Source organism: Carboxylicivirga taeanensis (genome assembly GCF_051851475.1).
GTDB lineage: Bacteria > Bacteroidota > Bacteroidia > Bacteroidales > Marinilabiliaceae > Carboxylicivirga > Carboxylicivirga taeanensis.
The window spans coordinates 57,672-288,357 of the sequence record NZ_JBPUSJ010000003.1 but is presented as its reverse complement, the minus strand read 5'-3'; the positions used below and the strand labels follow the sequence as shown (position 1 = coordinate 288,357).

The 230,686-nt window shown below is 41.9% G+C and carries 190 protein-coding genes and 8 tRNA genes (1 of these 198 running past the window's edge); 87 read left to right on the top strand and 111 right to left on the bottom strand.

The features are described 5' to 3' along the window. Positions 1-48: 48 nt before the first annotated feature. Entirely contained in the window at positions 49-1,446 is a 1,398-nt protein-coding gene (locus ACSX1H_RS06585; protein WP_439183044.1) for an aminopeptidase P family protein, read from the bottom strand. A 255-nt stretch (positions 1,447-1,701) separates the two neighbouring features. On the opposite strand from ACSX1H_RS06585, the gene hutU reads away from it, so the two are divergent. Then, positions 1,702-3,708, top strand: coding sequence for a urocanate hydratase (gene hutU, locus ACSX1H_RS06580; RefSeq protein ID WP_439183043.1), 2,007 nt, complete (start codon positions 1,702-1,704; stop codon positions 3,706-3,708). 58 nt (positions 3,709-3,766) lie between these two features. Here the strand turns inward: hutU and ACSX1H_RS06575 are convergent, their stop codons facing one another. From ACSX1H_RS06575 to ACSX1H_RS06560, 4 genes are all read right to left on the bottom strand, one after another. Beyond that, positions 3,767-5,218, bottom strand: a complete 1,452-nt coding sequence (locus ACSX1H_RS06575) for a hypothetical protein (protein ID WP_439183042.1) — start codon at positions 5,216-5,218, stop codon at positions 3,767-3,769. Between the two features lie 88 nt (positions 5,219-5,306). After that, a complete protein-coding gene (locus ACSX1H_RS06570) occupies positions 5,307-6,071 on the bottom strand; it encodes a zinc ribbon domain-containing protein (RefSeq protein ID WP_439183041.1) in 765 nt (254 codons plus the stop codon). A 4-nt stretch (positions 6,072-6,075) separates the two neighbouring features. After that, a complete protein-coding gene (locus ACSX1H_RS06565; protein WP_439183040.1) occupies positions 6,076-7,170 on the bottom strand; it encodes a Nif3-like dinuclear metal center hexameric protein in 1,095 nt (364 codons plus the stop codon). Between the two features lie 10 nt (positions 7,171-7,180). After that, positions 7,181-7,519, bottom strand: coding sequence for a MerR family transcriptional regulator (locus ACSX1H_RS06560; protein WP_439183039.1), 339 nt, complete (start codon positions 7,517-7,519; stop codon positions 7,181-7,183). Between the two features lie 127 nt (positions 7,520-7,646). Here ACSX1H_RS06560 and ACSX1H_RS06555 point away from each other — a divergent pair, with 127 nt between their 5' ends. After that, positions 7,647-8,792 carry a CapA family protein gene (locus tag ACSX1H_RS06555; protein ID WP_439183038.1) on the top strand — a complete coding sequence of 382 codons (1,146 nt, stop codon included), beginning with the start codon at positions 7,647-7,649 and terminating at the stop codon, positions 8,790-8,792. Here the strand turns inward: ACSX1H_RS06555 and ACSX1H_RS06550 are convergent. The 7 genes from ACSX1H_RS06550 to ACSX1H_RS06520 all read right to left on the bottom strand — a co-directional run bounded on the left by ACSX1H_RS06550 (position 8,763) and on the right by ACSX1H_RS06520 (position 14,608). Next, a complete protein-coding gene (locus ACSX1H_RS06550; protein WP_439183037.1) occupies positions 8,763-10,193 on the bottom strand; it encodes a sodium:solute symporter in 1,431 nt (476 codons plus the stop codon). The genes ACSX1H_RS06555 and ACSX1H_RS06550 overlap by 30 nt on opposite strands. 143 nt (positions 10,194-10,336) lie before the next feature. After that, the gene (locus ACSX1H_RS06545) at positions 10,337-10,717 is read right to left on the bottom strand and encodes a hypothetical protein (protein ID WP_439183036.1); all 381 of its coding nucleotides are present in this window, start codon (positions 10,715-10,717) and stop codon (positions 10,337-10,339) included. A 95-nt stretch (positions 10,718-10,812) separates the two neighbouring features. Continuing rightward, complete coding sequence (gene arsB / locus ACSX1H_RS06540; RefSeq protein WP_439183035.1) at positions 10,813-11,844, bottom strand: ACR3 family arsenite efflux transporter; 1,032 nt, start codon at positions 11,842-11,844, stop codon at positions 10,813-10,815. A 2-nt stretch (positions 11,845-11,846) separates the two neighbouring features. Next, positions 11,847-12,269 carry an arsenate reductase ArsC gene (locus ACSX1H_RS06535; RefSeq protein ID WP_439183034.1) on the bottom strand — a complete coding sequence of 141 codons (423 nt, stop codon included), beginning with the start codon at positions 12,267-12,269 and terminating at the stop codon, positions 11,847-11,849. Positions 12,270-12,288: 19 nt separating this feature from the next. Then, positions 12,289-12,627 (bottom strand): ArsR/SmtB family transcription factor, encoded by a 339-nt coding sequence (locus ACSX1H_RS06530; RefSeq protein ID WP_439183033.1) that lies wholly within the window; start codon positions 12,625-12,627, stop codon positions 12,289-12,291. Between the two features lie 196 nt (positions 12,628-12,823). Further along, positions 12,824-13,909, bottom strand: coding sequence for a tryptophan--tRNA ligase (trpS, locus tag ACSX1H_RS06525; RefSeq protein ID WP_439183032.1), 1,086 nt, complete (start codon positions 13,907-13,909; stop codon positions 12,824-12,826). 252 nt (positions 13,910-14,161) lie between these two features. Continuing rightward, positions 14,162-14,608, bottom strand: coding sequence for a YqaA family protein (locus ACSX1H_RS06520; RefSeq protein WP_439183031.1), 447 nt, complete (start codon positions 14,606-14,608; stop codon positions 14,162-14,164). Positions 14,609-14,811: 203 nt separating this feature from the next. On the opposite strand from ACSX1H_RS06520, the gene ACSX1H_RS06515 reads away from it, so the two are divergent. The 5 genes from ACSX1H_RS06515 to ACSX1H_RS06495 are packed head-to-tail and all read left to right on the top strand — an operon-like array spanning position 14,812 to position 18,487. Beyond that, positions 14,812-15,087 (top strand): hypothetical protein, encoded by a 276-nt coding sequence (locus tag ACSX1H_RS06515; protein WP_439183030.1) that lies wholly within the window; start codon positions 14,812-14,814, stop codon positions 15,085-15,087. A gap of 24 nt (positions 15,088-15,111) precedes the next feature. Next, positions 15,112-15,456: a PadR family transcriptional regulator gene (locus ACSX1H_RS06510; protein WP_439183029.1), complete on the top strand. Its 345-nt coding sequence runs from the start codon at positions 15,112-15,114 to the stop codon at positions 15,454-15,456. Further along, positions 15,453-16,427: a PspC domain-containing protein gene (locus ACSX1H_RS06505; protein WP_439183028.1), complete on the top strand. Its 975-nt coding sequence runs from the start codon at positions 15,453-15,455 to the stop codon at positions 16,425-16,427. Before ACSX1H_RS06510 ends, ACSX1H_RS06505 begins: the two co-directional genes overlap by 4 nt. A gap of 44 nt (positions 16,428-16,471) precedes the next feature. Further along, the gene (locus tag ACSX1H_RS06500; protein WP_439183027.1) at positions 16,472-17,965 is read left to right on the top strand and encodes a PspC domain-containing protein; all 1,494 of its coding nucleotides are present in this window, start codon (positions 16,472-16,474) and stop codon (positions 17,963-17,965) included. 33 nt (positions 17,966-17,998) lie between these two features. Next, entirely contained in the window at positions 17,999-18,487 is a 489-nt protein-coding gene (locus ACSX1H_RS06495; RefSeq protein ID WP_439183026.1) for a DUF4252 domain-containing protein, read from the top strand. A 74-nt stretch (positions 18,488-18,561) separates the two neighbouring features. Here ACSX1H_RS06495 and ACSX1H_RS06490 read toward each other — a convergent pair whose 3' ends face one another. The 6 genes from ACSX1H_RS06490 to rsgA all read right to left on the bottom strand — a co-directional run bounded on the left by ACSX1H_RS06490 (position 18,562) and on the right by rsgA (position 25,710). Beyond that, positions 18,562-19,560, bottom strand: a complete 999-nt coding sequence (locus ACSX1H_RS06490; RefSeq protein WP_439183025.1) for a beta-ketoacyl-ACP synthase III — start codon at positions 19,558-19,560, stop codon at positions 18,562-18,564. 325 nt (positions 19,561-19,885) lie between these two features. Then, on the bottom strand, positions 19,886-20,071 hold the full coding sequence (gene rpmF / locus ACSX1H_RS06485; RefSeq protein ID WP_212188993.1) for a 50S ribosomal protein L32: 186 nt from the start codon (positions 20,069-20,071) through the stop codon (positions 19,886-19,888). Positions 20,072-20,079: 8 nt separating this feature from the next. Further along, the gene (locus tag ACSX1H_RS06480; RefSeq protein ID WP_439183024.1) at positions 20,080-20,631 is read right to left on the bottom strand and encodes a YceD family protein; all 552 of its coding nucleotides are present in this window, start codon (positions 20,629-20,631) and stop codon (positions 20,080-20,082) included. Positions 20,632-20,731: 100 nt separating this feature from the next. Next, positions 20,732-21,886, bottom strand: coding sequence for a sensor histidine kinase (locus ACSX1H_RS06475; RefSeq protein ID WP_439183023.1), 1,155 nt, complete (start codon positions 21,884-21,886; stop codon positions 20,732-20,734). Positions 21,887-21,951: 65 nt separating this feature from the next. After that, the gene (locus ACSX1H_RS06470) at positions 21,952-24,756 is read right to left on the bottom strand and encodes a response regulator (protein WP_439183022.1); all 2,805 of its coding nucleotides are present in this window, start codon (positions 24,754-24,756) and stop codon (positions 21,952-21,954) included. A gap of 24 nt (positions 24,757-24,780) precedes the next feature. Further along, a complete protein-coding gene (gene rsgA, locus ACSX1H_RS06465) occupies positions 24,781-25,710 on the bottom strand; it encodes a ribosome small subunit-dependent GTPase A (RefSeq protein ID WP_439183021.1) in 930 nt (309 codons plus the stop codon). Positions 25,711-25,972: 262 nt separating this feature from the next. Here rsgA and ACSX1H_RS06460 point away from each other — a divergent pair, with 262 nt between their 5' ends. Further along, a complete protein-coding gene (locus tag ACSX1H_RS06460; RefSeq protein WP_439183020.1) occupies positions 25,973-28,954 on the top strand; it encodes a PAS domain S-box protein in 2,982 nt (993 codons plus the stop codon). Between the two features lie 14 nt (positions 28,955-28,968). Here the strand turns inward: ACSX1H_RS06460 and ACSX1H_RS06455 are convergent, their stop codons facing one another. From ACSX1H_RS06455 to recO, 4 genes are all read right to left on the bottom strand, one after another. Continuing rightward, complete coding sequence (locus tag ACSX1H_RS06455; protein ID WP_439183019.1) at positions 28,969-29,490, bottom strand: CvpA family protein; 522 nt, start codon at positions 29,488-29,490, stop codon at positions 28,969-28,971. 167 nt (positions 29,491-29,657) lie between these two features. Further along, a tRNA-Arg gene (locus tag ACSX1H_RS06450) sits at positions 29,658-29,729 on the bottom strand. A 42-nt stretch (positions 29,730-29,771) separates the two neighbouring features. Further along, on the bottom strand, positions 29,772-30,914 hold the full coding sequence (locus ACSX1H_RS06445; RefSeq protein ID WP_439183018.1) for a methionine aminotransferase: 1,143 nt from the start codon (positions 30,912-30,914) through the stop codon (positions 29,772-29,774). A 166-nt stretch (positions 30,915-31,080) separates the two neighbouring features. Continuing rightward, on the bottom strand, positions 31,081-31,809 hold the full coding sequence (gene recO / locus ACSX1H_RS06440) for a DNA repair protein RecO (RefSeq protein ID WP_439183017.1): 729 nt from the start codon (positions 31,807-31,809) through the stop codon (positions 31,081-31,083). Positions 31,810-32,033: 224 nt separating this feature from the next. On the opposite strand from recO, the gene ACSX1H_RS06435 reads away from it, so the two are divergent. The 4 genes from ACSX1H_RS06435 to ACSX1H_RS06420 all read left to right on the top strand — a co-directional run bounded on the left by ACSX1H_RS06435 (position 32,034) and on the right by ACSX1H_RS06420 (position 36,673). Next, complete coding sequence (locus tag ACSX1H_RS06435) at positions 32,034-33,431, top strand: MFS transporter (protein WP_439183016.1); 1,398 nt, start codon at positions 32,034-32,036, stop codon at positions 33,429-33,431. Between the two features lie 88 nt (positions 33,432-33,519). Beyond that, a tRNA-Leu gene (locus ACSX1H_RS06430) sits at positions 33,520-33,606 on the top strand. Positions 33,607-34,504: 898 nt separating this feature from the next. Beyond that, positions 34,505-36,016, top strand: a complete 1,512-nt coding sequence (locus ACSX1H_RS06425) for a BCCT family transporter (protein ID WP_439183015.1) — start codon at positions 34,505-34,507, stop codon at positions 36,014-36,016. 303 nt (positions 36,017-36,319) lie between these two features. After that, positions 36,320-36,673 (top strand): 4a-hydroxytetrahydrobiopterin dehydratase, encoded by a 354-nt coding sequence (locus ACSX1H_RS06420; protein WP_439183014.1) that lies wholly within the window; start codon positions 36,320-36,322, stop codon positions 36,671-36,673. A 14-nt stretch (positions 36,674-36,687) separates the two neighbouring features. Here the strand turns inward: ACSX1H_RS06420 and ACSX1H_RS06415 are convergent, their stop codons facing one another. Beyond that, positions 36,688-38,067 (bottom strand): MFS transporter, encoded by a 1,380-nt coding sequence (locus ACSX1H_RS06415; RefSeq protein ID WP_439183013.1) that lies wholly within the window; start codon positions 38,065-38,067, stop codon positions 36,688-36,690. Positions 38,068-38,284: 217 nt separating this feature from the next. Here ACSX1H_RS06415 and ACSX1H_RS06410 point away from each other — a divergent pair, with 217 nt between their 5' ends. Next, complete coding sequence (locus ACSX1H_RS06410; protein ID WP_439183012.1) at positions 38,285-38,557, top strand: HU family DNA-binding protein; 273 nt, start codon at positions 38,285-38,287, stop codon at positions 38,555-38,557. A 252-nt stretch (positions 38,558-38,809) separates the two neighbouring features. Here ACSX1H_RS06410 and frr read toward each other — a convergent pair whose 3' ends face one another. Further along, positions 38,810-39,373, bottom strand: a complete 564-nt coding sequence (frr, locus tag ACSX1H_RS06405; protein WP_439183011.1) for a ribosome recycling factor — start codon at positions 39,371-39,373, stop codon at positions 38,810-38,812. 421 nt (positions 39,374-39,794) lie between these two features. Here frr and ACSX1H_RS06400 point away from each other — a divergent pair, with 421 nt between their 5' ends. The 4 genes from ACSX1H_RS06400 (at position 39,795) to ACSX1H_RS06385 (ending at position 44,171) form a co-directional block, all read left to right on the top strand. Beyond that, positions 39,795-40,475 carry a succinate dehydrogenase cytochrome b subunit gene (locus tag ACSX1H_RS06400; protein WP_439183010.1) on the top strand — a complete coding sequence of 227 codons (681 nt, stop codon included), beginning with the start codon at positions 39,795-39,797 and terminating at the stop codon, positions 40,473-40,475. 22 nt (positions 40,476-40,497) lie between these two features. Then, on the top strand, positions 40,498-42,435 hold the full coding sequence (locus ACSX1H_RS06395) for a fumarate reductase/succinate dehydrogenase flavoprotein subunit (RefSeq protein WP_439183009.1): 1,938 nt from the start codon (positions 40,498-40,500) through the stop codon (positions 42,433-42,435). A 36-nt stretch (positions 42,436-42,471) separates the two neighbouring features. Continuing rightward, positions 42,472-43,227, top strand: a complete 756-nt coding sequence (locus ACSX1H_RS06390) for a succinate dehydrogenase/fumarate reductase iron-sulfur subunit (RefSeq protein ID WP_439183008.1) — start codon at positions 42,472-42,474, stop codon at positions 43,225-43,227. A 242-nt stretch (positions 43,228-43,469) separates the two neighbouring features. Continuing rightward, positions 43,470-44,171 carry a hypothetical protein gene (locus ACSX1H_RS06385; RefSeq protein ID WP_439183007.1) on the top strand — a complete coding sequence of 234 codons (702 nt, stop codon included), beginning with the start codon at positions 43,470-43,472 and terminating at the stop codon, positions 44,169-44,171. Here ACSX1H_RS06385 and ACSX1H_RS06380 read toward each other — a convergent pair. Together ACSX1H_RS06380 and ACSX1H_RS06375 are read right to left on the bottom strand one after the other, a co-directional pair. After that, positions 44,168-45,079, bottom strand: coding sequence for a CPBP family intramembrane glutamic endopeptidase (locus ACSX1H_RS06380; RefSeq protein WP_439183006.1), 912 nt, complete (start codon positions 45,077-45,079; stop codon positions 44,168-44,170). The genes ACSX1H_RS06385 and ACSX1H_RS06380 overlap by 4 nt on opposite strands. 38 nt (positions 45,080-45,117) lie before the next feature. Then, a complete protein-coding gene (locus ACSX1H_RS06375; protein WP_439183005.1) occupies positions 45,118-46,266 on the bottom strand; it encodes a glycosyltransferase in 1,149 nt (382 codons plus the stop codon). Between the two features lie 60 nt (positions 46,267-46,326). On the opposite strand from ACSX1H_RS06375, the gene ACSX1H_RS06370 reads away from it, so the two are divergent. From ACSX1H_RS06370 to upp, 4 genes are read left to right on the top strand one after another with little or no spacing between them, the layout of a single operon-like run. Continuing rightward, positions 46,327-47,283: a hypothetical protein gene (locus ACSX1H_RS06370; protein WP_439183004.1), complete on the top strand. Its 957-nt coding sequence runs from the start codon at positions 46,327-46,329 to the stop codon at positions 47,281-47,283. Beyond that, complete coding sequence (locus ACSX1H_RS06365) at positions 47,280-48,542, top strand: lipopolysaccharide biosynthesis protein (RefSeq protein WP_439183003.1); 1,263 nt, start codon at positions 47,280-47,282, stop codon at positions 48,540-48,542. The genes ACSX1H_RS06370 and ACSX1H_RS06365 overlap by 4 nt, the downstream gene beginning before the upstream one ends. Then, a complete protein-coding gene (locus tag ACSX1H_RS06360) occupies positions 48,514-49,389 on the top strand; it encodes a class I SAM-dependent methyltransferase (protein ID WP_439183002.1) in 876 nt (291 codons plus the stop codon). Before ACSX1H_RS06365 ends, ACSX1H_RS06360 begins: the two co-directional genes overlap by 29 nt. Before the next feature lie 47 nt (positions 49,390-49,436). Then, a complete protein-coding gene (gene upp / locus ACSX1H_RS06355; RefSeq protein ID WP_439183001.1) occupies positions 49,437-50,090 on the top strand; it encodes a uracil phosphoribosyltransferase in 654 nt (217 codons plus the stop codon). On the opposite strand, the gene folK is transcribed toward upp, so the two are convergent. Next, positions 50,091-50,576, bottom strand: a complete 486-nt coding sequence (folK, locus tag ACSX1H_RS06350) for a 2-amino-4-hydroxy-6-hydroxymethyldihydropteridine diphosphokinase (RefSeq protein WP_439183000.1) — start codon at positions 50,574-50,576, stop codon at positions 50,091-50,093. It lies immediately after the preceding gene. Positions 50,577-50,727: 151 nt separating this feature from the next. On the opposite strand from folK, the gene sppA reads away from it, so the two are divergent. The 3 genes from sppA to ACSX1H_RS06335 all read left to right on the top strand — a co-directional run bounded on the left by sppA (position 50,728) and on the right by ACSX1H_RS06335 (position 54,383). Next, the gene (sppA, locus tag ACSX1H_RS06345; protein ID WP_439182999.1) at positions 50,728-52,488 is read left to right on the top strand and encodes a signal peptide peptidase SppA; all 1,761 of its coding nucleotides are present in this window, start codon (positions 50,728-50,730) and stop codon (positions 52,486-52,488) included. A gap of 73 nt (positions 52,489-52,561) precedes the next feature. Beyond that, positions 52,562-53,599: a tetraacyldisaccharide 4'-kinase gene (gene lpxK, locus ACSX1H_RS06340; RefSeq protein ID WP_439182998.1), complete on the top strand. Its 1,038-nt coding sequence runs from the start codon at positions 52,562-52,564 to the stop codon at positions 53,597-53,599. Next, positions 53,571-54,383, top strand: a complete 813-nt coding sequence (locus tag ACSX1H_RS06335; RefSeq protein ID WP_439182997.1) for a purine-nucleoside phosphorylase — start codon at positions 53,571-53,573, stop codon at positions 54,381-54,383. The genes lpxK and ACSX1H_RS06335 overlap by 29 nt, the downstream gene beginning before the upstream one ends. 59 nt (positions 54,384-54,442) lie before the next feature. Here ACSX1H_RS06335 and ACSX1H_RS06330 read toward each other — a convergent pair whose 3' ends face one another. Continuing rightward, positions 54,443-55,432: an NAD-dependent epimerase/dehydratase family protein gene (locus ACSX1H_RS06330; protein ID WP_439182996.1), complete on the bottom strand. Its 990-nt coding sequence runs from the start codon at positions 55,430-55,432 to the stop codon at positions 54,443-54,445. Positions 55,433-55,441: 9 nt separating this feature from the next. Further along, the gene (locus ACSX1H_RS06325; protein ID WP_439182995.1) at positions 55,442-55,846 is read right to left on the bottom strand and encodes an OsmC family protein; all 405 of its coding nucleotides are present in this window, start codon (positions 55,844-55,846) and stop codon (positions 55,442-55,444) included. Between the two features lie 130 nt (positions 55,847-55,976). On the opposite strand from ACSX1H_RS06325, the gene ACSX1H_RS06320 reads away from it, so the two are divergent. After that, positions 55,977-56,585: a riboflavin synthase gene (locus tag ACSX1H_RS06320; protein WP_439182994.1), complete on the top strand. Its 609-nt coding sequence runs from the start codon at positions 55,977-55,979 to the stop codon at positions 56,583-56,585. A 116-nt stretch (positions 56,586-56,701) separates the two neighbouring features. Here the strand turns inward: ACSX1H_RS06320 and ACSX1H_RS06315 are convergent, their stop codons facing one another. Together ACSX1H_RS06315 and ACSX1H_RS06310 are read right to left on the bottom strand one after the other, a co-directional pair. Then, positions 56,702-57,523 carry a purine-nucleoside phosphorylase gene (locus tag ACSX1H_RS06315; protein WP_439182993.1) on the bottom strand — a complete coding sequence of 274 codons (822 nt, stop codon included), beginning with the start codon at positions 57,521-57,523 and terminating at the stop codon, positions 56,702-56,704. Between the two features lie 69 nt (positions 57,524-57,592). Further along, a complete protein-coding gene (locus ACSX1H_RS06310; protein WP_439182992.1) occupies positions 57,593-58,279 on the bottom strand; it encodes a hypothetical protein in 687 nt (228 codons plus the stop codon). Between the two features lie 148 nt (positions 58,280-58,427). Here ACSX1H_RS06310 and ACSX1H_RS06305 point away from each other — a divergent pair, with 148 nt between their 5' ends. Beyond that, positions 58,428-59,819, top strand: coding sequence for a S41 family peptidase (locus ACSX1H_RS06305; protein ID WP_439182991.1), 1,392 nt, complete (start codon positions 58,428-58,430; stop codon positions 59,817-59,819). 13 nt (positions 59,820-59,832) lie between these two features. Here ACSX1H_RS06305 and ACSX1H_RS06300 read toward each other — a convergent pair whose 3' ends face one another. Together ACSX1H_RS06300 and ACSX1H_RS06295 are read right to left on the bottom strand one after the other, a co-directional pair. Then, complete coding sequence (locus ACSX1H_RS06300) at positions 59,833-60,588, bottom strand: ABC transporter ATP-binding protein (protein ID WP_439182990.1); 756 nt, start codon at positions 60,586-60,588, stop codon at positions 59,833-59,835. Beyond that, complete coding sequence (locus ACSX1H_RS06295; RefSeq protein WP_439182989.1) at positions 60,585-61,325, bottom strand: MlaE family ABC transporter permease; 741 nt, start codon at positions 61,323-61,325, stop codon at positions 60,585-60,587. The genes ACSX1H_RS06300 and ACSX1H_RS06295 overlap by 4 nt, the downstream gene beginning before the upstream one ends. Before the next feature lie 100 nt (positions 61,326-61,425). On the opposite strand from ACSX1H_RS06295, the gene ACSX1H_RS06290 reads away from it, so the two are divergent. After that, positions 61,426-62,508, top strand: coding sequence for a mannose-1-phosphate guanylyltransferase (locus tag ACSX1H_RS06290; protein WP_439182988.1), 1,083 nt, complete (start codon positions 61,426-61,428; stop codon positions 62,506-62,508). 56 nt (positions 62,509-62,564) lie between these two features. Here ACSX1H_RS06290 and ACSX1H_RS06285 read toward each other — a convergent pair whose 3' ends face one another. Together ACSX1H_RS06285 and ACSX1H_RS06280 are read right to left on the bottom strand one after the other, a co-directional pair. After that, entirely contained in the window at positions 62,565-64,970 is a 2,406-nt protein-coding gene (locus ACSX1H_RS06285; protein ID WP_439182987.1) for a penicillin-binding protein 1A, read from the bottom strand. A 90-nt stretch (positions 64,971-65,060) separates the two neighbouring features. Beyond that, on the bottom strand, positions 65,061-65,708 hold the full coding sequence (locus ACSX1H_RS06280; RefSeq protein WP_439182986.1) for an HD domain-containing protein: 648 nt from the start codon (positions 65,706-65,708) through the stop codon (positions 65,061-65,063). A 752-nt stretch (positions 65,709-66,460) separates the two neighbouring features. Here ACSX1H_RS06280 and ACSX1H_RS06275 point away from each other — a divergent pair. Continuing rightward, positions 66,461-67,069 (top strand): T9SS type A sorting domain-containing protein, encoded by a 609-nt coding sequence (locus ACSX1H_RS06275; protein ID WP_439182985.1) that lies wholly within the window; start codon positions 66,461-66,463, stop codon positions 67,067-67,069. Positions 67,070-67,174: 105 nt separating this feature from the next. Here ACSX1H_RS06275 and ACSX1H_RS06270 read toward each other — a convergent pair whose 3' ends face one another. The 7 genes from ACSX1H_RS06270 to ACSX1H_RS06240 all read right to left on the bottom strand — a co-directional run bounded on the left by ACSX1H_RS06270 (position 67,175) and on the right by ACSX1H_RS06240 (position 73,972). Next, the gene (locus ACSX1H_RS06270; RefSeq protein ID WP_439182984.1) at positions 67,175-68,464 is read right to left on the bottom strand and encodes a nucleotide sugar dehydrogenase; all 1,290 of its coding nucleotides are present in this window, start codon (positions 68,462-68,464) and stop codon (positions 67,175-67,177) included. Between the two features lie 11 nt (positions 68,465-68,475). Beyond that, positions 68,476-69,501, bottom strand: a complete 1,026-nt coding sequence (locus ACSX1H_RS06265) for a Gfo/Idh/MocA family protein (protein WP_439182983.1) — start codon at positions 69,499-69,501, stop codon at positions 68,476-68,478. After that, positions 69,502-70,086, bottom strand: a complete 585-nt coding sequence (locus ACSX1H_RS06260; protein ID WP_439182982.1) for an acyltransferase — start codon at positions 70,084-70,086, stop codon at positions 69,502-69,504. It abuts the gene before it with no gap. Between the two features lie 4 nt (positions 70,087-70,090). After that, entirely contained in the window at positions 70,091-71,215 is a 1,125-nt protein-coding gene (locus tag ACSX1H_RS06255; protein WP_439182981.1) for a DegT/DnrJ/EryC1/StrS family aminotransferase, read from the bottom strand. A 35-nt stretch (positions 71,216-71,250) separates the two neighbouring features. Next, positions 71,251-72,897, bottom strand: a complete 1,647-nt coding sequence (locus tag ACSX1H_RS06250; protein ID WP_439182980.1) for a hypothetical protein — start codon at positions 72,895-72,897, stop codon at positions 71,251-71,253. Between the two features lie 152 nt (positions 72,898-73,049). Beyond that, positions 73,050-73,505 carry a CoA-binding protein gene (locus ACSX1H_RS06245; protein WP_439182979.1) on the bottom strand — a complete coding sequence of 152 codons (456 nt, stop codon included), beginning with the start codon at positions 73,503-73,505 and terminating at the stop codon, positions 73,050-73,052. A gap of 83 nt (positions 73,506-73,588) precedes the next feature. Further along, positions 73,589-73,972, bottom strand: a complete 384-nt coding sequence (locus ACSX1H_RS06240) for a TFIIB-type zinc ribbon-containing protein (protein ID WP_439182978.1) — start codon at positions 73,970-73,972, stop codon at positions 73,589-73,591. A gap of 118 nt (positions 73,973-74,090) precedes the next feature. Here ACSX1H_RS06240 and ACSX1H_RS06235 point away from each other — a divergent pair, with 118 nt between their 5' ends. Further along, positions 74,091-74,549, top strand: coding sequence for a hypothetical protein (locus ACSX1H_RS06235; RefSeq protein ID WP_439182976.1), 459 nt, complete (start codon positions 74,091-74,093; stop codon positions 74,547-74,549). A gap of 76 nt (positions 74,550-74,625) precedes the next feature. On the opposite strand, the gene ACSX1H_RS06230 is transcribed toward ACSX1H_RS06235, so the two are convergent. The 5 genes from ACSX1H_RS06230 to ACSX1H_RS06210 all read right to left on the bottom strand — a co-directional run bounded on the left by ACSX1H_RS06230 (position 74,626) and on the right by ACSX1H_RS06210 (position 78,543). After that, positions 74,626-74,712, bottom strand: a tRNA-Ser gene (locus tag ACSX1H_RS06230). A gap of 86 nt (positions 74,713-74,798) precedes the next feature. Next, a tRNA-Trp gene (locus tag ACSX1H_RS06225) sits at positions 74,799-74,871 on the bottom strand. Positions 74,872-75,108: 237 nt separating this feature from the next. Then, positions 75,109-76,443 carry a sensor histidine kinase gene (locus tag ACSX1H_RS06220; protein ID WP_439182975.1) on the bottom strand — a complete coding sequence of 445 codons (1,335 nt, stop codon included), beginning with the start codon at positions 76,441-76,443 and terminating at the stop codon, positions 75,109-75,111. Further along, complete coding sequence (locus ACSX1H_RS06215; protein ID WP_439182974.1) at positions 76,433-77,800, bottom strand: sigma-54-dependent transcriptional regulator; 1,368 nt, start codon at positions 77,798-77,800, stop codon at positions 76,433-76,435. The genes ACSX1H_RS06220 and ACSX1H_RS06215 overlap by 11 nt, the downstream gene beginning before the upstream one ends. A 362-nt stretch (positions 77,801-78,162) precedes the next feature. Next, positions 78,163-78,543, bottom strand: coding sequence for an endonuclease domain-containing protein (locus ACSX1H_RS06210; protein ID WP_439182973.1), 381 nt, complete (start codon positions 78,541-78,543; stop codon positions 78,163-78,165). A 376-nt stretch (positions 78,544-78,919) separates the two neighbouring features. Here ACSX1H_RS06210 and ACSX1H_RS06205 point away from each other — a divergent pair, with 376 nt between their 5' ends. The 11 genes from ACSX1H_RS06205 to ACSX1H_RS06155 all read left to right on the top strand — a co-directional run bounded on the left by ACSX1H_RS06205 (position 78,920) and on the right by ACSX1H_RS06155 (position 99,622). After that, positions 78,920-80,170 carry an efflux RND transporter periplasmic adaptor subunit gene (locus ACSX1H_RS06205; RefSeq protein WP_439182972.1) on the top strand — a complete coding sequence of 417 codons (1,251 nt, stop codon included), beginning with the start codon at positions 78,920-78,922 and terminating at the stop codon, positions 80,168-80,170. 6 nt (positions 80,171-80,176) lie between these two features. Further along, entirely contained in the window at positions 80,177-82,471 is a 2,295-nt protein-coding gene (locus ACSX1H_RS06200; RefSeq protein WP_439182971.1) for an ABC transporter permease, read from the top strand. A gap of 178 nt (positions 82,472-82,649) precedes the next feature. Next, a complete protein-coding gene (locus tag ACSX1H_RS06195; protein WP_439182970.1) occupies positions 82,650-84,923 on the top strand; it encodes an ABC transporter permease in 2,274 nt (757 codons plus the stop codon). A gap of 75 nt (positions 84,924-84,998) precedes the next feature. After that, positions 84,999-85,703 (top strand): ABC transporter ATP-binding protein, encoded by a 705-nt coding sequence (locus ACSX1H_RS06190; protein ID WP_439182969.1) that lies wholly within the window; start codon positions 84,999-85,001, stop codon positions 85,701-85,703. Positions 85,704-85,740: 37 nt separating this feature from the next. Beyond that, positions 85,741-88,080 carry an ABC transporter permease gene (locus tag ACSX1H_RS06185; protein ID WP_439182968.1) on the top strand — a complete coding sequence of 780 codons (2,340 nt, stop codon included), beginning with the start codon at positions 85,741-85,743 and terminating at the stop codon, positions 88,078-88,080. A 34-nt stretch (positions 88,081-88,114) separates the two neighbouring features. Further along, a complete protein-coding gene (locus ACSX1H_RS06180) occupies positions 88,115-90,520 on the top strand; it encodes an ABC transporter permease (RefSeq protein ID WP_439182967.1) in 2,406 nt (801 codons plus the stop codon). Between the two features lie 55 nt (positions 90,521-90,575). Then, positions 90,576-92,957: an ABC transporter permease gene (locus tag ACSX1H_RS06175; RefSeq protein WP_439182966.1), complete on the top strand. Its 2,382-nt coding sequence runs from the start codon at positions 90,576-90,578 to the stop codon at positions 92,955-92,957. A 15-nt stretch (positions 92,958-92,972) separates the two neighbouring features. Then, positions 92,973-95,360: an ABC transporter permease gene (locus tag ACSX1H_RS06170; protein ID WP_439182965.1), complete on the top strand. Its 2,388-nt coding sequence runs from the start codon at positions 92,973-92,975 to the stop codon at positions 95,358-95,360. Between the two features lie 51 nt (positions 95,361-95,411). Next, positions 95,412-97,745: an ABC transporter permease gene (locus ACSX1H_RS06165; RefSeq protein ID WP_439182964.1), complete on the top strand. Its 2,334-nt coding sequence runs from the start codon at positions 95,412-95,414 to the stop codon at positions 97,743-97,745. 47 nt (positions 97,746-97,792) lie between these two features. After that, entirely contained in the window at positions 97,793-98,458 is a 666-nt protein-coding gene (locus tag ACSX1H_RS06160; RefSeq protein ID WP_439182963.1) for an ABC transporter ATP-binding protein, read from the top strand. Positions 98,459-98,659: 201 nt separating this feature from the next. Then, positions 98,660-99,622, top strand: a complete 963-nt coding sequence (locus ACSX1H_RS06155) for a DUF4412 domain-containing protein (protein ID WP_439182962.1) — start codon at positions 98,660-98,662, stop codon at positions 99,620-99,622. A 55-nt stretch (positions 99,623-99,677) separates the two neighbouring features. Here ACSX1H_RS06155 and ACSX1H_RS06150 read toward each other — a convergent pair whose 3' ends face one another. The 3 genes from ACSX1H_RS06150 to ACSX1H_RS06140 all read right to left on the bottom strand — a co-directional run bounded on the left by ACSX1H_RS06150 (position 99,678) and on the right by ACSX1H_RS06140 (position 106,025). Further along, positions 99,678-101,888 (bottom strand): DUF748 domain-containing protein, encoded by a 2,211-nt coding sequence (locus tag ACSX1H_RS06150; RefSeq protein WP_439182961.1) that lies wholly within the window; start codon positions 101,886-101,888, stop codon positions 99,678-99,680. Positions 101,889-102,300: 412 nt separating this feature from the next. Next, positions 102,301-103,737 carry a glycoside hydrolase family 125 protein gene (locus ACSX1H_RS06145; protein WP_439182960.1) on the bottom strand — a complete coding sequence of 479 codons (1,437 nt, stop codon included), beginning with the start codon at positions 103,735-103,737 and terminating at the stop codon, positions 102,301-102,303. A gap of 47 nt (positions 103,738-103,784) precedes the next feature. Continuing rightward, entirely contained in the window at positions 103,785-106,025 is a 2,241-nt protein-coding gene (locus ACSX1H_RS06140) for a GH92 family glycosyl hydrolase (RefSeq protein WP_439182959.1), read from the bottom strand. Positions 106,026-106,457: 432 nt separating this feature from the next. Here ACSX1H_RS06140 and ACSX1H_RS06135 point away from each other — a divergent pair, with 432 nt between their 5' ends. Next, positions 106,458-107,024 (top strand): YceI family protein, encoded by a 567-nt coding sequence (locus tag ACSX1H_RS06135; protein WP_439182958.1) that lies wholly within the window; start codon positions 106,458-106,460, stop codon positions 107,022-107,024. Positions 107,025-107,190: 166 nt separating this feature from the next. Next, on the top strand, positions 107,191-109,095 hold the full coding sequence (locus ACSX1H_RS06130; protein WP_439182957.1) for a methyl-accepting chemotaxis protein: 1,905 nt from the start codon (positions 107,191-107,193) through the stop codon (positions 109,093-109,095). A 77-nt stretch (positions 109,096-109,172) separates the two neighbouring features. Here the strand turns inward: ACSX1H_RS06130 and metK are convergent, their stop codons facing one another. Beyond that, positions 109,173-110,426 (bottom strand): methionine adenosyltransferase, encoded by a 1,254-nt coding sequence (metK, locus tag ACSX1H_RS06125; protein ID WP_439182956.1) that lies wholly within the window; start codon positions 110,424-110,426, stop codon positions 109,173-109,175. 380 nt (positions 110,427-110,806) lie between these two features. Between metK and ACSX1H_RS06120 the strand changes: the two genes are divergently transcribed. The 6 genes from ACSX1H_RS06120 (at position 110,807) to ACSX1H_RS06095 (ending at position 113,023) form a co-directional block, all read left to right on the top strand. Further along, positions 110,807-110,878 (top strand) — tRNA-Glu (locus ACSX1H_RS06120). A gap of 38 nt (positions 110,879-110,916) precedes the next feature. Continuing rightward, entirely contained in the window at positions 110,917-111,168 is a 252-nt protein-coding gene (gene rpsT / locus ACSX1H_RS06115) for a 30S ribosomal protein S20 (protein ID WP_439182955.1), read from the top strand. Positions 111,169-111,181: 13 nt separating this feature from the next. Beyond that, a tRNA-Glu gene (locus ACSX1H_RS06110) sits at positions 111,182-111,253 on the top strand. A 31-nt stretch (positions 111,254-111,284) separates the two neighbouring features. After that, positions 111,285-111,356: transfer RNA gene (locus tag ACSX1H_RS06105), tRNA-Glu, on the top strand. 88 nt (positions 111,357-111,444) lie between these two features. Next, positions 111,445-112,143, top strand: coding sequence for a RadC family protein (gene radC / locus ACSX1H_RS06100; RefSeq protein WP_439182954.1), 699 nt, complete (start codon positions 111,445-111,447; stop codon positions 112,141-112,143). Positions 112,144-112,153: 10 nt separating this feature from the next. Continuing rightward, entirely contained in the window at positions 112,154-113,023 is an 870-nt protein-coding gene (locus ACSX1H_RS06095) for a hypothetical protein (RefSeq protein ID WP_439182953.1), read from the top strand. A gap of 19 nt (positions 113,024-113,042) precedes the next feature. Here ACSX1H_RS06095 and ACSX1H_RS06090 read toward each other — a convergent pair whose 3' ends face one another. The 4 genes from ACSX1H_RS06090 to ACSX1H_RS06075 all read right to left on the bottom strand — a co-directional run bounded on the left by ACSX1H_RS06090 (position 113,043) and on the right by ACSX1H_RS06075 (position 116,597). Further along, entirely contained in the window at positions 113,043-113,513 is a 471-nt protein-coding gene (locus ACSX1H_RS06090; protein ID WP_439182952.1) for a DUF4268 domain-containing protein, read from the bottom strand. Between the two features lie 11 nt (positions 113,514-113,524). Next, on the bottom strand, positions 113,525-113,704 hold the full coding sequence (locus ACSX1H_RS06085) for a hypothetical protein (RefSeq protein ID WP_439182950.1): 180 nt from the start codon (positions 113,702-113,704) through the stop codon (positions 113,525-113,527). A 12-nt stretch (positions 113,705-113,716) separates the two neighbouring features. Next, positions 113,717-114,937, bottom strand: coding sequence for a DcaP family trimeric outer membrane transporter (locus ACSX1H_RS06080; protein WP_439182948.1), 1,221 nt, complete (start codon positions 114,935-114,937; stop codon positions 113,717-113,719). A gap of 106 nt (positions 114,938-115,043) precedes the next feature. Further along, positions 115,044-116,597 (bottom strand): methyl-accepting chemotaxis protein, encoded by a 1,554-nt coding sequence (locus ACSX1H_RS06075; RefSeq protein ID WP_439182946.1) that lies wholly within the window; start codon positions 116,595-116,597, stop codon positions 115,044-115,046. A gap of 220 nt (positions 116,598-116,817) precedes the next feature. Between ACSX1H_RS06075 and ACSX1H_RS06070 the strand changes: the two genes are divergently transcribed. Then, complete coding sequence (locus ACSX1H_RS06070; RefSeq protein WP_439182944.1) at positions 116,818-119,910, top strand: cytochrome c biogenesis protein; 3,093 nt, start codon at positions 116,818-116,820, stop codon at positions 119,908-119,910. 135 nt (positions 119,911-120,045) lie between these two features. Continuing rightward, complete coding sequence (gene tpx / locus ACSX1H_RS06065) at positions 120,046-120,543, top strand: thiol peroxidase (RefSeq protein ID WP_439182942.1); 498 nt, start codon at positions 120,046-120,048, stop codon at positions 120,541-120,543. 62 nt (positions 120,544-120,605) lie between these two features. Here the strand turns inward: tpx and ACSX1H_RS06060 are convergent, their stop codons facing one another. From ACSX1H_RS06060 to ACSX1H_RS06045, 4 genes are all read right to left on the bottom strand, one after another. Continuing rightward, complete coding sequence (locus ACSX1H_RS06060) at positions 120,606-121,895, bottom strand: tetratricopeptide repeat protein (RefSeq protein WP_439182940.1); 1,290 nt, start codon at positions 121,893-121,895, stop codon at positions 120,606-120,608. A gap of 172 nt (positions 121,896-122,067) precedes the next feature. Then, entirely contained in the window at positions 122,068-123,390 is a 1,323-nt protein-coding gene (locus tag ACSX1H_RS06055) for a deoxyguanosinetriphosphate triphosphohydrolase (protein ID WP_439182939.1), read from the bottom strand. A gap of 1 nt (position 123,391) precedes the next feature. After that, positions 123,392-124,117, bottom strand: a complete 726-nt coding sequence (locus ACSX1H_RS06050) for a M48 family metallopeptidase (protein WP_439182936.1) — start codon at positions 124,115-124,117, stop codon at positions 123,392-123,394. Positions 124,118-124,325: 208 nt separating this feature from the next. Beyond that, the gene (locus ACSX1H_RS06045) at positions 124,326-125,978 is read right to left on the bottom strand and encodes an AMP-binding protein (RefSeq protein WP_439182934.1); all 1,653 of its coding nucleotides are present in this window, start codon (positions 125,976-125,978) and stop codon (positions 124,326-124,328) included. Positions 125,979-126,332: 354 nt separating this feature from the next. On the opposite strand from ACSX1H_RS06045, the gene ACSX1H_RS06040 reads away from it, so the two are divergent. The 4 genes from ACSX1H_RS06040 (at position 126,333) to ACSX1H_RS06025 (ending at position 130,888) form a co-directional block, all read left to right on the top strand. Further along, positions 126,333-127,484: a TlpA family protein disulfide reductase gene (locus ACSX1H_RS06040; protein WP_439182932.1), complete on the top strand. Its 1,152-nt coding sequence runs from the start codon at positions 126,333-126,335 to the stop codon at positions 127,482-127,484. A gap of 155 nt (positions 127,485-127,639) precedes the next feature. Further along, positions 127,640-128,803 carry a redoxin domain-containing protein gene (locus tag ACSX1H_RS06035; RefSeq protein WP_439182930.1) on the top strand — a complete coding sequence of 388 codons (1,164 nt, stop codon included), beginning with the start codon at positions 127,640-127,642 and terminating at the stop codon, positions 128,801-128,803. Positions 128,804-129,015: 212 nt separating this feature from the next. Next, the gene (locus ACSX1H_RS06030) at positions 129,016-129,774 is read left to right on the top strand and encodes a UDP-2,3-diacylglucosamine diphosphatase (RefSeq protein ID WP_439182929.1); all 759 of its coding nucleotides are present in this window, start codon (positions 129,016-129,018) and stop codon (positions 129,772-129,774) included. A 25-nt stretch (positions 129,775-129,799) separates the two neighbouring features. Beyond that, complete coding sequence (locus ACSX1H_RS06025) at positions 129,800-130,888, top strand: 3-oxoacyl-ACP synthase III family protein (protein WP_439182927.1); 1,089 nt, start codon at positions 129,800-129,802, stop codon at positions 130,886-130,888. Positions 130,889-131,017: 129 nt separating this feature from the next. Here ACSX1H_RS06025 and ACSX1H_RS06020 read toward each other — a convergent pair whose 3' ends face one another. Then, entirely contained in the window at positions 131,018-133,375 is a 2,358-nt protein-coding gene (locus ACSX1H_RS06020) for a transglycosylase domain-containing protein (protein ID WP_439182925.1), read from the bottom strand. A gap of 307 nt (positions 133,376-133,682) precedes the next feature. On the opposite strand from ACSX1H_RS06020, the gene topA reads away from it, so the two are divergent. The 7 genes from topA (at position 133,683) to porN (ending at position 143,166) form a co-directional block, all read left to right on the top strand. Continuing rightward, positions 133,683-136,118, top strand: coding sequence for a type I DNA topoisomerase (gene topA / locus ACSX1H_RS06015; RefSeq protein ID WP_439182924.1), 2,436 nt, complete (start codon positions 133,683-133,685; stop codon positions 136,116-136,118). A gap of 7 nt (positions 136,119-136,125) precedes the next feature. Continuing rightward, entirely contained in the window at positions 136,126-137,286 is a 1,161-nt protein-coding gene (locus tag ACSX1H_RS06010; protein WP_439182922.1) for an arginase family protein, read from the top strand. A 186-nt stretch (positions 137,287-137,472) separates the two neighbouring features. Next, positions 137,473-138,447, top strand: a complete 975-nt coding sequence (locus tag ACSX1H_RS06005) for a PorP/SprF family type IX secretion system membrane protein (RefSeq protein WP_439182921.1) — start codon at positions 137,473-137,475, stop codon at positions 138,445-138,447. A gap of 46 nt (positions 138,448-138,493) precedes the next feature. Further along, positions 138,494-139,822, top strand: a complete 1,329-nt coding sequence (porK, locus tag ACSX1H_RS06000) for a T9SS ring complex lipoprotein PorK/GldK (protein WP_439182920.1) — start codon at positions 138,494-138,496, stop codon at positions 139,820-139,822. Positions 139,823-139,862: 40 nt separating this feature from the next. Beyond that, positions 139,863-140,699 (top strand): type IX secretion system motor protein PorL/GldL, encoded by an 837-nt coding sequence (gene porL / locus ACSX1H_RS05995; RefSeq protein WP_439182919.1) that lies wholly within the window; start codon positions 139,863-139,865, stop codon positions 140,697-140,699. 38 nt (positions 140,700-140,737) lie between these two features. Continuing rightward, a complete protein-coding gene (gene porM / locus ACSX1H_RS05990) occupies positions 140,738-142,300 on the top strand; it encodes a type IX secretion system motor protein PorM/GldM (RefSeq protein WP_439182918.1) in 1,563 nt (520 codons plus the stop codon). Between the two features lie 17 nt (positions 142,301-142,317). Further along, entirely contained in the window at positions 142,318-143,166 is an 849-nt protein-coding gene (gene porN / locus ACSX1H_RS05985) for a type IX secretion system ring subunit PorN/GldN (protein WP_439182917.1), read from the top strand. Between the two features lie 85 nt (positions 143,167-143,251). Here porN and pyrH read toward each other — a convergent pair whose 3' ends face one another. The 4 genes from pyrH to ACSX1H_RS05965 all read right to left on the bottom strand — a co-directional run bounded on the left by pyrH (position 143,252) and on the right by ACSX1H_RS05965 (position 145,914). Continuing rightward, entirely contained in the window at positions 143,252-143,959 is a 708-nt protein-coding gene (gene pyrH, locus ACSX1H_RS05980; protein WP_439182915.1) for a UMP kinase, read from the bottom strand. A 254-nt stretch (positions 143,960-144,213) separates the two neighbouring features. After that, entirely contained in the window at positions 144,214-144,816 is a 603-nt protein-coding gene (locus ACSX1H_RS05975) for a TlpA family protein disulfide reductase (protein WP_439182913.1), read from the bottom strand. Positions 144,817-144,859: 43 nt separating this feature from the next. Continuing rightward, positions 144,860-145,519: a hypothetical protein gene (locus ACSX1H_RS05970; protein WP_439182912.1), complete on the bottom strand. Its 660-nt coding sequence runs from the start codon at positions 145,517-145,519 to the stop codon at positions 144,860-144,862. 11 nt (positions 145,520-145,530) lie between these two features. Then, positions 145,531-145,914 carry a DUF8840 domain-containing protein gene (locus tag ACSX1H_RS05965; protein ID WP_439182910.1) on the bottom strand — a complete coding sequence of 128 codons (384 nt, stop codon included), beginning with the start codon at positions 145,912-145,914 and terminating at the stop codon, positions 145,531-145,533. 202 nt (positions 145,915-146,116) lie between these two features. Here ACSX1H_RS05965 and ACSX1H_RS05960 point away from each other — a divergent pair, with 202 nt between their 5' ends. Both ACSX1H_RS05960 and ACSX1H_RS05955 read left to right on the top strand, forming a co-directional pair. After that, the gene (locus ACSX1H_RS05960; RefSeq protein ID WP_439182908.1) at positions 146,117-146,596 is read left to right on the top strand and encodes an aminoacyl-tRNA deacylase; all 480 of its coding nucleotides are present in this window, start codon (positions 146,117-146,119) and stop codon (positions 146,594-146,596) included. 345 nt (positions 146,597-146,941) lie between these two features. Next, positions 146,942-147,733 (top strand): hypothetical protein, encoded by a 792-nt coding sequence (locus ACSX1H_RS05955; protein WP_439182906.1) that lies wholly within the window; start codon positions 146,942-146,944, stop codon positions 147,731-147,733. A 43-nt stretch (positions 147,734-147,776) separates the two neighbouring features. Here the strand turns inward: ACSX1H_RS05955 and ACSX1H_RS05950 are convergent, their stop codons facing one another. Both ACSX1H_RS05950 and ACSX1H_RS05945 read right to left on the bottom strand, forming a co-directional pair. Further along, positions 147,777-148,349 carry a YceI family protein gene (locus ACSX1H_RS05950; RefSeq protein WP_439182904.1) on the bottom strand — a complete coding sequence of 191 codons (573 nt, stop codon included), beginning with the start codon at positions 148,347-148,349 and terminating at the stop codon, positions 147,777-147,779. Between the two features lie 24 nt (positions 148,350-148,373). Beyond that, positions 148,374-149,087, bottom strand: coding sequence for a pirin family protein (locus ACSX1H_RS05945; protein WP_439182902.1), 714 nt, complete (start codon positions 149,085-149,087; stop codon positions 148,374-148,376). Between the two features lie 179 nt (positions 149,088-149,266). Here ACSX1H_RS05945 and ACSX1H_RS05940 point away from each other — a divergent pair, with 179 nt between their 5' ends. Continuing rightward, positions 149,267-149,551 carry a GNAT family N-acetyltransferase gene (locus ACSX1H_RS05940; protein ID WP_439182900.1) on the top strand — a complete coding sequence of 95 codons (285 nt, stop codon included), beginning with the start codon at positions 149,267-149,269 and terminating at the stop codon, positions 149,549-149,551. A 40-nt stretch (positions 149,552-149,591) separates the two neighbouring features. Here ACSX1H_RS05940 and ACSX1H_RS05935 read toward each other — a convergent pair whose 3' ends face one another. Genes ACSX1H_RS05935 through ACSX1H_RS05925 form a run of 3 tightly spaced genes read right to left on the bottom strand, consistent with a single transcriptional unit; the run spans position 149,592 to position 152,420 of the window. Further along, entirely contained in the window at positions 149,592-150,479 is an 888-nt protein-coding gene (locus ACSX1H_RS05935; RefSeq protein WP_439182898.1) for a helix-turn-helix domain-containing protein, read from the bottom strand. A 34-nt stretch (positions 150,480-150,513) separates the two neighbouring features. Further along, positions 150,514-151,200, bottom strand: a complete 687-nt coding sequence (locus ACSX1H_RS05930; RefSeq protein ID WP_439182896.1) for a response regulator transcription factor — start codon at positions 151,198-151,200, stop codon at positions 150,514-150,516. After that, positions 151,200-152,420, bottom strand: a complete 1,221-nt coding sequence (locus ACSX1H_RS05925) for a sensor histidine kinase (RefSeq protein WP_439182894.1) — start codon at positions 152,418-152,420, stop codon at positions 151,200-151,202. The genes ACSX1H_RS05930 and ACSX1H_RS05925 overlap by 1 nt, the downstream gene beginning before the upstream one ends. 172 nt (positions 152,421-152,592) lie before the next feature. Between ACSX1H_RS05925 and ACSX1H_RS05920 the strand changes: the two genes are divergently transcribed. The 7 genes from ACSX1H_RS05920 (at position 152,593) to ACSX1H_RS05890 (ending at position 158,174) form a co-directional block, all read left to right on the top strand. Next, positions 152,593-152,811: a hypothetical protein gene (locus tag ACSX1H_RS05920; RefSeq protein WP_439182891.1), complete on the top strand. Its 219-nt coding sequence runs from the start codon at positions 152,593-152,595 to the stop codon at positions 152,809-152,811. A gap of 215 nt (positions 152,812-153,026) precedes the next feature. Further along, on the top strand, positions 153,027-154,499 hold the full coding sequence (crtID, locus tag ACSX1H_RS05915) for a bifunctional phytoene desaturase/3,4-desaturase (RefSeq protein ID WP_439182889.1): 1,473 nt from the start codon (positions 153,027-153,029) through the stop codon (positions 154,497-154,499). After that, positions 154,496-155,332, top strand: a complete 837-nt coding sequence (locus ACSX1H_RS05910) for a phytoene/squalene synthase family protein (protein ID WP_439182887.1) — start codon at positions 154,496-154,498, stop codon at positions 155,330-155,332. The genes crtID and ACSX1H_RS05910 overlap by 4 nt, the downstream gene beginning before the upstream one ends. Then, a complete protein-coding gene (locus tag ACSX1H_RS05905; protein WP_439182886.1) occupies positions 155,332-155,799 on the top strand; it encodes a hypothetical protein in 468 nt (155 codons plus the stop codon). The genes ACSX1H_RS05910 and ACSX1H_RS05905 overlap by 1 nt, the downstream gene beginning before the upstream one ends. Continuing rightward, positions 155,796-156,254: a sterol desaturase family protein gene (locus ACSX1H_RS05900; RefSeq protein ID WP_439182885.1), complete on the top strand. Its 459-nt coding sequence runs from the start codon at positions 155,796-155,798 to the stop codon at positions 156,252-156,254. Before ACSX1H_RS05905 ends, ACSX1H_RS05900 begins: the two co-directional genes overlap by 4 nt. A 7-nt stretch (positions 156,255-156,261) precedes the next feature. Then, the gene (locus ACSX1H_RS05895; RefSeq protein WP_439182884.1) at positions 156,262-156,957 is read left to right on the top strand and encodes a lycopene cyclase domain-containing protein; all 696 of its coding nucleotides are present in this window, start codon (positions 156,262-156,264) and stop codon (positions 156,955-156,957) included. A 164-nt stretch (positions 156,958-157,121) separates the two neighbouring features. Beyond that, positions 157,122-158,174 (top strand): glycosyltransferase, encoded by a 1,053-nt coding sequence (locus ACSX1H_RS05890; protein WP_439182883.1) that lies wholly within the window; start codon positions 157,122-157,124, stop codon positions 158,172-158,174. A gap of 198 nt (positions 158,175-158,372) precedes the next feature. Here ACSX1H_RS05890 and ACSX1H_RS05885 read toward each other — a convergent pair whose 3' ends face one another. The 4 genes from ACSX1H_RS05885 to ACSX1H_RS05870 all read right to left on the bottom strand — a co-directional run bounded on the left by ACSX1H_RS05885 (position 158,373) and on the right by ACSX1H_RS05870 (position 162,225). Beyond that, on the bottom strand, positions 158,373-159,308 hold the full coding sequence (locus ACSX1H_RS05885; protein WP_439182881.1) for a glycosyltransferase family protein: 936 nt from the start codon (positions 159,306-159,308) through the stop codon (positions 158,373-158,375). Between the two features lie 40 nt (positions 159,309-159,348). Further along, on the bottom strand, positions 159,349-160,107 hold the full coding sequence (locus ACSX1H_RS05880; protein WP_439182879.1) for a glycosyltransferase family 25 protein: 759 nt from the start codon (positions 160,105-160,107) through the stop codon (positions 159,349-159,351). 169 nt (positions 160,108-160,276) lie between these two features. Next, complete coding sequence (gene rfaD, locus ACSX1H_RS05875; RefSeq protein ID WP_439182877.1) at positions 160,277-161,212, bottom strand: ADP-glyceromanno-heptose 6-epimerase; 936 nt, start codon at positions 161,210-161,212, stop codon at positions 160,277-160,279. Positions 161,213-161,223: 11 nt separating this feature from the next. Next, positions 161,224-162,225 carry a bifunctional heptose 7-phosphate kinase/heptose 1-phosphate adenyltransferase gene (locus ACSX1H_RS05870; protein WP_439182876.1) on the bottom strand — a complete coding sequence of 334 codons (1,002 nt, stop codon included), beginning with the start codon at positions 162,223-162,225 and terminating at the stop codon, positions 161,224-161,226. A gap of 234 nt (positions 162,226-162,459) precedes the next feature. On the opposite strand from ACSX1H_RS05870, the gene ACSX1H_RS05865 reads away from it, so the two are divergent. From ACSX1H_RS05865 to ACSX1H_RS05845, 5 genes are all read left to right on the top strand, one after another. Continuing rightward, entirely contained in the window at positions 162,460-163,479 is a 1,020-nt protein-coding gene (locus tag ACSX1H_RS05865; protein WP_439182874.1) for a glycosyltransferase family 9 protein, read from the top strand. Between the two features lie 109 nt (positions 163,480-163,588). Further along, complete coding sequence (locus ACSX1H_RS05860) at positions 163,589-164,686, top strand: glycosyltransferase (RefSeq protein ID WP_439182873.1); 1,098 nt, start codon at positions 163,589-163,591, stop codon at positions 164,684-164,686. A 102-nt stretch (positions 164,687-164,788) separates the two neighbouring features. After that, a complete protein-coding gene (locus tag ACSX1H_RS05855; RefSeq protein WP_439182872.1) occupies positions 164,789-166,630 on the top strand; it encodes an LTA synthase family protein in 1,842 nt (613 codons plus the stop codon). A 4-nt stretch (positions 166,631-166,634) separates the two neighbouring features. Further along, positions 166,635-167,894: a peptidase U32 family protein gene (locus ACSX1H_RS05850; RefSeq protein WP_439182871.1), complete on the top strand. Its 1,260-nt coding sequence runs from the start codon at positions 166,635-166,637 to the stop codon at positions 167,892-167,894. Between the two features lie 24 nt (positions 167,895-167,918). Then, a complete protein-coding gene (locus tag ACSX1H_RS05845) occupies positions 167,919-168,722 on the top strand; it encodes a DUF2797 domain-containing protein (protein WP_439182870.1) in 804 nt (267 codons plus the stop codon). Between the two features lie 71 nt (positions 168,723-168,793). On the opposite strand, the gene ACSX1H_RS05840 is transcribed toward ACSX1H_RS05845, so the two are convergent. From ACSX1H_RS05840 to ACSX1H_RS05775, 14 genes are all read right to left on the bottom strand, one after another. Continuing rightward, entirely contained in the window at positions 168,794-170,422 is a 1,629-nt protein-coding gene (locus ACSX1H_RS05840; RefSeq protein ID WP_439182869.1) for an endonuclease/exonuclease/phosphatase family protein, read from the bottom strand. 5 nt (positions 170,423-170,427) lie between these two features. After that, a complete protein-coding gene (locus ACSX1H_RS05835; RefSeq protein ID WP_439182868.1) occupies positions 170,428-172,677 on the bottom strand; it encodes a GH92 family glycosyl hydrolase in 2,250 nt (749 codons plus the stop codon). A 209-nt stretch (positions 172,678-172,886) separates the two neighbouring features. Next, positions 172,887-173,621 carry a nickel pincer cofactor biosynthesis protein LarB gene (gene larB, locus ACSX1H_RS05830; protein WP_439182867.1) on the bottom strand — a complete coding sequence of 245 codons (735 nt, stop codon included), beginning with the start codon at positions 173,619-173,621 and terminating at the stop codon, positions 172,887-172,889. A 76-nt stretch (positions 173,622-173,697) separates the two neighbouring features. Beyond that, positions 173,698-174,492: an adenine nucleotide alpha-hydrolase family protein gene (locus ACSX1H_RS05825; RefSeq protein WP_439182866.1), complete on the bottom strand. Its 795-nt coding sequence runs from the start codon at positions 174,490-174,492 to the stop codon at positions 173,698-173,700. A gap of 129 nt (positions 174,493-174,621) precedes the next feature. Next, positions 174,622-175,899 carry a DUF4302 domain-containing protein gene (locus ACSX1H_RS05820; protein ID WP_439182865.1) on the bottom strand — a complete coding sequence of 426 codons (1,278 nt, stop codon included), beginning with the start codon at positions 175,897-175,899 and terminating at the stop codon, positions 174,622-174,624. Continuing rightward, positions 175,896-176,843 (bottom strand): substrate import-associated zinc metallohydrolase lipoprotein, encoded by a 948-nt coding sequence (locus ACSX1H_RS05815; protein ID WP_439182863.1) that lies wholly within the window; start codon positions 176,841-176,843, stop codon positions 175,896-175,898. Before ACSX1H_RS05815 ends, ACSX1H_RS05820 begins: the two co-directional genes overlap by 4 nt. Before the next feature lie 20 nt (positions 176,844-176,863). Further along, positions 176,864-178,306 (bottom strand): RagB/SusD family nutrient uptake outer membrane protein, encoded by a 1,443-nt coding sequence (locus ACSX1H_RS05810; RefSeq protein WP_439182861.1) that lies wholly within the window; start codon positions 178,304-178,306, stop codon positions 176,864-176,866. 3 nt (positions 178,307-178,309) lie between these two features. Beyond that, the gene (locus tag ACSX1H_RS05805; RefSeq protein WP_439182859.1) at positions 178,310-181,948 is read right to left on the bottom strand and encodes a SusC/RagA family TonB-linked outer membrane protein; all 3,639 of its coding nucleotides are present in this window, start codon (positions 181,946-181,948) and stop codon (positions 178,310-178,312) included. Between the two features lie 25 nt (positions 181,949-181,973). Beyond that, entirely contained in the window at positions 181,974-183,137 is a 1,164-nt protein-coding gene (locus ACSX1H_RS05800; protein ID WP_439182857.1) for a FecR family protein, read from the bottom strand. A 99-nt stretch (positions 183,138-183,236) separates the two neighbouring features. Beyond that, the gene (locus ACSX1H_RS05795) at positions 183,237-183,866 is read right to left on the bottom strand and encodes an RNA polymerase sigma factor (protein ID WP_439182855.1); all 630 of its coding nucleotides are present in this window, start codon (positions 183,864-183,866) and stop codon (positions 183,237-183,239) included. Between the two features lie 236 nt (positions 183,867-184,102). Further along, positions 184,103-187,525: an efflux RND transporter permease subunit gene (locus ACSX1H_RS05790; protein WP_439182854.1), complete on the bottom strand. Its 3,423-nt coding sequence runs from the start codon at positions 187,523-187,525 to the stop codon at positions 184,103-184,105. A gap of 22 nt (positions 187,526-187,547) precedes the next feature. After that, on the bottom strand, positions 187,548-188,666 hold the full coding sequence (locus ACSX1H_RS05785; protein WP_439182852.1) for an efflux RND transporter periplasmic adaptor subunit: 1,119 nt from the start codon (positions 188,664-188,666) through the stop codon (positions 187,548-187,550). Between the two features lie 38 nt (positions 188,667-188,704). Then, the gene (locus ACSX1H_RS05780; RefSeq protein WP_439182851.1) at positions 188,705-190,042 is read right to left on the bottom strand and encodes a TolC family protein; all 1,338 of its coding nucleotides are present in this window, start codon (positions 190,040-190,042) and stop codon (positions 188,705-188,707) included. 28 nt (positions 190,043-190,070) lie between these two features. Then, on the bottom strand, positions 190,071-190,682 hold the full coding sequence (locus ACSX1H_RS05775) for a TetR/AcrR family transcriptional regulator (protein ID WP_439182849.1): 612 nt from the start codon (positions 190,680-190,682) through the stop codon (positions 190,071-190,073). Between the two features lie 191 nt (positions 190,683-190,873). Between ACSX1H_RS05775 and ACSX1H_RS05770 the strand changes: the two genes are divergently transcribed. The 5 genes from ACSX1H_RS05770 to ACSX1H_RS05750 all read left to right on the top strand — a co-directional run bounded on the left by ACSX1H_RS05770 (position 190,874) and on the right by ACSX1H_RS05750 (position 198,069). Beyond that, entirely contained in the window at positions 190,874-191,854 is a 981-nt protein-coding gene (locus tag ACSX1H_RS05770) for a hypothetical protein (RefSeq protein WP_439182848.1), read from the top strand. A 314-nt stretch (positions 191,855-192,168) separates the two neighbouring features. Beyond that, positions 192,169-193,143: an ROK family protein gene (locus ACSX1H_RS05765; RefSeq protein ID WP_439182847.1), complete on the top strand. Its 975-nt coding sequence runs from the start codon at positions 192,169-192,171 to the stop codon at positions 193,141-193,143. A gap of 85 nt (positions 193,144-193,228) precedes the next feature. Continuing rightward, positions 193,229-195,487, top strand: a complete 2,259-nt coding sequence (locus ACSX1H_RS05760) for a GH92 family glycosyl hydrolase (RefSeq protein WP_439182846.1) — start codon at positions 193,229-193,231, stop codon at positions 195,485-195,487. Between the two features lie 153 nt (positions 195,488-195,640). Beyond that, entirely contained in the window at positions 195,641-196,795 is a 1,155-nt protein-coding gene (locus tag ACSX1H_RS05755; RefSeq protein ID WP_439182845.1) for a 4Fe-4S binding protein, read from the top strand. Positions 196,796-196,800: 5 nt separating this feature from the next. Further along, positions 196,801-198,069, top strand: a complete 1,269-nt coding sequence (locus tag ACSX1H_RS05750; protein ID WP_439182843.1) for a flavin reductase — start codon at positions 196,801-196,803, stop codon at positions 198,067-198,069. Between the two features lie 186 nt (positions 198,070-198,255). Here the strand turns inward: ACSX1H_RS05750 and ACSX1H_RS05745 are convergent, their stop codons facing one another. The 3 genes from ACSX1H_RS05745 to ACSX1H_RS05735 form a co-directional block, all read right to left on the bottom strand. Further along, complete coding sequence (locus ACSX1H_RS05745; RefSeq protein ID WP_439182842.1) at positions 198,256-198,573, bottom strand: DMT family transporter; 318 nt, start codon at positions 198,571-198,573, stop codon at positions 198,256-198,258. Between the two features lie 77 nt (positions 198,574-198,650). Beyond that, the gene (locus tag ACSX1H_RS05740; RefSeq protein ID WP_439182840.1) at positions 198,651-199,241 is read right to left on the bottom strand and encodes an RDD family protein; all 591 of its coding nucleotides are present in this window, start codon (positions 199,239-199,241) and stop codon (positions 198,651-198,653) included. Positions 199,242-199,315: 74 nt separating this feature from the next. Then, complete coding sequence (locus tag ACSX1H_RS05735) at positions 199,316-202,159, bottom strand: lamin tail domain-containing protein (protein WP_439182839.1); 2,844 nt, start codon at positions 202,157-202,159, stop codon at positions 199,316-199,318. A 181-nt stretch (positions 202,160-202,340) separates the two neighbouring features. Here ACSX1H_RS05735 and ACSX1H_RS05730 point away from each other — a divergent pair, with 181 nt between their 5' ends. Beyond that, complete coding sequence (locus tag ACSX1H_RS05730) at positions 202,341-203,351, top strand: aspartate-semialdehyde dehydrogenase (RefSeq protein ID WP_439182837.1); 1,011 nt, start codon at positions 202,341-202,343, stop codon at positions 203,349-203,351. 57 nt (positions 203,352-203,408) lie between these two features. Here the strand turns inward: ACSX1H_RS05730 and ACSX1H_RS05725 are convergent, their stop codons facing one another. The 3 genes from ACSX1H_RS05725 to ACSX1H_RS05715 form a co-directional block, all read right to left on the bottom strand. Next, entirely contained in the window at positions 203,409-204,509 is a 1,101-nt protein-coding gene (locus ACSX1H_RS05725) for an adenylate/guanylate cyclase domain-containing protein (protein WP_439182835.1), read from the bottom strand. Between the two features lie 180 nt (positions 204,510-204,689). Beyond that, on the bottom strand, positions 204,690-205,910 hold the full coding sequence (gene hflX / locus ACSX1H_RS05720; RefSeq protein ID WP_439182834.1) for a GTPase HflX: 1,221 nt from the start codon (positions 205,908-205,910) through the stop codon (positions 204,690-204,692). A 106-nt stretch (positions 205,911-206,016) separates the two neighbouring features. Next, positions 206,017-206,646, bottom strand: coding sequence for an energy transducer TonB (locus ACSX1H_RS05715; RefSeq protein WP_439182833.1), 630 nt, complete (start codon positions 206,644-206,646; stop codon positions 206,017-206,019). Positions 206,647-206,995: 349 nt separating this feature from the next. Here ACSX1H_RS05715 and ACSX1H_RS05710 point away from each other — a divergent pair. Both ACSX1H_RS05710 and ACSX1H_RS05705 read left to right on the top strand, forming a co-directional pair. After that, positions 206,996-207,069: transfer RNA gene (locus ACSX1H_RS05710), tRNA-Ala, on the top strand. 1,056 nt (positions 207,070-208,125) lie between these two features. Continuing rightward, positions 208,126-209,421, top strand: coding sequence for an MSCRAMM family protein (locus ACSX1H_RS05705; protein ID WP_439182832.1), 1,296 nt, complete (start codon positions 208,126-208,128; stop codon positions 209,419-209,421). A gap of 200 nt (positions 209,422-209,621) precedes the next feature. Here the strand turns inward: ACSX1H_RS05705 and ACSX1H_RS05700 are convergent, their stop codons facing one another. The 18 genes from ACSX1H_RS05700 to ACSX1H_RS05615 all read right to left on the bottom strand — a co-directional run bounded on the left by ACSX1H_RS05700 (position 209,622) and on the right by ACSX1H_RS05615 (position 227,282). Beyond that, a complete protein-coding gene (locus ACSX1H_RS05700) occupies positions 209,622-210,476 on the bottom strand; it encodes a glycine betaine ABC transporter substrate-binding protein (RefSeq protein ID WP_439182831.1) in 855 nt (284 codons plus the stop codon). Between the two features lie 55 nt (positions 210,477-210,531). Next, complete coding sequence (locus ACSX1H_RS05695) at positions 210,532-211,356, bottom strand: ABC transporter permease (protein ID WP_439182830.1); 825 nt, start codon at positions 211,354-211,356, stop codon at positions 210,532-210,534. A 1-nt stretch (position 211,357) separates the two neighbouring features. Beyond that, a complete protein-coding gene (locus ACSX1H_RS05690; protein WP_439182829.1) occupies positions 211,358-212,599 on the bottom strand; it encodes a quaternary amine ABC transporter ATP-binding protein in 1,242 nt (413 codons plus the stop codon). Between the two features lie 2 nt (positions 212,600-212,601). Further along, a complete protein-coding gene (locus ACSX1H_RS05685) occupies positions 212,602-213,786 on the bottom strand; it encodes a porin (RefSeq protein ID WP_439182828.1) in 1,185 nt (394 codons plus the stop codon). 717 nt (positions 213,787-214,503) lie between these two features. Beyond that, on the bottom strand, positions 214,504-216,066 hold the full coding sequence (locus tag ACSX1H_RS05680) for a BCCT family transporter (RefSeq protein WP_439182827.1): 1,563 nt from the start codon (positions 216,064-216,066) through the stop codon (positions 214,504-214,506). Positions 216,067-216,652: 586 nt separating this feature from the next. Beyond that, positions 216,653-217,264: a MarC family protein gene (locus tag ACSX1H_RS05675; protein ID WP_439182826.1), complete on the bottom strand. Its 612-nt coding sequence runs from the start codon at positions 217,262-217,264 to the stop codon at positions 216,653-216,655. A 7-nt stretch (positions 217,265-217,271) separates the two neighbouring features. Next, a complete protein-coding gene (locus ACSX1H_RS05670; RefSeq protein ID WP_439182825.1) occupies positions 217,272-218,345 on the bottom strand; it encodes an alanine racemase in 1,074 nt (357 codons plus the stop codon). 1 nt (position 218,346) lies between these two features. Continuing rightward, on the bottom strand, positions 218,347-218,805 hold the full coding sequence (locus tag ACSX1H_RS05665) for a GNAT family N-acetyltransferase (protein WP_439182824.1): 459 nt from the start codon (positions 218,803-218,805) through the stop codon (positions 218,347-218,349). A gap of 211 nt (positions 218,806-219,016) precedes the next feature. Next, the gene (locus tag ACSX1H_RS05660) at positions 219,017-220,450 is read right to left on the bottom strand and encodes a sodium:solute symporter family protein (RefSeq protein ID WP_439182823.1); all 1,434 of its coding nucleotides are present in this window, start codon (positions 220,448-220,450) and stop codon (positions 219,017-219,019) included. Between the two features lie 232 nt (positions 220,451-220,682). Next, positions 220,683-220,910, bottom strand: a complete 228-nt coding sequence (locus ACSX1H_RS05655; protein ID WP_439182822.1) for a hypothetical protein — start codon at positions 220,908-220,910, stop codon at positions 220,683-220,685. Between the two features lie 12 nt (positions 220,911-220,922). Beyond that, complete coding sequence (locus ACSX1H_RS05650; protein ID WP_439182820.1) at positions 220,923-221,093, bottom strand: hypothetical protein; 171 nt, start codon at positions 221,091-221,093, stop codon at positions 220,923-220,925. 10 nt (positions 221,094-221,103) lie between these two features. Beyond that, a complete protein-coding gene (gene ablB, locus ACSX1H_RS05645; protein ID WP_439182819.1) occupies positions 221,104-221,961 on the bottom strand; it encodes a putative beta-lysine N-acetyltransferase in 858 nt (285 codons plus the stop codon). After that, the gene (gene kamA / locus ACSX1H_RS05640; protein ID WP_439182818.1) at positions 221,927-223,240 is read right to left on the bottom strand and encodes a lysine 2,3-aminomutase; all 1,314 of its coding nucleotides are present in this window, start codon (positions 223,238-223,240) and stop codon (positions 221,927-221,929) included. The genes ablB and kamA overlap by 35 nt, the downstream gene beginning before the upstream one ends. A gap of 112 nt (positions 223,241-223,352) precedes the next feature. Next, positions 223,353-223,856 carry a MarR family winged helix-turn-helix transcriptional regulator gene (locus ACSX1H_RS05635; protein ID WP_439182817.1) on the bottom strand — a complete coding sequence of 168 codons (504 nt, stop codon included), beginning with the start codon at positions 223,854-223,856 and terminating at the stop codon, positions 223,353-223,355. Between the two features lie 168 nt (positions 223,857-224,024). Then, entirely contained in the window at positions 224,025-225,692 is a 1,668-nt protein-coding gene (locus tag ACSX1H_RS05630) for a L,D-transpeptidase family protein (RefSeq protein ID WP_439182815.1), read from the bottom strand. A gap of 39 nt (positions 225,693-225,731) precedes the next feature. Beyond that, the gene (locus ACSX1H_RS05625) at positions 225,732-226,400 is read right to left on the bottom strand and encodes a murein L,D-transpeptidase catalytic domain family protein (protein WP_439182813.1); all 669 of its coding nucleotides are present in this window, start codon (positions 226,398-226,400) and stop codon (positions 225,732-225,734) included. Positions 226,401-226,590: 190 nt separating this feature from the next. Continuing rightward, complete coding sequence (locus ACSX1H_RS05620; RefSeq protein WP_439182811.1) at positions 226,591-227,076, bottom strand: DUF7004 family protein; 486 nt, start codon at positions 227,074-227,076, stop codon at positions 226,591-226,593. Between the two features lie 11 nt (positions 227,077-227,087). Further along, complete coding sequence (locus tag ACSX1H_RS05615; RefSeq protein ID WP_439182810.1) at positions 227,088-227,282, bottom strand: DUF1289 domain-containing protein; 195 nt, start codon at positions 227,280-227,282, stop codon at positions 227,088-227,090. Between the two features lie 154 nt (positions 227,283-227,436). Here ACSX1H_RS05615 and ACSX1H_RS05610 point away from each other — a divergent pair, with 154 nt between their 5' ends. From ACSX1H_RS05610 to ACSX1H_RS05600, 3 genes are all read left to right on the top strand, one after another. After that, the gene (locus ACSX1H_RS05610) at positions 227,437-228,507 is read left to right on the top strand and encodes a lysylphosphatidylglycerol synthase transmembrane domain-containing protein (RefSeq protein ID WP_439182809.1); all 1,071 of its coding nucleotides are present in this window, start codon (positions 227,437-227,439) and stop codon (positions 228,505-228,507) included. 90 nt (positions 228,508-228,597) lie between these two features. Beyond that, a complete protein-coding gene (locus ACSX1H_RS05605) occupies positions 228,598-229,419 on the top strand; it encodes a substrate-binding domain-containing protein (protein ID WP_439182808.1) in 822 nt (273 codons plus the stop codon). 39 nt (positions 229,420-229,458) lie between these two features. Beyond that, a protein-coding gene (locus ACSX1H_RS05600; RefSeq protein ID WP_439182807.1) for a PAS domain-containing hybrid sensor histidine kinase/response regulator crosses the window boundary here: on the top strand, positions 229,459-230,686 show its start. Its footprint extends 1,877 nt past the window's final position; 1,228 of the gene's 3,105 nt are visible here — the first part of the coding sequence; its start codon is at positions 229,459-229,461; its stop codon lies off the right edge, out of view.

The following is a 230,686-nucleotide window of genomic DNA, read 5'->3' as shown; positions in this document are numbered from 1 at the left end:
AGAGGTCAGTAGTCCATTATACTACTGACCTCCGACTAATTCTATAAACTATTTCTTTCCTTCACGAACGGTGGCTTCAACCTCTTCCACAGTAATAGGAATGCGTTCGCCTAAGATACGGCAGCCATCTTCTGTTACCAGGATGTCATCTTCTAAGCGCACACCACCAAAGTCTTTGTAAGATTCTACTTTATCGTAGTTGATAAACTCAGTGTGTTTTTTCTCCGCTTTCCACGTGTCGATTAATGCCGGAATAAAGTAGATGCCTGGCTCATTGGTAACACAGAAGCCGGGCTGCAGCGTGCGGCCTAAGCGAAGTGCGGATAAGCCAAACTGAGAGCTTCGTTCCATCTCGTCCATGTAACCAACCAAGGTATCGTTGTAATCTTCCATATCGTGCACATCCAAACCAATCATATGGCCCAATCCATGTGGGAAGAACATGGCGTGTGCACCTGCTGCCACTGCTTCATCTACGTCACCTTTCATCAGGCCAAGGTCTTTGAGTCCTGAGGCAATAACGCGTGCAGCTACCAGGTGAGCTTCTTTATAGGTTACACCCGGCTTGGTGGCCTCGCGGCTAATGTTGTTGGCATCGACCACGATTTGGTAAATCTCCTTCTGGCGTTGTGTGAATCGGCCACCCACAGGAGAGGTACGTGTATGATCGGTGGCATAGTGCAGAGGTGATTCGCTACCGCCATCCACCAATAATAGATCGCCAGTTCGCAGGGTATTACTGTGGTCGTGGTTATGCAGGGTTTCACCTCGTTTACTGCAAATAATAGGGAACGATACCATACCGCCTCCACTCATGGAGATGCCTTCCATCGCCCCGGTAATAGCCTGTTCAGTAACGCCGTCCTGTGCCATGCGCATTGCAGTGGTATGCATCTGGTAGGCCACGGCCATATGGCGTTCCATTTCTTCAATTTCGCAAGGTTCTTTAATTGAGCGAATCTCAATACAGGCCTTGGTGAGCTCCAGCGATGTTTTGCTTTGTACTTCGTTATGGCGACAGCCTAACAGATCTGCGAGCCACATGATATTTTCACCTCGGTAAGGCGGATTGAAATGCACCGGACGACCTGCTTTCAGCGCATCAGCAATCATAGTTGCCAAATCAGCCATGGGGCGCGTATTTTCAACACCAACCGAAGCAGCTTTCTCTGCCATAGTTGGTTGTGGACCCATCCAGATGATGTGACCCAATGAAATATCATCACCAAATAAATACTCTTTATTATTATCAATATCTATAACGGCTGCGTGGTCTTGCAGGTCAATGCCAAAGAAATACAAGAAAGTACTATCCTGACGGAAATGATAAACATTGTCCTTGTAGTTCATGGGAACATCGGTATTTCCCAACATCAAAATTAATCCCGACTGCACTTTTTGTTGCAGCCTTTTTCGTCTATTGATGTACGTCTCTTTTGAAAACATATTAGTTGGTTTTTTGAAATTGGATTTCAATATACAGTTTTTAAAAATAAACAGAAACGATAATTGTCACCTTGGTATTCTGGTGTTAACCCTTCGTTGTGAGTATATTGTTTATTTGAAGCTTAATGGTGTATAGTTTTGAAAAAGCTGTCAGCTTTTTCAAAACCTGATTTTACTCAATTTGCCTTTTGTCATGTATATAAGCTCAATATGGTTGTAATTTCGCTCTAAATCGAAAAATAAAACTTACTACCTATGGATATACAAGCTTTTCAGGCAGCTATTTTAGAAGGAATTCCTGAAGTGTTGCCAGCTCCTAAGGCTTATGACCCTAATATTAACCATGCGCCTAAGCGGAAGGAGATTTTATCAGCAGACGAGAAAAAACTGGCGCTTAAGAATGCGTTACGATATTTTCCGGAGACCCACCATGCTGAGCTGGCACCTGAGTTTTTACAGGAGCTCAATACTTATGGTCGGATTTATATGTATCGCTTGCGCCCCGATTATGAGATGAAGGCCCGCCACCTCGATCAGTTTCCTCATCAATCGAAGCAGGCGGCTGCTATCATGCTAATGATTCAAAATAACCTGGATTATGCAGTGGCGCAGCACCCGCACGAACTGATTACCTACGGAGGTAACGGAGCCGTTTTCCAAAACTGGGCGCAATACCGCTTGTGCATGCAGTATCTGGCAACCATGACTGATGAGCAAACTTTAGTGATGTATTCGGGTCATCCTATGGGTTTGTACCCATCGCACAAGGATGCACCTCGCGTGGTGGTAACCAACGGAATGATGATTCCTAACTATTCCAAGCCGGACGACTGGGAGCGTTTCAATGCCTTAGGTGTTACACAATATGGTCAGATGACGGCCGGATCGTTTATGTACATTGGTCCGCAGGGAATTGTACACGGAACCACGATTACGGTGTTAAATGCCGGACGTAAGATTTCGGGAGGTAAATCTGATTTAGCCGGTAAGCTGTTTGTGACAGCCGGACTGGGCGGAATGTCAGGGGCTCAGCCCAAAGCGGGCAACATTGCCGGATGCATCAGCATCACCGCCGAAGTGAATCCAAAGGCCACACATACCCGTCATTCGCAAGGTTGGGTCGATGAGGTAATTGAAGATTTAGATGAACTGGTAGCTCGCGTTGAAAAGGCAAAAGCAGGCAAGGAAGTGGTGTCCATCGCTTATCAGGGTAATGTAGTGGATGTTTGGGAAAAGTTTGCCGAAGAAGGTATAAAAGTGGACTTGGGGTCCGACCAGACTTCATTGCACAACCCATGGGCAGGCGGATATTATCCGGTAGGCTTGTCGTTCGAAGAGTCGAATAGACTGATGGCTGAAGATCCGGACTTATTTAAAGAGAAAGTACAGGAAAGTTTGCGTCGTCATGTGGCGGCGGTTAATAAGTGCACCGATAACGGCATGTACTTTTTTGATTATGGCAATGCTTTCCTATTGGAGTCGAGCCGCGCAGGAGCCGATATTCTGGATCAGAAAGGCGATTTTAAATACCCGTCTTACGTTCAGGATATTATGGGGCCAATGTGTTTCGATTATGGGTTTGGTCCTTTCCGTTGGGTATGTGCCAGCAACGACCCAAAAGATCTGGAAACGACCGATCAGATTGCTACCGAAGTGTTGGAAGAGTTGAAGAAGGAATCACCTGTTGAGATTCAGCAGCAAATGGCGGATAACATCCACTGGATTAAAGAAGCAGGCAAAAATAAAATGGTAGTTGGGTCTCAGGCACGCATCTTGTACGCCGATGGCGAAGGGCGTATGCGCATTGCGGCAGCCTTTAACAAAGCCATTGCCGAAGGACGTATCTCAGCACCTGTTGTATTGGGCCGTGACCACCACGATGTGTCGGGGACCGATAGTCCTTACCGCGAAACATCGAACATTTATGACGGTTCGCGTTTTACAGCCGATATGGCAGTTCAAAATGTGATTGGGGATTCGTTCCGCGGTGCTACCTGGGTGTCAATTCACAATGGTGGCGGCGTAGGATGGGGCGAAGTAATCAACGGCGGTTTTGGCATGGTGCTCGATGGCTCTGATGATGCACACCGTCGACTGACCAACATGCTTTTCTGGGATGTGAACAACGGAATTTCCCGTCGCAGCTGGGCCCGTAACGAAGGAGCCATTTTTGCCATTCAACGGGCGATGGAGGCTAATCCTCAGTTAAAGGTTACTATACCTAATCTGACGGACGATAAGTTCATCGACAGCTTATTCTAGGATTCGTTTAGCTTACTATAATTGTGTTGGGCTTGCCGTGGGGCAGGCCCTTTTTTTGCTACTGTGGATCAATTAATAGCGAGAGGGCAGAAATTTTGTTTTTGATATCACTCTTGTACTGACCATTGTTTAGCTCTGAAGCTTGGCGAAGGTAGTTTTTGGCCGCTTGCACTTGCTGCAATTCAATGGTAATGGAGGCTGCCTCTAAAGCCGCATAGGGGCCAATATAGCGCTTATCCGATTGGCACAGCTCAATCACAGTGCGGTAATTGTTTAAGGCCATTTGGGGCTTATTTAGCGCGTGACTGATGCGTCCGAGCCGGTAGTGGTATTCGGGATGATAATAGGTGCTTAATGAATGAATATCGATGGCTAGCATGAGTTGGTGGGCTTGCTCAAAGTCACCACCGTCAAATAGCAGGCGTGCTTTCAGCAAACCAGCCGGCTCTGTTTTTAATGCAGGGGCCTCTTTTACTGCTTGCTTGTCATTGGAGGTTGGCAGACGTTTTTGTTGCAGTATTTGATTTGTTATACTGTCGCGTTGCTGGGTATTCTGATGGATATGATGCCACCACGCCCTTCGCAATAAAGCATCAGTTTGGAAGGATTGGCCGCTGAAGGATGTTCGGAATGCTTGCAGGCTCTCCAAGGACTTTTTATTCAACTGGTTGAGCTGAAGGCGGCCTTTATTGTAATAGAGTAATGGAAATTTAGGATAGATGCTGTCTGGTAAAGCATGAAGGTACTTAATGCCACTGCTTGCCATCTGCTGCTGAACAGCCAGCGAGCTTACTGTAAATGCCAGAATGGGAGAAGGATTGCCTTTTGAAGTGTCCATCAACTCCATAACCTCTTTATGTGTGGGATTACCGAATTTAAGAAGGCAATAGCTATAAAGAACGAGCGCTTCCTCCAATTCGCCTTTTCGGAGGTGGCAGTTATTAATATGCTTCTTTAGCAGTGTAAGACCATCGCTGGCATCGCAATTTAAACCGAATAAGGAGGTCCAGAACTGATATTGTTCGGGTATCTGTTTGAAAAACACTCTGAAAATACCCTTAAGTTTTTGATGGTTATCTGTAAAATCGGTACTGTCGGTTTTGGTAAAGAGGCGATGAGCCTTATAGAACGAGACTAACCCATCGCTAAAAGCTTCATTATTCCAGTTAATAAGACTTTGCTGAATCAACAGGGTAGTGAGCATCAGCTTGAAACGATCATCTGTTTCAAAGGCTTTTTCAAATTGATCTAAGCCGTTGAAGAATTGGTCGGCCAGGATTTTTTCTTCAGAGGCCTGATAGGCGATAAATAAGCTGTATAATCGCAGGTATTCCTGTTCAATGGAAGATATTTGAGAGGAAAAATTAGATTGTTTTGCAGCTAACGGTGTCTGATATATCTGCCATAATTGCTGCTGGCCTTGAGCGGATAAAAAAGCCTTTTCCTGTGCAGGAGCCTGCAATGTTAACAGGGCTAGCAAGAAGGCGCTCAGGATCAGGTTTCGTTTCATGCTATAGTTTTGTTTAAAAATAGCAAAAGCTCCCAACAAAAACAGCCGGAACGTGTCCGGCTGTCTATTATTTTTTATCAGAAAGTGCTTACTCTTCGCTATCGCCCATGGCACCGTCAACCAAAATGCGGCCACAGTACTCACATACAATAATTTTTTTGCGCGAAGCGATGTCCATCTGACGCTGAGGTGGGATTTTGTTAAAACATCCACCACAGGCATCACGCTCAACCGTTACAACGGCCAGGCCATTGCGTGCATTTTTACGGATGCGTTTGAAGGCCACCTGCAGGCGCTCAGGAATTGTGTTGATGATTTGAGCCGACTTTTCAATCAGGCGCTCTTCTTCAACCTGTGTTTCACCAACAATCTCTTCCAACTCTTTCTTTTTGGCATCCAGGTCGGCTTTACGCTCTTCTAGAAGCGATCTTGATGATTCGCCAATCTCCTTCTTATTTTTAAGTTCGACTGTAAACTCTTTAATACGCTTCTCGCAAAGTTCAATCTCCAACTTTTGGAATTCTATCTCTTTTGATAGCGAATCAAATTCACGGTTGTTGCGGACATTCCCTTGCTGGGCCTCGTATTTCTTAATTAAAAGGTCAGCTTCTTTAATCTCGTTTTTCTTACTCAGGATGGCGTCATTTAATTTCTTAACCTCCCCATCAAGGTTGGCCATACGGGTTTCAAGCCCTTCGATCTCATCCTCCAAATCCTGCACTTCCAAAGGAAGTTCTCCTCTTAGCGTACGAATCTTGTCGATTGACGACTCCACTGTCTGAAGGTCATAAAGAGCTTTTAATCTTTCCTCTACCGTCATTTCTGGTGCATTTGCTTTTGAATCTGTTGCCATGCTGTTATAAATAATTTACGGGATTGGTATTCACGTTTGATAAATGGATTGCAAAATTAGAGAATTTTTTTGTAAGTAACTCAAAAAAAACTTCTTTAGTGTATTGTTCGCTCTCAAAATGTCCGATATCAGCAATTAAAATTTGCTCTTCGGCATCGGCAAACTGGTGGTACTTAAAATCACCTGTGATGAAAACATCGGCTTGTTCGGCAATGGCTTTGCCTAACAAAAAGCTGCCCGAACCGCCACACACGGCGACACGTTTCACAGGTTTTCTCAATAGAGTGGTGTACCGCACACATTTGGCTTTAAATGTGTTTTTGACCCGGTTAAGAAATGTGGCTTCATCCAGCTCATTAGGCAGGTCGCCCACCATACCAATTCCGGTCGTATGCCATTCATTAGCCAGCGGGTAGAGATCATAGGCTACTTCCTCATAGGGATGGGCTTTTAGTAAAGCACGCACTACTTTTCCCTTCAAAAAGTCGGGTAAAATAGTTTCGATTCTGACCTCGGCTTCACAGTGTATTTCACCTATTTCACCAATAAATGGGTTGGTGTTATCACCCGCTCTAAACGTTCCTTCGCCTGTCAGGTTATAACTGCAGGCATCGTAGTTGCCTATTTGTCCGGCTCCTGCTTCAAAAAGAGCTGCACGTACTTTATCGGCCTGCTCGAGGGGCACAAAAGTGACCAGCTTAAGCAAGCTTGCTTTTTTGGGAGCTAATATCTTACAATTTTCAAGGCCTAGTTTTTCGCACATACGGCCGCTCACGCCATTCTGCACCGAGTCGGCATTGGTGTGAGAGGCATAGAGTGCAATGTTGTGCTGAATAGCCTTAATAACAATTCGTTCGGTGGCGTTGCGTCCGTTTATCTTTTTTAGTCCCGACAGCATGATCGGATGGTGTGCGACCACCAGGTTGCAGCCCTTTTCAATGGCCTCATCTACTACTTTTTCGGTAATATCGAGTGTTATCAGCACGCCCCTTGCTTCAGTGGAGGCATTACCAACCAATAAGCCAACATTATCAAAGTCTTCCTTTAATGCGGCTGGGGCGAACTTTTCCAGTTCATTTATAATTTCCTGAATCTGCACGTTAAATTTCTTAATCTATGTTATCCCGTATTTCCACCAATAATGCTCTTATATCCTTGAGTTTGGATACTACTTCAAAGTTATTGACGGTATCATCATGATTTTCTTTGAGCTTTTTTTGAGCTCCCTTTAAAGTCATGCCTTTCTCTTTCACCAAATGAAAAATCAAGTGGAAGTTTTCCACATCCTTAGGTGTAAACAGGCGGTTGCCTTTTTTGTTTTTATGTGGCTTGATGATGTCAAACTCCTTTTCCCAGAAGCGAATGAGCGATGTGTTCACATTAAACATCTCGGCCACCTCACCTATGGAATAGAACAACCTCTCAATTTTTTGCTCTTTGTAAGGCATGATAAATAATTTACGACGTAGTTTGAAATGAGCTCACACAATATTAGCTGTATTTTCGCGAAAAGCCAAATGTCTGCAGGGAGGCTTTAATGCAAAATAGTATCTTTAGCATCCAAATTGAAAGGTTATGCGAAAAAGTATCTTACTCTTGATTACAGCGTTTGGCATCTTTAGTTCTGCCTTCTCACAATCGGCTAATAGTGGATTATCGTTTGTAGGGGTAGGGGACATGATGTTCGGTACTCACTTTCCAACCGTGCAGTATTTGCCACCCAACAACAACCCCTGGCCTTTAGTGCGGGAGGTAGCTCCTGTTTTTGCCGGTGCCGATGTGGTGTTTGGTAATCTGGAGGGGGCTTTTTTAGACGAAGGGAAGGTATTCAAAAGTTGCAGAGATACGACTAAATGTTATGCTTTTAAAACGCCCACAAGCTACGCACCGGTTTTAAAAAAGGCCGGGTTCGATTTTGTTAGTATCGCCAATAACCATATTCGCGATTTTGGACCGCCCGGGTTGATCTCTACCCGCCGCTTGTTGGATAGTCTGGACATTGCTTTTGCCGGTTTGGTCGACAAACCTTCTGTCATCAAAGAAATAGATGGTCAGCTGGTGGGGTTATGTGCCTTTGCGCCAAATACCGGAACCGCCAAAATTGGAGATATTGAGGGGGCGGTGAAGATTGTGAAGGAGTTGGATGCAACGTGTGATTACGTCATCGTATCGTTTCATGGAGGCGCCGAAGGACGTGACCATATGCATGTGACCCGTGAAACCGAAATGTTTTATGGCGAAAACCGGGGAAATGTTTATGCCTTTGCCCATGCGGTGATTGATGCCGGTGCCGATGTTGTTTTTGGCCATGGCCCGCATGTGCCTCGTTCCATCGAAATCTACAAGAATCGCTTTATTGCCTATAGCCTTGGTAATTTCTGCACCTATAGCCGCTTTAACTTATCCGGGCCCAATCGTCTGGCACCTGTTGTTCAGGTTTGGACCAATCGGGATGGAGCATTCGTCAGAGGTAAGATACATGCTTTCCATCAGATTAAGGGAAAGGGAACCTTACGCGATCATGGAAACGCAGTGGTTTACAAAATGCGCGACCTCACCAGAATGGACTTTCCGGAGCTGAATCACCGTTTGGTAATTGATGATGACGGGGATTTCTACATGCCGTTTGAAGAAGCAATGCGCAGTCGAGGGTTATCTATTCCTGGCTATGATATAAAGGTTCCTGAGCAATTACCATTTCCTGTATCTGGCAATAAGTAACAAGCCAATAAACGCAATGGCACCATTGTAAATCAACTTTTCAAAACCGATGGTAAAGTTGTAATCCAGCAGACCAATAATAACCGGCGATAGAATGGCGATGAAAGGTACCAAATAGTCCCTGACTTGCAGCTTGGTAAATAATCCAAACGCATACAGTCCGAGCAGTGGGCCATAAGTGTATCCCGCCAGGTTAAATACGGTGCTGATAACGCTGTCGTTATTAAAGGCTCTGAATAGCAGGATGACAACGGCAAGCAGAATACTGAAGCCAATGTGTACTTTAAAACGAAGTTTTTTGGCGACCGCCTGATTCTTTTTTTCAACACCCAAAATATCAACCGAGAACGAGGTGGTTAAAGAGGTTAAGGCCGAGTCTGCACTCGAATAGGCAGCTGCCACTAATCCCAGCATAAAGAAGATACCTACAATTTTAGGCAGGTAGCCGCCCGTTGCTATAATGGGAAACAGGTCATCAGAGCGTTCGGGAATGGCAATGCCCTGGCTGGCAGCAAACATAAACAGTAATACCCCCAGGCTAAGGAACAGTAGGTTAACCGGTACAAACGAGAATCCATACCAGAACATGTTTTTTTGAGCATCTTTAAGGTTGCGACAGGTCAGGTTTTTCTGCATCATGTCCTGGTCCAACCCGGTCATCACAATGGTGATAAATGCCCCTGAAAAGAACTGCTTGATAAAATGTTGTTTTGATGACAGATCGCTGAATTCAAATATTTGTGAAAACTGGCTATCGCTCACGGCACTGATAAGACCGCTAAAAGAAAGGTTCATGGTTTTGGCAATCACCACTACAGTAATCCCAACACTTAGCAGCATAAATAAGGTTTGTAGCGTATCTGTCCAGATGATGGTTTTGATACCCCCGCGGAAAGTGTATAGCCAAATTAGCAGGATGGTTACCAGTACAGTTACTTCAAAGGAAATGTTGAAGGCATCAAATACCGTTATTTGCAGTACATTGGCCATTAAATAGAGGCGGGCTGAAGCACCTATTGTGCGGGATAATATAAATAAGTAGGCCCCTGATTTATACGACCAGAAGCCAAAGCGTTTTTCGAGATAGGTGTAGATAGAAGTGAGGTTGAGCCGGTAATAGAGTGGTAAAAGGATGTGGGCAATTACCAGATAACCCAGAAAGTAACCAAATACCATCTGCATATAGGTTAGATTGGTGGAGGCCACCCACCCCGGAACAGAGATGAATGTTACGCCTGACAGGGACGCACCAATCATACCAATGGATACAATGTACCAGGGCGATTGCTTGTTACCTCTGAAAAAGGTATCGTTGTCAGCTTTTTTGCTGGTTAAAAATGAAATAAGAATTAAAAGGCCAAAATAACCGGATATGATAAACGCTGTTAATACTGGATTCATTGCTTCTGTATTTTGACAGCTAATATATAAGATTCTGCAGTAATTTTGTATGACAATTTACTACTGAATGACTAGTAATATTATTATATTACTGATAGTAAATAAATTAAAATAAGATTAAAAATCAAAAATATGTCATACAGCTATAGGCCTCGCCGGTCAGCTACAATCATTAATGCTTCTTCGCGGATGATTTCGGGCGGATTAATACCCCGTAGTTGCAGGGATTTGAGCCAGGCGGCTACTTCGCGTTCCTTCAGAGTGAAAAGCACTTCTCTAAACTGTTCAATTTCATCGTCAGAGTAGCTGTTGGCAGCTTTGTTTTTATAAGTATCCAGCTCCTCGTCTTCAAAATACTCTGCCTTATCGCTACTACTCAACAGGCTGTCAGCCTCACATACCTCATGGGCGCCGCAGCAATCGTCTGCAACAATCTTCGGTTCTTCTGTTTCCTGATTTGTTTTGCGGGAAAAGAAATAGGCCACCACCAGGGCCACCACAATACCAGCTACTAAGTAAATCATGCTGCAAAAATAAGAATAAGTCAGAAGTTATTAGTCAGTAGTCAATAGTTTAACATTCTTTACTACTGACTACTGACTTTTAACTATCTGTATTTTTAGTATTTCCATTTGTTTGCCAATGCTACCAACGACAGCATCACCGGCACTTCAACCAATACACCTACAACAGTCACCAAGGCTGCGGGCGAATGAAGGCCAAACAAAGCAATTGCCACGGCTACGGCCAGTTCGAAAAAGTTGCTGGCTCCAATCATGGAAGCCGGAGAGCAGATGGCGTGTGGTAGTTTAAGTTTGCGTCCGCCAAACCAGGCAATGAAAAAGATAAAATAGGTTTGTATGATGAGCGGAATGGCCACCAACAAAATAATCAATGGATTTTGTGTGATGTTATGTCCCTGAAAAGCAAATAACAATACCAGCGTCGCCAATAAGGCAAAGATGCTTACCGGCTTAAATTTAGGTAAAAATGTTTGCGTAAACCATTGTTCACCATAACGTTTAATCAGGTAGCGGTTGGTGATAGTCCCTGCCAGCAGCGGCACAACCACAAACACAACCACACTTGTTACCAAAGTGTCGTAAGGAATGCTTACATTGGTAATGCCCAGCAAAAAGCCAACAATGGGCACAAAAGCAACCAATATAATCAAATCATTCACCGATACCTGTACCAGGGTGTAATTGGGGTCGCCATCGGTTAGGTACGACCATACAAATACCATGGCTGTGCAAGGAGCAGCCCCCAGTAAAATGGCACCTGCAATGTATTCGCCGGCCAGTTCTGGTTCAATAAACGCACCATAGAGTTTGCTGAAAAACATCCAGGCAAAGAAGGCCATGGTAAAGGGCTTAATAAGCCAGTTGATAACTAAGGTTAAGATTAACCCTTTGGGCCGCTTTCCTACATTTTTGATGCTGGTGAAATCCACCTGAAGCATCATGGGGTAAATCATAAGCCATACCAATACAGCCACCAGTATGTTTACACCCGACACTTCCAGCTGGCTTAAAACTGCTACACTATCTCCCCAAAAGTGCCCAATCAGAATTCCTCCTCCGATACAAAGTGCCACCCAAAGCGTGAGGTACTTTTCGAAGAAGCCTATTTGCTTTTTATTATCAGACATCGCTAGGCTTGTTTGATGTTTTCAAGATAAAATTTGTAGAACCCTTCTTTAATCTCATCGCGTACACGGTGGAATTCACTCATAATAAATTCATCACTTCCTTCGGCATGCGATGGATCATCAAAACCAATGTGCAGTCGATGCTTAACTTTGCCGCTAAAGGCCGGACACGATTCGTTAGCTCCTCCGCAAACGGTGATGACAAAGTCCCATTCGTCATTCAGGTATTTCTGAACCGAGTCGCTGGTATGGCCACTGATATCGATACCAATCTCCTGCATGACTTGTACAGCTTTTGCATTCAGCTTTCCTGAAGCTTGTGTTCCGGCTGAATATACCTGAATATCCTTATCGAACGACTGCAGAAAGCCGTGGGCCATCTGGCTGCGGCAGCTATTGCCTGTGCATAAAATCAATACTCTCATTATCTGTTTTTTTAGTTAATTAACATGTTGTGTTTGCATCAATATTGGTCTGAAGCTCCTTGCAAAAAGTTAGTCCACAGTTGGCAAGCAGGTTAATGCCTTCCGGGTGGAGGCAGTAATTGGTTTTGGAGCCACAGGTGGTTCCTTTTATCAGGCCGGCTTTTTTCAGTTCGGCCAAATGCTGATTGACTGTTGTTCGCCCAAGCGGTATCACTTCCGATAAATCGCCTGAGAAACAGCTGTTGCGGGTGCCTAAGAACTTAAGTATTTGCAATCGGGCCGGATGACCCAACGCTTTAAACAGCACCGCCAAATCCTGTAAGGGTTTTTCGAATAAATCGTTTTTTGCTTGTGACATAATTTTACTTGGTCAATCTGATGCAAAAATACGTCAACTTGGCGACGTAAAAATACGTTTGGTGCAGATTTAATATTTTTTTAACAATGAGGAGGATGAGAACTAAGCGGGATTCGATTTATAGCAAGGAGTGCTTAGGGCTTAAAAAAGAAAAAGGGAAGCACTGGCCTCCCTTTTTACACTGTTCGATATTTTTTTAGATATCCATGTTCATGGCTACCCGCACTTCTTCTAGTGTTTTTTGCGCAACGCTGCGTGCTTCGCCAATTCCTTCGCGAAGAATGCTTTTTACGAAATCCAGATCGTTCTCCAATTGTGATCGTCTCTGACGAATTTCTCTAAAATGCTCGTTGATTGATTCTGTTACAACTTGCTTGAGCTTACCGGCGCCCTGCTCACCTATTTCGGCAGCAATTTGTTCGGGCTTGGTGCCTGATGCCAGTGCCGCAATACGCAGCAGGTTGGCAACTTCTGGGCGATTGTCCGGATCGTAGGTAATCAGTCGTTCCGAGTCGGTTTTAGCTGATTTTACTGCCTTCATGGTCTCGTCCTCGGTGGCTTTAATCATGATGGTATTGTTACGGCTCTTACTCATCTTCTGGCCGCCGTCCAGGCCAAGAATCATCGGTGTTTCACTTAATAAACCTGTAGGTTCTCTAAATACACGTGCCTTAAACTTCTTGTTAAAGCGTTTGGCAATGTTTCTGGTGAGTTCAATATGCGGCAACTGGTCTTTTCCTACTGGCACCACATCACTTTTGCAGAATAAGATGTCAGCTGCCTGGTGAACGGGGTAGGTGTACATTCCTGCGTTAATCACATTTTGACCGGATGCCTGAATCTCTTCTTTGATGGTTGGGTTCTTACTTAATTCAGAGTTAGATACCAAGGATAGAAAAGGTACCAGCAACTGGTTCAATTCTGGTATATGGCTATGCGGAAAGATGTGTGTGTTAAATTTATGCGGATCAAGTCCACATGCCAGGTAGTCGATGGTCAGCTCCAGTACATACTTCGAAATATCTTTAAATACATCGCGGTCAGTTAATACCTGATAGTCGGCAATAACGATAAACGTTTCGACTCCCAGGTTTTGCAAGCGTACCCTGTTTTGCAATGAACCAAAATAATGTCCAATATGCAGGTTGCCTGTAGGACGGTCGCCTGTTAATACACGGTGCTTGCCTGGGTTAACCTGTAAATCGGCTTCTAAGGCGTTACTTTTTTCAATTGCTCTCTCAAATGAGGCGTTGATTGCTTCACTTATATTTTCTTCTGCCATCTGGAACTTATTTAAACAACGATAATAATCACAATAAGAGACTGATAGCTGGTAGATTTATGGACTGCAATATTCAAATGTGCCTTCATTTGTATCGAGGCATCTGGCTAAGCAGACTTTTTCTGGTATCTATCGTCTATCAATCTAATCTATTAATAAAGAGCTGCAAAAATGGGCAAAATTACGATGATTTGAAAATTATTTAAATTCCAAGGGTGAATGTAGAGCCTGATAACTAGGATTCCTAATCATTTAGTTGACCCAATTAATAATTTCGAGAGAAATAAAAGCCCAAATCACATAGCGAAGCATTTTTCCTATCAACATACCAATGCCTGCCAGAACTACATTAACTTTTAGCAAGCCCAGGATAACCGCTATTACATCACCAATGCCGGGTAGCCAGCAGAAAAAGGCTATCCATAGCTCTTTGCCTTTTACCATCTTTTTCGTCTTCTCAATTTGGTAATGTTTAATTTTCAGGTATTTCTCTATCCATTCTGTTTTGCCCAGCCAGCCCAATCCGTATGAGCTCATGCCGCCCAGCCAGTTGCCTAATGTCGCCAGGGCGAGGCACCAGTATAGGTTATAATCGGCAGCCAGCATGCCCGATAGCAAGGCTTCCGAGCTGAAAGGCACTACTGTGGCAGCTAAAAATGAGGCCAGAAATAAGGCAAAGTATCCCGAATCGAATAGCATTATGGATGTTTTGCCCACAAAAGTAAGAAAATTAGGTCCCTGTGCTTATTTTTTTTTTAATCGTTCAGGCCAATGTTTTCGCGTGTTTTGGAAAAATATTCAAATGGTCTGAAAAAAAATATGGTACTATGTATTGCAAAGTACCATACAATGACTGTATATTTGTTATACCTAATTCATTGTTAAAACTAGTATTATTTGTCATGAAGTTTCTCAAAGCACATAACTCGTATCGTTTTCAAATGGTGTTGTTTATCGGTTTTTGCTTTTTGCCGCTGGTGATGGGACAAACACAAAAGCCCGATACTTGCCAGGTGGCAGAGCAACGTAAAGCACCTCAAAAGAATGTTCTAAGTGAAGCCGAGAAGAGAGAGGCGCAGAAACATGAAGCAATGAGGGATAGTAATAAGAAGCAGAATAAGGACATTGATTTGGAGCGTATCTTATTATTTAAACCTCAAATCATTAATAAAATTTAAAATTAACTCTATAAAACCAGGGGAATGAATGTAGAAAATGCAAAAGCGCAAATGCGGAAGGGAGTTTTAGAGTATTGTATCCTACTCATCTTGTCTAACAACGATGCCTACGCTTCAGATATCATCAATCAGTTAAAGGAAGCGCGGATGATTGTTGTGGAAGGGACATTATATCCGCTATTGACGCGCCTGAAAAATGCTAAGCTTCTTAGCTATCGCTGGGAAGAGTCGACACAAGGACCGCCGCGTAAGTACTATGCCCTCACCGAGGAAGGAAAAACATTTTTGGGTGAAATGGATGCTTCCTGGAAGGAACTGGTCAGCGCCGTTGAATTAATACACCAAACCAATAATGTAACAGAGCAATGAAGAAAACTGTAACTATTAATATCAGTGGGCACATGTTCTATATTGACGAAGATGCCTACACACGCTTACGCAACTATCTGGATAAAATTGAGTCTACTTTTCGCTCGCAGGAGAGTGGTGATGAAATTATTTCTGATATCGAAAGTCGAATTGCAGAAATTTTCAATGAGCGGATTAACCGGGAAACCGGGGTGGTAACAATAACGATGGTTGAGGAGGTGATTGCGACCATGGGCGAGCCTGAGCAGTTTGAAGGTGTTGAAGGTGAGGAAAAGAAAACTACAACTTCATCATCGCTGATACATGTAAAGCCAAGCCGACGGTTTTACCGTGATATTGATAACCGCGTATTTGGCGGTGTTTGTGCCGGTATTGCCGCCTACTTTGGTATTGACGTGGTTATAGTGCGTGTTCTGTTTGTTATACTCACTTTATTAACCTGGGGTGGTTTGCCGCTCATCTATATTATTTTATGGATTGCCCTGCCTCCTGCGCTTACAACCGCGCAAAAGCTGCAAATGCGAGGGGAGCGCATTACCATTGAAAACATCGAACGCAGCATTCGTGACGAATACGACGAGGTGAAGAAGCAGTTCGGAAATTTTAAGGAGTCATCAACCTATAAAAAGGGGAAGAGTTTCTTTAGCCGTTTCTCACGGGGCGAAAAAACAACTTTTCTGATTATTTTGGCCGTTATTGGAGCTGCCATGTTCATTAATATGCCACACCTGCATGGTGTGTTTCATGGACCGGCTGCCGTTTTTACCGGATTTACCTACCATGTGGCACCAACGTTTAACCACATCTTTTTCCCAGGCGCCTTAACCTTTGTATTGGTGCTATTGGTGCTGGGTCTCATCTTTAAAACCATTCTCAAGGTCGTGCTGTATCTTATTGCATTTCTGTTGCTTGGCTCACTGGCTTTAAAGGTAATTTTTTGGCTCTTTGGCGGTTTTATGCTAATTTGTTAAGTCAATCTGTTTTCTAATCTGCAGTAAATTGTTGAACCGATATTATGAATAAAACGATAAATATAAATATTGATGGCTTTGCCTTTAAAATAGAAGAGGAGGCCTACGAACGACTGAATAATTATTTAGAAACAATAAAACAGCGATTGGGCCATGATGAGGAGGCCAATGAAGTGATTGCTGATATTGAAGCTCGTATTGCCGAGCTATTTCATTACAAGTGTCAGGGAGGCACTGTTTCCTTGTCGGATGTTGAAGAAATCATTCACACTATTGGCGAACCAACCGAGATTGTGGATGAGGAAGATGCTGAATTCGATTCCTCTGAGAGCAAAGACACCAGTAGCTCGTCATCGACTTATGTTGGAAAAAAATCATTGTTCCGCGATCCTGATGACCGATTTCTTGGAGGCGTTTGTGCCGGTCTAGCGGCCTATTTTGATGTAGATCCTTTAGTGTTTCGCATCATAGCGGTGGTTACTGCACTGATGTCGTTTGGGGTTGTTGCTTTTATCTACCTGGTACTTTGGATTGCCATGCCCAAAGCCAAAACTCTGGGGCAACGCATTGAAATGCGCGGTGGCATGACGTTTAAAAAGATGGGTGATAATATTAAAGACGAGTACCAGGCGGTGTCTTCAAAATTTAAGGAGTATAAAAACAAACCTAATTATCAACGTATGCAAAATCGAGCAAATAAAACAGGAGATGCCATGGCCAGTGGTCTGCATCAGGTGCTGAATATTTTTGGAATAATACTTGGCGTAGGTATCGTTATCTGGAGTGTTCTCTCCATTATGGGATTGGTGGGTTTCTTTGCGTTTAAAGATACACTTTTAGGGCTGGCAGTAACCGATGGTAATCACTTCATAGCTTCCGTTCCCGACCGTTTTCTGTCTCATTTGGATCAGAGTTTTTTAATGGTGGCTGCACTTCTGGTAGTGGGTATCCCGTTTTTAGTGATCTTGTATTTGGGTCTTAAGCTCATCTTTCGCTTTAGAGGGCATGGTAAGATGGTGGGGTTTGCAGCGTTAATACTTTGGTTAGCGGGCATTGTAATGGTGTTTTTTACTGGAGTGCGTATTGCCAAAAGTTTTGAAGAAACTGGCGGCCTAACCGAACGCCACACCTTAAAAGAAACCGCATCGGAAGCCATTTATTTACAGCCCACTAAAGCTGATGTAGGGCATACCAAACGCGATTACCTCATGGATATTAATCATCTGGAGTTATTTACACAAGATGGCGATCTGCAGGTAGAAGGGGCTCCGATCATTAACATTGCGCATGGCGATTCTTTTTCCATGGTTATTGAAAAACGGGCGCGAGGGCTGAATGATGAAGACGCTGAATTCAATGCCAAAACAACCATGTATCACTGGTCACAAAATGATTCAATCTTGTACCTCGACCGCAAATTTGTTGTAGCAGAAGAAGCCTTGGTGCGTAACCAAAAGGTGATTGTTACGATACAAATCCCTTACGGGAAGCAACTTGAGGTAAGCCCTTACCTGGATAGGTTTATTGATGAGTACTGATTAACTAATGATTTGAAATCTAAATTCTAAACTATGAAACAGTTATTCGCATTTGTATTAATTGCCGCACTGGGCCTGGCCACGCATGCACAAGACCGCTATTCCGATAAGTTGTTTGAAAAGATGGCACTCGAGCCAGGCATCACAATCATGACCTTCTCAAAGGAAATGCTGGATGCTGTTAATTTAAGCTTTGATGATGAGGAAGGGAATGAAGAAAGTACTGTCAATGGGGATTTGCACGAGGTGAAATTGATCATTTATAAGGCGCCCGATAAGGACGAACCAATGGCGTTTAAAGATGTTGCATTGCGTTATTTGCCTTTGAGAAAGTATGAAAAGGTGGAAGATGATGAGGCCGATGAGGATGTGGACATTCGGATTCTTCGCAAGGGAAAGAAAGTATCGGAGTGTCATGTGCTGTTTCAGGGCGAAACCAATGGCATTTTGCTTTCCTTCTTTGGTAACTTTAAAATTGATGAAGTGGGCGAGCTGGCCGAAAAATTAGATGACTATAAATAAAAACGGTTCATTATTTACAGAAAAAGGCTGCTTCAAACGTGAGGCAGCCTTTTGTATAATTGTAGTTTCGTGAATTATTTTGAGTCGTAGCCCCATTTCAGGTAGATCGACCCCCAGGTAAAACCGGCACCAAAAGCAGCCAGGATAATATTGTCACCTTTCTTCAGTTGCTTTTCCCACTCCCATAAACACAACGGAATAGTTGCCGAAGTGGTGTTGCCATAGCGCTCAATATTAATCATTACCTTTTCTTTATCAAGGTTCATGCGCTCAGCAGTGGCTCCAATAATTCGCAGGTTAGCCTGGTGAGGCACCAGCCACGAAAGTTCATCAGCACTTAAATTATTACGTTCCATAATCTCAACAGAAACATCAGCCATTTTAGATACAGCATGTTTGAATACGTGCTGTCCTTCCTGATAGATGTAATGCATTTTGTTGTCCACCGTTTCGTGAGAGGCCGGATAAACAGAACCGCCTCCCTTCATATGTAGGTGAACACGCCCGAAGCCATCGCTGCGCAGGATGCGGTCGCGAATTCCAATTTCTTCTTCTGTAGGTTCTAACAATACAGCAGTGCCTGCATCGCCAAACAATACACAAGTGGTGCGATCGGTATAGTCTACAATTGATGACATTTTCTCTGCTCCAACCACAAGTACTTTTTTGGCAGCTCCTGATTCGATAAAGCGCGATGCTGTATCAAGGCCATATATAAAACCTGAACAGCCACCATTGATATCAAAGCCATGTCCATTTTTAATGCCACACTTATCTGCTATGATGTTGGCCGTTGCCGGGAAAGGATGATCCGGTGTGACGGTCGTACAAATAACCAAATCAATTTCCTCCGGTTTAATGCCGGTTTTTGCAAAGATTTCCTTAACTGCTTCAGCACCCATGTCCGAAGCACCAAGGCCTTCGCCTTTCTGGATGTGACGCTCTTTGATTCCCACGCGGGTCATGATCCACTCATCGGTGGTATCTACCATTTTGCTTAGCTCGTGATTATTGAGGATATAATCAGGAACATATGCTCCAACAGCTGTAATTACTGCACTGGTCTTTTTCATTTGACTTTCATTTTTTGCTTTTTGCGCTCAGGCGCGCAAGCAGATGGAAACTTCCAAAAATTAATTATTCCACTCCTGAACTAAGTTTTTCTTGGTTTCCTTATTTCAATAACTTTTAGGCAAGTAACACCACACATGTTACTTACTTAAATCCTTAAAATTATAATAATTGTAAACGAAGCGTATTCAATAACACTCAGTTAGGGCGACTACAAAAGTAAGAAAACAGTTATAGTATACAAACGATTTAAAACAAATGCCCTAAAACAAAATTTGCCCTCAATAATTGTTGAGGGCAAATTTTATTGAATGCGGATTCAATAAACTATGCTGTCACTTCTTTTTCTACAGCTAATTTTCCACGGTAGTAACCGCACTCACCACACACTGTGTGTAACTTTACAGTAGCACCACAGTTTGAACATACTCCCAATGCAGGTGCAACTGCTTTGTAGTGCGTTCTTCTCTTGTCTCTTCTCGTTTTCGAGATTTTTCGCTTAGGATGTGCCATTTTTCAACCTATTTACTTGATTTATCTAATAAATTTTTCAGAGCCGCCCAACGCGGATCCATATCATCGTCCTGTTCTTCATCACTGTCTTCTTCAACCAGATAGTTATCCAGCTGATCCAACATATCCGCATCACAGGTTACGTTGCCATTTTCATCTTCGGGATGTACATGCCTTATGGGCAGTGCTACACAGATAAACTCATAAATCAACTGAGCTACGTTGATTTCATGCTCATCGTGAGGTAATACAATAATCTCCTCAGTGGGTTCATTATACTCCTCGCCAAATTTAATATACATCAGCGATTCATTTTCCACCGGAAGAGTCAAAGCTTCCAGGCAATTATCACAGCTGGTTTCCACATTACCTCCAATTTTAAAGGTTAAGGTTAGCAGGGCTGAACTTTTGTTGAGCTCAACTTCTGCGTTAATATCCCCTTTTTCAATTAAAGGTTGTTCAAATAATTCAAAGAATCCTTCGCCTATTTCGTAGTTAAACAGGTGTTTGCCTTCTTTTAAACCCTTGAACGGGATGCTGTAATTTTTCAGTCTGTCCACTTTTCCCTCGCTAAAAACTGTGCAAAAGTATAAAATTAACTAACGCAAGAAAAGAAAAGTGAATCTTTTTAGCATCCAAAGTCAAATAAGTTAAAATGCGTCAGGCTTTTGGCAGTTCTATTCTGAAGGTTGTTCCTTTACCGAGTTCCGAATCTTTAACAAATAACTTACCGCCATGATATCCTTGAACAATGCGTTTTGCCAGTGATAAGCCTAAACCCCAGCCTCTTAATTTAGTTGTGTATCCGGGTTTGAAAACAGTTTTAAAATATTTACGACTCAATCCTTTCCCGTTATCTGTAACATCCATGAGCAGGCGTTCGTTGTTTTGCTGGATATGAATTTTGATATGCCCGCTGCCGCTCATGGCGTCGATGGCATTTTTACACAAGTTTTCAATTACCCACTGGAAAAGAACTTTGTTTATTCTAGCCATTGAATAGGGCGGCACATCAGTTGCTATATCAATGTTGATGTTTGAAGAAGTACGTCGTTTTAAATAGCCCACAACTTCTTCGATGGCCAATAGTATGGGTTGTTCGGTTAGCTCAGGCTTAGAGCCAATTTTTGAAAAGCGATCGGTAATAACCTGCAGGCGTTCCACATCTTTTTCCAGCTCACAGGCAATTGCGCTGTTTTCTTCTTTTAGCTTTAGCAGGTCGACCCAGCCTAACAGGGACGAGGTGGGCGTGCCCAGCTGATGAGCCGTTTCTTTCGACATGCCTACCCAAACCTGGTCTTGTTCTGCTTTACGGGCGCCATTAAAGGCCAGGTAGGCGATAAAGATAAACAGGGTAACGATGGAGAGTTGGATGATCGGGAACCACTCCAGTTTTTTTATCAGTACAGAGTCATCGTAATACAAATATTGCAATTCATTATCGCCAAGGTCAATCACCAAAGGGGTGCCATGCGACATGAGGTGGTGCAGCTCTTTTTGAAGGGCCTGCTCTTGGTTTTCATCCGGTAAGTCAATGTTGCGGTAGGAGTTGATTGTTGAATCGGCTTCAATAATGATGATGGGGATGGTGGTGTTTTGACTGATGACCTCTAGGGTTAGTGCCAGTTCATCCTCGCCAGTTTCACTTTGTGTGATTTGTTTGATGGCCTGTATCCATATTTCAACACTTTTGCGCTCTTCTTCTTTCAGCTGGTTTGTCAACTTATCCGTATAAACTAAGGTAAAGATACCGATAGCAATAGCGCTTAGTAGTAAAAAGAGTTTCCAGGCCCGCCTATGTGTATAAAAGCTCATTAGTCAATATATTACTGTATTAACATCACTAACGCAGGAAGCAGTGTTTTATTTTAAACTGACCATTAAACCACACACCACTTGGCAATCATTCTGGAGAGGTCTTCCACTTTTGTGGGTTTGGTTATGAAATCATCCATGCCGGCGCTCATTAAATACTCGCGCTCCGACTCAGCAACACTGGCTGTCATGGCTATTACCGGGCAGGTATTGCCTTTTGAGCGCATTTTTTGAAGGGCCTCAATACCATTCATTTGTGGCATGAGAATATCCATAAATACAATGTCGTAGCTGTGGTGCTGCATCTTTTGTACGGCTTCCATACCATTGCTTACAATGTCTACAGGGTGGCCGATTTGACCAAACAGGCTTTTGGCTACCCGCTGATTCAACACATTGTCTTCCGCCACAAGAATTCTCAGTCCCTGGACCGCAGGCGATTCCCCAGCGAAGACTTTACGTTTGGGAATGTTCTGAAAAAAGCGGGCGATGCACTCTTCCAACGGCTCCAGGTCAACTGGCTTACGCAGGTACACATCAACCCCCAGTTTTTTGGCCAGTGACGTATTGGAGGGTTCAAAATCGGAACTTTGCATAATGATTGGCATGCGCTTATGCAGGCGGTGGTTGTACAGCGTTTGAAGGAATTCCAGGCCGTTAAAATCAGGTCGGTGATCAACGAACAGGATATGGTGTTTATTATCTGTGCGGATAATATCAATCGACTCATTGGAAGGAGGAATAACCTTGTAGTCGATATGCAGTGAAGCCAGGTTTTTTATTAAGACATGCACCTGCAGCGGTTCATCGGAGATGATAAATGCGCGCACTTTTTTTAAGGAGGTAATGTGGCTGTAGTTATACCGTTTTTGGTGCGTTTTAGACTTAAGGGGAATGGTAAAAGCAAATTCGGCGCCCGGATTAGTCGGATCGGTAGAGATGCCTGAAGGGCTGTTGACCCATATTTCTCCTCCCATCATGTTAACGAGTTGCTTAGAGATAGTAATGCCCAACCCGCTGCCACCGTATTTGCGCGTTGTGCTTTCGTCCTCTTGTGCAAACGACTTAAATATAGACTCCAGTTTAGAAGCTTTTATGCCAATGCCGGTGTCTTTTAAGGAGAATAGGATGGCTGGTGAGCCGTTTATGTTTTGTGTTTCTTTTATCGACAGGTGGATGCGCCCTTTGTTGGTAAATTTAATCGCATTGCTCAGGAGGTTGTTTAATATTTGCCTGATTCTTATCTGATCGCCGAGGTAATTTGTGGGTAAATTGAGACTTGCCGACCAGGTGAGTGAAAGTGATTTTTCCTGGGCTTTTGGTACAAATGATTCGATGGTGTTTTCTACTTCTTCGTGCAGATTAAAGGGGATAGACTCAATTTCGAATCTGCCGGCTTCCATTTTTGAAAAGTCAAGGATGTCGTTGATTAAAACCAATAAGGTATCAGCAGAGCGCTTAACCACCCCTAGTAAATTCTTATCCTGTTCGTCTTTTTCAGAGGATATCAATATATCTGTCATGCCGATAATTCCATTTAAGGGTGTGCGCAATTCATGACTGATATTGGCAATAAACGTTGATTTGGCTTTGTTAGCCATCTCTTCACTTTTTCTTTCATTTTCAAGCAGCGAAACTTCAACAAACACCTGCAGCGAATATTTTTCTCGGAGCAGGTAGAATGGGATCTGTTCATTAAGGATGACCGACTCTTCATTTGTTTTGCTCTTAAGGATGTACTTGTTGGATTGTGCAGAATAAGTTGTTTTGTCGAGTCTGGTTTTGTTTTCAAACAGAACTTCATCGCTGGCAATGCGCCCTATTAGCTGGTCTTCATCATCAAAGGCAAAAAGTTTCAGTGCCGCCCGGTTAACTTGCCTGATTCTGTTGCGGCTGTCAATGAGTACAACGCCAACTGGCATGTAATAGACCATTTTTTGCAGTGCCTCCTCCGACTTTTTCAGGCTCTGCTGATCTTCTATATGTCTTTTCTGGTAGATGCTAAATGTGAGAATGATGAGGCAAATAATGAATAGGGAAATGCCGCCAACCAGGAATGAATAACGTGCAATGGAAGCCGTAATTATTTTTTGTGGCATGGAAAAAGCCAGGTAATACCCGATGCCATCAAAATACAACTTGCTAAACACGGTCAGCACCTTTGTTTTTTCGTGGGCAAGGGTAATGTGGTGGACCTTGGAAAACCAATCGTGCTTTGTAATCTGGCTATCAATGTTGTCCAGGATAGGGGTGAACTTATCCTGATGCAAGGTATTATAAACAACTTCACCATTAGGTTTCATCACCCATTGAAAATTAACATTTTCAACGTTAAAGCTCTGAAATACCGATGAAAAAAACTGGTTTAAATCCATGTTAAACTTAACGTAGCCGATGATTTCATCCATGCTCATTAAGGGTTGGTGATAGATGATGCGGGTGCCTTGCGGATTAATTAATATTTTGGGGGTGTTGATGCCGATGTCTTCGACATGGCTATAGGCCGATATGAAGGATCCGTTTTTGTTGCGGCGCAGTTCAAAGGCATCGCCTTTGGTGTTGTATACAGTTAGCTCATTAAGGTGCTCACTAAAGCCATTGTATAGCAACTCAAGGCGTTTTTGTATTTCAAAAGAATGCTGTCTGGCAAGAAATAAACTATCGAGTTCATTCTGGGAGATGAAGATGGAAAGGCCAGTTTTGGTTTTATGAGCAAACTGGCTCAGTTTATCGCGCACCATCAACGATTGTTTATGCAGAATGTCTTTTTGGGTGTTGATTTGCCACTGATAGGTGTCGAGGTAGTAGTAGATGTTTGAGACAATTAAAAATACAATACTTACAAATGCTATAGTAAAGGCTCTTCTCATGGTTTTTGCTGTTACATCAGCCTTTTATCTGTATTTATCATTCTTGTCGAGAAGTATACTTAAATAGCTTTCATAACGTGAATAGGCAATTAAACCATCTTCAACAGCTTTTTTGACAGTACAACCGGGTTCACTGTAATGGGAGCAGTTGTTAAAGCGGCAATTCTTGGCATGTTCAAATATTTCTTTGAAGTAATGATACAGCTCCTCCTTTTCAATATCGATTAGGCCAAAGCCTCTGATTCCCGGCGTATCAATAATGAAGCCACCAAAGCTCAGAGCATGCATCTCCGCAAAAGTGGTGGTGTGTTTTCCTGATTGGTGAATGGCTGATATTTCAGCTGTTTTCAGATTTAGCGTTGGCTCAACCCGGTTAATCAGAGTCGATTTGCCTACGCCCGAATGACCACTTAAAACCGTAATCTTATCTTTAAGCAGTGTTTCAATTTCACTTAAATCCTCTTGCTTTTTGGCTGATACAGCCAGAGTTTGGTAGCCGATGCTTTCATACAGGTTGCGCCACTCTTCAAGAATTTGCTGATGTTGATGATCGTAGCGGTCAGTTTTGTTAAACACCAGCGTAACCGGAATTCCATAGGCTTCGGAGGCAGCGATGAACCGGTCAACAAATACCTTAGAGGTCATCGGGTAATTGATGGTGACAATCAGTACTGCCTGGTCAACGTTAGCAGCAATAATATGCGACTCTTTGGATAGGTTGGTGGCTTTTCGGATAATGTAATTTTTACGCTCCTTAATTTCGGAGATGACCCCTTCGCCACTTCCATCGTCGTCATATACAATGCGGTCGCCAACAGAAACCGGATTAGTGCTTTTAATGCCCTTTAATCTTATTTTGCCTCTTATTCGGCAAATAATCATAGTTCCATCATCTGACAGTACGGTGTATCTGCTGCCTGTAGACTTAATTACTAATCCATTCTTTTGCTCCATCCAAGTTTCATTTTCTTCAAAAATAGTCGATTGGTTTTAAAAATACTCACTCTTGGGCTATTCTTTTTTAATCGGACAAGGATGAAGTGCCTAAGTATTCAAATAATTACGCGGCTATCAAGTGCCATGGTATTAAATGTTTAATATTTTACACGAAACGCATGAATTCGTTTAGGAACAGATATGTTTATGGCATTGAATTCTCTATTTTTGTATAGTAAGATTAGAGTAATAATTTATTGATTCATATTAACTTTGGTGAGTGGATAGGATAGATACAAACGTGTTATTGGCCGAGAATGCTAAGCTCCGGCGAATGATGGAAAGAGTGTATACCGGTGCCTGGGGCGTGCCTCACTTTCCGGACGACGCTGATGAGGCTGTGCCTTCGGGGTATTTGCCATTGTACCTGTCCACCATATTGTCTTCTGAAGAGAGTTTAGAGCAGCGCATTTCAAAGTCTCTAAGCGTCATAGGTCAGTTTTCTGATGTCAGCCGCATCTATATTTTCGAGAATCATATCGATGGGGAGTTGTTTTCTAACACCTACGAATGGTGCAATGAAGGGGTGCGCTCAGTGATAGGCAAGTTAAAAAATTTATCGTACCGCGACTTTAGTCAGTGGCGCCAAATGCTGCTTGACGATGGAGGCATTAAAGCGTCTAATGTTAATAGTTTGCCCGATAAAGTAAGGGATGTGCTCTGTGAGCAGGATGTGATGTCAGTTTTAGTTTATCCCATATGGGTAAAAGGGAGTTATTATGGGTTCATAGGGTTTGATGAGTGTAGTTTTTATCGTGAATGGTTGCCGCACGAAACGGTTCTCTTGCAAATGTCCGCCAGGCTTATTGCCAATACGCTTGAGCGTGAGTTGGTGGCTGAGGAGATTCGTAAAAGCCACGCCGAAATTCTGAAAGTTAACCGGGAGCTGTACAATAAAGAACGGTTTTTGCAGAATATTTTAAGCTCTGCTCCTGTGGGAATTATGCTCGTACGCAACCGCCGGATCGAGTTCATTAACGAGGCAACTCTGGTTCACTCCGGTTATACCAAAGAGGAGCTAATTGGAAAATCACTGGCTGATTTGTATTACCAGGGAAAATACGATCCTGAGCAGATAGAGGTGTTTTATGAATCGATAAAAATGCATGGTTGTGGCACCATGGAAGCGCACATGTTAGGCAAGCATGGCAACGAGGTTATTATGAAGGTGATGGGTACGCTGGCTAATCAGGAAATAGGAGAGGCGTCGTACTTGCTTATTGGTGAAGATATTACTCATGTAAAGAATACGGAAAATCATTTGCGGGAAAGTGAAGAGCGGAACCGTAAATTAATTGAAGCAACCATTGATGGCATCTTTATTATCGATGAAAAGATGCAGTTTGTTTATGCCAACGCCTCGGCTTGCGATATGCTGATGTACTCACAAGAGGAAATTTTTGCACTTGCGATCGATGAAATGTTCGCCTCTGAAGAATTCCTCAAAGGCTTTCTGAAGGCCATCAATAGTGTAAAACATGGTCAGGATTATAAGGGCGATACTCAACTGCTTGGAAAAAACCATCAACTGGTGCATGCCGAGATATACGTAACTTCCATTCATTTGAATGGAGAGGTTCGTTATTATGTATCTATCCATAATATCTCGAAGCGAAAGGAGAATGAAGCTTCCTTAAAAAAGAGTGAAGAAAAATTCAGGGCGCTGACAGAAAATTCGCGCGATCATATTTTGCGAATTGATAGTGAAGGTGAGTTGTCGTATTGTAATTCCGCCTTTTTATCTGATTTTAATCTAGACAGAAGTGCATGCGTTGGGCAAAAGCTGAACCAGATTACAGAATTGCCGAAAGAACTGGTTAGCGGACTTATGAATTGTATCACCGAAGTGCTTGGTGCAGCTTCCTCAAAGAATGTTGAAATAGAGTATCGTTTTTTAGATGCTATCAGGTCGTTTGACTGGACGATTACTCCTGAAACCAATAATGCACATATTTCTTCAGTACTCATTGTAGGAAGGGATTATACACAGAAAAAGAAAGCCGAACAAGAACTGGTTGTTGCAAAAGAAAAAGCTATTGGGGCGGATAAGCTAAAGTCCGCGTTTTTGGCTAATATGAGTCATGAAATCAGAACACCTCTAAATGCGATTGTAGGGTTCACTAATTTGCTGAAGGAAGAAAATATCTCAGAAAGTGAAAAGGTTGAATACATAGATATTGTTAATAAAAGTTCCGAAAATTTAATGGATCTGATTAATGATATTGTCGATCTGGCTAAGATTGAGAGTGGCGAACTGGACCTCAGTATGGAGCGATGCCAGGTGAGCAAAATTCTCCGGGACGTTTATCAGCTGTTTGAAAAACGCATGGGCATTGATCAAAAGTCCCATTTAAAATTCTATTTGAATCTGCCTGATAATTTATCGTCCCTTGAAATACTTTGCGATCCGCGGCGTCTGAAGCAAATTTTTATTAACCTACTTGGTAATGCCTTTAAGTTTACCCAAAAAGGCTTTATTGAATTTGGGTTCTCCCAAGAGGAGGCATGTTTACGCTTTTATGTGCGCGACACCGGAATTGGCATAGCTGCTGATAAGCAATTGTTTATTTTCGAACCCTTCCGTCAGGCCGATGAGAGCACCTCAAAAAATTACGGAGGTACAGGCTTGGGTTTGTCAATTTGTAAGCGCTTGGTGGCAGCCCATGGTGGCAGTATCGGTCTTATATCTGAGCCTTCAACCGGCTCCGAATTTTATTTTACCATGCCTTTCGAGCAAGATCAGGAAAAGCCGAAGGGCAATGGAACTCAAAATTATAATGGCGAAAGGGCTAATGTAAAGGTTTCAGCAAACTACTCGTGGCCCAATAAAATAATGCTATTGATTGATGCCACCAGTGCGGCGCAGTTGCAAATGCGCAAAGTACTTGAGCGAACAAAAATAACGCTAATTTCTGCCCGAACACAAAAATCAGCAAGAGAGCTGCTTCTAAAACGAAACGATATCCATGTTGTTCTGATGGATATTGATGCGCAAGGGCTCAATCTCGAGGGGTTTATTTCTGAGATCAGACAGATGGGAATCTACGTGCCTTTTATCGGGCAAACATCCAGGCGTTTAACCGAAGCAGAAAAAAGAGATTACATGGTGCTTGGGTTTAGTCATGTGCTCGAAAAACCTCTTGATAATGATGAATTACTGCGGGCTTTTAATCACTCTCTTATGGGAAGTGAAGTTCTCTAAAAACAATTCACCTGTTATACATCAATTCCTTTTGTGGTGTTTTCAAACTGCTCCCTGACTTCGTTAAATTGCAGGTAAGGGAAAATAGATGGGGCTATGGAACGCAGCGGCTCATACAAGTGGGAAGTGCTTTTTTGCTTTTCGGGAATGATGCTGTAGCTTTTTTCAAAACTTCCTAATATGGCAATGATCACACTAATGATAAACGCATATTTAAGCAGGCTGAAGATAGCTCCCAGCACGCGGTTAACCATGCCTAAGGCGATGGCTGAAACAAGGGTGTCAACCACCTTGGCCACTAAATGAACCCCAATTACAATCGCTATAAAGGTGGCGATAAAGGCAATGATACCAATGTATGATGAACTGATGTGATTGATTAAGAACTGCTCTGTGATGTTACTAAACTTAATGGCTCCAAAAAGTCCCAGGACGAGAGCGGCCAATGACGCTAATTCAATCACTAACCCGTTTTTAAAGCCTTTAACTATGGCTAAGATTAATAGTATTCCTGCTACAATATCAAAATAGTTCATGACAAAATGGTTACAGCCGCAACGCTGATTGGTTTTGTATAATTGGTCCTAAAATAGGAAAAGAATTGGGATTATTAAGGGTGAATGAATACAACTGTTGAATTGTTGGTTTAGGGATATGGCACTAAAATGATAAAAGTCTGCAAGCTAGTGCCAGCAGACTTTTGTAGCCCCAACAGGACTCGAACCTGTATCTAGAGTTTAGGAAACTCTTGTTCTATCCCTTGAACTATGGGGCCAAATGCGGTGCAAATGTAATAGTTTCGTTCAAAAGAAAAAAATCAGAAATTCTTTAGTCTTAATGCTGCTTCTTCAAGCAACTCATCGGGCTTAGCGAAATTAATACGGATATGTGGTCGGTGTTGCCGCTCTTTCATAAAGGCACTGATGGGCATGGCAGCCACTCCGACTTCTTTGATTAAACGCATAACAAACTCACGATCTTTATCTTCCGACAGCTGGCTGTAGTCGAATAGCTGAAAATAGGTGCCCGAACAGGGCAGGGGCTTAAAACCTGACCCGGTCATCATCTTCAAGAAAGTGTCGCGTTTAGCCTGATAAAAAGGGCCAAGCTTTTTATACTCTTCTTTGTTTCCAATAAAGTCTGCCATCGCCATTTGCAGTGGGGAGTTGACGCTGTGAATCATGGTTTCTTGTACCCGTCTGAATTCCTTCATAATTTCGGATGGGGCGGCGCAGTAGCCTATCTGCCAGCCTGTAACATGAAATGTTTCGCCCAACGAATTAATGATTATGCTGCGTTCAGCCAGTTTGGGAAAACAAGCCACGCTTTGGTGATGATGGCCGTCAAAAATGATGTGTTCAAATGTTTCTTCGCTAAGAATTAAAATATTAGAACCGTTAATGATTTTTTGGAGCCGTATTAAATCAATTTCATCCATCACCCAGCCTGTTGGCGCATGCGGTGAGTTAATAATAATCATCCGGGTTTTGTTGGATATCATTTGATGAACCATCTCCCATTCAATATGGTATTGTTCGCCACTCATGGGAATGGTGCGTACCAATCCGCCATTCATTTCTATGGCAGCCGCATAATACTCATTAGCTGGCTCAAAAATTATGACTTCGTCGCCTTCTTTAATAAATGCGGCAATAGCGGTATAAACGCCTTGTGATGCTCCAGCTGTAATGGTTATTTCTGTTTCGGGATGGTATTGTCTGTCGCAAAGGTTGGCTATTTTGGTGGCCACTTTTTCCCTCAGTCTTATTTCTCCAGCTGTTTCGGCGTACCTGTTCAGGCCTTCACGTAAATGCTTTTCGGCTAGCTCAATCAGTTTTGGGGAGCAGTGAAAGTCAGTATAGCCCGAAGCCATGTCGATGGCGTTGTGTTCTTTTATCAGCGAGTTGACTTTAGTAAGGAAGCTGGAATCCAGATTGTGAAATTTTGAGTCTATTTTCATGATTTAGCAATAGGTTATCGGCGAATACGGATAGCCTACTCAATTTAATGATTAAGTTTTTTAAAAAGTAATTTGTTTTGTGGAATGGTATGTTTTGGTAAGCTAATGTGTTTAAATATTTGACAAAAGGGCTTAAGGCCTTAAGTGTGAGTGCTGTTTTTGGATGTTAGGCCTCGTGGAAAAGCTGATGAACAATGCTGAGAGATTTGATTTCGCCTAAGGTATCGATATGAAGCCTGAAGTAGTCCAGTATGGCCTCAAGCAGGGCGTAGCGCTCTTCGCCTTTTAGCTGAAGTTGATGCAGTTGATCGGCCTCGAGGCTGAATAGCCTTTTCCAGTTGTTATTAACCTGTTCGGTTAGAAAAAAGCCGTGTGATGGTTCAGTGTTGGTAAAATGGCCGTTGAGTAAATCAAAGTAGGATTGGTTACTCGTATCTCCTTCAGGGCCAAACCCCAAAAATCGACTTAGCTGGAAGAGAAAAAACAGGTGGAAATTTGCCGTTCCTCTTGTTCCGGTGTCAAAAACTTCTATCCCATGAAAAATAAAGTTGAACAAATCGGTGTTTCGCTCTTCTTCGCGCAGTACTTTCGACATTAGTTCGGTTAAGAAAAAGGCCATGGCACGCTTCTCCTGTTTAAAAGGGATGCTTTCCAGCGGATGGGCTACTTTAAAGTCTTTTATCCTTTGAATGTCTGCTTTTGGACGGTGATAAACTTGTAAGTCAAGTAAGGTCATGGGTTGTAAAAAAACGCTATAGCCTTTATTACGCTTTGATCGCACGTTGTTTATCAGGTAGTTTTGCCTACCAAATGCTTCGGTGTAAACAGTTACAATAATACTGGTCTCCTTGTATTTAATATGATTAAGTACGATGCCTTTTGTGGTATGTATCATTGTAGTTGTTTTTTGCAAAGGTAATACCAGTTATTATAAGATGGATGCAGGTGAGGGACCAAAAATATCTGCTTCAAGAGGGTTAGTTTTTCTTATAAATGTTCAGAGTATGATAAAAGTATAATAAATGTGAGATAAAAGTAACTATTTTTGAGCCTTGTAGTAATACTATTATTTTGAGATAGCAGATATATTATTGGGAATAAACTTTAAATGAATCATTTATGACAGGGATGGTCAATTTTTTTAAGCAGTTCAGCCGGGGATTCTGGGTGGCTAACTTTGCAGAGTTGCTGGAGCGCGCTGCATACTATGGTGTTTTCATTGTGATAACGCTTTATTTATCACGTATTTTGGCTTTTACAGATGTTGAGGCCGCTCTTATTTCGGGTACATTTAGTGCTTTGCTTTATTTCTTGCCAACTTTTACTGGCGCTTATGCTGATAAGATTGGGTTTAAGAAGTCGTTAGTTGTGGCTTTTGGTTTTCTAACGCTTGGTTATGCCGGATTAGGTGTGTTTCCTGCATTTCTGGAAGCAGCAGGTTTGGCTGAATATGGTTTTACAACCGAATTTACCGGACTGAAAGAATCCAGTGAAAAGTATATTATTATCCCCATAATGGCACTGATTATTATTGGAGGTAGTTTTATAAAATCGGTTATTACGGGTACAGTTGCCAAGGAAACTTCTACCGATAATCGTGCAACGGGATTTTCAATCTTCTACACAATTGTAAACATTGGGGCATTTTCGGGGAAAACGATTGTAAAGCCCTTGCGTGAAGCGATGGGGAACGTTGGGTTAATAAATATTAGCTATTTCTCAGCTGGTATGACCTTGCTGGCTTTAGTTGCTATCATCTTCTTTTTCCGTCCGAGTGTAACGCATGGTGAAGGTAAATCAATTAAAGAAATATGGCGTGCATTAGTCAGAGTTGTGTTAAACTTCCGTCTGCTTATTCTTATTATCATCATCACCGGTTTCTGGATGGTTCAGCATCAGTTGTATGCAACCATGCCAAAGTATGTGTTGCGGATGGCTGGAGAAGGCGCCTCGCCATCGTGGTATGCCAACGTTAACCCATTGGTCGTTTTCACTACGGTAGGTCTGATAACTTCGTTCCTTAAAAAGAAGAGTGCCCTTTTTTCCATGACAATTGGTATGTTCATCATGCCGATTTCTGCATTTGCCATGGCTGCAGGAAATATGATAGGAGGGGATACAATGGGATTTATTGATATGCATCCGGTAGCATTTATGATGATTGTGGGAATTGGTTTCCAGGGGCTTGCCGAGTCCTTTATCTCGCCCCGCTTCCTCGAATACTTCTCTCTGCAGGCGCCGAAAGGAGAAGAAGGGCTCTATTTAGGTTTCAGTCATTTGCATTCCTTTTTGTCTTCTTTGCTCGGGTTTGGTTTATCGGGTGTGCTGCTGGAGAAATACTGTCCGGATCCTCTATTATTAACGGAAGCTGAAAAACTGACGGCTTATGATCATGCACACTATATCTGGTTTGTATTTGTTGGGATAGCGTCTGTTTCGGCTATTTCACTGATAGTTTATGGATATGTGACGAAATATATTGATGCTAGAAAACAAGAACTTAGCATTAATGGCTAAATTAATTTAAAACATTTTATTGATTTTTCTTGCAGAACAAAGGATTTGACTTATCTTTGCAACCGCAAAAAAGCTCAATAGAGTGTTTGCCCAGATGGCGGAATTGGTAGACGCGCTGGTCTCAAACACCAGTGATAGCAATATCGTGCCGGTTCGATCCCGGCTCTGGGTACCAAAAAAAACCTGATACGTTATGTGTCAGGTTTTTTTTTGTTTCACACAACAGCAGATTAACCCGAAAGATTCGGAACCGGAGACGGACAGTTCTAATTTCTGGGTTTACGTATGAATTTTGCATTACCTGGTTAGGAACATTTCATATTTTTTTCATCTCTAAAACGGCCTTCTGAATACTTTCATCTTGGCATCAAAGGGCTTTTTCGCTGCATTAGTAGTTCTGCCGGTAAAGTAATTAATAATTGGTTTGTGATGCGTTTTAAAAGCATGGCGTACTGAAGAAAATGCCCTCAAAGCCGGGCTGTACAAATTCGTTAATCTGATTTATGAATCTGGTAGTGCTTCGTTTATTGTAATTAAGCGCATGTGAATTCCGGAATGTGTATTGGTAAGATTGAAGGTCTTTTTAGACTGAAATGTAAATGGCGAATGTTAAAAAATCTTAAACGCCAAAAAGAGGCCGCAAGCTATTTATTATTAACTAGTTGGGGTTTTAACTTTTTGATGTGTAATTGATTCTTTATCAGCTATTTTAAAAAGTTTAACTGATATTTTTTGTAAAAGCATGAATGTATTTTGTTATTTCGCACCCTTAAAATTTTTAAGCTATCGGTTTTTACAAAAGATTTACGAATCAAATTGCTGCATGGGCCTGTCTTCAGCCCAGCATTGTAAATGATATTACCTCAAACAGGGCAGAAAGCAGTGAGTTGGAGGTCCCGCCCTAGGGAAGAACACACCAATGCAATTAATTCTTATTCCAAATTCTTAGTGCCAATTGAGGATAAAGTCAATCTGGCACCTGCTACCATTTTGAAGCATTTCATCTGAGAAACTTTTAGATGAAGACAATCAAAAAATACTCGTGGTGGCTCTAAATCTATTAAATAGTCGTAATGAAGAATTTCAAAAACAAGTATTTTGATATCTCAAAACCGGTTTTCATACCGGCAGCAATAATTACTTTTTTATTTGTAAGTTTTACCATCATTTTTAGTAATAAAGCCGAGGCTGGATTTTCCAGCTTTCAGAACTATATGTCTGAGAATTATGGATGGTTTATTTCACTATGTATTAATTACTTTTTAATATTTGTACTCTACCTGGCATTTAGCAAATATGGCAATATTAAAATAGGGGGAAAAGATGCCAAGCCCAGCTTTAACAAGTTTACCTGGGTGGCGATGTTGTTTTCGGCCGGAATGGGAATAGGTTTGGTTTATTTTAGTGTAGCGGAGCCTATGCTGCATTTTAACCATCCCGTTATTGATGGTGCCTCAGATGTCGAAAAAGCACGTTTGGCCATCCGCAACACCTATTTTCATTATGGCTTCCATGTTTGGGGTATTTACATGTTACTCGGTATTGCACTAGCCTATTTTACTTTTAATAAAAAAGCACCATTATCATTAAAATCGACACTGATTCCGCTATTTGGCAATCGGATGAATGGATGGGCCGGTTATGTAATCGATGTGATTGCAGTTTTGGCAACACTATTTGGACTTGCCACTTCATTAGGTTTTGGAGCACTGCAGTTCAGTACCGGCTTGTCTGAATATTTTGGCTTTGAAAACTCCACCAGTCTACAGGTATGCTCCATCATCGGAATAACTCTAATTGCTACGGTTTCTGTTGTAACAGGTTTAAATAAAGGACTGAAATATTTAAGTAATGCCAATATTATCATCGCACTCATTGTTTTCGTATTTGTGCTTATCTTGGGCAGTACGCTTCGCCTAATTGATGGTTTTGTGGAAAGCTTAGGAAATTACCTTTCGAGCTTTGTTGAGTTAAGCTTGTTTCGAAATCAATATGGTACTCCGGGAGACTGGTTTAAAGGCTGGTCCATGTTCTATTGGGTATGGTGGATTTCCTGGTCGCCCTTTGTTGGGACTTTTGTTGCCAGAATTTCAAACGGAAGAACGATTAGAGAGATTGGGATTTTTGGGCTGGTAATACCGTCTGTTTTTTCCTTTTTGTGGATGTCTGTTCTTGGAGGAACTGCTATTAATCTGCAATTAGATGGCAGCTTGGATATTGCATCCATTGTAGCAGAAAACAGCTCCATTGGGCTCTTTAAAATGTTGGAAACCCTTCCATTTTATGAGATTACCGCATTTATCTGTATTGTTTTGGTTGGTACATTTTTCATTACTTCATCAGACAGTGGGTCTTTGGTTGTAGATATGATGACGGCAGGCGGAAAATTGAATGCGCCAAGCGGACAAAAGGTTTTTTGGGCTTTTATGGAAGGCGCCATTGCTATTGCGTTATTAGTAGGAGGTGGTTTAACTGCCCTTCAATCTGCTTCTATTTCAACAGGCTTTCCCTTTGCAATTATTTTAGTGCTGGTAAGTTTTTCTTTAGTCAAAAGTTTAAAGAATGATGAGCAGATGAAGCACTAATCATTAAAAAAAAATAACGGTTACTGATAGATATTAGAGGGTGCCCAAAACTGGGTTCCCTCTTTTTTTTATGCATCATCAAAGTATCATTTTTCCAGATGTTTGAGTAGATGAACTTGATGTAGCGAAAGCAGTAAGAGTTATAAGACCCTAGGGATGTAACGGGGGAAGCATTTTTAAATATAAATCCGTCTTCTATTGACAAATACGGGTTGTTGTTATTTCTTACAATGGCTATTGATTCTGTTTTTGAGTCAACACCAAATAACTGTTTTTGAATTTTTTATCTTTAAGAGTTTAATGATGAGTGAATTATCAAATTTGAAATGTGAAGCCTGTAGTGTAGGTGCTAAAAGAGTTACCACCGAGGAAATTAAATCCCTGATGGAGGAACTGAAGGGGTGGGAATTAATTGTTGAAGGGGATGTTCAGAAGTTGAAACGAGTGTTTCATACGGATGACTTTATTCAATCTGTTTCTTTGACAAATGCCATTGCTCAACTGGCGGAAGCCGAAGATCATCATCCTAAAATCATCCTTGAATATTCATCTGTAACAGTTTTGTGGTGGACGCACAAAATTAATGGTCTTCATAAAAATGACTTCATTATGGCCTATAATACTTCCTTGGCCTATCAAAACGTACTGAAGAAGTAAAGTTAACTGGATACTTACTTGTTGTGTAGTTTGCCTCTACTCATTGAAAAATAAACTCCCAGGGCGCAGATGATTGCGAATGTGAGAAATGCATAGTATAATCCGTTGATGAATTGCGCATCAGAAACAGTTGCAATGGATTCGTTTTTAAAGAATATTGCAAAGAATGCGCTCGCTATGGTCATGCTCGCCATTTGTCCTAAAACTCTCATGGTTGCCGCCATGCCACTGGCTAATCCAGCCTGCTTTTGATTGACTGAGCTCATAATCGTGTTCATATTAGGAGACGAGAAAAGAGCAAAGCCCAACCCAATAAATACCAGGATGCCAATAATCGTTAGTGTTGGGGTATCAGCTGTTAAAAAAGCCAGGCGCGCCAGGCCCAGTGAACAGATGGCCATGCCTGCCGATGTTAAGATGCGTGGTTCAAACCTGTCAGAAAGGTAGCCTGCCAAAGGAGAAAGCAGGGCCATAACAGCTGGTTGAGCTATTAGTATGCTTCCGGCTTGGCTTGGGCTGTAAAGTTGTATTTTTTGCAAGTATAAGCTTAAGAGAAACACGATGGCAAAAGTTGCGCTGTAATTGATTAGAGCGGCAATGTTTGAGTAGGCAAAAAGCCTGTTTGTTTTGAATAAATTTGTTGGAAATATGGGGTAGGGTACCTTTTGTTGGTAAATCAGAAAGCCAATGATTGTGATAAGGCCGGCAATTATTAGGATTTGTCCATAGGGGACTGTAATTCTGGATGACCCATATACCAGACAAGACAAAGCAAGCATGTAAACAAGAGCTCCCCAATGATCGATCTTGGTTTGTGGAGACAGGTATTTGTCCTCTCCCAAAAACAGAAAAGCAACTAACATCACTGATAGTCCAAGTATTCCTGAAATCCAGAAGATACCTTGCCATCCCAGGTAAAAAGTAATAAAACCACCCGTAACAGGGCCAGCAGAAAGACCGATATATACTGCTGCAACATTTATCCCTAATACTCTTCCGCGCTGGTTAGCAGGAAATTCTGAAATAAGAATGGCCGGACCCGTGGTCATTAGCATGGCTGCCCCTATGCCCTGCAGGAATCTTGCAATGATTAGTATGGTTGAGCTGTTTGTGATGGCGCATAAAAACGTGAATACTACAAATACGATGGTGCCTTGCCTGAAAATACTTTTGGAACCCTTTATGTCGGCCCATTTCCCCATTGGCAAAAGAAATACAGCTGATGATAACAGGAAAGAGGTAATGATCCAGCTAAGGGTAATGGCATCAATCATGAAATGTTGTTCAATATATGGCAGGGCGATGTTTACCGATGAGATAATGAATGGTCCGAGAAAGGATGTAAGTGTTGCAACAAGCAAAACAGATTTTTGAGTTTTGGTTATTTTTTCCATCGTCCTTCAAATACCTTTTATTGTACCAATAAAATTAAATGTATCAATAAAATATAATCATTGCCAGAATATTAGTGGAGCTTGTTGTTCTGACGGATGCATGAATATGAGCGGCTAATTCCCCGGAATCTGCTATTTTAAAGGGTTTGGAATTGCCAATCCGTGCGAATTGTACAGAAATTTTTATAGTTTAGTCATCATTAAATTTAACTGATATATGAATAAACAAGATCTAATTTCTGCAATTGCTGAAACAGCAGGTATTAGCAAAGCAGACGCTGAAAAGGCTATCAACGCATTTGTTGAAACAACTAAACAAACTCTGGCTAAAAAAGAAAGTATCCAATTGATTGGCTTTGGTACATTTTCAGTTTCAGAGCGTGCGGCCAGAACGGGTCGAAATCCACAAACTGGTAAAGAAATACAGATTGCGGCAAAGAACGTAGTTAAATTCAAAGCAGGAAAGGCTTTAGAGGAAAGTGTTAGCTAAGAATTCTTATTTGAATTAAATATTAGGAGGTTACCGATTTTGGGGCCTCCTTTTTTTTGCTGCAAAGCTGGCATGTTGGCGAATATTATTGGATGCGAATGCGTAGCCTATTATTGTGTTATTTGGGGAGTACGTCAGACATTAGGGTAACGTTTTTGTGTTAATTACATCGCTCATAAACATTAGGGCGATGGTAAAAAAAAAGAGGCAACCCAAGGCGCCTCTTTTATCATTTCTTATTAAATAGCCAGCTTATAGGGTTAAGATATCTTTTTCTTTAATTTCGAACATTGCATCTACCTTTTTGCTGTATTCATCGGTAATTTTTTGCACCTCTGCTTCCGCATCTTTTTCAAGATCTTCAGAGAGTCCGTTTTTCTTCATTTTTTTCAACTCTTCGTTGCAGTCACGACGGGTGTTGCGGAAGCTTACTTTCGCATCTTCGCATTCTGCTTTGGCTTGCTTAACCAAGTCTTTCCGTCGCTCTTCTGTCAGAGGTGGAATATTGATACGGATCAAGTCCCCATTGTTGTCAGGATTTAATCCCAGATTGGCGGCCATAATTGCCTTTTCAATCTCACCTATCAGTTGCTTCTCCCACGGTTGAATGGCGATTGTTCGCGGATCGGGTGTGCTTAGGTTAGCCACCTGTGATATCGGTGTCATGCTGCCATAATAATTGACTAGTACACCTTCGAGCATTTTAGGATTGGCTTTTCCTGCTCTAATTTTACCTAGTTCGTTATCAAGGTGTTCAATTGCTTTGGCCATCCTGTCTTTGGCATCGTCCAATATTAAATCTATTTCTTCTTGCATGGTCAGATTGTATGATTGCGTTTAACCTGTTGTAGTACAAAAATAAAAAACTTTGAATGAAAACAAAAAGCCTCTGGTCCACAGTGCTTATCAGAGGTTGTTAAGGAGCTTTTTGTCAATAGATATTGAAGCCGTTCAAAAAATAAGGTAACTTGGTGCACTTGATAAAAACAAAACAGTCTGAGGGGGCTTTTTTTAAAAAAGGATAGTGGCCCTGCAGTGGCCATTTTTAATTAAATTAAAACAACAAATGTTAAAAATATTATAAAATAAAACGTTTAAATGTATGGTTAATTAGAATTGATATAAATATAGAATTAATTCTTTAATATTATTTGTCCAGAGGGCGTTTCAGCCATACATTTGCAGCTTTATTAACACAAATTAGTTCTAACAATTAATAAATTAAAAAGGGATTCCTATGAGTACTATTTTTGGTTCCTCAATTGGAAGAAAGTTACTGATGAGCTTGTCAGGGCTTTTTTTGGTGGTGTTCTTAATCATTCACCTTTCCATTAACTTATTGCTGCTTGTGCCCGATGGTGGTGAGGCATTTAATATTGCGGCTAACTTTATGGCAATGCCATTAATTAAGTACGGTTTGCAGCCCGTGTTATTTGCCGGTTTTATTGTGCATATTATTTATGCGGCAATTCTTACGGCACAAAACAACAAAGCGCGTGGTTCTGCCAAGTATGCGTCAGGTAATAATACCAAAGACGTGATGTGGGCATCTAAAAACATGTTCATTCTAGGGCTGACTGTGTTAGCATTTTTAGTAGTGCATTTAATCGACTATTGGGTGCCATTACAAATTACTCATGGAGCCGAGTCAATTACCATTGATGGTGTGGTAATGCACAATACCTATGCTTTAGTTAATGCAGCTTTTGCCGATTCATGGCGTGTTGTATTGTATGTAGTTGGTGCATTAGGATTGACTATTCACCTGACTCACGGATTTTGGTCTGCGTTTCAGACACTTGGTTTGAGCAATAGCATCTGGCGCAAGCGTTGGACAGTTATTGGCATCGCATTCTCTTGGATTGTAGGGCTTGGTTTTTCGTTAATTGCGATTCTACAATTTGCTTTTTATCAGTAGTAAAGTCTAAAAACATCACGATATGAAGTTAGATTCAAAAATACCACAAGGGCCTGTGGCCGAAAAGTGGTCTAATTATAAAGCTAACCAGAAGTTGGTTAACCCCGCTAATAAGCGAAAATTAGATATTATTGTTGTTGGAACCGGATTAGCAGGTGCTTCGGCTGCTGCTTCATTTGGTGAAATGGGTTTCAATGTTAAGAACTTCACCATTCAGGATTCACCACGTCGTGCGCACTCTATCGCTGCACAGGGTGGTATCAATGCTGCAAAAAACTATCCAAACGATGGTGACTCAATTCACCGTTTGTTTTACGATACAGTTAAAGGTGGTGACTACCGCGCTCGTGAGGCTAACGTACACCGTTTGGCTGAGGTGAGTAACGATATCATCGACCAGTGTGTGGCACAAGGTGTACCTTTTGCACGTGAGTATGGTGGTTTGCTTGATAACCGCTCATTTGGTGGTGCTCAGGTTAGCCGTACATTCTATGCCAAAGGTCAGACTGGTCAGCAGCTGTTGATTGGTGCTTACCAGGCGCTGATGCGTCAGGTAAATGCTGGTACTGTTGATTTATATACCCGCACTGAGATTGTTGATATTGTAATGGTAGACGGTAAAGCTCGCGGTGTGATTGCACGTGACTTGGTAACCGGCGAATTCCAGCGTCATTTTGGTCACGCGGTTGTTTTGGCAACAGGTGGTTACGGTAACGCATTCTTCCTGTCAACAAACGCTATGGGCTCAAACGGTTCGGCCGCTATCAAAGCGTACCAAAAGGGTGCTGCTTTTGCTAACCCATGTTTCGCTCAGATTCACCCAACTTGTATTCCTGTTCACGGTGAGTTCCAGTCGAAATTAACTTTGATGTCGGAGTCGTTACGTAACGATGGTCGTATCTGGGTGCCTAAAAAGAAAGAAGATGCGGAAGCGATTCGTGCCGGTAAATTAAAACCAACACAGATTGCTGAAGAAGATCGTGATTACTACTTGGAGCGTCGTTACCCTGCGTTTGGTAACCTGGTGCCTCGCGACGTAGCTTCACGTGCTGCTAAGGAGCGTTGTGATGCTGGCTTTGGTGTTGGTAATACTGGTTTGGCAGTTTACCTGGACTTTAAATCGGCTATTGAGCGTTTAGGCGAAGATGCTATCCGTGCGCGTTATGGCAACCTTTTCCAGATGTACGAAAAGATTGTTGACGATAATCCATACGAAACTCCAATGATGATTTACCCGGCTATTCACTACACAATGGGTGGTATTTGGGTAGATTACGAATTGCAAACAACCGTTCCTGGTTTATTTGCAGCCGGTGAGGCTAACTTCTCTGATCACGGTGCTAACCGTTTAGGTGCATCAGCACTGATGCAGGGATTAGCAGATGGATACTTCGTATTACCATATACCATTCAGAATTACCTGGCTGATGATATTTCTACACCACGCATGACTGGCGAGGAAAAAGAATTTATCGAGGCTGAAAAAGAAGCCAAAGCGAAGTTTGAGAAATTATTAGCTATTAAAGGAGAGCGTTCTGTAGATAGCATCCACAAAGAGCTTGGTTTAGTGATGTGGGACTTCGTAGGTATGGCTCGTAACAAAGCTGGCTTAGAAAAGGCCATCGAGCGTATTGCAGAAATTAAGAAGGAATTTTGGAGTAACCTGCGCATTCCTGGTTCAGGCGAAGGCATGAATGTGGAGCTGGAAAAAGCTTCGCGTCTGGCCGATTTTATTCAAGTAGGAGAGCTGATGGCCCGCGATGCACTGCACCGTGAAGAATCATGTGGTGGTCACTTCCGCGAAGAGTACCAAACTGAAGAGGGTGAAGCATTGCGTCAGGATGACAAATTTGCTTACGCTGCTTGTTGGGAATATCAGGGCGAAGATAAAGCGCCGGTAATGCATAAAGAAGACTTGACTTTTGAAGTTGTTAAGGTTGCTCAACGTAACTACAAATAATTAGGTCATTAATGTTCATAAGTTAAACAGAGAAAAATGGAAAAAAACATAAGTTTGACTCTTAAGGTTTGGCGTCAGAACGGACCTAAGGAAAAGGGTCGTTTCGAAACATATAAATTAGATAAAGTATCTACCGACAGTTCGTTCCTTGAAATGATGGACGTACTGAACGAGCAGTTAATTAACGAAGGTAATGAGCCTGTCGCTTTCGATCACGATTGTCGTGAAGGTATTTGCGGTATGTGTTCGTTGTACATCAATGGCCGTCCACACGGACCAGATGATGATGTAACAACTTGTCAGTTACACATGCGTAAGTTCAAAGATGGCGAAACCATCACCATCGAGCCTTGGCGTTCAGCAGGATTTCCTGTTATCAAGGATTTAATTGTGAACCGCAATGCATTTGATACTATTATTGCAGCTGGTGGTTATACTTCGGTAAGCACTGGCGGTGTACCCGATGCCAATGCGATTCCAATTCCTAAAGTGGATGCTGATGAGGCCATGGATGCCGCTTCTTGTATTGGTTGTGGTGCTTGTGTAGCCACTTGTAAAAATGGTTCAGCCATGCTGTTTGTTTCAGCTAAAGTGAGCCATTTAGCCTTGTTACCTCAAGGAAGAGTAGAGGCAGCCCGCCGCGCTAAAAACATGGTAGCTAAGATGGATGAGTTAGGTTTTGGTAACTGTACCAATACAGGTGCTTGTGAGGTAGAATGTCCAAAAGGTGTTTCTATCTCTAACATTGCTCGTTTGAACCGCGAGTTCTTAAAAGCAAAATTGCAGGACTAATACTGTATCATAGCAAATATTGTGAGGGCCATCCGGATTCGGGTGGCCTTTTTTAATGAATTAATCAGATTGTTATTTTTACTAACGCGACGTGTGTAATGACCAATGGCTCTGTTTTGGAGACGAGTGATAGCATGTTAAAAATAAGAATTATGAAAGCCGGCAGCTGATTGATGTTTGTTAATAGAAGTTATTTTTTCTACTTTTAGATGCGCACAGATTCTCTTTAACAAAAAAACAACATGCCATATCGTCGTCTCCCCAATACTGATCAGGCTCGTTTGAGGGCGCTCAAAGCTGCTCTAAAAAAGGGCAGCCAATTAAACCCGTTTGATTTGGCCTTTAGTCAAAAGACATTGCTTGAGCTTCAGGCTTTTTTGCCTCAGTTTGAACAAGCTATCACTCAATATAATTTCAGTAAAGATCGACAGGCCAAGTATGGTAAGTTGTTGGGTGACCAGTTTAAAGTAACGCGATTATACCTTTCTCATTTTATTCAGGTGCTTAACTTTTGTATTATTCGTGGGGAAATAAAGCCTGATGTTCGAAAGCTTTATGGGTTTGATATTGATGATAAGTCCGTGCCTGAATTGGGGACTGAGCAGCAGCTAATGCAAGTTGGCAAAAAAGTGATTGAAGGGGAGCAGAAGCGAGCAATGACCGGCGGAACAAGGATTTATAATCCCTCCATTGCTTTGGTGAAAATTAAATATGAGAAGTTTGTAGAATATTACAATAATCATAAAAACCTGTTGATTACGACGCAAAAAATGCATGAGAAAGTAACTGAGCTGCGCACGGCGGCCGATCGCATTGTATTAACGCTTTGGAACGAAATTGAGGCTTATTTCGAGGGGTTTGAAGGAGAAGACAAACGAATAAAATGTGCCAACTACGGAATTGTTTATCTGCTGCGCAAGCATGAAAAGGAATTTCAGGATTAAGGCTTGGCCGGTTTGGAACTCCTATCGCATATTTTCTTTATTAAGTACAAAATAAGAACAATGGCCAGGGCACTCGAAATAATTGCTATAGCCGACTGACTTCCCTCAAAGTCGGTAAGTGGCGCTTCGGAGGTTTTGTCCAGAGGGACCTGAAAAGCCATAATTGCCATCAGGTTATTTGTAAAATGAGCGATGACTGCCAGCCATAAGTTGCCCGAAAGAACAAATAAGTAGCCCAATACTATCCCTAAGAAAAAACGCGGCAGAAAGGTTAAAAACTGCATGTGGATGGCACTGAACAGAATGGCCGTTAAGACAATGGCAATGTGCTTATTTTTGGTTAATAACGCTAATTGGCGCTGAAGAATTCCTCTGAATAGCCATTCTTCTCCCATAGCGGGTAAAACGCTCATCATCAGTACTGTAAAAAATAGCTGCTCCCAATTATCTTTTTGAATCATAAGTTGGGTGAGTTCAACAGCCTCCTGTTCTTTTTCAGCCATCCAGTTGAAAACATGACTTAAACTTTCGGGTAGCTCTAGCTGGTGATTAAACCAGGCACTGTAAGCGATAAAGGCTTGTGCAACCACTATTAGAACTATGGTGAGTGCAACGGCCTTAATGTTTAGCTGTTTCTCGCCGTTAATGCCTTGGCTAAAGCTTTTAAAACACGCAAAAAAACACAACAACGAAGGAATTATAAACAGACTGATGCTTTGTATTGTTTGGTAGGCCTGAAGAAAGCCTACGTTCGCCAGTATCGAATCTTTTGAGGACATGTCGACCCCAAACACTGGGGCTGCCATCAGCCCCATTAGCAAGGTGCTCAGCGAACCAAAAAACAGTACAACTGTAAAAAGCATTATAAGCTTAACCAAGGGAGGGAGTTGAGCTAAGTATCCTTGCATGTGTTTTCGTTTTTATTGGCTTTGTATTTTAAGGTTTACTAAAGACGGGTTAAAATTAGATAAAGTTCTTTAGACTCATTTTCCCAGTTAACGTGTTTTTTAGTTACACGCGCATTGTGCCGCCATTTCATAAGCTGTTGTGGGTTTGCTTTAAGTTTATTTATTGTGCGTGCAATTACCTCTGGTTCGATGCTATCAATGGTCATACCATAATCATGCGATTCGATAAAGGTTTTAATCTCAGGAAAATTAATTCCCAGCATGGGAAGTTCTGCATGTAACGCATCAAATAACCGGTTGGGTAGAGCATAGTAATTATTCAGACCGGCGTTTTCCAGCAGTGCAATTCCCAAGTCGGCTTGTAGGGTATATTTTCTAAGTTCTGTGAAGGGGACTTTGCCAATTAGCTCTATTTTGCTTCTCATTGGTTTCGCTAGTGCATTTATTTCATCAAAAATATCCCCATCTCCAACAATGAGTAGTTGTGCTTCTTCGATGAGTGACATGGCTTTAACTAACTCTTTTAAAGCCCTTCCGTTGTTAACAGCTCCCTGGTAGAGAATTTTGAAGGGGTGTTGCTCTTTTGGGACTTTCTTAATATTCTGGATTTCACTTGCAATAGGAGCATTTCTAATAACCAGGAAATCTTTATTGTACTTTTTAAGGTATATGTCGGCGATGGATTGACAAACGGTAACACCAATGTCAATTATGGGGATAAATAGTTTTTCAGCCAAAAACCAGATGTTTTTGATCCAAGGTTTCTGGCTTATCTCCGGTGACTCAGGAAAGTACTCGTGGCTGTCAAATAAGAGTTGGGTCTTCTTGCATAGTTTTGCCAGGCTACAGCCAGTGAGTGTATCTAAATCAACCGAAACAATTAGGTTGGTTTTGTGAAACAGGAGAAAGAAAAATATCCGCAGATTATAAATGAGGTAGAAGAGGGGACTGTTCTGCCAGATCGTATTAAGGTAATAAACATGATGTTTACCGGTATATGGCAGGTGGTTGTCCTTAATCCGGCAAATGAAGTCGCAGGAGTACCCCGCCTCTTCGAGAGTGAAGGATAGTTTATGTAGACGATAGTCAGTGGCCAGCTCACTCACTGTTACTATTGTGCATTTTTTTTTGTGGCTTTGTCTGCTCAAACCAGGTACTTTTTTAAGCAAACGGGATATTTGCGACATTATTTTAAGGGGTAGCTTATTTGCACAGGCAATATTGCTATAGAATGTGCGTTGGATGTTATGATGGAAATACAATTACACAATAGGGGAGAGGTACATGAAACGAGATGGAATTTTTGTGTGGAGAATGCATTTAATAGTTCACCCTTTGGTTATTGTGAAAGTCTTGACCTGTTATGCGATGACTGGATAGGACTTGTAGTTGGTAATTATGAGGTTGTAATGCCCATACCGCTTAATAAAAGATTGGGCTACAGTTTGATTCAAATGCCAATAGATGTGCAACAACTTGGCATATACGGTTCCCCGGCCAAAATAGCGCTTGTTACATCTGCTATTTTTCGCCTTCTGAAAATATTCAAATTCATTTCTTTTAACTCCAGTTTGGAGCCAATTATACAGTTGGAAGGAGTGAAGGTTGAGCAACGAACTACCTATCAGTTGTCTCTTAACCAAGACTATAATTCGATTTATGCCGCCTATTCGAGGCGCGTAAAAAGGAACCTGAAATTCTTCAGTTCAAAAAACCTTCAGGTTGGTTTTGATTCTAATGTTGGCAACTTATTAGATTTACGCGTTAAAATGGCTGCTGATGTTGCGGAGCTAAAACTCTCCCAGGAGCGGCTAATTAATTACCAGCAATTAATTAGCCATTGGCTCTCAAAAGGATTGGCTCAATTAGTAACGGCCTTCGGTTCTAATCATGAACCAATGTCGAGTGGGTTGTTTATAAAAACACAACAAGGCTATATCTTTTTCCTGTTGGCGTCTTCAGCTGAGGGGAGATCGCATCGTGCGGCTTTTGCCGTGGTTGATTACTTTATTAAAAATAACTGTTACCAAAAGCGTGTTTTCGACTTCTGGGGATCAGATATCTCTTCTATTGCCCAATTTAACAGTGGTTTTGGAGCACGGCCACTTAGCTATCACCATTATCAGAAGAATGATCTGCCTTGGGTTATTAGCTTTATGAAGCGGAACAACCTGTACAAAAAAATGAAAGACATTTTGGGGTGAGGCATATAAGATCTATAAAAGAATTCATCTCTCTTTATTATGGTTCTCTTGTTGCACAAGGGTTTAATCTGATAATTTTCTTTTTTGCGGCCCGCTATGTTTCGCTGGAGGAAATCGCCGACTTCTTTATTCTTATCGCGTTAACAGAAACCGGGGCATCAGTCGCATCAATGCAATCCCATCTGACAATAATGTTGGTTTCCGATCGCAGGTTGCAATTGCGAAACTTTGTCATCAGTGTCTGTATAATTCTTGCATGGAGTGTTGTTGGAACCTTGCTTTTGAGTGTATTAATGAGTGGCATAAATCCTGATATTCCGTATCGGTATTTGTTCTGGTTTTTGCCGGTTACTGTTGTTCTGCATAGTATCATTATTTCGGCAGAGCAACTAAATATAGCTACAGGGAAATATGGCTTAATTTCTCTCGCAAAAACTATCAAAATAAGCGTATTTAGCTTGGTTATAGTGTCAATGTTCATCTTTAAGGCTAAAACCAATAGCCTGATAAACGCCTATATATATAGCCAGGCAGTATTACTGATTGCGCTTTTATGGAGGCATTTACCTGCCGTTTGGAATGTGGTCAAAGGCATCTCAATCAACATTATCGTCTCTTTTTACACGAAATATGCAGATGTTTTAGTTTATAATACTTTAATTGCCCCAATCAATATATTGTCAAATCAACTGCCTTTTTTAATTATTCCAATACTATTTGGGAAAGAATACGTTGCTAACTATGGCATCTTATTTAAGACCATATTGTTTCCGGTTCTTCTAATCTCACAGGTAAATACCCAATTCCTTTTTAAGCGGATGTCGGAATTGTATCAGAAAAAGGCAAGCATTATGGATTCTTTAAAACAATTTATTAAGAAAATGTTGGTTCTTGGCGTTGGATTATATCTAACTGTTTTTTTAATAGCAATTGTATCAAAGGGCTTCATACCTGAAAAATGGGAGCTGTCAATAGATCTGCTTAACGTCTTATTGGTTTGGCTGATCGTCAATTTTGTAAAGACACCGATTTCATCGCTTATTACCATCCTTTCTATTCAGAAGCGTTGGGTGGTTTTTGAAATTCTTCAACTAATCTTAAGGTGTCTATTGTTTTTGGCATGCTATTTTTTGAAAATACAGTTTATTGGTACAATAGGTGCATTTTCTTTACTTAGCACGATAATGGGGCTGATATTAGTATCAGTTATATATAAGGAGACAGATAAATATGAAAAAAGCACTAACTTATCTAGTTAACAATTTGCTAAAAGATCCGATTAGTGGTTCAGCTTTAAAGGTTAAAGATGCGCATACGCTTGTTGGATTAGAGAGTGAGGAATGCGTTTATGAAATAAAAGAGGGGATTCCAATAGTTTTAAAAAGCGATAAATCTTATGTAGAACACTATCAGTTAGATGCTCAATATTTTGATTATTTTTCGGAAGTGCCTGAAGCCTGGAAGATTGAAAATAAGCGGTTACATCAGAATATTATCAGCCTTGGCCAGATAAAGGAGGCTAAAACACTTGTTGATATTGGAAGTGGAGGTGGTTGGCTTGTAAAGCATGTGCTAAAAAAAACCAAGGCAACAATAATACCGTTCGATATTTCTTATGACAATATAAGAAAGCTGCAAATGTTATATCCTTCGGACCGGCATGTTGGTGTAGTAGGGGATGCCTTATGTCTGCCATTTAAAGATGAAAGTCTGGAAAGGGTTTTTGCTGTTGAAGTTATGGAGCATGTAGTGGAACCCAGGCTTTTTATAAAAAAGTTGCTCGGTGCGGTTACAAAGGATGGTCATGTTATTATATCTACTCCCTATAAAGAGAAAATTGCACAGTCATTATGTATACATTGTAATAAACCAACTCCTCATAATGCCCATCTGCATTCTTTCGATGAGAATAATCTAAAAAGTATGGTGCCACCCAAGGGCTTTAAAGTTCAGTTTAGAAAGTGCAATAGTTCATATTTAATGAAACTACAGATTCACCGCTTGTTGTGGTTTTTGCCATTTCGTTTTTGGAAGGTTCTCGATCAAATTTTTATTGCTTTAACAGGTAGGGCTGAACGGATTATTATGAAGATTACCAGAGAGTAGTGTATTTACTCTCTTTTATTTTTCTTTTCTTTGCAAATAAATTCCAAATGCAAACAATAATATTCAATCAACAACAAAGCATTTTTAATCGCTTTATTGCGGAGGTTCGTGACACTTCTATTCAAAACGATCCGATGCGTTTTCGTCGAAACATCGAGCGCATGGGTGAGATTCTGGCCTACGAAATTAGTAAGGTATTGCCACATGCCGATAAGGATGTCAATACACCTTTAGGCATTGCCACAGAAAATGTTATGACAGAAGAGCCGGTTATTGCTTCTATTCTCAGGGCGGGATTGCCGCTGCATCAGGGCTTATTAAACTATTTTGATCGTGCCGAAAACGCATTCGTATCAGCCTACCGCAAATACAATGAAAAGGGGGATTTTGATATTCATATTGAGTACATTTCTTCGCCATCATTGGATAATAAGATAGTGTTATTAAGTGACCCGATGTTGGCAACGGGCACCTCTATTGAGCTTGCATACAAAGCTCTATTAGTTAAAGGCAAGCCACGGCACATTCATATCGTATCGCTTATCGCAAGTGAAGTTGGGGTTCAGTATGTTCAAAATATCTTTAAAGATGAGCCGGTTACTTTATGGTTAGGGGCTGTAGATGCCGAACTTAATTCCAAATCCTACATTGTTCCAGGTATTGGCGATGCCGGTGATTTAGCTTATGGTAGCAAAATCTAATTAATAAGGCTTAACAATCCCTTTGTCTGGACAAATAAGTGCTAATTGTTTGATTGTTTTTTTTAGCAAGGGGTGCTCTAAATCGCCCCAATGATCCAATAAGGGGAGTAGGGTAAACAGGCGCTCGTGCAATTTTGGATGTGGAACAGTAAGCCTTGGGAGATCTATAATTTGATCGTTAATAAACAAGATATCAATATCAATTGGCCGGGATTCGTAGTGAGTTCCGGTTTTTGTTTGTCGTCCCAGTTCTTTTTCAATGGCCTGAGTAATGTTTAGCAGTTCAAGCGGTTTGCAGGAGGATGTGAATTCAACTACCTGATTAATAAAGTTCTGGCTGGCCTCAAATCCCCAGGGTTCACTTTCGTAGTAGGCCGAGCTGCGAACAGGTTGGCCCAGACGATGGCTGAGTAGTTTGATGGCTTCCTTACAGGTCGCTATCACGTCGTTTTGGTTTCCACCTAACAATAAAATAAAATTATTCATCCTAAAATTTAACTATTTAGATGCAAAAACCGACCAATTGGTTTAGTATATTTGCAGCTGTATTATGTAAGTTTATTTGTAAGTATTTTTTAATACTTTTGTTTGAATAGTGTTGAACTAATCAAAAACAACTAAACTCAATTCTATCATTATGGTAAAATTTTTCAAATACATGTTTGCTACCTTCGCAGGTGGCATAGTGGCAGCTTTTACGCTCCTGATTATTCTTTTTGCAATGCTTTCGGCTATAGCCGCCTTTGGCGAAAAAGATACAAAGATAAATGAAAAAACGGTTCTGTTGCTGAAGCTTAACGGACCCATTCTTGACCGAATTACAGAAGACCCATTCGCTGACGCATTGGCATCCTTAACCGGGGAGCCTATTCCCGATGGCTTAAACCGCCTGCTTAAGAATATTGAAAAGGCTCAACGCGATGAAAATATTTCGGGTATTGTATTGGAATCTGGAAGGCTTACAGCAGGACATGCCACCATTGAAGAAATACGCAATGCGCTGATTGATTTTAAAACGTCAGGGAAGTTCATTTATAGTTTTGCACCTGCCTATACCCAGAAGGCCTACTATTTGGCTTCGGTGGCTGATAAAGTATACCTTAATCCATCGGGCGTGCTCGAATTGAAAGGGATGTACTCTGAGCGCACTTTTTTTAAAAAGGCCCTTGAGAAAGTTGGGGTGGAGATGCAGGTTTTTAAGCATGGAAAATTTAAGTCGGCTGTTGAACCCTTTTTGTTAGACGAAATGAGTGAATCGGCTCGTTTGCAAACCGAGGTTTACATTAATTCGATGTGGGATCATGTGAAAGCTGGTATTGCTGAAGCGCGCGGACTAAGTCCGGAGCAAATATCCGATTTTGCTGATCAGATGCTGGCATTCCAATCGGATGAGGTCGTATTGGCGTCCGGATTAATTGATGGCTTCAAGTATAAAGATGAAGTGATTGAAGAACTGAAAGAAGTGGTGGGGATTGATGAAGACGAAGACCTTGATGCCGTAACAAACAGTCGCTATGCCAAAGTGGTTGTGCCAGATGGTAAGGGCTTTATCAGGCAGAAAATAGCCGTTATTTATGCTGAAGGTGATATTGACATGTCAGCAACAGAAGGAATTGTTTCTGAGAAGTTGTCGAGAACTATCTGCAAAGCTCGCCGCGATAGCTCCATTAAAGCAATTGTGTTGAGAGTAAACTCGCCGGGCGGTTCGGCACTTGGTTCAGAAATTATTTGGCGAGAAGTGAAGTTGGCGCAGGAAACAAAGCCGGTAATTGTATCGATGGGTAATTTTGCGGCGTCGGGGGGCTATTACATTTCGTGTGCGGCAGAGAAGATTGTGGCTAATCCAACTACCCTCACAGGGTCCATTGGCATTTTTGGCATGATTCCAAATGTTGAGGAGCTGACCAATAAACTGGGAGTGAGTTTTGACGTGGTAAAAACCAACAAGTTTGCCGATATGCCGTCCTTTACACGTCCTTTCCGCAAAGAAGAGAAGGAACTGCTGCAAGCCTATATTGTTAAAGGTTACGACACCTTTATCGGACGTTGTGCTGAGGGACGTGAAACCACTAAGGAGGATATTGATGAAATTGGTCAAGGTCGTGTATGGAGCGGAATTAATGCCGTAGATATTGATTTGGTGGATGAGCTAGGGGGACTTAACCGGGCGATTGAATTGGCCAAAGAGGCTGCCGAACTAGAAGAGTTCAGACTGGTTGAATTACCCGAAGTGGAAGATCCTGTTCAGCAGTTTATGAAAGAGCTTACAGGAGAGGCACGTATGTTTGTGGGCAAGTCATTGCTGGGGAGTGAATATAAGTATTTCCAGACCCTCGAAAACCTGAAGAATGGTCCCCAAATTCAAGCACGCATTCCTTATAATTTAGAGATTAGATAATATTAGATACGGCAGAACAGGTGGCCCGTTGGGTGACCTGTTTTTTTGTCGGGCTGAAAGCAAATAATTATTAATGAAGCTTCGCAAACTCCTTTATCCTTTTAGCATTGTTTACGGTGGAATTACCACTCTTCGGAATCAACTGTTTGATGCAGGTATTTTAAGGGCCAAAAGTTACAACATACCTCTTATCTCGGTAGGTAATATCACCGTTGGTGGCACGGGAAAAACGCCGCTTACCGAATACCTCATTCGTCTGCTGAAGTACGATTACAAAATGTGTTTGCTCAGCCGTGGCTATAAACGCCAAACCAAAGGGGCTTTGCTCGCCGATTCTGCGTCCACAGCAGAAACAATAGGAGATGAGCCATTCCAGGTGTTGAGCAAGTTTCCCGATATCAATGTGGTAGTGGCCGAAAAGCGGGTGGAAGGCATGGAGCTCATTCTTCATCAAACCAACACGGAGCTGGTGTTGATGGATGATGCCTATCAGCATCGCTACGTTAAGCCCGGCTTATCCATTTTGGTGATTGATTATAACCGGCCATTGTGGAAAGACTGCCCATTTCCTGCAGGTAATTTAAGAGAAACCCGAAAAGGGCAGGTGCGAGCCGATGTGATTGTTGTTAACAAGTGTCCGCTCAATTTTTCAGATGATGAAAGAGCCTTCTGGCTAAGAAATTTAAAGATAACAAGTGCGCAGGAGGTATATTTTACCAGCATAAGGTATGGTAAAGAGCAAGCTCTGTTAAATAAGCCAGTCAGCGACCCTTTTGCAGCTGATGAGGTGGTTGCACTGGCTGGAATCGCCCAGCCATCAGGTTTCCTCCATCATCTTAGTAAACGTTTTCAGGTGGTCGAACAGTTGATATACCCCGATCATCACCACTTCACAAGTAGTGATATTACTCAAATAGCAGCCACACTCAACAAACCAGGCAGAGTGCTGCTAACCACCGAAAAGGACGCAGTGCGTTTGAATGCATTTCCTGATGGTATTAAGAAGAAATGCTGGTTTGTGCCGATTGAGCTGAAGGTACTTTTTAATGAAGAAAAACAATTTGAAAATAGAATTCGAAACTATGTTAGAAACCATTCAAATAACGGCTGATTATCTGTCTCAGCAGAGTCATCTGAAACCTCAGATAGGCATCATTCTTGGAACGGGCTTAGGCGGTTTGGTTCAGGAAATTGAAATAGAAAAATCGATTCCTTACGAAGAGATTCCCAATTTTCCGGTATCAACCGTTGAGGGGCACAGTGGTCGATTAATTTTCGGGTCGATTAATAATGTGCCTATTTTGGCCATGCAGGGCCGCTTTCATTACTATGAAGGGTATGATATGAAGCAGGTGACGTTTCCTGTACGTGTCATGAAGCAGTTGGGCATTAATACATTATTTGTATCTAACGCCAGTGGCGGCTTAAATCCGGATTATGTGGTTGGCGACATCATGGTGATTAACGACCATATTAATATGTTTGGGGATAATCCGCTTATTGGCAAGAATAATAATAAGCTGGGACCGCGCTTTCCGGATATGAGTGAACCATACTGTAAGCAATTCATAGCTGAGGCATTAACTATTGGTAAAGAAAATGGCATTGAGTTAAAGCAAGGTGTGTATGTAGGAACCACAGGGCCGACCTTTGAAACGCCGGCTGAATACAAGATGTTTAGGGTTTTAGGTGCTGATGCGGTGGGTATGTCAACTGTTCCGGAAGTGATTGTTGCCCGCCATATGGATATGAAATGCTTTGGTATTTCCATCATTACCGATTCAGGCGTGCCCGGACAAATTGTTGAGGTGTCGCATGAAGAAGTACAAGAAGTGGCTGCTGCTGCCGAACCTAAAATGACTAAGGTAATTAAGGAGCTGGTAAGCCGTATTTAAAAATACAGAATTCGACTGCGCCCAAATGTATTTAATCATTCTGGCGCGGTCGAATAATTTTAACTGTGATAGGCTTTTATGTTTTCCAGGGCTTCTTCTATCGAGATAAATGCCATGGGGTGAGTTTGTTGGAGTTTATCGCTAGAAAATTTTGATTGGTTCTGAGAACTGCGGGCTGTCTCCTTTGTCATTTTTGGGGCCCTTCGCGATAGCATGTATTGCAGGCGTTCCCATCGCCAGGCCAGACCGGTTAATATGCGATTGGCTCTTAGGCGCGGAGCTTTCACGTTAAACACCCCCGCAGCGGTATTCATCAGTTCTAAATAAGTCAGGTTTTCGCTGTTGATAATAAAGCGCTCGTTAATTGCTTCGGACTCACAAAGCCCAATCATGGCTTTAACCACATCACGTACATCCACAAATCCACTTCCGCCACCCGTATAAAACAACATGTTTTTACGTAAGGCATGTATCAGTTGCCCTGAGCTTTTATCGTTAGCACAAGGGCCTAATATAATCGATGGGTTGACGACAATTGCTTTCAAACCTTCTTTGGTGCCGCGCCATACTTCCATTTCTGCCCTGAACTTACTTTGGGAGTACACCGAATGGTTATCATCGTTCTGCCAGTAGGTAGTTTCATCAATGGCTTGGCCATTTTGTGTTTTGCCAAGGGTAGAAATTGAGCTTACATGGCAAAACCGGTCAACCTTCGATTCAATGGCTGCATTAACCAGGTTAGCCGTACCATCTACATTAGCTGTGAACATGGTCATTCGATCACTGGGCTTAAACGACACCATGGCGGCACAGTGATAAACGGTGGTAACCCCTCTCAAAGCATCTGTTAACGAGAAATAATCGAGCAGATCGGCTTTTACCCAATGAATAGAGTCAAAATTTGTATTGTTATAAAAGTGAAATAAACCTTTTACATAGTTTTGAGATTGTTTGGAGCGGTAGATGGCTCGTATTTGTTTTCCTTCCTTTGTAAGAGCATGCAGTAAATGGGCGCCAACAAGGCCTGTTCCTCCGGTAACAAGTATCATAGTGTCTGTTTACCAAATAAATTTAATGGTTTGTTTGAGTTCGGGATGCACACTCAGGGGTACAGGACTGGTTCCCGCCACGCTTTCTATCATGGTTTTTTGTTCTTGAGTGTATCCTTTTTGAGGAAATTTGAATTCCATGACCACTTCTGCCACACGACGCGGATTTTCAGCCATAATTTTTGTGATATCTAACTCGGTCCCTTCAATGTCAATATTGTTATCCATAGCTTTAATGCCCATAATGGTTAAAATACAATTTCCCAGAGCTGTTGAAAGCAGGTCGGTAGGCGAGAAAGATTGGCCTTTGCCGCGGTTGTCGCAGGGAGCATCGGTAATAATTTTAGCTCCCGACTGTAGATGGATGTTTTCGGTACGTAAACCGCCCAGGTATTTTGTTTTGATAGTGGTCATACTGATACGCGTATTTTTTGGTTAACGATAGTCTTTACTGATTTAGTTATCATGTCCCGAAAAATACGAATAATATCTGTATTTTAGCAGTTCAGATAATCAGATAGTTTCTAACATAAAGAGCTTTAAAATGTTTTCAGGTATTGTTGAAGAAGCCGCAGTAGTAGTGGGCTTAGAGCATGATAAAGGAAATCTTCATTTAACGTTGGAGTGCTCATTTACCGATGAGCTTAAAATTGATCAGAGCATTGCTCACAATGGGGTATGCCTAACAGTGGTCAAAAAAGAAGGTAAAACATACACGGTAACGGCTATTAAGGAGACATTGGAAAAGTCGAACCTTGGGTTACTAAAAATAGGTGATAAGGTAAACCTGGAGCGCAGCATGATCATGAATGGTCGTTTAGACGGGCATATTGTGCAGGGGCACGTTGATCAAACAGCTAAGTGTATTGATGTGAAAGAGGCAGATGGAAGCTGGTATTATACATTTCAGTATGTTATCGATAAGGATAAAGCAGCACAGGGCTATATGACGGTTGAGAAAGGTTCGGTAACTGTAAATGGTGTGAGCTTAACCGTAGTCAACAGCAAGGACGATCAGTTCTCGGTAGCTATCATCCCTTACACCCATGAGTTTACTAACTTTCACCAGATTGAAGTGGGCTCAACCATTAACATTGAATTTGATATCCTGGGTAAATACATTAGCCGTATTATGGCTATTCAGAATAAATAGTCAGTGTAGGCAAACGAATTTAAAGGTCGCATCATCAGCAGTAAGCTGGATGCGACCTTTTAGTTTTATGTGCTGTACGGTAGAGAAGATGTTTGATTCATGGTAGACCTACTCCTCTAAAGCTGTTTAATAACCGAACGGAACAGCTTAATCAATCCTTTTTCGGCTTTGGCAGCCACATCTAATATTTCCTGCAAGCTCACCGGATGCAGGTTATCAGGGTTGCATTCATCGGTTAGTACCGAAACTGCTGCGCAAGGCAATTGCATGTGGTTAGCAACAATCACTTCTGGAACGGTTGACATGCCCACGGCATCGCCGCCAATATGACTAATAAATCGATATTCGGCACGGGTTTCGAGGTTGGGGCCCGGCACAGCTGTGTACACTCCTTTGTGAAGCACCACACCTTCTTCTTTAGCCGCTGCCAGCATCAGGTCATTCATCCGTTTGCTATAAGGCTGGCTCATGTCGGGAAAGCGGGGACCGAATTCTGTCAGGTTTTTCCCGGTCAATGGGTTTTCTGGTAGCAGGTTAATGTGGTCATCTAACAACATTAATGTGCCCTTTTTATAGTTGAGGTTAACCGCCCCAGCGGCATTGGATATCAGCAGGTACTTAATGCCTAATAGTTTCATTACTCTAACGGGCAGAGTTATTTGCTGCATGTTATAGCCTTCGTAATAGTGGAAGCGTCCTTGCATGGCCAGTACTTTTTTCCCTTCCAGCTGGGCGTAGATAAGTTTGCCTTGGTGCGACTCTACTGTTGAAACCGGGAAATTGGGGATGCCTGCATAGTCCATTTCTTTAATAATACTTAGCTCATTAACTAATCCACCCAGGCCGGTGCCCAATATGATTCCTACTTCTGCCTGATCGATGCCATTGGCTTTAATAAAGTTGGCCGTTTCCTCTATGTGTTGATAACTTATTTCCATGTTTGATGTGTTTTTGTTCAAAGGTAAAGTTGCCATGGTTAATGTTCAAACGAAATACAAGAAGAATAGTCAAACGATCAAAAGTAAAGGTTTCAGGTACTTTTCGAAAAGCGTTTGTGCTTGTACGCCGGGGAGGTTATCGATTTCATTCAGGTGCTGCATAATTGCTTGGTGCCAGGCCTTGCTGCCCTCTCTGTGTGTCATGAAAAAGTCGAATGAGAGGTAACCTATTTCTCTAAGTTCTGTACCAAACCATTTATAAAGTTCATGATAGCTTTGAGGTGCAATGTGGGTCAAACTTATCTCATCGTACCAACTGTCTAACTCATCTAAATCAACAGCAAGTGTGTCTGTGCCTTTTGTTTGTGCGAGTTGAGCAATGCTTTCCCATTTTGGGTGGCACCCCTGATTAATGTCAAAATATTTTAGCAAGATATCTTCGTAAGTCTCATCTGGGTTGTTTCTTAATAGGTAGAGGAGAAGTGGCCATGTGCTTACTACATAATCTGTCCATACCACACTGTTTTTGGTAGGTTTTTGTTGCCCTTTTTTGAATGGATAATGTTTGCCGCTGAAAAGTTTAGCTTTAATTGGCAAACTTATATTGGGTTTAGAGTGTTTTTCTGGTGTAAGTAAGTGTGGCGCCTTTTTCAGCAGCACATTGGCAATGTGAACTTGCTTTATAGCGATATCCGTTGGCGGTAGCGTCTGGTATTCAGCTGGCCATATAAGGTGGTATGTGTTATTTTGTTCCAATGAATTGACAATTATTAGTCTGATTTTGAATTATATTTTTTAGTATTAATCTATTCTTATTTGAATCAATGAAGTGTAAAATTAGCCATTATTTGCATGTATTTTTACAAATAAGCTTTTTCTTGTGTCATTCAAATATTTAAAACCTATGAAGAACCTAAAGTTTATTACTGCGGCATTATTTATAACTTGTATTATTATATTGCCTGCATGTCGAGATGATGACCCAAAGGTTAATACGGTGCCACTTGAGGTGCAAGAGATTAATGGCTTTATTTATGAAAACATGAAGGCCTACTACTTTTGGGAGAGTAAAATACCGGAACTTGATTATAAGAAGGAAGAGGATAGTAAGGCCTTGTTTGATAAATGTGTTTATGAGGATGTTGACAGGTGGTCATTTATAACCGATGATTACCAAGGACTATTGGATATGTTGTCAGGGGTTAGCCTGTCAAACGGCTATGAATTTCGTTTGTATTACAGAGATGAAAATACATCTAACGAAGTGGTTGGGTTTATCGAGTACGTGGAACCAAACTCCCCTGCCGATGTTGCGGGGTTGACAAGAGGTGATATGTTTTATAAGGTTGATGATGTAATTATTACTGACCAAAACTATGGGCAGTTGGTGTTTAATGATAATTTAAAACTGACGTTGGGGACTTTAAATGCTGACCGATCAGTTACCGAGCGTACCCCATCGCTGACTATGCAAGCTGCCGTCTTACAGAGTAATCCAATCCTTCACGCTGAAGTTATTGCTTATGAAGGACATAAAATAGGTTACTTGGTTTATACATCTTTTCTTGATGAGTACAATGATCAACTGGAGGCTGTATTTGCTGATTTTAAAGCTCAGGGAATTGATAACCTGGTTATCGACTTAAGGTATAACAGTGGAGGTGCTGTGTCGTCTGCTATTTTAATGAGCAGTATGATTGCTCCCGCTGCATCGGTTGGAGACATTCTGCTAAGAACAGCTTATAATCCGGCATTGACGAACTATTTGAATGGCGAGTTTGGCGAAGGCTTTAATATTGATCGGATAGTATCTAATGACAATAACCTTGATTTGTCCAAAGTGTATGTGCTCACCACCTACAAATCGGCTTCGGCCAGTGAGATGGTGATTTATGGTTTAGAGCCGCATATGGAGGTTGTGCAAATCGGAGAAAAAACGCATGGAAAGTACTATGGTTCAATAACAATTGATGACCAAGATAATCATAATTGGGCGATGCAACCCATTGTGATGCGTGCCGAAAATGCCAATAACTCTATTGATTACACCGATGGCTTATTGCCCGATATTGTTAAGAAGGATTTTGTAGTGGCATTTCAGGGGCAGGAAATATACCCCTTTGGTGATGTGAGAGAGGATTTTCTCGCTGAAGCTTTGACACAGATAACAGGCGTGTCGCCCCTGGAGGCTGCCTTAAAATCGGGTGTTGAGATCGATGGAAAGCCGCTTAATGTAGAGGCGAACTTTGTGAGTCCGCTAAAATATGACATGCAGTACGACTTTAGTAAAAAATAGCACCAACCGGTAGCTATATATTATTATCCCTAATTTTTTTAAAGAGCTTGGAAGCAAAAATAAAATCTTCCAGCTCTTTATTTTGTACATGAAAAATGTCGTCTTTGGTGCCTTCCCACAGTTTTTTACCTTGGTAAATAAAGATGATATTCTCGCCAATGCCCATCACCGAATTCATGTCGTGAGTATTGACAATGGTAGTCATGTCATACTCCTTGGTAATTTCATGTATCAGCTCGTCAATCACAATAGAGGTTCTGGGATCGAGGCCCGAGTTAGGCTCATCGCAAAACAGGTACTTGGGATTCAGAGAGATGGCGCGGGCAATGGCTACGCGTTTTTGCATGCCCCCACTTATTTCAGATGGAAATTTATTATTTGCGTTTTCCAGTTTAACGCGGTTGATACAAAAGTTAGCCCTTTCGCGCTTTTCTTCTAAGCTCCAGTTGGTAAACATATCCAGCGGGAAGCGCACATTTTCTTCTACGGTGAGCGAGTCAAATAAGGCCGACCCCTGAAACAGCATGCCTATGTCCTGCCGAAGATGCTTCTTGTCCAGTCCATCCAGCTTCAAAAAACTCTTCCCATCGTAGCGGATATCACCCGATGAAATATCGTGCAGCCCCACTAGTGATTTCAGTAAAACCGTTTTCCCCGAGCCACTTTGTCCAATGATCAGGTTGGTTTTGCCTTTTTCAAAAACAGTAGAAATACCTTTTAGTATTTCTTTATCGTCAAAAGATTTATGGATATCAATCGCTTCTATCATGCTAATAAAAGTTGTGTTAGGATAAGGTTAAACAACAGAATCTGAACACTACTTGCCACCACTGCTTTTGTACTGGCTTTTCCTACCTCCAGCGCACCACCATTTACATGATAGCCCCAATAGGCTGATATTGTGGCGATGATAAATGCAAAAACAACTGATTTAATAAGTGCATACGCAATATAAAAAGGAATAAATGCAAATTGTATCCCGTAAATAAATTCGGGTCCTGGTACCTCGCCTGTTAATGAGCCAGCCAGGTAGCCGCCAAATATGCCAACGCCCATACTAATAATCGTTAGTGCAGGGATGATGAATACAAAGGCAATTACTTTAGGCAGTACAAGATAACTGGCCGAGTTGATGCCCATTATTTCCAGCGCATCAATTTGTTCGGTCACCCGCATGGTTCCAATTTCAGAAGCAATGTTCGACCCCACTTTGCCTGCCAGAATCAAGCCCACAATGGTTGAAGAAAACTCCAACAGGATTGAGTCGCGGGCCGCTAAGCCAACAGTGTATTTAGGGATAATGGGTAAATCAATATTATAAGCTGTTTGCAAGGTGATAACGGCTCCCATAAATACCGAGATGATTATCACGATGCCCAGTGAATCGATTCCAAGCTTATCAATCTCTTTAATAATTTGTTTGAAGAAAATGGAGTGCTTTTCCGGTTTCCCAAATACTTTTTTTAAAAAGATAGCGTAACGTCCGAGGTGATAAAATATTCTCATTGCGATGTGGAAAATAGTCCGTAATTTAGAGAGATAAAAGTAATAATATTCCATCAACTCAAGAAAGATACGATAATAGTATTTGTAAATTAACGAATTCATGGACAATAATACATACTGCGTGATCATGGCAGGTGGAGTGGGCAGACGATTCTGGCCATTAAGTACTACACAAACACCCAAACAATTTCTGGATATTCTTGGCACTGGCAAATCTATGCTCAGACAAACCTTTGAGCGCTTTAGTCCTATCTGTCCCATCGAAAATATTTTTGTGGTTACCAGCCAGAATTACAAACAATTGGTACTGGATCAGCTTCCTGAACTGAATGCAAAACAGGTTCTTGCAGAGCCCATGAAGCGGAATACAGCGCCTTGTGTGGCCTTTGCCAATACGGTTATAAAAAAGCGAAACCCCAAGGCGAACATTGTGGTCACACCATCGGATCACTTGATTACTAACGAAGAGCGGTTTCGAACCAACATTGTAAACGGGTTGAGGTTTGTGGAGGGGAAAGATGTACTGCTAACGCTTGGTTTAAAGCCAACGCGCCCGGAAACTGCCTATGGGTATGTGCAGGTTGAAAAAGAGGACAATTTACCAGAAGGGTTTAACCGGGTGAAAACGTTTACGGAAAAGCCTAATCTGGAAATGGCTAAAATTTTGGTTGAAAGTGGTGAATTCTTTTGGAATTCGGGTATTTTCATCTGGTCGCTTTCGAGCATAGAGCGGGCGTTTAAAAAGCATTTGCGCGAAGTGTCGGTACTGTTTGATACATTTTATCCGGCTTTAGGTACGGAAAAGGAAGGGAATAGCTTGTTCGATGCCTACGTCGACTGCAGGAATATATCCATTGACTATGGTGTAATGGAGAAAGCAAAAAATGTGTATGTTCAGATTGTTGATTTTGGATGGTCCGATTTGGGTACCTGGACGTCGTTGCACGATAACTCGGCTGAAGGAGAAGATAACAATGCCGTATTAAGCGGCAAGGTGTTGCTTTATGATACCAAAGACAGCATTGTGCACCTGCCTAAAGATAAGGTGGCGGTAGTACAGGGGCTTCATGGGTACATTGTGGTGCAATCGAAGAATGCACTATTAATCTGTCCAAAAGAAAATGAGAAGCAAATTAGGCAATTTACCACCGATCTTAGAACGGAGATTGGCGTGGATGATTAAGTGTATTATTGACGAAAGGATATAGCTCCGGGCCAGTTACTGACCCGGAGTTTTTTTTATTTTTTCTTAAACAGGTCTTTCATGCGTTGTAGTAGATTCTTATGGTCGCTTTTCTTTTTGTCTTCACGTTGGGCTTTTCGTTCTTCCTGACGTTTAAGTTTTACAGAGTCGGGGCGGCTAAAACTGTCGAAAAGATTGTCGAAGAAATTCTTATCCGGATCATCTTCTGAATAGTCGTCGCACATCAGTTGTTTTTGTAGGCGGGGAGGGACCACATAAAATGAACCTTTATGATACTGGTAGCGACTTCTGTCCTTTTCCAATCGTTGCATGAAGCGTGCAAAAATGGGTAAAGCCATGTGGGATCCACTTCCTAAAGCTGTAGAACGGAAACGGATAGCAGGTTGGTCGTTACCAACCCAGGCACCGGCTACAATATTTGGTGTATAGCCAATGAACCAACCGTCAGCGTTGTCCTGGGTCGTTCCTGTTTTACCAGCCAATTCACTTTTTAAGTTGAAAACGTTCCGTAATGAGGCCCCGGTTCCTCTTTCAACCACGCCTCGCATCATTTCAACCATGTAGTAGGCTACATCATCATCATAGACTTCGTCTTTTGGAACATTTCCGTCTGCCTCATAGAGAACTTGTCCGTCTTTATCTTCTATTCGTAAGAGTGTAAGCGGTACCACGGGGCGGCCGTAGTTAGGAAAAGTAGAGTAGGCTGCTACCATGTCGAGTAATGACAGTTCTGCCGTTCCTAAAGCGATTGACGGGTAGTTGGGAATGTCCTCATCAATGCCCATTGCCTCTGCCAGATCAATGACGTTACCCACGCCTATTTGAGTAATTAGTTTGGCACTGATGGTGTTCACTGATTTAACCAGTCCTCCTTTAACCGAATAGTAGCCCTCATGCTGACCGTTGCTGTTGGCAGGCGACCAGTCGTCATAATCCTCATAAACGACCTGTTCGTTAGAGATAAACTCGCAAGGTTTAACGCCATCCTGAAGAGCCGCTGCATACACAAAGGGCTTGAAGGTTGAACCTACAGGCCGTCTGGATGTAACATGGTCAAACTGAAAAGTTTTGTGGTCGATGCCTCCGACCCAAGCCAGAACATGTCCGTTACGTGGATTTAAGGCTACAAAACCAGTGTTTAAAAGCATCAGGTAGTGTTTCACCGAGTCAACCGGGCTCATTTGCACCTTTTTTTCGCCCGCATGAGTAAAGATGGTCATTGGAATTTTTTGTTCCATGGCCTTGAAAATCTCTTCATCGCTGTGGCCGGCTTCCTTCATTTTTTGATAGCGACGCGATTGGCGCAGGGCATTGGTGTACACTTGCGGGTGTCTCGACCACGGAGATTGTCCCTTCCAATGGCGGTCAAACTCTTCCTGCAGTCTTTTCATTTGCTGGGCTACGGCCAACTCTGCATATTCCTGAAGTTGAGCATCAATAGTGGTGAATATCTTAAGCCCATCAGAGTAAATGTCGTACTCAACACCATATTTCTTTTCAAGTATTTCCTGCGCTTGAATCCTTATTTTCTCCCTAAAATAAGGGGCAATACCAGTATTGTGATCTATCCGCCGGTAGTTGAGTTCAATCTTACTCTGGCTCCATTTCAGGTATTCGTTGCCCGAGATCGAGCCGTGCTCTTGCATGCGTTTCAGTACAACATTGCGTCGTTGAAGGCTGCGTTCGGGATTTAAGCGAGGATTATAGGCGGTGTTGGCTGCCAGCATACCTACTAAAGTGGCAGCTTCGGCAGGGTTGAGCTCGCGCGATTTTTTCCCGAAAAAGCGCTGAGATGCCATTTCAATTCCATAGATATCCTCACCAAAAGGAACGGTATTGAGGTAAAGTGTTAGAATTTCTTCCTTGGTGTAGACCTGCTCCAAGCGTGCTGCCGTATAAATCTCTTTGGTTTTCCCCACGGGAAGTGTTAAGAAGCCCAAATTGATTCTCGGGTACAGGTTTTTTGCCAATTGCTGGCTGATGGTACTGCCTCCCCCTTGTGCACGATCACCAAAAATGATGGTGCGCACAATAACTCGTCCTAAGCTGATTAGATCCAGGCCATTGTGTTCAAAGAATCGGCTGTCTTCGGTTGCGACCAAGGCTTCTTGTACATACGGAGATATGTCTTCGTTATCAATGGTTAAGCGCTGTTCAACAAAGAAGCGCCCCATCAGTTGTTCGTCAATTGAGTACACTTCAGAGGCCGAATGGTTCTGAATTTTTAACAGTTCATTTTCTGAAGGCAGACTTCCGAATAAGCCTAAATACACAAACAAACAAAAAATAGCCAAAGCTGTTAGGCCTAGCGAGGCAGCCTTAAGTCCAAGGATGAACAGGCGTTTTTTAAAGCTCTTCTTCTTTGGGGCGTTTTTGCCATTTCTTGTTGCTTGCCTTTTGGACGTCTGCTTTTTTGTCGGATATTTTTTTTTAGCTACCATGTATTAATCAGGTTTATCACAGAGAAGGCAAAATTAGTTATTATTGATGAGTGATTTTAAAATATCAAGAAATAGTGAACTGTCCTGCATTTAGAGTTCGTTGCCCCATTCTTTAAAAAACTGTTGCAGATAGGTCTCCATAAACTGATGCCTTTCACTGGCCATTGTTTTGCCCGTTTCTGTGTTCATTTTATCTTTTAGTAGGAGCAGTTTTTCATAAAAATGGTTGATGGTTGGACTGCTGCTACTGCGGTATGATGTTTTGTTTGTATGTTTTACCGGGGAGATGGAGGGGTCGTAAAAATCACGTCCCTTAAAGCCGCCATAGCTAAATGCACGAGCAATTCCTATGGCACCCAGGGCATCCAGCTGATCGGCATCCTGAACCACCTTAAACTCCACTGAACGCTTCTGGCAGGCATCCCATTGGTTTGAAAAGGACATGTTTTGGATAATGTAAAGTACATGATCTATTATTTCCTGCTCAATATGCTGCTCAAGCAGTTTTTTCTCTATTAGCATTAATGCTTCAACTTCATCAAAAAACTTACCATCCGCCAAATCGTGCAATAATACGGCCAGTAGAATAACCGTCCAGTCACCACCTTCCTCTGCATGGATATTGCGTGCGTTGTTGAGAACTCGCTTTATATGCCACCAGTCGTGTCCTGCATCGCATTCATTTAATTGGTGCTGGGTCCATTCTTCAATCTCGGCTATTTGTTTGTTTTTTAGCATCGGCTTTTGGTTGATTTACTATCAAAAATAAAAAAAAAGGAGCATATAATCATCCTATATTCCAGATTCAGCAGAATAACAGGACTGAATATTATTGTGTTGTGGAGAGTGTATTGAAGAGGTTGAATAAAAATGTTGACCATTATACCTTGGGGGAGTGGTCAGGGAGAATCAATAGCAGTAATTTCTATCCCCAATACGTCTGCACAAATCATTAGCCGTGTCTTTTAGTGTTTTATTAACTCGGACAACTGCTTTTTGTGATGATTATAGAAATATTGTCGAATTGCAAATGAAAATGTTACACAAGGACCTGTTTGAGCTAATAAATGTAATTGTGAGGTCTCTAAAAAATCACAGATTGTAATATTGTTAGGGTTAAAATTATGTGTTTTTAACATTTTGTTAATGAACAAAAGGCTTTTTGATGGTTTTTGGGTTCTTTTTTGAAATAAATTGTGACTGAGAATCTATTTTTCCGTTGTCTTTTGTCTTTATTGGTACGGTAGAGTGCCGTGTATAATTGGTTTTTTTTGGTGCGTACCCTATTTAAATAGGGGTTGAGTTGTGTTTTTCCATAAAATATTACTGATGACCTCTTTTTGAGGGGGTCTTATTTGCGCTTTATTGTTTTTTAACACAAACACCCTTTAGTTTTTACATATAAACTTAAAAAAATGAATTAATTTTGCATCGTACCCCAATAAGAGATGGGGTGGAGTTAAAATAGTAATTAAATAAATGGTTTTACTATGAAAAAAGTAAATGTAATTAAACAAATTTTGCCAATTGCTGTATTGGTGTTAATGTCAACCGGAGCTTTCGCAAAAGGAAAAATTTTTGTGAGCTCTTACTTAAAAACTGATTTTGCGGTTATCACAGCGCGTATTGATGCGGAAGATAACTACAGGGTGAAACTCTTCAATGCTCAAGGGGATGAGCTATATGCAAGCTCAAGAATCAAAGGAGCAGAATCGTTCCAAAAACTTTTTGATCTGACATCGTTGGAAGATGGCGAGTACACGATTGAGCTAATTAGCAAGGATAACAGGGCTGTGGAAACGTTTACTGTGGAAAACAATGCGTTGGTAAAAGTAAATGGTGTGAATGACGATGTTGAAGGTCTGAATGCGTTTTTCAGGGTAGCAAACGATCGCTTGTACGTTAGCCATATGAATTTTGAGCAGGCGGCCTTGCACATTAGTATTGATGATAAGTTCGGAACGGAAATTTACAATTCCAGTCTGCCATCAGAAAGTACATACTCGGGCATGTTTGATTTAAAAAATTTGCCATCGGGAGAATATCAGGTGTTATTAACTTCAGGGGGTAAAGAATATAGCTATGTGTTTAATAGGTAATTATGGGGAGAGCCCCTTGGGCTGGAGCTGGTTGATAAAACGAAAAAGCGGTGTATCTACAAATTGTTGATACACCGTTTTTTTATGCTATAAGTATTTTGAGTGTTATAAACTCCAGTATGTAAGGTCTTTAATTTTACCTCTGTAAATACCTTTCACGTCTACAAATACACCTTCTTTAGTCATGATAGACTTAAAGTAGTCCTCATTCAGTGACACATATTCCTGATGGTTAACGGCCACAATAACGGCATTGTATTTATCGCTTACTACATCAATCAGGCCATAGCCATACTCGTGAAGTAACTCTTCAGAAGATGCATGTGGGTCAATTACATCCACATCAATGCTAAAGGACTTTAATTCGTTTACCACATCGGCTACCTTCGAATTACGGATATCACTAACATTTTCCTTGAAAGTAGCACCCATTATCAAAACTTTGGCACCATTAATTTTGTTGCCGTTGGAGATGAGTTTCTTAACAACCGTTTTGGCCACGTAACCACCCATCGAATCGTTAATAAAGCGTCCGCCAGTAATAATTTTGGAATGGTAGCCTAGCTCACTGGCCTTGTAGGTGAGGTAATAAGGATCAACGCCAATGCAGTGGCCACCAACCAAGCCCGGGAAAAAGCGTAAAAAGTTCCACTTCGTTCCTGCTGCCTCCAATACTTCAAAAGTATTGATGTTCATTCGGTTGAAGATGATAGAGAGCTCATTCATCAAGGCGATGTTGACATCCCGTTGGGTATTCTCAATTATTTTAGCGGCTTCGGCCACCTTAATGGAGCTGGCTTTGAAGATTCCTGCTTTGATAATTGATGCATAAACATCTTCGATGACCTGGCCCGACTCTTCATCGCTGCCCGAAACAATCTTTAATATTTTTGTTAAGGTATGCTCTTTGTCGCCCGGGTTGATGCGTTCCGGACTAAAGCCCACTTTGAAATCTGTATTCAGTTTCAAGCCTGATTCTTCCTCAAGTATAGGCACGCAGTCATCCTCCGTACATCCTGGATACACCGTTGATTCGAATACCACATAATCCCCTTTTTTTAGGGCTTTGCCCACCGTGCGTGTAGCGCTTAATAGCGGCTTTAAGTCGGGCAGGTTGTGGCTATTGATAGGTGTTGGCACCGCTACCACATGGAAGTTGGCCTCTTTCAGGTCGGCCGCATTGCTGGTGAATGTAATATCGCAGCCCTCAAAAGCATCGGCTTCCAGTTCCTTGCTTGGGTCAATGTTTTTACGCATCAGCTCAACGCGGTCTTCTTTAATGTCGAAGCCAATGACCGACATTTTACGTGCAAATTCCAAGGCAATGGGAAGGCCCACATAGCCCAGTCCGATAACAGAAAGCTTCTTTTCTTTAGCTATTAATTCTTTTAACATAGTTCGAGTGTTTATAATCCGGAGGGTTTTTGTTTGTAAATGCGTTCAATCATTTCTACAACCTTAAGGCCTTCGAGGGCGTTGGTGGTAATACTGCCATCGCCTTTTAGCACCTTCACCACATTATCGATTACATAGTGGTGGTTAGCGGCCGAACCTTTATAGGGGCCATAATCATTGGGAGGATTGGACGCTGCCAGTTGTGGCATTTCGTAATTGTCGATATGGCATTCCACCACTTCATTCATGTATTGTCCTGAAACCTTAACAGTTCCTTTACTGCCAATAATTGTGATGCTGCTTTCCAGGTTTTTGTTCCAAACAGAAGTGCTGTAGTTGAGGCTGCCCATACCTCCATTGACAAAGTCGAATGACACAAAGCCACTATCTTCAAAGTCGGTTGAATGCTGGTGACTGAAATCCTTAAAATTGCCTTTAATGTTGGTGATATCGCCAAACAACCAGTACATGATATCGATAAAATGCGAAAACTGTGTGAACAGTGTTCCTCCATCTAACTCTTTATTGCCATGCCAGCCACCTTTTTTGTAGTAGCGGTCATCTCTGTTCCAATAGCAATTAAGCTGCACCATAAACACGTCGCCCAAATGCTTCTGTTCGATGACTTCCTTCAGCCATACGCTAGGCGGGGAGTAGCGGTTTTGCATAACCGCGAAAACCTGACGCGACATTTGTAATGCTTTGAAAATGATTTTCTCTGCATCCGATTTATTGAGTGCAATGGGTTTTTCAACCACCACGTGTTTGCGCGCTTCTAAGGCTTTAATGGCCTGGTTGGCATGCAGCCCGTTGGGCGTACAAATATTCACCACATCCACTTCCGGGTGCTTGTCCAGCATCTCTTCAAAGTTGCTGTAAAAAGGCAGTTCACTGTCCCAACCCAGCTCCTGCGCCGGTTTGATGTCACAAACAGCCACGAGCTCTGCATCGGCATTTTGCCGAATCATTTCAGCATGGCGCTTGCCAATGTGTCCCAGTCCAATAATGGCAAATTGTATTTTAGATTTCGATACCATTTACTTATTTATCTTCTCAACTCGGTTATTATCTAATCTGTATGTTTCGTTACTTTCGGGGCAGGTAGCTATGCCGTCGCTATTAAACTCCAGCTGATGGCCATACTCGCTCATCCACCCAATTTGTCTGGAGGGATTCCCAACAACCAGTGCATAGGCAGGAATGTGTTTGGTTACCACAGTGCCGGCCCCAATAAAGGCGTACTCACCAATGTCGTGTCCGCATACAATGGTGGCGTTGGCGCCTATCGTTGCTCCTTTTTTTACCACGGTTTTCAGGTATTGACCACGCCGGTTAACAGCACTGCGCGGATTGACCACATTGGTAAAGACCATCGAAGGACCTAAAAACACATCGTCTTCACAGGTGACACCTGTATAGATGGAAACGTTATTCTGTACTTTTACGTTCTTCCCAAGTCTGACATCTGGCGATACGACAACATTTTGCCCCAGGTTACAATTTTCTCCTATTTCGCATCCCGTCATCAGGTGCGAAAAGTGCCATATTTTAACACCTTTATGGATGATACAGCCCTCGTCAATAACAGCTGTTTCGTGTGCAAAGTACTCCTGCTTTGTCATAGTTTTATTCAAAAAAGGCCAGAATGGCATCGGTAATGCATGTTAGCTGGGTATTGCTCAGTTCGGTATGCATGGGCAAAGATAACACCTCTTTGCTTAATAATTCAGCATTGGGCAAAATAGGAGCTTCCTCCATAAAGGGCTCAAAAGCTTCCTGCTGATGCAGAGGCACCGGATAGTAGACCATTGAGGGGATGCCTTTTTCTTTTAAATAGTTTTGTAAGTCATCGCGTTTACCATCTTTTACCCTTAATGTGTATTGATGAAAGGTGTGGTCGCTGTCGGGCATACGCACAGGTATCTGTATGCTGCGATGTCCTCTAAAGGCGCCATCGTAATAATCGGCTGCTTTTTGGCGGCGACTGTTGAAGTCATCGAGGTGTTGAAGTTTAACGTTCAGTATGGCAGCCTGCAGTGTGTCAAGACGGGAGTTGACTCCAATTATTTTGTGGAAATATTTTTTACGGGAGCCATGGTTCACAATCATGCGCATCTGGGCGGCCAGTTCATCGTTGTTGGTAAAGCAGGCACCACCATCGCCAAAGCACCCCAGGTTTTTTGAGGGGAAGAAGGAAGTGCTGCCAATGTCACCGATGGTTCCGAGTTTTTGAGTCGTGTTGTTATAGTGATAGTTACTGCCAATGGCCTGTGCTGTATCTTCCACCACTTTAAGCTCGTACTTTTGGGCAATCGCCATCAGTTGGTTCATGTTGGCTCCCTGCCCAAACAGGTGCACCGGTATGATGGCCTTTGTTTGGCTTGTAATGGCTTGCTCAACTGCTTCCGGAATCAATGTAAAGGTATCCGGGTCCACATCTACCAATACGGGTTTGAGCCCAAGCAAGGCAATGACCTCTACTGTGGCAATAAATGTAAAGGTGGATGTAATCACCTCATCACCTTCCTTCAATCCCAGTGCCATTAGCGCTACTTGCAGGGCATCAGTGCCATTGGCACAAGGGATAACGTGTTTTACATTGAGGTATGTTTCCAGGTGGGCCTGAAAGGTTTTGACAGCGGGGCCATTAATAAATGCTGTTTGGGCAACCACCTCACTCATCGCCTCATCAATTTCGGGTCGCAGACGCTGGTATTGCGTCTGAAGATCTACCATTTTTATTTGTTCCATATTGCCACTTTCAAGTCCGAAAATTAGGAAAAATATCAGAATCCGAAGTTCATACCGAAGGATAAGATTTGATCGCCGTCTAAATAATAGGGATTTGTGTAGAGTTCCTTATCCGGCCCTGCAAAGCTATTTTTGGTGGCTTCAACAAAAATATACCCATCGTTCACAATTTGGTAGGAGGCTTTAAATGAAATGCTTTGGTTTTTGTACCTCTCCTCATTTAAGAAAGGTAAGCCCAGTCGTATCTCTTCGCTATCCAGGTTAATTTCGGGATGGTTTTCAGCTGTGCCGCTATCAAATATCTTCTGGTAATCTTTACCTTTTCTGAACCAGGTGTAGCTGGCTTTAAGGTCAAGACCTCTTAGGGGCTTGAAGCCCAATGACAGGTAGAGCTCCTCAGCATTGTCGCGCAGGTAATGGCCCATTACATATTGGTTGCTTTTGTAGGTAATGGTGGGGATAAAGTGCTCATACACCAACGGTCGTATCCTGGTGTATTCGGCTGTCAGGCTCGTATTGGGCAGTAAATCGGTGGCTCTGAAGCCTACCTTAATGGCAACGTCATTGGATTTCTGCTCCTCATCAAACATTTTTGTCAATGCAATTTCATCAATAAACAGGGACGTGTACAGGTGCAGGTTTTTAATTTGCCGGCTGCTGATGTCGATAAACATCTGCGCATTGTGACCCACCCAATTGTCCCAGGAGTTATAGGTATGATCGGCCGATTTGAAGAACAGGAAGGGCACCAGAAAGGTTGGGTTAAAGTCGGTATCGCCATAAATAATGGAGTTACCAAACGAGATGTTCAGCTTCGACCATGGGCGTAGTGTAAACATATTGGAGGCAATGAATTTGTTGGCATACACCTCGCGATCGCCATTGTATACCTGGTAAGTGCGCGACGAGTCCACCACTTCGCTCACCAGCCACCCGTGGTAGTAATGGAAATCCAACCATTTAACCGGCTTAAGGCTGAACGAGATGAAGCCAAAGGAGGGTGCTTGGGCCGAATTAATGAGTTGCGAATGTGCGTTATAACCGCTTCCCCATTGGAGGTGATCCTTATGCAGACCGACGCTTCCCCATTTCCAGCTATACACAATGCCGCCTCGTGTTTCAGAATAGTCTTTATCCAGATTATCACCTTTGTAAACAGCTCCGTCGCGCTGGGATATGTATTCAGGACCTCCCAGGAAGCGCGACTCGTGATTATCGCGCAAACTGCCGTAAATGGCCAGGTTCTTCCCAATGGTGCCATAAAATTCAGCGCCTCCCCATCGGTGATAAACAGTTTTGTCTCCGTTGTTAAAAAATTGTCCGCCAAGTATAGGGTTAACCGTCACTTTAAGCAGGGAATCGCTGTGGTAAAACACGTCGAACCGTTTGTCGAAGTCCTTACCAATCTTTAATTCCTTATTAAAATCTTTGAGGTAGAAGGCTAGTTCCTCTCGTTGCCTGTTGCTGAGTGAAGGATGGCCGCTGGCTTGCTCCAGCGCCTGGGCAATGGTTAGGCGCGAATATGGTTTAATAGTTGTGTTTAGCTCTATAATGCCTTTATTGGCCAGCTCATCAATAAAGTCGTAAACCGCCTTGTTGCTGATGTGGTAGGGGAGCTCCTGACCTTTTATTCCGGCTGTTATGGTTAGCAGCAGAACAACAATTGAAAGTACTCGAAACATAGTGTGTAAGGTTTGAATGTGACCGAAAATAGATAAAACCCTCAATCAAATCAAATGCAAACGTGCACCTTAGTCACTGAAAAGCATGAAATTATCAGGCGATTAGATAACTTTGTCAGAGGTAGTTGGACATTACTCAAAAAATGCCGCTCCTAATTGGGGAGGCGTCCAAACACCTTTAGAATCGAATGATGAAACTTATGAAGACCTTTTACCGGTTCGGCAAACATAAATATACATTTCGAATGAATGATTGCTTGCTCATATTGCTGTGCAATGGCAAGCGTATGTTCCGTGTTGGAGAACTGCTGCACCCAAATATTTTTAATGCCTCTTTTAAGCGCTTCTTCCAGAACCTGATCGGTTTGGTGTTTAGGAGTAATGATAAGCAGGCTGTCAACCCCATCCGGTAAATCGCTGACCGTGGGATAGCACTCACAGTCATTGATGGTTGCAGTGTTGGGATTGATGGGAAGAACATTGAAGTTCTTCTTGCGAAGTTCATCGAAAACCTGGCGGCTAAATTTATCCTTTTGTCTGCTCACTCCTGCAATGGCAATGCTTTGTGAGTTGAAGAAATTTTCAATTTGTTGTTTACTCACTTTCATGGTAGATGGTTTGTTAGAATTTATACGTTACAGCTGTGTGTTCAAAGAGGGAACCAATGATGTTTTTCTACCTGAGGATTTACTTAAGTTAATTGCCTGATGTATTGATAGGCGGTAATTAACCAGTTTTCCTGCTGAATAGCTTCGAGCTCTCCCTTATCCAACCAGATGCCTTTGCAATAGGGGCAGTAATCGAAAATGACTTTGCTATCTCGGGGATGCACACGTTTTTCCAGACGGGGTGAATTATTGCAGCAGGGGCAATGCAGGCGCTTGTGTTGCTCCGCTTCACTGGGCAGGTGTCTGATTTCAATCAGTTTGGGTGCAATAACGGAATCCACCTGGGTCAGTTCATCTTTCCCCATCCATAGGCCACCACAATTGAGGCAGCTATCAACCTTGATGGCAGTTTTAACTTCATTAATTGTTTTAGCCGTAAGTGTTTGCTGGCAGCGTGGGCAGTTCATACCAATGGGTTTTGGGGTAAAGTGTAAAAGTAATAAACATGTCTAAAACCTGAAATGGGGAGGGAGAAGGTTTTTTGCGTATTGTGAGTCAAAACACATTATTAAACACAATCCACCAATGGATGAGGGTTTCCACTGCATTATTAATGATTTCCCGTTAAAAAATGACGATTTCCAGCGCATTATTAACCATTTCTCACCAAAGGATGGGTCTTTCCAAGGCATTATTGACGATTTCCCATCAATGGATGAGGGTTTCCATTACATTATTAACGATTTCCCATTAAAGGATGACGATTTCCAGCTCATTATTAACTATTTCCCACCAAAGGATGTGTCTTTCCAAGGCATTATTGACAATTTCCCATCAATGGATGAGGGTTTCCACTACATTATTGACGATTTCCCATTAAAGGATAACCATTTCCAGCGCATTATTAACCATTTTCCACCAAAGGATGGGTCTTTACATTACATTATTAATCATTTCCCACTGAAGGTTGAGACTAAACGGATGTTGATGATTTTGGAATTGTCCAAGATGCTTTTGTCTGTTGCAAGCAGGTGCTGGGGATGAGTGAATCGGTAAAAGGACTTGATACGAGCCTGCTGTAACGAAAAAATGCTTTACCAGTAGTAAAGCATCATTTATGCGGAGAGAGGGGGATTCGAACCCCCGGTACCCTTGCGGGTACACATGCTTTCCAGGCATGCACAATCGGCCACTCTGTCACCTCTCCAAATTGTGCACCAAATATAGGAACTTATTTTTATTCTCAAAGTTCACTTGGTGATATAAAAAATCCCGACCGAGGTCAGGATTATGCACGGGAGGAGCGACTCGAACGCCCGACACCTGGTTTTGGAGACCAGTGCTCTACCAACTGAGCTACACCCGTATTTTTAAGTAGCATTGCCTTTGCTAATGCGGATGCAAAAATAGAAGAATAATCATTAAATCAAATGTAAATTCAAAGAAAAATATTTGCCTATGCCTGTTGTGTCTGGCTTATAGGGTGTTCAGTTTCTAAAAAAAATGTGATATAATTAATTGCATTTCCAGTAAGTGCCCCGCTCTTTCAATTATCCGGCATCGGCCCCGTTGTGGAAGGGACCTGGGCAAAAGTGGGAATGTTCTAAAATATTAGTTCAACCCTTGTGCCTTCGCCTTCAACAGAATTCAGTTTTAACTGTCCGCCATGCAGTCGCATCACCTGGCGTGATAGGGCCAGCCCAATACCATTTCCTCCCTGGCGGGTGGTGTAAAATGGGACGCAGACTTTATTTAGCTCATCGGCCGGAATACCTTTGCCATTGTCGGCAATGCTGAGGTGAAGGTGTTGCTCCTTTTTGCCCGCTTCAATGGTGATGGCTGATTCTGCTTTATCAAGTGCTTCCATGCTGTTCTTTACCAGGTTAATAAGCACCTGTTCAATCAGCTTTTCATCAATATTGTGGGCTATGGCCGGCGAGCAATTGATGTTGACCTGGCAGTTGGCTTTACTGGCAGGTGTTGCAAACAGTGTTTGGATACGTGTTAGTAGCTGGTGGATATTGCAATGGTTCGTCTGGGCACTTTTCAGGCCGGTCATGCTCCGGTAGCTTTCCACAAATTGGGTCAGTCCCTTACTGCGGTTGTGCATAGCGTCCAGGGCTTCAATGATTTCCTGCTGCTCATCGGCGGCTACAATCAGCGGCTGCTCATCGGTTTGAAATCGCTGCTTCAGGCCGGCCGAGATGAGGTTCACCGGGCTGAGAGAGTTGATAACTTCATGGGTTAGAACGCGTATCAGCTTTTGCCACGACTCCAGTTCTTTTTGTTCTATCTCGCTGCGGATGTCCTGGAATGCAATGAGGCGCAATACCTTCTTTTCCTGTTTCATCAATACCGATGTTAGCGCCACCTGCAGCAGGCGGTTATTCACCATCAGCTCCACCAAATGTTGCTGGTGAGGTTGTAGCTGCATCAGTTCATGTGCCAGGCCCGGCTTTAAGGTGTTGAGCTTATCAATGCGGTGGAGGTATTTATAATCGAGTAATTGCAGCAGCGCATCGTTGGTCATTACCACGTTTCCATGTTCATTCACAACAATAATGGCCACCCCCAGCTTCTTCAGGGCATTTTCAAAAAACAGGTATTCTTTTTCTTTATCGATCTTGAGTTGTCTGAAAGCTTTAACGACCTTGTTAAAAGCCTTAAACAGATCCTGGAATGAGGCATCTCTGTCGCGTGTGCTAAAGTGAATGGTGGTATCGCCAAAACCAAAGGACTCAATAAATTTAGCCAGCTCACGATTGGTTTTTCGTACGGAAAAAATTAAGTGAACCACCTGCACCAGGTAAACGCAGACCAGGAGGTATAGAAGCATATGGGGCTGCTCGGTTACCCAAAGCAAACAGGCGATGAGCGGGGTAGTAGCCAGTAATACTGCCTGAACAACAAGGCTGAGGGTATGGTGCTTAAAGGTCATACTTTTTTATTTTGTCGTATAAAGTAGAGCGGTTAATACCGAGTTTAACTGCGGCCTTGCTCATATTTCCTTTACAGTTGGCAATGGCTTTCTCAATCAGCAGGCGCTCATGCTCAATCAGGTTAAAGCACCCTTCGTCTAACACCTTTTTTTGATGAGGTTTCAGAAACAGGTTATCGCTGCAGATGGTGGTTGAATCGCAGAGAATAACTGCCTTTTCAATGGTGTGCTGTAGCTCACGGATGTTGCCCGGCCACGATTGCTCCTGTAAGGTCTGGATGGCCTGCCGGGTCAGACTTAAGGACCCTTTATTGTATTTATCGGCTTGTTTTTGGATGAAGTAGCTGGCTAATCCGCCAATGTCTTCCCTGCGATTGCGAAGCGCCGGCAGCTCCATGGTGATGGTGTTGATACGGTAAAGCAGGTCTTCGCGAAACGTTCCCTCAGCTACCATTTGCTGCAGCGGCATGTTGGTGGCACATATCAGCCGGATGTCTACCTTAATGGGGCGGGTGCCCCCCACAGGTGTGATTTCCCTGTTTTGCAGTGCTGCCAGAAGCTTTGCCTGAGCAGCCAACGACAGGTTGCCTATCTCATCCAGAAACAGGGTGCCTCCTGAGGCCACTTCAAAGCGGCCGGTCCGGTCTGTTTTCGCATCGGTAAAAGCTCCCTTCTTATGGCCAAACAATTCGCTTTCAAACAGGTTTTCATGAATAGCGCCTAAATCAACGGCTACAAACATCTCTTCTTTCCGGGCTGAAAGATGGTGGATGGTGCGGGCCATCACTTCCTTGCCGGTGCCGTTCTCACCTAGAATAAGCACATTAACATCGGTTGGAGCCACCTTATTCACCATGTTCATTATTTGTTGCATGGCTTCGGAGCGGCCAATAAACAAGTCCGTTTGATTGGCAATGGCTTCTTTGAGGTGCTTATGTTTTTTCTTCAAGCGGTTGATGTCTCGCTTCGATTTCTGGAGTTTATACACAGCCCTAAGGGTTGAAAGGATTTTCTGTTCGTCCCACGATTTCTCAATAAAATCGGCGGCCCCATTTTTAATGGCCTTAACAGCCAGGGCCACATCGCTGTAGGCGGTAATGAGTACCACGGCCAGTTCAGGGTCGTACTTGTGAACCTCCTGCATCCAAAACAGCCCCTCGTTGCCCGTGTTGATGCCTGCTTTGAAATTCATATCGAGCATCACAATATCAAAAGCGTTTTTGTTAAGGTGCTCAATAATTCGGTTTGGGTTATGCTCCGTAACTACCGTTTTAAAATGTGGGTTGAGGTAGAGCTTGAGTGCGACCAGCAGCTCTTTATTGTCATCAACTATAAGTATTTGTCCTTCTTTGGGCATTGTTGTTATGGTTTATTGAGGTTTAGGTTGGTGGATTGTCAGATATTCAATCCCCCTGATATGTTTACATTTAAAATCTCCTTTCATATTGCTCCCCCTTCTCCAAGGGGGAAATTGTTTTGTTTATTATTTGCTATGTTTTCCGCTTTTTTCAAGGGGAGATTTCTATTGTTATTGTTTTTCTTCGATTGTAGATTAGTCGGTTTTGGTGTTTATTCTGTTAGTTTTTCCCCCTTGGCGAAGGGGGCGGTATTTCTATGTTTTATCCGTTTTGTTAGTTCCGGGGGATTGGCGTATAATCAATTCTTTTCTGTTTATAATGTCCAGTACATCACTCCTTCTGCAAGAGGGGAAGTCTTAATTTATTGTTCCTTATTTTTTTCTTCTAGTTCTTCGATTGTTGTGGCAATCACACGAATAACATTGTTGAGGTTCTTTTTAACTTCATACTCATCAATTCTTAAAACATGATACCCCAGTGTATTTAATGTTCTATCTCTTAACTTATCTTTTTCAGTTTTGAATTGATGCGAATAGCCATCTACTTCAATAATAAGTCTTAGTTTACGACAAATAAAGTCAACAATGTAATTATCAATAGCAAATTGTCTGTTGAATTGATAACCATATATCTGCCGTGCCCTTAACACCTCTTTCCAAAGAATGATTTCACCATCAGTAGAGTTATTTCTTAGCTTTCTGGCAAAATGTTTAAACTTCTTATTGTAATGTGCTTCCGACATTTTATGGTTTAATAATATGTTATGCTTCAGGTCAATCCCCCTAATAAATTTGTATTATTAATCTTCTTTATGTTGCTCCCCCTTCTCCAAGGGGGAAACTTTGTGTAACTAACAATCTGTTTGGTATTGCTTCAGATATTTCCCCCTTTAAAAAGGGGGCTGGGTTACCAGATTGGTTAGTTTTATACACTTTGGGGATTGAAAAAACATCCAATTCCATCTACAAAATACTTCTTTATTGTTGGAAATCCATACAGAGGTGTTGGAAAATCCAACACTGTTATAATGGGTAAAAATATTAAAACGCTGTAATTCAATATTTAGTAGCTGAGGCACGACTTTGGCATAAGCCCTAACCGAAGTCAAAGCATACATTATGGATAAGCAACTACAAAAGAAACCCTGGTGGAAGAAGCATTTGAAATGGCTCATTGGAGGCGGCGTGTTCCTTTGCTGGAGTATTTATTTTATAGCCTTTGCGGATCACCGGAGCCAGGTCAGGATAGATGCAAGCCGGGTGACTATCTCAAAGGTTGAACTCGATAATTTTCAGGATTACATTAGTGTAACAGCTACGGTTGAGCCCATCAAAACCATTTTCCTCGATGCCATTGAAGGTGGACGGGTGGAAGGCATCTTGCTGGAGGAAGGTAGCCTGGTGAACGAGGGCGATGCCATTGCCCAGCTAAGCAACACCAACCTGATTTTAGAGATTTCGAATAACGAGGCCAATGTGGCCCGCGCCATTAATGAACTGCGCACGGCTCGTTTGCAAATGGAAATGAATGCCATGTCTATACAGAATCAGATTGTTCAACTGGAGGGCGATTTGTTTATCCAGAAGCGGAAATACGATAATTCAACCACTTTTTTTAAGGAAGGTTTAATAGCCGAAGAAGAGTATTTGCGTGATAAAACCAGCTACGAAGCATCGCAACGACAAATGAATCTGTTGAGGGAGAGTTTTAAGCGTGACTCCGTTTATCGTGGCATCCAGATTCAGACGCTGGAGAATTCGGCACAGCGCATGGAACAGAACCAAGGCATCATTCGCCAGCGTCTGGATAACCTCACGATCAAAGCGCCGGTAACCGGACAGCTGGCTGCCCTGAATTTGGAAGAAGGACAGGTCATTTCATATGGGACACGCATTGGAAAAGTGAATATACTCGATGAGTTTAAGCTCAAAGCAGAGGTGGATGAACATTATATTTCGCGCACCCGGAAAGGTTTGAAGGCAAGGTGCCAGTTCCCCAACAGAACGATTGATGCGGAGGTGAGTAAGATCTATGCGGAAGTTAAAGATGGAAAATTTACGGTGGACCTGGAGTTTGATAACAGCAACCGTCAGAATCTGCGTATTGGACAAACCAGCCATGTGAAACTGGAGTTGGGCAACTCTTCTAAAGCGCTCTTATTACCGCGTGGCAGTTTCTTTCAAAGCACAGGCGGACAATGGGTGTTTGTGCTGAATAAGGATCGCTCGGCCGCCTATAAACGGCAGGTAAGCATTGGTCGCCAAAACCCGCGCTATTTTGAAGTGCTGGAGGGCCTGGAGGCTGGGGAGGAAGTGATTACCTCGGGCTATGAAATTTTTGGAGATAACGAAGTGGTGGTTTTAAATTAAGACACAATGATAAAGTACCTTATAAAAACAGCTTTCCGGCATATTATTCATCGTAAGTATTTTAGCTTGCTTAATGTGCTTGGGTTTGCAATGGCCTTTGCCACCTCATTAATCATCTTCTTTTATGTCATTTACGAACACAGTTTTGACAATCATCACGAAAAGGCCGCAAGGGTCTATCGAGTTGAGGTGGGCGACCAGGTGATATACAAGGGGACAACCGCACAACTATTAAAGGACAAGGTTCCTGAGGTTAAAAATGCCAGTATATTATCGCCATATGCTGGTCGGGTGCTTGTGCACCCCACACAGCCGGACAATATTTATGCTGGTTCAGTCTTTCAGGCTGATTCTGCTATTACCGAGTTACTTACGTTTGATGTGCTGATTGGGGATTTGAATGCGGCATTTCTTGACAAAAGTAAAATAGCCATTGCTTCGGAAGCAGCCGTGCAACTCTTTGGCAGTACAAATGTGATCGGCGAAAGGATACTGGTTAACTATGGCAGGGAGCTGGAGGTATGTGCTGTTTACAAGTCGTTTCCTTCAAGCAGCACGTTTAGTCCGGTTGGGTTCATGAGTATCAAGCAAAACCCCACACGCTTAGACAGATCGGAGAGTAGTTTCCTGACCTTTTTAGAGATTGAGCCACAATTGGTGACCGATGAGCTAAACCAGCGGATTGCCGACATTCTCAATGAAGAATTTGATGATGAAGTAAGTGTTTATTTGCGCGCGCTCAAGGACGTACATTTCGCCGAACAGGTAAATTATGAATATGCTGAAGTAACCAAACGCTCCACGGTTGACTTATTTTTATCGGTGGCTTTTCTAATTCTAATTATTAGTGTTATCAATTACTATAATTTTAAGTGTGGCATTATGCCTACCCGTGAAAAGAGCTTCTTTGTGCAGGAGGTGAATGGGGCGCAACTAAAGCACATCAGGTTAACATTACTAATTGAAGGACTTATTATTTGTACAGTGGCCGCGGCTTTAGCCTATTTATTAATTGAGTTATTCGATAGCTCAAGGCTATCAGAATTGGTGCCTTTCAACTTAAAGGATTTCTCGTTAAGCATGCGGCTGCTGATGTTAGGCTGTATTGGAGTAGGAGCCGCAATTGTATCGGTTTTATTACCAACAGGGTTCCGATTTGCCGACACCCTGATTGATAAATATAGCCGCTCATCTACTAAGCCGTTTATGAGCATGCGCGCTGTGCTGATGACCTTTCAGTTTGTGGCTTCACTGGTTTTAATTATTAGTTCGATAGTTATTTATCAGCAAAAGCAGTTCTTAATTAATTACGATACCGGCATTGTGAGTAATAATATCCTCACATTTCCACTGAGCGGAAAAATTAAGAATAATCTGGATGGATTTACTTCAGCATTGATGAGCTCGGCTCATATTACTGATGTGACGTATGCCGCTCATGGTCCTGCCAACGACATGATGGGTTGGGGAAGAACCATTGACGGTGTGCAGGCCTCGTTTTTTGTGTGGCCGGTAGCTGAGAATTTTCTGAGTTTTTTCGAAGTAGACATTCTCAAAGGACGCGATTACTCCACCAACCTGATGGATAACAGTAAGTTCATCTTTAATCAGGCGGCAATGAACAAATATAACTGGGAACATAAGCTTAATAAGCCTTTCCCAACATTTGACGGAGAAGCTGATTTGATTGGCTTTTGCGAAAATTTTCATTACGCCTCCTTGCACCATTCGGTTGATCCCATGGGTTTCTGGCTCAATCGGAAAAGATGTAATATGGCATTTGTAAAGTACTCCGGAAGTCTGCCGCTTGTTTTAGAGCATATCGAGAGAAGTTTCAAAGCTATTTCGCCCAATCACAGGTTTGATTACGGGTTTGTAGATGATACTTACCAGGCGTATTATAAGAGCGAGATGCGGCTGTTTAAATTAATTAGTTTCTTTAGTTTTATTGCACTGCTAATTACGGCAATTGGCATTACTGGCTTGGTAACAATTATTACTCAACGGCATGTGAAGGAGATTGGAATTCGTAAAGTTAACGGGGCCCGTATTTATGATATTATACGGTTACTCAATCGGAAAATCACCTATACCATTGTCATTGCCTTTCTGCTTTCAGCTCCCTTGGTTTGGTACCTGATGGAGCTATGGATGAGTAACTTTATTGTACATGCCGCCATTCATTGGTATTACTTTTTGTTGGGAGGATTGGGTGTTTGGTTATTGGCAACCCTTATTACCCTGCGTCAAACCTGGAAGGCGGCCAGTCAAAACCCCATAAAAGCACTGAGATATGAATAAAGCTGGCTGATAGCCCTCAGTCAATGACTATTTAAATGACTAATAATTTAACTAATCATATAAGCACTCAATATTATGCTAAGAACAAATAACCTACAAAATATTGCCAGAACCACATTAATTGAACTCAAGTAATGAAGTGTTTGAAATTTAAGTGGTTATTCTAAACTAGAATACGATGATACGGTACAGTATAAAAATTGCATTACGACAGCTTTGGTTCAACCGAGCCTCCACTTATCTAAGTATATTCGGCTTTACGGTTGCCGTGGCTGCATCGCTGGTAATATTTAAATATGTAAGCAACGAGTTCAGCTTTGATAAGCACATGCCAGATCATCAGCGTATTTATAGGTTGACAAGTGATAGTCAGGTATTGTTTCCGGGCCTTGTACACCAATTGATTAAAGAGGAAATTGCCGATGTACAGGAGGCATGCCTGTTTCATCCACGCACTTTTATGGCTGTCAGCACCAGCGATGGAAAAAACAAAGTAAGTGGTCCTGTCTATTCAACTACAACGCATTGGATGCCAATTTTTCAGACAATTGTTGTGAGTGGTAATTTAAGCGAAGCCCTGGAGAGCGATGATAAAGTAGCTATCTCGCAGTCGACAGCGAGCAAACTATTTGGCACGGCTGATGCCTTGGGTCAAACCGTAGTGGTTAACCAGGTTTTTGGGCCAGGATTGGAGAAAAAAGTGGTAGCTGTTTATAAGGATGAACCAAGCACCAGTAGCATCGCACCAATTGGCTTATTTAAGATGTCGGCCGATAGTTACCAGGAACGTGGCGCAGCGGTTTTCTCTGTATTTGTGAAGTTGCATAACACTAAGAATGTAAATCAGGTAGAAAAGCAGATTGCGACTTTGTTGCAACGCGAAAAGGTGGCAGAGGGTGAAGGCATGACGCTTCAGCCATTAGCTTCGCTCCACCTGTCACCACCAATGGAATACGATTACATCAACAAGGCCAACAAAAATTATCTCTATATTTTTCTGTTGATTGGCTGCATCATCATTTTGGTGAGTGTAATTAACTACTACCTGGTGAAGATTGGGAATGTTAATTCGGCCAGTAAAGGGATATTCATCCACAAATGCAATGGAGCATCAGCAACCAACTTGCGATATAACCTGATTGTTGAAGCCGTTATTCTGCTCCTTATTTCAGCCATAGTGGGTCTTGCTTTGTATTCAATAGTTTTGCCAGGCCTCATCAACAAGTATTTCACTTCGGTGGAGTGGTCGCTGCACGACGGTGTTTTCTTCATAGGTATCATCCTGCTGATGTTGCTCGTTATTATTGCCTTACCCAAATACTCCATTTTTGCGGGCAAAAGGGTGAAGGCCGCCAAATCGCAGGGCATCCTCCAAAATGGCTTGATTACGATTCAGTTCATTATCACCATGGTCTTAATCATTTCTAGTATTATCATTTATCAGCAAAAAAAGTTTTTGCAGCATTTTAAAACGGGAATGGATACCGAAAATGTAATTAGCTTAAAACTTAGTTCATCCATCATGCAAAATGATGAAGCGTTGAGAGATAAGTTATTAAGTCACTCACAAATTGTTGATGTTACATTTGCGTCCAATGGTCCCGAAAATGTGGAGTTGGTTAATACCCAATCAGAAGGGAAGCCAATTAGATATGGACTTTGGGCCGTTGATAGCAACTTCCTCAATTTCTTTGGCATCAACATCAGTAAAGGGCGCAACTTTACCGAAGGCAGAAATGATGCGTATGCTTTTATCGTCAATGAGACGGCGGCTTCAAACTATAACTGGTCCGACCGATTTAACGAACGCATCGAAGGTGTATTTGGCAAGAGGATGGTTGGCATCTGTAGCGATTTTCATTTTGCATCGCTGCATCAGGGAATAGAGCCATTGTGTATCGTTTGCAATTACACTATTCTCAATCGTGTGTTTGTAAAATACACAGGCGATGCCGAAGCGGTAGTGTCCTATTTGGATGTGTCCGTTGGTGAACTCTTCCCCAACCTGGCGTTTAATTACGAGTTTCTGGATGATGTATTTAAGGCCTATTATTCGGATGAAAAGACCATGTTTGAGCTAATCTTCGCATTCAGCCTGCTGGCCTTGCTGATAACCCTTATAGGTATGATTGGCTTAGCAACAGTTGTTACACAAAAGCGCACCAAGGAGATAGGTATAAGACGTGTAAACGGCGCCCGTGTGCCTGAACTTATAGGGCTCATTAATTCTAAGCTCACGCGACCTGTATTTATTGCTTTTGTTATCTCAATCCCTCTGGTGTGGTATATAATGGAGCTGTACCTGCAGAATTTCGTACAGCACGTTCCGATTCATTGGGCTTATTTTATAGCAGGAGGTGTTAGCATTTGGCTGCTCACTACACTTATTACCCTGCGCCAAACCTGGAGAGCAGCATCTCAAAACCCCATAAAAGCACTGAGATATGAATAAAGCTGGCTGATAGCCCTCAGTCAATGACCATTTAAATGACTAATAATTTAACTAATCATATAAGCACTCAATATTATGCTAAGAACAAATAACCTACAAAAAATCTTCCGAACCGAGGAAGTAGAAACGACGGCTCTGAATAATGTGAACATCCACGTGCAAAAGGGTGAGTTCGTGGCCATCATGGGCCCTTCGGGCTGTGGTAAATCAACGCTGTTAAATATTATTGGGCTGCTGGATAACCCGACCGATGGCGAACTGTATTTCGACGGGCTGGAAATTGCCGCTTATAAAGAGCGTCAGCGCACCAACCTCCGAAAGGGGAATATTGGCTTTGTATTTCAGAGTTTTAACCTGATTGATGAGCTCAATGTATTTGAGAACATTGAGATGCCATTGGTGTACCTGAAGCTATCGGCCAAAGAACGACGCGAGCGGGTACAAAAGGTCATGGAACGCATGCAGATTGCCCATCGGGCCAAGCACTTTCCGCAGCAACTATCAGGCGGGCAGCAGCAACGTGTAGCCATCGCTCGTGCGGTGGTCGCCAATCCCAAGTTGATATTGGCTGATGAGCCTACCGGTAACCTCGACTCGCGCAATGGGGCCGAAGTGATGAACTTGCTTCGCCAGCTTAACGAAGAAGGAACCACCATTGTGATGGTGACCCACTCGGCCGAACATGCTGAGTACGCGCATCGCACCATCAACCTGTTCGATGGGCATGTGGTGACGGAGAAAATACATCAAAACAAGAATTTTGAAGCTGTAGAATCATAAGCTGGTCCAAATATTAGCCGTTAAAACCTGCCTAATTATGTTTTATCATTATTTTCTAATCGCCTGGCGAAACCTGAAAAGAAAAAAGACCTTGTCCTTTATCCAGGTTTTATGTTTATCTGTTGGCTTGGCTGGCTTTTTATTAGTGGCCAAATATGTGCAATACGAGAAGGATTTCGATAAGTTTAATGTTAATTACAAAAGTATCTATCGGGCGCAGACTTATGGAGAAGCCGATCGTTCGGATGATTGGAATCAGCTACCGGTGCCTGTAGCAGGGTATCTTAAAGAGAATATTCCGGAGGTTAAGGATGCGTTTGTCTTGAGTCCGATTTGGTCTGAGTTTCTGTCGCCAGATAAGCAAACGGTGTATAAAGAGCTTGATGGTTGCTGGGCACCCTCCGCTATATTCGACATGTTTTCGTTTGAGCTATTGCAGGGAGAGCCAAGCAAGGTCTTGGAGGCTCCCAATGCCATCGTGTTAAGCGAGTCCATGGCTGAAAAGTATTTTCCTGGTGAAAATGCGTTGGGAAAAATAATTTATGATGGACAACAGAAAGAACTGATTGTTACCGGCATTATGAGGGATTTGCCTGAGCAGTCGCATTTTAAAGCCGATTATTTTCGTTCTAATGTGTCAATAATTAGGGATTATGGCGAAAACTGGAACAATATCTCCTTTACTATTTATGTGCTGCTAAAACCTAAAGCCTCAGTCAGTAAATTAAACCAGAAGATTGCTGATGTAATAATTCAGCATAACCCCAATTCGAAACGTGTTTTATACCTCAACCCACTAAGCACCTTGCACCTGAAGGAGAATCCTCGCGATGATCGGGGAGCAGTGGTCTACATGTTTTCTGGCATGGGATTGATGATTCTGCTGCTGGCATGTGTTAGTTTTATGAACCTGACAACCGCTTTTTCGTCTTTGCGACGGGTAGAAATAGGCTTACGAAAAAGCATTGGCAGTAGTCGCAAGAGCATAGCCATTCAGTTTTTAAGTGAAACCATGTTTATCGCGTTGGTTTCATTTGTTTTAGCTGTGTTTATTGCCCATTTGGTTTTGCCGGTTTTTAACACAGTTGTGGATCGTCACATCAAACTTGAGTTGTTTGGCGACTACGGGTTTACGTTATTTCTGTTTGGTGTGGTGATAATTACCGGGTTGTTGGCAGGCGCCTATCCGGCTTTTGTGGTATCTAACTATAAGCCGGTACTTGTTCTGAAACGCGGTAATTGGGTTAAAAAGAATCGCTTCAGTGCTTTGCAAGGCCTGGTTTATTTTCAGTTCGTTTTGTCAGTTATGTTAATTACCATCAGCCTCTGGATTTACCGACAGGTGAACTATCTGACCAGTAAAGATTTAGGATTTAATCAAACGGAGCTTCTGCATTGTTCAGTGCCGGCACAGAAGAGTACTGTTTCGTATGCTGCCCTGCGCGATGAATTACTGGCGCACCCCGGTATCGACAATATGACCATGTCTATCAATTCGCCACTGCATTCCAACCGGGGTTCTCAAGTCATACCCGAAGGATGGTCAAAGGAAAACTCTGTTTTTACGCGGTGGAATGCGGCTTGCTCTAATTACATCAACACCATGAGCATGCAACTAATTGATGGGCGCAACCTTTCGGATAAACTGGCTAACGACCAGCAAGCCTGTCTGATAAATGAAACCGCCGCTCGTGCTTTTGGCTGGAAGCAGCCTATTGGTAAAAAGCTTGAAAAGGAAGGCATCTATACCGTTGTTGGTGTTATTAAAGACTTTCATATTGATGATGTACATAATCCTATTAAGCCTTATATGCTATTGTTGATTGAACAGGATCTTTCTCAAGCCGTGGATTTAATATTTAATATTCATCCACAAACAACACAAAGCAGCCTTAATCACATTAACCAAGTATTGAAAAGGCACTTTACAAATAGGTTGTTCGCAGTTAACCACTACGGGGCCAACTTAAAACGTGTGGAATTACAAATATGGAGCAGTGCTAAAAATACGATCCTGTTTTTTACAGTCATGGCCGTTATTATTGCTGCAATGGGGCTGTTTGGCCTCATCTACTATGCTGCACAAAGGCGGGTAAAAGAGATTGGCGTTCGAAAAGTGCAAGGGGCAAAAGGCTATCAGATATTCCCGCTGATTACCAAAAAGTATATGTTAATGGCATTGTCGGCAAATATCATTGTTTATCCTTTAGCAGTGCTTCTTAAAAATGCTATGCCTGGCCAATTCAAGTATCAGTTTTCATTGCTTGATGTATGCGTTGTTCTATTTATATCTATTCTGATCACCTTAATATCCAGTGGTTACCAGGTACTAAAGGCAAGCCGACTTAACCCCGTGGAGGCGTTGAGGTATGAGTAAACAAATTATATGACATTTTGAAAACCCAATAACTATGCTACATGCAATTAAACTGGCTTTACGTAAACTATTTGTAAAAGGGCAATATACATTAACCCGCACCATTTCACTGGCTGTCGGATTGGCTTTTGGGATGCTCATCTTATCCGAAGTTTTTTATTATTACAGTTACGATGGGTTTTACCCCGATGCGGACCGGATTTACACTGTTCAAACTAGCTTTAAACGCGATAAGCAAAAAGGTGAGTTTGAGAATTATCCTAGGGTAAGTGGCGGTGTAGCTCCCGGAATAAAAGCAGAAGTGCCTGGTGTAGAGTTGGCTACTCGACTTAATTCGATTGGTTCTCATGTGGTTTATGATGGTGAAAAAAAAGGGTACAAGGCTAAAGTGGTTTTGGCCGATGAGCATTGGGTTGACGTTGTGCCGCGTCCAATGATAAGTGGTAATCCGGTAGAGATTTTAGCACGTCCGATGGCCTGTATGGTATCCAGTGAGCTGGCGGAGTCTATGGGGGGTAATGTGATTGGCAATCAGATAGAGTTAAAACGTTATCCGGGTAAAAAGATGACCATTCAGGGAGTTTTTAAAGCGCTGCCCGAAAATACGAATTACCCCTATGATATATTAGTTTCCATGGTTTCAATTACTGAGTTTTTCGCGTGGGACGGTTCAAATAACTGGATTGGAAATGATCGTTACATGGCGTATGTGAAGTTGCAACCAGGTATCAATCCGGAAGATTTGGCGCCGGCTTTGCGACAAATGCAGGAAAAGTATCAGGATATTAAACGCCTCGAGGAGGAGCAGGGAGGTATGGTGTTAAAGTATGTCTTAAAGCCAATTAAGGCTATCTATAAAAATAACCACAAAGACATGCTGGTGATACTAAGTACTATTGCTTTGGCAGTATTGTTTGTGTCGCTGATGAATTATTTCCTGCTGACATTAAGTATATTGGTTAATCGGGCTAAAACGTCGGCTATTTATAAAACATGTGGGGCACAGGCTAATAACATCCGTCAGTTGATTTTTGTAGAATCGCTTACCTTGTTTGTCTTGGCCTTGGCTTTAGCATCACTATTACTATGGGTGTTTAAACCCTTTGCCGAGGCACAGCTCGGGCATAGTTTGACCTCAGCAGTCAATCCGGGTGTATTATGGCCACTGCTGGGCGTTCTTGTTACCTGGTTGGTATTGATGAGTTATCTGCCGGCGCGTTATTTTTCGCGCATCCCCGTTTCAACAGCTTTTCGTAGTTACCGCCAAAAGAAAAACAGCTGGAAGTTAGGACTGCTGGCGCTTCAGTTTGCTGGCGCTTCCTTTATTTTAACCCTGATGGTGATTGTAACCCTGCAATACGACCAAATGCGTCATGCTGATCACGGCTATCGAACCGAAGGTATTTATTATGGTTCAACCGCAAGTATGAATGGGAGTCAGGTGCAGATGGTTGTTAATGAGCTGAATGCCTTGGCTGATGTTGAACAGGTATCTTTGGGTTATTCAGTACCGATTGAGTATGCTTCGGGTAACAATGTGTTATCTCCAGATGGGAATAGAGAGCTGTTTAACGTGGCCGATTTTTATGAGGTGGATGAGCACTATTTTTCAATGTTGGAAATTCCCATTATACAAGGTCATCCATTCTCAAGCGAAGCAACATCGATAAACAATGTGATGGTCAGTCAGAAAGCAGCCGATTTATTAACAGTCTATAACAAGTGGACGGATGGGATTGTAGGTAAGCCTTTAATAATAACAGAGCATGAACCAACTACTATTCAAGGCTCTTTTTCTGATTTTATAATCGGACCGCTTTCAAAGCCTGATGATCGACCTTCAGTTTTCTTCTTCAAACCGCAGCATGTATTTATTCAGGAGAAGAATGAACTTCCGTCTATGTCACTCACGGTTCTTATTAAAGTGCAAGGCAACGGGCAACATGGTGTCAGGGATAAGATTGCTGCTGTATTTAATAAAGTACTGCCAAAAAAAGATGCGCAAATCAGGAGCCTTGCCGATGAGCAGCTGTTAAGCTATGCGGACGAAAAAGGCTTTAGAAATGCCATGCTGGCCGGCAACTTCGTGATTCTGCTGATAACAATCATCGGGTTACTCGGATACACCACCAATGAGGCTACCCGCCGTCAGAAAGAGCTGGCTATAAGACGTATTAATGGCGCCAGGCTATCTGATTTGGTACAGTTTTTTGTTGTGGAACTGCAGTACATGGCTATTCCAGCGGTGTTGCTGGGTTTAGTTGGTGCCTGGTATACAGCTAGCAAATGGATGCAAAATTTTGCCTATAAGATTCCATTACATTGGAGCCTTTTTGTGTTGTGTAGTTTTGTTATTCTCATGACCGTTGCAGTTGTTGCAATAGTAAATTATGTGCGCATTGGTAACCGCAATCCGGTCGAAGCGTTGCGCTACGAGTAAGGATGTAATAGATGACCACAATATGCTTCAGTGATACAAGTTTAATGCTATGAGTTTGAAGAATAATCTTTTATTAAGTTACAGGCATCTTAAAGCAGATAAGACAAATACCATCGTTAGTTTGGTTGGATTGAGTATAGGTTTAGGAGTAGCTGCTGTTATCATTATTTTCATTCGTAACGAAATAGGTTATAATCGTTCCTTTGCGCAAAGTGAGAGGATTGTTAGAATATTAAATTATAACGAAGACGATAACCATACCTGGGCCAGCACGCCTTTTGTTTTAGGGGAAGCCGTTAAAGAACAGTTTGCCGAGGTAGAAGAGTATATTCATCAGTACTCCATCAGAAATGCCGAGGTCAAATATAATAATACGTTTATTGAAGAACCTGATATGATGTGTACTGAAAGCTCTTTTTTTAGGGCATTCAACGTAGAGCTAGCAGTTGGCAGTTTGGCAGGCTTTGATGAAACCGATAATCAAATTCTATTAAGTGAACACCTCTCAGAAAAGTATTTTGGTTCAGATAATCCGATTGGTCAGCAGCTGCCGTTAAAATTTGGTGGTAATGAAGTAGTAATGGTGGTGGCTGCAGTGTATAAAGATTTACCTAATAACTCAAACTTCAGGGCATCACTTATTGCAAGCAGTAACTTTGCTTTAAAGCATTTGGGCGATAATATTATTTCGACAGGGAGTATTCCTGACGAAGAAAATTTGCGCCGGACTTGGGAAGGTGTATTCTTCACCAATTATTTTTTGTTAAAAGAGGAGGTTGAACCTCACCTTTTGGAAATGAAAATAAAAGAGTGGGGCATAGAAAATTCAACTGAAGATAATCGCTTTTTATTGTCGCTTCAGCCTTTGAAGCGTATGTATTTTCATTCAAGGGATATAGTGGATAACAACAGCAATGAGCAAGGTAATCTAGCAATGTTATATGTACTGGTGCTTATTGGTATTTTGATCCTTCTTACCGCTTTAATTAACTATTTGAACCTAACATCGGCACAAGCGCTGTTGCGAGTAAAAAGCTCGGCTATTCACAAAATATGTGGTGCATCGCGGCTTAATATTATTTCCCAATTAGTTATAGAATCAGTGCTTGTAGCACTTTTAGCTTTGCCATTTGCCTTGCTTATTGCGCGTTTATCATTGCCATACCTTTCGTCTGTATTTGGTAAAACCTATAGTATTGAAATAACTGCTCAACTTGGCTATAGTATTTTCATTTTGGTAATTATTACATTGCTGATGGGGGCAGTATCAGGCCTAATCGTATCCATTGGAGCATTTCGGTTTGGACTTATCAATGCTTTAAAGGGCGGTAATCGGGTAAATGGTAAATATAACTATTCACGAATTTTAATGGTTGTTTTTCAGCTGGTAGTATTTATTTCGTTGCTATCAACCATGTTTTTGGTGCAGAAGCAAGTAAGGTATGCTTTTCATAAGCATTTAGGCTTTGATAAAGAAGGGCTTATCTGTGTTTCATTAGGTGGTGTTAATGCTAAAGTTTTTAAGCAGGAGATTCTAAAAAATCCGAATGTGTTAAGTGCCAGTGGAACTTTATGGATGCCGCCCAGCAATAACAAAATGCATGTGACTATTCCTAAGGTGAGTGATCCAGCTGAAAAGGTAACTGTGAACGGCTTATTGGTTGATTATGGTTTTGCGGAAACCATGGGGATGGAAATCCTTATGGGAACAGGTTTTGATAAAGAGAAAGTTACGAGTGGCGTACTGGTTAATGAATCTGCTATTAGCGCTTTAGGATTGAGTGAAGTAATTGGAGAAGAAACAGCGTTTGGAACAGTGGTAGGAGTAGTGAATGATTTTAATATGTCTTCTCTTCACGAACAGATTACTCCAATGGTCATCAGCCTGAATCCGGCAATGAGCAAACGTTTAGCTATACGAATAAGTATGGCCGATGTGGATCAAACAATAGATTACATAGAATCAGTTTGGCAGCAATTAGGAGGAAGAGCAAGTTTCTCGTTTAAGTTTACGGATGATTTATTGGATAAAATGTATGAACAGGAAGTTCTGTTCTCTAGGATTATTGGCATTTTGGCAATAGTAGCCATTATTATTGCCAGCCTTGGGCTGTTGGGTTTGTCATTACTGATGGCTAATCAGCGCACCAAAGAAATCGGTATCCGAAAAGTCAATGGTGCTAAAACTTCTGAAATTCTCCTGATACTCAATAAAGATTTTATAAAATGGGTAGCCATTGCTTTTGTCATCGCGTGCCCCATTGCATATTACGCCATGAGCAAGTGGCTCAATAACTTCGCTTATAAAACAGAACTCAGCTGGTGGATTTTTGCTTTGGCGGGTTTGCTGGCTTTGTTTATTGCACTGCTAACCGTTTCGGTTCAATCGTGGAAAGCTGCCAGTCGCAATCCGATTGAAAGTTTGAGGTATGAGTAATTAAAACCAATAGTTATGAGCAGACTTTATTTCAAAAAAGCACTTAATAATTTGTTTAGCAAGAGGAATAATTCATTCATTAGCGTGATTGGTTTAGTCATTGCTTTCACGTCTGTTTTTTACATTTACTCAATCGTCAGCTTCGAATCTGGCTATGACTCGCATCATAAACAGAGGGAGCGCATTTATCGGATAAGTGGAGATATTATTGCCTCGGAAAATACCATGACGCACGCAGTGTTAGGTCCATTAATGGGCCCGACTTTGCAGGAAGAATTTCCGGCTATTGATTCTTTTGTTCGTTTAATTCCGGTTCGTCATACCGTGAATTTGGAGGCTGACCGTAAAATTTTTCATGTGGAGGAAGCTTATACAGCTGATGCGTCGGTCTTCAGTATCTTCACATTTGAGTTTGTTTATGGGAGTCCCGAAAAGGCACTTCAGCGTCCTAATGAAATAGTAATTAACGAGAGTCTGAGTCAAAAAATGTATGGCGAGGCCAATCCCATTGGTAAAATCATTATTCGGGATGGCACGCCGTTAACTGTTGCCGGTGTAATTAAGGATTGTCCTGGCAATGCGCATCATCATTTGGATGTGTTATTTTCCATGGGTGATTGGTGGAATAACCAAGAAGGGATTAACGATGTGCGTATGTCTGAAGCGTATTGGATGCCTTCGTGTTATACCTTTATCCTGTTACAAAATGATGCACGGATTGAGGATGTAATTAATAATTTCAAGCCATTTTACGACAAATACATGGCAACTTTTGGAACGCATTTAAATGCCCAATTTGCGCCAGTGGCAGTCCCTTTGGAAGATTTGCATTTTTCGCAGTACATGAGTTATGACTATCCTAAAGGCAGCCGGACATATACTTACCTGTTTATAGCTATTGGGTTATTTATCATCCTAATAGCATTATTAAACTACTCCAATTTGCTGGTGGTTCAAAATGTTATTCAGTCAAAAAGTATTGGTATCAGAAAAATCAATGGAGCAAGTCAGTTACGAATATATCTGTTGTTTCTCTTTAACTCATTGGTTGTCATCACTTTGTCGTTGATTGTGGCCGCCTTTTTATATCGATTGACAATTCCGGGATTAATCGGTAGGCTTCAATTGTCAATGGATCCGATACCTAATGCGCTTATGTTTTTATTTGTGGTTGGTTTGAGTTTTGTACTCTCTTCACTCATTGCTTTGATACCCTTTTTGAATCAGTTTAAGCAGAATGGGCTGCAATTAATCCAGCCAAAGAGTGCAGCTAATATGAGTAAGGTACAACTTAGTTTTGGGAAGCTATCCACCATTGCGCAACTTTCGTTGTCTATTGTTTTGCTTATTTCGGTGATGCTTATAGGTAGGCAACTGGCTTACATGGTGGAAAGTGACATGGGATTTGATAAAGAAAATGTGGTATTGCTAAAACTTAATAAGACCATATGTCAGCCAGAAACTGTTAAATCTTTCAAAGAAGAGTTGTTGAGAGATTCAAATATAGAATCGGTGGCTTTTTCACGTTATGCTCCCGGTGAGGTGTTAAGCAGTTTCCATTTTCAGATGGACCGCGATGGTAAAACAGTCACAAAAATTATCAACGGGATGGCGATTGACTATGATTATATCCCACTTATGAAGATGGAATTAGCCAATGGCAGAAACTTTAGTCCGATACACAATGATAGGATGCAGTCAGCTATTGTCAATGAGGCGACTATCAGCTTTTGTGGATTGATCCCACCGGTCGTTGGGCAAACAATTGCGGATGTTAAAATCATAGGCATTTTAAAAGATGTGAGTCTTAATTCGTTTCATAACCAGGCTGAACCGTTAATCCTCTATCTGGATGAACAAAAAGACGGCTATTTAAATATTCGCATGAAAGCCGAAGCGGACATGCCAGCATCGCTTAGCAACATCGAAAAAAACTGGAAGAGGTTCTTTGCTGATGAACCTGTTGAGATGCAGTTTCTCGATAAGCGTATAGAATGGTTGTATAATGACGATTTTGTCAAGGGGCAATTAATCAATCTACTTACACTCATTTCGGTGGGGCTTTCTTTAATGGGGCTTTTTAATATTTCGGTATTGAAAAGCAATCAGCGCACCAAAGAAATCGGTATCCGCAAAGTCAATGGCGCCAAAACTTCTGAAATTCTACTGATGCTCAATAAAGATTTTATAAAGTGGGTAGCCATTGCTTTTGTCATCGCGTGCCCCATTGCATATTACGCCATGAGCAAGTGGCTCAATAACTTCGCCTATAAAACAGAACTCAGCTGGTGGATTTTTGCCTTGGCGGGTTTGCTGGCTTTGTTTATTGCGCTGCTAACCATTACCTGGCAGAGTTTAAAAACAGCGAGACGAAACCCTATCGAATCCTTAAGATATGAGTAAATCATATAAAGTTAAGAGTTTAGAAAATAACCCTCACAATAACCATTATCTATGATTAATACTAAAGAAGTGTTTTTGAGGCTTCGGAAAAAGCCACTGATTTTTGTTGTTAATGCAATTGGTATGAGCCTGTCAGCTACTATTCTGATACTTATAGGGCTTCATATTACCAGTGAATTAAGTTTCGATTCGTTTCAACAGAATCGGGATCGTATAGTGCGAGTTCAACACGCTTTTGGAGCTATTACACCTCCTGCCTATGGGCCTTATTTGGCAGAGCAGAGTGCCGCGGTGGAGTCGTTTTTAAGAACTAACAGGTTCCATGCTCAATATCAATTAACCAACAAGGATGGAGAGTTTCAGGTTTATAAAATCAATACCCTGTTTGCCGATTCAACGTGGTACCGTTTCTTTCAGCTAAACGCCGTTTATGGGGATGCAGCTACCTGTTTGAGCCGGCCTGAGAGCATCGTTCTCACACAAACGACTGCCCGAAAGTTGTTTGGGGATCAGAATCCGGTAGGGCAAAAAGTGAGCAATGAAGGGATCATCCTGGAGGTGACTGCGGTGGTTGAGGATTATCCTTATGAGTCGGTATTTGCTTTTGAGGCTCTGGCTAACGTCACTATTCTAGAACAAATGTGGGGATGGAACAACATGTTTGAGTCATTTGGCAGCAATAATTTCCAAACCTTCCTGTTACTTAAGCCGCAAGCCGATGTACAACAACTGGAGAATCTTCTTGGACAACAGATTGACGAGCGGCTGGCTATCAAATATCCCAACAGTGATTTCAGCAGCTATCCTGCCTTAAAGTTGGTTCCTTTTAAAGAATTGCATTTCAACACCCCAGGATATGATTTTTTGAAAACAGCCAGTAAACGCAAAATAACAGTATATACCCTCATTGCACTTTTCATTCTTCTGGTGTCTGTTATCAATTATGTGAATATTGCCACTGTTCGTTCATTTGAATTTGCGAAATCCATGGCCTTAAAAAAATCATTTGGTGCCAGCCGTTTGTCCCTAAGTTTGGAGATAATACTCGAAGCGGTCGTTATCATCTTCATTTCTCTGGTTGTTGGTTTGATAGGTGCTAAGGCTCTGTTACCATATGTGTCATCTATTATTGGCAAACCCTTGCTCTTTAACTTTTCGGTGGGACAATACATACTGTTGCTAACAGTTATGCCTTTATTGATTGGTGGATTAAGTGGCTTATACCCGGCCCTAATGTTGTCACGTATTGATGCCCTTCCTCAAAAACATAAAAGTTCTGTTAGTGCTTTGCGCATCAGGCAGTCGCTGTCTTTGCTCCAGTTTACAGGAACACTCGTTATTATTGTTGCTATTGCAGTTATTTACTTGCAAAATAGCTACATGCTCCATTACGATACAGGTTTGCAAAAAGAAAACGTATTGGAAATAGGAGGAAACCGGCAGGCCTATAATAAACTGGACCTTTTCAAAAACAAATTAGAAGAAATTAAGGGTGTTGACAAGGTGAGCTATGCCAAAAATAACCCTGTAAATATTGGAGAGTTTAGTACTATTCGTTTCCGGGGAGAGGATGAAAAAATCTACTGCAAAGCACTTTATTGTTCGCCTGAGGTGCTTCAAACCTTTGGAATGGAACTGGTTGAAGGCCGTTGTTTTACAAAGGAAGAAGCCAGCGGTGTGTGCCTTATAAATGAAACCGCGGCTCGCAAAATATCTAAAGGGCAAGCTCTGGAAAGTTTTATTGATACAGGCGAAGGGATAAGGGTACTTGGTGTTGTTAAAGATTTTAATATTACCTCATTGCACGAAGAAATATTGCCGCTGGTTCTATATCCACAGGAGTCAAACAGTGGGAACTACTATGTAAAAATCAGCGGAGCGGAAAAACAGACTACCATTGAGCAAATCCGATTAGTATATAAAGAGCTGTTTCCCAATAAAATGTTTGATTACTCCTTTGTTGATGAAACCTACCAGAATATGTACAGGCAAGAGATTGAATTTCAAAGATTAATGCCTGTTCTTGGCTTATTTGCAATTATTATCTCATGTTTGGGCTTGTTTATGCTAACACTTTACGTCGTGCAGAAACGCTCTAAGGAGATAGCTATTCGACGAGTGAATGGTGCCAAACTGAGTAGGTTGATGGTGGAGCTAAACCGAAATGTTTTCAGATTGATTATTTCTGCTTTTGTTTTGGCAACTCCAATTGCCTATTTATTGATGCATAATTGGTTGAGTGGCTTCCGGTATAAAATTGCATTATCGGCCTGGATATTTATTGGTGCCGGCTGTTGTATTCTCATCATCGCCCTGCTTACCACCACCTGGCATACCATTAGAGCCGGCAAATTAAATCCTGTCGATATTTTGCGCGATGAATAATTCGTTGCTTCATATAACCCTGTTCATTGAATCTTAAAAACTACATAATGATAGAAATAAAGAATTTATTCAAGTACTACAACCATAAGTCGCAAAAGAGTTATGTGCTCAAAGATATTAACCTGACGATTGAAGAAGGTGATTTTGTCAGCATCATGGGCCCTTCCGGAGCCGGTAAATCCACCTTGCTCAATATCCTTGGTTTGCTCGATGAACCCAACGAAGGCACCTATCGCTTCTTCGAGGAAGAGATGCACAATATTAAGGAGAAAAAGCGGGTGGAGTACCACCGCAACCACATTGGTTTTATTTTTCAAGCCTATCATCTGATTGATGAAATGACTGTGGCCGAAAATATTGAAACGGCATTGGTGTATAAAGGTGTGAAGCGTAAGGAACGACAAGCGATTGTGGCAGATGTACTTGATCGCTTTAACATAGTGGGAAAAAAGGATTTATTCCCCGAGCAGCTTTCGGGCGGGCAGCAGCAGCTTGTTGGCATTGCCCGTGCCATCGTGGCCAAGCCGGCGCTTCTATTGGCCGATGAACCAACCGGGAACCTGCATTCTTCGCAGGGCAAAATGATTATGGATCTTCTTAAAGAACTCAATGAGGAAGGCACCACCATTGTGCAGGTAACGCATAACGATGCTTTTGCTCAATATGGCAAGCGAATTATTAACTTGCTCGATGGGCGTATTGTCGCTAATTAATGGTTCATCTGGGTTCAACAGGTGATAATGAGTACTTTAATCTTATGTATATACTTGGTAAGTCCTTATAGTTGTTGGGCATTACTCATTATTTACCTGATGAGTTAATGCCCAAAATGCCATTTTGCCTGGCGAAGCTGATGCTTGACTATGGTTTAAATCAATTGTAATTTGAGCATAATCAAATTTAAAATTAGGGTTATGCGAAAAATAGGATTTCTAGTGTTCATTCTCTTTTTGGCCTTTACCTTCCAAGAGGCTACTTGCCAATCGTTTATAGAGAAGATGGCCAAGAAGGCAGCTAAAAAGGCTGAGAAGAAAACAGAGGAGAAGGTAGAAAAAGAGACCGAGAAACAACTGGATAGCTTAATGAAAGGGCTGGAGCCGGGTGATGAAGCTGACGAATCGGGCGATTATGAATATAACATGACGGTCTGGGCCGAGCGCATGGCGGCAATGGGTTATTCAGGCGATCCGGTACCCATTGAGGATGCTTACGCTTTTACTTCGTCCATGACGATGAAAATGAATACGTACGACCCGAATGGCAAGATGGAGAGCGATGGGGTGGTTAAGATTTATTCCAATCCGGGAGCTAAGACCTTCGCCTATGCCTTTGTTTCAGGTAACCTTCAGGGGCATAATGAGCAAGGTAAAGGGATGATTATTATGGATATGGAGAATAAAGCTACCATCATTATTAACGATGAAGAAGGTGAAAAAACAGGATTGGTGTATGGAGGCGAAGGAATGGCTGATGGCAGCTGGTATGCCGATGAATTGAGTAATGAAGAAGATGAACACGAAGATACGGCAGCCAAAATAACAAAAACCGGCCGCACCAAAACCATTTTGGGCTACCGCTGCGAAGAGTATCAATTCAAGGATGAGAATAGCGAAGGCTGGGCATGGATAACCCGCGATCTGGACTGGAAAAGTGATGATTTTATGAGCTCCATTTTCAAATCCTCAGAGAGTGGTCATGGCATTCTCGGTGGCTTTTTAATGGCCAGCGAGCAGGTTGATTTGCACGATGGTGAGAAATCAACCTTCACGGTAACCGAAATCAATAAAAAGGAACAAGCGTCTTTCACGATGTCTGATTATCAGCTTACCAATCTGGGAGCTATAAAAATACCAACCAACGAGGCAACTGATAAATAAGCTGAGACCGACTTAACATACAAATCGTTCTCAGCTTACTATGGCATTTTCTTGTTTATTTAATCGATACCTCCACCTTATAATTACAGCTTTTTAATTGTTCGGGGAGGTTGCGTAAATCAGCTGTGCCTACTGCAATACTGGTCGAATCTATCCCTTTTTCTTGCAGCAGGTAGTAGCTTAATTGTTCGTTACGATTCAGCAGCAGCTTGGTGAATGCATCCTGCAGTTCATCTTCACCAATCAGCTGGCGGCAGGCAAGCATGAGGCTCTTTCCCTCTGAGTTGGGTGCTGATTGGTTGATGTAATTCAGGAACTCCGGATCATCATCGGCCATAGCAGCCAGGCGCTCGTTATACCGGGCAATTTGTTTTTCATTGTTGGTTGGCATTGTGGCCTGAAGCATACGCTTTTTTGCCAGGTTAATCGCCAGGATGCTTTTCTCTGTTTCAGGGTCGGTTTGTTGCCTGAAGCTGAAAGTGAGCTGTGGTTTTTTCTCCAGGATATTGGCTATTTTATCAAGGATGTTACGCTGTTTAACCGAGAGGGAATCCTGCGCATAGGGCATCGGAATATTTTCCAGTTCCTCCGGACGTGTACCAGCCAGGTTGGCTAAGGCATTAAAGGGAGAGGCCGCTGCTTTAATAATCAGGTTCGAAAGTGCTTTCCAGATAATCTTACTGACACTAAAGCTTGGATCAGAGGGATTGCCTTCAACCGGCAGGTGAATTTTAATTTGATCATTGGGGTCTTTCATAAGGTATAAGCCCAACTTAACTGGCACTTTTACCTGTGGTTCATTTTGTGTTTTATCGCCAATTTCCAGTTCATTAATGGCAATGTCATTGTTATTAAGCATGTGGGTTGGGGTCATGCTGATGCTCAGGTCGTAGTTAACAAGGCCTTGAGTGATAGGTCGCGCAATATGAAATTCAGAGTAAGGGGAGAAACTCAGTAGTCCCAGTTTTTCCAATTTAGCATCGAGGATAAATTTCGTGGGCTGAACCATATTAAGGGTTGATTGCCCGGTTAGTTGTCCCTGATCGTTCATGTTTATAGCAAAAGTAACCGGTACCTCTTTGGCTGTGTTGGTCACATCTTTCAATTCGATGTTAATATCTTTCAGGTCGTAATAAAAGGGGCGGTAGAGTGTATGGTCAGAAAACAGTATTTCTCCTTGTTCAATAGTTAGTTTATCAATTCGATAGGCCAGGGCAGAAGGGTTTATTGTATCAGTAGCAGCCTCATTTTCCTGCACAGTGCTATCGACTGGCATAATTGGCAGCAGCATGCGCTCAATATTGGTCATGTCCTTATACAAACCGGCTGTTACCCGCGGATGACTTACTGTAAGGTGCGAAAGGTAATAATCTTCCTCACCAATATTCAGTTTTTCTAAACCAACACTGAACTGATTAAAGCTTAGCACATCTTTATTCTCCAAGTCCCATATACGAAACGCATCGACGCTGGCTTCTCCACTCACTGAAACCTGGCTGGTCTCAACCATGTGTCCGATAATATGTAATTTGGTATTGACAAAGCCTTCAACACCCCCGGCATCAATCACATCTTCCACGTAGTTCGATATGTTATCCAGGCCCAGTTGGTTCACCTCAAAGTCAATGGTGTATTCTTTTTTTACCTGGTCAACATGCGCATCCACAAAAACTTTACCGGTTTGACCAAATTCAAATCCAATACCAACATCAGACGATTCACTATCCCAGGCAATTAGCGGAAGGTCGAGTGAAATGTCCTCTAAATCGATTTCGTTATCAACGGTTTCATCCAGAAAGTTGAAATTTCCTTTATTGAATTTAAGGTTGTGAATGGCAAAACGAAAAGGCTTGGATGGCAGAGTATCTGCTACTTCCTGGTTTGCAGAATCCGTTGCCGGAATTAAGTCATCGAAGTTAAACCCGTTTTGATTGCGAATAACATGAATGTATAAGCTATCGAGTAATATGGAAGAAAATGAGTATTCATTACTGAATAGCCGCGTTGGATCGTAGTTGATAGATAGCTCTCTGAAACCGGCAAATGTATCTTTTTCATTGGCCTCATAAATAGTGAGTTCTGATGCAGTGATGGCCACCCTGAAATAGTTGATGCTTAAATCGTTTAATTCAACTTTTCGCCCAATTAGCTCTATACTATGCTTGTTGATGTAATTTTTAACTATGCTTGAAAGGAAAAAAAGTAAGAGGAAAATTATTAGTACAACGGTGCCAAGTACATAATACCTTTTTTTGATTTGTTTCATTATTTGTGGTTAAGCAGATTAATACTATTGGTTGTGCCAAATGTTAGGTGGCAGTAGCTTAAAGATATAACAAATCAATTAGAGTTTTGATTAGAGAGGGTCTAATATTAAGCGGGTTGCACCGGTAATGGCATAGGGAGGGCATGAATTGTAAGCAGATCGTGAGCAGTTTTATGGACTTTGGTATTTATGCTATTTATTTTTTTAAGGATGCCTGATGAAATGTAATTAGCCTCATGTTTTAGATGGTCCCAGCAGCGTCTTGTGTCTATCTGTGTGTTTGTATCGGCAAAATTTGTGTAAAAACGAGCCATTTGGAAATGGCCAAATGGAGGTCTTGATCGGCAGGGAGGATAAAGGAACGCGGCTTTACAGACTGTAAGTGATAAAGCCACGTTCCATAGCAGTCTACTTAAAGCTTGGCTTTTAGCAGATGAGGTCGTTCGTGATACAGCTTAATAATAAGTTCGCCAAATAAAGTGTTGGCCCAGGCAAACCAATCGCGCGTGTATTTCGATGCATCGTCTTTGTTAAAGCTTTCGTGCATAAACCCGGTGCCGGCATGTGTGGCCTTTAGCATTTGCAGGCACTTAATTATTTCTTGTTCATTGGTGCTGGTCATAGCGCGCAGGATAATACCCATTGGCCAGATGTTATTCTGCCCGGTATGCGGACTGGCTTGTCCTTCTGCGGCTTTTCCTTTTAAAAAGTAGGGGTTGTGCTCACTCAGTAAAAAGGCTCTGGTGCGTTTGTACAAAGCATCATCTGGCTGATGGGCACCCAGGTAGGCCAGCGACATCAGCGAAGGGACATTGGCGTCATCCATAAACACCCGGTTGCCAAACCCATCGACCTCGTAGGCATAAATATTTCCGAAATGCAGGTGTTCAACCACCGCATACTGCTTAATGGCAGCATCCACTTCTTCGGCCAGTTTCAGGCATTTACCCGCCATCTCCTGGTTATCCAGTACTTTCTGGTGGATATCAGCCAGCTGGCGCAGGCTCACCACTGCAAACACATTCGATGGAATTAGAAAGGGATAGAGCGTGGCATCATCCGATGGGCGAAACATGGAACAGATCAGTCCAACAGGTTTAACCGGACGGCCCAGGCCCCAATGCACCGGGCTATCAAACATCTGCCCTGTAACACGATTAAACGTGTAAGGGGAGGTGCCATCTTTGCGCTGTTCGGCTATAAAAGTTTCCAATATCAGGCGTGAGGCTTTCTGCCATTCGTTGGTAAAAATGCTGGTATCACCTGTAATACTGTAATATTCGTTGGCCAGCCTAACTGCGTAGCACAAGGAGTCAATTTCCCATTTGCGCTCATGGATGCCTGGTTGCATAAGTGTGCGGTCGCTTTGCCATTTCGATACTTTGCTCACATCCTTGTAAAAGGCATTGGCATAGGGGTCGAGTAAGATGCATTTGGTTTGCCGCATTATCAGGCCTTTAATAAGTTCTCTGAGCGGCTGATCTTTTTTAATCAGGGGCATGTAGGGCCACACCTGAGCGGTACTGTCGCGCAGCCACATGGCATCAATGTCGCCCGTAATCACAAAAGTATCTGGTTGCCCATCAATGTATTCGAAGTCAACGGTTGTATCCAGTGTGTTAGGAAAACAGTTTTCAAACAGCCAGGCCAGCTCCTTATCCGCCATGGTTGTTTTTACCTTTTTAATGAGTTTTTCAACAGCATCGCTGGTAAAGCAGCGCTCAGCAGCCGCCGGACGCATGGATTGAAAATCAACTGTTGATTTCTTCTGAGCATTGAGCAATGGTGATACTAATAAAGTACCACCAATAGCCATGCCCGATTGTTTTATAAAAGCTCTGCGTTTCATATGGATTGAGTATACCTGTCTTTATTTAAGGTCTTACGTCTAATTATCTATTTCTCATCGCTCATGTAGAACTCCAGCTTGCCACCGGCCAGTAATTGCTCATGAGTAAAGAAGGGCTTGTCCAGTTCCTTTCCGTTTAATACCACTTTTTTAACATACAGGTTTTTGGCTGAGTTGTTGTGAGCAAGCACTTCCAATTGTCCCTTGGGCAGGCGGATAGTCGCTTTATCAACCATTGGACGTCCGGTGGTATAGGTGGCATCACCCGGACACACCTGGTAAAAACCTAAGGCGCTCATCACGTACCAGGCCGACATTTGTCCACAGTCCTCATTGCCTATGATGCCCGCCGGCTCTGTGAGGTAAAACTCACGCATGATCTGATCGAGGCGCTCATTGGCTTTGTAAGGGGCATTGGTCCAGTTGTACAGGTAGGCCATGTGGTGACTAGGCTCATTACCGTGTGCGTACTGACCAATTAAGCCGGTAATGTCGCCCGATGCATGCTCACCTTCAATGGTCGAATCGGTGGTAAACAAAGTGTCGAGCATGGCCTCAAAACGGTCGGCCGAGCCATATAAATCGATTAGCTGCTCGTTGGCGTGGGGTGTAAAGAAACTCCATTGCCAGGCATTCCCTTCTACGTAATCACTTTTTTCGTGGCTCGAGTAACGGGGGCGGAAAGGGGTTACCCACGAGCCGTCGTAGTTGCGTCCGCGCATCAGCCCCGATTCTTCATCGAAATAGTGACGGAAGTATTCACTTTTGGCCTTAAATGCCTTAGCAACATTTGCTTCGCCGGCGGCAGTAGCAAGTTGAGCCACACACCAGTCAAAGTAGGCCATTTCCAGCCCGTACGATACAGCTTCGGCCACCGAGTCGCTCGGTACCCAGCCCAGTGTTTCCTTAAAGTAGATGTGTTTTGGCATTACCGCTGCTTCGCGTGTCCCTTTGAAGCGCTCAACAATATCGGGGCGCCAGGTGGCTGACTGAACAGAGGCTTCGAGCCAGTCACTTAAATCATCAGGCCCCAGTCCTTTGGCTGCTGCATCGGCTAATACCGAAACAGCCGGATACCCCACCATGGTGCCAGTGTAGTTGCTTACCAGTGGCCACTTGGGTAAAATTCCACCTTCCTTATACTTTTGAACCAATGCATCGGCCCAGGTACTTGCTTTATCGGGGTTGATGATGGTCATTAGGGGATGAAAGGCTCTGAAAGTGTCCCACAACGAGAAGACCGTGTAATTGACATGGCCTTCAGCTGCCTGATGAATTTGCTTGTCCATTCCGCGGTAGCGACCGTCTACATCCTGCCAGATGAACGGTGCCATCATGCTATGATAAAGAGCCGTATAGAAATTGGTTTTTATATCAGCATCATTGGTTTCAATCTGTATCTGGCTCAGTTGTTGTTGCCATTCGGCTTGTGCTTCTTTAAGTGTTTTGTCGAAATCCCACCCTGGTAGTTCGGCTTGCATGTTTTTGTTGGCACCAGCTGGGTCAACCGCCGATATGGCCACTTTAACAATAAGCGGTTCTTTACTGTCGGCAAAGGATAAGAACACCTGTGCATTATTAGCTTTAATACTGCTGGTTTCGGCAGTTTTTCCATCAATCACCACGCGTTTGCTTGCAAAAGGCTCGGAGAATTCGATGCGATAGGCCACCAGGTGATCATGGGCCCAGCCGGTTGAGCGCTGAAGGCCTTCTATTGTTTGTTCATCAATTATGGTGCACTCATTACCAGTGATGGCATTGCCCCAATTGGCCTGCAGCACATGTGCCAGATTCAGCATTACGTTGCGAGCATCGGCCTGTCCGAAGCTGTACTTATGCATCCCCACGCGGAGTGTTGACGTGAGTTCCACATCAATATTAAAATTATCGAGGTGAACTGAATAGTAGCCTGGAGATGCTTTCTCTGTTTTTTTTGAAAAGCTGGCTACCGGCAGCGCTTCTTCTGTATTGGAATAAGGAAGCAAGCCAATATCACCCAAATCCCCAATGCCTGTTCCGCTTAAGTGCGTATGGCTGAAGGCATAAATTTCCGTGTCGTCGTAATGGTAGCCACTACTGGCATCCCACCCGTCCAAGTGGGTATCCGGACTTAGTTGCACCATTCCAAAGGGCAAGGTAGCACCCGGAAATGTATGGCCATGAAATCCGGTTCCAATAAAAGGGTCTACAAACTGTAGGGCTTCATCCGACATCGGTTTTTGGGGTTGACAACTCGGCAGCAATATGGCCGCTAAAAGAGTCAACGTGACGAATAGTTTCTGATTCATATACTAGTTGTTTTTGTTTTTTTAATTGAGCAATTAAGGCACAAACCATTGGATGAGGAGCTTTGGGTTTATCGCTCTTTTCCAGTTTTAGAAAGACTGTATATCATTCACAATTAGTTTGTTCTGCATTTTTAAGCCTTGTCGTTACAAGGGTGCCTTGGTATGTTGTATAGTAAAAATAGGAATCAAACCTCAGATAAGCCAACCTTGCAGATGCGCGTGGAAAGTCCTTAAATGCATGCTACCATCATATAAAATGTTGATATAGAAGTGGATGCAGATGGATGATTCGGGGCTTGTTTGGTGATCCCCTGAACATCTGTAATACTCTTTTGATTGCCTGTTAACAAACTTTTAACAAGGCAATTCTGAACCTTTATTTCGGCAGGGATGTTTCTTTGTTAAACCATTGTAATCTAAAAATTAGTCAATATGAAAAGAATACCAATATTACTCGTAGCGTTAATCTTATTTGTTTCGTTTGCAGAAGCCCAAAAACGTCAGGTGGATGTGAAGCTGAGTGAAGTAACCTGGACTGGTAAAAAAGTAACTGGTGAGCACACTGGTAAAATCATGTTTAAGGAAGGCTTTGTTCAGTTAAAAGATAAGCAATTGGTGGGCGGTGAGTTTGTTATTGATATGAATACCATCACCTGTACCGATTTGGACAATCCAGATTACAATGCTAAACTGGTGGGGCATCTTAAATCAGATGACTTCTTTGGTGTAGAGAACTATCCGCATAGTAAATTGGTGCTTAATAATGTATCAGCCATTGGCAAAGGCTATAAAGTGAGTGGTGATTTGACTATTAAAGGTAAAACGCATCCCGTAAGTTTTGAGGTAAAGCACAGTGATCATGTTTTTGAAGGAAAAATGGTGATTGATCGCACGAAGTATGATGTGAGGTACGGTTCAGGTAAATTCTTCGATAATCTTGGAGATAAGATGATATATGATAACTTCGAATTAGTGTTTAAAGTAGTGCTCCTAAAGTGAATGTAACTGATTAACTGATTTTTTAAAATATTGTAAGCCCGATAGTTCCTACTGTCGGGCTTTTTTTATGTAAATAAGTTTAAAATCGTTTGGTAAAAAGAAAACTTATAGTTTTTTTGTACGTAGACTTTGTGAAAGTCAGGGAAACCAATCTAAATTTTTTACTGTGAATAAACTAATTAATCTACGATTGAAGAGTAAGTTATTGGTATATATGCTTGCTTCTTTCACACTAATTTATGGAGTTACTCTCACCTATATCAGTTTTAAACTGAGAAAAAACGCCCTTGAAGACTCGAAAGAAATTATTGATGCCAACCTAAAAGCATCCCGTAACTTGATTCAGGACGACTTCAATCAGGTGATTGTGGCCACCAATACCATTCGAGATATTTATAACGATTATTTTCAGACCGATTTTGAAGGACAGCCAGAGTTGTATCGCAATGTTATTGCTGGTTGGCTCAAAAACAGTCCGGCTTTATTATCGACGTGGCAAATTTGGGAAATGAAGGCTTTGGACCCGGCTTTTGAATACCGTAACGGGCGGGAACGAAATATTGCCATGCGACTGGGGGAACGGATCGTCACAAAGACTGAGCGCATCGACATTACCAATGAGGAGTTGAGTGGTAAATATTACGATGGCCGGCAATCTAATAAGCCGGGTATTTGGGACCCATATTATGATGAGGTCACCAAAGAACTGGAAGGGATTCTAATGAGCTCTATTTTTGCGCCTATACAAGATGCTTCGGGCAAATTCCAGGGAATGGTGGGGATTGATGTCAGCCTGAATGATATGTCCAAGATTATTTCAAGTATGGATCCCTATGAAGGCGCGGTTTCCTATTTATTATCGCGCGACACAAGTATTGTGGCGCATACCAATCCTGAATTCATATCACAAAAGCTTTTTGATGTCATTAATTTCGAGTCTCAGGATTTTAGAACAGGCCTAAATAAAACCTTATCAGCCCAAGATTACAGTTTTGAATATACACGCCCAGACACGGATACGGAATACTATGCATCGGTTACACCGGTAGTGTTTAAAGGCATTGATACAACCTGGACACTGGGCATAGAGGTTCCCAAAGCGGTTATTCTTGAAAAGGCAAATGCAATTTTTTACCAAAGCGTAATTATTGGCCTGCTTGGACTTATCATTTTATACGTGATTGTATATATCACGGCCGGTAAAATAGTGCGTCCGATCATTAAAAGTGCTGAAATTGCGCGCGATATTGCTGATGGTAAGCTTAATACACATATTGATGTTGATGATGAACAGCAGGATGAGGCAGGAGATTTGGGCAGAGCATTGCGCGATATGATTGGCAAGCTGAAACAGATAGTGGCGGAAATTGCGGAGAGTTCAAATGCCATTGATTTAGCCAGTACCGAATTGGCTACCTCCTCCAATCAGCTATCAGAAGGAGCTTCCAACCAGGCAGCTTCGTCGGAAGAAATATCCTCATCGATGGAGGAGATGGTTGCTACTATTCAGCAAAACAGTGAGAACTCGAAACAGACCGAAGGCATCGCATTAAAGGCAGCTAAGGGAATTCAGGAGAGCTTCAAAAGCTCCAAAAACACAACGGGTTCAATGCAGGAAATTGCGCAGAAAATTACCATTATCGAAGAAATAGCCAAGCAAACCAATATACTGGCACTAAATGCCGCTGTGGAGGCTGCCCGGGCAGGAGAGCAGGGGCGAGGCTTTGCGGTGGTGGCCAGCGAGGTAAAAAAGCTGGCTGAGCGTTCGCAAAAGGCGGCGGTTGAAATCATCGACCTTACCCAGCATGGTGTTGAAGCTGCCGAGAAGTCGGGTAATCAGCTCGAGGACATTATTCCTGAAATTGAGAAAACAACTCAACTGGTGCAAGAGATCACAGCATCGAGCTATGAGCAGCAAAGTGGAGCGGAGCAGGTGAACAAAGCCATCCAGGAGCTGAACGAAGTGACGCAGCAAAATTCTGGTTCGGCGTCGGTATTTACCAACAACTCGGAGCACCTGACCCTACTGGCTGAAAAGCTAAAGGAAACCATCGCTTATTTTAAGCAGTAAAAAATAGTTATAAACAAAGAAAGGCCTTAAGAATCATTCTTAAGGCCTTTCTTAAATTATATACTTGAAGTTTTGCTTTACAATCCAAATGCTTCTTTAAGTGTATCTACATAATCCAGCTTTTCCCAGGTGAACAGCTCAACTTCCAATTCTTTGCTGCCAAAATATGTCGATTCAAAGCTCTTTTTAACAGTTCGGGGTGTGCGTCCCATATGGCCGTAGGCGGCTGTCTCCTCGTAAATAGGATAGCGAAGTTTTAAGCGTTCTTCAATAGCTGCGGGGCGAAGGTCAAAAACTTCGGCTATTTTAACAGCAATCTCACCATCGCTCAAGTTTACTTTTGATGTTCCATAGGTATCTACAAAAACCCCAACAGGTTTGGCTACTCCAATAGCATATGATAACTGAACCAACACCTCATCGGCCACACCTGCTGCCACCATGTTTTTAGCAATATGGCGTGAGGCATATGCTGCCGAGCGGTCTACTTTACTCGGATCTTTGCCCGAAAAAGCACCTCCACCATGGGCTCCTTTACCGCCATAGGTATCTACAATGATTTTACGTCCAGTTAGTCCTGTATCTCCATGAGGCCCACCAATAACAAATTTGCCGGTTGGGTTTACGTGAAGAATGAACTTATCATCGAAAAGGGCCTGCACGCGTTCAGGTAATTGTGCCACTGTGCGGGGGATTAAGATGTTGAGAACGTCATCTTTAATCTTAGCCAACATTGGTTCATCCTCATCAAACTCATCATGCTGAGTAGACACTACGATGGTGTGCACACGCTTGGGCAAATTATCATCACCATATTCAATGGTTACCTGGCTTTTTGAGTCTGGGCGCAGGTAAGTCATTTCTTTTCCTTCCCGACGAATAGCAGCCATTTCTATGAGCAAACGGTGTGACAGCTCCAGTGATATCGGCATGTAGTCGTCCGTTTCTTTCGATGCATAACCAAACATCATGCCTTGGTCGCCCGCACCTTGCTCCATTCTTTCTGTTCGGTCAACACCTTGGTTAATGTCAGCCGATTGTTCGTGAATAGCTGAAAGTACGCCGCACGAATCGCCATCGAAGCGGTATTCACTCTTCGTATAACCAATGCGGTTAATCACTCGGCGAGCTACCTCCTGCACGTCCACGTAATGTTTAGAGTGTACCTCACCAGCCAGAATAACCTGTCCGGTGGTTACCAATGTTTCACATGCCACCTTTGAGTTGGGGTCAAAGGCCAGAAAATGATCCAGCAATGCATCCGATATTTGGTCAGCTACTTTGTCCGGATGTCCTTCAGAAACCGATTCTGATGTAAATAAGTATCCCATACCATTTAAAACTATTATCTGTATGCACCTGATGTGTACAGATGTGTATTAAAACTAATTGATATGTGAAAAAGGGAAGTACAAACGATATATGCGTTTTAGCACTTTTTTTGAGTGGTTGCAATCAGCCAAATCCTTCCACTTTTCACTGTTGCAAATTAAGGCATTTAATAAAACGTGTGCAAATAAAATAAGAGTTAAATGTCTTGATTAGATTTTTTTCGGGCTGTATTATTCAGTAAATGAGGCGAGAAGTGGTTGTGGGGGCCAAAAGGCTGTAAATTTTTCAGCGTTTTTTTTAAAAAAAATTTGGAAGGATTTTAATTTGATATATCTTTGCATCCGCATTTGAGACAAACATGTAGGTCCAAAGGCAATAAGGTCCCTTCGTCTAGTGGTTAGGACGCAAGGTTTTCATCCTTGAAACAGGAGTTCGATTCTCCTAGGGACTGCAAAAAATAAAAGATTAACAATTTTTAATTGTAGAACGATGGCAAATCATCAATCAGCAAAAAAGCGAATTCGTCAGATAGAGAAGAGAAGACTTCACAATAGATACTACGCAAAAACTGCGCGTAACGCTGTGAAGGCATTAAGAGGTACATCTGAAAAAGAGGCAGCTCAGGAATTACTTCCAAAAGTAACTTCTATGCTGGACAAGCTTGCAAAGAAGAATATTATTCACAAGAATAAAGCTGCTAATTTAAAGTCAAAATTAACGAAACACGTTAATACGCTTTAATAAAAAGGCATCCGGTCCCTTCGTCTAGTGGTTAGGACGCAAGGTTTTCATCCTTGAAACAGGAGTTCGATTCTCCTAGGGACTGCACTAAACTTTATAGCCTCAAAAGGCGATAAGGTCCCTTCGTCTAGTGGTTAGGACGCAAGGTTTTCATCCTTGAAACAGGAGTTCGATTCTCCTAGGGACTGCGTAAAGAGCCCTCCATTCGGAGGGCTTTTTTTGTATCCCTTATTTACTTTCTCGGTCAGCCTCTTTATCTTTTCATAAAAGTAAAAGATGGAGAGTTATCAACACCTGAGTATTAAAGAGTGGGCCTTGGAGGACCGACCGAGAGAGAAGCTGCTCAATAAAGGCATAGCCACTCTTTCTGATGCCGAATTGATAGCCATATTGATAGGCTCAGGAAGTGCCAAAGAAAGTGCCGTGGACCTGGCACGAAAAATTTTAAAAGATTGCCGGAATAATCTGAATGTGTTGGGTAAAAAATCGGTGAATGACTTAAAAGCCGGTTATCATGGGATTGGAGAGGCCAAAGCCATTACTATTGTTGCTTCACTCGAATTAGGTCGAAGGCGTAAGCTCACCGCTGGCGAAGATCATTCTAAAATTACCTGTAGTAAGGATGTGTCTGCCATTTTTCAGCCCATATTAGGCGATTTGCATCACGAAGAGTTTTGGATTCTTATGCTCAACCGCTCCAATAAGGTGATTGCTAAAAATAAAATTAGCCAGGGAGGCCTTGCGGGAACAGTTATTGATGTACGGTTGATCTTAAAATCGGCTATCGACCACTTGGCCTCATCTCTTATTCTATGCCATAATCATCCAAGCGGCAACGTGCAGCCCAGTGATGCCGATAGTAAAATTACCAAAAAACTTAGCGAAGCGGGACGAATAATGGATATTCCGGTATTGGATCATATTATTGTTACCGATTCTGACTACTTTAGTTATGCAGACGAGGGGATGATTTAGGGTTCAACTTATGAAAATAAAAGCTTTACAAAGAGCCGAGATTAATGCTAGTAGATGGAATGCCTGTGTTAATGCATCGGCTAATGGAAGTGTATTTGTGCACACTTGGTTTTTAGACATTGTGTGCCCGGGCTGGGAGGCAATTGTTTTCAATGACTATGAGGCATTGATGGTATTGCCTGTTAAGAGTAAGTTGGGCTTTAAATGTGTTTATTCTCCGGCTTTAATACCATATACAGGTGTTATTAACCGGGTACCTGTCGATCATCAGGTGGTGTGGTCCATGCTCCGCGCCGTGCCTTACTTAAACGTTCATCTGATATTTAATCCGCATAATGCCTTGGAACCAGACTATGTAAAAGGGTGGGCCGTGCGGAAATATGCAGTTTTAGATATGATTACTGATATTCATCGGATAGAAAGTGATTTTCGGGGCGATGTGCTTGAGTGGGTGGAGCTATATACCCGGAAAAAGTTAACCGTTATTCGGGCGTTAAATGTGGCTGACTATATTGAGTATGCGAAGCGACTTGGGAATGAGAACAGCAAGGAGCTAACCGATTTGCAGCAACTGTTATCGTTTGCCCTGACATATAAGAGTGCGGGTTTATATGCTGCTTATAATGAGTTTAACCAAATGGTGGCTGGTGCATTCTTTTTAAAAGCAAGTAACACCTTAACCCTTATTCACTGTGCATCCGACGATAGGGAATATGGCGGTGTAAAGGCAATTATTTACCACATGATTAATAATAACTGGGGAGCAAATTTAACGTTGGAGTTTCCGTTTTATTCCGATACCGTTGGCAGTTGTTTTACAAGTAAGGAGCATGTCTGTTTAGTTTATAAAAAAGGCCTATCCAAATGGATAGACCTTTAATGTATCTTTATAACCTGCTTTATTGGCCCAGTTCGTCATGCAATAAAAAGTCCTTTACTTCTAAAAAGGCTTTTTCCAGGCGTATCATTCGGTCGATCATGAACTTCATTACTACCGGCCATTGCTCTTCCTGATAGAGGTCGGCCGGAGCCAGCTCTTCATAGACACGGCAAACCTCGCGGCCCTCATCTTTGGTATACAAGTAGTCCCAAGCCAGTGGCCCACCAAACTCGTTCTCAAAAATACCCTTACAAGCTTCCAGCTTCTCGTAGAGCTGCAGGCGCCGTTCTTCGCTTCGATGGTTAATCTCGAGGGCCACAATAGCTCGCTCCCGATTAATATCAAACCGCAAGTCTAAACCTTTGATGCCGGTTTCGTCAAAAATCCACTTGATTTTCTTGCCTTTTTGTCCGGGCAGTCGTCGGGTTCTGTTTTCCAGTTTATGCCAGAATTGCTGCCTTATTTGTTTTGCTTCCTCTTTTGAAAACATGACTTTAAGTTTTAATCTTTATCAGGCCGATTGTCCTGTTGTTTTTTTGAAAGCAACAAAAATAACAGATACGCAGTACCAGTGCCAATGAGTAGTAAACTTACTATTTCCATAAGGCCTTTTGTACTGTGAATCATCCCAAATCCTGCAATAATCATCAGGATGGCTGTAACTGCTAACTTCTGTTTCATGGCACTAAGTTATTAAAATGTATAACGCATACTGGCTGTTATACGATTATTAGTATAATCAGTAGTATTTATTGGTTGGCTATATTCATCGTATGAACTGCCATAGGCGGCTACCACATACATCCACTCCAGGCCGAACCAAATTTTTGGTGTTGCCATATATTTTAAGCGCGGAATGATTGAGTACATATTTGCAATATCACCACCTATTGTAAAACCATTTAGCGGAACCGATTTATCGATGCTGCCCAGGTTTTGGGTGTAGCCAACCAAAACTCCTGGTCTGATTTTTTTTGTGTTTGATTCAATATTGGCCCAGGTAGAGAAATTTTTGATGGCCGTGTATTCGCGTTCGGGCGAGTCATTGGCTTTTTCGGCAAAACCGCCCAACATTACGAGGTTGGTCATGCCAGCAGTATAAAGTGCTTCGGCTTTAAGGGTAATGGGGCCGAAGTCGTTTTTAAGCGAGCCCGCAAAGTAATGACCTTTGGCCAGTTCTTTAGATTCAATGTTGGTATTGGGATCAACTAATGCCGGACGCAGTGCTTTAAGTCCCCCGGTTGCGGCAGCAAAAAAAGCTTTAGAACGGTACTTCAATTGAAGAGCTGCTTCGGGGCGAAGTGAATTTTCGGCTGCTGTTACCATGCCTTTATCCACAAAGTCGTTTTGCGCCATAAGAAAGGCTACCGCTTCCAATTTATCATTCAGCTGCTGTCCAACGCGTATCATTGGCTGGCGATTTAGCGGATGATAGGGGGTGCCACAGCTCAGGTTAACCGTACCCGGAACAGTTTCGGTCAAAAACAAGGCATGCCACGACTGACCTACGAGCAGGCTCGTTTTGTTCCAGTTGAGGCGAACGAATGCATGACGCAAGCGAAAATAAACATCTTTCGAACCCGATTTGTCGCCTAAGAAGTCCCCTTCAATAAAGGCAAAACTTTTTGCCCCAAACATATCAGGTCCCGAAATGCCAATGTTGAAGCGGCTAAATGCGGCGTCAATGTCGTAAGAGGCATTGTCGTTAATGTCATTATTGGCCTCATCTAAGCTGGCGGGTTTTGGAAACAGGTAGATGTTTCCGTTTCTGGCGGTATAGCTCTGGCGCGTATCCATGTAGGCATTAACACCCACAAAACCGTGTATTTCAACTTTAAAAGGTTTGGTTTCCTCTTGTGCAGGCACTAGGGAGCTGATAACAGCCAGCACTAGTGTGAATAGAATCTTCTTCATTTCTTGTTTCTTATCTTCCTTTTTTGTGTTTTATAAAAACGATGCAAAACAACAAAAAAGCCGCTAGCTGTGCAAATAGCTAAACGCCATTGAAATATGACTGACGTTATTTAATTTTAAAATAGGAGATGGTACTGTTTAATAATTCCGACTGACGCGAGAGTTCTTCAGAGCTGGAGGCCATTTCTTCCGATGATGCAGAATATTCAGAGGTGATGCCAGCCAGCGACTGGATGGCACTGTTAATGTGATTAGCACCAGCCTCTTGCTCTTTGCTCGATGCCAGAATCTCGCGAATCATCTGTATAATGTTAGCAATATCGGGGAGTAATTCTTCCATTGCCTGCCATGATTTTTCGGCAATCTGAAGACTGTTTGAGGTTAATTCATCAATTTCGCCTGCTGCTGCACGTGTCACTTCAGATAGTTTTCTCACTTCGCCGGCCACCACCGAAAAACCTCGTCCCGCTTCTCCAGCCCGGGCTGCTTCCACCGAAGCATTAAGTGCCAGGAGGTTTGTTTGTACGGCAATATCTTTAATAACGGCCACTTTACTGGTGATGCTTTGCATGGCCTCCAGGTTCTTTTTCACCGTATCCTGAAGGGCATTGATTCCTTGTTCAGCCTTTCCGGCTGTAACTTCGGTGCGACCTGCATTCTGCGCATTTGATTGAATATTGGAAACCATTTCCTCAACAGACGATGAAATTTCTTCAGTGGATGCCGCTTGCGAACTGGCTCCATTGGAGATGTGTTCGGCCGATTGCGCCATCTGTTCGCTGGCCGCCAATACGTTGTTGGATCCTTCAATAATCTCACCCATTATTTCCTTTAATTTATGAGTGGTGCGCTGAATAGATTCTTGTAGGATACCTATTTCATCATTGTGTGTTTTGGAGACTTCAACCATGAGGTTGCCTTGGGCAATGGACTCAGTGGCATGAGACAGGTCTACCAATGTTGAAGCAAAACGCCGGCCAATAACAACGATAAGTACGGAGAAGAGTACTAAAATGGAGAGGGTAATGGCGATATCTGTAATTATAGCCTTTTTAATGTTGCCAAGCAGAATGGTGCGTTCGGCTTCAACAGCACGGTCGATATCGTCGATGTAATTGCCCGTTCCAACTACCCAGTTAAAGGGCTCAAAATAGGCCGAATAGCTTCTTTTGGGAGCAGCCTGGGTTTCGCCGGGGCGAGGAAACCAGTATTCGGCAAAGCCATCGCCAGATAAAGCAGCCTGGATAATATCCTGAATGAGGTAGTTGCCTTTCGCATCTTTCTGATTCCAACGGCTTTTTCCTTCCGTATCGGCCTTCCCCAATAAAACAACGTTAACGCCTTCTTTAGTATCAATCCAAAAATAGCCGTCTGAGCCATATTTCAGCTCTCTAACCTGATTGGCAGCAAGCAATTGTGCTTCGTCTTTATTGAGCCGTCCTGATTCCACTTCGGCGTGGATGTGTTCCAGCAGACTGATAACCGTTTGCACTTCTTGCTTCACAAGGGCGTCAAAGTTGTTTCGAAGCAATGCTTCAAGCTTTTTAATTTCTCGCTGATGATTTTTATAATTAATGTAACTGGACGGAATTGTGATGGACAGAGCCATTATGATAAGCATTCCCAGTGAAAATGCTATAATTTTAGTTGTAAGTTTCATTTTTATCTTATTATGTTCCCAGGCTCACCGTGCGTTCAAGCTCCTAAAATCTTCTTATGTGGTGGATATAAAAAGATGCAAAGATAGTTCAAATGAATCGTTGTTAATACGCAAAAATTATTTTAATAAATTTAAGAATTCTGGGTCTTATTTGCTATTTTGAGCACCTGTTTTAATTTTGAATGGTTTATTTTTAAATGAAAATCCAATTAATTTAGATATGAAAAAACTATTTGAGTTCCTCACCGCTTACTGGCTGATGGGAAGCCTGCTACTCTTTTTGGGCGCCGTTTTAGGCGTTGCTACCTTTATCGAAAATGATTTTGGAACAAATGCAGCTAAGGCATTGGTGTATAATGCCTGGTGGTTTGAGCTGGTGTTTGTGCTTTTGTCTATTAATATGATTGGCAACCTCATCAAGTTTAAAAGTTTTAAGTTGAAGAAGCTTCCTGCTTTGGTGTTTCACCTGTCTTTTCTTCTCATTATTGTGGGTGCCGCCATTACCCGCTATGTGGGCTATGAAGGGATGATGCACATTCGAGAGGGTGAAGAGTCCAGCACCATCTTGTCCAGTGATCAGTTTGTAACTGTAAATGTTAAGGCCGATGATTATACAGGGACTGATGAGCAGCATGTACTGTACTCAATCGTTAGTCCGCACGAGTATTCGGCGAGTTTTTCAACCCCTAAAGGAAAATTAAAGCTCAGAAGTGAATTGTACATTCCACAAGCTGTATCAAGGTCTGTTGAAAAACCTGGTGGTAAGCCGGCTATTAATATTGTTCTGTCAGCGGCATCGGGTCGCCAGGAGTTTTCGTTGTTTGAGGGCGACGAGGTGAGCGTAGGAAAGCACCGCATTGCTTTTAATCCCAAAAAAGAAGATGGTCAAACCATTATTCTAAGCGTGGCTGACGGCGTACCTTATTATAAGCCATCGGTTGAGGCGAGCATGATGCAGATGCAAACAGGTAACTCGCAAACCTTTGCTGCTGACTCAGCGCATCAACTGTTTAATGGTGTACTTTATAGCATCGCCGATTTACGTATGGTGCTCACTGGTTTTGTCGAGAGCGCGGTTGTAGAGCCTGTATCGGTTGAGGGCGAGCAGGGCAGAGGCCTGCCCGATGCCATTAAGTTTGTGGCCGAGCTAGGCAATAAGCGAAAAGACTTTTTTGTATTCGGAAAGAAAGATGTGTTAGGTAAAACATTTACAGAGTCAATTGACGGGGTTGAGTTTACGGTCCGTTATGGCGCCAAACAAATACACATTCCTTTCTCGTTGCATTTGAATAAATTCGAATTAGACCGATATCCTGGAAGCGAAAGTCCAAGCTCATTTGCTTCGGAAGTAACTTTGATGGATGAACGAACCGGCCTTAAAGAAGATCGACGTATTTTTATGAATAATATTCTAAATTATCACGGTTACCGCTTTTTCCAGTCTTCATACGATATGGATGAAAAAGGGACGGTTCTTTCGGTTAACCGCGATTGGTGGGGGACGCTTTTCACCTACCTTGGTTACCTCTTATTGACTATTGGCATGTTCGCTGCTTTAATTGCACCTAATACGCGGTTCCGCCAATTAATTAACCGGACGTCTGAAATTTACAAAAAGAAGCAAACTCTGACTGTTATACTGGCACTACTGATTAGCTCCAGTGCTTTTGCGGATGAGTTGAATCCGCCTCACCAGGTGAGTCCTGAAACGGCCGATGCCTTTGGTCAGTTATGGGTGCAGGATAACGGTGGGCGCATAAAGCCGCTTAATACCTTAAACAGTGAAGTCGTTCGAAAGCTGGCTAAGCACCATACTTTTAAAGGCTGGTCGGCCGACCGTGTGGTCCTGAGTATGATGATTGATCCAGCCTACTGGCAAACAGTACCAATGATCACGATTAAGCACGATGAACTTAAAGCTCAATTGCAAATCAGCGGTAAAAAAGCGGCTTTTAAAGATTTCTTTACGCCCGAGCGACAATATAAAATTCGCAAGCTTGTAGAAGATTCATACCGGAAACGGCCGGCTTACCGCAATAAGCTCGAGCAAGAAGCTGTAAAGGTCGATGAGCAGATTAACGTGTTTTACATGGCGCAGATGGGCTCGTTCCTGAAAATTTTCCCCGATCCATCCGATTCACACGAAACCTGGCTGGCTCCCGGTGCTAAACCCGAAGGATTTTCCCAAGAAGACAGTTTGCTTGTGCGTAACTTATTTGGCATGTATATCGATGCCATCACAAGTGCTAATAAAGCTGATGAACAAAGCTATATATCAGCCCTTGCTTCTTATCAGAAGAAATATGGGGATGAAATTTTGCCATCGGACCTAAAGAAGGATATTGAGATTTTTTATAACAACAGCTCCTTGTTTATGAGCCTGATGCCCTACTTTTTGGTACTCGGTTTGATATTGCTGTTTTTCCAGTTGATAAAATTAGTGAAGCCACAATGGCAATTCAAATGGCTGCTTAAGGGCGGTTTAATACTCATTGTTCTGGCATTTGTTGTCTACACTCTCGGACTGGCTATTCGCTGGTATATATCGGGTCATGCTCCATGGAGTAATGGTTATGAATCGATGTTGTACATTGGATGGAGTACACTGCTTGCGGGCTTGTTATTTAGTAAGCAGAGTCCGATTGCCTTATCGGTAACCTCTTTCTTTTCAGGTATAATTTTGATGGTGGCGCATTTGAGCTGGATGAATCCGGAGATTACCAATCTGGTGCCTGTGCTTAAGTCGTATTGGCTAACTATCCATGTAGCCATCATTGTGGCCAGCTATGGCTTTTTGGCCTTGGGCGCGCTATTGGGCTTCTTGAATCTGATTTTATTTGGCATTAAATCAACCAAGAACAATAAAGCCTTCTCATTAACGATTGAGGAATTATCGTCTATCAGCGAAATGAGCATGACAGTTGGTTTATACTTGCTCACTATTGGAGCATTTTTAGGTGGTGTATGGGCTAACGAGTCGTGGGGCCGCTATTGGGGTTGGGACCCGAAAGAAACCTGGTCGGCAGTAACAATTATTGTGTATGCCTTCATTGTTCACATGCGATTTATTCCCGGAATGAGAGGTTTAACCACCTTTAACTTTTGGTCGGTAATTGGCTTCAGCTCAGTAATAATGACCTATTTAGGGGTTAACTACTACCTGGCCGGGATGCACTCTTATGCTAAAGGAGATCCGCTACCCATCCCTTCTTTTGTTTATTACACCATCATAACAGTTGCTGTTGTATCGTTCTTTGCCTATTACAACGAAGGAAAAGTACAGAAAGCATTAAAAGAAGACAAAGAGGAGTGATGGTTAAGCTTATAAGTGATACATAATCATGGAAATGGCTGAAAATAGTGTTTATTTTCAGCCATTTCTTTAGTTTTCTGCAAACAATATCTTCCGTAACGTTGTTTAGGAGATATAACATAATTACAGAACGAAATGGCAAAAATAACATTTAAAGGTTCCCCTGTTGCTACAGCAGGCGATCTACCAAGAGTAGGAGCTGAAGCTCCTGATTTTTCATTAGTAAAAACAGATTTGAGTGAAGTCACTTTGGCCGATTTTAAAGGTAAAAAAGTGGTGTTGAATATTTTCCCTAGTGTTGATACAGGTGTTTGCGCGGCTTCTGTGCGTCGATTCAATAGCGAAGCATCGAAACAGGAAAACACGGTTGTGTTATGCATTTCGCGAGATCTGCCTTTCGCACATGCTCGCTTCTGTGGTGCAGAAGGGCTTGAGGATGTGGTTTCGCTATCGGAATATAAAGATGAGGTGTTCAGCCAGAACTATGGCGTCAAAATGATCGATGGTCCTTTAGCTGGTCTACTGTCGCGTGCAGTGGTTGTTCTCGACGAGAACGGCAAGGTAACGCATAGCGAACAGGTGGATGACATTGTTAATGAACCCAATTATGAGGTTGCTTTAAAAGCATTATAATATAATTAGTTGTTTAGTTTTATTCTCGAAACAGAAGGGGCTGCTTAGGCAGCCTTTTTCTTTTATATCCCATTTCTAAAAAAGGCTTCTTCAATCAGCGTATTCAGCCGCTTGCTTGCTACTTCTTTTAGTTGAATGGCATAAAGGTCATTGCCCTTTTTAGGATTAAGTTCGTTGGGTAAAACATCAATAAACTGTTGATACAATTCCCTTGCTTTGGGGTAGTTTTTTAATTGATAGTCGCAGATGGAGGCTTGTCGATACAAATAGTGGTGATTGGATGGAGCAAAGCTATACGCTTCATTGTAGTAGTCGATGGCTGCCTGATAATGGCCCGAGTCAAAATGCATGAGTGCCAGCTTGAGGTTCGTTTTTTCCATTAAGGCAGGCGAGGGTTTGATTAGTTCCTGAGCGAGCAAGAGGTAGAATTTGCCATCTAATGGTTGGTTGGATTGGCCCAATGCTGCACCAAGAAAGAAAGCTACTTCAGGATCATTATCCTTCAATTTAAATGCTTTTTGTAAATACTGAATGGCATTATCGTAGTTTTCGAGCCGATAGGAGGCGATCCCCAAATGTTTCTTGGTCAAAAAGGAGCTATCTCCTTGCGCCTCCAGCTTTTTAAGCATTACTACCACATTGTGGTTGGAGCCATTTTTAAAATTGGCCATGGCGGCTATCAGTAAGAAGTTCTTATTGTTATTTAACCTTTCAATAAAGGGAACGCATAAATCATGGCATTCAACGTATTGCTTATCGTTGTAATAGAGGTTCGCCAGCCGTATTGCTATCTTTTGGTTGTTTGGCTGTTGGTTTAGAAGCATCTGCCAGGTGGCGATGGCTTCACTGGTACGTTTTACTTTTTCATACGATTCTGCCAGCAGGCAATTAACATTGTAGTTGCACGAGTCAGTTTTGGTGTAGAGCTTCAGTAGCTGAATATTGGCATTGTGTTCTTTGTAAAATTGATTTATCTCAGCATATCGTAGCAGATTAGCAACGTTTAAAGGCTCTTCAGTGTGTCTTTTTTTAATTATTGGCAGAGCTTCGGGATAATTGCCGGTACTCAGGTAACAACGTCCCAATAAATCTTCGTGTTGTGCATTTAATGGGTTTGTGCTTGCAGTTAGACAGTCAATGGCTTTATCCGGATAGCCACTTTGCATATACGCCAGTGCAAGGTAGTATGTGTTAATAGGTGTCAGCTTATTTTGTTTGGCTTCCAGGCGCTCAATAATGGCCTTGTAATTGCCGGTTGCAACGTAAAACTGAACTGTATTTTGAGCATTTAACAGGGTTGCTGCCGTAAATAATAAGCAGGCTGTCAGGTTGATTTTTACATTAAGCCTCATAGGAAGTAGATTTTGCTAATCAAATATAACTAAAAACTTAGTTGAATAACAAATTTTTTATCTCCTATTAACTTAGATTGGTTTTGCAAGTCTTTTATCCATTGGGAGTGATCGTGGACGAAAAAAAAGGCGCCCCTTTTCAGGAAGCGCTTATTTAATGTGGTTATGGGATTTATTTCAATCCGGTACCGCTAATTTTTTTATAAAGGTCTAAGGCATACACATCGGTCATTCCAGATATAAAATCGAGTACCGACTGAATCTTTTCATATAAAGGAGTGTCCTTATCAGATTTAAACTGCTCGGGAATAAAGGGCAGCAGCATCCTCGAATAAAAATCATCAGGATTGGTGACAGCTTTAATAAACTCTTCCAGTAAGGTGCCCAATATACGGTAACCGGCAATCTCAATTTCAACCACTGATGGATGTTTGTATATACGACTAAAGGCCGTTGTTTTGCACGTTTCCATGGCCTCAAGCTCGGTACCCTCTAAATGATCAATTAAGCCTTTGTTAAATTGACCATTTAGGAAGCGGTCGTGGTTGTTCCAGAATATTTCGGTACAAAGGTGAACTAGTTTCCCGATGACTTTGGCTCGTAAAAAGGCCATTCGCTCGTTACGATCACTGACTTCATTAAATACTTTCTCGATTTTTAGAAATTCATCGGCCTCTTTTTCCTTGTCAAAAAAGCCCGTTAATAGGTCGTAGGTTTCATCATACGACAGTATTTTTAGCTTGTGCGCATCTTCAATATCCATTACCTGGTAGCATATATCATCGGCAGCTTCAACCAAATAAACTAAAGGGTGACGGGCGTAAATGCCTTTTTCCGCATCCATTAGTTGCAGCCCCAAAGTATTGGCAAGGTGTTCAAAGGTGGCTTTTTCTGATTGGAAATAGCCAAATTTTTTTAGCATGCTGCCCGACTCATACGGGTATTTGATAATGGAAGCAATAGTGGTATAAGTCATGGCAAAACCGCCCTGACGGCGGCCTTTAAAGGCATGTGTAAGCATGCGCAGTGCGTTGGCATTGCCTTCGAAGCGGGTAATGTCAGTCCATTGCGAGGCGCTTAGTTCGTTTTTAAACTTTTGGCCTTCACCGTTAGTGAAATAATGGCCAATTGCAGCTTCTCCTGAGTGTCCAAAAGGAGGGTTACCCAGGTCGTGTGCCAGACAGGCTGCTGCCACTACCGAGCCAATTTCGGCCACTAGCTCAGGGTTGCCCAAGCCTGCTTTTAACAGTTTGGCAGAGATGTTATTGCCTAATGAACGGCCAACGCTGGCCACCTCCAGGCTGTGCGTGAGTCGATTATGAACGAATACGCTGCCGGGTAGCGGGAAAACCTGCGTTTTGTCTTGCAGGCGTCTGAAAGGCGAAGAAAAGATAAGCCGATCATAGTCTCGCTGGAACTGGGTGCGGTCGTGCTTTGCTTCCTGTTGTTGTTCTTGTCCGGTTCGTAAAGTCGAAAGTAGCTGTTCCCAGTTCATACTAATATATTTTTGTTTGATAGTTTCTCATTTCTTTATCCAGCTGCCTGGCTTTCCCCTCGCACATAATATCCAGTCGTGCCCAAAAATGGGGGCCGTGATTTTTCTCGTGCACATGGCACAGCTCATGCAAAAGTACATAATCTATTAAATGGTCGGGCAACCGCATCAGGTGCAGGTTCAAGTTAATGTTATTAACGGCCGAGCAAGAGCCCCACCGCGACTTAAGATTTTTAATGGTGACGTTTTGGTATTTGATGGCGTGTTGCTGAGCTAAGTAGGTTAAGCGACCCGGCAAAAACCGTTTGGCTTCTAACCGCAATGCTTCTTCAATCCCGTAGCGAATGCTTTCCTGAACGGCAGGTGCAGTCACCGGTAGGTGAGAAGGATAGTTGATTAGTAGCAGTCCGTTTTTAAGTTGTAACCTAACTTTAGGATTGGCATGTTGAACAATTTTAAGGGCAAATGAGCGGGTTTTGAATTGTGTCTGCTCATCGAAAATTGTTAGCTGTTCTTCCTTCTCTTCCAATTTTGTTCGTTGCTGTTGTATCCACTGTTGTTTTTCATGCAAAAAGCGCATGCCCTCTTGTATGCTGGCACCAAATGGGATGATAAGAGTTGGTGCTGTAAATGGTTTCAAACGAATGCTGATACGCGAGGCTTTGTTGCTTTGGCGAATAATTACTTCCCCGATATTTGGGATATCTACTAGCTTTTCGTTTTGCACACTTATCTATTTTGAGTGTAAAAGTAATAAACCAAACCGATAGTGGTATAAGTTTGAGCGCAAGTAAACGGTGCTCAAATCAAAACAGGTTAACTCGAATGTTTCAGACCACATGCCGTGTCTATTCGGGTTAACCTGTTTATCAACCATGGGCAACTTTGCTTTTTGTTATTCAAAGGCAGTTGCCTTTATTTTATTGAGGACTTACCTACTTAGTGTATTTATACCGCTTAATGCTCTTTTTCGGCGTTTTCTCAAATTCTTCGGGGAAGAGCGTAACTTTCTGAATATTCATGTATGCAGGTAACACTTTGTTGGCAGCTACCTTTATTTCCTGAAGTTTCGCTTCAATTTGTTTGCGATCGAGCTTTTCGGCATCGGTTGCTTCGTAATCGGGATAAACTAATGCTTCCAGCTTCCCGTCGGCATCGCGCACAAGGCACTCCTGCACATAATTCATTGCATTAATGGTTGCCTCAATCTCTTCAGGATAAATATTTTGCCCCGATGGGCCCAGGAGCATATTTTTGCTGCGCCCTTTAATGTAGATGAAGTTATTTTCATCAATAACTCCCAGGTCACCGGTACGAAGCCATCCTTCATCATTAAATATTTCGTCTGTGGCCTCCTGGTTTTTGTAATAGCCCAACAGTATATTGTCTCCTTTGACTAAAATTTCGCCTACTTCGTTATAAGGGTCCTTTGAGTCTATTTTAACCTCCATGCGGTCAACCAGGGCACCTGCCGAGAAGGTTCTTGATTCGGTCCAGGGAGCATAACTGATTAAAGGACCACATTCGGTCATGCCATACCCAATGGTAAACGGAAAGTCTATTTTTCGTAAAAACAGCTCCACATCCTTATTTAGGGCTGCTCCGCCAATAATAATTTCTCTGAACTCACCACCAAACACTTCGGTCAGCTTGCTTTTGATTTTGTTGTAAACAATTTTGTTAAGGCCCGGAATCTTCAATAGGGCTTTAATTTTTGTCTCTTCAAGCTGCGGCTGAACCCGCTTTTTGAAAATCTTTTCGAGAATTAAAGGAACAGACAGGATGATGTGAGGCTTGACTTTGCGGAAGGCCTCGGTAATAATTTGTGGAGAGGGGGTGCGCGTTAAAAATGTTATATGACACCCCATCGTGAAGGGCCACAGGAACTCAAATAAACATCCGTAAGCATGCGCCAGGGGCAAAAATGAAACGACACGCTCTTTAGGGCACAAAATCAGGTTCTCTTGTGCATATTTAATGTTTGACCAGATGCTGCGGTGGGGCAACAGTACGCCTTTGGAAAAACCCGATGTACCAGAGGTGTAGGACAGCACCATTACCTCTTCTGCATCAATTTGCGGGAAGTGTAAATCTTCCGGTTTGAAACGGGAGCCGTCTCCTTTAAAATAAGGCTGCAGGCGTTCAACAGCTTTGTTAAGCTTACCCTTTGCATTATCAACCAAAGTGATGCACCGATTTATGGATACAATGCCCAGTAAGTCGTTCATTTTGGTTTCATCCAGCTTATCAAACAAAAGGTCGGTTGAAAACAGTAGCTTCGACTCTGAGTGATTGACAATGTGGTGTATATCGCTTGAATTAAATTCTGGAAGGATAGGAACGATAACGGCTCCGTAGCTGATGGTGCCCAGGTAAACCACAGCCCAGCTAGTCATGTTTCGTCCAATCAGTGCTATTTTGTCCCCTTTCTTTATGCCCAAATCCTTATACAGCTGGTGCAGACCGATGATGCGTTCTCCAACCTGTTCAAAAGTTTTGGTTTCTCCCTGAAAATCGCTAAAAGCATTGAGCTGACGATGCTCAATGAGCGCATTTTTGACATAGCTCAGGTATCCATTATTATCCATGTTATATATTTTTTATTGACATATAATGAGCTAAGAAGGCCAATGCCTGTTCTTAAGCAGAAAAATAACCGACCAAAATTATTTAAAATTCTGTAATCGCCTAACATTATTTCTAACGTTAATGTTTTCAGCTTAATATAAGTCGCTTCTGATGAAATTGCCAAAATTTACCATTAATCAACCAATTTGGTGTTCGCATGCATTGGTCACTTGCCTCTGAACTCTAAAAGGTGCATTTTTGTACTTTTGCACAAATAATTTTAATAGGTAACGAGCCATGATAAAGTATGTTTATTAGTTGTGAAAAATACCTTTTGTAGTGGGTTACCTATGTTAGATGAAAAAAATAGACGCATGAAATACACGCTAATTCTTTTAGTCACCCTATTAATGCTTGCCTGCTCAAAGCCTCAGAAAACTCCTTATCTGACCATCAAACCAGATAGACCAATTCGTGAAGCAGTTGAACTATATAGTTTGGAGGGAGCAGGCCAGTTAACGTTGTTCGATAAGGCTATTCAGGAGTCAGATGAATCATCACTGGTTTTTCGGAAAGATAGCGTGCCCATTGGTATTTACGAGCTGCGAATGGGAGGCAAAACAATACGAACACTAATTATAAGTACCACGTTTCCCTCAACTATTTCCGGCCATTTAGATACCCATAATTCGGAATTAACCATTACTGGCAACGCTGAAACAAAAGCGTATTGGAAATGCAAAGGGCTGGCCCAACAAGCCGAACGTGAAATAGAACAGCTTGTTGAAGCTATACCTGATTCCTTGCTGGAGGAAGATTTTTATGTAGCGCGGGATTCCATTTATACCGCTATCGATCATATTATTGCAGAAAAGGCTAAAGAAATTAACCGTTTGTGCGATAACTATCGGAATTCGTTAGTGCCGCTCCTGACCATGCAATTGAAAGCGGGGAATCATTATATTTTCAAGCCCGAGGAATATAGCGATTTGTATTATGAGGTTGGTAATCAGCTGCAAAGTCTTTATCCGGCCTACTTGCCAGTAAAACAATTTGCTGCTCAGGTGGATTCAATTATGAGTCGGATCCTTTTTAGCGCAATTACCAAAGAGGGCAGAACCATGCCGGCCCTGACAGTGCCGAATGCCTGGAACAAGCAAGTGGAACTTGAAAATCTTGGCAATGCACCCACCTTATTCGTTTTGTGGAAGTCAACCGATAAGGCATCACGGAGTATCACCAAGCAGTTAATGCGCTGGACGCGCCCTTACCGCAATAAAGGACTTCAGGTTTGTATGATTTCTTTGGATAGCGACCGAACAAGTTGGCTAAACGCTGTTAAGGAGGATCGTTTAGCCGTATTGCATTTATCCGATCTTGTGGGTGATGAGTCGCCTGTTTTGCATCAGCTTGGGCTGCGCTCAGTTCCATATTTACTTCTGGTTGATGAGAATAGAATGGTGGTTAAAAGAAGCCGGGATTTGGAGGAGCTAACGCCAGCCATGCGGCAATTAATAAAAAATTAATCCTATATTTGAGCGATCCAAAATCGAGGTAATAAGGAACATACTAACATATAATTAATTGACATAATGTAAGTCTATCTAACTATTTTAGGAGCATTTCTTTTTAAAATAGGTGGTGAGTTACTTATGGCCAATGAAAACAAATTCTAAAAAATATGAAACAGGGACTGTTTTTACTTTTAATCTTAGTATTGACAACTGCATGTAATAACACAGATAAATTTACAGTTACGGGACACATCGAAGGTGGCAAAGGTAAAGTTTTGTACCTGCAGCAAATGGGACTGAATCAAACCGTTACAATCGATTCTGTAAAATTAAAGAGTGGTGATTTCGAATTTAAAAATGAGCGCCTTAAAGAGCCCACGTTCTTTCTGTTAAAATTGAGTGATAACAATTATATCACGCTGCTGGCCGATACCACCGAAACGATTGTTGTTAATGCCGAGGCTAAGAATCTGGAGACTAGCTACAACTTAAAGAATTCAATAGGTTCTGTGTACATTAAGATGTTTAATAAACGCATTCGCGACCTAAATAGGGAGTTAACGACGCTGGCCGCTGAGTATAAGGCAACAGACGCTGGTAATACTAAAAAGCGGTCAGAACTGGAGCAGCTTTATGAGCAAAAGTTAAATGATCATAAGGCATTTGTGGGCGAGTTTATTATGGAAAATCCGCGCTCGTTTGCCGGCTATTATGCCTTGTTCCAAAACCTTGATGACAATACGGCTGTTTTAAATGTATTCGACAAAAAGGATCAGGTTTATTTTTCTACACTGGCCACGAGTTTGAACCTGTATTATCCCGAATCAGAACGTGCCGGTCATTTATATAACTATGTGCTAGGCGCCAAGGCGCAACAACAGCGTCAAAAGTTTGCTGATGAGCTATTGGCTTCCAAGGCTGCCGAAAGTGGTTATGTGGATATTGAAGCACCAAACATTCAGGGCGACACCATTCGCTTATCTTCCCTCGAAGGAAAAACGATTGTTTTGAGTTTTTGGGCGTCGTGGGATGAGAAATCAGTGGCTGCTAACCGACACCTGAAGAAAATGTATGAACAGTATAAAGGCAAAGGGCTGGAGGTTTACTCTGTGTCACTCGATAAAAGTCGGGTTATTTGGGAAAGCACCGTTAAAAATGAGGGCTACACCTGGACTGAAGTGAGTGATTTAGCCTATACTAATTCTTACCCGGCCAAGCTTTATAATATCAGGCAAATACCTGCTAATTATATAATCAGTCCTAAAGGGGAAATAATTGGTAAAAACTTGTTTGGAAATCGATTGTCAGAAAAATTAAAGGAAATATTATAAGTCTTTAGAGGACTTATACTGGGAAACCGCAGTCTATCGATTGCGGTTTTTTTAGGCACTTACCGGAAGGTTGCCTAAGGTTCAAAAGTAGTTTTTCCTACTTTCGACCAATTTATTTGTTTGTTCAACAATGACTTGCGGTGTTTAAAAGGTTAGGAGATACTTTATTTTTCTAATATATTTGTCCGCAAAATAAAATCGCGATAAGATTCTTGGAAACAACCAAAAATATATACTTCGCTTCCGATGTTCACCTGGGTGCACCAGGGATTAAAGATCATCGCTTGCACGAAAAGAGATTTGTCCAATGGCTCGATGCCATCAAGCACGATGCAGCAGAAATCTACCTGATGGGAGATATTTTTGATTTCTGGTTTGAGTATAAGCAGGTGGTGCCGCGTGGGTTTACCCGTTTTTTGGGCAAACTTTCTGAAATTACCGATAGTGGAATACCTGTTCACTTTTTCACTGGCAACCATGATATCTGGCTGTTTGATTACCTCGAAAATGAGTGTGGGGTAAATGTGTATCGCGAACCTGTAATACGCGATTTTAATGGCAAAAAGCTGTTTCTCGCTCATGGCGATGGACTGGGTAACTACGACAGGCGTTACAACCTGCTGAAATCTGTGTTTACCAATAAATTTGCCCAATGGTTATTTGCCTGTATACATCCTAACTGTGGCATCGGATTGGCTAACTATTGGTCGGGCAAAAGTCGAGAAAAGAATAACAAAGAATATGGCGACAAATACCTAGGCGATGATAAAGAGTTTGCGGTTTTGTATGCCAAAGAGTTTATAAAAGAAGAGAAAGTCGATTACTTCGTATTTGGTCACCGCCATGTGGCACGAACGGTCTGTGTGGGGCCGGCGTGTCAGCTTATTTTTTTAGGTGACTGGATACAGCATTTTTCGTATGGTGTTTTCAATGGGGATACCATTGATTTAAAGTACTTCGATTCGTACTGATAGTTTGATAAGAAAAAAAGCAAAAATGAATTCAAAGGCTGAGATTTATGCGGTAGCTACCGGGACGGGAAGCTATATTCCGCCTGTGGTTAAAGCTAACGCCGATTTTATCGACAATACTTTTTATAATGATGACGGAACAGTCATAGAAGCAGAAGGTAACGAGATTGTTGAGAAGTTTGAACAGATTACTGATATTGCCGAACGGCGGTGCGCAGAGAAAAATCATGTGACTTCAGATTTGGCTATGATGGCCGGTAAGGAAGCGCTTAGCGATGCGGGGTTTGATCAGGAGAAGCTGGATTATATTATTGTAGCGCATAATTTAGGAGATATGCGGTATGGCACAATTTATCCGGATATCCTGCCAACGTTAGCTTCGCGAGTGAAGAGCAAGCTGGGGATAAAAAATCCTAAAACCATAGCTTATGATATTACCTTTGGTTGTCCCGGATGGACTCAGGCCATGATTCAGGCTAATTATTACATCAAATCCGGCGATGCCAAAAGTGCACTGGTAATAGGAGCTGATACGCTCAGCCGGGCAATGGAGCCGCACGACAGAGATTCAATGATTTTTGCAGATGGCGCAGGAGCGGTTCTGTTAGAAGCCCGGGAAAGTGATACACCGGTTGGAATACTTAAGCATGCCGTTCAAACCGATACGGCCGAACACATCGATCTGTTGCGGATGGATAACCCATACAACAAGGAGCTGGAAGGTGAAAACCTCTTTCTAAAAATGTATGGCCGGCGTTTGTATAACTATGCTTTAACCAATGTGCCGCAATTGGCCAAAGAATGTCTCGATAAGAATGGCATGGTATTGAACGATGTAAAGAAAATTTTAATTCACCAGGCCAACGCCAAAATGGACGAGGCGATATTGAAGCGCATTTTCCGTTTGTACAATGAGCGAAATGTGAATATGGATGTCATGCCAATGACCATTCGCGAGTTAGGTAACAGCAGCGTGGCCACAGTTCCCACACTATTCGATTTAATTTGTAAGGGGAAATTGAGCGGGCATAAGCTCGAAAGTGGCGATAATGTGATGATGACATCGGTTGGAGCCGGAATGAATATCAATGCATTCATGTATAAAATGCCCTAATTTGGCCTTTAGCGCCGTTTTGAGGGTGTTGAACTCACCAGGAAGGTCTGTCTTCCCGGATACTTTCTTAAAACTAAAAAGAGCAGCTTGAAACATCAGGCTGCTCTTTTTTATTGAGTTTATTTTCTGTTAAAAGAATTCTTCCACATTTTGAATGGCCTCTTCCTGCTCTTCATCATCCGCGGATTGGTTTCTGTTATTATCGCCGCAATCTACATTAATGTTAAAGTTGAGGGGTTCTTCAAACACATCTTCTTCAGTTATGCCCAGCTCTTCATTGGCGTAAACATCTTTCATGTAAAGGGCAAATATTGGCAGGGCCATATTGGCGCCCTGTCCCAGCCTGATGCCATCGAAGTGGATGTCGCGCTCTTCACCACCAACCCATACACCGGTCACCAGTTGTGGCGTTACGCCCATAAACCAGCCGTCAGAGTGGTTTTGGGTAGTACCTGTTTTGCCACCTATTTGGCCCTGCATTTTGTAGGTAGAGCGCAGGCGTCTGCCTGTTCCCTGGTTAACAACCCCCTGAAGAAGGTTCAGCATCAGGTATGCCGTTGATTCACTAATGGCTTCTCTTTTTTGTGGGTGAAAGTCGCTGATAACATTGCCGTAGCGATCTTCTATGCGGGTAACAATCATTGGTTCAATGTTTACCCCTTTGTTGGCAAATGTGCTGTAGGCACTGGTCATTTCCAGTAAGCCAAAATCGGGGGTTCCCAGGCAAAGAGCCGGCACCGCATCCATTGGACTTTTGATGCCCAATTCGTGTATGGTATTGGCGACCGCCTCCGGGTTAAATTGCTTCATCACCCAGGCAGTAATGTTGTTATTCGAATTGGCAATCCCCCACTTGAGCGTCACCATTTCCCCGGCACGCGCACTTCCACTGTTTCGAGGGGTCCAGGTTTTTCCCCCTCCCAGATAGAAGGTTTGAGCAATGTTGGGCACCAAATCGCAGGGGGTAAAGCCTTCTTGCATGGCCAATGTGTAAACAAATGGCTTAATGGTAGAGCCCACCTGTCGCTTACCTTTGCCGGCCATATCGTACATGAAATGCTTAAAATTAGGTCCGCCAACATAAGCTTTCACATGGCCCGATAAGGGATCCATGGAGATCATGCCTGCCCTCAAGTAAAATTTATAGTGGTGTATCGAATCTAAAGGTGTCATCACCGTGTCTTGCTCACCTTCCCAGGTAAAGACAGTCATGTCGTAAGGCGTTTTAAACACCCTCATAACGCTGTCCATATCCGCACCGTTTCTTTTCAGGCCTCTGTACCGATCGGTATTTTTGATAGCCTTTTCAATGATGTTCTCGTAATCTTCTTTGGACAGATCGCTGGTATAAGGTGCGCCACTTCTTCCTTTTTTCTCTTCGAAGAATTTGGGCTGAAGGTCTTTGCTCAGGTGATTTTTAACAGCCGCTTCGGCATATTGCTGAAGGCGTGAGTCGATTGTGGTATAGATGCGTAAGCCATCTTTGTAAATGTCATATTGTGTGCCATCGGGGCGGTAGTTTTTATGAACCCATCCGTAGAGAGGATCATCTTCCCATCGGGCACTATCCTCCAAAAACTTGGCTTCCATCCACGATGGATAGTTAGATTTTATAGGTTCGTTAGCTGTTAATGCTAAGCGCAGATATTCGCGAAAGTAAGGGGCTAATCCTTCTTTATGGTCAGCCCGATTAAATTGCAGGGTAAGGGGCAATGCAGAGAGTGAGTCGTACTCGGCCAGTGTTAGAAACTGAGCTTTTTGCATTTGTCTTAGCACCACATTCCGGCGATCTTGTGTCAGCTCAGGCCGTCGAACAGGGTTAAAAAGCGCAGGGTTTTTAAGCATTCCAATAATCACAGCTGCTTCTTCAACTTTAATGGAGTCGGTTGAGGTGTTGAAGAATGTTTGAGCTGCACTTTTAATGCCATAGGCATCGTAAATAAACTCCGCCTTGTTTAAATACATGGTCAGGATTTCATCTTTGGTGTAGCTGCGCTCCAGTTTTACTGCGATAACCCATTCTTTCAGCTTTTGAAAAGCACGTTCCCAGTTGCTCGATGCTTGGCCATGGAATAGGAGTTTAGCCAATTGTTGAGTGATGGTACTTCCGCCACCGGAACTTTGATCCTGCATAATAATGGTTCGGAAGATAACTCTGGCCAATCCGCGGGCATCAATGCCTGAGTGATCGTGAAAGCGCACGTCTTCGGTGGCAATCAGTGCATTAATAATGTTGGGCGAGAGCTCTTCATAAAGGCTGTAGCTTCGGTTTTCGCGAAAGTAGTTACCTAAAATTTGATGATCGCTTGAAAAAACATTGGTTGCCAGATTGCTTTTAGGGTTCTCCAGTTCTTCAAACGTGGGCATGAAACCTAGCAGACCGTTTGATATCATGACAAATAGCGTAAATACTGACAGTATGCCGCCAATCACCATGAGCCAGAATAGTCGTATTAATTTTCGATATTTCGATTTTGTTTGCTCCATCTGTCTTGAGTGTTTATTATCTAGCGTGTTATAATAATTATGCCCGAAGAGCTGTTAAACAGGGCGACACATCAGAGTGTTTGCTCAACTGCTTACTTTTTTTCAAAAACAGTTGACTTTTCAGTATCTGGGTAAAAACAGCTTGCTTCTTAATAATTATTGATATTTTGGTGTAAAAATAGTAAAATTTGACGGATCGTCTGAGGCGAACGTTTGCGTAAAGCATTTTCATTTTTTAACATTGTGGCAATTTTATATAAGTTTGCATGCTTTAATAATATGAGGAGTTTGTAAGACAATTTGAGAGATGGGTAAAAAAACAACGGGTACAGAAGAAAATCTGGTGATAGTCGAGTCACCTGCAAAAGCAAAAACCATTGAGAAATTTCTGGGGAGTGATTTCCTGGTTAAATCCAGCTATGGTCATATACGTGATTTGTCTAAAAGTGATTTTGGCGTCGATATCAATAATAATTATCAGCCTGATTACATTGTTTCCTCTGACAAAAAAGATGTTGTTAAGGAGCTAAAGCAGCTAGCAAAGAAAGCCAAGATGGTTTGGCTCGCCTCCGATGAAGACCGCGAGGGAGAGGCCATTGCCTGGCATTTGTTTGAAACACTTGAACTGAATGAAGAAAATACCCGTCGTATTGTTTTTCACGAAATTACGAAAGACGCCATACAAAAGGCGGTTCAAAATCCTCGGAAAATAGATATTAACCTGGTTAATGCACAGCAAGCCAGGCGCGTACTCGACCGGCTGGTTGGATTTGAATTATCGCCTGTTTTGTGGCGTAAGGTGAAGCCTTCCTTGTCTGCCGGCAGGGTGCAATCTGTAGCTGTGCGTTTGATTGTCGATCGCGAACGAGAAGTATTTGCGTTTAAGCCAACTTCATCCTACCGGGTAACGGCCATGTTTGAAGTGACCGATGAGAAAGGCAGGGTCAAAGAGCTGAAGGCTGAGTTAAATAAGCGTTTCAATACCTACGAAGAAACCAAAGAATTCGTCAATAAATGTAGCGATGCTAAATTTCTGGTTTCACAGGTTGAGAAAAAGCCCGTAAAAAAATCGCCAGCCGCTCCCTTTACCACTTCTACACTTCAGCAGGAAGCCTCTCGGAAATTAGGTTTTTCAGTGGGGCAAACCATGTCGATAGCTCAAAAGTTGTATGAGGCCGGTAAGATAACCTACATGCGTACCGATTCGGTGAACCTTTCGGATTTAGCTTTGAATATGGCATCGACCCAGATAACAGAAAAGATGGGGGCCGAATACGTTAAAATTCGGAAATACAAGACGAAGGCAAAAGGAGCCCAGGAAGCTCACGAAGCCATTCGTCCGACCTACCTTGATAAAGAAACGGTTGCTGGTTCAGCGCAGGAAAAGCGCTTGTATGAGTTAATTTGGAAACGAACCATTGCATCTCAAATGAGCGATGCGCAGTTGGAAAAGACAGTCATTCACATTGAAGTGGATGGCGCGAATGAGAAGTTTCTGGCAACTGGCGAAATCATTAAATTTGATGGTTTCCTGAAAGTGTATATCGAATCGACCGACGCTGAAAATGAGCAGGAGGAAGGAGAAAGTGTACTGTTGCCGCCAATTCATAAAGGAGAAGTTTTAGAGATGCTTCATGTGGAGGCACGCCAGCGCTGGAGTCAGAAACCGGCCCGATACACCGAGGCCAGCCTTGTTCGTAAGCTCGAAGAATTAGGGATTGGTCGTCCGTCTACTTACGCGCCAACCATTTCGACCATACAAAATCGTGGGTATGTAGAGAAAGAAGACCGCGAAGGAACGCAACGGGTTTATAAGCACTTATTGCTTGAAAGTGGCAAGCAGCTCGAAGAGAGTGAAAAATCAGAAATAACAGGCGCTGAAAGGAACAAGTTGTTTCCAACAGACATTGGAATGGTTGTTAACGATTTCCTCGTTAAATATTTCGAAAACATCGTTTCTTTTGACTTTACTGCCAAAGTTGAGAAAGAGTTTGATGATGTGGCAATGGGAAATATCGAGTGGAGCAAGTCCATCGACGAATTTTACAAGCCATTTCATATTCGAGTTGAAGAAACACTTGAGCAATCCGAAAAAAGCACCGGTGAACGTATTTTGGGCGTGGACCCGGCCAGTGGTCAGCAGGTGTCTGTGCGCATTGGGCGCTTTGGGCCTTTAGCGCAAATTGGTGTTTCATCGGAAGAGGAAGGTGCCGAAAAGCCAAGGTTTGCCTCTTTGCGAAAAGGGCAGCACATTGAAACCATTACCCTCGAGGAAGCACTCGATTTATTTAAACTTCCACGTACACTTGGCGAGTTTGAAAATAAAGTGGTGGTGATTGGAATTGGTCGTTTTGGACCATACATTCGTCATGATGGTAAATTTGTTTCCTTAAAGAAAGGGGAGGACGATCCGTTCGAAATTGACTTGGAAACTGCGATAGAACGTATTAAAACAAAGCGTGAGGAAGATTTAAAGAAAATTATTAAGCTGTTTGATGAAGAACCCGATTTACAGATTCTTAACGGACGATGGGGGCCATTTATCAAGTATCAGAAAAAGAATTATAAAATACCAAAGGATAAAAACGCAGAAGAATTATCTTTGGATGACTGTAGAGCATTAATTGAGGCTGATAATAAAGGAACGGCTAAAAAGCCGGCAGCCAAAAAAACAACAGCAAAGAAGTCAACCGCTAAAAAAGCAACTACAACAAAGAAAAAGACGACAAAGAAAACCAAATAACCAACCCGTGACTGAAGACTGGATCCATTATTTTGACCAACCAAAATATCATGTAATAAATGCATTCGAAGGGCAGAAAGATGAAATGCTCCGTGGGCAGGTACATAGCTTTCACAGTCTTCAGTCGGTAAGTTGGGATGAACTTGATATTGCGCTTATTGGGGTTAATGATGCCCGCAATTCGCAGCACAAGGGGTGCGCACAAGCACCCGATAAAATCAGAGCCTACCTGATGGGCTTACGGGCACTATCTAAAAAACTTTCGATAGTCGATTTAGGCAATATCCGTGGAAAAACCATCGATGACCGCTACAAAGCGCTTGAAGAAGTGGTGAGTCATCTCGTTAAGCACCGTGTTGTTTCAATAGTTATTGGAGGAAGCCAGGATTACACATTGCCCTTGGTTAAAGTTTCGCAGCTGCAGGCTGCAGGCTGCAATCTGGCCGTGGTCGACAGTAAGCTGGACTGGCAAGCACCCGATCAGGACTTTTCAGCGGTCAGCTTTTTGGATTACATGTTTAGCAGTGAAAGTTACCGTCCGACGAGCTTATCAGTGGTTGGGGTACAAAAGTATCTTTTTAGCCGCTACCAAGAGGACCAAGTTACAGAAGTGGCAGATGAAGTTATTCGATTGGGGCAGATAAGACAGTCGGGGCATCGGATTGTCGAACCTATTATGAGGGATGCCAACCTGCTTAGCGTTGATATGACTGTTGTGAGGCAGTGTGACCAGCCGGCACATATTTTACCAATGCCTAATGGACTAACTGGTGAGGAGCTTTGTCAGTTAATGTGGTACGCAGGCCAGAGTGATCAGATAAATATATTTGGAATTTTCGAGCTTGATGTGCAGTTAGATCAACGTTCTCAGGGAGTTGTTTTAGGTGCTCAGGCAATTTGGTACATACTAGAAGGCATTGCTTTACGTTATAATGATTATCCGGTCAAAGATCTGGATGAGTATCGGCAATTCATCGTTTATCTGGAAGATTATGAGCTGGATATAAAATTTTACAACAACCCGGATAATGACAGGTGGTGGGTGGAGATACCGGGAAGTAATGAGGGGGTTGTTGTCATTGCCTGTGGGCGCAATGATTTTGAAGCGGCTTCAGCAAATGAAATTCCGGAAAAATGGTTCCGCTATTTCAAAAAAACAGGGTTGTAAACCAAAGTATAACAATATTTTTATGATATATAATTTTGAAAAATGAAACCTTTAATGACTAATTAGAGTATATATCTCCAGCTTTCTGTCAGCTGGTAAGTAAAATGGTGGATGTATAATTGAAACCATAAGAGGCAAAAGATTAACGAACTAAGGTTCAAAAAATGTAAATACCAGCTTTTTGGCATGGCTAGGAGAATAGTATTTTTTCTGTTATTTTGCGTTGCTTCCCTGTCTTGGGGACAGCAATATCCACAGTTCAGTCAGAACATGTTTAATCACCTGACTGTTAACCCCGGATTCGCAGGCACAAGTGAAATGATGAATCTGACACTTGGTAACAGGCAACAATGGATGGGCGGGTTTAAGCCGGAAGGTGGTTCATCAATGGCTCCAAGCACAACGGTGTTTGGGGTAGATACAGAAGTTAACTTATTGGGATGGAACAGCGGAGTTGGTTTGTCCATCATGAATGATGAAATAGGCGCATTATCTACTATATATATGTCGGCTGTTTATTCAAAACGATGGGAAACAGACTACGGGAAGCTTGGTGTAGGTCTTTCGTTAGGCCTAATTAACCAAGGAATTAAAGGAAGTGAGCTGTATACAATGCCTCAAGATATTCAAGATATGATCGGGGGGGGCTTCCATAGTGAAGAATCATTCCCTGATGATGAAGGCGTGGCATTTGATGCAGGCATAGGAGCTTTTCTGGAACATAAAACCTATTACATGGGTATTTCAGTGGCTCATTTAAATCAACCAAAACCTAAATTCAAAGAAACATACACTTCTTACTTCGACCGTACTGTTTTTATTACCGGAGGCTACCGTTTTCAATTGAAGAAAAGTCCAATAGTACTCGTACCATCAATATTTCTGAAAACGAATATGAGTAGTTATCAGATTGACTGGAATATCAATGGAATATTGAAAGACAAATATTGGGGTGGAATAACTTTTCGGATGCAAGATGCAATTGTATTGTTAGGTGGTGTTGAATTAAATAATGGACTGCGAATAGGCTATAGTTACGACATCAGCATATCCCAACTGGGAGGCGCCAGAAATGGTTCGCATGAAATAATGCTCGGGTATCAGTTCGATTTGAGCATTGAAAAAAGAAAGAAACAATACAAGAGTGTAAGATATTTATAAGTAAGAACAGATTAAGTAAAAGAGTAATTCAGATATTAAGGCTATTATGAAGAAAATACTTGCCATCAGTGTCATTTTTGTCACCATTTTAACTGGATGCGGACAGTCCAGTGGTGGAGAATTGGTAGGCGTTCAACGCCGGGCCACATTCTATGAACCAGATCCGTTTGGAATGTTGTTTATTCCTCAGGGTAGCTTCAACATGGGTCCTAATGACATGGACATTGCCAGTACAATGACCTCGCAGACTAAAACTGTTTCTGTGCGTTCATTCTGGATGGACGAAACAGAGATTACAAACAGCGAATACCGTCAGTTTGTATTTTGGGTTAAAGACTCAATCGCACGTAGCTTATTGGGCGAGCAATTTGAGGAATTCTTAATAAGCGAAGATTATAATGGTAATGAAATCGATCCACCTTATCTAAATTGGGACGAGCCAATTGATTGGGAAAACGAAGAATTTACCGAAATCCTGGATGAAATGTTCTTAGCTGAAGGTGAACGGTTCTTCCGACGCAAGGAGATTGATACTCGTAAGCTAACCTATGAATATGAGTGGGTTGACCTGCTGCAGGCTGCAAATAGCAGTAACAGGTATAACTTCGAAACGAAACAATACGAAGGGGTTGTTTACGACGAAAAAGGGGAAGAGCGTGAAATTAACGATCGTTCAGCCTTCATAATGAAGGATGCTGTTAATGTTTATCCGGATACCTTGTGCTGGATCGCTGATTTTACCTACTCATTCAACGAGCCATGGACTGAAAAGTACTTTTGGCACCCTGGGTTTGATGAGTATCCTGTTGTAGGGGTAAACTGGAAGCAGGCAACGGCTTTCTGTATCTGGCGGACACAATTACTAAACAACTTCTTAAAAAGTAAAGGCGAGCCGGTGGTAAATAACTACCGTCTTCCAACCGAAACCGAGTGGGAATATGCTGCAAGGGGTGGCCTTGACCAAGCTATGTACCCATGGGGTGGTTTGTATACACGCAACGATAAGGGCTGCTTTCTTGCCAACTTCAAGCCTTTGCGTGGACGTTATGGTGATGATGGTGGTATGACAACTATGTCCGTAGGTTCATACGCGCCCAATGACTATGGCTTATTTGATATGGCTGGTAATGTTGCAGAATGGACATCCAGTGCCTATGATGAGTCGGCTTACACTTTTACGCATGATTTTAATCCAACTTATAAGTACAATGCCTTACCCGATGATCCGCATGTAATGAAAAGAAAAGTGTTGCGCGGTGGTTCTTGGAAAGATGTAGGTTATTTTTTACAGAATGGTACCCGTACATATGAGTATCAGGATTCTTCAAAATCATTTATCGGTTTCCGATGTGTAAGAGATTACATCGGCGACTAAAAGAGAGTTAGGACGGTTAAAAGAAAAAAATCAGGTCATTATGAGTATTTCAGAATTTGTTGAGAGCCCAGCTTATAAAAATGTAATGGGTAAAGTGTACGGTCTTGGTGCGGCTGTAGTAATATTGGGAGCATTATGGAAAATTCTTCACTTGCCAGGAGCATCAATCATGCTAATTGCAGGTTTAGGAACTGAAGCTATTATTTTTGCGTTATCAGCTTTTGAGAAACCACATGAAATGCCCGATTGGGGGCTTGTTTACCCGGAGCTCCACGGATTAGAACCGCGCGAACGAGGCGGCAACGGTGGAGGTGGCAGTGAGTTGGCTGCTCTGGTACAAAGTGGTAGTCTTGATGCAAAAGATATCGAGAAATTATCAGAAGGCATTAAGAAGCTATCCAATACATCTTCGCAACTTTCCGATATAGGAAATGCAACGGTAGCTACTAATACCTATATTCAGAATATGAAAACAGCTGGTGATGCGGTTGGTCAGTTTGCTAATCAGCAGGCTTCAATGGCTCAAAGCAGTCAGGTATTGGCTGAAGCCTATGCCAATTCAGGTAATTCACTTAAATCACATTTCGATGATTTGGCCGCCAATAATAAGGCCTATGGTGAAAAATTGAATGATGTAACCAAGAATCTGGCTGCTATCAATTCGGCCTATGAGTTGCAGCTTAAGGGTGTTAATAGTCAGGTGCAAGCCTCAGAAGCGCTAACACAAGGACTATCTGAAATTACTAATCAATTTCAGCAATCGGCAACAGACGCCAAAGTATATCGTGAGCAAGTTGCCCAGCTGAGTCAGTCTGTATCTGAGTTGAATGCTATCTATGGCAACATGCTTAGTGCCATGAATATGGGAAACAAGTAATTAAGAAGATCATAAACAACTGCTAAAAGAAGAAAATTATGAGTGGCGGAAATTGTCCCGAAACCCCCAGGCAGAAAATGATCGGAATGATGTACCTTTTCCTGACAGCAATGCTTGCATTGAACGTGTCAGGGGAGCTACTTCTAGCATTTCAACTGGTAGACGAAAGTATACAAGAGACTATAAAAGCAACCGATGTTAAAAATAAAGAGCTTCAAAATCAATTTGAGATTGCTGAGTTTGCAAATCCTCAAAAAGTGAGGCCGGTTCGCGAACAAGTAAATACGATTTACGCAAGTGCCGATGACTTGTACAACCATATTGACTCATTAAAGAGAATAATGGTTAAAATTGTCGACCCAGAGGGTTCATTAGAAGATGGATATAAAGGGGCGGATAATCAAGACGTGGCTGCACAGGTAATGATTACCGAGAAGGGTGGTCAGCGCAGTGAGGAACTGAAAGAGCGCATAAATGCTTATAAAGATAAGCTGCTTGAGTTTGTTGATGAGGAAGATACAGCGGTGGTGCATACGATCATAAAGAGTTTATCTACTGAAGCTCGTAAGCCTACCAAAAAAGGGCAAGTGCAGCAATCATGGGCAAGTCAGAAATTTGAGGCTTTGCCATTATCAGCATCTTTTGCTCTGCTAAGTAGTATTCAGAGTAATATTAGAAATACACAAGCCGATATCGCTTCTTATTTATTAAATAGCATTGACGAAGGATCGTTTAAGTTTAATAAAGTAGAGTCTATCGTTATTCCACGATCGGATGTGGTGATAAAAGGTGGTGAGTACCATGCCGAGCTGTTATTAGCGGCAACAGATACTCTGCAACCAGCGGTATATGATATTCCGGGTTACAACATTAAAGTTCAACCTAATGGCCGTGGTGTATTATCTATTCCTGCTAATTCCTTAGGAGAAAAAAGCTGGGAAGGTACTATTACAATGACGGGACCTAGTGGTCAGCCACTGCGATACAATGTTTCTCACAAGTACGAGGTGATTCAGCCTAACGTGGTAATTTCGCCTACCAAAATGAACGTGTTTTATGAGGCCTTGGAAAACCCAGTGGAAGTTTCAGTTCCAGGTGTATCAGGCAGCCAGTTAAAAGTGTCGTTTGGTAACTGTACGTTCCGTAAGAGTGGTGATGTATTCTACGTGAAACCTAAAGCCGGATTCGCAGGTGGAAAGTCAGTAGTGACAGTATCTGCAGTTATCAACGGACAAACACGACGTTTAGGAAGTCAGGAATTCCGTATTAAGCCACTTCCTCTGCCATATGCAACCTTTGCAGGTAAGCGCGATGGTAAAGTTCGTAAAAACCTCTTGGTGAACCAAAGTGGTGTGTTTGCAGAAATGGGCGACGACTTTGATTTCGAATTGGAATATAAAGTCACGCAATTTAGTATCTCAACCGTCAAAGGAGGCTTCTTTGTCAGTGAGATGTCAAATAGTAACCGTTTAACAGAGGCTCAGAAAAACCTGATTAAAGGGACAACACGCGGAGCTAAAATTAACGTAGAAGAAATTAAGGCTATTGGACCCGATAAGCGCAATAGGAAGCTGGCTTCAATAGTGCTAACTGTTGACTAGAAATAAAATTTGAGACAATGAAAAGAATATTCTTTATCCTTATTGTATTGGTTGGTTTAGGTGCAGCAGATACTTTGCATGCACAGGAGGTTAACACTGAGCTTTATACCAAAGATCATGTGGAAAATCGTAAACCAATTCCTTATGCGCATGTTCGTGAAGCTGACGTTTTGTGGGCAAAGAAAATTTGGCGAATTATTGATTTGCGTGAAAAGATAAACTTGCCAATGTATTATCCAACCACCAGGATGGATGATCGTTACAGCTTGATTGATCTTTTGATTTATGGCATCACCTATGAAGGCCTAACTGCTTATTCAACAAAAACGGAAGATGAGTTTCAGGTTCCGTTGACCGTTGAGCAGGTGAATCGTGAAATGGGAGCTGTTGCCGATACAACCATGATTCGTAACGCCGAAACAGGCATGTACGAAGAAAAGGTAGTTGGTGGCGAAGTGCGTTCCACTGAGATTAAGCAAATCATGCTCAAGGAAATCTGGTTCTTCGACCGAAAATATTCACGCATGGATGTTCGCATCATCGGTTTATGCCCAATACGAGAATATATTGAAGGAGATGGAGGACAAGGACAGGTAAGAAAGTCTCAAACATTTTGGATTTATTTCCCGGAAGCTCGGGGGTTATTTGCCCGTCATGAGGTATTCAACCCACGAAATGATTCGCAGCGCCGTACGTTCGATGATATTTTTATAAAGCGTTATTTCGGTAGTTACATCTACAAAGAGGCCAACGTTTATAATAACCGTCGTATTGAGTCTTATACCGCAGGTATGGAAGCAATGATGGAGTCAGAACGCATAAAAGAAGAAATTTTTAACAAAGAACACGACATGTGGGAGTTCTAAACCAAGGATAAGGTTAAAGTTTATTACTAGTCTAAATATAAAAAAAGGGAGCAATTTGCTCCCTTTTTTTATAGCCGATAGTTTCTTAGTTCTTCACTAAAGTGCCAATATTTTCGCCTTTAAGCACCCTTAAAAGGTTGCCTTTTGTATCCATATCAAAAACAACAATATCCAAATTGTTTTCTTTACACATGGTAGTGGCCGTTAAATCCATAATCTTTAGGCCGCGGTTATACACTTCATCAAAAGTAATTTCATCAAACTTAGTAGCGGATGGATCCTTTTCAGGGTCGGCGGTATAAACACCATCTACGCGTGTGCCTTTGAGCATCACATCTGCTTCAATTTCAATGCCTCTTAGGGAAGAGCCTGTATCTGTGGTAAAATAGGGGTTGCCAGTTCCGCCCGATAAGATGACTACCTCTCCTTTTTCTAAGGCTTCAATGGCTTTGGGTTTGTCGTAGTATTCTCCCACAGGTTCCATTCTGATGGCGGTTAAAACGCGTGTTTTAACATTCATGGCTTGTAGGGCTGATTGCAATGCCAGGCCGTTAATTACAGTTGCAAGCATGCCCATCTGGTCCCCTTTATAACGGTCAAAACCTTTAGATGCGCCGCTCAGACCTCTGAAGATGTTGCCGCCACCTATAACAATACCAATTTGCACGCCATGTTGCACGGCTTCCTTTATTTGCTCTGCATAGTCATTAAGACGTTCAGGGTCAATGCCATAACCCTGTTCACCCATTAGGGATTCCCCACTTAGCTTGAGGAGTATTCTTTTGTATTTCATTTTATGCAATTATTTGTAGTTTAAGCATTCAAAGATAAGAAATCATTTATTACCCTTAAGCAGTTCTTCGGTCTGGCTTAAAGAGTGCTACAGATGGTAAACTGATACATGGAAACGTGCTTGAAGCCCGCGGCGGTTGCCACTTATATTTTAAGGTAACAGCGTTTGCAGACCGTCTAAAACGGTCTGCATCATTTTATAACTTTAAAGAAAAGGCTTTTAGAATGGACAAGAGTTGATTCAGCCCAAGTAGTTTATTTAAGCATTTTTTCAATCAGCTCCTTCACATTATCACCATCCCAACGGGCAGCTCCCTGCTTTTTCATCATAACCTGGCCCTTGGGGGAGATAAGAAATGAGGCTGGTATGCTTCTGGATGAAAAGACATCAGGCTGACGGCTGCGCAGCATATATACCGGGAATGTATATCCTTTTTGATCAATGAAATTACGCAGCGTACTCTTGGACTCCTGGCTGACAATGATAAATGCCATGTCATCTTGGTACTCATCATATAAGCGCTGAATAGACGGCATTTCGGCAATGCAGGGAGGACACCAGGTTGCCCAGAAGTTGATGAATATTACCTTACCTTTTAGAGATGATAATTCCAGCAGCTCACCATCCATGCTTTCAACATGCCAGTTATAATCGGTATCATTCAGATAGCTTACCTCTTTAGTTTCGCGCGGTTGAAACATGCTATACCTGATAATGGTGGACGAAACAATTTTTCGTGAAGCAGGAAATAACATTGCCACAAGCAAAGCGGTAAACATGAAATCAAAAACGATTCCTAAAACAGTTTTCTTTCTTCGATACTTATGCCATTGATTAGCCCAGAATCCTTTATTCATGACAATTTTATTTGTGGTATAACAAGCAATTTATCGATTAGTTTCAAAATAGATATTTCCAGACAGAGCTGTGCGTTCTCTTATCGGTGTTCACTTTTACCTTCATCCACCTAAAACCTTTTTTGATGCCTGCTTTTTGACGAAATGTATCCAGATTGATTGTTAAGTGATGAGCCGTGCCCGGCATTAATGTCAGTGGAAAGATATTTTGTTCGGTGCTCCCTTTTACTTTAAATTTTCGTGCTTTTTTAGACGGAGAACTTAAAATTAGGATTGGGGATGAAATGGTTAAACTCTCTTTTGTATAGTTGCTGATAGAGATAGTCGCAACACGTTCCTTTGTCTCCTTTTTTCTGCGCGCTTTAATGGAGACCCATACAATAGACGGTGTGAGCTTTTGCAGCCAGCCTCTTTTGGTGGCAACAAATACTAAAAGCACAAGGCCCATCAACAAAAACAGGTGAGTTATTTCGGGGTTACGTTCGCTATTCTTGAGTTTTTCTTCGTAGTATATTTCTTGTAGTGGCTTAAGAAGGGTGTCAGCATTGACCACTGTATCTGCTTGAATGTGTGTGTCGGGCAGCGCAGTGGATACTGGTTTTCGGGCGCCCCGGCTGCAAATTTGCAGCAGCAATACCAAGGCTAAGCCACTAATAATAAACAGTCTGTTTTTTTGGTAAAAATCTTTTAATTGATTCAGCATGTGGTTTTTAATTAATAGGTAGGGAACAATTGCAAACCGTTGTAGTTGATGTAGTATTCACCATCCTTAACCGGGCGGGCCATTTCCTCATCGGTTTCACCATTGGCATTGGCAATGCCCACGCTGGCAAAATAGCAGACTGCCTGATGTTTGTTTCCGTGTTGCATTACTTCAGCAGCAATATGCGGCAGCAGCAAACCCATTTCGGGATAGGTGGCTGTTCGAACAACAACAAAATAACGCTTATCATCTTTGGTTGCTAATATTTGTGGGTTTACATCCAGCTCTTTCCGTACGTTGAGCACTTTAAAACCCTTATCAACCATATCTTTATAAACCACCTTAATGCCCAAAAAGTGCAGTTCTTCGGCTGTTAAAACTTGTTCCTTTCCCATTCTTACATGTCTTCTTGAAGTGCAAAATTGGCATAAATATGTCGAAAAGAAAAATGCCTCTGATAATCAGTCGGAAAGAAGGTGTTTGGAAGAAAACACCTGCGATTTATAAGTGTTTGCTATTTACAGATAGTCAATTTGGTAGTAACTTAATGTGGCTTGTATTGCAATCGATTATAAACACTTAAATGGAGGGATAATTATGCCACTTACACGCTTAGAAAAGTACTTAAATCTGGAGCATGTCAATTACAAGAGAATTGTGCACTCCAGAGCCTACACCGCACAAAAAACGGCTGCTTATTCTCATATCTCAGGTAAAGAAATTGCGAAAACAGTGATGGTTAAAGTAGATGGTCGCTTGTGTATGGTTGTACTACCTGCCTCGTATCAGGTAGATCTGAAAGAACTTCAACGAGCTACAGGTGCTAAAAATGTGCGCCTAGCCAGCGAGTCGGAGTTTAAGGATGCCTTTATCGATTGTGAGGTAGGAGCGCAGCCGCCGTTCGGAAACCTTTATAATATGGATGTATTCGTTGCAGAGAAGCTGGCTGAAGATACGACGATCGCATTTAACGCCTGCAACCATGCCGAATTAATTCAAATGACTTATAAAGATTACCAGCGATTGGTACATCCTACAGTTCTAAAACTATCAAGAAGAGTAATTGCCGAAGCATAACTAAAACAGGCTGAGGCAAAATGTTCGTCCATTCTTTTACAGTAAGTTGGATGGTGATGTGAGATGGTGAATGTCTGGTGCCAATTGTTTACCCAATAATGGTACCGGACATTTTTTTTGTATCAAAACTCTCATCCTGAAACTTCTTTTCCTTGCAGGTACTATAAGTGAACTTACCTATTACTGGAAAACCAAAAACAAAGTTCAATAGTTCGAACGAGCCGTAGTTGTTATGGCTGCTTTTTGGCGTTGAATGTACGTGTAAGTAGCTGGTTCATTGTCTTATCATTGAGAGATGGTTTTTGCGAAACCACTCAACTGTTTTAGCACCTAACTGTTTTTACCATGAAAAATATCTCCTTACTTTGGGTACTTGCTGCAACTATCTGTTGTCTCACTTCTTGCTCAAGTTACCAGTTTGCCACCCTCAACAGCTCCCTGGAGCAGCCTTTTTCCGATGGATTCATATACGAGGACGACAGCATACAGCTTCACTATGCTTTTAATGGGCCCAATTGCCCGCTTTACCTGACTATCTATAACAAGTTAGAGGTGCCTGTACGCATTCATTGGGATCAATCTTCGATGGTTGTGGATGGAGCTACTTTTCCCTTAAATCCATCAGTGGCTACATTCGATGCCAACTATTCAGAAGTGAGCATAAATGGGGATTACTCAACTTATACCAATGGCAGTGGTTCAGGCTCAGTTGTTAATAATGATCGTTCTGGTTTTATTCCTCCTAAAGCCAGTTTACGCATAAGTAATGTGACTATCTGTTCTCAATTTCTCGATACCGGCCAGGCAATAAAGTATGAGCGCAGAAATTTTGTAGCTGATAACGGAAAAAGCTACCAAGTAAAAGCTTATGATTTTTCGAAAGAAGTATCGCCTCTATACTTTCGTTGTTTCGTTAGTTATTCGGTTGATCCATCTGATCAACTTAGATATGTTGACAACGATTTTTGGGTGACCTCAATTTATAAGCTTGTTGATTACCAGTTGCCAGAGCGTGCAAATCAATTTTATCTGACTAAATCAACCGGTGTTGGCACTGCAGTAGGAGTTGCGGCTTTAGCCGGGTTGACTATTATTGCTATCGATAACTACAGTGTGGAGGAGGAGGCAGCCTATTAAGACAGCAGGCAAGTACTGAAAGTTACCTGCCTGCCAACAACTATTATTGCAATACCAATTTTACATCCAGCGTAAAATCATTACTAATGGCTTTGTCACCTAAGTTATCAAAGAAAGATCCCGAGCCATAGCGGATGCCATACAGGGTGCGGTCCACAACAATGGAGGCCATGTAGGCATTCTCTTTTTGCTCAACCTCAAACTCAATGGGCTGAGTTTGTCCTTTAATCGTTAATTCACCTTTAACAGTTGCTTTGTTGCCCTTGAATTTTGAGGCGTCAGTAATTTTTAGTTGAGCTGTTGGGTAAGCTTTAACACTGAAGAAGTCGTCGGAGTGAAGGTGTCCAATTAGCTTTTTATTGTATTCCTCATTCTCCAGATCGGTATTGGTCATGCTTGTCATGTCAATAATGAATTGACCATCTGTTATTTGTTTCTTATTAATGTTCAGGTGGCCTTCCTTAAGTTGAATGTAGCCATAGTGGGAAGATCCAATTACTTTCGTTCCTGTCCACTTAACGGTAGTTGCGTTTGCATCAACCTGATGTTTTTGTGCTAAAATGGTGGTGCTTACCAGAACACTCAATAATCCTAAAAGAAATAATCTCGTTTTCATGTGTTTTATTTTTTTGATTGTTTATTAAAAATTCATTGGCAGGTCCATCAGCAATAGATGACTGTTTGATAGCGCTTCGATCTCAACTTCCATGGTATTGGTAATGCCAATGGCATCCCTTTTCGAAAGGTTCTGACCAGCTATGGTTACTTCTCCTTCAATCACCATCAGGTACAATCCATTACCTTCTTTTTTTATTTGGTAGGAGCCTTTCCAACCAGCATCCAGTTTTCCCATGTAAAACCAGGCATCCTGATAAATCCATACCCCTTTGTCATTTTTATCAGGACCAAGAATCTGGTAGAGCTCATTACGTTTTTCAAGGGTTTCAAGGGCTATCTGCTGGTAGCGGGGAGCTACATTTTTTTCATTAGGAAATAGCCATATTTGAAACAGATTTAAAGGCTCTGTTTGGCTGGCATTAAATTCGCTATGAAAAACGCCTTTGCCGGCACTCATCACCTGAATTTCTCCACTTTTTATAACAGATGTGTGGCCCATACTGTCTTTATGTGCCAGTTGTCCGCTTAAAGGAATGGTAATAATTTCCATATTATCATGGGGGTGTGTATCAAAACCACCTCCTGGAGCAATCACATCATCATTAAGCACCCTTAACGCACCAAAGTGAATGCGCTCTGGGTTGTGGTAGTTTGCAAAACTAAACGAATAAGTTGCTTTGAGCCAGCCATAATCGGCGGTTCCTCTGCTATCGGCTTTGTAAATATGTGTTTGCATAGCTCTATGTTTTTGGATACTACAAAAATACAAGTAACTGTTGGCATGGGGCTTACAAAAAGCAGGCGAAGGATTATTAAAATCAGACCTTTGGGTATTTTATTTTTCCGCTGTATTTTGAAGGCATACAAAACAACTCAATTATGAAGCTGTTGTATGTATAAACTAAAATGAAGTGTATGCTAAGCTATAACATAGAAGATAATGGAGAGAAAGGGCGATTTATACTTTTTGAAAATGATCTAATCGCCGGCGAAATGCGTTTTAGATGGGAAGGACAGTCCAAAATTGTTATTGACGAAACAAAAGTGGGTGATGAGTTTGGCGGCAAAGGGTATGGGAAGCGTCTGGTAAACGAAGCCGTTGATTATGCCCGGTCAAAAAAGATAAAAATTGTACCGGAATGTGCATTTGTTAAAGCCGTTTTAAGTAAAGATGAGAGCTTAAAAGACGTTAGAGAATAATGTATTGATGCGGTAATTGGACAAGCGTGCTGGATGCAGTTCATTGACGAACCATTTGCCTAAAAGCAATGGGTGAGTGAGCTGTGTTCTTTTTGAAAAAAGCATTGAAATGTGAGGGTTCCTCAAAGCCTAAATTAAATGCAAGTTCTTTGCTTGTTAAGTCGGTAAAGAGCAATAGCCGCTTGGCCTCAATAATCAGTTTGTCCTGTATGTATTCCTTGGCCGATTTGCCGGTTTTACTTTTGACATAACGATTGAGGTAATCGGCGGATACAGCCAGCTGTTCGGCAAAAAACTGGACTTTATGTTCCGCGCGGTATTTCTCTTCAATGAGCTTCTTAAAATCACGTATTAGCCGGTTGCTTCCTGCCTCATATTCGGGGTTGAGATTTGATAAACTGCAGGCGCCTGATATATTGATGATAAATAATTTCAGAAGCGCCCCGAGCGCTTCGTAGCGGAAATAGTTATCACCTTGCTGGTAGCTCTGCATTTGTTCCACTATTGTTTTGAAGGTAGATAGCTGATGATGGCTAATTGGCATTGGAGGGGAGTCGCCAAAGGAGTTAAATAAATAGACACGGTCGACCAAATCATCGGTAATGCCATTTTTCATTAAGAATGTACGGCTAAAATTTAGCACATAGCCAATGGGGATGTTTGTACTTAACAACTGGTGAACCTGGCCGGGATAAACAAAGTGAATAGACGCCGCCGCCAGCGGGTATTCTTTAAAATCAATAATGTGAACACCACCGGGTGCATTTTCCAACAGAATTATGGTATAGTAGTCATGCCTGTGCGGATGGTCCTGCATTTGCGGTTGCTTTTGCATCTGCTCAAAAATGTCAGCTGTCGATTTAATAATGAAGTCAACAGCTTCACCATTGGCTTTTTCGAGCTGGTATGTTTTGATCTGATTATGCATGGCTTTGTATACTTTGGGGCAGCTGGCAGAAGCGTTAATCGTTTAACACAAACCCTACTTTAGGTACATTTTCGATGGATACCGACTTGTCGCCTTTGAGGTATTTTCTGAGCTTGGCAATAAAAACATCCAGGCTGCGGCCATGGAAATAGTCATTCTCACCCCAAATGGCGATCAAAATATCTTCACGTTTAACAATTTTGTTTTTTGACAGGCAGAGGATTTTTAATACATCACATTCCTTTTGCGTGAGCCGTTTTGAAAAGCCGTTCCCTTCCAGGCTTTGGTTGGTGGCGTCGAAGTGATAGGAGCCAATGGTAAATTGTGTGACAGTATCTTCTTCAGGTTCGGCCTGTAGCTTGGTGCGGTTCAGGATGGCTTTTATGCGATAAAGCAGTTCATCCTCATCAAACGGCTTGGTAATATAGTCATCCACCCCCAACTGAAAACCTTTGATTTTATCCTCTTTCATAGAGCGGGCAGTCAGGAAAATGATCGGGATTTTTTTGTCTTCCTGCCTGATGTTTTCGGCAATGGTGAAACCATCCATACCAGGCAGCATCACATCTAATATGCAAAAATCATATTTCCCTTTTTTAAATGCTTCCAGGCCTCTTTTCCCATCTTTATACAGCTTAACATCAAAGCTATTCGACTCCAGAAAATCAACCAACAGAAAGCCCATGCTTATATCGTCTTCAACCAATAGTATTTTTGCCATTATTTTAAGGGTAATAAAAGAGTGAAACACGTTCCTTTACCTACTTCACTAACAACAGTTATTTCACCATTGTGTTCTTCAATTACTTTTTTAACAAAGGTTAGTCCCAAGCCAAAGCCTTTTACATTATGCACATCGCCGGTACTTACTCTGTAATACTGGTCGAAAATGTAAGGCAGTTCTTTATGGGCAATTCCAATGCCCTGATCTTTAATCCTGATGCGCAGCTTATTTTTTATGACGTCGGTTTGAATTGTGATTGCCGGCGTGCCATTGCTGTATTTGATTGCATTATCAATCAGGTTGGAAATGACCATTGCCAAACGGCCATTGTAGCTGTTAATGCGGTGACTGCGCGCTTTATAAGTGGTCTTGATTTCGCCTCCCAGCTCTTCAATACGGTAGGCAAAAGACTTGATGGTTTGCTCAATAACCTGCTTCATGTCTATTTCGTCCAGTTTGGCCTCTTGAGCTGTTTCGCACGATAGTTTTAAAATGTCTTCAACATGAGCCTGCATACGGTTATATTCATTGAGCACCACTTGCGCGTAATTGTTCGTTTTTTCTTCGCTGTGCTTCTTTTTAATAATCAGGTTGGCGGCCAGTCTAATATTGGCAAGAGGCGTTTGAAATTCATGTAGCATGTTATTCACAAACTCGCGCATGTGTGTCATCAGCAGCTGTTCCCGTTTCATTAGCCGTAAAAGGATGATAAAAGAAATTAAGAGGAACAATATAATGGAAATGGACATAATGAAGAGTCCACTCATTTGTGCCAGAATAAATCGGTTTCTATCCGGAAATTGTAGCCGTAATCGGATACCTTCTCTTTCGAGCAGGCCATTCAGTGTTTGTTGATAGCATTTGGGTCCCCATATGGCCTTGCTATTGGTTGCAAGCACCGAATCGGTAACTGCAAAAGAGTAGGTGAGAGGCAGGTTGTATATTTCCAGTTGCGAATGAATGATGCTATCTACCTCGGCACTTTTGCGTTTGGCGTTGATGCATCCGTTTCCACACAAGAACTTATCCATGTCGGGACACAGCCGATTACCAATCTCATCGCGGGCATCTTTCAGTGCCATCACTACTCGGTGGTTGAAGTTTTTTTCTTCCAGCCGCGCCGCTTTTACAATGTAGTTAATTTGAATAAGCAGCAAAAGGGCGAGCCCGATAAAGGTGCTAGCCGATAAGATATTATAGGTTTTGTTTTTCCCCATCAGTTTAAAAATACGGATTCTTAATTAGGTCACAAAATTACCAAAATAAAAGACTTGCATGTCTTGTTTTAACATTGTGTTAACAGCAAATAACATGCAGATAACTTACTTTTAACTCGTTCAAACTTAGTTTTGTAGTGAGACAAACAAAAATTAATTTAAAAACATGATTATGAAGAAGACATTAATCCTTTCGTTCCTTTTTGCTTTTACACTAGCTATTACAACACCTGCATTGGCAGCGACAATGGACCAGGAGCCTGTTAAAACCGAGCAGAAAAAAGAGGACAAAAAGAAAAAAGAGTGCAATGAGAAAAAAAGCTGTGAAGAAAAGAAAGCTTGCAGTGAGAAGAAAGCTTGTTGCTCAGAAAAGAAAGAAAAGAAATCATAATTGTAAGTTGGACTTACATGAAAGGCTGTTCCTGTTGGAGCAGCCTTTTTTTGTGTTTGCATGTGATGAGTTGATAATTAGAAAGGTATGATTTGGATATAATGGTATAATAAATATTGACATAAAAGATAAAAAGGTCTATAATTAGTGAACTATTTGAATGACTTACATGTTTAACGAAAGAAAATAAAAATTGAACAAATAATTTTAAACCCTTGAATCACAAAAAGAATATCCTGATCCTAGGAGCTGGTTTCTCATCACTGTCGGCCAGCTGCTACCTTGCTAAAGCCGGGTACAATGTTACCTTGGTAGAGAAGAATGAAACGGTAGGTGGAAGAGCCAGCCAATTAAAACGAGATGGCTTTGTTTTTGACATGGGGCCTACCTTTTACTGGATGCCCGATGTTTTTGACCAGTTTTTTGCTGATTTCGGAATGTCTGTTTCCGAGGCCTATGAATTGGTTCGCTTAGATCCTTCTTATTCGGTGTGTTTTGGCAAAGGTGATTTTTTAACTCTAAATGCTGACATGGAGCGGATTGAGGCCGAATTTGAAGCTATAGAAACCGGCAGCGGGAAGCGTTTAGACAAATTTCTTCAAAAAGCGAAAACCAACTACGATATTGCGGTGAAGGATTTGGTATATCGACCAGGGGAGAAAATATGGGAAATAATTACCCCATCAACCATCAAGCGCTTGGGTTCATTTACCAGAACCATAAAGCAGGATGTGGCGCGCTATGTGCAGCATCCAAAGTTGCGCAAGGTGCTCGAATTTCCGGTACTGTTCTTAGGAGCCAAGCCATCAACCACACCGGCCTTTTATAATTTTATGAATTATGCAGATTTTTCCTTGGGAACCTGGTACCCCAAAGGAGGCATGTTTGAAGTGGCCGCTGCTATGGAGCGTCTGGCGCTAAGTTTAGGGGTGAAGATAGAGCTTAATACGCCGGTGGATGAAATTAAATTACAGGATGGTATGGTTACTGAGGTGAGGTCGGGCGATAGAGAATTCGCTTGTGATGTGCTGTTAAGTGGTGCCGATTATCAGCATACCGAGCAGCTATTGCCGCAAACTTACCGTCAATACACTCAGGCTTATTGGGATAAAAAAACATTTGCCCCTTCAGCGCTTTTGTTTTATGTCGGCTTCGATAAAAAGCTGGACGAGCTCGCACATCACACCTTATTTTTTGATGTGGATTTTGACCGGCATGCTTCAGCCATTTATGACTCGCCTAAATACCCCGAAGAACCGTTGTTTTATGCCAGCTTCCCATCCATATCAGATGATACGGTTGCGCCCGCAGGCCAGGAAGCCGGAATTTTTTTAATACCACTGGCGCCCGGTTTGGAAGATAGTGAGGCTATTCGAGAAAAGTATTTTGACATTATTATCGACCGGTTGGAAGAAAATACCAAACAAAATCTCCGATCTCATGTTTTGTTTAAAGAATCGTTTAGTGTAAGTGATTTCATATCAAGGTACAACTCATTTAAAGGAAACGCCTATGGATTGGCAAATACCTTGCTGCAAACGCATGTTTTGCGCCCTAAACTTCGAAGCCGTAAGGTGAAGAATTTGTTTTTTACCGGACAGTTGACCGTTCCTGGTCCCGGAGTACCGCCATCGCTTATTTCGGGAAAGATTGTGAGTGATTTAATTCTAAAACATCATGCATTATGAAGCATTTATTCGATTCATCGAGCTATAGTTGCAGCCGATTGGTGACGCGAGCATACAGTACATCCTTTTCGAAGGCCATTACCTTATTGGCACCATCTGTAAGGCCAGCTATTTATGCCATTTATGGCTTTGTACGTTATGCCGATGAGATAGTGGACACCTTTGATGGGTATAATCAGGAAGAACTCCTGATGGAATTCGAAGAGAACTATGAAAAAGCCTTACGCCGTAAAATCAGCATGAATCCTATTTTAAATGCTTTTCAGGAAATTGTACACCAATACCGGCTTTATGATTTGGTGCATGATTTTTTGGCAAGTATGAAAATGGACTTGCATAAAACCGAGTACAATACGGTCGAAGAGTATAAAGACTACATATATGGCTCGGCCGATGTGGTTGGATTAATGTGCTTAAAAGTATTTGTTAAAGGAGATGAGGAGCGGTTTGAAGAATTGAGGCCTTATGCCATGCGTTTGGGGTCGGCATTTCAAAAGGTGAACTTCCTGAGGGATTACAAGGACGATGCAAGCGGCCTGGGGCGTTCCTATTTTCCGAATCTGATTAATGGGCAGCTAGATAATGAGGCCAAGCAGGAAATTATTAAAGATATTGAAGCAGACTTTGAGGCCGCCTACAAGGGCGTGATTCAACTACCGCTGGAAGGGCGGCTTGGCGTGTATCTGGCTTACAGGTATTATAAGCGCTTGTTGCAGGAATTAAAGGCTGCTGATAGTAAGCGGATTCGTGAGGAGCGTATTCGCATCAATAACTTTTTGAAACTTGAAATACTGGTTGAATCCTACTTGCGCTATAAGTTAAATGCCATCTGATGCTAAAAATTGGGGTCATATTGCTTTGGTTGTTTCCTGTGTTTTTAAGTGCCAAGGGAATTGATGAGGTACGTAGTGATTTTCATCAGGTAGATGGTGAGAAAAAACTAATGGCATTTCTTGAAATGGTGAAGCAGGTAGATGATACCAGATCAATACCATACAAAATAGCGGCATCGATGCAACAAGCCATTTATACTTCAAATCCGTTTCAAAAGTTAAAATATTTCAACCAAGGGAAGCGTGAGTTAGAAGCCTATATCTTTCGTCACCCCCAAAATATTGAAGGCTATTATGTGCGGTTTCTTATTCAGAGCGAAGCACCGGGGTTTTTAGGTTACGGTGAGAAGTTGGAGCATGATTATTTATATGTTTCCAAGCATCTTTCGACTGCATCACTGCCCGAAAGCTATAAACAACAAATAATGGCCACCATGAATAAACTATCACAAAAGCAAAAGCCATGATACTGTTTTACATTTTTATCACATTTGGTACTTTTATTTTTATGGAAGGAGTAACCTGGTTTACTCACAAGTATATTATGCACGGATTTTTATGGATGCTGCATGAAGATCATCACCACCCGAGAAAAGGACAGGTGTTTCAAAAAAACGATAGCTTCTTCTTCATATTTGCGACTCCCAGTATTTTGCTTTTTTATTTCGGTGTGCAGCCATCATTGAATTACCTGTTTTTTATCGGATTAGGTATCATGTTTTACGGGGCTGCCTATTTTCTGGTGCACGATGTATTTATTCATCAGCGCTTTAGCTGGCTTAATGGAGTTGAACACAGTTATTTCAAAGGCTTACGCCGTGCGCACGGTAGCCACCACTCAGGAGGCAAGTGTTTTGGCATGTTGTGGGTGCCCTGGCGTTTTATCAAAGAAGCGAAGGAAAGCAAATTGACTTTTGACTAACTAATATATGGAAAAGTATACCTATCTCTTAATAAATATCCTGTGTATTTTTATCCCACTCATAGCTAGTTTTTATCCGCGTCATTCCTTTTTTAAAGAGTGGCGTTATTTCCTACCTGCTAATGCCTGCGTTGCTTTGTTTTTTTTAGTGTGGGACTATTTATTTACAGATATGGGTATTTGGGGATTTAATGAAAGTTACCTCACCAGCTGGTTTGTTCTGAATTTGCCTATTGAAGAAATCATGTTTTTTATTGCCATTCCCTACGCTTGCGTTTTTACTTATTTTGCAATGCTTTACCTGGTTAAGAACAATCCGCTAAAGAGGGTTCAGGCGCCGTTAACAGTGGCTTTGTCCATTGTTTTTCTGGTGGTTGCCATTGCTTTTTACGACCGCTGGTATACATTTACCACAGGTTTGCTAGCAGGCATTTACCTCCTGGTTTCTTTCTACCGAAAGCGGGATCTTTCTTTGGTTTACCTGTCTTACTTTATCATTCTCCCGTTCTTCTTTATGAGCAATGGAATACTAACTGGGTCATTCATTGATGAGCCCATCGTTTGGTACAATAATGCCGAAAATTTAGGACTACGTATGGGGACCATCCCCGTTGAAGACAGTGTTTATGGTTTTGTCCTCGTTCTAATGAATATTGACTTGTACGAGTGGTTGAAACGAAGAGGAGAGAGGGACTCCATCTAACATTTGCTTCATACAGTATATCCAAAAGCAGTCCAAAGGAACAAGATGATTGATGATGGTGGTAGTGTGCCACAATGCTACCTTGTTAAAATGTGATGCATTCGTCTTTTAAAAACTAAATTAGTTACTTTTGGATCCTTATCAATAATCAGATTCGACAGACTATGAATATATGTTTTTGCAATACCATTGCGTCTTGGGGAGGTGGTGAAAAATGGCACTATGAAATGGCAACAGCTTTGGCTGATAAGGGGCACGAAGTGAGTTTTTTACTTAATAAGCAAGGAATTATTTCTCAAAGATTAGATAACCGGGTTAAGCAAATACATATTAGCATTGGTCGTCTAAGTTTTTTAAATCGACTTTTATATCACCGTCTGTTAAAAGTATTTAAGCAGAATAGTTTTGACGCTGTTGTAATTAACTCACCCTCAGAACTGAAGGTGGTTGGTCCTGCCGCAAAAGCGGCTGGAATAGAAAATGTTATTTACCGCCGTGGCAGTGATGTGAATGTTAAAAATAGTCGGTTAAATCGTTATCTTTTAGAGGGAGTAGTGAATAAGATTATTGCCAACTCCCAAGCCACGAAAGCTTCTTTACTAGCATCTGGTTTGAAAATTAATGATAAGATAGTTGTTATAAATAACGGGGTGCATCCACCCATAAATGAGTATCCTACAAGTTTGAATGAAGTACCTGTTATTGGTGCAGTTGGCAGGCTGTCGCCAGAGAAGGGGTTTGATTTATTAATTGATGCAGCTTACTTACTTAAAAACAAAGGTGTTGAGTTTGTTATAAAAATTGCGGGAGAAGGAAGTGAACGAACTGCTCTTGAGTCTAAAATTGGTGAAAAAGGTCTTGAAAATAACATTGAGCTGATTGGGTTTACTGATGATGTTTATAACTTTCTGAGCGGCTGCGATATTTTTGCGCTGTCATCCAGGTATGAAGGTTTTGGGTATGTTATGGTGGAGGCAATGTTTAGTAAATTACCTGTTGTTGCATTTGATAATAGTGCAGCTAAAGAAATTGTCGATAATAATGCCTCAGGTTTTTTGGTAGAAGCTTACGACGTTGAAGCTTATGCAAACCGCCTTCACTTATTGATTCAAAATCGTGATACGCGCTTAAAGCTTGGTATTAATGGCCGGGAAAAGGCGGTAGACCGTTATAGTTTTGAAAGAACAGTAGAAAAAATTATTGACTTAATTTCTTAATACAAAGAGGCAAACAATACTGTTTGTTATCAAAGAATTACTGTCGCAGCGTTATAATTTAATATGGAATCAAAATTTCTGCAAGTATTCAAAAAAAGGCTGGCCAAATATGGCTTACCTTTTTGAATGAATATTAATAATGAATAGGGCATTTATGGTGGAAATTTGATTATGCCGCGTCCATTATTAAATCTGTATTTATCTTATTAGGTCATAATTCTTATATGTAAACAGACCATTTTTAAAGAATAGATTTTCAACAAAAGTGAGTAACCTGTATTTTAGTCTATTGTGCTTATGTTTTACTATGTCTTTAGTGGAATAGTTTAACATATCTTGCCAATTGAAGCGTTCTAGCATATGGTTCATTACTTTAGGGTGCGTTCCTTCAAATATTGGTACTTTTCCCAGTGCGCCATAATCAACAGTTGATATTACCTCCATTTCCTCTTCTTTTAGGTTGGTTTCCTGATAGCAGCTTTTAAAATGAGAAGTTTTTTTACCCATTAGCTTCGGCGGTCGCACCCATCCATAATGATAAACATTGGCATCTACTTTGGCTACCTTTAGTTTTCGAGAATCTTTTTTGATTAGGTACTTTTCTTTTGTGAAATTAGAAATTACTCTGAAGCTTTGTGCATCTCTCCATGAATGTATTTCCGGTTTATTACGAATAATTCTTATCTCATTGCGATACCAGGCGTGGTTGGAAGTAAATGCATGGTTATAGTCTCCCCAGAAATGGATGTATTTGAATAGTAAGCCTTCTACATCAGTGTCGTTTAAATGCTTATGGCAAGCCTCCTTAATGGTTTGGTGGTCTTTCTCATGGATAACTTCATCCGCTTGAAGGTAAAACAGCCAATCTCCTGTACAGTGCTCTTTAGCGACATCGGTTTGCTGAGCGAGGATGGACCCATGGGGGTATGTTTGAACATCCCAAACCGTGTTTACAACTTTAATTTTTGGACTATCAATTTCTTGAATCATTTGACGGGTTGTATCCTCTTCGTCGCAATCTCCAAGAGCTATCACAAACTCATCAACCAGTGGCAGTATTGATAGAACAGATTCTTTGAACGGGTAGTAAAGTTTACCCGCATTTTTAACCATTGTAAAGCCGCTTATTTTCATTACTTGCATTTTATAAATGGGGACTTGTAAGTGTATTGTATTAGTCTTGTATAAGACTTTTTTGCTTGAATAGTCTATTGATATAATATTTGTAAAATTTCTGCATTTGCCATGATAATATTCTAGTATAGCAATTTTGTCTTGATGAAATGGTACCAGTCTGCCTGCCATTGTGTGAACCTTGCTCTACAATAGGAGGATGCAGCCAATAGAGCTTTAATACATTGTTATTAATCAGTCGGTTGTGCCACCAATCAATCATTTCGTTACATTTATTGCGCTTTAAATCGTTAAGCGCATTTCTTGCTCCCTTAACATCAATAATGTAAGCACATGCCATTCTTCCCATATTTGCCCTGTAAAGGTGTTTGCCTTTCTTCATTTGAAAAAAGGATGGGAACTTCATTCTTGTGTTCTCCAAAGAAACAATAAATCCGGGTTCAAGCTTATCAAATTCTTTAGTGTGTTTATTCAACTTTTTTGTAAAGTTGCCGAGGAAAAAAGGGTCATCTTCAAAAATAAGTGCATACTTTTTATTCGTCGTCAAAAACTTTTCTAAAGCTAATAGGTGACTTACAGTGCATGCGACGCCACCTTTACGGAATTTCTCAACAATTTGCGGGTTACAGTATGTCGCGATCAATTCATTTAAATGCTCAGTACTCTCTTCGTGAACAAATTCAAATTCCAAATTATGTTTAGCAAAGAGTGATTTAACTCTATTTCCATGATGTTCATATCCATTAGGAGCATGAATAACGTAAATTTTACAATCGTCTATTAAAGCATTTGTGTTCATCCTTCTTAAAAATTATATATTTTGTCCTTTTGTTTACTACATTTCATTTTAAATATAATAAACCGAGACAGCTTGTGCGTTGAGAATTCAAAAAAAATTATGTGCGCTTGTTCTGTTCCACCGCACAAAAGTGTTGGAATTGTTGTTTTGTGTTAAATGCAAATCTACATTATAAGAACCCATTATATTTAATGAGAGCACTTAAGTATTTTTCCATGCCCTTCTCCAAAGATAGGAACTTGTTTTTATATCCTGCCGCTCGAAGCTTATTTGTGTCAGCTTTTGTAAATGCTTGATACTTACCTTTGAGGTGATCAGGAAAAGGGATTTGATTAATTTCACATTGGCCATAAATGTTGGCAAAAATGGATGCCATATCCATAAATGAACGTTCCTCTCCAGTTCCACAGTTGTATATGCCGCTCTTTTTGCTTTCAAGGAAGAAGAGAACCACCTTTACTACATCTTCAATAAAAATAAAGTCGCGCAGGAAGTGCTCACTGCCTTCAAACACTTTTATTTTTCCGCTTTCCTGTGCTTGGTTAAAAAAGTGAAAAGGAACTGAGGCCATGCTGCCTTTGTGGTTTTCCTGATAGCCATATACATTAAAGTATCGCAAGCCCACAACGGGTGAATCTTTCTCAAAGTTTACATTTTGACGAACGTAATTGTCAAAAATAAACTTTGAAAAGGCGTATCCATTTAAGGGGTACTCACAATCAGCCTTTTCTGAAAAGCCATTTTCTCCATTTCCATACACAGATGCACTGGATGCATAAATAAACGGCACTTTTTTATCTAGCGCATAATGAAGTAGTGTTTTAGAATATTCGTAATTATTCCGAATAAGATAATTGCCATCCAGTTCAGTTGTGGCAGAACAGGCCCCTTGGTGAATAATGGCTTCAACATTTTTTAAATCAGGGAGTAGCTTCAAAAAGTCCTGTTTGTTAATAAAGTCAGAAAACCTCAGTCTGTTCATGTTGAGGTATTTCTGTGTTTCACCCAGGTTATCAACAATGAGTATGTTATCAATCCCTTTATCGTTAAGACCCTTTACGATATTACTTCCTATAAATCCTGCACCACCGGTTACTATAATCATATGAGCTGTTTTTAAGCGTAAACAAGTTTATTGATACATTCTGTTTTAAGAGTTTCTTTATCAATTGCAATAATACTTGGGTGTTCGCACACCAAGCCTCCCGCCATATTGGCGATTTGGGCCAATACTTTTGGTGAGCAGCCAGCTGCTAAGCACAATGCTGAAAGGCTAATTACTGTATCGCCTGCCCCTGAGACGTCTGCAATTTCTCTTACTTCTGCCGTAATAAAATGGTGCTCATCAGGTGTAACTATCATTACTCCTTTTTCAGCCATGGTAACCATGATACACGCCATCTCTTTATCGCGAATATACTCTTGTGATTTATTCAAGAGCAACTGATTACTAAGAGGTTCATCTATGAGGTTAAGCCCTTCTCTAAACTCTCTCAGGTTGGGTTTAAAAAATGCAATATTCTGATAGTGTTCAAAGTTCCTTTTTTTGGGGTCAGTTAAAATTGGCACTTTGCATTGTTTTGCAACTGTTGTTATTGATTGGATAAGTTTGGGCGTAATTACACCTTTGTCGTAATCCTCAAATATAATGGCATTTATGGTATTCGTGTTAATATAGTTGCAGATGCGTGAAATAAGCAATTGTTCAAGTTCCGAATTCACCTCCGAAAGTTCTTCACTATCTAACCGAATCAGATGGTGAAAATCACTTTGAATACGTGTTTTTACCGTTGTTTTTCTGCTTTTGTCTTGTATAATTCCTTCGTGGGTAAGATCACTGTCTTTTAATAATTGGATAAATGTTTCGCCACCAGAATCGCAGCCTATCGCAGAACATAAAATCGGATTCGCCCCCAACGACTTTAGGTTGAGAGCAACATTAGCTGCCCCTCCAAGCTTTTCTTTCTGATCCGTGATAGCAACAATAGGTACCGGTGCTTCTGGTGATATGCGATTAACCTTTCCCCGAATGTATGTGTCTATCATGACGTCTCCAATAACTAATACGTTCATAGTATTGAAGGAATCAAACAGATCAGATATATTTTTCGAATTCATTTTTTTTTGCGAAGATAATAATAACCTGAATGGATATAAATTATTACAAGCATAATAATGGATTAGCCAATGTATGAGCTAGTTGAATTGCTTTTGAATTACTTGCTTATAAACATCTGTATGCCAATACTCTATTTATTTGGGTATCTTACCTTTGTTGCACGCCTGTTTCTCTGGCTCATAACGGCGTAAACATATTATACGGGAATAATTTATTACTTTTACCACCTCATAATGCATTTTAAAGCTATGGAGAGGGATTGTAATAAGGCATTTTTAATTATTCAAACAGCGTTTATTGGAGATGTAATTTTGGCACTGCCCGTTGCTTCAAAATTAAAACGATTTTATCCTGAGGCAACGGTGGATATTATTGTACGCAAAGGGAATGAAGGGTTACTGCAAAATAATCCGAATATCAACAGAGTTATCATTCTTGACAAAAGCCAAAAGTATAAGAACACTTTTAAGCTTATACAGCAAATTCGTAAAAACAAGTATGACACGGTTGTAAATATTCAACGCTATCTTACAACAGGTATCATCACTGCTTTTTCCGGTGCAAAAAATACAATTGGCTTTAATAAGAACCCACTTTCATTTTTATTTACGAAGCAAGTACCACATACGATGGACGTGCGGAAGGATGGAAAACATGAGGTGGAGCGTAATTTGTCGCTTATTGAATCCTTGACAGATGCTTCTTTTGAAATGCCAGTCATGTACCCAACAGCACAAGACTTTACTAAGGTTAAACAGGATAAACCATATTACTGCCTTTCTCCAAGTTCGGTGTGGTTTACCAAGCAGTACCCTGTTAAGAGGTGGATTGAACTAATGAACCACTTCCCAAAAGATAGAAGGCTTATTTTAGTTGGAGGGCCCGGAGATAGAGAGAGTAATCAGAACATTCTTGAAGCCACCTGTCATCCTGATGTAGTGAATATGGCTGGTCACCTTTCGTTTAATGAGTCTGCAGCCTTAATGAAAAAGGCTGTTATGAATTTCGTAAACGACTCAGCGCCATTGCACATGTGCTCCGCTGTTAATGCGCCTGTAAGGGCGCTGTTTTGTTCCACTGTCCCGGCATTTGGGTACACACCATTATCTGATGATTCGAAGGTGTTAGAAGTAGACATTAATTTGGCTTGCCGTCCCTGTGGCTTGCATGGGAAAAGACAGTGTCCCGAGAAACATTTTAAATGCGGGGATATCCCTGTTGATCACATTTTAGAGAGTATAAAAGGAAGGTAGTTCTTTCAGTTCCTTTTATGGTTTTAAATTAAAAAGTTATCTTCGGGTCATATTATGTAAACTTCATAGGCTGGATCTATAATTCATTTTTAAACTATTAAACTATTTAATGAGGCTTTTATTTATTAATTCTATTGGTAAGAACAAGTGGGGTGGTGGCGAGAAATGGATGGTTTTGGCCGCAAAAGAATTAATGGAAAAGGGGCATCATGTTCTTGTTGGATGTCGTAAACATTCGGTCCTTGAAAGGAGAGCCAAGCAGTTTGGTGTAAAAGTTGTTAACTTTAATATATACACCGATGTCAGTTTGTTGGGGGCGATGCAAATAAACAAGGTTGTTAAGCAGGAAAAGATAGAGTTAATCATTGGTTGTCAGAATAAGGATGTGCGTGTTGCCGGGCTTCTGTCAAAGCTGATTGGCGGGCCCTTGGTTATTAGCCGGCAGGGGGTGCAGTTGCTGAGAAAGTCTGTAAAGTACAAATGGAGTTTTGCCCCGCTTTGCGATGGAATTATTACCAATACGCAATCGATAAAAAAGGAATATGACAGTTTTGGCTGGTGGGATGATGACTATGTAAAAGTAATTCATAATGGTATTCCTTTCGTAGAAGATAATGTGGAACCTTTTGATCTAAAGTCGGTTTTTGCTTTTGAACGCAAGGATGTTCGCGTTGTTTTGTCAACAGGCCGTTTAGCCAGTCAAAAAGGATTTGAGTTTTTGATTGAGGCAGCTAAAAAAGTGGTTGCTGAAACTAAGCATGTGCACTTCATTATTGCAGGAACGGGAAAGCTTGAAGGCGCCCTTAAGCGACAGGTTGTTCAGGCTGGATTGACAGATAATGTTCACCTTATTGGGTTTCAGTCTAATGTGCAATCCTTATTAATGGTGGCTGATATTTTTGTTTTGCCATCCTTATATGAAGGGATGCCTAACTCCCTTATGGAGGCACTCGCCAGTGGAGTTCCGTCAATCAGCACTGACGTTAATGGAGTAGCTGAGTTAATGATCGATAAGGAGCATGGCTACATAATTCCTTCCGGCGATGCACAGCACCTGGCAGTTGCTATCTCAAAATTATTAGCAGATGATGAGCTGGCTGATAAAGGAAACCGCGCCAAGGAGCATGTTCGAAACAAATTTTCTGTAGAAAATATGGCTGTTAATTTGGAGCTACACCTTCAATCTCTTATTGATAAGCGGAAGTAATCTTTAGGCTTTTTGTACTTCATTTTAGCGTTTCAGGATTACAATTACAATCATCTGCTTATTTTTGCAGATTCAAATCAGGTAATACAAAAATGATGTATAATGGTTAGACAATATATTTCTAAAATAGTTAGGCTTTTTGCATTCTGGATGGTACTGTTCACAGTACTGAGGGGCCTGTTTGTGCTGTTTAATTATAGCTATGCACATGAGGCGCCTGCCACAAGTATTCTTCAAGCCTTTTTAATAGGTTTAAGGCTGGATAGCTCATTCACCGGCTATTTAGTTGCTTTGGCAGTGCTAAGTCAGATACTTTCGTTACTCCTTACACAGCGGTATTGCTTTAAATGTATTGATTACCTTTCAATGCCACTCATTGGCTTTGTTTCAATCATGTTGCTTTCTGATATTAATCTGTTTTCTTATTGGGGGCGTCACATTGATTTGGAAGCCCTGGGCTTTTTAAAAACACCGGATATTATTATGGCCTCTCTTAAGTGGTACGAGGTGGCTCTGTTCTGTTTGGTTGTATTAGCAGTGGTTAGTGGGTTTGTAATGTTGTATCGATATTTTGTAAGGACGAAGCCGCAGGGAGAGAGTGTAAATTCATTATCGTTGAAAAAGCTAGTTGTCAGCTTGCCTATTGTGCTGTTTACCGGCGCGTTTTTAATTGTGCCCATTCGCGGAAGCTTTGGTGTCGCCCCTATTAACACCGGAGTGGCCTACTTCTCTTCTCATGGTTTCGCGAATCAAACCGCCATTAATCCCCTGTGGAATCTGGCTTACTCCTTGAAACGAGTCGATGCCACCAAAATAGAGTATTACTACATGCCCGACGATAAGGCCAATGAAGTATTTAATAAGATGATGCAGGAGTCGGGACAATATCCCTCTCTGCTTAACGATGAACAGCCAAATGTTGTGGTCATTCTTTTGGAAAGCTTCGCAGCACACGTAATTGAATCTTTGGGAGGTGCTCCAGTTACTCCGCAGTTTAATGACTTGGTGTCGCAAGGGGTGCTGTTTACTGATATTTACGCAGCGGCTAACCGCTCCGATAAAGGCTTGGTAGCTGCTTTGGCCGGCTATCAGGTGCTGCCATCCTATTCGATTATTCGATTTCCAGAAAAAACCAGTTCTCTGCCATTTTTGCCCCAAAAGCTAAAGCAGGCAGGTTATAACGACCTTTCGTACCTTTATGGAGGCGATATAAAGTTTAAAAACATGAACTCCTTTGTGAAACAGGCCGGGTTCGATGAGGTGATTTCAATCGATGATTTTCCGATGGAGTATCAGGGAAAGAAATGGGGCGTGCACGATCAGTATGTATTCGATCGCTTATTGGACGAAATGGAGACATCCAAAGCTCCTTATTTCAAGTTTTTCTTCACTTTAAGCAGCCATGAGCCGTTTTTAGTGCCAATGGAACGTAAGCATAAAGATGACTACCATAACTCGATTGCCTACACCGATCAGTGCCTGGGACAGTTTTTTGATGAGGTGAAGCAACGAGGACTCTGGGATAATACCCTTTTTATACTGATAGCCGATCATGGTGTTTCAGGGCCTCAAAAGTTAAGTGTTGAGCAGCCAAACTTTTTCCATATTCCTATGTTATGGACAGGGGGAGCTTTGGCTGTGAAGGACACCACTATCAATAAAATAGGCTCACAAACCGATATGGCAAAGACCTTATTGAGCCAGCTAAATATTAAGGCTGAGGATATGCTTTTTAGTAAAAACATCCTGGATGAAGCCAGTCATTCTTTTGCCTTTTATGTTATTCCATCGCACGGCATGGCATTGGTGGAAGAGGACAAATATCAGGCTTATGATAACAGTCTTAAAAAGTTTGTGCGGACAGATGGATTAACATCTGAGGCGGACAGTTTAAAGGCAAAAGCCTACTTGCAGGTATTATATAACGATTCGAAAAACAGGTAAGACAATGAAGAGAGGTGATTTTGAAATTATGGCTCCCGTAGGCTCATACGAGTCTTTGAGGGCTGCTATACAAGGTGGGGCAGACTCGGTATATTTTGGCATTGAACAGCTCAATATGCGTTCGCGGTCGTCCAATAATTTCTCTAATGATGATTTGCGCGAAATAGTGAAAATCGCCAAGGAGCACAACATTAAAACTTACCTGACGGTTAATGTGGTTATCTTTAATGAAGAATTAGATACCATGCGTGAGATCATCGATGTGGCCAAAGAAGTAGGTGTTACAGCTGTGATTGCATCCGACCAGGCCGCCATTAACTATGCGCACAATAAAGGGGTTGAGGTACACATTTCAACTCAGGTTAATATTTCAAATGTTGAAACGCTCAAGTTCTACAGTCATTTTGCCGATGTAGTTGTGCTTGCGCGCGAGTTGAATATGAACCAGGTGAAAGCCATTCACCAGGTAATTGTAGATGAAGATATCAGAGGGCCTAAAGGAGAGCTGATACAAATTGAGATGTTTGCTCATGGAGCCTTATGCATGGCTACTTCGGGTAAATGTTACATTAGCCTGCATCAATTAAATGCTTCAGCGAACCGGGGCGGATGTTTACAACCATGTCGTCGTGGTTATACTGTTACTGAAAAGGAGTCGGGCCGACAAATGGAGTTGGAGAACGATTACATTATGTCACCTAAGGACTTGAAGACCATTCACTTTTTAAATAAGATGATGGACGCCGGCGTGCGTGTTTTCAAGATTGAAGGCCGGGCCCGCTCAGCGGAGTATGTCAAAACGGTTTGCGAATGCTATAACGAGGCTATCGAAGCGGTAATTGATGGCAGTTACAATGATGAGAAGATAAAAAACTGGGATGAGCGCCTGTCGGAAGTGTTTAACCGTGGCTTTTGGGACGGCTATTATTTGGGACAGAAGCTCGGCGAATGGAGTCATAATTATGGGTCAAGAGCTACCAAAAAGAAGATATACATTGGCAAAGGCATGAACTATTTCCCTAAGCTAAAAGTTGCCGAATTTTTAATGGAGACTCAATCCTTAAAAGTAGGCGATGAGGTGCTGATTACCGGGCCAACAACAGGCGTTATCCAGATGACTGTACCTGAAATGCGGGTCGATCTCAAAGAGGTAGATGAAACGGTAAAAGGAGAGCGTTTTAGTATGGTTGTAGAGCAAAAAGTAAGACGTTCGGATAAGCTCTATAAAATTGTTAACGCCAAAACAGACGACTTGCAAAAGTAGCAGAACAGGCAAAATATTGTAATCATGGAAAAACAGGGGAATCTCATAAAAATGAAAACCACCTTATCAGATGGTAAGGTGGAGTATCAGCTGGTGTTAAACAATGAGTTGGTAAATATGAATCAGTTTGTGGGTAAACCCATCGAATTGAACTATCAAAATCAGATCAATTGCATTGCTTGTGGTAAAATTACCTCAAAGTCTTTCTCTCAGGGATTTTGTTATAGCTGCTTTCAAACGGCTCCCGAAACAGAGGAATGTGTGCTGAGACCAGAAACCTGCAGAGCGCATTTGGGCGAAGCACGGGATATCGAGTTTGCCCAGTCACACTGCCTTATTCCCCATTATGTGTATCTGGCTGTTGCCTCTGGCATTAAGGTGGGTATCACACGGCATACCCAAATTCCTACGCGTTGGATCGATCAGGGGGCTTCTAAAGCCATCTTACTTGCTAAAGTGCCCAACCGGCACATTGCCGGGGTGATGGAAGTGTTTTTGAAGCAAGAATTCTCGGATAAGACTAACTGGCGAAGCATGCTTAAGAATGAGCTGGCCGATGCGATTGACATCGTGGCCGAAAAGCAAAAAGCAATTATCCTTTTACCCCAAGAGCTGAAGCAGTACACGCTTGACGATACGACTGTGTGGGAGTTCGACTATCCGGTTAATACTTTTCCTACAAAGCCACAGTCGCTAACTTTTGATAAGCAAGCAAAGGTGAGTGGTATTTTAAACGGTATTAAGGGCCAATACCTGCTTTTAGATAACGACCGCGTTTTAAATGTTCGTAAACACAATGGTTATCTAATAAGTCTTCGGGCTGACTAATTGTGCTGTTTTTTTTTGGCACCAACCGCTAATTCGCTCGAATAATCGTCTTATGCTTAGTGTCAGGTGCTTTATTGCACCACCAACTCGTCAATAAACGTCCACGAAGGGTTGCCACTGCCGCTGTGCGATGGCGGCAGCACGCCACCATTGTACACCGATACTTTCACATATCTTGCCCTTACCTTTAGCGGGACGCGAATTAGCAGGCGGCGGTAGTTGGATTCTTCAAACAGAGGCTGCTGCTCCCAGCCAGTTGCTTTTTTGTAATTAATTCCATCGTTAGATGTTTTAATTTCCACTTTTGAAGGGGCTACAATCCACATGGATGGTTGCGACAGACACGAAATATACACTTCATCGAGGTCTGTTGGCTTGTCAAAATCCAGAATAAAATCATTATCAGTGCCATTAAAGCCACACCAAGAGCCGTTATCCAGCTTGGCCATGTTTCCATGTTTATTATCAAACAAGGCTGTGTATTTTTCAGAGTAGTATTTAGGGTCAGCGTCAGGAACCACTTCCTGTAAACGTGCGCTGGTGTGTTTCCTTTTTACTAGCGAGGCTGTTGTAACGGGCGATGGATACATGTCGCCAACGTAGGCTCTGGCCATAACCGAACCGCTTTCCTTTAAAGTAATAGGTTTGCGATAGATGAAAGCAGTGCTGTCGGGTTGTTGTTGGTTGAGTGTATAAAAAATGGTGGCGTTTTGTCCTTGTGGCTTAATATTAATCACTGTTGAATCAAAAAAGCAGAACTGATCAAATTCAATGGTTGGCGGTAGGGCATTTTGCATGAGTTTTTTTGCTTCGCCTTGTGCTTCTTTTTTATTCATTCTGAATGAAAGATGTGCCATGATGGGGTAATGGTCAGATATATACATATCCTCCTTTACAACATGAAAGGTTTCAAAATCCAGAACATGGAAATAGCCATTCACAAAAATATGGTCAATTATAATTTTAGGAGTTTCCTCACTGAAACCATTAAAGGTATGAAAATCTTTATTGGCATTATTAACAGCAAGCGTTCTGCTGTCCCAAAGCTGCCAGTAATTCGTCCAATTACTGGTGAGGGTGGTATACATGCGCTCGCTGGGTTCCGCATTGAAATCGCCGCTTAACACCACGGGTGCTTCTCCAGCAATGGTCTTGATTTTATTCAGGAGCAATATGGCACTTTCGTTTCGTGCGTAGTCACTAACATGGCTAAAGTGGGTGTTAAAAACGTAAAAAATATAGCCATTGCTTCGCTCTTTGAGCTGAAGCCAGGTGACGATGCGGGGTAAGGCTGCTCCCCAGCTCTTACTGCCCGCTTTTTCCGGTGTTTCTGATAACCAAAAGTGGGATGATGCCAGGAGCTCATACTTCTCCTTAAGGTAAAACACCGGAACATATTCTCCTGCTTCTTTGCCATCGTTACGTCCTGCTCCAACATGGCCATAGTCAGCCAGGTTATCCTGCAGCTGATCGAGCTGATGTTTTAACACTTCCTGAAACCCGATAATATCAGGCTGCTGTTTTTTAATAAAATCAAATACCATGGTTTTACGGTTCGACCAGGCATTTGCCCCATCAGATGGATTGTCGTACCGAACATTAAAGCTCATTACTTTTAACGATCGATCTGTTTCGGTACAGAAATAAAGGAACCCTCCGATGGTTACAACGCACAATATTATCAGGCTTCGAATTGTCATTAATACTATTGTTTGGGTAAAGACCCTAGTTTATACTTAATGTGTCCCATCTTTATTAAATCCTGATGACTGATAAAATAGCGATTATATGGGCTATGATTTACTTCAATGTTTTTGATGTAGATGTCGTTTCTGGATTTCCGATCGGCTTCAATAACAATTTTATCCTGGCCGTACACCGCCTGATTGAGATGAATGGTTACCTTGTCAAATACCGGGCTCGATAGGGTGTAGTTCATATCACCTGGGCACACCGGGTAGATACCCATCATGCTATAAATAAGCCAGGCCGAGAGTGTTCCGGTGTCATCATTTCCAGGCAGGCCATCTGGGGCATTTTTGTAGTAGCGGCGCAAGCAATCGTGTACTTGTTTTTGAGTGCGCCACTCTTCTCCATTGGCATAGTTGAACAAATACGGATAGCCCATATCAGGCTCATTGCTCATGTCAAACAGACTGTCTTTAAAACACTTGTTTAGCTGATGTACAAACTTATTTTTGCCTCCCATCAGGCGCATCAGGCCTTTAACATCATGAGGTACGGCAAAAGAATATTGCCAGGATGTTCCTTCATGAAACCCGTGAACCGGTTTGAAGTTTTCACCTTGTCGCGGGTCAAAGCCTTCCATAAATTTGCCTTCTTTGGTCACTGGGCGAAGTAGCTTGTAATGCTTATCAAAATACTTTCGATAGCCTAGTGAGCGCTGCATGGCTTTTTTATAGGTGGTTTTATCACCGAGCTCATTGGCCATAAGGGCTAGGTTGTAATCTGCAACATACAGCTCTAAAGCCTGCGATACTGAATTATCATAGTCTTTGGTGAAAGGAATGTAATGATTCTCCAGATAGAAATCGTTATCGTGGCGGATGAAGTGATCGTCTATGGTATTCGCGTGTTTCAGCATCGCTTCGTACGCCGTTTCAACGTCAAAGTCAGTCAGACCACGGCGGTAGGTATCGGTAATAACGATAAGTGCCGGATCGCCTTCCATCACATGTGATTCCCGGCCGTATATTTCCCACTTGGGCAGCCAGCCGCTTTCTTTGTACATTTCAATCATGTTTCGAACCATATCCAGTTGTTTGTCCGGATATAATAGCGACATCAGTGGGTGTACAGTTCGGTAAGTATCCCATAACGAGTATACCGTGTAACGGTTTTGATCATCGGTGCTCAAAATGGCATCTGACTCCATGGCAGGGTATTGGCCATTTACATCCTGAAGAATATTGGGGTGGAGATTCAAGTGGTACAGTGCCGTGTAAAACTGAACTTTTTCATCTTGAGTGCCCCCTTCAACTTCAATAACCTTTAACTCATCATTCCAGGTGTTATAGGCCTGCTGCATAATTTGCTCAAATGAAAGGTTGGTTTGCTCAGCATCCAAATTTTCCCGTGCATTTTCAATGCTGACATAGCTTACGCCAACCTGCACTTCTACTTGTTCATTTTCTTCCGCATCAAACGAGAACCAGGTTCCTATTTTTTCGCCTGAAAGTTCTTTGTTATATCGTGTGTATAGCTTGTAGGTATCGCTGGTTGAACTCCAGTTGTGTCTTGCTCCCGGCAGTTTGTTCTGAAATTTCCAGTAGCCACTTTGCATATTATCACGCTTAATACGCACCACAAAATACACCGGCATTACCGATTGTGGACTATAGCAGAAAGTACCCATTAATTTATAGCCTTCAATTTCGTTCTCTGAAACACGCTTAATATGGGCGCCCGATTCGTTGGTAAGGCCATGCCCCAAATCAATTAGTAGGTTGGCTTTGCCTTTTGGAAAGGTGAAACGGCTGATGCCGGAACGCATGGTGGCGGTTACTTCTGCAAGAATATTGTATCGATTGAGTTTGGCGGTGTAATAGCCTGGTTTTGCTTTCTGCCCGGAGAGCGTGGTGCCGTATTCGTTGACATCGACATTGAGCTCGCCAGTGGTCGGCATAACTATTATACTTCCTAAATCGGGACAGCCAACGCCACTCAAGTTAACATGAGTGAAACCGGTCATCCATTCGTTGTTATAAACATATGGATTACTACACCAACTGTCGGTATTGGAATATTCATTGCCCTTGTGCGGACTAACATTAAACGGCACAACAGAGACCATGCCATGAGGCATGACTGCACCAGGATAAGTAGCCCCGTAGTTCGTAGTTCCGATAAACGGATTTACATAACTGGCGGGCTCTTGGGCACCCAATAAAAGGGTGCACATAATCATCATCGAAAGGAGTGCAAATTTCTTCATATCATCGCTTTGGATGCAAAATAAAGGTATAATCTTATTCACCCAAACGCACCTGTTTTTAGATAGAAGGGGGTAATGTTTTGATTATTAATCAAATATTAGGGATGAGTGGTGGTTTATCAGAATGTGTTTACCCTTTTATTGTACATTAATACGACAAAATGGATGGCCTGAGGCAGCATCCTCTCTACAGGTTTTGCTTATTAATATTATCTGTTTTTGGCAATTAGCGCGGCCACTACCGCCGCCCGAAGGCCGCCATCAATGTTTACAACGGTGAGGTTTGGGGCACAACTGGCCAGCATGCTGGTTAAGGCTGCTTCTTTGGCACGGAAGCCATAACCGACTGATGTTGGCACTCCAATAACAGGCAATGGAACCAGAGAGGCTACAAAAGGGGCTAGGGCACCTTCCATGCCTGCTACAACAATAACCGCTGCAACATCTTGTTCTATTCCATTTTTGATGGCCTCCAAAACGCGGGTAGGGTGAGCAATTCCACGGTCTTCATAAACCAGGGGTTCTACACCTACAGCTTTTAATATGACTTCGCACTCATAGGTGACCGGATGATCGGCAGAACCAGCACTGATAACCAGTACTTTCCCTTTTGGGGCCGGCATCTCACCAATTACTGTGGCATTTACCGACCACAGTACCGGAAATTGTGCCTTAAAATGTTCATTTAATTCTTTGTAAAACGGACTTCGAGAGACCACTACACGAGGGTGTTGTTCAAGCAGCCGTGCTGCTAATTCAAGGGTTTGCTCAAGGGTTTTGTATTCGCCATAAATAATTTCCGGGATATTGGTGCGCATGCCCCTATTAACATCCAGGATGTAACGGCTGGCTGTTTCCATCCAGTCGAGAGAGAAATGGCGCTGTGCCTCTTCTTTTGTAATTTTTCCTTGTTGTATCTGGTTGAAAAGCTCGTCAAAGGTCATGCTAATTGGTTATTTGCTGATTTGATTAATCGTTAGTTTGCTGTTTGTTAATTTTTTGTTTTTTATTCTCCGGCTCTCAATTCTCTCCCTCTTTTTTTATTCGCTTATCGTATTCATTGGGGCGCGAGCGTTTCACATCAATAGTGACGAAAAGGGATACCTTATTGCCTATTTCAAAAAGCTCTTCCCTGACTTTTTCCTCCACTATAAGTGCAAAGCTTTCTGGCTTTGAAAGTTCGATGCGCATATGGTCGGCATCGTCGATGCGGCATCGCACGTGAAAATCACCTGTTTTATCAATGATGTAATTCTCCACTTCATAAATCGCCTTGATGCGTTCAGGTGTCAGTAAGTGGTTGTAATTGATGCGTGTGGCCAGACAGCTTTCGTGTTCGGCAAATAATGGATCGGCACCAAACGCCATGGCTATGTCTTTGGTTTCCCAGGAGGTGATGCCCAGTTCGGCAAGTGGCGATTGAACTTTGTATTCATCCAGCGCTTGTTTGCCTGGGCGGTAATTCCCCAGGTCGCTGGCCGTCGTGCCGTCGTATATTGGTTGCCCATCTTTTGGAACTAAGGAAAGGATATGGCTTTTGCAATGGTAGCAGCGGCGTTCCGGGTTGGCAACGACCATTTCGCCTGGTGTTACTTCAATAATCTTTAAGTCAGATGCTCCTAAATTACGGGCCTGTATAAGCATATCGTTAGCTTTGGCCCGGTTGAAACCATTATTTACCCAGATGGGTTGGATACTGGCACCCGCTTTCATGGCCGCTCCTAAAACGGCACTGCTGTCAAACCCGCCAGAAAAAAGCAGGTAGCCTTTTGTATGTTTTTTAAACCAGTTAATTAACGCCTCTTGTTTTTCCATCGATTCAAAATTTGTTTCAAGATATAGAAAAATGCTGTTATCGTGAGGTATAAAGCTACATTAACTAAAAATGGGCTATTTCATAAAAATTGAAATAGCCCTTCAACAGGAATAAATAATTGATCTTACTTAAAAATCGTAATAATTAATTTCAAATGAAGGATTATCTGCATTGATTAATGAGACTGTTCCATTAGAATAACTCAGTAAACCACCGGTATTACGAATATAATAGCCTTTTACACTGCCCACTATCACTTCAAATAATGGTTCAAAGTAGGGAGTTAGGCTAGGTGCATTAGTAGCACCTGTAAGTGTAAAGTAAACTTTGCCATCTTCTTTCACTTCGTAGTTAACGTCATACCAAATAATGCCTATATTGGTATATATATGTAAATATGGCTGGTCACCTCGCAAATCTCGGATATATATTCGCTCCAGTTCAAGGCCAATATCTGCTAATGATTGAGTATAAGATGTATAGAACTGATTCCATGCCTGACTGGATTTATTTGGCTCCAGATAGTTATAGCGAATGGCATTTGCCTCGACCCCAAAGTCATAAAAAGGCAAAGGTACAATAGGTTCCATTCCATAAATAAGAACTGCACCTGATTCGGTATCTTCAAAACTTTCATTCTCCATATTAAATATGAAGCCTTTAATTGTGATGCCCGCAATAACTAAAGGTTGAATAAAATTAAACCCTTCAGCCGTGATATTGATCGGGTATGCTTTTTCAACCACATTCCCATTTTCCATAAATGAGACAGTAGCTACACGATTTACTCGGTCGTAAGAAAAGTCTGCTATTCCGGAACCATCTAATTGAATATTTCTGAATACATAATTCATAGGGTCCCCTATTAAATTGACTTCACTTTCATATAACGGCCCCAGATCCCAATTGTCCTCGTTTGCAATATTAAGAATCAACTCTGTTACTTCTTCACCATTATAACCGTTATCTGTTTTACTGGTTAACACTACCTCATTTTCATTGGCTGAAGTGATATTAAAGACAAATTCACCTCCCGAGTCATTATTATTTATCTCGTAAATCTCATGCAAAACCGAATGGGATTCAAATACGAGTTCAATTTTCAGGGTTTTATCAATACGATAGGTGATGGTGTCATTCTTTGCTTTATAGCGATAATCAGATTGGAGAACAACTTGATTATTTTCTATGAATTTAAAAAGTATAACATGGCTGCCCACATCACCATTTCTGTTATAATTGCCAATCCAACCAAATTCGGGGGTATTGAATATTTCGATGAACTCTTTCTTTTTTTCGTCGAATCGTTCGTTGACACTCTTGTCGAACATGTATTCGCTGCTATTGTCCTGGCAAGCAGCAAGCAGGAGTGTCACTATTGTATAAATAAAGTATCTTGCTCTCATTTCGTTGGAATTTCATTGTATTCAATTACATAGTTAATTCTCTCTTCCATTTCTTTCTGGACAGCTGTAAGATCAATATCAAAGGAATTTTGGTAGTATTTAAGAATCATATCCAGCTTTTGGGCGATTTTAACTCGTCCAGCGTTTAACGCTTCTTCCTCTTTGCGCTCTTCCAGATCTTCGATAGAACTTAAATCTCTTAATGTGATGTATCGGGAGTTAAAATCAGCTAATGGCATTGTTAGGTAGTGAGATACTATTTCACAAAAGTCTTCGTGTTCATTCATTGTTCCATAGTTACGAACCATGCCCAGCTTAATTGCGTCATTGAGGCTTACATTGTTACTCCAGCCATTTCCCAAGTATCTGTCTGATATTTTGTTAAAACCAATTGGTATGGCATAGTTCTGATGAACAATGTGTGTGAACTCATGGTGAACCGTAGCTAACACGCCTCCACTTGGGCTGGTTAGCCACTCTCTGTCTTGCAGGTCATATGCATTAAGATTAAGAAGTGTGATTCGAGCCCCAGCTTCTGCAAATCCAAGTAGTATTGTTCCGTCATTCTTATAGATGTATGAACCCATATACTGTAGTTCAGGAGGAAATAGGTCTAACATAAATCGTTCTCCTGCTTCGCCAACCGACTCATAAGAGCCAATCCATAAGTACTCTATGAGTTGGGTGACAGGAATAACTAAACTATCAGCAATAGGCACTGCTCGTTGGGTTGGCTTGATAAAACGATCATCCCATCGCCAGCGAATGGCAGTTCCAAATTTATCAAACAGACCTTTTAGGTATAGGTCATTAGGGTGGTTGGATTCCGCAACTACTGGCGGAATATATTTATCATTCACATCATCTGATGTGCAATTTGCTAAGCTAATGATTATTAGTAACGCAAAGCAAATTTTTGAAATGTTATAGGGTAACTTTTTCATGTCTTAAGTTTGTTTAAAGGTTAACGGGGGTTTTCCTGGATTCCTTGAGCTATAGCCTTGGCAGGTATCTGTATAGCTTTCTTAAGATCATCGTCAGCAAGAGCAAACTCATCACCTCGCACATCAATGTGTGTAATTGGAAGTTTAAAGCGCTTAATATCCCACCAGCGAAGGCCTTCACCTAAGAATTCTTTTCGTCTTTCATCAAGAATGAAAAGCCACATAGCTTCGGTCTCATCTTCTTTGTCATAAAAGGATAGAACCTGTTCCATTGTAAGTTGGCCACCGTTTTTATACCTGCTCGGAGCAATGGTGTTATAATCACCTAAAGCATCAGCAGTCCGGCCAGTTGCAATATAGGCTTCCATGCGGTTAAAGATTACTTCTTCAGTTCTAAATTCTGGTTGGATATAGTATGGATAGCCTGTTGTAGCTGTGGTATATTCAAATAGTTCTCCATATTTAGGTTGATACCTGGCATCAGTACTAGCACCCCAAGGCTGGCGTCTATAGTCGGCACTTTCTTGTATATTGGCATTGAAGATATCATTAAAGATGTTGTTGTCGGAACGATAGCCTCTTGTGCCTCTCGTAACGTTAAGAGTCATTTTGCGAACAACCAGTAAATTGGCAGGATCCTCAACATCGACAAATTGAGCACCAATTTCTTTGAAGTTATTCCCTTCAAAAACAGCATTCATATCTCTGTAGGTGCCAGGTGCTGGAACCCCTGAACCAAGGATTAGATTAGAGTATTTAATGCAGTTTTCATAATCTTTGACATATAAGTAAAAGCGTGAAGCGAATGCGTAAGCTGCTTGCTTAGTAAAATGATACTTACCGGTACCTACATAAAACTTATCGTTGATCAAGGGAAGAGCTGCTTCCAAATCCTTTTTAATAAGATTGTATGTTTGTTCTAAAGTGCCACGTTCGTAGTGAACCAATAACTCTACTTCAGGGGCAATAATGTAAGGTATGCCTAATTCTGAACTTGCTGTTGTCTTGTCATAACTCTGACAAAAAATATTAGCAAGGATAAAATGGTTATAAGCTCTTGTTATTAACGCCTCTCCTTTAATAGCATTATATAGCGCTTGATTTGTGTTTTCAACTTCATCAATTGTTTTTAGCACCTGATTGGAGTGTGCAATAGCGGTGTAATTACTACTCCAAAGGTAAGTGGGAGTATCCTGATTTTCAGAAGATACGACAGGTTTAAATTGGAAATTCTCATTCATCCAATCATATTGTGTGTTGTCCGCAATGGCAACAGCATTGTCTGTTTTCCACTCAATAAAAATATAAGATGCTTCTGAATAAGATGATACAAGCAGCTCTCGTAAATTGTCGAGTGTTTTTAGCTCTTGCCTGTTATCGGGAGCTACATTTAGGTAGTCGTCACATGATGTTACTACGATAAAGCACATCAAAATATATAATATTTTGTATCTAGTAAGCATAGTTTAGAATTTAAAGTTCAATGTAAAAGTATAAGTTCGTGCCATTGGCATTGCAATACCTCCTGATTGATAGAATTCCGGATCGATTCCATTCAGTTTTTTATCAGAATGCAGCAAAGCTAAATTATAAGCCGATAGAGTGACATCTGCAGCCTTGATAAATGTTTTGGCTAATAGTTGGTTAGAGAATCGATAATTGAGCTTGATGTTTTTGAGTCGGATGAAATCTCCATCCGCTACACGTTCATTACTTTTATTGTACAATTGATATGGATTAAGGCCGGCATCTTCTAGTGCCTGAGACATTTGTTTGGTAATGATGGCGGGGATGGTTGTTTGTGTTTCGTCCCCTTCGAATTGCCAACGATTAATTAATTGGCCGGGCAGTGCAGAGTAGTCGGAGTAATTGCCATAAAATGCATCATCCAGTCTAATTTTGTTTCCGTAACGGAACACCAAACCTACACTTAAGCTAATATTCTTATAGGAAAAGGCATTAGTTAAACCTCCGTATGCCTTTGGTGTAGTGGTTCCTTCGTATACCATGTGGTTGAGGATATCATTACGTTCTTGCAGGTTTAACTTTTGAATCGTTTCACCATCTTGATCATAAAAGGTAGGGATACCATTGTTATCTAATCCCGCAAATGGAATTGAGAACAGCGCTCCCCTTGAATAGCTTTCAATATTTCCACCTGTTCGGTTGACAGCGTCTCCAATGCGGTCACGGCTATACCATTTTGTAATTTCATCCGTGCTATAGCTGTAATTAAATTGGGTGTCCCATTTGAAATTGTGGGTTCTGATATTGGTTGTGTTTAATGTGAAGTCTACTCCTTGAATTTTCATTTCTCCAACATTACCTAATTTATTACTCACACCGCCAACTCCATTCGTTTCAACATACCCTAATAGATCAACCGAGTGCCTGTTCCAGTATTCTAGTTCAGTGAAAATGCGTCCTTTTAAGACTGAGAATTCAATACCCGTGCTGAATTCGTACAACTTTTCGAAGGTGAGCTCCCTATTCTCTAATGACGATATGTACAGAGCCGTTTCACGGTCAGATATGTGCGGACGTAATGGCTCTTTTCCATAGATAAGCATTGCAGCACTGGCTCCTACCGGGTTATCACCAGATAAACCATAGGTTGCCTTAAGTTTTAAAACATCTATCCAGTTGATATTTGACATAAAGGATTCGGCATGGACATTCCAGGCTCCGCTTATATTCCAGGTAGGTAAGTATCTGGCCTGTCTCGATTCTCCCGTTCTGTTGTCACCATCGTACCTGAAGGTTCCGTTAATAATATATTTCCCCTTATATGAGTATCCGGCATTCGCATATGCGCCAAAGAAACGGTTATAAGTTTCTTGGTACCTAAAGTAGTCCTCTCCTCGGGAGTCCAGATACTTAATGAAATCAGGATCGGATAATACTAAGCCACCTTTGTCATAAACATAACCCCAACCTTCATTGTAGTCGTCAGTTCGGTCAGTGTATCTTAGCTCCTGGCCCACTAATAGGTTGATAGCATGGTCTTCATGAATCATGGGGTTGTAATTAATACTAAACCTGGCCATATATGAATTTAAGCCATACTGTGTGGTTTTTCGAAATCCCCCGTTAGGTAAGACTGAATATGGAGGATCCAATGGATTTTGTTCGTCTGAAAATAGATATCGGTTATAGTCTCTAAAAAGAGGGTCATCAGCTCTATAGGCGTTGGCATTATTCGAGTTCTCATGTATTTCCTGCACAGCCTTACTGGAATACCACCTACCTTGAAGAGTCCCGTTGAAAACTAATTTATCGGTGATATTATAGTCAAAATCAGTTTGAAATAGTAAATCAGCTACATCAAGGTTAACAGAGTTATTTTCAATCTCATGAATAATATTAAAAGGTGCATAGTTTCGTCTGAAAAATTGCAGGCTTCCATTTTCTTCACGAGGGGTTATACTGCGACTGGTATATAGTGCATAGTTAAATGGATTAATATCGAAGTTACGTTCGTACTGGCCATCGATGGCATTGAACTTACGCTTTTCAGAGGCAGCAACTCTTTGATCACGAATGTTACCTGATAGTTTAAATCCAAGCCTGAATTTTTTACTAAGGTTAAAGTCTGTTCGAATTGCAGCTGTATAATTTTTAACATCATCGGCAATTGTTTGACCCGGATCATTCATTATACCAATAGATGCTCTTATTTTTGCATTTTCAGAACCTTGTGCAATACTTAGGGAGTGCTGTTGTATTATTGATGTTTTAAATACCTCATCAAACCAATCAGTATTGGCATCAGCATAACGTTGTAAATAATCGTAGTTTAACGAACCATTTGGCCCCCAAGTAAGCTCATCATTTGCAATTTTATAGAACATATCTTGCATAACACCATGGGTTGAACTGGTATTTGAGCTGGCGATATCTATCCATCCTTTTTCATACAACTCCTGATAGACTGCCATTTCCGCACCAGAGGTCATGATGTCAAACTGGTCGTATCTTGGCTTTTCACGTACTGTTAGACTTGTTGAGTAGGAGACAACAGGTTTACCTTGAGTACCTTTTTTTGTGGTAATTACAATGACTCCATTCATAGCACGGGCACCATAAAGTGCTGTTGCCGAGGCATCCTTAAGAACCTGAAACGATTCAATGTCTTCAGGGTTGATGCCGGCTGTTGGAGAACTTAAGAGAGTCGTTAAATTTCCAGAGGTTAAATCTTCATTACTCATTTCTACGGCATCTTCCATAACTACACCATCCACAACCATTAATGGGCGGTTTGTACCATAGATTGAAGCATTCCCCCTTATTCTCATAATTGGTGCTGTACCAAAGGTTCCTGAAACATTTTCTATTTCAACACCTGCAACTGTTCCTTGTAATGAACGACTTACGTCAGCAACGCCTTCTATTTTAATATCTTGTGCATCTAATTTCACTGCGGATCCCGTGAAAAGTTTGCGGTCAACTTTCTGGTAGCCTGTAACTACTACCTCGTCAATATCAGAAGACTCTGGTTGGAGATGGATTGTAAGCTCAGCTTTGTTCTGAATATTAATCTCTTGTGCTACCATGCCTATGAAAGACACCACAATGGTTGTGCTTCCTTCTGGAACCAGTAAGTCGAATTCGCCATCGAGTCCAGTTGCAGTTCCTATTTGGGTGCCTTTAAAAATAATAGAAACTCCAGGTAATGCCAGCCCTTTCTCATCCACGACAGTACCTTTGATTCTTTGTTGAGGTTGAGCCTTGTTATTTATGTTATAGCTCGGTTTAACAATAATATAGTCATCCCTAAATTCATAGGTTAAGGATTTATTTTCTAATATGTAAGTAAATAAATCACCAACTTCAAATGTTGAATCTGAAAGTTTAACTTGCTCTTGTTTATTCAAGCGATTGTTACTGTAAATAACAGTCAACCCTGTTTGGTTTTTTATTTCATTAAATACCTCTTCAATGGTTAACTTACTTTTTTGAAATGTCACTTTTTGCTGCTTACTGGCATAGGAAGATAGGCTTGATGATAGCAATACTGCTAGTATCAAAACCAGTCGAAATGAGGCGTACCTTTTCCAGTGTTCATTCGTTAGTGGAATGAACCTGCATAAAAACAGTTTCTTCATAGTTTTAGATTAAAAATGTAGATAATTATAACTCAGAGACCTTGATACCTGAGTTGTTTTTTTCAAATTTCACGTTAGTGGTTTTAGCTATTATCTTTAAAAAGTATTCTAAATCATAGTTGTGCTTGGTCATGCCCGAAAAGCGAAGTTCGCCAATTTGTTCATTGTCGAAATGAAATTTTACATCGTACCATTTGCTTAACCGAAAACTGATTTCCCTCAGTGTCATGTCATTGAACTCGAATACGCCATCCTTCCAGGATGTGTATAAACTAACATCTACTTGTTCTTTTCTTATAATTCCCGACAAAAAGGTTTGTTGGAGTTGCTCGCCTGGTAGTAAGTGGTGCTCCTCTTTATCGATGGTCACACTTACTTTACCTTCTGCTAGCGTAATACGGCTCATTGGTTCGTCAGAATAGGTGCATATATTGAATTGAGTACCGGTTACGCATACCGTTTCATGTGGAGTTTCCACAAAGAAAGGATGCTGCTCATCTGATTTTACTTTGAAATAAGCCTCTCCGTCGAGCTTAACCACTCGTTGCTGTGCATCAAAAAAATCAGGGAAAGATAATGTTGAACCGGCATTGATCCACACCTCCGTTCCGTCAGATAGTTGTAAATGAAAATCCTTACCCCTGGGAATGATTAGTTTACTCCAGCTTTGTTTGCGCAGGGTATTGTCTTTCTGTTCTGTGTGAGGACGATTGAGAGCCAGTTTATGAGATTGTCCGCTTAAGGCAATTCCATTAGTCTGTATCTCAATAGAGTTGCTATTTAGTTCGTAAATACTATTTGGAGTTTCGAGCATCACTGTTGGTGGAGGTGAGCTGCTTTGTTTACTTACGTAATCAGCGATATGTTCGAAATGCGTTGGCTGCCCTATTGTTGTAAGTATCCATCCGGTGTAAAGGATTCCGGCAATAATTGCCGCCGCCGCTGTTCCAATTATCCAGTTTTTTATTGGGTTGGCAGGGTTGGTCTTTTGTTTAATTTGTTCAAAGGTGAGGTTGGTTTCAGAAGGCGTTGAAGATGCTACTTGCCACTGTTGTTTCAAGTAGTTATCAATATCACTCTTAGCAAAAGAATCCATAAAGGTTTCTGCCTGCTCCAGCTGTTGTTTGGTGAGGCGCCGGTTGCCAGTAATATTATTGATCTGTTGTGCTATGTAGGTTTTTTTATCCATTCTAATAAGGTAATACGTTTATGCGTCACAGTTCCGTGAAGGACATCGTAAAAAAATGTTAATTAAAGTGATAATATTCAGTAAATCAGTATGTAGTAATTAGTAGAAAAGAATAAGTAGTTTGGTGATTTCCGGGTATTTAGTTTTTAAGTATTGCAGTGCTTTTCTAATTTGGGTATCCACTGTATTTTCACTTATGCCAAGTTCAAGTGCTATGCTGCGATAGGTTTTTCCTTCATAGCGGCTGAGCATAAATATTTTTCGTCTTTGAGGAGGAAGTTCTGCAATTAGTTGTTGAATAAGTTTACTGGCGTCGTTATAGTATATGTAATCTAATAAGGAGTTGTCGGAAGATAAATCATCAGTCAGTAATTCGATGTATTTTTTATGGGAGAGCTTTTTTCTTAAAAAATCGTATACAGTGTTACGAGCAATGGTATAAATAAAGGAGTTGACTGATAGTTCAGGATTGAAACTCATTCGGTTGGTCCAAATCTTAACAAACACTTCTTGAGTTAACTCTTCAGTATCACTGTTGTTGTTAATTAAGCCTTTAATAAACGAAAATACCCTGTTTTTGTAGAGGTCAAAAAGATGATTAAATGCCTCGCTGTTTCCATTCTGCATTTTCATTACCAAGTGTTTCTCAATAGGTATAATTTGAGATTTGGTAGATGCTTGGTCAAGCTCTGACTCTGATAAGGTGATATGGCAGATGGCATCTTGCATCAATGGGCAATTTTAAAGGTTTAGTTGGAGGTGGGCGTTTATTTATATTCTGAAACTATCGTAAAAATTGTTAAATAAAAACAAATAAACAAATCATACCATTAAATAATAGTTATTACCATATTGTTTGAACTGATAGGTGTTCGAAGTGTCAACATTATTCTTTTGGGTTTATTCATAAAAAAACGACCCTCCGAGGAGGGCCGTTGAAACAGTTATTGCTTGTATTTATAATTTCACTTATCGACTGCGCCTGGCTCTGGAGGACGAGAGAAGAAGTTTCTGACCCTAACAGCCAGGTTATACATCACCGGTGCCATAATCAGGGTTAAGACCGTTGAGGTACTCAATCCAAATATTACTGTCCACGCCATTGGGGACCAGAAGTCGGCATTGTCACCACCAAAATAGATTTTTGGATCGAGCTCTGAGAACAGGCTTAGGAAATCAAAGTTCAGACCGATTGCCATTGGTATTAAGCCCAAAACCGTGGTGATGGCTGTAAGTAATACGGGGCGTAAACGTGTTTTACCGGCCCGTACAATGGCATCCACTTCATCTTGGCGGGAGAGTCGACCATGTTCGCCAAGGCCTTGTTGCTCTTTCACCTGACCTCTAACCAAATCGATGTAATCAATCAGTACGATGCCATTATTCACCACAATACCGGCCAGCGACACAATTCCAACCCCTGTCATTAATATGATGAAGTCCATTTGGAAAGTGCCCAGGCCCATAAATACACCAATGGTGCTTAAGCCTACAGTGCCAATAATGATAAGAGGCTTGGCTCCCGAGTTAAATTGGGTAATCAGTATCATGGCAATCAAGGCCAATGCAAATAGCAAAGCTCCCACCAGAAAGTCCGATGTTTCCTGTTGGCTTTCCTGTTCGCCAGTCATCTTCCAGTTGTAGTTGGCCGGCATTGGGTAATCAGATAGCACTTGCTTGATGCGCGCATTAATCGTGTTGGCATTGTAACCTTCCACAACGTTTGAAGTGAGTGTAATGACCCTTGTGTTATCGATGCGGATGATTTTTTCGTAGGTCGAGGCATACTCATAGCTCGCCACCGCCGAGATAGGGATGAGGCTTATAACACCATTTTTATCCACTTTCATCTTTTGATTCATCAGGGTGGACACATCGTAGCGGTACTGGTCCTGAAGTCGGAGCATAATGTCATACTCGTCTTCACCATCTTTATATTTACTGATTTCTTTACCGTATAATGAAGTCCGTAGCGCCATGGCAACCGCCTGAGTTGATAGGCCCATGCGTCGCACTTTGTCGCGATCGATAAAAAGCTGCATCTCAGGTTTATTGGTGTTTAAATCCATTTCCAGATTTTCAATGCCGAGAATGTGATCCTCATCAATCACCCGTTTGATATCTTCACTTACCGCAATCAACTTATTGTAATCATCGCCTGCCACCTCAATATTAATAGGTTTACCAACCGGTGGCCCGTTTTCCTCTTTTTCAATAAATACTTTAGCACCGATAAATCCATCGAAGGCTTTGGACAGTTTCGACATAATTTCGCGGGTGCTGTGTCCCTGGCGGTACTGAAAATCGAGAAAGGTGATGGTGGTAAGTGACTTATTAGGCGAGCGGCCCGACTCAAATAGTCCACCTTTGCCCGTACCCACACTGACTCCAACAGACTTAACTATATCCATGTATGGCTCGAGTGTCGAGTATAGAATTTCCTCAGCATTTTGCGTTACTTCGTCAGTTACTCCAATATCGGTGCCCAATGGCAGCTCCATCGTAACATAGATGGTTCGTGGTTCATTTTCAGGAAAGAAATATACATTTGGCTGCATCATTCTAAAAAAGAATAATGAGAAGAAAAATAAACCAATAGAACCGACCAGCAGCCATTTGCTGGTTCGTCTGCCCAAGGCCTTTCGGAGGGTATTCTCATACATGTTTTCGAGGATGGGCAAAAACGTGTATTGAAACTTGATGGCAGATGGTTTGAGAATGTATTTATTGAGAGCTGTGATGAGCAATGGTAAGATCAATAGGTTGCCCGCCAATATGCTGCCTGAGAAATAGGCGAGAACGCCCAGAGCCGCTAAAGCACCAGTTACGATAAAGTACTTCTTGAAGCTTTTTTGCTGGCGGATATCTTCCAGTTTCATAAACCGTGAGGCAAAAACCGGGTTAAGAACTAGGGCTACAAATAATGAGGACGCCAGCACAATTATGAGGGTAATGGGCAGGTAACTCATAAATTTACCCACGATACCTGGCCAGAAAACCAGGGGAAAGAAGGCTGCCAGGGTCGTGGCCGTTGATGAAATAATGGGTATCGCAATTTCGCTGGTTCCGTTTTTCACAGCTTTCTCCGGTTTTACACCATGCTCCATCATGCGGTACACATTTTCAATAACCACAATGGCATTATCCACCAGCATACCCAATGCTAAAACCAAGCTGAATAGCACCATTGTATTAATGGTGTATCCGATTTGTTTTAAAACCATCATGGAGATGATCATGGACATTGGAATGGCCAGGCCTGAGAAAATAGCATTACGCAATCCGAGAAACATGTATAGTACAATCATCACAAATATCATCCCGAGTAGGATACTATTCTCCAGGTTGCTTATCTGGTCTCTTACAAATACCGATTGATCATCAGTAACGGTAACTGTTAAGTCGGCCGGCAGGGTTTCACTTTCCTGCTTTTGCTTAATAATGGTCAATATTTTGTCGGTGGCGTCCAACAGGTTTTGTCCGCTTTTTTTAACAATCGACAGGGTTACCACCGATTTATGGTCCAAACGGGAAATGGTACTTTGTTCTTCAAAACCATCAATTACGACCGCCACATCTTTGATGTAAACGGCGCGTCCGTCAACCTCTTTCACAATGGTATTCCGGATCTCATCCATGTTTTTATAGTCGGCCTGGATGCGAATTGAGCGACGCGTTCCGTCTACTTTAACTTCTCCGGCGCCCACCGTAAAGTTTTCAGTAGCAATGGCGTATTCGATGTCTTCAAAAGTAAGGTCGTAGGCCGCCATGCGGTGTGGGTCAGCGTGAATCTTAATCTCCCGTTCATCCACTCCTCTAATGTCGGCTTCGCGCACTTCGCGTAAGGTTTCGAATTCATCCTGCAGCCCTTCGGCAAACTTTTTTAACTCGTAAATACTGTAGTCGCCCGAGAGGTTAATGTTCAGTACCGGGAATTCGGAAAAGTCGATGTCATCAACAATTGGATCGTCCATTAAGTCGTCGGGCAGCTCGCTAAGTGCTTTGTCAACCTTGTCTTTCACATCGAGTTTAGCCTGCTCAACCGAAACATCTGCCTCAAACTCAACAATAATGAGGCTCATGTCCTGAAACGAGTTGGACGACATTTTTTTAACACCGTTGAGGTCTTTCAGCTCTTTTTCCAGTGGGCGGGTAATCAGGTTTTCGATGTCCAGCGGACTGTTGCCCGGATGCGGTGTGCTCACCGAAATATACGGCACTACAATTTCGGGGAATTGTTCGCGCTGCATCGAATTATAGCCCATCCATCCGGCTATAATCAGAAAGAAGGTGAGGATGTAGATGGTGTTTTTATTGTCGAGTGCCAGAAAAGTGGGTTTAAACTTTCGCGTGGACACTTTCTCTTTATATTTTTTCTCTGTTTGCATTTGTATTTAGATTTGGGCTTGGTTAAATAGAAATTGCAGAGCCGTCAACCACCTGTGCATAACCTTTGGTAATGATTTGGTCGCCAGGTTCAATGCCGCTCAAAACCAAGGTGTTATTATTGTCTTTAATGCCGGTTTTGATGTAGCGTTTTTTGGCGAGTAGTTGGCCTTCCGTCTCTTCCACCACAAAAATAAATTCGCCACTAAAATCTTTCTTCACCAGTATAGAAGGTACAACAATGGCCTTTTCGGCAGCAAAGGTTCGCAGCTTTAATACGGCCAGCATATTGGGCTTAATGTCATTGGTTTTGTTAGATAGATTAATGCGAACGCGGAAGGTTCGACTACCTGGATCAATAACCGCTGAGGTCCGGAATATTTCGGTATCCATCTGTTTGTTGATCACCGGAAACTCTACCGCCACTTTATCACCGGCTTTTACCTCTTGCAGATATATTTCGGAAACATCGGCGCTTATATATACCTGGTCAATATTAACCAAACGGGCAAAGGGCAGTTGAGGCCCGGCCATCTCGCCTCTTTTTTGAATCACTTCATCAACCACTCCGTTAATTGGCGCTCTCAGTGTTGCTAAGTCCAGTTGTGCTTCCAATGCCTCTTTCTGCTGTTGCAGCGCTTCCATATTCGATTTGGCCTGCAGATATTCCATTTCTGAACCAATGTTTTGCTCCCACAGGTCTGCTTGGCGTTCGAAAGTGGTGGTGGCCAGCTTCAGATTAATCTCAATTTGTGCCAGAGAACGTTGGGTCATTTCTGTGTTGAGCCGTGCCAAAACGGTACCTTTTCGTACGCGGTCGCCTTCTTTCACTTCAATTGAAACAATTTTACCGGCTGCTTCGGGGCTGATGATGATATTTTTGTCTGCCTCCACTTTGCCGGTTACATCAACAAAATGCTCATAGAGCCGGGGTTCAATGGAGCTGGCAACTACATTTATGGCCCCATCTTTTTTATCTTTCGCTAAGTCTTTTTCCAGCTTGGCAATTTTTTTCTTCAAACCGCTCAGTTCCTGTTTGTACTCATTCAGCTGCTCTTCTTTCATTTGACGGGCTTCATCTCCTTGCTTGGCTGAGCAGGCGACTAAAAGAGCTATAAGTGGAAATATTAATAATTTTTTCATGGTGTTTGATTTTGATAAAAGTTGATGCTTTTTACGCTTTACAGTTGGTTAATGGCTTTCATATACTTAATATGCGAATCCAGCAGGTTGAGTGTTGATTGGATATAGCTTATCTGCGACTGGATATACTGCCCTTCGTTTTGCGATAGTTCGGTGCTCGATGCAAGGCCTTTGGTGAATTTAATACGGGTGCGATCATAAATTCGGTAGGCTATTGCTTCGCCGTCCTTATCGTTTAGGTAGGTAGCTCTTGCATTTTTAAAATTCGATTCTGCAACCATCAGCTGCTGCTTTAAGCCTTCTTCAGCCTGGCGCATTTCATTCTGCAATTTCAGGTAGTTGATTTTTTCCTGCTTTACTTTGGCGTGGCGCATGCCCGAGGTAAATATGGGAACGCTTAATGAGAGGCCAATCATTTGTGAGTTGGTATTGTCCATGTCACTAAATTCATCACCAAACTCAATATAGCTGATGTTGTAGAAGGCATTTATTTTAGGAAGATATTGGACCTGTTCATTTTTTATGATTGTTTTTTGAGCTTGTTCCTGAGTGGCCAGTATCGAGTAGTCAATGTGGCTGGTAACATCGAAGCTTTTGGAGTCGGGGGTATAGACTTCCACCGGAGTCAATAAAAAATCTATATTATCGCTAAGCTTAATGGGCGTGCTAATGCTTAGCCCCATTGAGTACTTCAGTACAGCTTCAGCAATGGTTAGCTGCCGTTCTGCATCCAGCACCAGGTTACGCGAATTGTTCACCATCAGCCTAAGCTGATCGACATCCGTCAGTTCTCTGAATCCATTGTTGTAATAGGCCTGCGTTTCTTTGAGGGTTTGCTCATTCACCTCCAGGTTCTTTTTAAAAGTTTCCAGGTTTTTTTTCGCAACCAGCGCCACATAATAGGCTTCGGCCACCGATTGGCGAACATCAATCTGCGTTTTGGTTCTGTTCTTTTCGCTGATGTCCACGTATATTTTGCTGGCTTTGATACCCAGCAGGTACGATCCGTCAAAAATGAGCTGATTGACATTACCTGTTGCATTCCAATTGTATTGCTGGCCAAACTGTGTTTTTAAGCGCATTGGTTCCGAGCCGTCTTCGGGCGTCAGAGTGATTACATTTTCCTGTATCGACAGGTTATCTGTAATTTGCGCTTCAGCTTTCACTTGTGGAAGTCCGATGGCAATGTACTCCCATACCTTTCTTTCCGCGGCTTCAATGTCATAGCTTGCGCTTTTACTCTCGAAGGCATTTTCTGTAGCGTACTCCATGGCCTCTTGAAGTGTAAAGGCCAGGGAATCGCCATCAGTCTGACTGGCAACTGTTCCGCTCAGGGTCATGAGTAGGAGCAGTGCACTTGTTAATTTGTTTCTCATAGTTGTGTGTTAATTTGTTTTGCTTTGATTAATCACAGAATAGGCGTTCTACTTCTTGCAGTCCTTTCTCGGTGCAAATCCCTCTGAAGTGGTATTTAAACACTTCACTGAATAGCTCCATATCCCGCAGTTCGATGGCTGTGAACAGACCGTTTGTATCATCAAACGTGTAGATGTGATGAGCGAGCAAAAGGCGGGCAATTACATTTTCATTGATGTCTTCGTGGTAGAAACCTTCTTTTTTACCCTGCCGGATATTGGAAGTGTAGGCATCAAGGATATATTCTTTCTGTTTTTCTTTAAAGTCGTTTAATAGAGCCGGATAGTATTTTTTTAAATCATAAATGATGGTAGGATGGTACTGTCCGATATGTGGCTCCATCATGTTTCTGAACTTTAGAAACTGCTCAATGGCATTCAGGCCTTCCTGCTTAAATATGGAGAGCAGTTCTATGTCTTGGTTAAAAGCTATTTGTAACGCATCTTCTACCAATTGGTGTTTATCATTAATCGATTGATAGAGCGTTTTCTTGGACATGCCTAATTCCCGGGCTATGTCATCCATGCTCACACTCTTGATGCCATACTGGCAAAATAGTTTAAGAGCACCTTGTGTTATTTCCAAACGTTTTTCTTCCATAATGCAAATGTAAGAAACTTTATACTCTTAAGAAACTTTAGGCATGTTAAAAGTTTCTTAAGTATTTATTGTTGAAAAAATAAATACTCAGCTTTTTGATGTTCATCAAAGAAATATGTTCAGTAATCGATTATTCTGTATGTATTTCAATAAAACGGTTTTCTTAGCAGAAAGATTAACTCAAACCAGAAATGCTTAAACTTTTAAAAAGTATTCTATTAATAATTTTTTGCCTCTCATTGGCGCATGCATCTGCTCAAGAAGAGAAGCCGCGCAAGCGAAAAAAAGCGAGTTCAGACAAGGAGGTTCAAAAGGAGCCGGGCAGCATCGACGAAAACGAAGAGGTCAATGCGTTTAACCCTCTCCAGAAAATGGGCGCGAAGCAAATTGATAGACGTGATGATTTACTTTGGCACAGTGGAGCCGCCAATACAGTATATGATGGAGCCGGAAACATTAGTTTGATGAAGGCTTCCCGCTATGGTTTGAAACCCGGCCTGGAGTTATCCTCATACCTCTTACTGAATTATTGGATGCCTAATATTTCCCTGAAAAAAAGATGGCGAAACGAAACCTGGTACGTAGCCAGCAAACACGGCTTATACTCTGCAACACCTGGTTTGCGCTGGTTCAATAAAAGGGATTATCCCTCTATTGTTGATAATGCCAATCATATTCCGATTATTCTCTCCATGAATAACGAATTGGTGGTTTCCCGCTTAATTATGAATGATGGTAGCTGTGGCCGGGCTAAACCATACATTATATTTACGGGTGGGATAGGACTTGATTTTGGAGTTCCTTTGGGCGACTCTGATTTAACAGAGATGCAAAAACATTTTCTTACCAACCGCAGCCCGGCGCTTACCGGTTCTGGTTATACAGCCTATCTTAGGGCCCGGGTTGACTGGCAGATGACACCAATGTTTCAGCTGGGTGCAGATCTGCACTATTTCAGGGGAAATTTTAGTGGTAATGGGGCCATAGAGCATCGGGCCGAATTACAAGCACTCGTGCTTCCTAAACTGTCAATTTCTTTAGGTTATGCACTCTCGTTGGCTAACTACACGGGTACGAATTCTGTTGGGATATTGCCACTTGTGGATGTCAGTTACTATTTTGGTAAACGGCAGGGGCGCCAAAAGGGACTCTTTGGAAACAAGATGTTTTAGTGGACTTACATCGCTTTTTTACAGAGCTCTGGTGGTCTTTTGTTCAAATTACGGCGAAAGTCAATCAATTCGGTCCGTTTGGTTTTGACTGGTATCCTTTTACTTTTCTTTATTATATACATTTGAAGTGATAGATTCTTCAATACGCAATGTTGTAAGTGTCGAATTGATTCAGGTTTAATTGTGTTACTTGTTAGTTGGATGCTGATTAAGTTTTATCTTTAGGCGGGCAAATAGGGAGGGAAGTCTCTGTTTAGTTGCTCTTCAACCAAAAACAACATGTGTTTAACTAGAAACTTAAAATTATTAAGGTAATGAAAAAAGAAGTAGCTATCGGTATTGATATTGGAGGAACAAATACGGTGATTGGAGTCGTGGATCGCGCAGGTAATCTGTTAGCCGAAGCAGCAACTCCAACACTTACGAATACCGATATAAAAAACTACCTGGATGTACTTTGTGCAAAAATCAATGAGACGGTATTTGAACTTGAAGAAGAAGTTGAAGTAATGGGAATTGGTGTTGGAGCACCAAGCAGTAACTACTATACTGGCGAAATCGTTGGCGCTTCTAACCTGGGATGGGGCGAAGTGGTTCCTTTTGTTGAGTTGTTGAAGGAGTATTACGACTATCCGGCTATTGTGTTAACTAACGATGCTAATTCTGCTGCCGTTGGGGAAATGATGTATGGCGGTGCCAAAGGGATGAGTAACTTTATCATGCTCACACTTGGAACCGGTGTAGGAAGTGGTATTGTGGTGAATAATGAGTTGGTGTTAGGTCACGATGGCTTTGCAGGCGAGCTCGGTCATGTGATTACTGAGCGTAATGGCAGAGAGTGTGGCTGTGGACGTAAAGGTTGTTTGGAAACTTACGCTTCGGCCACTGGAATTTGCAGAACCGTTTCGGAGCTAACAGCAACGACCAAAATACCAAGTGAACTGCGCAAAGTGCCTTCTGGTCAATTCACCTCTAAAATGGTGTATGATGCGGCTGTAAAAGGTGATGCCCTGGCTCTGGAAGCTTTTGAGCAGACGGGCGAAATGCTCGGACGTGCCATTGCTGACTTTGTAGCTTTCTCAAGTCCTGAGGCAGTGTTCTTGTTTGGTGGATTGGCTCAGGCCGGTGATTACATCTTTCAGCCAACCAAAAAGCACATGGAAGAAAACATGTGTTTCTTGTACAGCAATAAGGTAGAATTGTTACCCTCGCAATTGGATGGAGCTAAAATAGCAGTGTTGGGAGCCAGTGCTGTTGTTTGGAAAGAGCTTGAGCAGGTAGAACAATAACGACTAAAAGGGTATATTTTCAGTATACCCTTTCCAACTTCAACTTCTGTTTGGTTAGAATGTTTTAGATATTAAATAAGCAAACATGAAGGCAAAAATTTTATTTGGTTTAATGGCTGTGACAATCCTGTTGTCATGTCGGCCATATAAGACCGAGCCCCATTTAACCGATTATGTTGATCCTTTCATCGGTACCGGAGCTCATGGTCATGTATTTCCTGGTGCAACAACGCCTTTTGGCATGGTACAGTTGAGCCCGGTCAATGGAGTGAGTGGTTGGGACTGGGTGTCGGGCTATCATACTTCATCAACCGAGTTAGTTGGTTTTGCACATATGTGCTTAAGTGGAACAGGTATTGGCGATTTAGCGGATTTGCTCATTCTGCCAACCAACCAACAGATTGTTTCAGATACTACCGCAGGCGGGAAAAACTTTCTTCAGAATTACAAAGCCTCTTATCAGCATGAAAGCGAAGTGGCACAGCCTGGCTATTACATGGTTGATCTACTGGATAAGGGGATCAAAGCTGAGCTGACAGCTTCCCGAAGGGTAGGCTTCCACCAGTATCACTTCACGGATGGCCAACAGCAATCGGTAATTGTGGATTTGGGCCACGCTATTAACTGGGATCGCCCGGTAGATACGTATATTAAGCAGGAAAGTGATACACGTTTTGTTGGTTACCGCAAGTCATCGGGCTGGGCCAACGAGCAATGGCTCTATTTTGTGATTGAAACCAATCAGCCAGTCACTGAGTTTAGAGTTGTAAATGGCGGAGAGGTAATGGCACAAAACGAACTGGCCGGCACAGATGTTAGAGGGGTCCTGAGCTTTGCCAACAGAAGTGATGGTCCTGTTCAGCTTAAGGTTGGCTTATCGTCAGCAAGCATCGATGGTGCACTCAAAAGTATTGAAAATGAAGTGCCGCACTGGAATTTTGAAGATCAGCGTCAGGCTGCTTCTGACCACTGGGAAAAAGAGCTGCGAAAAATTAAAGTTAAATCGCCCGAGGAGGATGTGAAAACAATATTCTATACCGCTTTTTATCACAGTATGATTGCCCCTTATGTGCACTCAGATCATAATGGCGAATACAAAGGCTTGAACGGTGAAATTAATAAGGCAGAAGGATTTGAGCGTTACACTGTTTTTTCTTTGTGGGATACCTTTAGGGCAAGTCACCCGTTATTTACCATTACCCAGGAAGATTTGGTTCACGATTTCATACATTCTTTTATGGCCATCTACCGCGAAAGTGGGCTACTGCCAGTGTGGGAGTTAGTTGGTAACGAAACGGGCTGTATGATTGGCTACCATGCTATTCCGGTTATTGCAGATGCCTGGCAAAAAGGTCTGGTTAAAGATATTGACGGCAATGAGTTGCTGGAGGCTATGGTGGCCAGTGCTATGACTAATGTTGAAGGCCTTAAATATTACCGTGAGTATGGCTATATCCCTGCTGATTTAGAAAATGAATCAGTATCAAAAGCACTGGAATATGCTTATGATGATTGGTGTATTGCTCAAATGGCGAAGTCTTTGGGTAACGATGAGGTATATAATACGTTTATCAAGCGTGCCGGATATTATAAAAATCATTTTGATGCATCAACAGGTTTTATGCGCGGAAAACTGGCGAATGGCGAATGGAAAAAGGAATTTGATCCGCTGTTCTCGTCGCACCGAAATGATGAATACGTGGAGGGGAACGCCTGGCAGTATTCCTGGTTTGCACCACACGATATTCGTGGCCTGGTTAAACTTCACGGGGGCACACAAAATTTTGTTACCAAGCTCGATTCTTTGTTCACCATTGATGCCGAAGTAAAAGGAGAGCATGCCTCGCCTGATATTAGTGGTCTGATTGGTCAATACGCACACGGAAACGAACCGAGTCATCATGTTGCGTATGCCTACAACTACATTGGCATGCCCTGGAAAACAGCTGAACGGACCAACGAAATTATGCGTACCATGTACACTACTAAGGTGGATGGCTTATGTGGTAATGAAGACTGCGGGCAAATGTCGGCCTGGTATGTGTTGAGTTCAATGGGTTTCTATCCGGTGAATCCGGCTGATGGTCATTACATTCTTGGCACCCCATTGTTCGACGAGTCGAGCATTGAGTTGGCCAATGGTAAGTCCTTTACCATTGTTGCTGAAAATAATTCTCCGGATAATATTTTTATTCAGCGCGCAAGCCTCAATGGTAAGCCTTTAGAACGCTCCTGGTTTACCCATTCGGAGCTGATGCAAGGAGGTGAACTGCATCTGCTTATGGGAGCTGAACCAAATAAAGAGTGGGGCACTACACAACTGCCGCCTTCAATGAGCCACTAAAAATATGGTTAATTTATAGCTAAAGAGGGAGATTGCCGAGCAATCTCCCTTTTTCTTTACATACCCTGTATTTTCACATCTTGTTAACAGGATACATTTGTATGGTAGGCGGGCTTCAGTTATTTTCGCTTTTTTAAAAAAAATTACGACAGAATGAATGGTGATAAACGGCAAACAAGTATTTACAATGTTCTTATTATTGGGTTGCTGCTGCTGGCAGTAGCCATCCGCGGAGGGGCCACCTTTGAGTGGCTAAAGCCCAGCGAGGCTCCTCTTTACACACTAACAGATCTTCAAAAAGTATTTCCGGAAGCGACCGATTATGAAAAAGAGACGGATAACAGTCTGTCTGTTTATAATCGGGCCGAGAAATTGCTGGGCTACGTTTTAGTGTCTTCCGATTTTTCAGTAAGCTATCAGGGCTATGGCGGTGCTGTACCATTATTCATTGCTCTGAATCCTCAAAAAGAGGTGTTGGCTACCGAGTTGCTTAAGCACCATGAAACCACTCCGTTTATTAAGCACCTTCAACGGCAAGGGCTATTGGAGCGCTGGAACCAACTGCCGGTTGACACCTTGCTATCGGGGGTTGAGGTGGATGCAGTGAGTGGGGCAACCAAAAGCAGTCAGGCCATCATTCGTACCTTTCGTGGCACGGTTGATCAGTACTTGAATACCCCCCACAGCGGCCTGACTATCTCAGCGATGAGGTTGGTTCAATTGGGTTTTATGTTACTTCTCCTGCTGTTTTCTTTGAGCATGGTATTCGGGAAACGTTTCAGAAAATTCTACATCTATTATTTGGGTGGCGTTGTTTTGGTCATGGGCTTGTGGTTAAATAAATTGCTGTCGCTGGAGCTGTTTCACGCCTGGCTCACCAGTAACCTGTCCTGGCAAAGCAACTGGGAGCTCATCGTTATTTTATTGCTTTCGTTAGTGTTGGCTGTTAGGGGATACAAAAATTATTATTGCACTTATCTGTGCCCAATGGGAGCCTTACAGATCATCGCCGGACGTGTATCACCATTTAAAAAACGGGCCTTAAAGCTAAATGTATCCGTTTTAAAAGTCCGTCTCATCTACCTGAGCCTCATTGGTGCCGGATTAATTATAGGCTATAGCTTGCCCCTGGCTCACCTGGAGCCCTTTATGGCGTTTTCGTATCGGGTGGCTTCGGTTTGGCTGTTGGTTGCAGGTGGCCTAATTGTTTTCTTGTCTTTATTTTTTCACCGGCCCTGGTGTCAGGTATGTCCAACCGGCTGTTTATTAAATACTATACCTGCAATGCACAAAAAACGTAAATCATAACTACTATGCAAAATAAATCAACCATCCTCAATGTCTTTCTGGCAGCCATTATCGTGGTGCTGGTTTATCAGTTAAGTACGCAGCAAACCCCTGCACCAACTGTAACGGCAGCGAGTTCGAAAAAACCTTTACCAGCAACGGATACGCTTAAAACAGAAAAGCGTTCTGTGGGTGCTAAAGGGCACATCATGCCCAAGCCGGCTTTGGTGATAGGGTCCTATGCTGCTGACGGAACGCCTAATATCATGACGGCAGCCTGGGCAGGTATTGTTAATTCAGACCCTATGAGTGTCGGTGTTTCCATACGTGCTACGCGCAAAAGCTATGAAAATATTATGGCCACTAAGGCTTTTACCATCAATGTGCCGTCGGCTAAATATGTGGCGCACATGGACTATGCCGGCCATGTGTCGGGATATGACGAAGATAAATTTAAAAAGCTGGGGTTGACAGCCGTTCAGGGCACCCACGTTAATGCGCCCTATATCGGCGAATTTCCTATTGTGATTGAATGTGAGGTAACAGAAACAATTGATTTAGGGTCGCACACGCAGTTTGTTGGAAAAATTATCGATACCAAGGTGGATGCTCAGTTGATAAAAGCCAATGGGCATATTGACATTGAACGGATGCAACCCGTTATTTACAGTCAGTCGTATTATTATGGCTATGGGCAGCCCCTGGCTAAGCCCTGGGATATTTACAAAGTATTTAAAGACGATATGGAACCAAGTATGCAGCCATCAATACACCCCAACCCAACACTGGCGACCATCTACAACCGTAAAAGCGTAAGGCACTATACTTCTGAGCTCGTTGCAGAGGAGCAACTGAATGAGTTGTTAAGAGCAGGCATGGCAGCGCCAACAGCTATGGATAAGCGGCCGTGGGCATTTGTGGTGGTGCGCGAGCGGGCCTTACTCGATAGCCTGGCTGCTAATTTGCCGTATGCTAAAATGCTGCAACAGGCTACAGCGGCCATAGTGGTATGTGGAGATTTAACTAAAACGCTCGATGGTGACGCTCAGCAATACTGGATTCAGGACTGCTCGGCAGCTACGCAAAATATATTGCTGGCAGCCGAAAGCATGGGTCTCGGTGCCGTATGGACAGGTGTACATCCCCGTCAGGAGCGCATTGAAACGGTTACTGGCTTATTAAAGATACCAGAAACAGCCATTCCGCTTAATGTGATTGCCGTGGGCCATCCAACGGGAGTTGACCAGCCAAAGGATAAATGGGACGAAACGACCATTCACTGGGAGAGGTGGTAGCCAATAGCTGTTGAGATGTTGGTCGTCAAAGCATCCCTTTTTTTTAAAATGGAGGACAGCTGCTGGTAACTGTTCGATATGGAGTTCATCTAAGCAAAGGCACAAAGATGTTGATAAGCAAAGACTTTAAAGGAATTAGCCTATTCAAGTTCTTTGTGCTTTCGTGTTTCTGACTCGATCACCTATTTAATGAGCTAGTTTGAGGCCAACAATGCCCACAACGATTAAGAGGGCAGAGAGCAGGCGGCCAATACTGGCAGAGTCGCCAAAAAAGAGAATGCCGATGAGCAATGTGCCAACTGCGCCTATTCCGGTCCACACGGCATAAGCTGTTCCGATTGGTATGGTTCTTTGTGCCAGCCACAGAAAGGTACCACTCACCGCCATGCATACTACGGCCATGGATACACCGATGAATTTCGACGACATGGTTTGTGAAAGTTTTAGTCCTAAGGGCCAACCAATTTCAAAAAGGCCAGCCAAAATCAAATAAATCCAGCTCATAAATTTTTGTTTCTTATTGCTTGCCCGCTAGGGGCTATCGGTTTATAGTGCGTTTTTAAAAGCCTTACTCCTTGCTGTTAACGGCTTTCTACGACTTTTGTTTGGCTCCATGCATCGTGCCAGCCCCTATCGGCAAATAAGAATGATAATGCATTAAACGGAACGAAGCGGCATAGAGTTCTTAATAGAATGGTGTTGAAATTAGGCTTATTTCCATGCCTGTCAATTACTTTTGTTTTAGTAATCATCTTGCCCAGGGTACGCCCTGTTGCTGCTTCAAGCGTGACGTAATAGGTTAAGGTGGAGATAAAGATCAAGAAATATTCAAACCCTGTATTGTTTTCGAATGTAGCTGCTGATTCTGGGGAGAAAACACCTACAAAGATGCCAATTGCTATCGCTATAAAAAACATAAAGATGTAGCAAAAGATACCATCGATCAGGTTGTTGACGAAACGCTTGCCTTTGTCAGCCTCGTTTAGGTAAAGCTGCTGGCGAATCGTCTCCATTTCCATTTTATGTTTTAATTCAGGATCTTCCTTATAGGTGGTGCAGGCCACCTCAAACTCAGCTGGGGCATTGGTTAAACTACATACGATTCCTCTTTGTTGATCGATTTTTTGATGTGCACATGCTTTACAATACTTAAGTCTTTCCTGTCTGTTCATTTAAAACGCAATTTGAGTCGTAAAAAAGCATGAAAATACGAATTTCCGGCTGTACGGCCTCTTGACAGGGTTCTTTAATTATTGGTTTGCTGGCTGATGACGCACGTTAATTTGTGTTCAACTACTTTACCATCAGGGCTTATTTGCTGACAAAAAACAATGTAAATTCCTGGTTGAAGGGCTGCTCTGTTTTCGTTTAAGCCGTCCCAAATAAAATAGCCTTCGCCAGACAAGGTGGCATTGTTGACAAGGTATCTTACTTCCTTCCCGGTTGCATCAAATATACGAATGGACATGGCTGTCCCCGCTTGGGGGCTGGTATAAAATATCTGCAAACGGTCATCAATGCCATCGCCATTGGGTGTAAATACTTCAGGAGCTAATGTAATGCCTCCTTCATTCGGGTGTGTGCCTAGTGTTTGTTGGGAGTTCAGATAGCCAGGTGTGGCAAAGCCTGCCGTAGATGCCGCCGAATGCCAGTTACTTAGTTCATGTGTAGGCCGCTCCCATGATAATCGTTCAAGTGCTATGCCTTCTTTATCCTTAAGTAGGTCGAAGTGCATTTTTTCGTTATAGCTAAGCATATCAAGTATTTGGCCATACTTATTGCAGATAACAACTTGACCTTCATCATCCGGATAGGCAGGTAGTTGGCCTGTTCGAATGAGTGTGCTTTCATCCGTAACGCGATAGAGTGCCTTTATGGACTCAATGTCAATTGATATGGCCACATAGGAGTGCGGAAAGAGCAGGAATGGCTTGGACACTTGGTGAAGCACTTCAATGTTGTTATTTTCCACATCCGCAAAATAAACATCTGCCAACTGGATTATTTTGTCAGACCGATTATATAGCTCCACAAAGTCGCTGCCTTCAGGGTATGGATTAAATAGCACTTCGTTGATGAGAAGGTCCCCGCTTTCCAGTGAATCAGCCAGGCCAAATGCTAAAGGGGCAGTTAAGTCTATTGGATGATTACTCAGATCGGTGATGGCCATCTCTTCAATCAGATAGGGCACATTGATGGATAACTCCTCTGAAAAATGAAGATTCAATTGCTGGAGAAACACAGAGTCGAAGCTTTGGTGGGAAAGGCTCACGGCCGGACTGATTTCTATTGGTGTATTGTCGGTGAGTAGCATTGTCTCGCTAAAGGTGATGCTCAGGGTTTGTGGATTCACCACCTCGATTTTATCTATTCGAGGGGCTTCATTGTCCTGGTTGTTTTGATTCGTTGAGTTGATGGCACCTGGTGTGCCGCCACTTAAATCCATGCACCAGTTAAAATTCGTCACTTCGTTACTTAAGTTAAAGGGGTCAATACGTTCTACAGACCATCCGCCATCGCGCTTAAATGGTTCACCATTAACATGTGTGGGCTTGTATCTGTAAGCGTCTATGATGGCTGTTTGTTTATTCCTCAGCACCATGTCAAAGCCTGAGTTGTTTAAGGCAGGCATGTTGTTTACCATCACTGTGGGCAGCCGGTGTTCCCATTTCGATGCGTCTGCGGCATCTATTAAACAGATAAAGGACTGAGGAGCCACACTCGAATCCGGAAGCTCTACCAGGCGATCGTTAATAAGCAGTTGCCAGTTGCCAAGTGAAATGTCGAAGGAGGTTGTATTAAATAATTCAATATACTCTATTTCCGGGAGGTCCATTGGGGGCGTTGGGTCGGCCATCCATTCATTAAAAACAATGTCGAAGCGTTTGGGATGATAGTACATGAGCTCTGCTTCAATAAGCGATAAGGTATCGCCAATCGCATCTGTCAACCCTTCGATGGTCAGCTGGTAGCTCTGCCCTTCGTTGAGTTGATTCGAAAAAGTAAGTGTAAACTCTTGCTCATCAGCGGTGGTGATGTTTTCAATTATGAGTGGAGAAGTTTCCAGCAATAGGGTGGTTGATTGAAAGCTAGCGAGAGGGACCGGTTTTGAAAACGATAGATTTAGTGTTTGTGCATCAAGTAGTTCAATAGCGGTAGCTTGCGTGAGCTCGTAATCAAAAGTAAAGCTCGTTTCGACCATGGAGTTGCCATTTGCATCTTTTATGCCAGATACAATGAGCTGTTCATTGCTGCTGTCATTCAAAGGAGGCACAAAGGTTAATGTGATGGTATTATTTGCCTCATCATAACTAAATGCTGCTGGCCGGCGTTGTGACAGTTTCAGCAGGAAGTTATCAACAGTGAGGCTCGCAGAAGCCAGGGCCTCGTTAAATGTGAGCTGCATAGATGAGCCATTAATGAGCTCAAAATTTGTGATTTCCGGAGGTGTTTTGTCAGAAAATGGTTGGCCACTTACCTCAATATCATCAAGAAAGAATTTATCGGCACGTGTGATGGTGTACTTACATACCCAACCAAAGCTGACAGAAGGTGTGCCCCAATCAAAAGCGGCTGTACCTTCAGTTTGCCAGCCGCTGCCCAAATCCGATTGAACCAGCCATTCGCTGGCGGCGCGCGTAACCCTTATTGTGACATCAACATTGGAAAGGCTGAGTCTTCCGCTTGCTCCCTCCACCATTTTTTCTTTATGACCGTCTATCACCCTATAGAGGCAGATATTATCGGCGGTGTTACCTAACTCAACAAAAACCGCATTGGTGGCGTTGATGAGCTGGCTGTCGTTGCTTATCAGATATACCTGGGCCAGGTTGCTGGATGAAGGATTAAAGTCCATTCGTACGCGGAACTGCCAGGTGGCTTCTTCGACAACCAAGCATGAGGTGCTAAGGAAGGAAGTACCCGCTTCGGTGTCGTTTAGCTGGAGCTCTTGATTTTGATTAACGATAAAACGATCCGACTGACCTGCCCAATGAGGATTATTTGTAAAATCATTGTCGCTGAAAGATTCATTTATTTGGGCCAACGTATGCAAAGGGAAGCATACCAAAAAGATAAAAATTCGCACCATAGGGTTAAGGGTTAATGTAAATATTTCTATTTTTGTAACCGAACGTAAGCAATAAACAATCCACCAACACAATACAATTTAACACAATTTGCTTACTATGTAAAGTTAATTTCACTATGGAAGCTGTATTTTTTCTTTCAATATGTAAAAATGTAGCTTATCAAATCTAAATTTTTGAGTAATGAAAGTAGCAATTGTTGGTGCTAGTGGCGCTGTTGGACAAGAGTTCCTTAAGGTTTTGGAAGAGCGTAATTTCCCCATGGATGAGTTGGTGCTGTTTGGTTCCAAAAGAAGTGCAGGAAAGAAAATTACGTTTAAAGGCGAGGAGTTAACAGTAAAAGAACTTCAGCATAACGATGATTTTAAGGATATTGATATCGCTTTGACTTCTGCCGGAGGAGGCACGTCTAAGGAGTTTGCCGAGACGATTACCAAGCATGGAACCATCATGATCGATAACTCAAGTGCTTTTCGTATGGATGATGATGTGCCGTTAGTAGTGCCGGAAGTGAATGCAGAGGACTGTAAAAATGCGCCCCGTAATATTATTGCCAATCCCAACTGTACCACTATACAAATGGTAGTTGCTCTCAAGCCTATTGAAGAGCTGTCGCACATTAAACGGGTACATGTATCAACCTATCAGGCTTCGAGTGGGGCTGGTGCAAGTGGCATGCAGGAGCTGGAAGAGCAGACCAAAGCCATTGTAAATGGGGAGGCAACAAAAGTGGAGGCTTTTCAGTATCAGCTGGCAATGAATCTGATTCCGCAGGTAGATGTTTTTACCGACAATGACTATACCAAGGAGGAGATGAAGATGTTTAATGAGACGCGTAAAATTATGCATAGCGACATTGCTGTGAGTGCTATGTGTGTGCGTGTTCCTATTCTTCGTGCACACTCAGAGTCAATTTGGGTAGAAACAGAAGAGGCTATAACTCCTGCACAAGCCAAAGCTGCATTCTCAAAGGCCGATGGAGTTATTTTAATGGATGAGCCAGCCGACAAAAAGTACCCCATGCCATTGTTTTTAGCCGGAAAGGATGAAGTTTTTGTTGGTCGCGTGCGTCAGGACTTAGCCAATCCTAATGGCTTAACATTCTGGTGTGTGTCTGATCAGATTAAGAAGGGAGCCGCATTAAATGCCGTGCAGATTGCCGAGTATATGATTAAAGAAGGTCTTATAAAATAACGGCACATTAGTAGGAAAATAGAAGGGGAGTAATGCACATTGGCAATTACTCCTTTTTTATTTGCGCTTTTTTTTAGGTTTCAGGTCAACCTGATAGATTTGAATGCCACGTGATTTACCTTTCAGCTTAATGGTGTCTATTTCTTTTATTTTAAATTCCTGCGGGTTACGCAGCGTTTCGTAAAGAACTCCTGAAATAAGTAAACTTTTTTTGTAATGGTTACACATGGATTCGATGCGGGCAGTGGTGTTCAATGTGTCACCGTTGTATGAGATATCGCGCTTAAACTGTCCCACCTGTAGCACCATAATCTCGCCTACATGCAAGCCGGCTTTAAATTCCGGTACCAGGCCATATATGGTATCGTAAAAAAGCTTTCGGCGCCTAATCACTTTCTGAAAAGCAAAGAATGCTTTCAGGCAATTGTTATTACGCACCCCTTGTTTAAGATTCCATGAGATAATGGCTCCATCGCCCAGATATTGGTAGATATCGGCATTGTAGTTTTCAACAATAGCGAGATCGGCAAATACATCCTGCACCAGGTAACTGAATTTTTTATGGCCCAGTTTTTCGGCAAGTGTTACCGATGATTTCATGTCGATAAACATGAAAATGCGTTTTTCAACCCTGGGTTTATTGAGGGTGCCGGTGATCCAGTGCATAAAATTTACTACGCCTATTTTTCGAAAAACGCCCCTTAAAACACTGTTAAGAATGCACGATAGGTAAAACCAGACAAGAAAACGCGTATGTACGAGGTTCAGGTGGGGCATATTCTGATAATACACCTGAAAGTGTTTCAGTTGTTCCAGAGTAATGTTTTTATTGGCTGAAAAGAAAATGATGAGTAGTGCCAGTGCCAGATAAAGCAGGAAACGCAGCAGCACCATTATGCGGATAGGAGAGAAGCGCATCAGTTTATCGGAGAACAACAAGTCGAGGCTGGTGTATAACACCGCCAGCATGCCCGCCAGCAGCACAGTATTGCCGTAAATATCATCTTTCGAGAAGAGCTTGAAGTAATTGATAAAAGTCGACTCGTCTCCTGTTATGAAAACATATAAGGCTAATGACGCCAGCCAGAATAAGAGATGATAAAAAAACGAGTGAAAAAAGTTAAGGGTGCGTATCTTGAGCTTATCCAATAAAAACATGATGGTATCAATAGCAAAATGGGATGCATTTTAAACCTATGTTTACCTTATCAGCAGGGAATTGTTACACTTTTGGGGAATAAAATTCATTTGGTTGATTTTGCCCTTGGCTCTTAAGGTGATGCAAAAAATAAAGGGAATGACTGGCACTCCCCTTTTTGTATATTTTGTTGGATACTGCTATTCAACCTCGCCTTCCTCGTTATATGAGTTGTATAGATAATCGTTGAACGGAAAACGCTGACTGTGTATTTTTTTCACTTCATCGTAAATCATCTGCTTAAACTGCACAAAGTTCACTTTGTTTTTGGCCGAGATGAAGATGCAGTTGGGCTGTTTTCCCATCCAGGTCGTTTTTAAATCTTCAAGCGAGTAATTTTCTCTTGTTTTTGGGGTTAAGTCGTCTTCCTCTTTCGGAGTATACTCATAAGCATCTACCTTATTAAATACCAGAATGGACGGCTTTTCCCGGTTATCGATTTCGCTGAGTGTTCTGTCCACCACTTCAATTTGTTGCTCAAAGCCCATATGAGACACATCCACCACATGCAGCAAGATATCTGCTTCACGCACCTCGTCTAAGGTTGATTTGAATGATTCTACCAAATGGTGAGGAAGTTTACGAATAAAACCAACGGTATCGGCCAGAAGAAACGGGATATTATCGACCACGACTTTACGAACAGTGGTGTCCAGTGTGGCAAATAGCTTATTCTCAGCAAATACTTCGGATTTACTCAGCACATTCATCAGGGTACTTTTGCCCACATTGGTGTATCCCACCAGTGCAACGCGTACCATCTTGCCTCTGTTTTGGCGTTGAGTGGCCATTTGCTGATCAATTTTTTTCAGATCAGTTTTTAATTTGGCAATCTTATCACGGATGATCCGGCGGTCAGTTTCAATCTCTTTTTCCCCGGGTCCGCGCATTCCAATACCACCTCGCTGACGTTCCAGGTGCGTCCACATGCGTGTCAGGCGTGGCAGCAAGTATTGGTATTGCGCCAGTTCAACCTGCGTTTTTGCATGGGCTGTTTGGGCTCTTCGGGCAAAAATATCGAGAATGAGATTGGTGCGATCGAGTACCAATACTTTTAATTCTCTTTCGAGGTTACGCAATTGCGAGGGAGATAGCTCATCATCGAAGATGATTGTTTTGATCTCATGCACCTTCATAAAGTCAATTATCTCCTGCAATTTACCCCTTCCCACATAAGTTTTGGGGTCGGGCATGGTCAGGTTTTGCGTAAAACGCTCAAAAGGAATAGCGCCTGCTGTTTCAGCCAAAAAGGCTAATTCATCCAGATACTCATTAACTTGCTGTAAGGGTACTTCGGGTGTTTTAACTGCCACCAATACCACTTTTTCTAATTCCTTTTGTGATGAAGGACTCTCTATCATGTAGGCTCTCTTTTAAGTCTGTAATTGATTGACAAATATAGTTGAATTTAGAGCAACAAAAAACCCCGCATATGCGGGGTTTTTTATATTGTTACCGTAGTAGTTACTACTGCAATACAAAGTTGATAGGCACAGTGTAAGATACTTTCACTGCTTTACCTCTTTGTTTACCTGGCTTCCAAGCTGGCATCGCCTGTACTACACGAATCGCTTCTTTATCCAGGTTAGGGTCAACACCACGGGCAATTTTTACATCAGTAACTTTACCTTTTGTGTTAACAACGAAAGATACATATACACGTCCTTGAATACCGTTTTCCTGCGCAATAACAGGATACTTCACTGATTGTGCAATGTACTTGCGTAATGCCTCTTCACCTCCAGGGAATTCAGGCATGTCTTCTACGATAAAGAAGACCGGTGCATCGTCAGACTCTTCTTCTTCCATGGCTAGGTCTGAGAAATCAATCTCTGTCTCCTCATCCATTTCAGTGTCTTCGATGTCTAATTCTTCATCCAGCTCCACATCATCCTCAACAATGTTAAGTACGTCGGCAACCTTTGGTGGTGGCGGTGGTGGTGGTGGTTTCACTTCTTCTTGCCTAGTGATAGGCATGATTTCTTCCTCGGCTTCAAGCTCTTCCACCATCTCAAACTGAGATGCATCCACATCGGTAGTGGTCCATTCGAACGCAATTAATACAATTGCTAATGTCACAACTAACCCGATCTGCATGAAGACGCTTTTCTTGTTCTCAAGATCTGCCTTCGGCGACTTTTTTACTTCCATAATAGATCAAAGTTTTGGTGCCTAAAGATAGCTATTATTACCAGTTTTTCTCAATTCAAATAAGACCAATTTGGCCTTCACCCAAATTTTGAGTGCATAAAAATAGAATTTTAAAATCAAATTTCATTCAAATTTTAATAGTTTTTATAGCTGATGTCAAGAGTAAAGGTTTAAAAGGCTGAATGATGATAATTATCAGATGTCACTTTTTTATTTTTCTATTGTTAGAATTAAAAAAAGATCTATATTTGCAGCGCTAATGACAAAAGGTGATTAGTGAAACAATAGAAATGATGGGGGATTAGCTCAGTTGGCTAGAGCGTTTGACTGGCAGTCAAAAGGTCAGCGGTTCGATTCCGCTATTCTCCACATTGAAAATAAAGGCGTTCGGGAGCTTCCATCCTGGGCGCTTTTTTCGTTTATACCTATTCTTGGTAATCAATAAGGGACCACGATTCTTCTATTTCATTAAACCGGAACAGCTACAAAATTTGGGGCGGGGTAGTAGCTTTTTTACTATTCCCTAAAAGGATGATTATGCCCGCTAATACCTAATATTCTTAAGTTTAGGGATGCACTGTCCTAATAAGAGAGATTATACAAGTTTAATATTAAGTCGGAATTATTACATATTTCAGTCATATTAAACTTATTAAAAATCGAATTTAATTTGAGTTTAGTATGAGTTTAATATGACTTTGCTTTGAGTTTAAGTGGTTGTTGGCTTGTCACAGGTATGGACAGCAAATTGTTTATTGCATTTCGAATCCGTTCACCTAACTTCACCGCCCAACATCGGGGCTTCGCACTACGGTTGACCAGCATGCTGTGAATGGGGCAATCGTTGAGGAGTCGTGGCTCCATAAAACCACTGCATTTATAGCTATTGTATTCATCGGGGACAATATCTTTTTCTTCCAGAAAAATTTTCAGCGTTTTGTCATCAATATACTGCCCGTTATTGCCTTGCTGAAAATCTACAATCGTACAATAATCTAATCTATCCAGTGGTAGAATAAGCCCTTATAAAGCGGTAGCATGTGGTTATTTATAATCCCCACAAAGGCGGCGTCCTTTAAATTCAGACTCAACTTTTGTTCTTAGCCCCAAAGCTCTCTCCCTTGTTTAGAGTATTTACAAAGCAATATTGTTTAGGTATTCATTCGTTAACCGATAGTTTGTTTTTTATACCAATGGTTTAGAATGGGTGCCAGTCTTTATTTAAAAGTGGCTCACTATTTAAATAAGTGTCCTTTGGTGATTATAGTCCTGAGTTTATGTAAAAAACTAAGGGACAGTATTCTGCCATATTTATATATTCTTATAAGATGTTTATTATACAAGTTTGTTAAGAAAAAAGGGAAACCTGTGAGTGCTATTGGCGTATGCAGGCGAGGAAAGAGTTTTTAATTTTTATTAAACATTATGAAAAAACAACTAGTCATGTTTATGGTCATCATGTTGACCATACTATCTGTGCTGCCTTCTTGTAAAAAGGATGATGATAAGCAGGAGGCAACCACCGGAATTATTGAAGGGACCATTACCAATCTGGAAACTTCGGCAGCTATTGCTGATGTGCGCATTATTGTTTTCGATGCCAACACCAATTCTCCGGTTGAAAATACCTATTCGACCAATGCCGAAGGTAATTATACAATTGAGTTGCCGTTTGGCACCTATTATTTAAAGCTATATTGTCAGGGATATGAGAGTGTTCCACGCCCAGGTGAAGCTGCATTACCAATTGCTGTGGTTGTTGAAGAAAAAGCCGTTGCTGACTTTCAAATGACGCCAAGCCTTGTAGCTGATGGTGGCATTATTTCGGGCACAGTCAAAGATGCAGAGAAACTTGTGTCTGGTGCATTGGTGATTGCCGAAAATGGAGAAGTGGCTTTTTCATCTGTAGCCGATGCTAATGGCAACTATTTTATCTATAACGTACCGGCCGGTACTTATTCGGTAAAAGGTTGGAAAGCAGGCTTTAGCAGTGAGGTTCAGGACCTGACAATCGCCGCATCTGAAGAGAAATCGGGTGTAAATCTGACCTTAGTTCAAGATGCTGTATCGAATGTAATTGGTACGATTACGTTTTTGGCCACTGAAAATAAAGAAGTAGATGTGTCCTTAGTTCATCCCCTCACCCAAGAAACTATTCCAGGTTTATCAACAAAAACTACCGGGGGTAAATATGCACTGGAAAGCGTTCCTAATGGCACTTATATTGGTCGTGCATCGTTTGAGAACGATGGTTTGGTGCTAGATCCTGATTGGGTCGTGAAGAACGGTGGTGAACCAACTATTCAGGTTAACAATGGTGACGTTCTATTGGATTTTAGCGTAACAGGAGCTGTTAGTCTGAAGGAACCAACCAATACTGCCGAAAGTACCCAACCTGTAGAGGTTAGTAAGGAAGGCCTTAGTTTTTCCTGGACTCCATACTCCAGCGCCAGCGATTATGTTATCGAGGTAATTGATAGCAATGGCAAAGTCATTTGGGGCGGTTTTACAGCCAACTGGAGCCAAAAGAATGTAGTTATTCCAAGCAGTCAAACAAGTGTAATATTTGATGCAGATGGTTCGGCAGCTGCAGCATTGGAGGTTGGTAAAACCTATCGTTGGCGTATTTTTGCCAGTAAGGATGACAAGCAGTCTGCTACCGGCTGGCGATTGATATCTGTGAGTGAAGATCAGATGGGACTGATTAAAATTGTAGAGTAAACTTATTCCTCCTTAATTAGATAAATCCCCGTAATGGTCTCGCTTTTGATGATTACGGGGATTGTTGTTTTTACCTGCTAACTCTGTGTGATGTTTCGAATAGAATTATGCTTTTATGCAGATAAAAAAAGAGGCCTCCACTAACTGGAAACCTCTTTTACCACTATAAGTTGTATGTTTTAGGATGTTAATGAACACCCTTATTTTACAAAGCTGTTCAAGAACTCGCTATTGTCAGCTACCCATTGTTTAGCAGCTGTTTCTTTATCTTGGCTTTCTTCCATTTTAGCTAGTAAATCAGACATTTTAGCGTCGTCTAATTTAAAGTTGATAAAGTATTTAGCAGCAAAAGCATCGTCTTTTTTAAAGCCTTTGCGTGCATAGGTTTCAATGCGTTCAGTGCTGCCATAAACCCCTTTAGGATCCTCCAGAAACTTAAGGTTCATACGGCCAAATTTCCAGTGAGGCGCCCATCCGGTAACCACAATCCACTCGTTTTCCTTGTAGGCTTTCGAAAGCTCTGTAAGCATTGCTACACTCGATGAGTTAACATGGTCCAGTTTAAGTTGGTACTCTTCCACTGCTATATCGGTTTTGCCGGTGATACCAGCACCTTTTTCAATTCCTATAATCTGACCATCAAATTTGTCAGCATTGGCATTGAGTTCTTCAATTGAGGAGATGCTTACATAGTCGGGCACAACCAAGCCAATACGGGCATTCGTATATGAGGTACCTAATGGTTCGATTTTCCCTTTAAATTTAGCTACTTTCTCTTTGTGTGTTACAGGTAACCAGGTATCCATAAATACATCAGTATCGCCGTTCGAAAGCGAGGCAAATACCAAGTCAACTGCAGCTTTCTTTAGTTCTACAGAGTAGCCTTTAGTTTGAAAAAATTCCTGAGTTACATAGGTCATAGCAACTCCTTCAGCCCATCCGTCTACATAGGCTATTGTTATTTCTTTTTGTTCGCTATTGTCTTTTTTGGAATTCATATTACAAGATGCCGTAAAAACAGCCATTGCAATAAATAAAATTAGTTTGTTTTTCATTTTTTGAATGTTAAACGTTTTACATTTAAAAGCCTGGATTACCTCCAAAGCTTTTTTACTTTTTATGACCAAATGCCTGAGTAATACGGTCGAGAATAATGGCGAGGATAACAACAGCTAACCCGCTTTCAAACCCCAGTCCAATATCCAGGTTGTTAATCCCTTCCAGAACTTTTTCGCCCAGCCCGCCGGCCGCGATCATTCCGGCAATAACCACCATTGATAAGGCCATCATAATGGTTTGATTGACTCCTGCTAAGATGGTGTGCAGTGCCAGTGGTAATTCCACTTTTTGCAAAATTTGCCTGTTGGTGGCTCCAAATGCTCTGGCGGCTTCCACCACGTCCTTTGGTACCTGCTGAATACCAAGGGTGGTTAGTCGCACGGCAGGAGGCATGGCAAAAATTACTGTTGCAAATGCTCCGGGGAGTTTTCCAATACTGAAAAACAATACTGCCGGTATGAGGTAAACAAATGCAGGCATTGTCTGCATCAAGTCCAGCACTGGCTTAAGGATTTTATTTACCAGTGAGTTTTTGGCAGCCCAAATACCCAGTGGGATGGCCTGAACCAAGGCAATGATGGTTGATACAATAATTAGTGCCAGAGTTTGCATTGTTTCTACCCAAAAGCCCATCAGATAAATAAGAACAAGGCCTATTGCAGTGAATATAGCACCCCCTTTGCCTACTTTAAAGTAGGCCAACACTGTTAGCAGTGCAATTACTGCGTAGAATGGAAGGAAGAGCAAGAAGCTCTCAAACCCTTCAATGGCACCATTTCCTACATTCTTAATGATATCGAACAAAAGGGCAAAATTTTCGGTGAGCCAGTTCACCAACTGCTCTACATATTTCCCTATATTAATTACCTTATCCATATTATTGATCCATTGCTTGTTCTTTTAAATCTGCTATTTCATCCTTATCAAAGCGTGTTGCTTCAATAATCAGAGAGGCCTGTGCGACAATTCCCTTAAGGCGGTTGGTGTCTTCATCCACTACAGCTATTGGCGTTTTGGTATCACTTATAAGTGGTAGCATATCTTCCACTGTATAGTGTTTGTAAACACTTGGCACTTGTGTGGTAATAAAATCATCAATGGAGTCGGCTTTTTGCTTAACTGCCTTAATTACTTCAGGTAGCCAAACAAACCCTTGAAACCCTTTGATTTTATCAACAACTGGTAAAACATTGGTTCCGTTAGCGCGCATTTTTCTTAAAATACCTTCAGGACCATCTTTGCCCAGTTGCACAACCGTCGGTTTTGTAAACATTAATGATTCAGCAGTCACGATGGTTTTTCTGTCGACTTTTTCAACAAAAGCTTTGACATAATCGCTTGCCGGATTTCGAATGATATCCTCTGCTGTACCAATTTGTTCAATCACCCCGTCTTTCATAATGGCGATCCGATCGCCTAATTTGATAGCTTCATCTAAGTCGTGCGTGATAAACACAATTGTTTTTTGCAGTTTTTCCTGCAGCTCAAGCAGCTCATCCTGCATGTCCGACTTAATCAAGGGGTCGAGTGCCGAAAAAGCCTCATCCATAAGAAGCACCTCAGGGTTGTTAGCCAAGGCGCGGGCCAAGCCCACACGCTGCTGCATCCCACCTGATAACTGGTTGGGCTTTTGATTTTCAAAGCCTTTAAGTCCAACCGTTTCTAAAGCTTCCTGTGCTTTTTTATGTCGCTCTTCTTTTTCTTCTCCTCTAATTTCAAGACCGAAAGCGGCATTTTCCAATATGCTTCGGTGTGGCAGCAAGGCAAATTTCTGGAACACCATACTCATTTCGGTGCGTCGGGTCTCCAGTAATTCATCATTGCTTTCTTTTGTAATGTTATCGCCATTAACCCAAACCGTGCCGGAAGTGGGCTCAATCAGCCTGTTTATGCAGCGCAGGAGTGTTGATTTACCGCTACCAGACAAGCCCATAATCACAAAAACTTCACCTGTTTTTATTTCAAAGCTTGCTTTGTTAACACCAACCGTACAATTGGTTTTTTCCAGTATCTCTGCTTTGCTTTTTCCTTGATTCAAAAGCTTTATGGCAGCGGCTTTGTTTTTACCAAAGATCAGGGTCAGATCTTTTACTGCGATTTTATGTTCCAGCTTTTCCATATTTAAAAGTAATAGCCAATATTTATATTAAATCGAGCTTCCCACTCGGCATCCGGGTTACCAGCACCCAGTCCATGTGTCCACTCAGGGCCTAACCACGGCTGGTTTTTTCCCATGGCATAATCTACGTAGGTATAAATCGAACCTGATGTTACCATCACGCCTGTTACATTCATTAAAGTGTCTTCAAAGTCCTTTTCAGCTTTGTCCATGTAACCAAAGTCGTTGTAGAAAGTTACGTTAGAAATCGGGTTCCAGTCAACAGGCACACTGTAAGACACGCCCAATGTATAAGTTGCTGCCTCGGCTGCTACCATATAGGCAGCACCATAAGCCACCATTGCAACCAGTCGGTCATCTTGTCCTTCAGGGTGTTCGGGGTTCATCTTATAATAAGTGGCAGCTGCTTTTAATCCAAATTTGTTTGCGTTCAAACGATAATGACCTGAAACAGCATAGCGGTCACCCGATTTTTTTGTGTCTAAATTATATAGTCCGCCGTATTCTCCGGAAAAACCAATTTGCTGCGAAAAAGCGCCTTCACCTATATTATAAGCAAATCTGGCGTTGATTTGGTTCACTTCTTTGTTTCTGTAAGCCATATTCTCATTATCGGCTATTGAACCAATGTCGTATGAATAGCGATTGGGATCGGCATCAGTTGATGAACCGAATCGCATTTCCTCAGCATTCTTAAAAAACGCCAGATTAATGTCCCAGTTGCCCGATTTGGTGGTGTACTTGATTCCCATGTCATGGTCATCTTCCAGTCCAATGTAATAGTTAAGGCTAAAGAACCAGCTGTTTGAGTTATAGGGAGAAAGACCAAAAGGCACTTGTGTTAAACCGAGCTGAAGGTTATTGTTCTCATTAAAGTCGTATCCAACCCAGCCTTGTTTGAGCATAGCTCCGCCAAAACCGCTCGAATAGAACCGATACTCAGCGTTCAGTTTAAGTCCTTTGTACTTCGCTTTGGCATTCAATCGAAAAACATCGAAACCAAAATCTCCACCGCGGTCTTTTTGTCCTTCTTTCCATGACGAGTAGTTGTAATTAAACCTGAGTGCGCCGCCTAGTTCTAACTCGGGTGATGATTTTTCTTCTTGTGCTATCAGGGTTAGGTTGCAAAATGCTAGCATGATAGCCGCTCCAATAGTCTTTTTAATGTTCTTACTTGTAAATCTCATTAATAAAAAGTTTCTATTTGTATATTTATTCAATGCGAATTGCTTGTTTAACGTAAATTGATTGGCATAAAAAATCAGGCGGAATGAATTTGATGACCCATAACGCGCTGATAATATTGTCCGTAAAAAACTAGAATGCTGCAAAAGTACTCAAAATTGAGCACATAGGCAAGAAAAGTTCTATACGAACAATATGAATTGGTGCTTAGCGTGTTTTGTGTTGTCGTAAGCTTGCCGAGCCAACAGTCACATAATAAGTGCTTTTGTGGTTGAAGACGCTGTTTTGACCGGCGAAGAGGATGGGGTATTATTTTTTTGCATTTTTGGTTTTTCGTTTCTTATTCGATTCGCAATGTTTTTGAAAGTTTCACTCACTCATTCATCAGATAAGAGTTTAACCTTAAGTGGTGTGCGTCGGATTTGTGCGTGTTATCTTGTGTGGAATGGGTTGATTTGCAAATTGCCACAAGAGGGGAGTAATGCGCAGGTAATTCAGTTATAATGGTTGGGTTTCTAGGTTTATTTTCACAGATATAATGCATGTCCTAACTTTTGGGGGTAGGGACTCTCTTGTTGGACTTATAGCGCCTGTGTGGGCATAAATGTGCGTATACGACTGATGGGCTTGCTGTGTGCGGGTGTTTCTTAAAGCAGCCCCTCTGCTTTACTGATAAATGTGTACCATACCACAAGGGGCAATGGTACACATTATGAATTTTATATTTTCTTTTTTTGTAGGTGCTCAGCGTAATAGGAGTTCAATGACTTATAAAAGCTATAGCAAAGAACGATAAGGAGTAGAGCGAAGGGGAGGCCGGTTAGAACAGATGCAGTTTGGAGAGCTGTTAAGCCACCTCCAACCAGTAAAATGCCTGCAACAATGCCTTCCATGGAGGCCCAGAAAATCTTTTGACCTACCGGAGCATCGTGCCTTCCACCGGATGTTAATGTGTCGACAACCATCGAGCCCGAATCGGACGAGGTGATAAAAAAGCTGGCTACCAGCACCACCGCAAGAAACGACGAAATAAAGGCGAGAGGGTATTGCTCCAGTAATATATAGATGGCTGTGGCAACATTGTCATTAACCGCATCGGTAATGGCTGCGTTTCCGGTTAGTTCCTGGTAAAGGGCGCTTCCTCCAAATACCGACATCCAAATAAATGTAAGTATTGTTGGTACCAGCAAAACGCCAAGAATAAACTCTTTCACCGTTCGTCCCTTTGATATGCGGGCGATAAAAATACCAACAAATGGCGACCACGAAATCCACCAGGCCCAGTAGAATACCGTCCAGGAGTTTTGCCAGTGTTTTGCTTCATTGATGCCTTTGTAGGATTCTGTCCAAAAGCTGAGTTCGAAAAATTCATTGAGGTAGTGGCCGATGTTTTGAACAAAGGATTTGAAAATAAAAACGGATGGGCCTACCAAAATAATAAAGACCATCAGGATAAGGGCAAAGCGCATGTTCCATTCGCTAAGCCGACGGATGCCTTTGTCCAAGCCCAGCACTAACGATAGGGTGGCCAGACCTGTAATGGCGGCTATTAATCCAATTTGTACTCCGGTATTTAGTCCGAGGCCAAAAAGGTAATTAAGTCCGGCATTCACTTGTTGCACCCCGAAGCCAAGGGAGGTGGCTAAGCCAAAAATTGTAGCTATTACAGATATAATATCTATCGCATCGCCAATTGGCCCATAGATTTTATTACCCAAAAGCGGGTGGAAAATTGAGCGAATGGTTAGTGGTAATTTTCGGTTAAATGTAAAAAAGGCCAGGGCCAGTCCAACCACAGCATACACCGCCCAGGCATGAACGCCCCAGTGGAGAAAGGTAATGCCCATTGCTGATTTTGCAGCATCAATTTTATCTGAATTGTCGATTAATGGGTTGCTGTTGTAGTGAAACACAGGTTCGGCAACACTCCAGAATAGGAGGCCAATTCCCATTCCGGCACTAAAAAGCATGGCAAACCATCCGGTTTTAGAAAACTCTGGCCGGGCATCTTTACCCCCAAGGCGAATCTTGCCAAAGCGGCTAAAACCCAAAAATAGGGCAAAAACTAAGAGCGCATTGACCATCAAAATAAAAAACCACCCCGTGTTGTTCGAAACTGTGGACTGGATTTGTGTAAAATACTTTTCCATTGGTTTTCCAACCAGTAGGGTGGTCATTACTAAAATTGCAATCACAACCAATGAAGTAATGAAAACAGGGCCATTGGCCTTAATTCCTAAAAATGTGCGCTTATCGCTTCTCTGATACTTCTGTTCGTTCATAGTCAACTTTATAATTGATGTAATAAGGCATCTTTAGAATAGACTTATTACGTGTGTTTTGTAAACAATACGTTTCGTTTAGCTAGGTCGCAGAGCGTATTTCGATATACAAAAACGTAAGGACACATGAAAAATGCCTTTGGTATGTCGAAACTAGGTCGAACAGAAATAATATGCAGTATGGTTTGGGTTTGGGAGTGGTGTTGAATTATTAGGTAATTGAGCTCTAATTATTGGCATTATTTAGAATGTAATGCGCTAATAATTAGATTGAGTGTATTTAAATGTTTTTATCTCAACTAAAGTGGCTTTGATGCACTCGGCAGTTAGAATTAGAAAAGCAAGAATAGAGCGTTTTCTTCAAATTTTCAACTGCACCTTCCAACAACATCACTCTTATGCATACTATTTCCCTGTTCTAAGTCAATGGGTCGATTAGTCTTTGTCTTTTAATGTGATTAGATGCCACAAGCGACTTAAACTAATAGGTTTGACGAATAATGAGGGCGCGAAAGTAGCCACTTTAGTTGAGATTTCCAAATGTGTTCTATGCGAACACATTTGGCATTGTCTGCTGTATAATACTTTATGAATTTTTAAGCCAGAAGGTTAGACCGGACATAATGAGTTCAATTGAAACGGTTCCCAGCAAGAGGGCTATTACCCTTCCTGCTATATCGATGTACTGTTCGATTAATTCTTCTTTTTTTGTTTGGATGCGATCGTGAACCAGCTTTAAAAGAATAATAATTGAAATACACAGCAGGATGGCAGTAGCTATGGCCAGCAATGCCATGGGCTTATCAAGGCGTTCGCCAATAATAACACTATAGCTTATGGTGCCTGGGCCAATGAAAATTGGCATGGCAATGGCACCGGCTATGTGTTTAGACTCGCCTCGTAGCGACTCTATGGACGCGTTCCCCTTAAATACGAACTGGATGCCGGTTAGTAAGAAAACAACCCCGCCAAATATCTGAAAGGATGCCATTTGGGCATTGAACACACTGCTAAAGATGCTATCGCCCAAAATGGCGAAGCAGGAGAAAGCAACAAAGCTGATTACTCCTGCTCTAAACAGTATTCTAACAAATAGGTGTTTTGTTTTCTTTTTTACTATGTCTATTAGGTAAACGATTAAAAGAAAAGGATTTAGCAGTACTAGTAGTAAAAGTACTGAGTGCACAAATTCTTCCATTATTATTTTACTGTTTTATTCGTTTATCGATGTATTTTGAATTAATAATTCGGAGAACACCCATGTAATCCATTTTAAACTCAACGAGGTCGCCAACTTTGTAGTTTTGAGTGTTCTCCTTCAGGTCTATTACCAGCATGTCTGAGCTGGCACCTACAAAACTGATTTGCTCATCAACAGGTGTGATATGTTCTTCGTCTACATCCAGAAGGCCGAGGTCGAGAATGGCCCGTATCGATGTTTGTCCAATTTGTTTATCATCAAACTCCACTTCATGGCCTTCTACATTAAGGCCCATTTCGCCCATCGGAACCAGTGGTTTTTCTCCCAGTTCAATAATTTCTGAGTACAGCCTAAATACGTCTGAATGCATTTTTTTGTACGGTGTGTTATTGTACACATCGGTACCCAGGAATAGGGTTTCGCCCACGCGAAAATGGTTAATTCCCTTTGGTAATAGCTTCTGGAATATGAGCGGAATGGTAACTGATGAACCACCGGAAACAAATTGGATGTGCTTGTTGAAGCGTGCTTCTATCAATTGTTCGTACAGGCAAAGTTGTATGAGCTTGTCGTGGTTGGGTAAAACGCCATAGAGGCAGGAGAGGTTGGTGCCGATGCCAACCACTTCAATGTTTTTAAGTTGAAACACCTGTTTATAAAAGTTCATAAAGTGGTCGCCCATTACTCCTTCTCGCAGTTCACCCAACTCAATCATTATGATTATTTTGTGCACTGTTTTTTGCTTCACTGCTTCTTCAGATAGCAGACGGATGGTGTCTATCTCTGTATTTAAACTGATAGAGGCGTATTTGACAACGCTGGCAACCGCTCGTTTGGCCGGTGGTTTGATGTAAATGGTTTCCACATCGGGATTGAGCTGCTTTATCATTTTAAGGTTGGAAATTCGCGAATCGCAGAAGCTTTTTATGCCCAGGTCGTGCAGTACCTTTAAATAATCGCGGTTGCCACAAAGCAGTTTGGATACTACCGACCACTGAATGTCGTTGCTCTTAAATATCTTATTCAGATAGTTAAAATTCTTTTTTAACTTATCTACGTCTAGTGTGATAAAAGCCATATTACTTCGTGTTGTTAAACGAATTAGTGAATCTCATTTCAGCATATTTAGATTGAAAGCCGATGCGCTCATAGAGGCGTTTAGCCGGATTGTCGTATTCTACGTGTAGTTTGATGTCTCCTTTGCAGTGTGAAAAGGCTGTTTCAATAATTTGCTGGCCAAATCCTTTTCCGCGGTACTGCTTGTCAACGGCTACATATACCAAAATATTATCAGGGATGTAGCCGCTCATGCCAGTGTGGTTCATAACGAGTGCGCCAACCAGTCGATTCTCATGGAATGCAGCTAATGCAAATCCGCCTTCACTTTTTTCGGTTGAGAAGGCATAGTCGAGGCATTTATTGATGTCGGCTTTGGGGTCGCCATATTCACCGAGGTGAGTGAATAAAAAATCGACGTATTCATCTCTGGTAATGGTTTTAAAGTCGTCGTTGGATGTGTACTTGTGTATTTCAAGCATGGTTGTAAAATTTAAGTTATTGTTGATTGTTGTTATATTTCTTTTAAAAGAAAGCGTTTGATTTTTTCAGTGAGTTTAGATAAAAAAAATACACGCCTGCTTTTGTTTAATGATGTCTGTGTTTTTTTGGACGTTCGCTGCTGCTCTTTCCTCTTATTGCTATAGTATCTTATTAAATTAAACCGATCATTCATAGCTGTGTGTTTAGTGCTTAGTTATTTTTAATGATTGAATCATTTCGTTGTAAGCGGCTAATGAAATCTTCGGAAAAATAGGTGATGGCTGAGGCTGCAATACCGGCAATATTTGCGTCTAATCCAAATATTAATTTCACCTCAAAGATAATTAGAGTTAGCGTGGTGATGCCTCCAATAATCATTGCGGCCATGGCAGCATTGGGGTTAGGCCGTTTTGCAAACAGGGCAACTAATACCGGAATAATCATGCCTGAGACCATAAACGAGTAAGAGTGAAGCATGAGGTCAAGCACGCTGCTTACCTTGAGGGCAATAAACAGGGCCAGCACCCCAATTATCAGAGTGATAAGTTGTGAATAGCGCAGGTTATTCTTGGATTTATGCAGGTTGAACACATCCGTCAGGACGTTCCCCGAGGCGGCCATCAAACAGCTGTCGGCAGTAGACATGATGGCAGAGAAGTAGGCGGATAGGACTATTCCCATGAGTCCGGCCGGCAGAATGGTGCGCAAAAGGATAGGTAGGCCCATTTCAGCATCCATCTCAGAAAGGGTGTAGTTGGTTATTACGTCACTTTCCAGGGCAACCCGTGCAAACATACCTAGTGTTACGCCTAAAAATGCCATTAGCGGGTATTCGAACAAGCCCGCAATTAACCAGCCCCGTTGAGCTGTTTTTGTATCCTTGGCCGCATAAATGCGTTGGTACAAAGTCATGCCAATAAACCAAATGGGCACAATGGTAAACATCCAGTTAACAATTTGCGACCACGATACTGCAGTAAGGCTTAGGAAGTCTGGATCTAGTGTGGCTCTTATTGTTTCGATGCCGCCTATTTTGTAATAGGCAAACGGGAGGGCTATAAAAAGCAGGCCACCCATTAAAATAATCCATTGAATAGTGTCGGTGTAGATAACTGCTTTTAAACCGCCTAAAACGGTGTATACAACGGCTATTGTGCCCATAACCAGCAAGGCTGTTTCAATTGAGAGGGCGGGGAAGGTAGACGATGCCAGCTTTGCACCGGCCAGTATTTGTGATGACGAGAAACCGATGTAGCCAATGGCTGATATGATACCGGCAAACAAGGCCACTTTCTTGTTAAAGGCGCTTTCGAGAAACTGGGGGAAGGTTAAAAAATTTCTTTCGCGAGCCAATTTTGAAACTTTTGGGATCAATAAAACGGCACTCAGCCACGCGCCTATAAGTCCGGTAAATAAAAGCCAGCTGCCTGAAAGGCCCATTGTAAATCCCAATCCACCCAAACCAATGGAAAAACCACCACCAACATCGGTAGCAACCACTGATAAGCCGATGTGTGTAGCGTTTAATTTTCTTCCGCCTACGTAATAGTCGTCAGGCGTTTTGTTGCGGAGCATAAAGAAAAATCCAACGCCAAGCATGGCTACCAGATAAACGAAAAAAATAATTAAATCGATTATGTGCATGGATAATAAGGTTTTGTAACGGTTGATTTGTTTAGCAGGCAATCCAACGTTTTATGGTTGGAGTTGATGCAAAATGTTGCCGGGAGAGCCACCTTATAAAATGCTTGGCGATAAAGCCTACTGATTCGCATAGGATTTGCCTGCCACGTCAAGCTTGTTAACAGTGCACTCCGTTTTACCAAGTGGGTAGTTACTTGGAATTTTAAAGATAAGTCGCAAAGGCTGAGCGGTCTCACAAGACTTCAACTGCTAATTCGAGTTTGGTTGTCCGGCCTTTGTATTGAATATAGCCTCTTGAGATAAGGGAGAATATAAGTTCTTTTCCTTTGCTGTAAGAGAGGTTGGTCTGTCTAATGATTTCGCCATAAATGCACTCCTTATTTTTACTAAGGAGTGCCAGAATCTCTTTTTCTTTCTGATTATTTAAAGTTTCGAGTTTAATAGTTTGTACGTTATTCATAACAGCTATGTATTATTGAGTTGACGTCTTTGTTTCGTTGTAATACTTACAGTTGCTCCAGCCTTTTATGCCTCTTCTGCAGAATACATTCTGATAGATCTTCAGAGGCGGCTCCAGCTCAGCTTTTTTGCCAAGGTATATATCGCAGTTGGCGGCTAGAGGACATAATAAGTTTTGTGCCATGATGCTTTTTTTATAGGTGTTTATACAGGATGTTCATGCTTTCAATCTTGCCCGCAATGTTGGTGTTTTTTATGAGTGTACCACCATACTGGTAGTTGGCCCTTAAAAATGTTTTGTTCATTGGGATGGAGTTGAGCCTGGCAATTGTGTACAGTGAGTTAATGCCTTGCTTTTTCATTTCCCACTCCATGGTTTGCAGTATTAAGCTGGCCAGTCGGTTGCCCTGATGTGCTTTTAGCGTGGCAAAATCAGTCATTTCTGCATTGCCTCCCTTAGGATCTACTTCGGCCGAAGCTACAGCAACAATCTTACCGTTGTACTCAGCACCATAATAAAATACATCGTTTTGCATGGCTTCGATCAGGTAGCTTTCTTCCTGAATTGGGAACGGGTAGGTGGCAAAAATATTATCGTAAATAGTTGCGATCATATTCACATCCTTGATGCCAAGCGGACGGATAACATAGCGGGAGGTGGCCGATGGCTTATCATTTCTTTTGATGTACAGCAACTGTCCCAGATCGTTGAGTTTTTCTTTTTCAACATTGAGCTGGCGCTGTGTGTTAAGAAATTTCGACACAAAAAACACATCCTCTTGGCTGTTGTAAAATCGAGGAATGGAGGCTTCAAGGATGAAGCCATGTGAATAAAATAAAGGCGCTGCCCATTTCGGGATTTTGCAAAAAATCTTTGTGTAGTCGGCCTCCTGAGCCAGTTCTATTAATTCGCCAGGAAGTGTTAAGGCATCCTTCTTATGCATCTTCATCAGGTAGATGCGATCGTTGTGTTTACCATGTTGAATCAAAGAACCGTTGCCAACACTTTCGATTACATCATTGATTATCATCTCTTCTTTGTACGCGTTCATTGTTTTCTGGTATTAAGGAAATTACACTTGATGAGTCAGATAAAAGTTGTTCGATACCAATGCTTTCTGACTCTGTATTTTTATTGTATTCAGGGTTAAGGTCACAATCGTTGCATTGGCTGTCGCATTTTCGTTGCTTGTAATTGTCGGGTTCTTTATAGGTAGTTATAACCCCCTCGTAATTGCGAAGAATTACTTTATTGGTCGACCATGATATGATATAGTTAGGCATCACCGGTATTTTACCACCGCCTCCGGGAGCATCAATAACATAGGTAGGACGGGCAAAACCACTGGTATGACCAACTAGGCTTTCCATAATTTCGATGCCTTTGCCAACAGGGGTTCTGAAGTGGGAGAGCCCTTCGGATAAATCGCATTGATACAGATAATACGGACGCACGCGATTTTGCACCAGCTGATGCAGCAGTGACTGCATGACTTTAGGACAGTCGTTTACATTCGCCAGGAGAACAGATTGGTTCCCCAAAGGAATACCTCCGTCTGCTAATTTAGCCAAGGCTTCTTTTGACGATTCTGTGATCTCGTTGGGGTGGTTGAAGTGAGTATTTATCCATAGCGGATGGTGCTTTTTTAATACACTTACCAGATTATCCGTAATGCGGTAGGGCAGTACAACCGGCATTCTAGTTCCTATACGAATTATCTCAACATGTGAAATTTTCTTAATTTCCGATAGGAGCCAGTCTATTTTGCTATCAGGAAGCATTAGTGGGTCACCGCCTGAAAGCAATACATCACGCACCTGCTTGTTATTGGCAATGTATTCAATGCCTTTCTCCAGTTGGCTTGTTGAAGGAACATAATCGGTATCGCCCACTTTGCGCTTGCGGGTGCAGTGGCGGCAGTACATGGCGCACATATTGCTCACATGGAACAACACCCTGTCGGGATAGCGATGGGTAATGCCTTCCACAGGACTGTCTTTGTCTTCGCAGAGCGGGTCTGCCATGTCAGAGCTCAATATTGACAGCTCGTCTATTCCGCCAAATGCCTGCTTGAATACAGGGTCGTTCCTGAAGTTGTCTTTGTTAATTAATGAAAGGTAATACGGTGTAATTGAGAGAGGGAACTTGTCAAAAGTTTTTTCCAGGTCTAACCGTTCGTCGGAAGTAAATTTTATACCGGTTAGGTACTCAAACTTTTCAATACTTTGGATGGAGTTTTTTAGTTGCCATCTCCAGTCTTTCCAGTTATTAGCTTTACTACTTGTCTCAATTCTATTTGCAATTTCTTGTTGAATTTCATTATAAACCATTAATCTTCGGGATTGTTTCTATGCGAACAAAAATATATAAAAAACATGAAACTGCCTAATATAAGTTTGCTGTAACCCTTGTATTAATGGTTTATATGACGTTTATTGAGGATTATTCGTAACGGGTATCCTGTTCGTTTTGGTGTTCACTATCAATCTTTAGCATGATTATTGGAGAGGCGTCAACCTGCTCAATATCTAATATAGAAACTAAAGTGTCCAAACCTTTTTCTAATAGTACTAATTGTTCGTTATCTAAACCTTGTAATTGTGTAGATAATTGTTCGTGTAGCAATGGAGGAATCAGTTTGAGTAATTCATCACCCGAAGAGGTTAGTACAATGTTGGCAACGCGCTTGTCTCCGGCTTTGGGCAGGCGGGCCAGGTAGCCTTTCTTTTCAAGGCGGTTGATAATGCCGCTCACGGTGCTGGAGTTGAGGTTGACAAACTTGCGAATATCACTCTGTGTGGCCTGATAGTTAGGCGATGACTTAAGAAAGTTAAGGCACAGAACCTGAGGAATGCTTACGCCGTATTCTTTCTGTATCTTCTTCGATTCAATATCAATTGAACGAACGATCTTTCTTATCTTAATTAAGATTTCTTGTGTATCCATTTGATGAACTTTAATTTTACCTTGAGGGCTTAAAGGTAAGTGTTTTATTGGTAAAGAGGGAGTTTGCGGCTTTAAATGTAAGGATGGATTATTTGTGTATGCTCGCCTACTTAAGCGCCATGTAAGGGATACGGTGTGTTCTATTAGAAGAGATTGTTTGTGTTGAAGCTATTGCTCGCGTTTGCGATTGAGCTGGCGCACCAATTTTTTGTCCAGCTGGTATACATCATTAAAAAAGTATGGAGTGGCATGAGGAGTGGCATCGCAGGTTAGGTAAATAATTAGTGTAGGCACTCCGTTGTTCAATACAATGGTTTTAGATTGTTTATCTTTTAAATAGTCCTCAATAGACTGCCGGGTGTAGCCTTGCTCTTTTAAAAGTAATTCGGCCAAAACTATGGGTTTCTCAACCCGAATACAGCCATGACTAAAGGCCCGGCTGCTTTCACCAAAGAGTGATTTCGTTGGAGTATCGTGCAGATATACCGAGTATTTGTTGGGCAAAATGAATTTAATCTGCCCTAAGGCATTATTGGGGCCTGGCTTTTGCAAAATTGTATATGGAAAGTTCGATGCGGTGTATACACTGAAGTCTGTTTTTGAAGGATCGACCTCTTTTGCGCCTTGCATTAGTACCATGTTTCTCTTTTGAAGGTAAAGGCTGTCTGTTTTTAAGGCCGGCAATATTTCATTAGTGGCTATTGAGTGCGGGATATACCAGGTTGGATTAAGTACAATATATCTTATATAAGAGGAGAAAACCGGGGTAGGCGTGTGTTTCGTGCCAACAATTACATGGCAGCTAAACTTCACACTATCAGACTCTATCAGTTGCAGGGTGTAACTGGCTATGTTGATGAGAATAAAAGTATCGGGGACGCTGTTATCCAGCCAGCGGACTCGTTCCAGGTTGGATCTTAATCTGTCGATTTTTTCTTGTGCCGATACGTTAAGAGCAGTATAAGTGGTTTGATTTGCTATTCCATCTGCCGGCAGGCCGTTATGCAGTTGGTAACTCACTAAAGCTTGCTTTAGTTCTTCGTCAAATAGGTCATTTTTGGAGGTTATTGGGTAATCATCCATTAGCAGGCGCTCCTTTAGCAGGGCAACATCTGGCAAGGAATCTCCTTTTTTTAGCGCGGTAGGCGGATAGCTCAAAAATGGAGGTGACGTATTGGTATGTACTGCCGCGTTGTAATGAATTAGTAATTGCTTTAAGCCTTTGTAAATGCCTAACTGAGAGCGTGTGCTGTCAATACTGGCTCGCAGGTGGAATCTTTGCAGTGCTGTTTTTAGGTTAAAATGGTTTTTATCCGGCGTTGGTTGCAGGCTGTAGTCCCAATTGATGGTGGTATCATTTTGATTGACTTTGCCGTGTGTGAGATGGTGCGTATAACTCAGTGCGGCATCAGTCATCAGCAGGTCCATGAACGCCCTGTAGCTGCCGGGATGCTCGGGTTGGGGTATGGGATCCGCAATGTAGTTCGCAATAATGTCATGGTGATAGTCATTGGGAGTTAAGCCGTCATAAGAGGCGTCCTCAAGAATCTGTACTAACTCCAGTTGGTTGTGTCGACTCAGCCAAATAGGGGCATAGCTGTTTTCTATGTAAAGAGTTTTTATAAGCGGATTGCTGAATAGCTTATGACCGGCAAGGGTTAGTTGTTCATGTGTATCGAGCTGATGTATCAGTCGCGCAATAAATGAGTCGACCGGCAGTGTTTGGGCTGGGTGTTTGCCGCCTGGCACCGCCTGTAAAGGCATCGGCCAGTTGAATGGAGACAGCTGAAGCTCACATATTACTATTATTATTATGCCTAACACTGCCAGCCTCATACCACACTCTTTTAATGGAGGTAGTAATTTACCAAAAAATCAGCTGAAGATCGATGTGCTTTTGACCGATGATAATTTGGGGTGATAGATAAACAGAAGTGTGCCGTTTTTTATTGCGTCGATAACGTACTGGTAGTTGGCAGAAGGAATGGCCGGGCAACCAAAACTTCTTCCTAATCGCCCGTGCTGTTTGATAAATGCTTCTTCAGCATAGCTTGCTTTATGAATAACAATGTGCCTTTCTCTGGCGAGATCGTTAATGCCTTTTTGCAGGCCATCTAGTTTTAATGACAGACCATGCTTTCCGTAATAGGTCTCACCCGTTTTAAAGTAGCCTAAGCTGCTTTGGAGGCTATTGGCAACGTTGGAGAATTTTTCAGCATTCAGCAGGCCACTGTTTTTGCCATGGGCTACATAGTTTTGATAGATGATCGTTTGCTTGTCAATATCAATTACAAAGAAGCGTTTCTCTGTTGATGGTTTGCTGAAATCAACCACCGAAATAATATTTTTCCCGAATTTTATCGAATCTTTTAGTTGCAGCCAGCCTTGGTAGGCTTGTTCAAAAACTTCAGGCCGCAAATCAGCGTTGCTAAGCTCCTGATAAATGGAGAAAGTACTATTTACTGGCTCCACTGTCTTGTCAACAGGTTTAACGGGTTCGCCAGCCCATCCTTTTAAGGACAGAAAAAAAATTAGGAAAGTCATGATCATTTTTCAACTCTTCAAATCAACCACTAAATGATAATCAAAATCTTTCATTTGAAACTTACAGGGCCAAAGATATAAAAAGAATAAGACGGATGGCCTAATGCATTGATAAATATAAATCTAGGCTTTGTTGGGGTGTTATAAAACAGGGGAGGAAAGTCGCGATTTAAATGCAGAAGTCACTCACTCAAAACCCAAGCGTCTGCATGTGTTTATCGAGCTCTCTCCATGTTTTGTTTTTGCTGAATGAAGCCGCTTCTTCAGCACTAAAATTCAGGAAAAATAGCTGATACATGCCAAGGCGTTTGATGCGTTTTTTCAAAATGGCATTCTTTTTATTTTCTTCAGCTACCATGCCGGCATAAAGCACAGTTAGCCATTGTTCAATCAGTAGCGCATCGTTCCATTTGTAGTTTTGTGCCAGCTGGTCGATAACAGTGGCAGCTGTGTTGTCAGGTTCTTTTTGTGCCAGGCGGTACAATACCAAAAAGTCATTGTATATTTTTCCTTGTGGATACCGATAGCTGAGTAGCTTAAGCTGCGTAAAATACTCAATATCCAGTGGAGCTGTTTGGCTCGTTTCATCGACAAGAAAGACACACCACTCATCAAATTTACCCCTGTCAAAAACTACTTTCCGATTGTTTTTCAGAGATTTGACTAGTATCGCCATGCTGCACTCTTTTACCTAAGAAAAATGGTTGGTTCTTCACCAGCAACATTTTTCCTGAGTGATAATTCTTTAATAATGTTTTCTTTTTCTTCATTGCTCAGTGTTGACCACTTACCGGCTTCATCAACGGTTCTTCGGCATCCGAAGCAAATGCCTTTGCTATCATACTGACACACGCTAATGCAAGGTGATTGTATCTCTTTCATGTTTTTTTAATTGTTTGTTCAATAACGCACAGGACGCATTTTAAGTTTAATTTAACAAGTGAAAACTTTAAAAATGTATAAAATATTAGAGACAGCACTATTTTTACTTGTTGAGGTTTCATAGGCTGAATGGATTAGCATAACTTTACACTCTATGACTGATAATTCTGGCAAAGTACTTAAAAGCATCCGGCCCGGTCGAATTACCTTCCCTATTTTGATAGGTTTAGGGGTGACCGCCTATTTTCTGTATCAGGAGTTTGATCCAACCGTTTTGGACCATTTTCAGTTTACTATACAATCCCTTTTCTGGTTTTTTATTTCGTTTTTAATGATGGCCGTCCGTGATTTAGGTTACATGATCCGGATTCGCTTACTAACCAATAATCAGCTCAGCTGGCGAAAGGCATTTAATACCATTATGCTTTGGGAGTTTACCTCGGCTGTAACGCCGTCTGCCATTGGTGGCACAAGTGTTGCTATATTCTTTATTAATAAAGAGGGCGTAAAGTTGGGGCGGAGTACAGCTGTTGTTATGGTGACCTCCTTTCTTGATGAGCTCTATTTTATTATCACTTTTCCCCTGATTCTGCTGTTTATTGGGCGAACAGATATTTTTGCCTTTGGGGATAGTATGATGGAAGGCCTGCCATGGTATAAAAACCAGTTTTTTATGTTTGCACTGGTTGGGTACTTTTTAAAACTGGCTTACACGGTGGTAATTAGCTATGGACTATTCTTCAATCCGCGTGGGTTAAAGTGGCTTTTGCTTTGGATTTTCAAACTGCCAATTATCAAACGGTGGAGGCCGCAGGCCAACGAGTCTGGTTCTGATTTAATTGCCACCTCTGATGAGTTTAAGCGTTGGCCGTTTTCCAACTGGTTAAAAGCATTTGCAGCAACAGCCTTGAGCTGGACAGCCCGTTATTGGATCGTTAACTCCCTCATCCTGGGTTTTTTCGGTATTCATCTCCTAGGCTGGGATGATCACATCCTGATTTTTGGTAAGCAGCTGGTGATGTGGATCATGATGTTGGTGAGCCCAACGCCCGGAGGCAGTGGCTTTGCCGAGTGGGTATTTAAAGAGTTTTTAGCAAACATGATTCCTGTTGGTACAGGCATGGCAATGGCTTTTATGTGGCGTTTGGTCAGCTACTATCCTTATTTGGTGATTGGCGCCTTTGTAGTGCCCAAATGGATCCGGAAACACTTCATTAATAATTAATTCTATTTGACAAACTAGTTGTTTTTAGTGATGAAAGACTGTCCCTGAACAAGGGTATTCCGTAACTTGCTTATCATTAAATAAATAGCTATGTCCTTTGTCAAGTATGTTCTCGCGCTTATCATAAGCTTGTTGCTTATTTCTGCTGGCTGTCAGCAACAGCGGGCAAAGGATAAGAAGAAGCTTAATGAATCGCCCCGGGAACTGGTTATCTACTGCGAAAATACCATGCTTAACATGGTTGTCGACCTGAAGAACTTGTTTGAACAGCAATATGATTGCAAGGTGATTATTCAAAACGACTGTTCTAAAAACCTGATGGGGATAATTAATTATGCCGCTAAGGGCGATATTTATATTCCCTCTTCATCGGCAAGCTTTAGTCAATTTGAACAAAATACAGGCTATCATTTGGTTGATTCATTGTTTTTGGGTTATAATCATTTGGTTTATATGGTAAAAAAAGGGAATCCGAAGGTGTTTAACGGGACCATCGCTCCGCTCATGCGTAAAGGTAAGTATGCCGTGGTAATTGCCAATCCGGAAACCAGCTCGTTGGGGTTTGAAACCAAGCTGTTTCTCGAGAAACAAAATGCTTACGATAAAGTGCTTGAAAGTGTTGTGTCTTTAACATCGGACTCAAAAGGGCTGGTTAATGTGCTGAAAGGTGACCAGGCAGATGTTGCTCTTAACTGGCAAAGTAATCTGCAGATTAATGGGAATAAAGAGCATATTGAAGTTATTGCGCCTCAGTCGCCCTATAATAATGCGATACCAATGTATGCAGCCGTAATTTCGTGCACGACTGAACCCTTAATGGCCAGAGCCTTTCTGCATCTGGCAGCACAGGAATTGACGGAGTCCACCTTAAGTCGTTATGGTTTTACGAAAAGACCCACTATTATTTTTTAAATTACTTCTAAAATTCTATTTTTAGAGAAATTCCTATTTGTGAGTAAGAGCAGTAAACAAATTAAGTTATCCTACTTTAAAGAGCCTATTATTAACAAGTTATACTTGTTGTTGGCTATATTTCTTTTAACAATTGCTACCATTTTAACGATTGAAAATTATTTTGATCGCTCATATAGTTCAAAATACAGGAGTGCAATTGAAAATCAGGAAAAACTTCTGAAATTGGAGAGTATGCTGAATCACAGTTTGTTAAAACTGAATTTAGCTTTTAAATCATATGCTTCCATTAACCTGGTAAAAGCGCTCGAAAACAATGATGCCGATATTGAAGCTCTCACCAACAAAAGTAAGGCCATTCTTAAGGTTATTGATCAGGGAGGTGTGATTGAAGACGTGAGGCCCGTTAAGGACTATTCTAAAGATTCCATCACTATTCGTATTCAGTACTTCGAAGATGAGTTTACCGGAAGTATATCCGAAGTAAGTGATCTGGTTCCTATAATTGATGACCTGTATAACCAGGCGGCACGTATTTCCGATCAGGTATTGAAAAACATAACCGTTCATGGTGGCGAAAATGAGCATTTAAAGGGTAATGTGGCCCAACTAATAAAGGGTGCTGACCCCGAGTTTGATCGGATGCTAGAAATTGAAAACACCATTGCCTATGAAATTAATAAGCGACTGGTCAGCCTCAACAACCGTGCAATTAATATTCTAAGCCGCTACAATAAGCTCAAGTATACATCGCTTATTTTGTTTACCTTATTTGTTATTTTTCTTTCCTACTTTCTTTTCTCACAAATCAGAAACGTTATTCTCTACCGCAAAAAGGCAGAGGAGAACAATAAGAAATTAATTCAGGCCGTAGAGCAAAGTCCAATTTCCATTATGATTACTGATACGCAGGGGAATGTGGAGTATGTAAACAAAGGATTTAAATCCTTGGAAGGCTTCTCGAAAAGTGATTTAGAGAGCGGACAGGCGAACTTTTTCCAGATACAAAATGACAAGAATGAACTGGCCAGTATGCTGTGGCAGACCATCCAGGAAGGAAAAGTTTGGCAAGGAGAAATATCCAGTAAAAAGGAAGATGGCAGTATTTTTTGGGAGAAAGTGTTGATATCACCAGTTCTCAGTAAGGATAACACCATTTCCAATTATGTGGCCATTAAAGAGGATACCACCGAGAAAAAATTATTAACGGAATCGCTCAAGGAATCAAATAAGGCTTTATCCACCATTACTGATAATCTGCCTGTTG

Bases quoted from the DNA above. Each gene is read 5' to 3' on its own strand.
- ACSX1H_RS06325 (WP_439182995.1), bottom strand. From the start codon at position 55,846: ATGACCACTATCAAAACAAAATACCTGGGCGGTTTACGTACCGAAAAC.
- arsB (WP_439183035.1), bottom strand. From the start codon at position 11,844: ATGTCTGATAATAAAAAGCAAATAGGCTTCTTCGAAAAGTACCTCACG.
- ACSX1H_RS06425 (WP_439183015.1), top strand. From the start codon at position 34,505: ATGAAGAATTTCAAAAACAAGTATTTTGATATCTCAAAACCGGTTTTC.
- ACSX1H_RS05630 (WP_439182815.1), bottom strand. From the start codon at position 225,692: ATGAGGCTGGCAGTGTTAGGCATAATAATAATAGTAATATGTGAGCTT.
- ACSX1H_RS06515 (WP_439183030.1), top strand. From the start codon at position 14,812: ATGAAGTTTCTCAAAGCACATAACTCGTATCGTTTTCAAATGGTGTTG.
- ACSX1H_RS05765 (WP_439182847.1), top strand. From the start codon at position 192,169: ATGAAAAAAGAAGTAGCTATCGGTATTGATATTGGAGGAACAAATACG.
- ACSX1H_RS06555 (WP_439183038.1), top strand. From the start codon at position 7,647: ATGCGAAAAAGTATCTTACTCTTGATTACAGCGTTTGGCATCTTTAGT.
- ACSX1H_RS05735 (WP_439182839.1), bottom strand. From the start codon at position 202,159: ATGGTGCGAATTTTTATCTTTTTGGTATGCTTCCCTTTGCATACGTTG.
- ACSX1H_RS06375 (WP_439183005.1), bottom strand. From the start codon at position 46,266: ATGTCGCAAATATCCCGTTTGCTTAAAAAAGTACCTGGTTTGAGCAGA.
- ACSX1H_RS06260 (WP_439182982.1), bottom strand. From the start codon at position 70,086: ATGACAAAGCAGGAGTACTTTGCACACGAAACAGCTGTTATTGACGAG.
- ACSX1H_RS05620 (WP_439182811.1), bottom strand. From the start codon at position 227,076: ATGGCGATACTAGTCAAATCTCTGAAAAACAATCGGAAAGTAGTTTTT.
- ACSX1H_RS05770 (WP_439182848.1), top strand. From the start codon at position 190,874: ATGCTTAAACTTTTAAAAAGTATTCTATTAATAATTTTTTGCCTCTCA.
- ACSX1H_RS06220 (WP_439182975.1), bottom strand. From the start codon at position 76,443: ATGACCTTTAAGCACCATACCCTCAGCCTTGTTGTTCAGGCAGTATTA.
- ACSX1H_RS06415 (WP_439183013.1), bottom strand. From the start codon at position 38,067: ATGGAAAAAATAACCAAAACTCAAAAATCTGTTTTGCTTGTTGCAACA.
- radC (WP_439182954.1), top strand. From the start codon at position 111,445: ATGGAGAGTTATCAACACCTGAGTATTAAAGAGTGGGCCTTGGAGGAC.
- ACSX1H_RS06390 (WP_439183008.1), top strand. From the start codon at position 42,472: ATGGAAAAAAACATAAGTTTGACTCTTAAGGTTTGGCGTCAGAACGGA.
- tpx (WP_439182942.1), top strand. From the start codon at position 120,046: ATGGCAAAAATAACATTTAAAGGTTCCCCTGTTGCTACAGCAGGCGAT.
- ACSX1H_RS06470 (WP_439183022.1), bottom strand. From the start codon at position 24,756: ATGAGAAGAGCCTTTACTATAGCATTTGTAAGTATTGTATTTTTAATT.
- ACSX1H_RS05855 (WP_439182872.1), top strand. From the start codon at position 164,789: ATGGTTAGACAATATATTTCTAAAATAGTTAGGCTTTTTGCATTCTGG.
- porM (WP_439182918.1), top strand. From the start codon at position 140,738: ATGAGTGGCGGAAATTGTCCCGAAACCCCCAGGCAGAAAATGATCGGA.
- ACSX1H_RS06505 (WP_439183028.1), top strand. From the start codon at position 15,453: ATGAAGAAAACTGTAACTATTAATATCAGTGGGCACATGTTCTATATT.
- ACSX1H_RS05745 (WP_439182842.1), bottom strand. From the start codon at position 198,573: ATGAGCTGGATTTATTTGATTTTGGCTGGCCTTTTTGAAATTGGTTGG.
- ACSX1H_RS06275 (WP_439182985.1), top strand. From the start codon at position 66,461: ATGAAAAAAGTAAATGTAATTAAACAAATTTTGCCAATTGCTGTATTG.
- ACSX1H_RS06300 (WP_439182990.1), bottom strand. From the start codon at position 60,588: ATGATAGAAGCGATTGATATCCATAAATCTTTTGACGATAAAGAAATA.
- ACSX1H_RS06040 (WP_439182932.1), top strand. From the start codon at position 126,333: ATGAAATACACGCTAATTCTTTTAGTCACCCTATTAATGCTTGCCTGC.
- rpsT (WP_439182955.1), top strand. From the start codon at position 110,917: ATGGCAAATCATCAATCAGCAAAAAAGCGAATTCGTCAGATAGAGAAG.
- ACSX1H_RS06380 (WP_439183006.1), bottom strand. From the start codon at position 45,079: ATGCAAGGATACTTAGCTCAACTCCCTCCCTTGGTTAAGCTTATAATG.
- ACSX1H_RS06270 (WP_439182984.1), bottom strand. From the start codon at position 68,464: ATGTTAAAAGAATTAATAGCTAAAGAAAAGAAGCTTTCTGTTATCGGA.
- larB (WP_439182867.1), bottom strand. From the start codon at position 173,621: ATGACCTTTGACGAGCTTTTCAACCAGATACAACAAGGAAAAATTACA.
- ACSX1H_RS05850 (WP_439182871.1), top strand. From the start codon at position 166,635: ATGAAGAGAGGTGATTTTGAAATTATGGCTCCCGTAGGCTCATACGAG.
- ACSX1H_RS05610 (WP_439182809.1), top strand. From the start codon at position 227,437: ATGACTGATAATTCTGGCAAAGTACTTAAAAGCATCCGGCCCGGTCGA.
- ACSX1H_RS06490 (WP_439183025.1), bottom strand. From the start codon at position 19,560: ATGAAAAAGACCAGTGCAGTAATTACAGCTGTTGGAGCATATGTTCCT.
- ACSX1H_RS06145 (WP_439182960.1), bottom strand. From the start codon at position 103,737: ATGAAACGCAGAGCTTTTATAAAACAATCGGGCATGGCTATTGGTGGT.
- ACSX1H_RS06210 (WP_439182973.1), bottom strand. From the start codon at position 78,543: ATGTCGGAAGCACATTACAATAAGAAGTTTAAACATTTTGCCAGAAAG.
- ACSX1H_RS05870 (WP_439182876.1), bottom strand. From the start codon at position 162,225: ATGAATTCGAAAAATATATCTGATCTGTTTGATTCCTTCAATACTATG.
- ACSX1H_RS05795 (WP_439182855.1), bottom strand. From the start codon at position 183,866: ATGCAAGATGCCATCTGCCATATCACCTTATCAGAGTCAGAGCTTGAC.
- ACSX1H_RS06170 (WP_439182965.1), top strand. From the start codon at position 92,973: ATGAGCAGACTTTATTTCAAAAAAGCACTTAATAATTTGTTTAGCAAG.
- ACSX1H_RS06410 (WP_439183012.1), top strand. From the start codon at position 38,285: ATGAATAAACAAGATCTAATTTCTGCAATTGCTGAAACAGCAGGTATT.
- ACSX1H_RS05920 (WP_439182891.1), top strand. From the start codon at position 152,593: ATGAAGAAGACATTAATCCTTTCGTTCCTTTTTGCTTTTACACTAGCT.
- ACSX1H_RS06070 (WP_439182944.1), top strand. From the start codon at position 116,818: ATGAAAAAACTATTTGAGTTCCTCACCGCTTACTGGCTGATGGGAAGC.
- metK (WP_439182956.1), bottom strand. From the start codon at position 110,426: ATGGGATACTTATTTACATCAGAATCGGTTTCTGAAGGACATCCGGAC.
- ACSX1H_RS06290 (WP_439182988.1), top strand. From the start codon at position 61,426: ATGGACAATAATACATACTGCGTGATCATGGCAGGTGGAGTGGGCAGA.
- kamA (WP_439182818.1), bottom strand. From the start codon at position 223,240: ATGGTTTATAATGAAATTCAACAAGAAATTGCAAATAGAATTGAGACA.
- ACSX1H_RS06165 (WP_439182964.1), top strand. From the start codon at position 95,412: ATGATTAATACTAAAGAAGTGTTTTTGAGGCTTCGGAAAAAGCCACTG.
- ACSX1H_RS06265 (WP_439182983.1), bottom strand. From the start codon at position 69,501: ATGGTATCGAAATCTAAAATACAATTTGCCATTATTGGACTGGGACAC.
- pyrH (WP_439182915.1), bottom strand. From the start codon at position 143,959: ATGAAATACAAAAGAATACTCCTCAAGCTAAGTGGGGAATCCCTAATG.
- ACSX1H_RS06045 (WP_439182934.1), bottom strand. From the start codon at position 125,978: ATGGATAATAATGGATACCTGAGCTATGTCAAAAATGCGCTCATTGAG.
- ACSX1H_RS05940 (WP_439182900.1), top strand. From the start codon at position 149,267: ATGCTAAGCTATAACATAGAAGATAATGGAGAGAAAGGGCGATTTATA.
- ACSX1H_RS05775 (WP_439182849.1), bottom strand. From the start codon at position 190,682: ATGGAAGAAAAACGTTTGGAAATAACACAAGGTGCTCTTAAACTATTT.
- ACSX1H_RS06530 (WP_439183033.1), bottom strand. From the start codon at position 12,627: ATGTCACAAGCAAAAAACGATTTATTCGAAAAACCCTTACAGGATTTG.
- ACSX1H_RS05955 (WP_439182906.1), top strand. From the start codon at position 146,942: ATGAAAAATATCTCCTTACTTTGGGTACTTGCTGCAACTATCTGTTGT.
- ACSX1H_RS05865 (WP_439182874.1), top strand. From the start codon at position 162,460: ATGCATTTTAAAGCTATGGAGAGGGATTGTAATAAGGCATTTTTAATT.
- ACSX1H_RS05685 (WP_439182828.1), bottom strand. From the start codon at position 213,786: ATGAGATTTACAAGTAAGAACATTAAAAAGACTATTGGAGCGGCTATC.
- folK (WP_439183000.1), bottom strand. From the start codon at position 50,576: ATGAATAATTTTATTTTATTGTTAGGTGGAAACCAAAACGACGTGATA.
- ACSX1H_RS06570 (WP_439183041.1), bottom strand. From the start codon at position 6,071: ATGGCAACAGATTCAAAAGCAAATGCACCAGAAATGACGGTAGAGGAA.
- ACSX1H_RS05910 (WP_439182887.1), top strand. From the start codon at position 154,496: ATGAAGCATTTATTCGATTCATCGAGCTATAGTTGCAGCCGATTGGTG.
- ACSX1H_RS06560 (WP_439183039.1), bottom strand. From the start codon at position 7,519: ATGCCTTACAAAGAGCAAAAAATTGAGAGGTTGTTCTATTCCATAGGT.
- ACSX1H_RS06370 (WP_439183004.1), top strand. From the start codon at position 46,327: ATGATGGAAATACAATTACACAATAGGGGAGAGGTACATGAAACGAGA.
- ACSX1H_RS06585 (WP_439183044.1), bottom strand. From the start codon at position 1,446: ATGTTTTCAAAAGAGACGTACATCAATAGACGAAAAAGGCTGCAACAA.
- ACSX1H_RS06235 (WP_439182976.1), top strand. From the start codon at position 74,091: ATGGATGAGGGTTTCCACTGCATTATTAATGATTTCCCGTTAAAAAAT.
- ACSX1H_RS06280 (WP_439182986.1), bottom strand. From the start codon at position 65,708: ATGCTAAAAAACAAACAAATAGCCGAGATTGAAGAATGGACCCAGCAC.
- ACSX1H_RS06140 (WP_439182959.1), bottom strand. From the start codon at position 106,025: ATGAATCAGAAACTATTCGTCACGTTGACTCTTTTAGCGGCCATATTG.
- ACSX1H_RS06240 (WP_439182978.1), bottom strand. From the start codon at position 73,972: ATGAACTGCCCACGCTGCCAGCAAACACTTACGGCTAAAACAATTAAT.
- ACSX1H_RS05975 (WP_439182913.1), bottom strand. From the start codon at position 144,816: ATGAATAAAGGATTCTGGGCTAATCAATGGCATAAGTATCGAAGAAAG.
- ACSX1H_RS06330 (WP_439182996.1), bottom strand. From the start codon at position 55,432: ATGATACTTGTTACCGGAGGAACAGGCCTTGTTGGCGCCCATTTACTG.
- ACSX1H_RS05970 (WP_439182912.1), bottom strand. From the start codon at position 145,519: ATGCTGAATCAATTAAAAGATTTTTACCAAAAAAACAGACTGTTTATT.
- ACSX1H_RS06545 (WP_439183036.1), bottom strand. From the start codon at position 10,717: ATGATTTACTTAGTAGCTGGTATTGTGGTGGCCCTGGTGGTGGCCTAT.
- ACSX1H_RS06200 (WP_439182971.1), top strand. From the start codon at position 80,177: ATGATAAAGTACCTTATAAAAACAGCTTTCCGGCATATTATTCATCGT.
- ACSX1H_RS05820 (WP_439182865.1), bottom strand. From the start codon at position 175,899: ATGAGAGCAAGATACTTTATTTATACAATAGTGACACTCCTGCTTGCT.
- ACSX1H_RS06320 (WP_439182994.1), top strand. From the start codon at position 55,977: ATGTTTTCAGGTATTGTTGAAGAAGCCGCAGTAGTAGTGGGCTTAGAG.
- ACSX1H_RS05780 (WP_439182851.1), bottom strand. From the start codon at position 190,042: ATGAGAAACAAATTAACAAGTGCACTGCTCCTACTCATGACCCTGAGC.
- rpmF (WP_212188993.1), bottom strand. From the start codon at position 20,071: ATGGCACATCCTAAGCGAAAAATCTCGAAAACGAGAAGAGACAAGAGA.
- ACSX1H_RS05815 (WP_439182863.1), bottom strand. From the start codon at position 176,843: ATGAAAAAGTTACCCTATAACATTTCAAAAATTTGCTTTGCGTTACTA.
- ACSX1H_RS06400 (WP_439183010.1), top strand. From the start codon at position 39,795: ATGAGTACTATTTTTGGTTCCTCAATTGGAAGAAAGTTACTGATGAGC.
- ACSX1H_RS05705 (WP_439182832.1), top strand. From the start codon at position 208,126: ATGAAAAAACAACTAGTCATGTTTATGGTCATCATGTTGACCATACTA.
- ACSX1H_RS05625 (WP_439182813.1), bottom strand. From the start codon at position 226,400: ATGACTTTCCTAATTTTTTTTCTGTCCTTAAAAGGATGGGCTGGCGAA.
- ACSX1H_RS06160 (WP_439182963.1), top strand. From the start codon at position 97,793: ATGATAGAAATAAAGAATTTATTCAAGTACTACAACCATAAGTCGCAA.
- ACSX1H_RS05810 (WP_439182861.1), bottom strand. From the start codon at position 178,306: ATGCTTACTAGATACAAAATATTATATATTTTGATGTGCTTTATCGTA.
- ACSX1H_RS06135 (WP_439182958.1), top strand. From the start codon at position 106,458: ATGAAAAGAATACCAATATTACTCGTAGCGTTAATCTTATTTGTTTCG.
- ACSX1H_RS06245 (WP_439182979.1), bottom strand. From the start codon at position 73,505: ATGAAAGTGAGTAAACAACAAATTGAAAATTTCTTCAACTCACAAAGC.
- ACSX1H_RS06420 (WP_439183014.1), top strand. From the start codon at position 36,320: ATGAGTGAATTATCAAATTTGAAATGTGAAGCCTGTAGTGTAGGTGCT.
- ACSX1H_RS06035 (WP_439182930.1), top strand. From the start codon at position 127,640: ATGAAACAGGGACTGTTTTTACTTTTAATCTTAGTATTGACAACTGCA.
- ACSX1H_RS05615 (WP_439182810.1), bottom strand. From the start codon at position 227,282: ATGAAAGAGATACAATCACCTTGCATTAGCGTGTGTCAGTATGATAGC.
- frr (WP_439183011.1), bottom strand. From the start codon at position 39,373: ATGCAAGAAGAAATAGATTTAATATTGGACGATGCCAAAGACAGGATG.
- ACSX1H_RS05925 (WP_439182894.1), bottom strand. From the start codon at position 152,420: ATGGGGAAAAACAAAACCTATAATATCTTATCGGCTAGCACCTTTATC.
- ACSX1H_RS05845 (WP_439182870.1), top strand. From the start codon at position 167,919: ATGGAAAAACAGGGGAATCTCATAAAAATGAAAACCACCTTATCAGAT.
- ACSX1H_RS06520 (WP_439183031.1), bottom strand. From the start codon at position 14,608: ATGCTATTCGATTCGGGATACTTTGCCTTATTTCTGGCCTCATTTTTA.
- ACSX1H_RS05605 (WP_439182808.1), top strand. From the start codon at position 228,598: ATGTCCTTTGTCAAGTATGTTCTCGCGCTTATCATAAGCTTGTTGCTT.
- recO (WP_439183017.1), bottom strand. From the start codon at position 31,809: ATGATACATACCACAAAAGGCATCGTACTTAATCATATTAAATACAAG.
- ACSX1H_RS05785 (WP_439182852.1), bottom strand. From the start codon at position 188,666: ATGAAAAAATTATTAATATTTCCACTTATAGCTCTTTTAGTCGCCTGC.
- ACSX1H_RS05960 (WP_439182908.1), top strand. From the start codon at position 146,117: ATGCCACTTACACGCTTAGAAAAGTACTTAAATCTGGAGCATGTCAAT.
- porL (WP_439182919.1), top strand. From the start codon at position 139,863: ATGAGTATTTCAGAATTTGTTGAGAGCCCAGCTTATAAAAATGTAATG.
- ACSX1H_RS06575 (WP_439183042.1), bottom strand. From the start codon at position 5,218: ATGAAACGAAACCTGATCCTGAGCGCCTTCTTGCTAGCCCTGTTAACA.
- rfaD (WP_439182877.1), bottom strand. From the start codon at position 161,212: ATGATTATAGTAACCGGTGGTGCAGGATTTATAGGAAGTAATATCGTA.
- ACSX1H_RS05895 (WP_439182884.1), top strand. From the start codon at position 156,262: ATGGAAAAGTATACCTATCTCTTAATAAATATCCTGTGTATTTTTATC.
- hflX (WP_439182834.1), bottom strand. From the start codon at position 205,910: ATGATAGAGAGTCCTTCATCACAAAAGGAATTAGAAAAAGTGGTATTG.
- ACSX1H_RS06090 (WP_439182952.1), bottom strand. From the start codon at position 113,513: ATGTTTTCAAAAGAGGAAGCAAAACAAATAAGGCAGCAATTCTGGCAT.
- ACSX1H_RS06195 (WP_439182970.1), top strand. From the start codon at position 82,650: ATGATACGGTACAGTATAAAAATTGCATTACGACAGCTTTGGTTCAAC.
- ACSX1H_RS05635 (WP_439182817.1), bottom strand. From the start codon at position 223,856: ATGGATACACAAGAAATCTTAATTAAGATAAGAAAGATCGTTCGTTCA.
- ACSX1H_RS05750 (WP_439182843.1), top strand. From the start codon at position 196,801: ATGCAAAATAAATCAACCATCCTCAATGTCTTTCTGGCAGCCATTATC.
- ACSX1H_RS05885 (WP_439182881.1), bottom strand. From the start codon at position 159,308: ATGAAAATAAGCGGCTTTACAATGGTTAAAAATGCGGGTAAACTTTAC.
- ACSX1H_RS06250 (WP_439182980.1), bottom strand. From the start codon at position 72,897: ATGTTTCGAGTACTTTCAATTGTTGTTCTGCTGCTAACCATAACAGCC.
- topA (WP_439182924.1), top strand. From the start codon at position 133,683: ATGGGTAAAAAAACAACGGGTACAGAAGAAAATCTGGTGATAGTCGAG.
- ACSX1H_RS06535 (WP_439183034.1), bottom strand. From the start codon at position 12,269: ATGAGAGTATTGATTTTATGCACAGGCAATAGCTGCCGCAGCCAGATG.
- ACSX1H_RS05890 (WP_439182883.1), top strand. From the start codon at position 157,122: ATGAATATATGTTTTTGCAATACCATTGCGTCTTGGGGAGGTGGTGAA.
- ACSX1H_RS05675 (WP_439182826.1), bottom strand. From the start codon at position 217,264: ATGGAAGAATTTGTGCACTCAGTACTTTTACTACTAGTACTGCTAAAT.
- ACSX1H_RS06075 (WP_439182946.1), bottom strand. From the start codon at position 116,597: ATGAAACTTACAACTAAAATTATAGCATTTTCACTGGGAATGCTTATC.
- ACSX1H_RS06150 (WP_439182961.1), bottom strand. From the start codon at position 101,888: ATGAAACAAATCAAAAAAAGGTATTATGTACTTGGCACCGTTGTACTA.
- hutU (WP_439183043.1), top strand. From the start codon at position 1,702: ATGGATATACAAGCTTTTCAGGCAGCTATTTTAGAAGGAATTCCTGAA.
- ACSX1H_RS05655 (WP_439182822.1), bottom strand. From the start codon at position 220,910: ATGAATAACGTACAAACTATTAAACTCGAAACTTTAAATAATCAGAAA.
- ACSX1H_RS05900 (WP_439182885.1), top strand. From the start codon at position 155,796: ATGATACTGTTTTACATTTTTATCACATTTGGTACTTTTATTTTTATG.
- ACSX1H_RS06335 (WP_439182997.1), top strand. From the start codon at position 53,571: ATGTTAGAAACCATTCAAATAACGGCTGATTATCTGTCTCAGCAGAGT.
- ACSX1H_RS05965 (WP_439182910.1), bottom strand. From the start codon at position 145,914: ATGGGAAAGGAACAAGTTTTAACAGCCGAAGAACTGCACTTTTTGGGC.
- ACSX1H_RS05760 (WP_439182846.1), top strand. From the start codon at position 193,229: ATGAAGGCAAAAATTTTATTTGGTTTAATGGCTGTGACAATCCTGTTG.
- ACSX1H_RS05790 (WP_439182854.1), bottom strand. From the start codon at position 187,525: ATGCAAACAGAGAAAAAATATAAAGAGAAAGTGTCCACGCGAAAGTTT.
- ACSX1H_RS05835 (WP_439182868.1), bottom strand. From the start codon at position 172,677: ATGAAGAAATTTGCACTCCTTTCGATGATGATTATGTGCACCCTTTTA.
- ACSX1H_RS05840 (WP_439182869.1), bottom strand. From the start codon at position 170,422: ATGACAATTCGAAGCCTGATAATATTGTGCGTTGTAACCATCGGAGGG.
- ACSX1H_RS06475 (WP_439183023.1), bottom strand. From the start codon at position 21,886: ATGAGCTTTTATACACATAGGCGGGCCTGGAAACTCTTTTTACTACTA.
- ACSX1H_RS06550 (WP_439183037.1), bottom strand. From the start codon at position 10,193: ATGAATCCAGTATTAACAGCGTTTATCATATCCGGTTATTTTGGCCTT.
- porK (WP_439182920.1), top strand. From the start codon at position 138,494: ATGAAGAAAATACTTGCCATCAGTGTCATTTTTGTCACCATTTTAACT.
- ACSX1H_RS06080 (WP_439182948.1), bottom strand. From the start codon at position 114,937: ATGAAGAAGATTCTATTCACACTAGTGCTGGCTGTTATCAGCTCCCTA.
- ACSX1H_RS06395 (WP_439183009.1), top strand. From the start codon at position 40,498: ATGAAGTTAGATTCAAAAATACCACAAGGGCCTGTGGCCGAAAAGTGG.
- ACSX1H_RS05905 (WP_439182886.1), top strand. From the start codon at position 155,332: ATGCTAAAAATTGGGGTCATATTGCTTTGGTTGTTTCCTGTGTTTTTA.
- ACSX1H_RS05700 (WP_439182831.1), bottom strand. From the start codon at position 210,476: ATGAAAAACAAACTAATTTTATTTATTGCAATGGCTGTTTTTACGGCA.
- ACSX1H_RS06055 (WP_439182939.1), bottom strand. From the start codon at position 123,390: ATGAACTGGGAACAGCTACTTTCGACTTTACGAACCGGACAAGAACAA.
- ACSX1H_RS06305 (WP_439182991.1), top strand. From the start codon at position 58,428: ATGAAGAACCTAAAGTTTATTACTGCGGCATTATTTATAACTTGTATT.
- ACSX1H_RS05800 (WP_439182857.1), bottom strand. From the start codon at position 183,137: ATGGATAAAAAAACCTACATAGCACAACAGATCAATAATATTACTGGC.
- ACSX1H_RS05650 (WP_439182820.1), bottom strand. From the start codon at position 221,093: ATGGCACAAAACTTATTATGTCCTCTAGCCGCCAACTGCGATATATAC.
- upp (WP_439183001.1), top strand. From the start codon at position 49,437: ATGCAAACAATAATATTCAATCAACAACAAAGCATTTTTAATCGCTTT.
- ACSX1H_RS06085 (WP_439182950.1), bottom strand. From the start codon at position 113,704: ATGAAACAGAAGTTAGCAGTTACAGCCATCCTGATGATTATTGCAGGA.
- ACSX1H_RS05930 (WP_439182896.1), bottom strand. From the start codon at position 151,200: ATGGCAAAAATACTATTGGTTGAAGACGATATAAGCATGGGCTTTCTG.
- ACSX1H_RS06180 (WP_439182967.1), top strand. From the start codon at position 88,115: ATGCTACATGCAATTAAACTGGCTTTACGTAAACTATTTGTAAAAGGG.
- ACSX1H_RS05715 (WP_439182833.1), bottom strand. From the start codon at position 206,646: ATGCAGATCGGGTTAGTTGTGACATTAGCAATTGTATTAATTGCGTTC.
- ACSX1H_RS05945 (WP_439182902.1), bottom strand. From the start codon at position 149,087: ATGCAAACACATATTTACAAAGCCGATAGCAGAGGAACCGCCGATTAT.
- ACSX1H_RS05805 (WP_439182859.1), bottom strand. From the start codon at position 181,948: ATGAAGAAACTGTTTTTATGCAGGTTCATTCCACTAACGAATGAACAC.
- ACSX1H_RS06295 (WP_439182989.1), bottom strand. From the start codon at position 61,325: ATGAGAATATTTTATCACCTCGGACGTTACGCTATCTTTTTAAAAAAA.
- ACSX1H_RS05755 (WP_439182845.1), top strand. From the start codon at position 195,641: ATGAATGGTGATAAACGGCAAACAAGTATTTACAATGTTCTTATTATT.
- ACSX1H_RS05950 (WP_439182904.1), bottom strand. From the start codon at position 148,349: ATGAAAACGAGATTATTTCTTTTAGGATTATTGAGTGTTCTGGTAAGC.
- ACSX1H_RS06500 (WP_439183027.1), top strand. From the start codon at position 16,472: ATGAATAAAACGATAAATATAAATATTGATGGCTTTGCCTTTAAAATA.
- ACSX1H_RS06315 (WP_439182993.1), bottom strand. From the start codon at position 57,523: ATGGAAATAAGTTATCAACACATAGAGGAAACGGCCAACTTTATTAAA.
- lpxK (WP_439182998.1), top strand. From the start codon at position 52,562: ATGAAGCTTCGCAAACTCCTTTATCCTTTTAGCATTGTTTACGGTGGA.
- ACSX1H_RS06005 (WP_439182921.1), top strand. From the start codon at position 137,473: ATGGCTAGGAGAATAGTATTTTTTCTGTTATTTTGCGTTGCTTCCCTG.
- ACSX1H_RS06020 (WP_439182925.1), bottom strand. From the start codon at position 133,375: ATGGAGCAAACAAAATCGAAATATCGAAAATTAATACGACTATTCTGG.
- ACSX1H_RS05825 (WP_439182866.1), bottom strand. From the start codon at position 174,492: ATGGAAAAACAAGAGGCGTTAATTAACTGGTTTAAAAAACATACAAAA.
- ACSX1H_RS06215 (WP_439182974.1), bottom strand. From the start codon at position 77,800: ATGCCCAAAGAAGGACAAATACTTATAGTTGATGACAATAAAGAGCTG.
- ACSX1H_RS06155 (WP_439182962.1), top strand. From the start codon at position 98,660: ATGCGAAAAATAGGATTTCTAGTGTTCATTCTCTTTTTGGCCTTTACC.
- ACSX1H_RS05660 (WP_439182823.1), bottom strand. From the start codon at position 220,450: ATGCACATAATCGATTTAATTATTTTTTTCGTTTATCTGGTAGCCATG.
- ACSX1H_RS05935 (WP_439182898.1), bottom strand. From the start codon at position 150,479: ATGCATAATCAGATCAAAACATACCAGCTCGAAAAAGCCAATGGTGAA.
- ACSX1H_RS05680 (WP_439182827.1), bottom strand. From the start codon at position 216,066: ATGAACGAACAGAAGTATCAGAGAAGCGATAAGCGCACATTTTTAGGA.
- ACSX1H_RS06445 (WP_439183018.1), bottom strand. From the start codon at position 30,914: ATGAAAATAGACTCAAAATTTCACAATCTGGATTCCAGCTTCCTTACT.
- ACSX1H_RS06025 (WP_439182927.1), top strand. From the start codon at position 129,800: ATGAATTCAAAGGCTGAGATTTATGCGGTAGCTACCGGGACGGGAAGC.
- sppA (WP_439182999.1), top strand. From the start codon at position 50,728: ATGGTAAAATTTTTCAAATACATGTTTGCTACCTTCGCAGGTGGCATA.
- ACSX1H_RS05860 (WP_439182873.1), top strand. From the start codon at position 163,589: ATGAGGCTTTTATTTATTAATTCTATTGGTAAGAACAAGTGGGGTGGT.
- ACSX1H_RS06190 (WP_439182969.1), top strand. From the start codon at position 84,999: ATGCTAAGAACAAATAACCTACAAAAAATCTTCCGAACCGAGGAAGTA.
- ablB (WP_439182819.1), bottom strand. From the start codon at position 221,961: ATGAACGCGTACAAAGAAGAGATGATAATCAATGATGTAATCGAAAGT.
- ACSX1H_RS06455 (WP_439183019.1), bottom strand. From the start codon at position 29,490: ATGAACTATTTTGATATTGTAGCAGGAATACTATTAATCTTAGCCATA.
- ACSX1H_RS05690 (WP_439182829.1), bottom strand. From the start codon at position 212,599: ATGGAAAAGCTGGAACATAAAATCGCAGTAAAAGATCTGACCCTGATC.
- ACSX1H_RS06510 (WP_439183029.1), top strand. From the start codon at position 15,112: ATGAATGTAGAAAATGCAAAAGCGCAAATGCGGAAGGGAGTTTTAGAG.
- ACSX1H_RS06095 (WP_439182953.1), top strand. From the start codon at position 112,154: ATGAAAATAAAAGCTTTACAAAGAGCCGAGATTAATGCTAGTAGATGG.
- ACSX1H_RS06495 (WP_439183026.1), top strand. From the start codon at position 17,999: ATGAAACAGTTATTCGCATTTGTATTAATTGCCGCACTGGGCCTGGCC.
- ACSX1H_RS05880 (WP_439182879.1), bottom strand. From the start codon at position 160,107: ATGAACACAAATGCTTTAATAGACGATTGTAAAATTTACGTTATTCAT.
- ACSX1H_RS06360 (WP_439183002.1), top strand. From the start codon at position 48,514: ATGAAAAAAGCACTAACTTATCTAGTTAACAATTTGCTAAAAGATCCG.
- ACSX1H_RS06435 (WP_439183016.1), top strand. From the start codon at position 32,034: ATGACAGGGATGGTCAATTTTTTTAAGCAGTTCAGCCGGGGATTCTGG.
- ACSX1H_RS06185 (WP_439182968.1), top strand. From the start codon at position 85,741: ATGTTTTATCATTATTTTCTAATCGCCTGGCGAAACCTGAAAAGAAAA.
- ACSX1H_RS05670 (WP_439182825.1), bottom strand. From the start codon at position 218,345: ATGGCTTTTATCACACTAGACGTAGATAAGTTAAAAAAGAATTTTAAC.
- rsgA (WP_439183021.1), bottom strand. From the start codon at position 25,710: ATGGAGCAAAAGAATGGATTAGTAATTAAGTCTACAGGCAGCAGATAC.
- ACSX1H_RS06060 (WP_439182940.1), bottom strand. From the start codon at position 121,895: ATGAGGCTTAATGTAAAAATCAACCTGACAGCCTGCTTATTATTTACG.
- ACSX1H_RS06255 (WP_439182981.1), bottom strand. From the start codon at position 71,215: ATGGAACAAATAAAAATGGTAGATCTTCAGACGCAATACCAGCGTCTG.
- ACSX1H_RS05695 (WP_439182830.1), bottom strand. From the start codon at position 211,356: ATGGATAAGGTAATTAATATAGGGAAATATGTAGAGCAGTTGGTGAAC.
- porN (WP_439182917.1), top strand. From the start codon at position 142,318: ATGAAAAGAATATTCTTTATCCTTATTGTATTGGTTGGTTTAGGTGCA.
- ACSX1H_RS06205 (WP_439182972.1), top strand. From the start codon at position 78,920: ATGGATAAGCAACTACAAAAGAAACCCTGGTGGAAGAAGCATTTGAAA.
- ACSX1H_RS06385 (WP_439183007.1), top strand. From the start codon at position 43,470: ATGCCATATCGTCGTCTCCCCAATACTGATCAGGCTCGTTTGAGGGCG.
- ACSX1H_RS06285 (WP_439182987.1), bottom strand. From the start codon at position 64,970: ATGGTAGCTAAAAAAAAATATCCGACAAAAAAGCAGACGTCCAAAAGG.
- ACSX1H_RS05665 (WP_439182824.1), bottom strand. From the start codon at position 218,805: ATGCTTGAAATACACAAGTACACATCCAACGACGACTTTAAAACCATT.
- ACSX1H_RS05740 (WP_439182840.1), bottom strand. From the start codon at position 199,241: ATGAACAGACAGGAAAGACTTAAGTATTGTAAAGCATGTGCACATCAA.
- ACSX1H_RS05730 (WP_439182837.1), top strand. From the start codon at position 202,341: ATGAAAGTAGCAATTGTTGGTGCTAGTGGCGCTGTTGGACAAGAGTTC.
- ACSX1H_RS05725 (WP_439182835.1), bottom strand. From the start codon at position 204,509: ATGTTTTTATTGGATAAGCTCAAGATACGCACCCTTAACTTTTTTCAC.
- trpS (WP_439183032.1), bottom strand. From the start codon at position 13,909: ATGGCAGAAGAAAATATAAGTGAAGCAATCAACGCCTCATTTGAGAGA.